This window comes from Streptomyces sp. 4F14 (assembly GCF_048159485.1).
Classification (GTDB): domain Bacteria; phylum Actinomycetota; class Actinomycetes; order Streptomycetales; family Streptomycetaceae; genus Streptomyces.
In genome coordinates, this window is record NZ_JBLRVY010000011.1 from 1 (window position 1) to 230,686 (window position 230,686).

Here is a 230,686-nt window from a genome sequence, read left to right on the forward strand (position 1 = left end):
TCAACGGCACCCTCACCGTCACCGCGATCGTCATCTGGCTCCGCGACACCGTCCAAGAGCCATCAGAAGCGACCTAGGGGTGGTGGTCGTAGTACCGGAGAGTGACGATGGCCTGATGGCGGCCGGTTGAAGGCCCCCGGTAAGAGATGTGCAAATAGGGCGTAAGTGGGCAGAGAATGGATCTCCAGGTGTCACTGCGGGTTCACCTGGAGGTTCCTGCGCCCCTCTGAACGGGCCGCTTATCGTGCGGAACGCCCCCTTCCGTATCGATTGCCCGGAGCCTCACCATGCCCCACCGGATATCCGCCCGCTCCACGCGTACGGCGGTCGCCGTGCTGTGTGCCGGAGGGCTCGCCCTCGTTGCCTCCGCGTGTTCGTCGGCCTCGGCGAGCGGTGGCTCGGACCACCACCTCACCGCGTACGTCGGCGGTGACACGAACATCCAGACGCTGTGGCAGAAGATCGTCGTCCCTGCTTTCGAGAAGGCCAACCCGGGTTACCAGGTGAAGGTCGTCTACTCCGCGCACGGTGTCGCCGACGCCGCGACGCTCGCGAAGCTCCAGGCCGCCGCGAAGACGAAGCGCGACGCCGGGTACGACGTCATCGAGTCCTCCATCACGCCGGACGCGGCGGCGGCGGGCCTGCTGACAACGGTATCGTCGGCTAACGTCCCCAACCTGAAGAAGGTGGATGCCTCACTCCTGGGTCCGGTGAACAACGCCGCCGTCCCCTACCGGGGCTCCTCCGTAGTCCTCGCGTATGACTCCACCAAGGTGAAGACCCCGCCGAAGACGTACGACGACCTGGTCGCCTGGATCAAGGCCAACCCCGGCAAGTTCGCCTACAACAGCCCCTCCACCGGCGGTTCCGGCGGCTCGTTCGTCGAGACGACCCTCGACCGGCACCTCGACCCGGCGACCCTGAAGACCTTCCAGACGGGGTACGACGCCTCGCTGGAGTCCCAGTGGGACGCGGGCTTCGCCGACCTCAAAGGTCTCAACGGGTACGTCTACGGTAAGGGGGTCTACCCCAACGGCAATCAGGCCGTCCTCGACCTCCTCGCCAAGGGGCAGATCTCCATCGCGCCGGTCTGGTCCGACATGTACCTCTCGGCGATCCAGAACCACACGCTCGACTCGACCGTGAAGTTCACCCAGATCTCCTCGCCGACCTTCACCGGCGGCGCCTCCTACATCGGCATCCCCAAGGGCGGCACCAAGCAGAAGGCCGCGCTGAAGCTCGCCGACTTCTTCCTCGAAGCCGCCCAGCAGGACGCGATCGTCAAGAACCTCGCCGCCTACCCGGTGATCCCCCTCACCGAACTCCCGAAGGCAACTGCCGACCGTTTCACGGGAGTCGACGTCACCAAGCTGCGCCCCGGCTACTCCGGCAAGACCGGCAACGACATGAACGACCTGTGGCAGCAGAAGGTCCCCGGCCAGTGAGCCACGCCGAACGCGTACGGGGCCGGGGCGCGGGACGTCAACTCCCGCGTCCTGGCGGCCTGTTGGTCCTTCCGCCGCTCCTCCTCGTCGCCGTCTTCGTCGGTATCCCCGTCGTCTCCGGCGTGCTGTACACGCTCGGCCACTTCGGCGGCCTCAACTCCGTCATCGCCGCGATCGGCCTGCACCAGCACACCGCCGACCACTGGTGGGGCACCCTCGGCGCCTACCGCGAGGTCCTGACCAGCGACGTCTTCCTGCGCAGCCTGACGGTGACGGTCGAGGTCACCCTCCTGAGCGTGGTGGCCGTGTTCGCGCTGGCGCTGACCGTCGCCCTGTACGCGCGCCTCACCGGCGGACGCGCCGCGAAGATCGTCAGCGCCCTCGCGATCACCCCGCTGTTCCTGCCGGCGGTGATCGGCTCGTACGCGATCCTCACCTTCTACGCGGGCGACGGCGCCTTCACCACCCTTGCCCACGCGCTGGGCTGGAGCCACGCGCCCCGCCTCAGCTACACGATCTGGGGTGTGGTGATCGGCCAGGTGTGGACCAACCTGCCCTTCGCGGTCCTCGTGCTGTCGTCGGGGCTGGCCGCCGTACCCGACGCCCTGATCGAGGCGGCCCGGGACGCGGGCGCGGGTCGTACCCAGGTCGTAGTACGGGTACTCCTGCCGATGGCGGGCGTACCGGCCGTGATCACCGCCGCGTTCACCACCATCTCCGTACTCGGGAGCTACACCGTCCCCTACCTCGTAGGCCCTACGGCGCCGACGATGCTCGGGGTACAGCTCGCGAACACCTTCCAGTCCTACAACCAGCCCCAGCAGGCCCTGGTGATGGCGGTCGTCGTGTTCGCGCTGGCCTCGCTGGTAGGGGTGGCGTACGTCCGGGCCAACGTCCGCGAGGCCAGGAAGGCGGCGGCGACGCGATGACCGTACGCATCCTCCGAACAGCCGTCACCGGCCTGGGAGTCGGGCTTCTCGCCCTCTTCATCCTCGGGCCGCTGCTGTGGCTCTTCCCGCACGCCTTCGCCGGCACCTGGCACTACCCGGGACTCCTCCCGCAGGAGTGGACCCTGCGCTGGTGGCGGGCCGTCGCCGACAACCCCGACCTGGTCGCCGCCGTGCGCTGGAGCTTCGTCTTCGCGCCGGTCGCCACGCTGCTGTCGGCGCTGGTCTGCCTGCCCGCCGCGTATGCGTTCTCCCGCTTCGACTTCCCCGGCCGCCGCTTCTTCCTCGTCGCGCTGTTCTCGGTGAACGCCTTCCCGAAGATCGGCCTGTACGTCGCGATGGCGTCGCTCTTCTACACGCTGAACCTGATGACGACGTTCTGGGGCGTCGTCATCGTCCAACTCCTGGGCACCGTCGTCTTCATGACCTGGCTGCCCGCCGCCGCGTTCTCCTCCGTGCCGCGCAGCCTGGAGGAGGCCGCACGCGACGTGGGCGCCGGTCCGCTCACCGTGTTCTGGCGCGTCACCCTGCCGATCGCCCGCCCCGGCATCCTCGTCGCGGTGATCCTCTCCTTCCTCGCCGCGTTCGACGAGGCCCAGGGCACGCTGCTGGTCGGCGCACCGGTCTACCTGACCATGCCGACCGCCATGTACAGCATGGTCACCAACTACCCCGAGGGCGTCGCGGCCGTCTTCTCGCTCCTGCTGTCCGTCCCGTCCGTGGTCCTGCTGTTCGGCGTACGCCGGCACATCATGGGCGGCCACCTCGCCGAAGGGTTCCAACTCCGATGAATTCAGGGCTGGTTCTGGCCGGTCTCACCAAGACGCTCGGCGGCCGGACGATCGTCGACGGCCTCGATCTGCGGGTGGAGCCCGGCGAGATGGTCTGCCTGCTCGGCCCCTCGGGCTGCGGGAAGACCACAACTCTCCGGATGGCGGCGGGATTTCTCACCCCCGACAGCGGCCGGGTCGAGATCGGCGGCACCGACTACGCCGCCGTCCCGCCCGAACGGCGGCCCACCGCCATGGTGTTCCAGAACTACGCCCTCTGGCCGCACATGACCGTCGCGGGCAACGTCGGCTTCGGCCTCAAGATGCACAAGGTCCCGAAGGACGAGGCGAGACGACGCGTCGCCGAGGCCCTCGACCTGGTCGGTCTCGCCCACCACGCCGACAGCCACCCGGCCCGCATCTCCGGCGGCGAACAGCAACGCACCGCGCTGGCACGGGCGTTGGCGTTGCGCCCCCAACTCCTGCTGCTGGACGAGCCGTTGTCCAACCTGGACGCCAAACTCCGCGAGCGCGTCCGCGAGGAGATCCGCGACATCCAGCAACGCCTGGGCATCACCACCCTGTTCGTCACCCACGACCAGGACGAGGCCCTCAGCGTCGCCGACCGCATCGCCGTCATGAACGCGGGCCGCATCGAGCAGTACGCCGCCCCCGACGACCTGTACCGCACCCCGGCGACCCTCTTCACGGCGGAGTTCGTCGGCAGCCTCAACCGGCTCGACGAGGTCACCGCCGACCAGGGCGTCCTGCGCCACGCCGACGGCACGGAGCTGCTGCGCTGTGGGGAACTCGTCGGACCTGCCGGTCCGGGCAAGACGGTCGGTATCCGCCCGGAGGAGATCCGGATGGGGACGCAGGACGGTACCCCGGCGGTAGTCAGCCGGGTCCTCCCCAGGGGCCACTTCACCGAGGTGGTCCTGAGGCTGGATACCGGAGGGGTAGCTCTCAGGTCGTACCTCACAGGAGGTACGCCCGGAGTAGGGGAGCGGGTACGGGTGACCGCCGGGCGGGCCCTCTCGTACGACCCTCAGGATGCCGCCGACCCGCAGGGCGCCGCCGCGTGAGCGCCCTCGCCGTCGCCCACCGGGGCGACCCCCGAGGCGCCGTCGAGAACACCCTCGCGGCGATCCGCCTCGCCGGAGCCGCCGGGGCCGGCGCGATCGAGGTCGACCTGAGACGGACCGCCGACGGCGTACTCGTCCTCCACCACGACGACGACCTGAGCCGCCTGTGGGGCCGCCCGGAGCGCGTCGCCGGCCTCACCCTGTCCGAGCTGCACGCCCTCGCCCCCGAGGTGCCCACCCTCGCCGAGGCACTGGAGACCGCACAGCGCCCTCTCCTCCTCGACACCGGCGACCCGGAGCTCGCGGTCGCCGCCCTCGCCGAGACCGGCGGGACCGGCGGGACCGGCGGGACCGGCGCCATGTTCTGCGGCTCGGCCGAGGCGATGGCCGCCGTCCGGGCCCGGGACGAGGACATCACCCTCTTCCTCAGCTGGTACGGCGCCCAGCCCCCGGCCGAGTCGGTCCTCAGCGCCGTACGCCCTCAGTACTACAACCCGGAGCACCGGTTCCTGAGCTCTCCGGAGGTACGGGTATGGCATACCCGAGGGATCAAGGTGAGCTGCTGGACGGTGGACGACGCCGCCCGGCGGGAAGAACTGATCTCCTGGGGCGTGGACGCGATCATCAGCAACGATGTGGAAGGCGTGGTGAAGAGCTGTGCGTGACGCGGTGTGGGACAGGGTGGACCTCGACGCGGCGATGGGCGTCGCGACGGAACTGGCGTACTGGGCGTCGGAGGTGATCCGCCGGCCTCGTCCACAGGAGGTACGCCAGAAGGAGGGCCCGGCGGACATCGTCACCGACCGGGACGAGGAGGTGGAGGCGCACGTCCGCGAGGCCCTCACCCGGGCGTTCCCGTCGTACGGGATCGTCGGCGAGGAGTACGGGACCACGGACGGCGTCCCCGACGCGCCACACTGGCTGATCGACCCCATCGACGGCACCACGAACTACGCGCACGGCATCGGCTGGTGCTCCTTCTCCCTGGGCCTCGCCGCGCCCGACGGCAGCCCGCTGCTCGGTGTCGTGGCCGACCCGTGGCGGGGCGAGGTCTTCACCGCCGTCAAGGGCGGGGGCGCTCACCTGAACGGCGTACCTCTGCGGGCCGACACCCATACGACCCTCACGGGGCACGTCTTCATGACCGAGTGGGCCGCGCACCGGCACTGGCGGGGCCTGGACGCGCTGCTCGCGGCGCTCGCCGAGCGGCACTGCACCGTGCGCGTGATGGGCTCTACCGCCCTCTCCCTGGTCCAGGTCGCGGCGGGCCGCGCGAGCGCCGCCGCGATCGGTGAGTTCCACCCGATCGACGGCCTCCCCGCCCTGCTGATCGCCACCGAGGCCGGCGCCGTGGCCCTGCCGGAGCTGCCCGCGTACGACACGCCGCTGCTGCTGGCCGCGCCGGGGGTGGCCGGGGAGGCGGCGGAGCTGCTGCGGGCCGCGCGGGGGTGACCCTGTGGAGTTAGTCCTGGGGAGGGACGCCGACTCGTCCCTCCCCAGGGCTAACTCGTCCCTCTCCAGGGTTACCCCGTAAGGGACCCGTCAAAGGGCTGTCCGGCGCCGTATGGGACCCGTCAAGAGGTGTCGGAAACAGCCGCCCCGAGAGGTTTGCTCGAAAGCGTCCGATCCGCTTGCGGATGCATTCGATCCTTCTCAGGAGCTCGCGATGGCCGACCTGGCCTTCGTCGTCACCACGATCGCGGTGTTCGCGCTGGTGGCTCTCGCCGCCAAGGGGGTGGCGAAGCTGTGACCGCCGAGAACGTCGTCGGCCTGATCGTGGCCGTCTCCCTGCTGGGCTATCTCGTCCTCGCCCTGATCTTCCCGGAGAGGTTCTGACAGCCCCATGGGTCCCGTACTCGCAGGGGTGCTCCAACTCCTCGCACTCATAGGCGCGTTGGCGCTCGCCTACATCCCGCTCGGCAACTACATGGCCAAGGTCTACTCCGCCGACCGGCACTGGCGGGTGGAGCGGTGGATCTACAAGGGCATCGGCGCGAACCCCGACACGCAGATGACCTGGCCCGCGTACCTGCGCGGCGTCCTCGCCTTCTCGGCGGTCGGGGTGCTGTTCCTGTACCTGTTGCAGCGCCTCCAGGGCGTCCTGCCGGGCTCGCTGGGCTTCGACTCGGTGAACCCGGCGCAGGCGTTCAACACGGCCGTGTCGTTCGTGACGAACACCAACTGGCAGTCGTACTACGGCGAACAGACCATGGGCCATGTCGTGCAGACCGCCGGGCTCGCCGTGCAGAACTTCGTCTCGGCGGCCGTCGGCATCGCGGTCGCGGTCGCCCTCGTACGCGGGTTCGCGCGCTCGCGGACCGGTGAACTCGGCAACTTCTGGGCCGACTTGGTGCGGGGTGTCGTCCGCATCCTGCTGCCCGGCGCGGTGGTCGCGGCCGTCGTCCTCGTCGCCTGCGGCGTGATCCAGAACTTCTCCGGCATTCATGAGGTCGGCCAGTTCATGGGTGGGTCGCAGCAGTGGAACGGCGGGGCGGTCGCCTCGCAGGAGGCCATCAAGGAGCTGGGGACGAACGGCGGCGGCTACTTCAACGCCAACTCGGCGCATCCCTTTGAGAATCCGACGCCGTTCACGAATCTCTTCGAGATCTTCCTGATCCTCGTCATCCCGTTCTCGCTGACCCGCACCTTCGGTGTGATGGTCGGGAGCGTGAAGCAGGGGTACGCGATCCTCGCGACGATGGCCGCCATCTGGGTCGGCTTCGTCGCGCTGATGATGTGGACCGAATTCGCCCACCACGGACCGGCGTTGGAGGCGGCGGGCGGCGCGCTGGAGGGCAAGGAGGTGCGCTTCGGCGTCGGTTCGTCGTCCATCTTCGCGGTGTCGACGACGCTCACCTCGACCGGCGCGGTGGACTCCTTCCACTCCTCCTTCACCGGCCTCGGCGGCGGCATCACGATGCTCGGCATGATGCTGGGCGAGATCGCGCCCGGCGGCACCGGCTCCGGCCTCTACGGCATGCTCATCATGGCGATCATCGCGGTGTTCATCGCGGGCCTCATGGTCGGCCGCACCCCCGAGTACCTCGGCAAGAAGATCGGCGCCCGCGAGATCAAGCTCGCCGCCTGCTACATCCTCATCACGCCGGCGCTGGTCCTGGTGTTCACGGCCGTGTCGATGGCGATGTCCACGCCGCCCACCTCGATGCTCAACTCCGGTGCGCACGGCTTCTCCGAGGTGCTGTACGCGTTCACGTCGGCCGCGAACAACAACGGCTCCGCGTTCGCCGGACTCAACGCCAACACCGACTGGTACAACACAACGACCGCGCTGGCCATGGCACTTGGGCGGTTCCTGCCGATGGTGTTCGTGCTGGCGCTGGCCGGCTCGCTCGCCGAGCAGCGCCCCGTGCCGGCCACGGCGGGCACGCTGCGCACCGAAAAGCCCTTGTTCACCGGCCTGTTGGTCGGCGCGATCCTCATCATCACGGGGCTGACCTACTTCCCGGCGCTCGCACTGGGACCGCTGGCGGAGGGGCTGGCGTCATGACGACTCGTACGAAGGACCAAGAGGACGCGATGTCCACTCCCACCCTCGCACCCCACCCGGACGCCCCGGCCGGCCGGGATGCTTCTCAAAGCCGGGTCGGCGCAGGGCTGTTCGACCCGAAGCAGCTGCTGAAGTCGCTGCCCGAGGCGGTCCGCAAGCTCGATCCGCGGGTGATGGTCAAGTCGCCCGTGATGTTCGTGGTGTGGATCGGGTCGGTGCTGACGACCGCCTTCTCCTTCAAGGACCCCACGGACTGGTTCGGCTGGACGATCAGCGCCTGGCTGTGGCTGACCGTCGTCTTCGCCAACCTCGCGGAGGCGGTCGCCGAAGGACGCGGCAAGGCGCAGGCCGACACGCTGCGCAAGGCCAAGACCGACACGGTCGCGCGCAAGGTCGACGGCACCCAAGTCCCGGGCACGGAGCTGAGGATCGGGGATCTCGTCGTCTGCGAGGCGGGCGACGTCATCCCCGGCGACGGTGACGTCGTCGAGGGTGTCGCCTCGGTCGACGAGTCGGCGATCACCGGTGAATCGGCCCCCGTCATACGGGAGTCGGGCGGCGACCGCTCGGCCGTCACGGGCGGGACGAAGGTCCTCTCCGACCGCATCGTCATCAAGATCACGACGAAGCCCGGCGAGACCTTCATCGACCGGATGATCAACCTCGTCGAAGGCGCGGCCCGGCAGAAGACGCCCAACGAGATCGCGCTGAACATCCTGCTCGCCTCGCTGACCATCGTCTTCCTGCTCGCCTGCGCCACGCTCCCGCCGTTCGCCACCTACGCGGGCACCCACCTGACGATGGTCGTCCTGGTCGCCCTCCTGGTCTGCCTCATCCCCACGACGATCGGCGCGCTGCTCTCCGCGATCGGCATCGCCGGCATGGACCGGCTCGTGCAGCGCAACGTACTCGCCATGTCCGGCAGGGCGGTTGAGGCCGCCGGGGACGTCTCCACGCTGCTGCTCGACAAGACCGGCACCATCACCTACGGCAACCGCAGGGCGGCCGAGTTCGTGCCTGTGCGCGGGACGACCGAGGCCGAGGTCGCCGACGCCGCGCAGTTGTCGTCGCTGGCCGACGAGACCCCCGAGGGCCGCTCCATCGTCGTCCTCGCGAAGGAGAAGTACGGGCTGCGGGAGCGCCACGAAGGGGAGTTGAGCCACGCCGAGTGGATCGCCTTCACGGCTCAGACCCGCATGTCGGGCGTCGATCTGGACGGCCGCAAGGTCCGCAAGGGCGCAACGGCCTCCGTCGTCGCCTGGGTTCGTGAACAAGGCGGCGAAGTCGCAGCCGACGCGCAGGAGTTGACCGACCGCATCTCCCAGGCCGGCGGCACCCCGCTGCTCGTCGCGGTCGAAGACGCCGACGGCGCACGGGTGTTGGGCGTCATCCACCTCAAGGACGTCGTCAAGGACGGCATGCGGGAGCGGTTCGAGGAACTGCGCCGGATGGGCATCCGCACGGTGATGATCACCGGTGACAACCCGCTGACCGCCAAGGCGATCGCCGAGGAGGCCGGTGTCGACGACTTCCTCGCCGAGGCGACCCCCGAGGACAAGATGGCCCTCATCAAGCGGGAGCAGGCGGGCGGCAAGCTGGTCGCGATGACCGGCGACGGCACCAACGACGCGCCCGCCCTCGCGCAGGCCGACGTCGGCGTCGCGATGAACACGGGTACGTCGGCCGCGAAGGAGGCCGGCAACATGGTCGACCTCGACTCCGACCCCACCAAGCTCATCGAGATCGTCGAGATCGGCAAGCAACTCCTCATAACCCGGGGAGCGTTGACGACGTTCTCGATCGCCAACGACGTCGCGAAGTACTTCGCGATCATCCCGGCGCTGTTCGCGGCCGTCTACCCGGGCCTGGACAAGCTCAACATCATGGACCTGTCCTCGCCGGACTCCGCGATCCTGTCGGCCGTCATCTTCAACGCGCTGATCATCATCGCCCTCGTGCCGCTCTCCCTCAAGGGCGTGCGCTACCGGCCCGTCAGCGCCGACAAGTTGCTGCGCCGCAACCTCACGGTCTACGGGCTCGGCGGGCTGATCGCGCCGTTCATCGGCATCAAACTCATCGACCTCCTCATCTCCCTCATCCCCGGGATCGGCTGAAAGCCATGAACAACTCCCTTCTGAACACAGCCCGGTTGCTGAGTGCGGGCCTGCGAGCGCTGCTCGTGCTGACCCTGGTGACCGGCGTGATCTACCCGCTGGTGGTGACGGGGATCGCCCAGGCCGCCTTCCACGGCAAGGCGAACGGCTCCGAGGTCAAGTCCCGAGGAAAAGTGGTCGGTTCGTCTCTGATCGGCCAACAGGGCTACAGCCTCGCCTACTTCCAGGGGCGGCCCGCGAACGGGCTCGGCGAGAACTCCGTCAACACCCGGTACAAGCTGCTGCTTTCGGGCGCGACGAACCTGTCCGCCGACAGCAAGGTGCTGCTCAAGCAGGTCGAGGACGCCAAGGCGAAGGTCGTCAAGGACAACTCGGTGCCGGGGTACACGGTGCGGCCGTCGGACGTCCCCGCCGACGCGGTCACCTCCTCCGGCTCCGGCCTCGACCCCGACATCTCACCCGCGTACGCCGAACTCCAGGTGCACAGGGTCGCGTTGAACAACCACCTGCCGGTCGCGGCGGTCGAGAAGCTGGTCGACGACCACACCGAGGGCCGCACCCTCGGCTTCATCGGCGACCCCAGGGTCAACGTCCTCGAACTCAACATCGCCCTCAAGGCGTTGGTGGCCAGGCAGTGAGGAAGGCACGCTGAGATGACGCGGGTGCTGGTGGTCGAGGACGACCCACAGCTCGTCCGGGCCCTGGTGATCAACCTCCAGGCACGGCAGTACGACGTCGACGCCGCTCCCGACGGCGCCACGGCCCTGCGGCTCGCCGCCGCCCGCCCGCCGGACGTCGTCCTGCTCGACCTGGGCCTGCCGGACATGGAAGGGGTCGAGGTCGTCAGGGCGCTGCGGCTGTGGACCCGGGTGCCGGTCATGGTGCTCTCGGCCCGGCAGGCGTCCGAGGACAAGGTGGCGGCCCTGGACGCGGGGGCGGACGACTACGTCATCAAGCCGTTCAGCATGGACGAACTGCTCGCCCGGCTGCGGGCCGCCGTCCGCCGCACGGAGGACACGCCGCTGGCTCCGGAGTCCACCCGGGTGGAGACGGACGTCTTCACCATCGACCTCCTCGCCAAGAAGGTCGTACGGGAGGGACGGGACGTGAGGCTTACGCCGACCGAGTGGCACCTGCTGGAGATCCTCGTCACCCACCCCGGGCGGCTCGTCACGCAGAAGTACCTCCTCCAGGAGGTGTGGGGGATCTCCCGGGGCAACAAGACCAACTACCTGCGGGTCTACATGGCCCAGCTCCGCCGGAAACTGGAGACCGACCCCTCGCATCCCCGCTTCCTGATCACGGAGCCGGGTATGGGGTACCGCTTCGAGGGGTGAACCCGTACGGCGGAGGTATGAGGGGTACGACTTGGTCAAGGTTCTCGGCGGATTCTCCCCGGCGCGTGGATGTTTCGTGGATACCGTTCGGTAAGGCAATCTTCGGCCCGTTCCGGTCATAGTGGATTGATAGCTTCCGTTTCAGCGGCCCCGGCCCGAGCGCTGTGCGGCCACCAGACCTTCGCCGATGCGTGACGCATCTGGACGGAACGGAATACCCTTGCGCGTCTTTCGTGAGAACACCGGAGGAAGGCACCGCTGGCGGGTGCCGAAGAGCAGGCGGGGACGGATAGCGGCGGCCGGAGTGATGTCCGTGCTCGCCACGGCGATCGTCGCACCGCTCGCCTCGGCGACGCTGACCGGACCGTCGACGCCCGACGGCGCCGCCCCGCCGGACCGGGTCACCGACACCTCCCAACTCCCGTCGAACTGGCGGAAGTCGGGCGACCGTATGGTCACCTACGACGGTGACGCGACCGGCTTCCACGTCCTCGTCGCCGACTCCGCACACGCCTACGCCTGGCGCACCGCCGCCACCCTCTCCGAGCCCGGCATCGACACCGACCAGTGGATCGGGCAGACCTGCGTGACGGGTTCGGGCGACAAGGCGGTCGTCGTCTACGCGCCCCGCCAGGCCGCCAACGACCAACAGGGCTTCCAGGAAGGCGCGTTCGCCGCCGTGGTCGACCTGACCGACGGCACGGTGACCAAACTCCCCCAACTGGTCTCCCTCGCCTACTTCAACCCCGGCTGCGGCGACGGCGAACAGGCCGTCCTGACCCGGCCGCAGGGCGCCGGCACCCAGCTGCTGACCGTCGACGCCGGACAGGGCAGAATCGTCCGACAGCAGTCCGTGGCAGGGCAGTTGACCTCCGCCGTGCCCTTCGGCGACGGCATCGCGGCCTCGTCCGGCGACTCCGTCGTCTCCGTGGACGGCAAGGGCGACATCCGTACGCTCGCCCGGGCCGGCGGCAGGCCGTTCCGGCTCGTCCCGGACGCGCAGACCGGCCTCGCCTACCAAGTGCCCTCCGGGGACAGGGCGGTTGAGGTACGTCGTGTGACCGCCGACGGGACCGACCGGGTGCTGGGTTCGGGCGCCCTCGGCGCCCTCGCGGTGCACGGCACCGGCGGACAGGTCTTCGTCACCGGCGCCGACGCCGACGAGAAGCTCAAGAAAGCTGATCTGCCGAAGAGTTGGCGGACCCTGGACGACGTACCCGCCTCCGCCGAGGTGTCCACGAAGGGCGCCCTCGCCCTGACCGGCGTCGGCAGCGGCACGGAGGCGGCAGGCGCGAAGCCGGGCACCGTCCCGGACGCCGGGACCGCCCAGCCCGTCGGCATCGACGCCCTCGCGACCGCGACCGGCGCCGACTTCGCGTTCCGCGTGAAGCCCGACGCGCTTCAGGTGGAACAGGGGCTGGCGCAGTCGCCCGCGCTCGGCGCCGGTAAGTCGCGCACCGGCAAGGCGAGTTCGGACGCCGGTGTGCACACCAACAGCGTCCGCACGGAACCCGTGGGCACCTCGACCGGCGTACAGACTGCGGACGTTGATCCCGCCCACACCACGACCGACCCCGACCGGGCCTGCGCGGTCACCCGCAACGACCCGAACCTCCAGTCCCTCCAGCCCTCCACGGCGATGGTCGAGTGGGTGACCGACCTCGCCGTCCAGGGCAAGCTGGACGTCCGGCGCCGCAAGGGCTGGAACGGCACCGACCTCGCGTCGTACACCCCGCAGGGCATGTTCCCGCCGCTCCAGCTCAAGGGCGGCGGACGGGTTCCCGCACAGATCATGCTCGGTGTCCTCGCCCAGGAGTCCAACCTCGTGCAGGCCACGACGAGGGCGTCCGCCGGGGAGAGCGGCAACTTCGTCCAGGGCGGCTACTACGGCAACGCCGGCAGCGTCCACAGCATCAACTGGGCCGGTGCGGACTGCGGTTACGGCATCGCCCAGGTCACCAGCGGCATGGCGAAGACGCAGACCGACTTCACCGCCGAGCAGCAGAAGGCGATCACGGTCGACTACGCGGCGAACATCGCGGCCGGGCTGCGCATCCTCCAGGACAAGTGGAACCAGCTCCACGACAACGGCGTACTCGCCAACGGCGGCGACCCGCGTTACCTGGAGAACTGGTGGTTCGCGCTCTGGGCGTACAACAGCGGCTTCAACTTGCCCAGTACGACGGACAGTTCGGCGCCCTGGGGCGTCGGCTGGTTCAACAACCCCGCCAACGGGCTCTACCCGGCGGACCGGAAGATGTTCCTCTCCTCCGGCTACGGCGACTCCCGTACCCCCAACCTGTGGACCTACCCCGAAAGGGTGATGGGCTGGGCGGCGTACTCCCTCCAGAAGAACGACCCGCAGACCGGCAAGCCCGTGCCCGCGTTCACCGTCGGCTCCTGGCCGACCGGCAACGCGCCCGACGCGCAGCCCGCGCACGACACGTTCTGCGCCCCGGACGTCAACGACTGCGACACCGGCAAGCCGCACCAGGTGCCCGGCTCCACCCAGCCGGTGGGACCCTGCCAGCGCGACGACTTCAAGTGCTGGTGGAACAAGCCGGTGACCTGGACGGACTGCGCGAAGACGTGTGGTACCGAGGTACTCAGGTATGAGGCGGCCGACCCGGAGCCGAAGGTCACTCCTCTTCACCCGGCGGCCTGCACCTCCACCCTGCCGCCGAACGCGTTGATCGTCGACGACGTCCCGAACACGGTGAAGTTCCGCGTCGGGTCCGCCAACCCCTGTGCGGGGAAGCGGAACTGGGTCAGCCGGGGCACGCTGACGTTCACCTTCGGCTCGGCCGAGCAGAACGGCGCGACGGTCTACCCCTCGAAGATCGACTTCCATCAGCTCGGGGCCGGGTTCGGCGGGCACTTCTGGCTCACCCACACCCGGGTGCCGACCTTCACCGACTCGGTCGTCACCGGCACCTGGACCCCCGACCGCACCCTGAAGGGCTGGGCCCGGGTCCTCGTCCACCTGCCCGACCATCAGGCCGACACCCCCTCGGCGACCTACCGCATCGACCTCGGTGACGGCACGGTCGTGGAGAAGACGGTCTCCCAGGACACCGGGGGCAAGAACACCTGGCTCCCTCTCGGGTCGTACGACTTCCGGGGTACCCCCAGCGTCTCCCTCAGCTCGGCCACGGCCGACGGCACGGGCGACGCGGCGATCGCGTGGGACGCGCTGGCCTTCGTACCGCAGGCCCACGAGCCGTCGGACGCGGTTACTCCGTAGCCCTCCAGTAGGGGTGAGCACCGAGGCCGGGGAAGGGAACGCCCTTCCCCGGCCTCGGCCGTAGTACCAGAGGGCCGTCGTGGCCGACGACCAGGGGTCAGGGTCGCCGAGGCGAACATGAGCGCGGCCGAGGTCATCCCCGGACGGGCGAGCCAGGGCCGTACGAGTCCGGCGTACAGGCCGGCGACGGACAGGCCGACCAGGGCGACGGCGAGGAACGTCCCGTTGAGCGTGAACAGCGTGTCGGCGCAGTAGCCACAACGCCGGAGCGGTGTCCGCGTCGGACGAGGCCAGGGCGAGCCGCAGCGCGGCGACGCCGGTGAAGGCCGCGTTCTGCAGAAGGATCCCCGCGAACCCGAACAGCCCTCAGGCAGACCCGAGTTCGTGTTCACCCCGGCGCAGCACGGAGCTGACCCGCGCCCTCGCCGACGCGGCCGACCTCTTTGCCGGCCTCGCGCGGCTTCTCGCGGACCTGGAGTCCCCGGCCGCCACCCCCGCCCGCCAGCTCGCGGCCCTCGCCGCCTACGACCGGCGGCTGTACGAGCGCGTCGGTGACGTCATCACGTTGATCCGCGAAGCGGCCCGCACGGAACCGGAGTTGGCGGATCCGTACCGCGCTGGACGCGAGCCGGACCTAGGTGCTCTTCCCCTGGCCGGACGGAACTCTCCTGCCGGAACTGGACGTTGGGGCCGCGACGGACGTCTACGCCGCGCTGTGCAACACCGACGTCTACACCGTCCTCACCGTCGAACGGGGCTGGTCCGCCGACCGCGTCGAGACGTGGTGGAGCCGAACTCTGGTGCGTGAGCTGCTGGTTCGGCAGGACCCCTGAACCCCGTCGCCCGCTCCCGCCCCTTAGGCTCCTGTTGATCGTTCGGACACAGGGGGGATGGACGGCGTTGGGGAACGAGGGCGGGGGATTCGAGGCGCTTCAGCGGGACGATCCCCAAGTGGCGGGCGGATACCGGCTGGTGGCGAGGCTCGGTGCCGGCGGCATGGGGCGCGTCTACCTGTCGTACACGCGGGGCGGCCGGGCTGTGGCGGTCAAGGTCGTCCGGCCGGAGCTGGCCGACGACCCGGTCTTCAGGAAGCGGTTCCACCGAGAGGTGAAGGCCGCCCGGCGGGTACGGGGCGCCTACACCGCCGAGTTGGTCGACGCCGACGCGGACGGCGTACCGCCCTGGCTCGCCACGCTCTACGTCCCCGGACCCTCCCTGTCCCAACTGGTCGCCCGGCGCGGGGCGTTGCCGGTATCGGCGGTGCTGTGGCTGATGGCGGGCGTCGCCGAGGCGCTCCACGCCATCCATGAAGTCGGCGTCGTCCACCGGGACTTGAAGCCGTCGAACGTGCTCCTCGCCGCCGACGGGCCCCGCGTCATCGACTTCGGCATCTCGACGGCCCTCGACAGCACCCTGCACACCACGCAGGGCGCCGCCATCGGCACCCCGCAGTTCATGGCACCGGAACAGGCGTCCGCCGGCGAGATCACCCCCGCGACCGACGTGTTCTCGCTCGGCCAGACCGTGGCGTTCGCCGCGCTGGGGGAGCCGCTGTACGGCAGCGGCACGGCACTGCACGTCATGTACCGGATCGTGAACTCCGACCCCGACCTGTCGGCGCTGCCCGCACAGCTCCGGCCGATCCTCGCGCGCTGCCTGGCCGCCGACCCCCAGGAGCGGGCCACCCCGGCGGAGATCGTCGAGTGGTGCCGGCGGGAGCTGGGGCCGGAGGCTGATACCTCCGGGGGACCCGAGGTGTGGCGGGAGGTCGTGGGGCCACCGGTACCGGCGCCCGAGCCCGCGCTCGTACCGACCCTGTCGGCCACCAACCCGTGGACGCCTCCCTCCGAGGGGGTACATCCCGCCGAGGTCGTGCATCCCTCTGCCGAGGTACTACGGGCAGGGCGGCGCCGCACGCGGATCATCGCGGGTGCCGGTGCTCTGCTGTCCGTTCCGCTCCTGGCGGCGCTGGTGTGGCTGGGGTCGGAGATCTCGGAGCTGAACCGCGACAGGGACGACGTCTCCTCCTCGGCCACGCCGTCGCCGTCGGCTTCGGGGAAGGCCGGCTCGGAGGGGTCCGCCGGTGGCGAGGCGGCGGGATCGGCCGGGTCGCCCGTCTCCGGGACGCCGCGAGCGGTCGCGCATCCCCTGGTGCGCCTGGACGAGAAGAACTCGATCAGCCTCGACGCGCAGGGACAGCGGGAGGACCGCAAGGGGGACATCCGGCTCGTCTGCGGCAACTCCCGGTGCACGTTGAGGAGCGGTACCAGCGCGATGAGCCAGCTCCCTGTCGAGCCGACCGATTCCTACGAGGAGTGCCGGAACTACCTCGCGGAGTCCCGTACCCGCAGCAGCGACCTCCCGCTCGTCGTCGTGGCGGAGGGGAGCCGGATCTGCGTCAAGCACCGTTCCGGAGCCGTCGGCATGCTGGTGATCCAGATCAAGTCGACCTATCTGCCCGACAGCGGGACCAACTTCCTGATGGGGGACCTCACGGTGTGGCCGGCTCCCTAGAGGTACCGCTTGAGAGCTACCTCCGTAGAGCTACCTCCGTAGAGCTACCTCCGTAGACCTACCTCCATGGAGCTACCTCCGCAGAGCTACCTCTTGAGAGCCACCCCCTCACTACCATCCGCACATGGAACGCCCCCGAAGCTCCCTCGCAGCCCCGCACACCCCCCTCGTCGTCTGGGACCTCGGCGGCGTCCTCGCCCCTTCCGGACAAGCCCTGTCCGCGCTCGCCGAGGCCCTGAACCTCCCCGAGGACGAGTGCGCCGCGCCCTACTGGGCCCACCGGGACCCGTACGACCTCGGAGGGACCCCCACCGAGTACTGGAGTCTGATCGGCGAGGCGCTGGGCCGGGCGTTCGACGCGGAGTGGATCGAGCGGCTGGACCGGATCGACACCGCAGGCTGGGCGGTGCTCGCCGCCGACTCGGCGGACCTCCTGGACCGGATCGCCCGGCGCGGAACCCCCCTCGGGGTGCTGTCCAACGCGCCCGCCTCCCTCGCGGCGGCCGTCCGCAAGGCCGAGTGGAGCACCCGGTTCGAGACGCTCGTCTTCTCCTCCGACCTCGGGCTCATGAAACCGGATCCCCAGGTCTACCGCGCCGCCGACCAGCACTTCGGGCGCGCGCCCTCCGACGTGATCTTCTTCGACGACCGCCCCGCGAACGCCGAGGCGGCCCGCGCGCACGGCTGGCGTGCCCACGTGTGGACCGGCGTCGAGGCAGCCGCCCAAGTCCTCGTCCGTGAGGGCGTGTTGGAGGGCTGACCCGCCCGACGTCCCGACGGTCACCGACGCGGCCCGGCCCGCCCGGATCCCGCCGCATGACGTGAAGCAGGCATTGACGCCCCGATCCGACGCGGTCACCTTGGGCAGCACCCGTGTGGGAGCGCTCCCGCATCCGACTCGTCACCGAGGACGATCACATGCCTTCTGGATCCCAACACCACGTGTCCCGCCGGACGTTGATGACTGCCGCCGTGGCGGGGACGGTGGCCGCCATCGCCACGCCCGCGCGGGCGACCGCCGCACCGACCCGGTTCCACACGGTGGGCAGGACGGCGCCGGCCGGCGACGGATTCGTCCAATTCACCTGGCCCGGCGTCTACTTCGAGGCCCGCTTCAAGGGGACCGGGGTGGGCGCGGTGCTCGACGACTCCGTCAACGACTACGACGTACAGATCGACGGCGTGACCGTGAGGACCCTGGTGACGCCCGGCCGGACCACGGCCTGGGTCGGCGGCCTCACCGACGCCGTGCACCTGGTGCGGCTCGTCAAACGGAGCGAAAGCCCGTGGGCCGTAGGGAAGTTCGGCGGTTTCGTGGCCGCGCCGGGCGGTGTCGTCCTGCCCGCTCCGCGTCCCCGGAGGCGGCAGATCGAGTACATCGGCGACTCCTTCACCGCCGGGTACGGCAATGTCTCCGGCGTCCGCGACTGCTCGGGGGTCGGGGGCGTGGACCGGAACACGAACGCCGACCTGTCCTTCGGCGCGCTGACGGCGAGAGCGCTCGACGCGGACTACCAGATCAACGCCTTCTCGGGGCGGGGCATGGTCCGCAACTACGCCGGTACGAGCCCCGGCACGGACTACCGGACGTACTACGACCGGGCGTTGCTGAACGTCGACGGCGACGTCTGGCACCGCCCGCCGAGCTGGCGGCCCCAGCTTGTCGTCGTGGGCCTCGGCATCAACGACTTCTCCACCCCCCTCCAACCGGGCGAGCCCTGGGCGACCCAGGCGGAACTGGTGACGGCGTACGAAACCGCCTACCACGGCTTCCTCGACAAGCTCCGCACCCGCTACGGCCCCCGCCCGCACCTCCTCCTCAGCTCCACCCAGGTCTCCACCGCCCCCTACCGCGAGACCATCGAACGCATCACCCGGACCCGTCATACCCAGGGCGACCCCCGCGTCCACCACTGGTACTACGGGGATGCCCCCTTGGACCTCCTCGCCTGCGACTGGCATCCCTCGGCCCAGGACCACCGCACCCTGTCCACCCTGCTCCTCGACCGGCTCTCCGGGCTCGGCCTGCACCGGTAGAACCCGACCGGTACCAGTACGACATACCGTCACCCCTGAGAGCTACTACCTGAGAGCCACTACCTGAGAGGTACGCCGGGGGGGGGGGGGGGGGGGGGGGGGGGGGGGGGGGGCGCCGCCGGGCGGCCCCCCCCCCCCCCCCCCCCCCCCCCCCCCCCCCCCCCCCCCCCCCCCCCCCCCCCACACCCCCCCCCCCCCCCCCCGGCGGGGGGGGGGGGGGGGGGGCCCCCCCCCCCCCCCCCCCCCCCCCCCCCCGCCCCGCTGGAAGCCCGGCTCAGAAGCCCAGCTTCCACCTCTGGAACCCGCCGCCGTTGCAGCCCTGCAGGTAGGCGTTGCCCGCTCGGTTGCTGTCGAGGCACTTGCCGCCGCCGGCGTCGGTGAGCTGGACGTTGTCCCAGCCGGAGCCCACGGCACGCCAGATGCTGAGGTTGTGGCCCCAGTCGCCGGAGGACGTGCAGGGGGCGGTGCGGGCGCTGGTGTCGGCCCAGTAGAGGCAGCGGCCGGTGGCGTTGTTGCGGATGGTGACTTCGTCGTAGTCGGTGTGGCGGTAGAAGTCGACCGTCCAGGTCTGGTAGGCGTTCCCCTGCTGGCAGGGCAGGGTGTAGACGTCCCCGTTGCCGTTGCTGTCGAGGCAGCGCCCGGTCTCCCAGTTCCGCAGGAAGTTGGTGCCGATGGCGGCGGACGCGGGGGAGGCGTTGACGAGGGCCATCGCGAGGGACAGGGCCACCGCGAAGAGCCCCGCGTACCAACGGAGGCTGAGGGCCGAGGACTTCGGCAGGGACTGCGTTCTCATCGGTCGGGTCCTTCTGTGATTGCTTTATAGGGGTGGACATGTGACGGGGCGTTACCTGGTGGTCCGCGTACGCCACCCGCTCTCTCACTCCGGGACAGGGCGGACACCCCCGTCGGTGAGACCCCAGAGCTGCCCCACGATCCCTTCCGCGGTCTCGGTCGGCGCAGGGGAGTTCGGCAACTGGGCGGGCACGGTCGTGTTCTTCTTCTTGCCGGGCCGGTCGGCGAACAGCACGGCGGTGAGCGAGAGTTGGTCGTCCAGCCGAGTCGACCAGACCGTCCGCCGGGTGATCCCGCCACCCGCTCCGCCGGTGAAGTACGCCTCCCCGGCAGCCTCTTTGGGCGCCGCCCAGGAGTACATCGTCGCGAGCGCCTCCTTCTCCGTGAACGCCCGCCGCGTCTCGGGCCGCGCGGTGTAGAGCGTCCGCCCGCCCCGGGTGATCGAGGCGACGGTGTACGGAGTCGCGTACACGCCGTCGGCGGCGACCGTCGCGTACGCGGAGGCCAGCTTCAGCGGAGTCGGTGCGGCGGTCTCGCCCAACTTTCCCAAGGGGCCGTCGAGTTCGAGGCGGGAGAACGGTTCGGCCGCCGTCCCCGCCTCCACGGCGCCGTCGACCGCGTCGTTGAACGGCTGCCGCGCGTAGTCCGCCCCGCCGTACAGCAGCCGCACCGCCCCGTCCCCGGGCCGGATGCCTACGACAGCGGTGTGCAGCCGGGTGCCCGCACGGCCCTTGAGGCTCTTCACCGCCTCGGTCGCGGCGTCCTGGAGCGCGAGGTCGAAGGTGGTCCGCACGGTGTAGCCGCCCCGCGCCAACTCATCGCCGGAAATACCGAGTTCGCGCGCGGCCTCCTTCGCGGCCACGTCGATCATGTACTGCCGCTGCCCCTCGGTCGTCCCCGGCGGATAGAACCGGAACGCGGGGAAGACGGCCTCGTCGCGCTGGGTCCGTGTGATCGACCCGCCCGCCTCCATCGCGTCGAGCACCCACTCCCAACGCCCCTGGAGTTTCGCGGTGATCCGGGGATCGGAGCCCGCTTTCTCGTAGTACGAGGGGATGTTGACGATCGCGGCCAGCGCGGCGCCCTGCGAGACGGTCAGGTCGCGGGTGCCGACGCCGAAGTAGTTACGCGCGGCGGCCTCGATCCCGGCCGAACCGCGCCCGAAATAGACGGTGTTGAGATAGCCGGCCAGGATCTCGTCCTTGGACCGGGTCCGGTCGAGCTTGATCGCGATGAGCGCCTCGCGCAGCTTGCGCGACATGGACTGCTCCGGGGTCAGCAGCGCGTTCTTGACGTACTGCTGCGTGATGGTGGACCCGCCCTGCCGGGCACCGCCGGTCACCGAGGCGAGGACCGCGCGGGCGACCGCCTTCGGTGAAACCCCCTTGTCCGTACGGAAGGAGCGGTTCTCGGCCGCGATCACCGCGTCCTGCACATAGCGCGGGACCTGCGACAACGGCACCTCCTGCCGGTCGACGGGCCCCCGCCGCCCCAGATACGCGCCCTTGCCGTCGGTGAAGACGGTGCTCTGCGTGACGGTCTCCGGATGCGGCTCCGGGATCTCCGTCAGCCGGTACGCGACGAGGGCCGCCCCGCACAACGCCATGAGCAGCACCACCCCGGCCAGGGCGAACCGGCGCAACCACCGGCCCCGGGTACGACGCAGACGCCGGCGCAGCGGGACCCGTCCCGCATGCCGGGGCCAACGCCGCTCCCTCCGTACGGAGTTGTCTTCACCGGCCTTCTCCGGTGCGGCGGCATCCTGAAAACCCGGTCCCGGTACGGCGTCCTCCTCAACACCCCCCTCCGGCGCGGCGGCGTCCTGAACACCCGCCCCTGGCAGGGGAGTTCCCGGCATGTCCGTCACCCTCCTCACCCCCCACCGGACCGGGCGACGGCCCGCCCGTCGGCGTCGTACACCGTCACGGTGAGCCCGTCCGAACCGAGGCTTTCCTTCAACTCCCGGGCGTCGAGAGGCTTCGGGAGGTACCAGACCCCCCACCCCGGCCCGCCCGCCAGCGTGAGGACCGTCCCCACGGAGACGCCCCCGCCGAGGGACACCTCGACCCGGCGCGGGTCGGCGGACAGGTCCTCGTAGCGGCCGGTGACCAAGTACCGTCCGTCGTCGAGCAGATGCATCTGCACCGAGACCCGGTCCCCCACACCGCGCGCGGGAGCCGCGGCCTGCGAGGCCGACCAGTGCTCGCCGTCGGAGGTCAGCCAGACCTTCAACCCCGGTACGGGTTCGACCCGTTCACCGGGCGCCAGCACACGGATGGGCCCCGGCACGACCCCGCCCGCCCGTGCACCGGCCGCCCGGTCCGCGTCCGCGATCCCGCCGAGCACCCCGGCCCGCTCGGCCACGAGCACGGCCGGCGGCGCGAGCAGCAGCGCGCACCCCACCGCCACCGCCCCGATCCGCCGACGGCGCAACTCCCGCCCCCGCAGCTCGACTTCCTCGACGGACACCTCACCACCGACGCCCCGCACGGCCTCGGCGAACAGCGCGCACAGCCGCTCACGCCCACCGCAGACGGCCAGCCCCCGCTGCGCCCGGCTCCTGACCGCCCCGACCGACCAGCCGAGCACCTGGGCGGTCTCGACCTCGCCGAGCCCTTCCCAGTGCAGCAGCACGAGCACGACCCGCTGCCGCGCCGACAACCGCGCCAACTCCCCCTGACGCACGGCCGATCGACGCCTGCGCCGGCTCAGATGCCGTTTCACGAGGGAGCGCCGTACATAGAAGTCCACGTCGTCCCGGGGGATGCGTCTCCAGCGCGCGTGCACCACCACCAGCGTGTCGCGGGCCAACTCCACGGCGTCGCGGGGCTCTTGGCAGAGCAGGAGCGCGGTGGTGGCCAGCCGGGTCCGGTGCGACCGGGCGTACGCGGCGAAGTCGTGTGGGGGGTGAGGCACTTGGACGGTCCTTAGGTGCGGGGCGGGGGATGGAGCCGGGAACTGGTGTTCGTCGTCTTCCTCTCGGGTTGTGTTTCGATGTACGCGACCTACGGGACCTGTACGCACGGCGAGGACGGTCAGGTTGCACGGCACTTCCAGACTTCCGGCGGAGGCATGACCGAGGACGAGTTCGACGCGTTCTACGCGACCGCGTTCCCCCGGCTGATCGGCCAGCTCACGGCGTTCACCGGGGACCACGGCGAGGCGCAGGACGTCGTCCAGGAGGCGTTCGTACGCGCCTGGAACCGCCGCCGGGACTTCCTCGCCGACGAGGCGCCGGAGGCGTGGATCCGCACGGTCGCGATGCGCCTCGCGATCAGCCGCTGGCGCCGGGCGCGACGGTGGCTGGAGCTGGTGCGCCGGACCCCGCCGCCCGAGGCCGCGCCGGGCCCCGACCCCGACCGCACCGCGCTGGTCGCCGCGCTGCGCCAACTCCCCCCGCCCCAGCGGATGGCGATCGTCCTGCACCACCTGTGCGACCTGAGCGTCGAGCAGGTAGCCTCCGAGACGGGCGCACCGGTCGGCACGGTCAAGGCCAGACTCTCCCGGGGCCGCGCGGCCCTGGCGAAACACCTCGTGGTGGACGAGGCGCACGACGAGGTGCGGGGCGGTACGGCCAGGAAGGAGAACGGCCGTGTCGGATGAACTCTCCCGCGCACTCCACGAGTTGGCGTCAGCGAACGAGACCCCGCCCGCCGTGTCCGGCCCACAGATCCGCGCCCGCGCGGTACGACGCACCAGGCGCCGTACGGCAGTTGCCCTGGGCGCCAGCGCAGCGGCCGTCGCCCTGCTGGCCGTTGGCCTGACACGCGGCGGCGACGAGCCCGGACCGCGCGACCGCCCCCCGGCCGCGGCACCGGCGAGCAGCGCCGCCCCCACCACCTCGGCCCCGCCCTCTCTCTCACCCTCGCCGTCTCCGTCGAACTCGATCGCCACCGCCGTCCCCGCAGGCGGCAGCATCGACCTCACCGCGCGCACCCTGACCGTGGGCGGCCGAGTCATGAAACTGGGCTCGGGATTCGACAACTCGCCCACGGTCAAAGGGCCCTTGACCGTCCGCGAGAAGCCCGGCAGCAGGACCCTGACCGTCACCAACGGCGCCGACGGCACCCGCTACAACGCGGTCATCTCCTCCGTGGTCCTGCTCCTGGACGCCGACCGCCGGCCCGTCTACATCGGCGCGTCCGACTCGTACAACGCCGACGCCATCGGCACGCACGAAACGGCCGACGGCTGGCTCGCGTTGGACCGGACCGACGCCAAGTGGTTCTACGGCGAGGCGCAGTTGGGGGCGGTCCTCTCCGTCGAACCCTGAGGCTTTGCCTTCACGGGTCGCTCATTGCAACGATCGTAGGTGAAGTCTGTTGCGTTGAGTGGTGTTCCATTGCAACGATTTCTCTAGTCTGAGCTGCTGCTATGTCGACTCGTAGCAATAAATGTGTTGCCCAATCCTCTAACGCAACGTAGCTTTTCCGAAACGAGAAACGCGAGCCTTCGGAAAAGGAGACCCCCATGTCGGCCCTCGCCTCCTTCCTGCGGTTCGTGGTCCTCGGTGGCGGGGTCGGCGTCCTCTCCTCCTTCGCGGTACCGCAGTTGACCGTGGTCGTTCCCTGGGCGGTCGCGAACGCGGTCGTCACCGTCGTCTCCACCCTGCTGTGCACCGAACTCCACGCGCGCCTCACGTTCCGCCAGGGGCGTGGAGCCGGGTGGCGGGAGCACTGGCAGTCGGCCGGCTCGGCAGGCGCCGCCTATCTGGCCACCAGCGCCGCCATGTTCGTGCTGCACCTGACGCACCCCGCCTCCGGCGCGCTGACCGAGCAGGCCGTCTACCTCGGCGCCTCCGGACTGGCCGGCCTCGGCCGCTTCGTCGTCCTGCGGATCTACGTCTTCGCGACGACCCGCCCCGACTCCGCAGTGCCGCAGGTGAGTTCGCGGCCCGAGCCTCAGCCGTCGCCGGCGATCCGCGCGCAGAGGTCGTCCACCGTCCCCCGCACCAGGTGCACGGCCTTGTGTCCCGCGGCGTCGACGTCCAGGGTGTACGCCCCGTCGACGACGTACAGGCCGCGCGGCAGGTTCCCCTCCCCGATGCCCACCAGCACCGGGCCGCGCACCTTCCACAACTGCCCGCCGTCGGCGCGGAGTTCGACGATCGCCGTACCGCTCACATCGGCGTCGTAGAAGGAACCGGTACCGGTGTTCGTGACCCGGACGACCAACCTGCCTCTGTAGGCGACGCGTTGGGCGGTGCCGTCGGGCCGGGTCGCCAGCACGCGGCGCACCACCTCGTCGACGACCGGCTCGCCGTGCACGGGGAAGCCGCACCGCACCCCGGCGGCGACGTCCCACGGCGCGGAGGGCGCCGGCTCCCATCCGGTGTCCGCGTGCGCGGCCGGCGCTCCCAGCAGTGCGGCGGCAAGTACCAACGGGGCAAGCGCGGTTCGGCGCATGACTCTCCTCGTGTCGGACGGTCTGTCGTGCCTCCCCACCCTCCCGGCCCCGCCTGACCACACCCTCACCACTAGGCTCCGGACACCATGGAGTTCCACCTGCTCGGCCCGTTCACCGCCCGCCACGAGGGGCGGCCCGTGAAGGTCGGCAACCGCCGCCAGGAACGCGCCCTGCTCGCGATCCTCCTGCTGCACGCGGACCACCCCGTGACGACCGACCGCCTCGTCGACCTCCTGTGGGACACCGACGCCCCCGCCTCCGCACGCGCCACCGTCCACACCTACGTAGGACGCCTGCGGGTAGCTCTCAAGCCGTACGGGGTGGAGATCGACACCCGGCACGACGGCTACGCCCTCGAACAGGGCCCGCACACCCTCGACACCCAGAGGTTCACCGCCCTCACCCGGCAGGCGTCCGACACCGGGGACCCCGCGGAGCGGCTCCGCCTCTACGACCAGGCCCTCGCCCTGTGGCGCGGCCCCCTCCTGGCCGACCTCGCCGACGACCGCCTCCGGGACCGCCTCGCCCCCGCCCTCACCGAACTGCGCCTCACCACCGTGGAGCTACGGGCGCAGGTACTACTGGAGAGGGGCCGGTACGACGAGGTGGTGGCCGACCTGTCCCCCCTCGCCGGGGACCATCCGGACCGGGAACGCCTGATCGCCATCCAGATGACCGCCCTCTACCGCGTAGGCCGCCAGAGCGACGCCCTCGACCTGTACCGCGTCACCCGCACCGCGCTCGCGACCAGGTACGGCGTGGAGCCAGGCCCGGAACTCCAGACCCTCCACGACCGCGTCCTGCACGGCGACCACCGCCTGGACCGGCCCCCGGGCCCGGTGCACGCCGTCCGCGTCGACGACCAGTGGCTCCCGTGGAACACCGGCGGCCACCCTGCCCTGGAGTTCTGCAACACGTACGCCGGCTGGACCGGCCCCCGCCTCCCGGGCTCCGAGTGGCTGCGCACCTACGCGTCCCTCGCCGTCTGGGCGGGCCATCTGGACCTGATCGGCGACCGGTCGGTGACCCGTCTGCGCGAACAGGCCCTGCGTGAACCGGAGGAGGCGGCGGCCGTGCTGGAGGAGGCCCGCCGGTTCCGCACCGACCTGTACGCATGCATGACGGATCGTCACAACACCTCCGCCTTCACGGCGGTGGCCCGTACGGTCGAGGCCGCCGCAGCCCGCTCCCGCCTCACCCGCGACGACCAGGGCCTGGCCCGCTGGCGGCCCGCCCCTTCGGCCGGCCTGCGCCTCCCCCTCCACGCGATTGCGCACAGCGCGGCCGAACTCCTCGCCGATCCACGCCACTTCACGATCCGGGCCTGCCCAGGAGAGGCGTGCGGCTGGCTCTTCCTCGACGCGAGCGGACGACGCAGGTGGTGCAGCCTGGCTACCTGCGGCGGCGAGCGGAAACCCGGCGGGTGCTGACCACCACCGGTTTCCTCCAGGTTCCGGAGACCGAACCGCAGACAGCCGCTTCAACTCCCCGGGAGCGACGCCGAGATGTTCTCCCAGGCCGTATGCGCCTCCCCACCCACGACCCCGAACTGCGTGACCATCGCGACGCACCGGCCGTGTACGTCGCCGAGTTCGAGCGCCGAGGTCGGCCCGTGCACGCCGGCCGACCGGACGACCCGGCAACTCCCCACCCCCGCAAGGTCGATCTCCACCGACCCCTGCCCGAGCGCGACGAACAGCCGCCCCCCGACGGTCACATCGGTCACATGGACCGGCCCGGCACACGCCTGCATCACCCCGGGCACGAACACGGCGACACCGACGGGGAGTCCGACGGAGCAGAGATGCTCGAAGACGGCGGGTACGACGGAGAGGTCGACGTCCCGGTACCGGTGCGATCCGGCATGCCGTTCGAGTCCGCCGTCGGCGAGGACCGCGTCGAACTGGGCGAGCTGGTCCCCGCTCTCCCAACCCGGCAGATCCCGCAGCCCACTTGGCGTCCCCTGCGCCGTGCCGACCCCCTCGACGAGCCCCGCCAGCAGCCGGTCCCCCTCGGAGAGCAGCCGTCCGCGATGCACGGTCCGCCCGGCCGCGTCGAGGAGACGCAGCTCGACGGCACCACCCTCCTCGTCCCGGACGAGGACCGCCGCGTCGACGCCCGCACCGTCGAGGCGCAGCGCAACAGCCCCTGGAGGCACGGAGAACGCCTCACCCCGCAGGCTCGGCACCGCATAGCTCCCCGCCTGGTCGATCCGCGCGACCGCCCCCTCGGTGACGGCCTGGACGTACCGGAACAGCGTGAGGCACCGCGCCAGCGCGGGCATGCGGGCATCGAGGAGCCGCGCCTTCCCGCCACCGCAGCACCCTGTGAACGAACACCCGTCCATGCTCAATACACGTCCCGTACATAGCGTTTGGCCCGGCGCAGCCCCGCCAGATAGTCGGCGGCGTCATCGTCCCCGCGCCCCCGCTGAGAGGCGACGACACCGAGCAACGCCGCCTCGACGTCCTTCGCCATCCGCGAGGCGTCCCCGCACACGTAGACGTACGCCCCGTCCTCCAGCCACGCGTACAACTCCCGTGCCCTGTCCCGCATCCGGGTCTGCACGTACACCTTCTCCGCCTGGTCCCGGGAGAACGCGAGGTCGAGTTCGGTGAGCACCCCGCGCTCCCGGAAAGCGGTCAACTCCTCCTCGTACACGAAGTCGTGGGCGCGGTGCTGGTCCCCGAAGAACAGCCAGTTGCGGCCGGAGGCACCGCGCGCGGCCCGCTCGTGGAGGAACCCGCGGAACGGCGCGATCCCCGTGCCGGGCCCGATCATGACCATCGGGACGTCGTCGGCGGGGACGCCGAAGGAGGCGTTGGGCTGGACGTACACGCCCGCGCTCCCGCCCTCCGCGACCCGGTCGGCGAGGTATGTCGAGGCGACACCGCCGTGCCGCCCGTACCGCACCGACGCGACCGTGAGATGCACACGGCCCGTATGGGCGAGGGGACTTGAGGAGATCGAGTACTGGCGGGCCTGCAACGGCCGCAGCAGCGGCAGGAGTTCGTCCAGGCCGGGTGCGGCGGGACCGGCGTCCCGGAGCAGGTCGAGGACGTCGCGCCCCCACAGCCAGGACTCCAGGTCGGCCCGGTCCCCGTGCGCGACGACCGAGGCCAGCTCGCTCGTCGGCGCCCGCTCGACGAGGTCGGCGATCAACTCCTTGGAAGGCGTGCGGATCTCCAGCTCTTCGCGCAGCAGCCGTACGTCCCCTTCGGCGCCCAAGTGGTCCGTCAGCGCCCGCACGAGCGCGTCGTCGTTCACCGGGACGACGGCCAGAGCGTCCCCCGCCTCGTACGTGATCCCGCTGTCGCCGAGGTCGAACTCGTAGTGCCGGATCTCCTTCGCGCTGCCCGGCCGGGACAGCAGACGGTTCACGGCGAGCCGGGACGGATACGGGGTACGCCGGTTCCAGGGCGAACGGGCCTTGCGAGGTGCGGGAGTTGATGGTCCGGAGGCCGAGGTGACGCCGGTCTCCGCGACGAGCCGTTCCAGGACCCCGGCCGTCCACCCGGCCGCGTCCGCCTCGAACTCCACATCGCAGTCGACCCGTTCGTGCAGGCGTACCGCCCCGAGCTGCTCGAACCGCGTGTCGATCAGCTTCGCCGCCTGGCAGAACTGGTCGTACCCCCGGTCCCCGAGCCCGAGCACGGCGTACCGCAGCCCCTCCAGCCGCGGCGCCGCCTCCGCCTGGAGCGCGTCCCAGAACAGGCCCGCGTTGTCGGGGAGTTCTCCCTCGCCGTAGGTGGAGGTGACGACGAGGACGTACGCCATGGCGGCGAGCCGCTCGGGCGTCACGTCGTCGAGCGCGACGGCGGCGGCACCGAACCCCAACGCCTGGGCCTGCGCAACCAGTTCGCTCGCCAGGAACTCGGCGTTGCCGGTCTGTGTCCCGTACAGGACGTCCACAGTCACGGCGTGTGCACGAGAGGCGTTGCCGTCAACTCGCCGCTGCGCGGCGGCGATTCCCGCGACGAAACCCGCCAGCCACGCCTCCTGGGCCGCCGAGAAGGGCGCGTCCGCCGGGATGAGCGTTCCGGTCGGGGGCATGACGGTCATGCGGTCACCGCCTCGGTCGGGGCCTGCGGGGCGAGCCGTCCGGCGATGTCGGCGAGCGCGGCGTTCGCCAGCAGCTCGTCGAACCGGGCGGCCCGTACACGGCCGGCGTTCTTGGTGTTCTGGTGCAGGATCCAGCCGTAGGTGCCCGGCGCGTCCACGCTGAGGTTGTTGCGCTGCCGCAGCGCCGCCTTGTAGTCGTCGAGCCGCTTGATCGCGATCAGCGTCGCCAACTCCCCGTCGTCGAACCGCTCCAGCGTGCCGCGCAGGTACTTCACGACCCGCTGCCTGACGAAGAAGTCCTCGGTGAGCACGAGGTTGCGGACGGCCTCGGCGACGCGCGGATCGTCCGGCCCGCTCGCCCCCGGCACCCGCTTCAGCGCGAGGTCCTGCGCGACGCCGAGCACGGTGTACGAGGACAGCAGCGAGAACATGTCGTCGCTGCCCTGGTCACCGAAGGCCGGGGCCCGCCCGTCGAGGACCGTGCGCCGGTCGCGGTAGTCGACCTTGAACGCGCGCAGCTTGTCGGAGGCGATCGACGTCGCGAGTTCGTCGAGGAGTTGGGGCCGGGTGGCCGCTGCCAGGATCTCCGTCGCGTCCTGGTAGAGCAGCAGCGCGCGGGGCATCCCGCAGTACACGTACCGCCGTTCGGCCTCCCAGTCCTCCAACAGCCGCCGGGCGAGCGGTGAGTTGGTGGCTTCGGCATGCCAACTCAGCAGCAGGCGGACGGCTTCCTCGTGGAACGCCCCGTGCGCGGTGTCCGTCACGGGGAACACGAGCAGCGAGTCGCCGCTCACCCGGCCCGCCAACTCCTCTCGCGGGTCGTACTGGTAGAGGAAACCGCCGCTCATCCCGTTGCCGAGGCCCTTGCCGAAGCCGCCCAGGTTGAGCACCGTCCCGCCGGTCATGTACTCGCAGCCGAAGTCCCCGACGCCCTCGACCACCGCCGTGGCACCGGAGTTGCGGACGGCGAACCGGTCACCGGCCTCGCCCTGCACGAACGTCCGCCCGCCGGTCGCCCCGAACAGCGCGAAGTTCCCGACCAGCACGTTCCCGCCCCGCTCAGTGCTGCCACCGCCCGGCGCCCGTACGACGATCCGCCCGCCGCTCTGGCTCTTGCCGACCCCGTCGTTCGCGGTCCCGGTGTGCTCCAGGCTGATCCCGTCGTTGCAGAACACGCCGTACGACTGCCCGGCGGACCCGCCGGTACGGATCCGTACGGCGCCGTCGGCGAACCGGCGCCGGCCCCGGTCGTCGGTGACGACGGCCGGCACGTCCCCGAAGTCCTCGTGGTTCAGGAGCCGTTCGACGTCTATGCCGAGCTGGCCGCCAACGGACTTGTCGCTGTTGGTGAGTTGGATGCCCTCGACGAGGACGGACGCCTCGCGCCGGTCGAGCAGCGCGGCCCGGACGCGTTCGATGAGGGCGTCGTCCGTGGTGAAGTCCTTCTCCAGGTAGTCCGGTTCGGACACCGTCTTCTCCGGCACCCGTGCGAGCAGCCGGCGCACGTCCAGGCGTCCCACGCTCGCCGGGTGGTCCAGGAGTTGCAGCAGATCGGCACGCCCCCGGGCCTCGCGCAGCGAACGCAGGCCGAGGCGGGCGAGGATCCGCCGTACGTCGTGCGCGATGTTCAGCAGGTACTGCGCCAGCGCGCGCGGGTCGCCCTCGAAGACCTCGGGGTTCGTGGTCAGCCCCGCCGGGCACTTCACGTTGCAGTTCTTCGCCATGACGCAGCCCAGCATCATCAGCGCGGTCGTCCCGAACTCGAAGCTGTCCGCGCCCAGGAGAGCGGAGGTGACGACGTCGCCGCCGGTCTGGTGCGCGCCCGAGCAGCGCAGGACGACCTTCTGCCGCAGCCCGTTCACGACGAGCGCCTGGTGCACCTCCGCGACACCGATCTCGGCCGAACGGCCCGCGTACTTGAGGCTGGTGACCGCCGCCGCACCCGTACCGCCCGTGTTTCCGGCGACGTTGATGACGTCCGCGCCCGCCTTCGCGACGCCGACCGCGATCGTGCCGATGCCCTCCGAGGACACCAGCTTCACGACGACCCGCACGCGCGCGGCCTTGCAGTCGTGGATCAGCTGCGCCAAGTCCTCGATGGAGTAGGTGTCGTGGTGCGGCGGCGGTGAGATCAGCTCGATGCCGGGGGTCCCGCCGCGCGCCGCCGCGATGTCCACGGTGACCTTCGGCGCGGGCAACTGGCCGCCCTCGCCCGGCTTCGCGCCCTGCCCGATCTTGATCTCCAGCTCCTGGAGCATCGGGTCCGCGAGATACCCCGCCCAGATCCCGAACCGGCCCGACGCGAACTGCTTGATCCGCGAACCCCGGATGGTGCCGTAGCGGGAGTGATGCTCGCCGCCCTCACCGGAGTTGGACATCCCGCCGACCATGTTCGTGCCGTGCGCCACCGCCTCGTGCGCCGTCGCCACCAGCGCGCCGTGGCTCATCGCGCCGGACGCCAGCGAGCGGGTGATCTCGTGCGCGGGCTGCACCTCGCCGAGGGGCACGCCGGCGGGAGCGGCGCGCAGGAGGCCGAGGAGACGGGCGGCCGTGCCGGTGACGACGACGGTGACACCGTCGGGGCCGGCCTCGCGCGTCTCCACCTCGCCGGGGTGGGCCAGGGCGAGGCCGGCGACGAGGGCCGTGTGGTGGGCGACGGGGTCGGAGGTGGGGGAGGTCAGGTGGAGTCGGGCGGTGAGGGGGCCGGGGGAGGGGGCGCCACGCGTAGTACCCCCCGTACCCGTAGGACCCGTAATACCCGTAGCGCCAGCACCCTCCGCGTCGCCCCGCGCGCCCGTCATACCCGTAGCCCCACAGAGGGACCCGGCCTCCTCCACCGCCACGACCATCCCCCGCACCATCACACTCGCGTTCCCACCCGCAGAGAACCGCCCCAACTCCCGCGCGAAGTCCTCCGCACTCCGCGCCCCCGTCACATCCGCAGGCAACGCCAGCACGTCCCGCAGCGCGGCCGGCCTCCGGGCCCGCTCCTCGTGTGTGGTCCGCAGGAACGCCCTGTACCCCGGCGTGATCCGGAACGCGTCGATCTCCGCGTCGCTCAGCGCGTCGTACCCGGTGTCGCGGTACGCCGCGTCGCTGGTGCCGAACGCGTCGTCGAGCTGCCCGAGCGTGAGCAGCCGCAGCGCCTCCGGGTCGTCGTCGCGCGCGAACTCGGGCCGCTCCTCGGTCATGCCGCCGAACCCGCGCACCGCCGTCACGCCGAACGAGTGCCCGGCGCCGTCGGAACGCTCCTTGAAGAGCCCCAGCAGCGGGATCTGCCGCTCGTCCGCCACGGACCGGGCCCGCTCGTGCCACTCGGTCGCCGCCTGCGCGATCCGCGCGAACCCGACCCCGCCGACCGGCGCCTGAAGGTGCGGGAAGATCCGCGCGAACACGTCGTCGCGCGTGTCCAGATAGTTCGGCTCGAAGAACTCCCCGCCGATGTAGCTCTCGGCGGTGCACAGCCCCACCCGCCCCATGGTCTTCGCGAGCGACTTCTCGGCGGCCTTGCGGAACTTGGCCAACGCCCGGTCCGTGTCGGTGACTTCACCCGCGGGGGCGGGCGCGCTCGGATACTTCTCCTCGGCCCGCAGCCGCGCGCTGAGGCTGTAGACGGCCGAAGCGCCGAAGCCGAGTGCCGTCGCCACGTGGTGGGATGACGCCAACTGCCCGCTCTCCACGACCAGTGACACCCGCAGCCGCAGCCCCGTCTCGATGAGCCGCTGGTTCACGGCGGCGACGGCGAGGATCACCGGCAGCGGAGCCCGTGCCGAGGAGATCGCCCGGTCGGTGAGCAGCGCGATCCCGCCCCGCTCGACGGCGAACAGCTCGACCTCGTCGCAGAGTCGGAGGAGCGCCGACCTCAACGCGTCCGCGTTGGCGGCCTCGTCGCCGACGACCGGGTCGTACAGCATGCCGAACCGCCGCAGCGGAACGACGTCCTGATCACGCAGCCGGACCATGTCGAGATGGCCCAACACGGGTGAGGAAACGACGAGTTGGCGCGCTGACCGCGTCCCGGAAGCGCCGTCCGGCTTCGCCCCCAGCGCCACCCGCATGCTCATCCCGTCCGCCTCGCGGATGCTGTCCAGCGGCGGGTTGGTGACCTGGGCGAAGCGCTGAGAGAAGTACTTCGCCATGCCGCCCTCGGTGTCGCTGAGCGCGTTGATGGCGTTGCCGTAGCCCATCGCCGAGATCCGCTCCGACCCGTCGGCGAGCATCGGGTCGAGCATGAACCGGAAGCTCTCCTGGTTCAGCGAGTACGCGACGTACCGCCCCGCGAGGCTGAGGTCACCGTCGTAGCCCAGAGTCGTAGTACCCCGGTAGTAGTCCGGAGCGGGGAGGTCGTCGAGGTTCACCCGCGCCTCGGCCAGCAGCCGGGAGTACGGCCGCCGGGCGGCGAGCGCGTCCAGTACCTCGCGGGTACGCATCCGGCGCCCCGTACGGTGGTCGACGACCAGCATCCCGCCGGCCTCGATCCGGCCCCGGTGCACGACCTCGTCGTCCGGGAACGCGATCTGGCCCGCCTCCGAGGCGACGACCAGGTACTCGGCCGTCTCGACGGTGCGCAGCGGACGCAGGCCCAGCCGGTCGAGGCGGGCGCCGACGACGTCCCCGTCGCTGAAGACGACCGCGGCCGGGCCGTCGTTCTTCTCCTCGTACAGTGAGTAGTACTCCAGCATGTCCCGCACGGGAGCCGGCAGCGTACGGTCGTTCTCCCAGGCCGGCGGCATCAGCGAAACGACCGCCTCGACGAGGTCGAGGCCGTCGTCGAACAGCCGGCTCTGGAGGGTCTGGTCGAGCCGGCTGGAGTCGGACTGGCCCGGCGGGCGCACGATGCTGCGTGTCCGGGCCCGCGCCAGCGCCTCGTCGCTCAGCCGGTTCTTGCGGTCGGTGTTCAGCTCCCCGTTGTGCGCCATCAGCCGGAACGGCTGCGCCATCGTCGGGTGCGGCTCGGTGTTCGTGGAGAACCGGGTGTGGAAGTAGAGCGTGCGGACGGAGTGCCGGGGGTCGCCGAGGTCGGTGAAGTAGCCGATGACCTCACCGGAGTTGAGCCGCCCCTTGAGCACCTGTGTGCGCGCGCTGAGCGAGAGCGGGTACAGCCCGGCGTACGCGGTGGCGTCGGTGTACGCGTCATGCTCCACGGCGAGCAGCGCGCGGTGCGCGGCCGCGTCGACGTCCGTCCGTCGCCATGCCTCCGGGGCGCGGAACACCCATTGGACTAGGGGGAGTTGATGGCGTTCGGCGGCCGGGCGGGGCACCGAGTGGTCCACCGGTACGTCACGGACGAGGAGGATCTCGAAGCCCTGGCCGGTGAGGGAGTCGGCGACCAACCGCTCGGCGTTCGCGCGCAGTTGGATCTCGCCGGGGACGAAGCAGTTCGCGACCCCGAAGTGGCCGGGCCGCAGCCGGACGCCGGTGAGGGCCTCGAAGAACTCCAGGGAGAGGTCGACGCTCACCCCCGCGCCGTCGCCCACGCCCTCGGCGGACCGGCCGCCCCGGTGCGGGATGGTGAGCAGAGCCTCGTGGCCCTTGAGTATGACGTCGTGGCTCGGGGTGCCGTCGAGGCGGGTGATGAAGCCGACGCCGCAGGCGCTGTGGTCGCGGGCAGGGTCGTACAGACCGTACGTGGCGTGATTCAAGTGCGGGTCCCATGGGCGGAGTTCCGGCAGCGAACGGCCAGGCTGCGACAGTGGAGCGCTCGCCGCGGGCGGACCGCGGTGACGGCCCGGACCCTGGGTGGTGCGATTAGCTAAGGTAAGCCTTGCCTAAGCTTCATCGCAAGCCCTGTCGCGTTCTGCCCTCTTCCGTCCTCACCGCACCGGGAACCCGAACACGTACCCCTCCTCCTTCAGCCGCGGCAGCACCCGCCGCAGCGCCTCCACCGTCTGCGACCGGTCCCCGCCCGCGTCGTGGAACAGCAGCGTCGGCCCGTTCGGCAGCTCCCGCTCCACCGTGGCCACGATCGCGTCCGTGCCCGGCCGCTCGAAGTCCTTCGTGTCGACGTTCCAGCCCAGCGGACGCATCCCCCGCGAGGCGGCCAGCTTGCGGCTGTACGGTGTGAACGCCCCGCCCGGCGCCCGGTAGTACATCGGCCGCACACCCCCGGACGCCTCGGTGATCATCCGCTCGGCGTCGAGGATCTCCTTCGACTGGTACGCCTCCGGCTTCTTGTCCATGCCGGTGTCGTGCGAGACGGAGTGGTCGCACAGGCGGTGCCCGGCGGCGACGACCTTCTTCACCATGTCCGGGTGCGCCTGCGCCTGCGTCCCCACCATGCAGAACGTCGCCTTCACGCCGAACTCCCGCAGGATGTCCAGCATTTGCGGCGTCCACTTGGGGTCGGGGCCGTCGTCTATGGTGATGTTCACGCCGCGCGGCCCGGCGTCCGAGGCGTGCACGATGCTGATGTCAACGCCCTTGACCTGAGCGCCCGTCGAGGCGGAAGCGCCCGCCCTCGGCGCCGAACTCGCCGGGCCCGACGCCCCGTTGACCGCGGGACCGGCCTGCGCCGTCCACGCCGCCGTCCCGGCCGCCAGCAGCGTCACGCCGAGCGCGGCCCCGATCATCTTGCCGTACCAGCCCCGACCGCCGTCGTGCCGCGCCATGTCCGCCCCACTTCCCTCGCCGGTGTCGCCTCGCAACCACCAGGCAGGACGGGCTCCGGCCCGCGCGGGATCCCTCCGTTACGGATCGCGGACATTTCCGGGGGAGTTCGTGGACATAAGGAACAGGGCTCGCGGAATCAGCCCGGCGCGCAGGCATCGACCCAGGCGCGCAGGGATCAACCCGGCCCGCCCGGCCCCCGCGAGAACACCGTGTCCCCCGCCATCGCCACGATCGCGTCGTCGACGAGTAGTACCTGAGGGGGATACCCCTGCACCTTGTCCCCGGGATCGGGCAGCGCCGAGGTACCCCATACCTCCGCCCCCGTACGGCTGTCGAGCGCCAGCAGCCGCCCGTACCGGTTCGCGAAGTACACCCTCCCGTACTTCGCCGACACCACCGGCGCGGACAGGCTCTCCACGTCCGTCACCCTCTGCCAGAGCTGCTTCCCGTCGGCCGCCGACACCGCGGTGACCGTCCCGTCGGACCGCGCGAAGTAGACGACGCCGCCGATCAAGGTCGCCGTACCGGTCAGCGCGCGGGCCAGCGGTACGCGGGTGACGTGCCCGGTCGCCGGGTCCACCCGCAACAGCGCGCTGTACGGCCGCTCGTACCCGGACTCGTACACGTCCTCGGCGGTCTGCGGGGCGAGGAACAGGGGCTGCCCGCCGACCGCGCCGAGCGCCACCGACTTCTTCGGCAGGGTCGCGGTCGTGGAGAGGCTGCCGGCCTCCGCCCGCATCAGCTCGACCGGCGCCTGGCCGGGCTCGGCGCCCTGCTCGCACAGGGCGTACGGCACACCGCCCGGCGCCGCCGGGACGCAGTACTCGTCCAGCGACGGCGCCCGCCACAACTCCGCGCCCGACGGGCCGTACGCCACGAACTCCGAGGCGTCCGGGGACAGGGCCAGCAGCCCGCCGCCGTACAGCACCGCCTTCGCACCGGTGTTGATGCCGTGCCGCCAACGCTCCTTCCCCGTACGGGAGTCGAGCGCCACCACACTCCTGGTTCCGTCCTCCGGCTGCTCGTACGTGTAGACGACACCGCCGCGTACGCCGATCGGCCCCGCCGCCTGCGGACGGGTCCCGGTCCGCCAGGCGACCTTGCCGGACGCCGCGTCGACCCGGGCGGTCGTGAACCCCGTACCGCCGCAGTAGAGGGCGCCGTCCTCCGTCACGCACGCCGGATCGTCGTACTCAAGAGGGATGCCTTTCGTCTCGTACCTGAGAGCTACCTGCCAGGGCTTCCAGCCGGCGGGTAGTTCTGCGGTAGGGGTGGTGGTACTCCTGCTCGCCGTGCCCTCGGGGTCCCGGCCGGCGAGGAGGACACCCGTCGTACCCGCGACGGCCAGTACCGTGCCGAGGGCGGCCAGCAGCAGCTTCGTACGGCGCCTGCCGCCCGTGCCGGTCGAGGTCTCCACCGGGACCGGGATCGTGGGCGAACTCCGGGGTGTCAGGCGGCCCTTGGGGACCGTACTCGCGGGGGACGTGGACTCCGGCAGCGCCTCCAGCATGCGCTGTACGTCCGCCAACTCCGGCCGTTCGGCGGGGTCCTTGTCCAGGCAGCGTTCGATCGTCCTCAGGAGTTCCCCGGGTACCCCCGTGAGGTCGGGCGCCCCGAACGCCACCTGATACCCCGTGATGTACGGGCTGTCCGAGTCGAACGGCCCCGCGCCCACCGCCGCGAACACCAGCAGCGACCCCAGCGAGAACACGTCCGAGGCCGGGGTGACCTCCCGGGGCGAGGCCATCTGCTCCGGCGACATGAACGGCGGCGTACCGATCATCCGCCCCGTCGTCGTGAGGCTCTGGTGGTCCGCCGCCCGCGAGATGCCGAAGTCGATGACGCGCGGACCGTCGTCCGTCATCAGGACGTTCCCCGGCTTGAGATCCCGGTGCACCAGCCCCACCCGGTGGATGTCCCGCAGCGCCTCGGCCAGGCCCAGCCCCAGCGCGCGCACCTCCCGCAGCCCCAACGGGCCGTCCCCCTGCACGACTTCGGCGAGACTGCGCCCCGGCACGTACTGCGTCGCCATCCACGGGCGCTCGGCGTCCGGGTCGGCGTCCACGACCGGCGCGGTGAACGCGCCGCTCACCCTGCGCGCCGCCGCGACCTCCTGCCGGAACCGGGTCCGGAACTCCTCCTCCTGCGCGTACGCCCCCCGCACCAGCTTCACCGCGACCTGCCGCCCCGACGCGGACACCCCCAGGTACACGACCCCCATCCCACCCGCCCCGAGCCGCCCGAGCAGGGTGTACCCGCCTATGACCTCAGGGTCCCCGGTGCTCAGGGGCGTCATCGCCGATCATCCTCTCCAGCGCCGGCCTGCGTCACGGGGATCACAGTAGGGCCTACCTGAGAGGGGCGACGGGCGGTCCCCCTGAGGTAGGGGGCCCACAGCGCGACGCCGTGGGGTGATGCCGCCAGGGCCAGGCCGATGAGCGCGGTCAGGCGCCGCGCACGAAGGCGCGACCGGTCACGGGCGTTCCCTTCCCCGCGACAGCCGCCGCTTGCGCCGTGAAACCGATCGGTTTACTCTTCTTGAAACCGATCGGTTTCCCCCTCCCGGAGGCAGTCATGACCACACTCAAGGGCGCCAACGTCCTCGTCACCGGCGGCAGCCGCGGCATCGGCAAGGCCCTGGTGGAAGAGCTGTACGCCCGCGGCGCCGCCAAGGTCTACGCCACCGCCCGCGACCCGCGCACCGTGACCCACCCCGACGCCGTCCCGGTCGCCCTGGAGGTCACCGACCCCGAGTCCGTGGCCGCGGCCGCCGCCCAGGCCGGCGACATCACCGTCCTGATCAACAACGCCGGCGCCTCGGTCGCCGCGTCCTACCTCGACTCACCGGTGGACGACGTACGCCGGGACTTCGAGACCAACTTCTACGGCCCCCTCCTCGTCACCCGGGCCTTCGTGCCGGTCATCGAGCGCAACGGCGGCGGGCACCTCCTCAACGTCCACTCCGTGCTCTCCTGGCTCGCGCTCGGCGGCTCCTACGCCGGCTCCAAGGCCGCCCTGTGGTCGCAGACCAACTCCCTGCGCCTGGAACTGCGGCCGCGCGGCATCGCCGTCACCGGACTGCACGTCGCGTACGTCGACACCGACCTGGCGGCGGGCGTCGACGCCCCCAAGTCCGCCCCCCGCGATGTCGCCGCCCTCGCCCTCGACGGCATCGAGTCCGGTGCGCACGAGGTCCTCGCGGACGACATCTCCCGGCAGGTCAAGGCGGGCCTGGCCGGTGACCTGGCCGCGCTGTACCCCCAGCTCGCCGAATAGTTCACGAAAGAGATATCGACGATGAGCGGGAATTCGCAGCAGAAGTTCTACGCCCTGAACATGTTCGACGTGGTCGACCTGGAGAAATACCTCGAATATTTCAGCCGGCTCCCCGAAGCGGCTCCGAAATACGGTGGCCGTATGGTCGCGTTCGGGCGCTTCCGGGACAACGTGGCCGGTGACCTCGCGCCACGCCAGGTCCTGTTCCTCGTGGAATGGGAGTCCGAAGAGGCGTTCAACAGCTTCCGTGACGACCCGGAACTGGCCGACCTGCACCCGCTGCGGGAGAACGGGACGGCGTCGTACATCTGGCAGACCTTCGACGGCTCCGACATGAGCGACCCCACCAGCGTCTCGCTCGACGACGTACTGGCAGTACTCAAGCCCTGACCCCGGCCTTTCCCAAGGGTCCACCGACTCGGTCGGTGGACCCTTTCGCTTTCCGCGGCCGATATCGGGCGGACCGGCGGCGACCTCTCCGGCCGAGGGCCCGCGATCCGGCGCCCGAGCTGTCACGGCCCGTTCCGACGACAGCGAAACCCACCGCCACCCGCGCGAGCGCGGCCCCCTCGCCGAGCCGAGACCCTGACCGGCGAAGCCGCCAGGGCCACCCGGACGAGCGTCCGGGAAACACCACGCCTGCCGCTGGGCGCCGGGGCCGAGAAACGGGCGAGCCTCTCGCCGGGGGCGTGCTGGGGCCGGGGAGGTGGTGGAGTCTCTCGGGCTGGGGCGTGCTGAGGCCGGGGAGGCGGCGAGTCTCTTGGCGCGGGAGGTGTTGGGGCCGGGAGGGCGGCGGAGTCTCTCCGCCCGGGAGGTGCTGGGGCCGGGAGGGCGGCGGAGTCTCCCGGCCCGGGACGTGCTGAGGCCGAGAAGCCAGCGAGCCTCTCACCAGGGACGTGCTGAGGTCGAGAAGCCGGCGAGCCTCTCGCCAGGGACGTGCTGAGGCCGAGAAGCCGGCGAGCCTCTCGCCAGGGACGTGCTGAGGCCGAGAAGCCGGCGAGCCTCCCGACCCGAAACGCGCTGCCGAGAAGCCAGCCGCCCTCCCCGCCCAGGCCACGCCCGGCAACACCCCCACAGCCACCGGACCCCCGTACCCACCACCAGGCGAGAAGCCCTTCAGCCCCACGCCCCCTCACCCCACGCCCCCTCACCCCACGCCCCCTCACCCCACGCCCCCTCACCCCACGCCCCCTCACCCCACGCCCCCTCACCCCAACGCCCCTTCGCCCAGCACCCCCCCGTACCCACCACCAGGCGAGAAGCCCCTCCGCCCAACGCCCCCGGCCCACACCCCTCAGCTCAACGCCCCTCAGCTCAACGCCCCTCAGCCCACCCCCGCCGCATCCAGCAACGTCCTCACCGTAGGCGCCACCAGCCCAGCCAGATTGTCGACCTGGATCCCCGCCCGAGCGTTCGCCCCGTCGAAGACCAGGCTGAGCTGCCGGGCCAGCAACTCCGGATCCCCCGCCCCGCCCCGCTCGGCCTCGGCGCGGAAGAACCCCGTCAGATGCGCCTTGATCTGCTGGGCCACGCGGCTCGCCGGATGGCTCTGGTCCTTGAGTTCGACCTGCACGGCGAGGTACCGGCAGCCCCGGAACTCGGCCGCCCCCGCCTGCGCCTCCACCTGCCCGAAGACGTACAGGATCCGCTCGCGGGGCGTCCGGTCGTCGTCGGCCGGGGGCAGGAGGGTCGAGGCGAAGCCGGAGGCGCGTTCCTTGAGGCTCGCCGCGAGGAGTTCGTCCTTGCTCTCGAAGAGCTGGTACATGGAGCGCTTGGACACCCCCGCGGCCTTGCACAGCGCCTCGACGCCGATATTGACGCCGTCGCGGTAGGTGAGCGTGGCCGCCGCCTCCAGCAGGCGTTCCCGGGGGCTCAGTTTCACTTCTGTGCTCATACCGTGAGGGTAACCCGAAGCGGACAAAATGAAAACCGATCGGTTTCCGCAGCTTTCCGCCCCTCCGGAAACCCCCGCCCTTCACGACGTACGTGCCCGACTCCCCGGCGGCTCGCAGCGGCCGCAACACCGTGTCCACGAACTCCCTGCGCGAGGCGGTACCCGGACGTGTACCCCGGCGGCGAACTCAGGCTCTGCGCCCGCTCGGTGAACCCGCTCATGAACTCGTCGAAGGAACCGTCCTGGGCAATGGCCCCGACCGGACAGGCGGCGACGCACAACTTGCAGTCGATGCACGGGTTGCAGCCCAGCGCCCGCCCGTACTCGCTCACCTCCGCGACCACCAGCACGAAACCGCCGAACTCCGGGTGGATGACGTTGCGGTGCAGCCCCATCCCCCTAGGCCGTGTCGGAAGGATTGAGTGCCCGGGTGACAGTACGGGCGGCGTGGTCGGCCCGCGCGTCGGTCTGGCGGAACTCCTTGTCGGCCACCGCGATCAGGGTCCGGGTACCGGGCAACGCGGCCCGCACGTACGGGCGTTCCCCGACCAGGTCGGGATGGCCGAGGCTGACCGCGTCGTCGTCGCCCCCGGCCACGAGACACGGCTCGCACAACCAGGCCGAGTCGACCACCGCGGCCGGCCAACCGCTCCCACGCCGGTCGAGGCGTCCGTCGGCATCGCGGGCGGCAGCCACCCGTGCTCCCGGAAAGGCGGGTACGACCCTCCCCGGCCCGGGCTCCTCGACGTAGGGCTCGCCGGCACGAAGCCCACCGGCACAGGCGAGAAACCGATCAGCCTCACCCACGCAAACCGATCGATTTCCGTACGCGACCCCAGGCGCCGAACCCCCACACGGCCACCGACCGACCGAGGCCCGCGCCAGACCACCTCACGCCCGCCGAGCGCCGAGCACCGAGCGCCGACCATCACCCGTACACCGACATCACCTCACCCCCGCCGCATCCAGCAACGCCCCGACAGTCGGCCCGACGAGCCCACCCCGCGTATCGGCCTTGATCCCCGCCCGCGCACTCGCCCCGTCGAAGACCAGGATCAACTGCCGGGCCAGCAACTCCGGATCCCCCGCCCCGCCCCGCTCGGCCTCGGCCCGGAAGAAGGCCGCCAGCTCCTCCTTGACCCGCCGCGCCACCCGGCTCGCGGGATGCCCCGGATCCTTCAGCTCGATCTGTACGACGAGGTACCGGCACCCCTGGAAGCCGAGCGCCCCCGCCTGCGCCTCCGCCTGCTCGAAGACGTGCAGGATCCGCGCCCGGGCCGGCCGGCTGTCGTCCGCCGGAGGCAGCAGCGCCGCCACATAGGCGGCGGCACGTTCCTCCAGGCTCGCCGCCAGCAGGTCGTCCTTGCTCTCGAACAGCTTGTACATGGACCGCTTGGACACCCCGGCGGCCTTGCACAGCGCGTCGACGCCGATGTGGACGCCGTCCCGGTAGGTCAGGGTCGCCGCTGCCTCCAGCAGTCGTTCGCGGGAGTGCGACATCGCTTCGGTGGTCATGTTGTGAGGTTAACCCGATTCCGTACGATGGGAAACCGACCGGTTTTCACAGGGGTGCGGCGAGGAGCCGAGCGGGGCCGGCGCGTGTACGCCGCCCCACCCCGGCGCGTCTCCTCAGTGGGCGATCACCGGCTCCCCCTCCGACGGCGCCAGCGCCTTGTTCGGCATCAGGAACGCCGTCAGCACCGCGCCGACCACGAAGATCCCGGCCCCCCACGCCAGGGTCGCCGTATAGCTCTCGACCCCGGCCCGGGCCACGGTCAGCGCGCTCGGCCTGTGCGAGGACAGGTAGTCGGTCGCGGCCGAGGAGGCGACGGTCGTCAGCAGCGCCGTACTGATCGAACCCCCCACCTGCTGGCTGGTGTTGATCAGCGCGGAGGCGACCCCCGCGTCCTCGTGGTGCACGCCCGCGGTCGCGCCCTGGAACGCCGTGGTCATCACCGCGCCGATGCCGAGGCCCAGCAGGATCATGCCCGGCATGATGTGGGCGGCGTACGTGCTGTCCAGCGTGAGCCGCGTCAGCAGGGCCATACCGGACGCGGAGACCAGGAACCCGGCGGTGACCACGATCTTCGGGCCGACCTTCGGCAGCACCAGCGACGGCACGGTGGTCGAGGAGGCGACGATGCCCGCGACCATCGGCAGGAACGACAGCCCGGCCTCGATCGGCGAGTACCCGATGCTCGCCTCCAGGTAGTACGTCAGGAACAGGAAGATCGAGAACATCCCCATCCCCAGCACGAACACGGCCAGGAACGCCCCGCCCCGGGTCCGGTCGAGTACGACCCGCAGCGGCAGCAGCGGATGCGCGACCCGGCCCTCCAGCCAGACGAACACCGCGAGCAGCACCGCACCGCCGATCATGAAGCCGAGGGCGACCGGGTCGGTCCAGCTGGTCGACTCGACGTGCGCGAAGCCGTAGACGATCCCGAACAGCGCGGCGCTCACCACGAGGGTCCCGGGTACGTCGATCCTGGGCCGCTCGGTGACCGTGGGCTTCGCCAGCAACAGCAGCGCCCCGACCAGCGCGGCACCCGCGAAGACGACGTTCACGTACATCACCCAGCGCCACGACGCCCACTCGGTCAGCATGCCGCCGAGCAGCAGCCCGACCGCCGCGCCCGCACCGGACAGCGCGCTGAAGATGCCGAACGCCTTCGGCCGCTCCGCCGGGTCCGTGAACGTCACGCTGAGCAGGGAGAGGGCCGCGGGCGCGAGCAGCGCGGCGAACAGGCCCTGCCCCACACGCGCCGCGACGAGCACCTCGAAGCTGCCCGCCGCCCCGCCGACGACCGACGCCGCCGCGAAACCGACCAGGCCGGTCACGAACGTCGTACGCCGCCCGAAGAGGTCACCGAGCCGCCCCCCGAGCAGCAGCAGGCTGCCGAACGCGAGGGCGTACCCCGTGATGACCCACTGCCGGCTGCCGTCGCTGAACCCGAGCGCGTGCTGCGCCTCGGGCAGCGCGATGTTCACGACGGTCGCGTCGAGCGTCACCATGAGCTGCGCCACGCCCAGCACGACGAGCACCCACCAGCGCACGGCGTGCGAGCCGCGGCGGCCCGAGTCTGTTGTCCCGGAGGCGGGCGCTCCGTGGTTGATCGTGGTACTCACTTTTCCCCTTGGTCGCTGGTCATGGCTCGGCCACCGATCGGAAACCGATCTGTTTCCACCTAGGGAAACAGATCGGTTTCCTGGATGCAAGCGAGGGGGTGGGGCTGAGGTCCGCATGGGGCGTTGCCGGGTGCGCGCTGAGCGCGTGTCGGGCTTGCGCCCGGAAACTGATCGGTTTACCTTGGTGGAAACCGATCGGTTTCCCCCTCTCGGGATCCGTTCCGGTGCCCCGTCACGCACAAGGAGCCAGCGACATGCCCACCCAAGAGCCCCGCCCCACGATCCACGTCCCCGGCACCACCACCCACACCCTCGCCCCCCGCACCGCCCGCGAGGGAACCCTCCGCTACCTCAAGGCGGGCACCGGCGCCCCCCTGGTCCTGCTGCACACCGTGCGCACCCAGGCCGAACACTTCCGCCACCTCATCCCCCTGGTCGCGGACCACTACACCGTGTACGCCCTCGACCTCCCCGGCATGGGCTACTCCGAGATCGTCCCCGGAGCGTCGTACGACGAGCCCGCGATGCGCACGGGCGTCGAACGCCTCCTCACCGAACTCGACCTGCGCGACGTGACGCTGGCCGGCGAATCGATGGGCGCGGTCCTCGCCCTCACCACCGCGGCGGACCTCCCGGAACGCGTACGGCGCGTAGTCGCGGTCAACGCGTACGACTTCCCCGGCGGCATCGCCCGCTCCAGCCTCCTCGCCCGCGTGGTGGTCGCCGGCGTCCTCGCCCCCGTGGTGGGCCCGACGATCGCCGGCGTGGAACCCAAGCCCGCCCTCACGAAGATCCTCCAGGGCGGCCTGGGCGACAAGAACGCACTCCGCGGCGACTACGTGGACGAACTCCTCCAGGTGGGCCGCCGCCCCGGCTACCCGACGGTCGCCCGAGCCGTCTACCAGGCCCTCCCCACCCTGATCGCCGCCCGCTCCCGCTACCCCGAGATCAAGGCCCCCGTCCACCTCGTCTACGGCGAGAAGGACTGGTCCCGCCCCTCGGACCGCGAGGCCAACAGACACCTCCTCCCCGCCGCCGACTTCACCCAGCTCCCCGGCGCGGGCCACTTCATCGCCCTGGAACGCCCGGAGGTACTGGCGGACCTGCTCAACGCGGCGGCGTGAGGGCTGGGGCCTCCGGCGTGGGCGCGGGATGTCGGCGTGGGGACGGGACGTCGTCGTGGGGGACGGCCCCGCGCCCCACGCACCGGGGGTGACATACCCTCGTCACCGACCACCCCCGGCCGTCGCGACACCGGCCGGGCACTGTCTGAACGGGGGGCACCACCATGCGAGTTCGTCATGCCACTTCTCGAACCGCCGTCACAGCCGCGACGGCGCTCGCCATCCTCTCCGGCTCCGTCTGCCTCACCGGGGCCGGCGCCCAGACCGCCGCCGCGGACAGCCGGGCGACGCTGCCCATCTCGGCGGACTGGCCGCGGGGCGAGATGGTGGTGGACGGCGTACACCGCCACGTCTTCATCAGCGACCCGAAGACCGGCTCCGTCGTCGTCGCCGACTACACGGGCAAGGCCGTGGCCCGGATCACCGGCGAGACCGGCGGCACCGGACTGGCGCTGAGCAAGGACTCCGCCACGCTCTACGTCGCCCTCCCCGACGCCGACGCGATATCCGCCGTCGACACGGTCACGTTCAAGGAGACCGCCCGCTACGCCACCGGCGCGAACACCGCCCCCCTGGACCTGGCCCTCGCCGGCGACAGACTCTGGTTCGGCTACGGCGCGTACGCGCGAGGCGGCGGCAACCTCGGCTCCCTCGACCTCTCCGGCCCCGAACCGACCGTCACCCTGGACCAGTCGGGCGGGGTCCCCTGGGAGTCGGCACCGCAGCTGACCACCGGCGGGGGAGTCCTGCTGGCGGGCAGCAAGGACCGCTCCCCGGAGGAACTCACCGTCTACGACATCTCCTCCGGCACGGCCCAACAGCGCGCCCACCGCACGGAGATCATGCCCGAGAGCCTCGGCGGCCAGGAGGACCTGGCCGTCTCACCCGACGGCGACGAGATCATCACCGCGAACGGCACCGAGGACTCCGTCACCACCCTCCGCCCCGACCTCTTCCGCGGCAAGGACACCAGAACCCTGCAGATCCAGGGCGAGCCCAACGCCGTCGAGTACGCCCCGAACGGCGCCCTGGCCGTAGGAGTCCGGTACGGCAGGGGCACGGACACCTACGTCTACCGCCCGGGAGACACCCGAGCGACCCGTTTCATCAGCACCGGCCTCTACAACTCCGTACAACCGCACGGCCTCGCCTGGGCACCCGACAGCAGCCGGCTCTTCATCCTCACCACCGACGGCGCAGGCGGAAAGAACCTCGTCCTCCGCTCGATCGACGACGCCACCAAGGCGGCAACCAGCCTGAAGGCCAGCGCGCCCGCGAAGGCCCCGCTGGACAAGAAACTCACCCTGACCGGCACCTTCGCCTTCGTCCTGCCCGAGCTTCCCGGCTCCCTGCCGATCGAGGTGACGCGTACCGACCTCGCCTCCCCCAAGGGCAAGCCGCTCGGCACCCGCACGGTATGGCTGTCACGCGACCGCGAATTCAAGATCGAGGACACCCCGGCAGCGGGCGGCAAGGTCACCTACACCCTCCGCTACCCCGGCGACGCCACCCACGCCCCCACGACCGCCACCACCACGGTCACGGTCCCGCGCAACAAGACGACCCTGACCCTGGCCGCGAACGCCAAGACCGTCGTACGGGGGAAGACCGCCACCCTGACCGCCAAGCTCGGCAGGACGTGGAAGGAGCGCAAGGTCTCGGTCTACGCCCAGCCGGCGGGCGGCGCGAAGAAGCTGCTCCGAACCGCCACGGTGGACCGCACCGGCAAGCTCGTCATCACCTACAAGGTCACCAAGAACACGACCTTCACGGCGGTCTACGGCGGCGACGCCCGCACCGAACCCACGCAGGCCGCCACCACGATCAAGGCCAGAACCCGCTGACCCCTCCCGCGGCACAACGGCAGGCTCCCCCAGGGAAGTTCCTCACGGGAGCCTGCCGTTGTGCTGCCTGAACGACCGTGAACGAGACGGCCTGCGGCCGGCTGTCCCGGTCACCGTCATTCCTGCGCATCGTCGAGCGGGAAGACCTCGTCCCCCCTGAAATCCGGGGCCTGGAAGGGATTTGTCGTCGGAGGCGGAGACGCTGCAGTGGAGCAGCGGGGTTGCTTTTCCGGAGCGGAGAACAGCGACGTCGGATCGATGGGGGGTCTCTCTCTCGTTACAGGTCCCTGCCGGGGCCTGGACCACCGTGACCTGGCACGGTGGGTGATCTACAGCTTGGTCATCTTGGCGTACGGGCTCAAGATCCGCATTTGCGCCGAGCCGAAATCCACCAGCACCGCGATCCGGTCCTCGATGCTGATCACCCGGCCGAGACCGTACACATCGTGGGTGACCTGATCACCCATCGCGAAGTGCTTGGGAGCCGGCGTGACCGGGGCCTTGAAGGGGCTGGTAGGCAAGTGACGCTTCGGTGCAGCAGGCTTCGTCATGACTCAGTATGAGCCCACGCGCATCCCGCTCGCTGTGGCCATCGGCACAGATCCAGCCGACAGCAACCCCGCCACACCCTTGACCTGCGGTTTCAAAACCCCCCGAGCCAAAAATCAGCCCCAGACCCCTCCACTGGCAACGCGCTCCCCCTGAGCGGCAACACGAGGCGGCCCCAGGGCTCGACACCCTGCTCCCCACCGAGCGCACGAAGCACCCCGCACACGGGTCTGGGCAACAAAGAACCCCCGAGTCCCTGACTCGGGGGTTATACATGGAGCGGGTGACGAGAATCGAACTCGCACTCTCAGCTTGGGAAGCTCGGTGCTCTTGGCAGCGGTTGCAGCGCTGACCTGCGGCGCAGTGACATTGGAGTCCTTATCGCCCTCAGGGCCAGTTCCCGCTGTTCCCCGTGGTTCCCCGCAGGATCTGGCACGCGAATGGCACAGCCCTTCGCCTCGTACGTCCCTTCGCGGAGCTGCGCCGGGAGTGTCTGCTCCTCAGCCGACGACAGTCAGCCACGACGGCGGGTAGGCCGACCGATCACGCACGCGTGTGCCTCGCGGCACCTACACAGGCCTCAGCCACGCTGCCATGTCGTCGACCAGAGCAAGCCGCGCCGGCGGAAGCGCGGCGGTGGGACCTTGGGTGATGTCCTCTTCGTCTTGCAGCAACTTTGGCTAGTTGATCAACGACCTCAGGACTACCATTACTTAATGGACGCAGACATCTATCCTCCCCAGACGGTGGCGCGAGTTAAGCATGTAAGCGAAGATCAAACTACAGCGTTCCTTGAGTTGCGCAACGGGAATATCGCCACTTGTACGACCTCTGAGGAATTCCGCTTCGAGCGAGGAGATATTGTCTTCATCGACGTTGAGAATAACGACATCTCTCCTGCCCCTGAGGAGCTCTGGGACGAGGAACCTTGGGTTGGCGTTGTGCGCTTGCTGCAGCCAGGGCAAGTGGTCATCGACATCGGTGGGCGCCTTAGGGTGCTAGACAACCCGCATGACGTGGACTTGCGAGAAGGAAATACAGTAAAGGGGTTTGAATCACGAGGGATCACAGAGGTGCTTTCCGAGGACCCTGTCCGATATATCGACCTACCGGCCGTTGATAGTGTAACTGTAGAGCAGTTTAAAGCATCACCCGATGGGGCCCTCACTTTTGATGATTTTGGCGGTTATCCCGAAATCGTAGAACGAGCAAAAGAGCTGATTGAGACTCCACTCGAATGCCATGATGCATTGGCTAAGATTGGTGCTCGGCCCATCAAAGGTGTTCTTCTCACTGGCCCTCCCGGGACGGGCAAGACAATGCTAGCTAAAATCATCGCACATCGGGCTAATGCGGAGTTCTATGAAATCAGTGGACCAGAGGTTCTGAGTAAGTGGTACGGCCAGAGTGAAGAGCTCATTCGCAAAATCTTCGAGGATGCCGCAATGCAAGAGCGAGCTATCGTCTTCTTTGACGAAATGGATAGTCTCGCATCAAAACGCAGTGATGATTCTCATGAAGCCTCCCGTCGGATCGTGGGCCAACTTCTCTCTGCCATGGACGGCTTCAGTGCTGACACCAACGTTGTCGTTATCGCCACCACCAACCGCCCTCAGGACTTGGATCCTGCTCTGAGGCGGCCCGGTAGGTTTGACTGGGAAATCGACTTTCCTCTACCTGGGGTAGAGGATCGGAGAGCAATTCTCGAAGTATCCGCAAAAAGGCTCAACAAGGGAGAGGAGCTACCACACCTGTACGTCGCCGAAAAGACCGCCAACTGGTCCCCTGCGGAACTCGCTGCCATTTGGAGCGAGGCCGCACTTCTGGCCGTAATAGAGTCAAGGGATGCCATTTTTTCCGACGATTACATCGGCGGCTACGAGAGGGTTGCACTGCATAGAAATAGGCTGTCGGTAAGGACCTTGGACGCGGGTGAGAGGTAGAAGATGATCAGTCGATTGAAACGATGGCTGCGAAATCGAAAGCGGCGTAAGCAGCATGCTGCGTCGGGTCCGATTCTTCGGGAATTCGTATACCTGGATGAGGTTAGCGTCACGAGCCTTCTGTCGTCCCGCCTCGGGGCACTCCCCAGCGAATATACCGAAACACTTTCAAGCTCAATCAAATCCGAAGTCAACAGCAGCATCAATGCTGATGCCAAAATCATCAAGTCAGGAATTGGCTCACGCTTTGAGGCCACTCAAAGCAAGGACTCGCAGGTGCTGCGAAAGTCTACGGTTCAAGCAACATTCAAGGATCTGCACGATTACGAGAAGCGCAAAAACGCGAGGATGGTCACTCCTGAGGCTTGCGTAGGGGAGCCTCCCAGTTTGGCGGATGTCCTTGCAGACATGCGAGTTCCGCCACCCAGATACGCTGCCCAGCCATGGGTACTCGACAGGGAGCGGTTGGCGCGTGGGGAGCTTTTTGAGGTGAAGGTTAAGCTTCGCGCAGATCCTACTTATCGCGTGAGTTCGATCATCTCGGTCATGGCCGACCTGGTAAGTAATCCGTATCTGGCTGCGTCGATTAATTCGGAGGATCTGGAACAGGCGCAGGCTTTTAATGGGATTCTTGAGGGCCTTATGGCGGGCCTTGTGCCGCTTAAGTGTGAGGTGGTCGACTACTCGGTCTTTACGATTGATGGAGTCGAGTATGTTGTTCACAAAAGAATGGAGCCTAGCCTTGATGGCTCGGTAGTGGCTACCCGGAAACCTCTCTATTTGGTCGGAGTGACCGAGCAGTCGCTGTACTGGAAAGATATTCGGCGGGTTCTATTCGCTGATTCGCCGGTTTGGGCCCTCAGTAGAATTGCTGTGACTGGACTTCAATCAAAGTGGACTCCCGTCAAGTTGGTGGAGGTCTTGAAAGAGGTCGTGCCCGGATTGGGAGAAGAGCTTCATAGGTTCAGTTCCGGCGCACTGAACGCTTTGACTGAAGATAGATCATCGGAAGAGATTACCGAGCAAAGGGTGCGCGTACTTATCTTGTACGGAGAGCTTATCGCTGCCCGATGTGGAGTATCTCTAGATTCAGAGACGCGTGGACGAATTGAGGTCCTGGCTCGCGAAAACAGTGGATTGTTGGTTTCTGTCACTGACAGTCGTAGAGCATTCCGGCTAATCGTTCAAGAAATCGAGGATAGTTTTTCTGCCTCCGTTGACTCTGATGATGCTGTGAGGGAAAGGAGTCGGGCGTGGCAGCTTATCGGAGCTTCCCCTGGCGGCACCATCGCACTGCCTAATTCGCCAGGGCCAGTTCCGGAGTCGAATACGGAAAACGAGAGATATCTGGACTCCGAGTTTGTAGCGCTTTACTGGTAACGTAAAGCAAGGCTTTCCACTGCGCGTTTGGGTCGGTGGAACGGCTTTGGCCGGTGTCCTGCCCGGTCTGGGGTTGAGCATGACCAGGGGGCCGTACGCTGGCTGGCAACTCGGGCAGCCTGTGGACCTGCCCGCAATGTGCACGAGTGGCCCCTGGTCTTGCTCGACGCGGGACCTGGACCGGGGAGGTGGCTAGGCCGTGGAGTCGACCGCCCCAGCCACGATGTACCCCTTCTCTGGAATCAGGCGGCTGCATGCTTTGAGCGCGGCCCGGGCGCCGGCCGGGCTGGAGCGGGGCGGAGACAGGAGCGCAGGCCCGGCCGGGGGCCGGGCCGCGCGCGGGGAGCGGAGCGAGCCGCCTTGAACCAGTAGAGAAAGTTGTAACTCACCCTGCGGGGTGTGGGTGGAACTCGTGGGCGCAAGGTGGGAGTTCGACTGTCTGACGGTGGGCCAAGGGGAGGAAGACGACGGGACGGATCGTCCACGTGATGCGTGTGTTCGCGTGGGTGATGGACACGGTGCAGGGCTCGCGGTTCAGCAAGGCTCGCCTGGTGTCGATGCGGCGGTCACGGAGTAAGGCGCTGGCCTGCTGGGAGGCGTCGGCGTCAAGGGCGGGGGAGATGGTGCGAAGGATCGTCGACACCCACCGGTCCGCCTCGGCCTCCGTGTACGCGTCGTAGGACCCCACGAGCCTCACGAGCGTTTCCCCTGCCAGAGTCCGCGTGGTGCACTCACACCAGAACCCCGGCCTGCCCCAACCGCTCAGCACGGATGCTCCCGCAGTGCCCCGCCGGCATACAGCTCCGCCGTGATCGTGTGCCCGTGATCGCTCTTGCGGACAACGACTCGATGGGCAATCGCGCTGACCATCCCCAGCCCTCGCCCGTGCTCGGCGTCCTGCTCCTGGCGCTCGATCTTCGGGGCCGTCTCCGTCCCGCCGTGGTCGGTCACGGACAAGGCGACGACCTGAGGCGACACCGCGAGCGCCAGATGGAAACTTCCGGCGTCCAGCCCACTGGCCGTATGCAGCACCGCGTTCGCGCTCAGCTCGCTCACGATCAGCTCGGCGTCGTCGACGAACGGTGACCCGCGCAAAATGTCCCGCGTCCACCGCCGAGCCCGACTGACTTCCTCCGGAAAACCTGGGCAACTGAGCCCCCAGACCTTCACCGGACTCATATACTCGTGCATACAAGTTCCTTCGTGCTGGTAGGCCGCCATGTGCAGCGGGTTAGAGCTAGATGAGTTTCACGCCGTCATGGGCGCGAACGGCAGGCGGAGACGCCGAGTCCAACGCGTCCAGAACACGGATCGCGTACGCCTCATCGGCGAGCCCGGAGACTTCCTCACGGGTGACCCAACGCAACGCACGGGTCTCGGCGCCAGTAGTAGGAGTGCCATCGGTCGCCTCGCACCGGAACACCAGCGAGACGATCAGCCCGGTCATGTTCTTGTAGACGCCAGTCAGCGTCGCAGGGAGAGCGATCTTGATGCCGGTCTCTTCGAGAACCTCACGCTGAAGAGCCTCGGGAATCGTCTCCTCGCGTTCGAGGACACCCCCCGGCGGCTCCCACTTCCCGTTGTCCCGCCGCTGGATCAGGAGAGCCCGGCCCTGGTCGTCGACGACGACCCCGGCCACGCTCACGGAGTGCGGACGTTCGGTGCTCACGTACCTCGACCCTCTCGGCTGACTAGGCTCTCCACGGTAGCAACACAGCCAGCCCGCTCGTCTAGATATCTAAAGGAGTACATATGAGCCCTTCCCTCCCTTTGGGCCTCCTCGGCACCCTCGATCCGACGAGTGATCGCGCGGTCTTCCGGCAGATCGCGGACCAACTTCGCGAAGCCATCGACCGTGGCCGCTTCAACGAGGGGGAGAAGCTGCCTTCGGAAGCCGAGTTGGTCGACCACTACGGCGTCTCCCGGATGACGGTCCGCAACTCGTTCTCGATCCTTCAGGGTGAGGGCCTGGTCCATGCCGAACACGGCAAGGGAGTCTTCGTCCGCCCCCGCCCGCCGGTGCGGCGCCTCGCCTCCGACCGCTTCGCCCGCCGTCACCGCGAGCAAGGAAAGTCGGCGTTCATCGTCGAAGCGGACACGGTCGGCAGTCACCCCCAGGTCGACAGCCTCGAAGTGAAGGAAGTCAAGGCCACCCCAGACATCTCGGCCCGCCTGGGCTCCGTACGCCGCGTGCTCTCCCGCTACCGCCGCTACCTCCTCGACGGTCGCCCGGTCGAATTCGCCACCTCGTACCTCCCCCTGGACATCGCACGCGGTACTCAGATCGCCGAACCGAACCCCGGCCCCGGCGGCATCTATGCCCGCCTCGAAGACCTCGGCCACCGCCTGGACCACTTCGACGAAGAGATCCGCTCCCGCATGCCCTCGCCCGCCGAGGTCAAGACCCTCAACCTCGCCGCCGGCGTCCCGGTGTTCCACCTGATCCGCACTGCCTACGACACCGAGGGCCGCGCGGTCGAGGTCTGCGACACGGTCATGGCGGCTGACGCGTACGTCCTGTCGTACCAGCTCCCGGCCACGTAACGGCATGACCGGCGGCGGTGCGTGGAGTCGTTCCTCCGAACTCGTACACCGCAACACGCTTACTCGTATAGACGAGTGGGCAAGTTGTATGGCAGGGTGATCTTCGTGAGCACGAGAGATCGGGTTCGCAAGTCCCATCACGTATAGACGAGTAGATAGGAACGTGCTGTGCGCACCATCCGCGTAGAGACCTCCGCCGCGACGATCCTCCTGACCGAGGCCCCCGAACCGAAGGTCCGCGACCGCCAGACGGGCGAGATCGCCAAGGACGCCGTAAGCGGTGAGGCGCTGATGACGATCGGCGTCGTCTACATCGAGGACGGGGAGTCGTCGCTGATCAAGGTCACCATCCCCGAGGGTGGCGTCTCCGAGGGCCTTGCGCTCGGCTCGCCGGTCTCGCTGCCGGGTCTGATGGCCCGCCCCTGGGAATCGGTGTTCAACGGCCAGCAGCGCCACGGCATCGCCTACCGCGCCGCCGCCGTCACCCCGGCTGCCTTCCCGGCGTCCATGGGGGCCGCTGCCTGATGACCGACCTGACGACGCTCCTGGAGGTAGGTGGCCCGGTCGCCGCACTCGGTGGTGGGGCCGCCTACACCAGGGCCAAGCATCCGGCGGCGTACTGGGCGACGATCGGCGGGCCGATATCCACCGCCCGCCTCCTCACCTCGTACGCGCCGGTCATGGAAGCCTGCGGCTTGACCGTCGCTCCCTCCCGACTCCGCGTCCTCGCGGTCAAGGCCACAACCCGCCGCGAGATACGGCCGGTCCCACCCCGCAAGGGCATCGTCCGTCCCACGGCGACCGGTCTTCGACTCCGCATCCGCCTCGCCCCCGGCCAGGAACCCGCCGACGTCACCGCCTCGGCGGAACGCCTCCGCCACGCCTGGGGAGTCCACGCGGTCTACATCACCCCGGTCAAACCCGGCGTCGTAGAACTCCGCTTGGTCGGCTACGACGTACTACGCCGCGCACGGATGCCCCGCAAAGTGGACGCCGGATTCCTCAAGGTCCCCGTCGCCCTCCGCGAAGACGCCACCCCCTTCGTACGCGACTACCGAACCGTCCCCCACCAACTCACCCTCGGCGCAACCCTCTCCGGCAAGTCCATGTACCTCCGCCACCTGATCGCCGGACTCGCAACCCAACCCGTCGCCCTGGTCGGCATCGACTGCAAACGCGGCGTCGAACTCTCCCCGTTCGCCGCACGCCTGTCCGCACTCGCCACAGACCCCGAAGAAGCCGCCGAACTACTCCCCGCCCTGGTCAAAGAGATGGAGGACCGATACGACCTCCTCAAAACCCGGCAAGGCATCGACCCCACCACCCCCGACGACGAACTCACCTCTGACATCTGGGGCCTCCCCGAAACCGAACGCCCCACGCCGATCATCGTGTTCGTCGACGAGGTGGCCGAACTCTTCCTCACCGCCACCCGCAAGGAAGAGGACCGCCGCGACGAGATGGTCACCCACCTCATCCGCCTCGCCCAACTCGGCCGCGCGGTTGGCATCCACCTCGAAGTCTGTGGCCAACGCTTCGGCGCCGAACTCGGCAAGGGTGCGACCATGCTCCGCGCGCAACTCACCGGCCGTGTCTGCCACCGCGTGAACGATGAAGCGTCCGCCAAGATGGCTCTCGGCGATATCGCACCAGAGGCTGTGTTCGCCGCCTGCTCCATCGCCCCCGAACTCCCTGGCCTCGCCGTCGCGGGCGACACGTCCGGCGGCTGGTCCCGCATCCGCACGCCGTACCTCTCCCTCGGGGACGCCGCCGGGATCTGCCGTACGACGGCTCACCTGGTGCCGGACTTGCCCGCGCTGAAGCCCTTCCTCCCGACTGTCTGACGACCCCTTCCACGGGCCAACTCCCTACCCCGCCATACCCAAAACCCCATGGAGACCTCCGTGTTCTGCGAACACTGCGGCGACACCGACGGCGCCGAGACCGGCGTGGACCACGATGAACGTGACTGCCCTTGGTACGCGTACGCGGTCGACGAAGACGAGTGAGGGCCGTGTCCCGCCCCTTCCGCTTCGACGCCGTCCTCATCCAAGCCGTCATCGCCGGTGCTCTGTCCTTCGCCCACCTCCATGACCTCGCCGAAGCCGCCGGCCAATCCGGCTGGAAGGCGTGGGCCTACCCGATCAGCGTTGACCTGCTCCTGGTCGCCGCCTGGCGCCGACTCCGTTCCGGTACGACGAAGACGTCGGCCTGGTGCTGGTTCGTCACCGCCCTCATTGCGTCGCTCGGTGCGAACGTCGCCACTGCTGGCCTCCTCGACCTCGACGACGTACCGGTCTGGCTCCGCATCCTCGTCGCCGGTTGGCCCGCCGTGGCGTTCCTCGGCGGAACCCTCCTGGTCCACTCACCGCCACCGCCCGAAGCCACCGAGGACCAGGAGGACGCCCCCGAAACCGAAACCCCTGCCACCGAGCCCTCTCCGATCCCACCCGTCCCCGTCCCGGCCGCTCTCGTGGCCCACGCCCGCAAGGTCGCCGCCGAACACCGCACCCGAACCGGCACGCCGATCGACACCCCCACCCTCCGCGCCCGCCTCGGCGTCCCGGCCCCCATGGCCGAAGCCATCACCGCCCACCTCACCCCAACAGAGAGCTGACCATGCCCCACTTCAACTTCACCACCCCCGCCGACTACCTCGACGCCGCCCGAGACATGACGTACAGCGGCCGCCCGACCCTCGCCCGCCTCCTCGCGGAAGCCGCCGCCGAACTCACCTCGAACCCCGCCGAAGCCGCCCGCATCCTCGCCGAATTCCCCACCCCGCAGGAGGCACAGCCCCGATGAACCGCCGCTTCCGCAACGTCACCCGCATAGGCCCGCTCCAGGTCGCCACGTCGTACGACAACCGTGGCCGCGAGAAACACACCGCCGCCTGCACAGCTCCCCGCTGCGGCTTCTCCGCCGACTACGACAGCCGCGCCGCCGCCGAACTCGCCGCCCGAACCCACCAATGCCCCGTCCGCTGAAAGGCCCCCGGTGACCGTCAGTCTCCCGCTCGTCGTCGTCCTCGGCTTCTTCGCCTGGGGTGCGGTCAAGTTCCTCGGCGTCCGCGTCTGGATCGTCGTACTGATCGCCCTGTTCGGCTTCTGGCTCTCCCGCACCTTCCTCGCTCCCGCGATCGAATCCGGCACACGAACCGGCGTGACGGTCATAAACGGCTCACATATCTAGACGAGTAGGTAAGAGGCGCCTGATGTTCCTCCCCAAGTACCCCGACACCCCTACCCCGCCACCCGCACACACCCCGACTACCTCGCCCCCGACCCGACGCACCGCGCTCCCGGCCGTCTCGATCAGCACCGGCGCCGTGGTCGCCGTCCTCACCGGCGGAGTGGTCCTCACCGCGCTCCTGGCGGCCGTCGCCGTCTCGGCGATCTCCGTAGCGATAGCCGCAGTCGTCCTGCGCTCCCTGCTCCGCGACCACCACCGCCGCTGAGCGAAAACCCCTGTTCAAACCCCTGAGGCGACCACGACACCGCCAAGCATCCGGCCGCCCCAGGGCCTCCCACTCCTGACCAAGCAAGCCAGAAGGAGAAGGACCATTTTCACCCGCACCACCCCGCCCCCGCTGGCGGAACTCACCAACCTGGCCGCAGCTGGCACCCTCCCCGCTATCGCTCAACAACTCACCACCCTCGGCGGCTGCACCCACCCCATCCGCCTCGACGGCCACCGCACCGAGTACGACCTCAACCCCACAACCGGCGAGATCGGCGCCGTCCTCCGCCACCTCGACTCCACCACCCTCCCCGCCGGCCAACTCCTCGTCCGCTGCAACAACCGCCGAGTTACCCGCTGCCCGGCCTGCGCGGAGACCTACCGCCGCGACACCTTCCACCTGATCACCGCTGGCCTGCGAGGCGGCAAGGGCACCCCGGCGAACGTCGCCACCCACCCCCGAGTCTTCGCCACCTTCACCGCCCCCGGCTTCGGCCCGGTCCACAACCGCCGCACCGACAACCGCCCTTGCCGCTGCGGCACCCACCACAACCAGGACGACGACACCCTCGGCACCCCCCTCAACCCGGACACGTACGACTACGAGTCGGCCGTCCTCTGGAACGCCCACGCCGGTCTCCTCTGGCGCCGCTTCTCCATCCACCTCCGCCGAGAGATCGCCAAGCGCGCGGGCCTCTCGCAACGCCAGTTCCGCGACCACGCCCGCGTGTCCTTCGCGAAGGTCGCTGAGTACCAGAAGCGAGGCGCCGTCCACTTCCACGCGGTCATCCGCCTCGACGGCCCGAACAACACCCCGCCCCCGCCCTGGGCCACCGCCGACCTCCTTACCGACGCCATCCGAGCCGCCGCCACGAAGACCCGCATCGACGGCCCCGCCCTCGACAACCGCACCCACACCATCGCCTTCGGCCGCCAACTCGACGTCCGCACCATCCGTTCCGCCGACTTCGACGACGGCCAGGAGCTGACCGAACGCGCGGTCGCCGCGTACATCGCCAAGTACGCGACGAAGGGAGCCGAAACCGCGACCGGCGCCCTCGACCGCCCGTTGAAGTTCGCGGCCGAACTCACCCAGCTCGACCTGACCGACCACGCCCGCCGCCTCATCCGAACCGCTTGGACTCTCGGCGCCCGCAAGGACCTCGAACACCTCCGCCTACGTGCCTGGGCTCACATGCTCGGCTTCCGCGGCCACTTCTCCACCAAGTCCCGCACCTACTCCACCACCCTCGGAGCCCTCCGCACGGCCCGCGCGGAATGGCGTCGCGCACAGGCCCCGGCAACCGGCCCCGCCACCGGAACCACGTACGTACTCGCCCACTGGGTCTTCGCCGGAACCGGCCTCACCTCCGCCGAAGCCTGGCTCTCCGAATCCCTCGCCCCCGGAGCACAGGGGGAGGCAGAGCGATGAACGACCGCTACCTCTCCGTGGACCAGGTCGCCGAACTCCTCGGCACGACCACCCGCTTCCCCCGCCGCCTGATCGAGGAACGCCGCATCCGGTACGTGAAGGTCGGCCGGCATGTCCGCATCCCCGCGAGCGCGGTGGAGGAGTACGTCAAGGCGCGCACGGTCGAACCGATCCGCGCCCGCCGTGCCGCTCTGAGGCGGGCCGCCTGATGGCCAACGACAAAGGGAGGCGCCGCCGCTTCGGCGCGATCAGAAAGCTCCCGTCCGGCCGCTTCCAGGCGCGCTACCCCGGCCCGGACGGCGTGATGCGACCCGCGCCAGAGACGTTCGAGACGAGCGGCGACGCTGACGACTGGCTCGCAGAGAAGCAAACGGAGATCCGGCGCGGAGACTGGCGCGACCCGGATGCGGGCACGGTCAACTTCCGTGTCTACGCCGAGAAGTGGGTGGAGGAACGAGAACTCTCGGTCCTCACCCGAGACCTGTACCTCTACCTCCTCAACGACCACATCCTTCCCACCCTCGGCGAATCGGACCTCGACGAGATCACCGCACCCCTGGTCCGCGCATGGCGCACCGAACGCCTCCGCACCACCAAGGCGAAAACGACGATCGCCAAGGCGTACCGCCTCCTGAAAGCCATCATGGAGACGGCCACCGACGACGAACTGATCAAGCGCAACCCGTGCCGCATCAAGGGCGCCGGAAAGGAGAAAGCGGCCGAACGCCGCATCGCCACCGTCCCCCAGGTCGACGAGATCGCCGACCACATCGGCCCGCGCTGGCGCCTCATGGTCTACCTCGGCGCGTACGGCCCTCTCCGCCCAGAGGAACTGGCGGGCCTGCGCCGCCGGGACGTTGACGTACAGGCGCTGACGATCAAGGTCCGGGTGGCCGAACCCGAGCGCACCAACGGACGCAGAGCCCCCGGCGACACCAAGTCGGACGCGGGCGTCCGCGTCGTCCACCTTCCCGGGTTTCTCCGCTCGGAACTCCGCATCCACATGGAGCTGTACGCGGGCAAGGGACCCATGGGCCTGGTCTTCCTCGGCGAACGCGGCGGGGCCTTCCGCCGCAGCACCTTCGGCCGGAAGTGGCGCAAGGCGCGCACCCTCGTGGACCTCCCGGACGGCTTCCGCTTCTACGACCTTCGTCACACCGGGCACACCCTGTCCACCCGGTCCGGCGCGACCCTCAAGGACACGATGGTCCGTGCGGGCCAGTCCTCCGAGAAAGCGGCGATGATCTACCAGCACTCCGACGACGACCGACAGCAGGAAGTTGCGGCCGGTCTTGACGCGACGGTCCGCAAGGCACGCCAGGAAGCTGCTGCCGTGCCAGAACCGGAAACGGCTGCCACTGCCCCCGAGCCTTCTGGCACGGATCTGGCACGCGACAACTGAACCACCACGCACAGCAAAAAGGCCCGGGTCTCTGACCTGGGCCTCAGTGTTGGAGCGGGTGACGAGAATCGAACTCGCACTCTCAGCTTGGGAAGCTGATGTTCTACCACTAAACTACACCCGCACAAAATCGGCCTGGAGAGATCCGGTGACCGACTGCTCCGTCACTCTACCCCATCGAGGGAGCCCGGTGCCGGAGGCAGGGTGGTGGAGGGGTGTCCCGAGGGATGGATCCGTGTGCGTGGTACGGGAGTTGGGGCGTACCGTGGAGACCCGGAAGAGGGTCGAGGAAGTGCGGAGCGCCGCCTAGAGCCTCGTCCCTTTCATCCCGTAATGTGACGCCCGTCGTCACGGCACCCCGCCAGAGGTGACGCGGTTCTTGGGGAAGGGATTCCAGGACTTGATGGAGCGCACCGTCGTCCGATGTGCCGATGGGCACGTGTTCAGCACCGCTTCGTTCCCGATGCAGCAGGCCGACCGGCTCGGCCCCGGCCGGCTCGTCCGATGTCCCCGCTGCGCGCGGCTGCGCAGCGCGGTACCGGTCACGGGACAGAAGCCGGTAGCGCAGAAGCGGGTAGCCCAGAGGTAGTACCCGGGTAGTACCCCGACGCGTGGAGCCGTCCGATTGGGGCGACTCCGCGCGTCTTGCGTATCCTCGGGGGGTGCTTCTCTCAGACAAGGACATCCGGGCCGAGATCGACGCCGGACGGGTACGGATCGATCCCTACGACGAATCCATGGTGCAGCCGTCCAGCATCGACGTACGACTCGACCGGTTCTTCCGGGTGTTCGAGAATCACCGCTACCCCCACATCGACCCCTCGGTCGAGCAGGGGGACCTGACGCGACTCGTGGAACCTGAGGGTGACGAGCCGTTCATCCTCCACCCCGGGGAGTTCGTCCTCGCCTCCACCTACGAGGTGATCAGCCTTCCGGACGACCTGGCCTCCCGCCTGGAGGGCAAGTCCTCCCTCGGCCGCCTCGGTCTCGTCACCCACTCCACCGCGGGTTTCATCGACCCCGGCTTCAGCGGCCACGTCACCCTCGAACTCTCCAACCTCGCCACGCTCCCCATCAAGCTGTGGCCGGGCATGAAGATCGGCCAGCTGTGCATGTTCCGCCTCAGCTCACCGGCCGAGTTCCCGTACGGCAGCGAGCGGTACGGCTCCCGCTACCAGGGACAGCGCGGCCCGACCGCCTCCCGCTCCTTCCGTAACTTCCATCGCACCCAGGTATGAGGCGGGCGGCATGACCGAAGTACGAGAGAACCTCACCTACGACCGTTTCGGCGCCGCCGTCCGCGAACTCGCGCAGACCATCGCCGACGACGGGTACGAGCCGGACATCGTCCTGTCCATCGCCCGCGGCGGAGTCTTCGTCGCCGGCGGTCTCGCGTACGCCCTGGACTGCAAGAACATCCACCTCGTGAACGTCGAGTTCTACACCGGCGTGGGCACGACCCTCGAAATGCCGGTCATGCTGGCCCCCGTCCCGAACGTCATCGACTTCTCCGACAAGAAAGTCCTGATCACGGACGACGTCGCCGACACCGGCAAGACCCTCAAACTGGTCCACGACTTCTGCCTCGACACGGTCGCCGAGGTCCGCAGCGCCGTCATCTACGAGAAGTCCCACTCCCTCGTGAAGTGCGACTACGTCTGGAAGCGCACGGACGACTGGATCAACTTCCCGTGGTCGGTGGAGCCGCCGGTGGTGAAGCGGTCGGGGCAGGTGCTGGACGCCTGAGGTATTACGGGGTTTCCCGTACGGGAACGAGAGGGCTTGGTCTTGTGACCACCACATAGGTTCCCCGGGCTGGTCAGGCAGCGGCTTTTTTGGAGTGTCCCCCAACGGAGACCTTTCTCGCCGCGGATGTGGGCGTTTTCTTTGCGTTCGGCAGCCAGTACGTAGTGGTGGGCAACCCTTGGTAATTGTGAACTGCTTGAAAGGCCCGAGGTGTGCCTCGATCAGGTTGCCCCACGAGGTATAGGTCTAGGTGAAGCACAACTCGGTCGTTTTCGCAGCGACGATGAGTTGGGCTACAAGTGCCCTCTCTGGTCGGAACGCACGGGGAAACCCCCGTCTCCACCATCACTTTGGTAAACTTTGCAATCAGCTGAGCAGGAGTTGAAGCAGATCACTCAGGTTCGACGTAACCACGGCTCGAGTGTGTTCCGAGTGGCGGCGAAGGATGCTGCCCCAGTGTTTCTCTGCGACCACTACGTCGCAGTAGGCTGCTGCCGTGCCTAGAGATGAAATATCATTCAGGTCTCCGATGTGCCAACGGAAACTTTGGTCTTCGTGACCGGACATGCGTAGGCGGCACACCATGCCCTTCGCCGGAAGTGAGAGCATGAAGGAGGTCATAGACTCCTTGGATGCCAATGCCTCACGGGCATCAAAGGAGATCGCAGCAGATACCTTGTTGACCGGATCGATGATGTCGTGTGCCTCTTGGACGAGAACTGCCCGATGGGCCCGGTCGCTGTTGTGTCCCCATTGGCGGAGCTTGGCGGCGGTTTCAAGTTCGAAGTCGAGCTGGCGCTGACTGAATTCCCGAGTTGGCAGAGCGATCCCGTCAGCAGGCAGCTGTTGATCGGGGCCGACGAGCGCTGCGGTTTCGAAGTACTCGAATACTCGGGCGGTACCGAACCGTGCAACAGCCTGTCTTTCTACTTCGGCATTGGTGAAATATGATGCCCCGGACTGGCCAAGAGCGTGCCGGACTCCCCGCCCGAAGGGTTCCGGCGTACGGCTCGGCGCCACACCGGCGAGCGCGCACACGGCCACGTGCACTTCATCCTCCAGGAGGTCCGGAGCCGAGGCGATCGTATGGAAGCGAGAGACCTCGGCCATGAACGCACCGAGCCGCTGGCGTCGACCCGGGTCACGCTGGTGGTATGTCTCCATGTAGTGGGTTGCCGATAGCGGGAAAGAGGCGCGTCCGGTCGCCGAAGCTTCGAGAACAAGGGCAAGCACATCGGCGATCACGTCATCGTGCGTCAGCCCATAGTGCTGGCGAGCGAGCGCAATCCAGTCCCGCTGATCGAGGTAAATCCGTTTGAGTACCATGTTGCCACGCTACGGGTGGGGTCTGACAGCGGCCCTGAGTTGTGGTCGGCTCCGGACAAGTCAAGGCTAAAAGGTGTTGCAGAAGGATCAGTTTGGGCACGCCTGAGTGGTTTTTGACCTGCTGTTTCAGGCTGTCAGGGCGAGGTTGTGCATCGTGGCGACTGCCTGGACAGCGTGGTGGAGGCCGTCTCCTTTCTGGCGGCAGTCGCGAAGGATCTTCCAGTTCTTTATGCGGACGAAGGCGTGCTCGACGCGGGCGCGGACCCGGCGGTGTTCGGCGTTGTCCTCTTCCTGACCGCGCAGGAGGGGGGGGCGGCCGACTCGTCTGCGGTGCGGGACGATCAGGCCGATACCCAGATAGGTGCCGTCCGCGATCACCGCCGTCCCGGCTGCTGTGGCCGGCAGGTCGGACTCCCGCCAGACGTGGGCATCGGCCTTGTTGCCTGGCGCAGGGCGGGCGCTCGCGACGACCAGGCGACTGTCCTCCGCGCCGATGATGACCTGCACGTTCGCCGAGAATCGATAGTTCCTCGAAGATGCCCCCACCTTCCGGTCGCGGACCGGGATCAGGGTTCCGTCGACGATCCACAGTCGCTCCACGCCGGCAACGGGCCGCGGTGCCAGCTCCAGCGCCAGCAAGGGCCGCAGGCGTTGGACGACCCGGCAGACGGTGGCCGGGGAGATGCCGTGGAGCGGAGCGAGCTGCCGCATCGTGAGGTTCGTGCGGTAGTGCACCGCCACCAGCAGCACCCGGTCGGGCAGTGGCAGACACCAGGGGCGGCTGCCGCCCCGCTCCCGCACCACTTTCACCAGCCTCGCGAACCGGTCGATCCGTAAGCCCGTGGACGTCTCCACCCACACTCGCTCAGCCCGTAACGCCGCACCCATACAGGCAAAATGCCCAAACTGGGTCTTCTGTGACACCCTTTAGTCGTCAACTGCCATGCTCGTATACCCCTCCCCGGGGACGACACTTGTGGCGCTGCCATCCGTTGTGCCGATCATGAATGACGCTTCTGCAGCCTCCTCGCCATCGGCAGCCTTCCACAGTGCCCATCTGGCCTGGGCGCCACCGGCGGGAACCGTTCACCTGACGGCGAATGCGGACGACCTCTCCCAACACCATGAGAACTGGCATGGTTGGTTTTCCACCTCGGCCTTGTCCCCGCTTGCTGCGCAACCAGACGCCGCCATCACCCTCAACAGTCGCCGTGGCTACATGCCGGACAGCCCGGAGAACCACCGGCTCGCACGGCTTCTGCGCGACAGCCCCGAGGACTTCGGAGCGGCAGGCACACCAATCGTGCTCGGGGCAGACCACGTCGCTGCCCACCGACACATGTCCGGCGACCGCATCACCCTTCAACTTCACGGCTTGGAATGTATTGACGGCTTCCAGCAACTTGTGACCATCAGCCACAGCAAGCGGGAACTGTCACCAGGCCACCTCGACCGGGCATTCGCGCGAGTCGACGTTCTTACCGGTGATGCGCGCGAACGCGCACGCCGCCTGCACTACGAAACCCACCTCTACGCCAACGCCGCGCGTCCCCAGGACAATCTGTCCCGCTGTCCTCATCTGAGCCGTTGCCGTGAGCAGTTCGGACTTGAGGGCACCCTCTTCGACTGCCGCCGTGGGATCGTGGCGGGCCCTCATTCCTACGGCTACAACATCACAACGGTGTTCCGAGCCCTTGCTTGCCTTTCTTCGTCTCAATACCCAGATCTCGCGCATCTCGTTGGTACCGACGAGGGTCTGGATTTGGTGTGGTCGCACATGGAAGAGTCTCCCTACCGCGACCTCATGCACGACCACGTCCAAGCCTGGAGCATCCAGCGGGCCGTAGAAACCTATGACGTGGCACAAAATGTGGCACAGAGCTTTGACAAGTCAACCATCACGGGACACAAACATCTCATTCGATATGCGCGGCCACTGGTGATCTGGGCTGCAGCCCGCAGCTTGCCACTCCATGAGCTACACAACGGTGGCCGAGACGCACCCAACTGGCATGCCCTGATTCGCAGTGCAGATTTCAAGACCGAGGTCGCCGCCACAGCACATGCACTCGTCATCGCGTATGAGACAGTCCGTCCGAAGAAACCTCGTGAATACAAGCAGTACAAGGGCGAAGTGGAAAACCTCGATGTGTGGTACGAGATCGTGGACCTCATGAGGTCGAAGCGCGAGCTGTGAGCCAGTTGCAGGAACGTCTCTACCTGGATGAAGACTGACACGGCGTCGATGTGCTTTCGCCATGGCGCCGTGTAGCTGGCCTGGCTGGCAAGGAAATCCCGGTCTGTGAGAATGCAATTCCCTTGAGCCAGGACGTGGCTGGACACCACGCCGGCGGTACACCCTGAGTAAGCCCCCGACGCGGCTGCGCTTCGCTGAAGCCTATGCAGTCCCGGAGCATCAGCGGTTCAGTCGTCGAAACCTCTGATGAGCCACAGTGGTGCGTTGTACTGCTCGGGAAAGCTGATGACCAGTAATTGGTGCAGGGCTGAAAGTTGGCCGCCGTCGAGGTTCAGGACCTCTGCGACGCGACGGAAAGTTATATGTGTGACCCCGCGATTCCGGGCTTCGGCCTCGAACGCGGCAAGTTGAGGTGACACCTTCTCTGGATTCAACTCCGACCGTGGTTTCTCGGCGAGCCGAGCAGCCTTGTTCCGTTCGTAATCGATCTCCGAGAAACCGCAGATCTCGCGGCTCAGGAATTCCGCTTCGACGAGGCTCTCTGTCGCCGTGACCGCACGGGCCAACTGGTTACGGCCCAACGTCTCATCCATGTCCACCCTGTGGACTACAGGCCCGTCGTCGGTGAGGGGTACGGGAAGCCCCGCGTCCCGTACCTCGCAGGTACCCCGTACGCCGCGCGTCGTAGCCGCGAGCATCCCCGTCGCCTCGGACGGGTGCCACTCCAGCACCGGGGCGACCACCTCCACGTCCCGGGCCGTGAAGGTGTGGACGAGAGGGCCGAGCACGCCTCGGAGGTCGTCGAGCGGGAGTTCGCCGTCCAGGCCGGGGCCGGCGACCAACAGGCGTACGGGTGCGTCCACTTGGGAGCACGCCGCCAGTACGAGGGCATCGGCGAGCGGACTCTTGAGCGTGGGCTCGTCGCCCTTGGCCAGGATGTCCCCGCCGACGTCCAGGAGGTCGACCGACTCCGGGCTCAGGTGGTCCATCAGCTCTTCGAGCTGGCGCCTGATGCCTGCGGCGCCGTGGTGCGGGTCAATCAACGCGAAGGTGTGCGGCAGCTCCGCCGCGAGTCTCGGGAGCGTGGAGCCTGCGGGGGCGATCGGGCGGGCTGTGGCCGGCGTCGCTCAGACGGACGGCGTGAGTTGTTCGAGGCCGGTGAAATCGTCCGCTCCTCGCGGGCCCGGAACCGGGTCGATCAGGAGGCGGTCCCACGAAAACGTGAGGATCACCGCGTGGTCCCCGCCGCCGTGGAGGGCGGTGTCGAGCATGGCGGCGGCGACCGCGTCGCCCCCACCTCCTGCCGCGACGATCAACCTCGTCATGCGTCCAGCCTACGGGTCGGGTTCGAAACTCGGTCACCCTATAGTGGCTAGAGGCCATAGCCACTTGAACGTACGTGTGACCAAGGGGAGTCCATGCCGCAGATCGAAGAGGCTCAGCCGAAGTATCTGCAGATCGCGCACTACATCCGCGACCAGATCCTCCGGGGTGACCTGCGGCCGGGGGACGAGGTCCCTTCGGAACGGCAACTCGCGGCGAACTGGAAGGTGTCGCGCCCCACGGCCGCGCGGTCGTTGCAGGCGCTGAGTCATCAAGGGCTCGTCGAGAAGCGTCAGGGGTCCGGCACGTACGTACGGAGTCTCGAAGTCAACCGACGGGCGCGTGAGTTGTACGGACGGGCCCGGCAGACCGGGAAGATCTACACGCCCGGAGAGTACGCGGTGATCACGTCGGCGGGCTGGTCGGAAGCGCCGGCCTACGTCGCTGAGGCGCTGGGCCTGTCGAAGGATCGTCGGGCTGTGTGCCGACGCTGGGTGACCAACAACCAGGACGGCCCGATGACCCTGTCCACGTCCTGGTTCGCTCCGGATGTCGGGCAGAGGGCTCCCCGCCTCACTGACCTGGAGCGGATCCAGGAGGGGACTCTGATGTACGTCGAGAGCGTGACCGGTCGGCGGGGAAGTTACGCGGAAGACCGGATGTGCGCTCGACAAGCGACCGGCAACGAAGCAGCGGACCTTCAACTGGAGCCAGGTGCAGCGGTCTTGATCGTCCACCACGTCGTCTATGACCTCCAGGACCGGCCGCTGGAGTTCGCCGAAGCGACCTACCCGCCCAACCGCTGGGCTTTCGAACAGGGCTATCCACTCACCTGATGACTTGGCAGTTGCGCCGAACCGCTTGCAGGGCTGAAGTGGCTAATGCCGCTATCCAGTAGGTGGCTAAGGCCACTTGAACGGAAGGGGCATGGCTCCAAGGCCGACGGCTGGGCCCGCGCTCCGCGAAGCGACGTTGCTTCGACTGCGGTGGCACCGAATGACCTACGTGATCGACGTTGTCCCTCTGCGGATTCACCGCGACTGGGGGCGATGACACTGCCTGCCCACGCCGAGTCCGTGCCCCGGGCTCGGCGCTGGTTCCGGAAGTTCATCGCGCTGTACAACCCGGCCTGCTCGGTCGACGACTGCGTGCTGATGCTCTCGGAACTGGTGACCAACGCGATTCTCTACGGACAGGCGGACGGCGATCGGCACGTACGGGTCGAGTGGTTCCGCGACGGCACCTCCCTGCGGGTCGAGGTGCACGACCCGGGGCTCTCGGCAGACGTACAGGTGCAGCGACCGGCCGCGGACGACGCGCACGGACGCGGCTTGCTGCTGGTCGAGTCCATCGCGGACTCATGGCAGTCCGGGCCCAGTCACTTCGGCGGGACCGTCGTCTCCTTCGTGATCGCCGACGCCTGGCCGTCCGACGCCTGAGGTATTAGACGGGTACGACCACGAAGGGCCCGGCGTCGCGATGACGCCGGGCCCCTGTCATACCCCTACTACCTAGAACGTCCCCAGCTTCACGATCGACAACAACGCCACCAACTGGATCGCCGACGCGCCCAGCGCCTTCGGCCACGGCAGGTCATGGGACTTGCTCACCATCAGGGTGAGGAGAGCGCCCGCGGCGATCCAGGTCGCCCAGCCGAGGAGTTGGACGAAGGACGCGTCCCCGCCGAAGAACATGGCGACGATCAGGCGGGGGGCGTCCGTGAGGGACATGATCAGCATGGAGAGGCCGACGGTGGGCTGCCAGGCGCCGTCGCCGCCGAGTTGGCGGGCGAGGGTGTGGGTGACGACGCCGAGGACGAAGGAGGAGATGACCATCGCGACGGCCGTCGTGAGGACGATCGGGATCGCGTTGGAGAGCTTCGCGTCGATCGCGTCCTCGCGGGCCCCGTCGAAGCCGAAGACGGCGAGCAGGCCGTAGAGGAAGGTGACGATGAGGGCGGGGACCCACATCGTGTAGTCCCGCATGACGAGGAAGGTCTGGTTCGGGGCGGTGACGATGCCCTTCAGCAGCTCCTTCCAGGGGAGGCGGGGCCCGGCCGGACCGGCCGGCGCGGAGCCCGCGTGGTACGTCTCGCCCTGGTTGTACTGCTGGTGGTCGTCGACCGAGAACGCCTGCGTGTGCCCGGGGTTGTTGGCGGCGTACGGGTCGTACGGGGCGCCCTGCGGCTGACCGTAGCCCTGGCCCGGCCCTTGCGGACGGCCCCCGCCCGCGCCGAAGTACTCCGGCTCCTCCGAGCCGCCTCTCCCGCCCTGCTGACCGCCGCCGGGTCCGCCGTACGGCCGCTGCTGCTGCGGGTACGACGGCTGCGGCGGGTACCCGTACGACGGGCCGCCCTGGCCGTAGGAGGGTGCACCCTGCCCGTACGTGGGGCCCTGGGTGCCGTACGACGGCGCCTGCTGCCCGTGCGGGGGGTGTTGCGGTCGCGCTTGCGGGGCGCGGTCGTCCCGGCCGCCGCGTCCGATCCTGAATCCAGCCACGCCTTCGAACGTACCTGGTCCCGGAGAGTGAGGAGGCTGAGCGGACGGATACCGGACCCCATTGCGGCCGACCTGTGACATCCCGTAGGGGGCATACCCCTAGTACCCGTACGCCTCAAGTACGAGGCAACGGCGACGCCCCCCGCCTCTTCGGAAAGAAGCGAGGGGCGACCCCGTACCCGTACTACTGCTTCAGAGCTACTTCACCGGCTCCGGCTCCGGCGCGTTCTCCGTCTCCGCGTCCCCCGCCGGATCGACCGGCGTCCGCACGGACTCCAGCAGCAGCTGGGCGACGTCCACGACGGTGATGGACTCCTTCGCCTTGCCCTCGTTCTTCTTGCCGTTGACCGAGTCGGTCAGCATGACGAGGCAGAAGGGGCAGGCCGTCGAGACGATGTCGGGGTTCAGCGAAAGGGCCTCGTCGACGCGCTCGTTGTTGATGCGCTTGCCGATCCGCTCCTCCATCCACATCCGCGCGCCACCGGCACCGCAGCAGAAGCCGCGCTCCTTGTGCCGGTGCATCTCCTCGTTGCGCAGGCCGGGGACGTTCGCGATGATCTCGCGCGGCGGCGTGTAGATCTTGTTGTGCCGCCCGAGGTAGCAGGGGTCGTGGTACGTGATGATCCCCTCGACCGGCGTCACCGGCACCAACTTGCCCTCGTCGACGAGGAGTTGCAGCAGCTGAGTGTGGTGGACGACCTCGTAGTCGCCGCCGAGCTGCGGGTACTCGTTGCCGATGGTGTTGAGGCAGTGCGGGCAGGTCGCGACGATCTTCTTCGCGGACTTCGGCTTGCGGGACTCCGGCGTGACCTTGCCGTCGTCGTCCATCTCCTCGCCGAACGCCATGTTCAGCGCCATGACGTTCTCCATGCCGAGCTCCTGGAACAGCGGCTCGTTGCCGAGGCGCCGCGCCGAGTCACCCGTGCACTTCTCGTCGCCGCCCATGATCGCGAACTTGACGCCCGCGATGTGCAGCAGCTCGGCGAACGCCTTGGTCGTCTTCTTCGCCCGGTCCTCCAGCGAGCCCGCGCAGCCGACCCAGTACAGGTACTCGACCTCGGAGAGGTCCTCGATGTCCTTGCCGACGACCGGGACCTCGAAGTCCAGCTCCTTGAGCCACTCCAGGCGCTGCTTCTTGGCGAGCCCCCAGGGGTTGCCCTTCTTCTCCAGGTTCTTGAGCATCGTGCCCGCCTCGGAGGGGAAGGCCGACTCGATCATCACCTGGTAGCGGCGCATGTCGACGATGTGGTCGACGTGCTCGATGTCCACCGGGCACTGCTCGACGCATGCCCCGCAGGTAGTACAGGACCACAGGACGTCGGGGTCGATGACGCCGTTCTCTTCAGCCGTCCCGATCAGCGGGCGCTCGGCCTCCGCGAGGGCCGCGGCGGGCACCCCGGCGAGCTGCTCCTCGGACGCCTTCTCCTCGCCCTCCGCCGTCTTGCCGCCACCCGCGAGCAGGTACGGCGCCTTGGCGTGCGCGTTGTCGCGCAGCGACATGATCAGCAGCTTCGGGGAGAGCGGCTTGCCGGTGTTCCACGCGGGGCACTGCGACTGGCAGCGGCCGCACTCCGTGCAGGTGGAGAAGTCCAGCAGGCCCTTCCACGAGAACTGCTCGACCTGCGAGACGCCGAAGACGTCGTCGTCGCCCGGGTCGGTGAAGTCGATCGGCTTCCCGCCGGACGTCATCGGCAGCAGCGCGCCGAGCGACGTACCGCCCTTCGCGTCGCGCTTGAACCAGATGTTCGGGAACGCGAGGAAACGGTGCCAGGCGACACCCATGTCGGTCTTGAGAGCTACCGTGATCATCCAGATGAAGGACGTCGCGATCTTCAGGCCGGCGAAGAAGTAGGTGAGGTTCTGGAGGGTGGAGATGTCCATCCCCTCGAACCAGGACACCACGGGGTACGAGATGAAGAACGACGCCTCGTAGCCGTCGACGTGGTGCTGGGCACCCTCCAGCGCGTGCAGCGTGAAGATGCAGAGGCCGACGATCAGGATGACCGTCTCGACGAAGTACGCCTGCCCGAAGTTGGACCCGGCGAAGCGGGACTTGCGGCCCGGCCGGTCCGGCTTGCTGAGCTGGCGTACGACGATCAGGACGAGGATGCCGAGCACGGTCATCGTGCCGATGAACTCGACGAAGACGTTGTACGGCGTCCAGTCGCCGATGACCGGCAGCATCCAGTCGGCCTGGAAGAGCTGGCCGACGGCGTTGACGATCGTCAGCAGCAGCGAGAAGAAGCCGACGGCGACGAACCAGTGCGCGACGCCGACGATGCCCCAGCGGTTCATCCGGGTGTGGCCGAGGAACTCCCTGGCCACGGTCAGGGTGCGCTGCGCGGGCTCGTCGGTGCGGGTGCCGGCCGGCACGTCCTGGCCGAGGCGCATGAAGTTGTAGATCTGTAGCAGGGCGCGCGCGAACAGGGCCACGCCGACCACGATCAGGACCAGCGACACGATGATCGCGGCGAGTTGCATGGGGGCTCCTCGTGCCTGCGAGGGGGAGATCGGAGTTACTAAGCGGTAACTTATTCAGTCCGTCTGAGGGTACCCCGTATTCTCCGTCGCACTGTAGCCGGGCGCGGAGTGATCTGGATCGCTGAGGGTTGCCTCAGAACGGGTGGTAGTGGGCTCCCGGGTGACCCCCCGGGGGTGACCGGATCGTTCCGTTCATGTCATTCGTACTGAATTACTACATTTGTGACTAATTTATAACCGTGCTCTACGGAATCGCCGCCGCCACCGCCGCGCTCGCGCTGGCCGCCGTCCTGGTCGCCCTGCTCCGTGTCCCCGCGCTGCGCGTGGGGCTGGTCGAGCGGCGGCAGCGGCTGCGAAGGGTGCCGCTGTCCGGCGGGGCGGCGGTGGCCGGGTCGACGTGCGCGGTCGCGCTGGCCGGCGACGGCCTCGGCCTCGCCCCGCTGGGCCCCGGCGCGGGCGCGCTCCTCGCCGCCGCCGGCGCGGTCGCCCTGCTCGGCCTCGCCGCCGACCTGTGGCGGCTGAAGAACCGTTTCCTGGTCCTCGGTACGGTCATCTCCGCAACCTTCGTGATCCCTTATGACGTGATCGGCGTCCTGGGGGGCACCGTCGCGGTCACCTGGATCGCTTTCGTCGCCCTCTCCTTCCGCGGCCTCGACCACGCGGACGGCGTCGCCGGGACGGTCGGCGTCGTCACCGCCTTCGGCGTCGGCGCCTGCGCCGCGGCCGAGATGATGGACGGCCCCGTGGCCCTGCTGAGCATTCTGGCCGCGGCCCTGACCGGCTTCCTGGTGCAGGGCTGGCCCCACGCGCGCGTGGGGCTCGGTACGTCCGGCGCGCTGTTCACCGGGTTCCTGCTCGCCGCCGTCGCCGTACGCGTGTGCGCGGAACGCGAACCGCTCACCGGCGCGGGCACGCTGTTCGCGCTGACGGCGGTGGCGGCCTTGGACGTCGCCCTCGTCGCCCTCTCGCGCAGGCGCGCGGGACGCCCGCTGCGCAGACCGGCGCCGGACCACCTCGCGCACCGCCTGCGCCGCCTCGGTGTCACCGACCGCGGGGCCGTGGTCGTGATCGGCGCCGCGGCCTTCGGCGGCGTCCTGACGGGCGCGCTCGTCCACACGGGCTGGACCGGCGCCCGCGCGGCTCTGTGGGTGGCGGCGGTCGCGACGGCGGCCCTGGCCGGCCTGCTGCGCGTGCGCGTGTACGGGGTGCGGCCGAGGCGTACGGGGGAGACGCCGGCCAGGCGGCTCCCGGCCCCCGGCGTACGGCGGGCCCGGCGCGCGCCCGGCGATCCGGACCGGCGGCGCCTCGGTCCCGTACGCCGTCTCCGCGGCCTCCTGAGTTCGCGCCGTCAGGTCCCACAGGCCCCGGGAGTCACCCCCGGGGTGCAGGTCCAGGGGCCTCGGAAGCCGGAGTCGTCGCAGGTCAGGGCTGGCATGCGTGTAAGGAACGGATAAGAGTTGAGCCTCCATGACTCAGCTCTGTTGACTCCGCTGTGCGGGTGATGCACACTTGAGCCTGTTCCACTCAAGTCAGCTGGAGGAAGATCACCATGGCACGTGCGGTCGGCATCGACCTGGGCACGACTAACTCCGTCGTCAGCGTTCTTGAAGGCGGCGAGCCCACCGTCATCACCAACGCAGAGGGCGCCAGGACCACGCCGTCCGTCGTCGCCTTCGCGAAGAACGGCGAGGTCCTCGTCGGTGAGGTGGCCAAGCGCCAGGCCGTCACCAACGTCGACCGGACCATCCGCTCCGTGAAGCGCCACATGGGCACGGACTGGAAGATCCAGCTCGACGGCAAGGACTTCAACCCGCAGCAGATCTCCGCGTTCATCCTGCAGAAGCTGAAGCGCGACGCGGAGGCGTACCTGGGCGAGAAGGTGACCGACGCGGTCATCACCGTCCCGGCGTACTTCAACGACTCGGAGCGCCAGGCCACGAAGGAGGCCGGCGAGATCGCGGGCCTGAACGTCCTGCGCATCGTCAACGAGCCGACGGCCGCCGCCCTCGCGTACGGCCTCGACAAGGACGAGCAGGTCATCCTGGTCTTCGACCTCGGTGGCGGCACGTTCGACGTCTCGCTCCTGGAGATCGGCGACGGCGTCGTCGAGGTGAAGGCCACCAACGGCGACAACCACCTCGGTGGTGACGACTGGGACCAGCGCGTCGTCGACTACCTGGTCCAGCAGTTCAAGTCGGGCCACGGCGTGGACCTCGGCAAGGACAAGATGGCCCTCCAGCGCCTGCGCGAGGCCGCCGAGAAGGCGAAGATCGAGCTGTCCTCGTCCTCCGAGACGTCGATCAACCTGCCGTACATCACCGCCTCCGCCGAGGGCCCCCTGCACCTCGACGAGAAGCTGACCCGCGCGCAGTTCCAGCAGCTCACCGCGGACCTCCTGGAGCGCTGCAAGACGCCGTTCCACAACGTCATCAAGGACGCCGGTATCGCGCTCAGCGAGATCGACCACGTCGTCCTGGTCGGTGGCTCCACCCGGATGCCGGCCGTCGCCGAGCTGGTCAAGGAGCTGACCGGCGGCCGCGAGGCCAACAAGGGCGTCAACCCGGACGAGGTCGTCGCGATCGGCGCCTCCCTCCAGGCCGGTGTCCTCAAGGGCGAGGTCAAGGACGTCCTGCTGCTCGACGTCACCCCGCTGTCCCTCGGTATCGAGACCAAGGGCGGCATCATGACGAAGCTCATCGAGCGCAACACCACGATCCCGACCAAGCGCTCCGAGATCTTCACCACCGCCGAGGACAACCAGCCCTCCGTGCAGATCCAGGTCTACCAGGGCGAGCGCGAGATCGCGGCGTACAACAAGAAGCTCGGGATGTTCGAGCTGACCGGCCTGCCGCCCGCCCCGCGCGGTGTCCCGCAGATCGAGGTCTCCTTCGACATCGACGCCAACGGCATCATGCACGTGACCGCGAAGGACCTCGGCACGGGCAAGGAGCAGAAGATGACCGTCACCGGCGGCTCCTCGCTGCCGAAGGACGAGGTCGACCGCATGCGCCAGGAGGCCGAGCAGTACGCGGACGAGGACCACAAGCGCCGCGAGGCCGCCGAGGCCCGCAACCAGGGCGAGCAGCTCGTCTACCAGACCGAGAAGTTCCTCAAGGACAACGAGGACAAGGTCCCCGGCGAGATCAAGACCGAGGTCGAGGCGTCGATCGCCGAGCTGAAGGAGAAGCTCAAGGGCGACGACACGGCCGAGATCCGCACCGCCACCGAGAAGGTCGCGGCGGTCTCCCAGAAGCTCGGCCAGGCCATGTACGCGGACGCGCAGGCGGCCCAGGGCGAAGCCGGCCCGGCCGGTGACGCCAAGGCCGACGACGACGTCGTGGACGCCGAGATCGTCGACGACGAGAAGCCCAAGGGTGGTGCCGCGTGACGGAGGAGACCCCGGGCTTCGAGGAGAAGCCCGACGTCCCCTCCGGCGCCCCTGAAGACGCCGAGCCGACGGCCGCCGCCCCCGAGGAGGAGGCGGCCCCGGCCGGGGACGCGAACCAGACAGCCGGTCTGGTGGCCCAGCTGGACCAGGTGCGGACCGCCCTCGGCGAGCGCACCGCCGACCTCCAGCGCCTCCAGGCCGAGTACCAGAACTACCGTCGCCGCGTGGAGCGGGACCGCATCGCGGTCAAGGAGATCGCCGTGGCGAACCTCCTGACCGAACTGCTGCCGGTCCTGGACGACATCGGCCGCGCGCGGGAGCACGGCGAACTGCTCGGCGGATTCAAGTCCGTCGCGGAGTCGCTGGAGACGACCGCCGCCAAGATGGGTCTGACGCAGTTCGGCAAGGAGGGCGAGCCCTTCGACCCGACGATCCACGAAGCGCTGATGCACTCGTACGCGCCGGACGTCACGGAGACCACGTGCGTGGCGATTCTCCAGCCCGGGTATCGGATCGGCGAGCGCACCATCCGCCCCGCGCGGGTGGCCGTCGCCGAACCGCAGCCCGGCGCGCAGACCGTCAAGGCCGAAGGGGCTGAGGACGGCACGGCGGGCGACGAGAAGGACAACGGCCCTGAGGAGGGCTGACCGGGACGACGAGCGGAAGGGGGCACGTCGAGGATGAGCACCAAGGACTTCATCGAGAAGGACTTCTACAAGGTCCTCGGCGTCCCCAAGGACGCCACCGAGGCCGAGATCAAGAAGGCGTACCGCAAGCTCGCGCGCGAGTTCCACCCGGACGCCAACAAGGGCAACGCCAAGGCGGAGGAGCGCTTCAAGGAGATCTCCGAGGCGAACGACGTCCTCGGCGACCCCAAGAAGCGCAAGGAGTACGACGAGGCGCGCGCCCTGTTCGGCAGCGGCGGCTTCCGCCCGGGCCCGGGCGCGGGCGGCGGCTCGTTCAACTTCGACCTCGGTGACCTCTTCGGAGGCGGCGCGGGCGGCGGCGCCCAGGGCGGCTTCGGCGGCGGCATCGGGGACGTCTTCGGCGGCCTCTTCAACCGGGGCGGCACGACCGCGGGCCGTACCCAGCCCCGGCGCGGGCAGGACATCGACACCGAGGTGACCCTCAGCTTCACCGAGGCCATCGAGGGGGCGACGGTCCCGCTGCGCATGACCTCCCAGGCCGCCTGCAAGACGTGCTCGGGCACCGGCGACAAGAACGGCACGCCGCGCGTGTGCCCGACCTGCGTCGGCACCGGGCAGGTCGCGCGCGGCTCGGGCGGCGGCTTCTCGCTCACCGATCCGTGCCCCGACTGCAAGGGGCGCGGCCTGATCGCCGAGCAGCCCTGCGAGGACTGCCACGGCAGCGGCCGGGCCAAGTCCTCGCGCACGATGCAGGTCCGTATCCCCGCGGGGGTGACGGACGGGCAGCGGATCCGGCTGCGCGGCAAGGGCGGCCCGGGCGAGCGGGGCGGCACGGCGGGCGACCTCTACGTCGTCGTCCACGTCGGGAGTCACCCCGTCTTCGGGCGCAAGGACGACAACCTGACGGTCACCGTGCCGGTCACGTTCACGGAGGCGGCGCTCGGCGGGGAGATCAAGGTGCCCACCCTGGGCGGGCCCGCGCTCACGCTGAAGCTGCCGCCGGGCACCCCGAACGGCCGCACCATGCGGGCGCGCGGGAAGGGCGCGGTCCGCAAGGACGGCACCCGCGGGGACCTGCTGGTCACCGTCGAGGTGAGTGTGCCGAAGGACGTGACGGGGAAGGCTCGTGACGCCCTGGAGGCGTATCGCGAGGCGACCGCGGGCGAGGACCCGCGGGCGGAGCTGTTCGAGGCCGCGAAGGGAGCATGAGAGTGATGGACGGCCGCCGGCGCAATCCGTACGAACTGACCGAGGAGACCCCGGTCTACGTCATCTCGGTGGCGGCCCAGCTCTCCGGTCTGCACCCGCAGACCCTGCGGCAGTACGACCGTCTCGGCCTGGTCTCCCCGGACCGCACGGCCGGGCGGGGCCGCCGCTACTCGGCCCGCGACATCGAACTCCTGCGCACCGTGCAGGCGTTGTCGCAGGACGAGGGCATCAACCTGGCCGGCATCAAGCGGATCATCGAGCTGGAGAACCAGGTCGCCGCGCTCCAGTCCCGGGTCGTGGAGCTGGAGTCGGCGCTCGACGGCGCCGCCGCGGCGATGCAGCAGCGCGAGGCCGCGGTGCACGCGTCGTACCGGCGGGACCTGGTGCCGTACCAGGAGGTGCAGCAGACCAGCGCGTTGGTGGTCTGGCGGCCGAAGAAGCCCAAGGACTGAGATCGGTCACCGGCGGACGAAACGCACTGAAAGGGCCCGGAGTTCATGACTCCGGGCCCTTTCGGGCTGGTCAAGTGGTGGGCGTGTGAAGGGAGTCGGGGAAGACTGAGGAGTCGTCTCCATGTGTGGTCGTTGCTTGAGCGCAGTGTGATGTTGCTATCTCGTTAAGTGATTCTTCTTGACTGTGCGGGAGCGGGCCGCGTTGTCTTTCAGAACACCTGGGTCCAGGCAGTCGTCGTACCCATGTCCGGAACGCACCTGAAGTGAGCCCCCGCATGCGTCGTATCGCCATATCCGTCGTCGCCTCCACGATGGCCGTCTCGCTCGCCGGATGCGGGATGCTGAACGCGACGGGGGACACGGCCGATGCGACCCCGACGAAGGGCAACGACCTCACGGTCGGCGTGCTCATGCCGGAGAAGACCAACACCCGCTACGAGCAGTTCGACTACCCGATCATCCAGAAGAAGATCGCCGAGCTGACGAACAAGCAGGGCAAGACGGTCTACCAGAACGCGGCGGCCAAGCCGGCGACGCAGGTCCAGCAGATGGAGAAGATGATCAGCGACCGGGTGGACCTGATCCTCCTGGACGCGGTCGACTCCAAGGGCATCGCCAAGACGGTCGAGAAGGCGAAGGAGGCCGGGATCCCGGTCATCGCCTACGACCGGCTCGCCGAGGGGCCCATCGACGCGTACGTCTCCTTCGACAACGAGCTCGTCGGGCAGGTGCAGGGGCGCACGCTGGTCGAGACGATCAACAACGCCAGCACCGCCGACAAGATCGTCATGATCAACGGCTCGCCGACCGACCCCAACGCCGGGCAGTTCAAGGCGGGCGCGCTCTCCGAGATCGACGGGCGGGTGACCGTCGCGGCCACCTACGACACCGACGCGTGGAGCCCGACCCTCGCGCAGACCGAGATGGCGCAGGCGATCGAGAAGATCGGCAAGAACAACATCGCCGGGGTGTACTCCGCGAACGACGCGATGGCCGGGGGCGCGCTCAAGGCGCTCGAAGCGGCGGGGGTCACCGATCTGCCGCCGATCACCGGACAGGACGCCGAACTGCCCGCCGTGCAGCGGATCATCACCGGCAAGCAGTTCATGAGCGTCTACAAGCCCTACCCCCAGATGGCCGCCGCCGCCGCGGAGATGGCCGTCGCCAAGATCCAGGGCAAGGACATCAAGTTCGACTCCCTCACGCGCGACCGGGTGGACAGCCCGACGAACAAGAAGATCCCGGCGCAGCTGGTGACCGTGGTCGCGCTGACCAAGAGCAACGTGAAGCAGACCGTGGTCGCGGACGGGATCTACACCGTGGCGCAGATCTGCACGGCGAAGTTCGAGGCGGCGTGCGAGGCGGTCAACCTCAAGTAGGGGCTACCTCGAAGCTACCCCCCGGGGTACTCCGGAGCTACCAGCCCATCAGCGGCTTCATGGGGATCAGCAGCCCGTCCGGGGCGTGCGCCGCCGGGGTCGTCGCCATCCAGCCCGCCGGGTCCCGGTCGCCCGTCACGCGCAGTCCGGTGACCTTCGCGTCGCGGGGTACGTCGTACCAGAGCTCCACCTCGACGAGGGAGTGGCCGCCGATCGAGATCGACTCGTGCTGGCGGCGTACGGCCATGGCGAAGCTGTCGGGGCGGGCGGCGCGGCCCGTCACGCCCTCCAGGCGCTGGTCCTTGACGGCGTAGGTGTGGAAGTCGGCGCTCGGGTTGTCGACGCGGAGCCTGGCCGAGCAGAACTGGCCGCTGGGCTCCCCCTCGCTGTGCGTGCCGGTGACTCCGGGGATGCCGCAGCGCAGGGACAGGACGGTGAAGACGAGGTGGCCGTCCTGGTGGGGGCGGGAGGGGGACTGGGTGGCGGCGCTGGGGGTGGCGTCGGGCGCGGTGCCGCCGTGGGAGCCCGTGTCGCAGCTCGTGGCGAGGAGGGCCAGGAAGGTCAGGGGGAGGGCGAGCGGGAGGGCCCGCAGGGCGCGGAGGCGGTGCGGGGGAGTGGTCGGGCGGGAGGACGGGGCCGGTGCGACGCGGTTCGCCATACCCGGGATTGTGCGGGGTCCGGGCGCCGGTGGGGAGGGGGTTGCCGGAGGCGTCTCGTACCACGGTCCTACCCGGGTAGTACGCGAGGCGTAGACGCCGCTGCGGGATCCGGTGGACCCGCTCCCGCCCGGGCAGGGTGAACCCGGCCGGACGGGGAGCGTCCGGCCGGGTCTCCCGGGCGGGCGGCGGCCCGGGTGGAGCGGTTCCACCCTGCCGTGAGTGGGTACGGTGCACCACCGTCAGCTTGTTGCGGTGCGAGGTGCGGAGGCGGGTCGAAACGGCCGTATACCGGGGGATTTCAGGTCGCGGGACCGGGAGCGCCGTGTTGCGGAGCCGGGTGGACGCCCCGCATAGTTGCGCTGCGGAAGAGCAAACTGCGGGGGTGGGATGGACGATGACCGGGCACGGGACGGAGGACCACCCTCACGGTGCCGACCGACTGTGCGAGGCCGGTGACCGCGTCTACGCCCGCGCCGTGCGCCGCGGCAGCATCCCGCGCGCCGAGGCCGAACAGGCGCTCTGCCTCCTCGAACTCGCCCTCCTGCACCCCGATCCCGACGACATGGACCGCCTCGTCCCGACCGCCCCGCAGGAGGTCATGACCCGGCTGCTGCGCGGCCTGTACGACGAGGTCAGCGCGAGCCGCCGGCGGATGGGCTCGGCGGTCGCCGCCTTCGAGTGGTACGCCGGGCTCGGCGGCCCCGTCAGCGTCTCCGGCGAGGGCATGGCGCTGCGCGTCCTGGACGGGGCGTCCCGGATCCAGGCGGCGTTGGACGAGGCGACCGACGCGTGCACGACCGAGGTGCTGACCGTGCAGCCCGGCGGGATCCGGCGCGAGCACGAGCTCTCCGAGGGGCTGCACCGGGCGATGTCCCTGCGGGCGCGGGGAGTTCGGATGCGCGACCTCTACAACCACGTCGCCCGGCACGGCCAGGGGCTGCTGACCTACCTCGACCTGATGGGCGACGCGGTCGAGGCGCGCACCCTCGACGAGGTCACCGACCGGCTCATGGTCTTCGACCGGGCCGTCGCCTTCATCCCCGCCAACCCCGACCGCACCATGGCCCTCGAACTGCGCCACCCCGCCCTCATCACGTACCTCGTCACCGTCTTCGAACGCCTCTGGCGGCTCGCGATCCCCCTCGCCGCCGAGATCCCCGCCCCCGCCGTCGAGGGCGTCTCCCACCGCGAGCAGTCCATCGCCGCGTTGCTCGCCGAGGGGCATCAGGACGCGGTCATCGCCGAGCGGCTGGGGATCAGCGTCCGGACCTGCCGGGCCCATATCGCCCGGCTCTCCGAGACACTGGGGGCGGCCAGCCGTACGCAGCTCGGGGTGCGGATCGCCCAGGTCGGGCTGGTGGGGGGCGGGGGGACGTACGGGGCCGGCACGGGGGTCACTCTTCCCGGTCAAGGATTCCCGACCGGCCGATGAGGTAGCCGAGTTGGGCCCGGCTGTCGCTGCCCAGCGCCGCGGCGAGCTTCGAGATGTGTTCGCGGGCGGTCCGGATGTTCATGCCGAGACGGTCCGCGACGACGGCGTCCGTGTGGCCTTCCACCAGGAGTGCGGCGATGGCTCGCTGGCGGGGCGTGACACCGTCGTACGAGGGCTGCTGCGTGGCCTCGGGGTACATGGGGACGGCCAGCCGCCACAGGCGGTCGAATGTCGTCGCCAGGTGGGCGACCGTGGGGCGGTGCCGTATCTCCACGGCCATCGTGCGTTCGGGGTTCGCCGGGATGAAGGCGATCGTGCGGTCCAGGACGATGAGGCGGTCGGGGACCTCGTCGAGGGTGCGGACCTCGACGTCGCCGGCGAGTTGCTCGTAGTGCGCGAGGACCGCCGGGTCGTGGCGCGTCGTGTGCTGGTACAGGGTGCGCATCCGGCCGCCCCGGGACAGCATCTCCTGCTCCTTCGGCAGGGCGAGCGCCAGGGAGGAGACGGGGCGCTTGCCGCCGGGCTGGACGGTGAGGATCTCGTCGCAGGAGCCGAGCATGGCCTGCGTGATCGCGTCGTCGATGCGGTCCAGGCCGTCCAGGAGGGCGAAGCCCGCAGGGTCGGCGGTGGGCTGCGGGTGCTCGGCGAGGGCCAGGAGCGGGGCGAACGACTCCGTCAGGCGGGTCTCGCGCTGCCTGCGCTCGGCGATCTCCCGCGCGATCGTGCGCAGCAGGCGGGGCAGGGCCAGGGCGGGAGGCAGGGGGCGGAGCCGGCCGGGGGTGTCCAGGCTGGGCAGGAGCAGGCCGGTGGTGACGAGGCAGGGGACGGCTTCGGCCTCCGCCTCGGGGACGAGGTGGCCGCTCAGTGCCCGTGCGTAGAGCGCGAGGCCCTCCTCGCACACTTCCTCGGCGCTGTGACGGTGTGCGTCCACGGCACCTCAGTGCTCCCTGTCCAGGATTCCGGACTGGGCGATGAGGTAGCCGAGCTGGGCGCGGCTGCCGCTGCCGAGGGCGGTGGCGAGCTTGGCGATGTGGGCGCGGCAGGTGCGGACGTTCATGCCGAGGCGGCGGGCGATGGCCTCGTCGACGTGGCCTTCCACGAGGAGTTTGGCGATGGAGTACTGGATCTCGGTGATGCCGTCGGAGGCGATCTCGTACGGTGTGCCGACGGTCAGCGGCACCGCACGGTTCCACATGAACTCGAAGACCTTGACCAGGTACCGGATCAGGCCCGGGTGCCGTAGCTCCAGTGCTACTTGCTGGTCGTCGCGGGTGGGGATGAAGGCGACGGTCTCGTCGCAGATGATCAATCGCTCCACGAGTTCGTCGATGGTGCGGTACTCGGCCTTGCCGTCGGCCAGCCGGGCGGCGTAGGCGAGCTGGTCGGGGGCATAGCGTGCGGTGTGCTGGTACACCGTGCGGATCCGCACCCCGCGTTCGATCAGCGGCCGGTCGCGTTCCATGGCCTGGACCAGGCTGTGCTCCGTGAGCAGCCGGTCGCTGGGCTGGACGGTGAGCATCTCCGTCCGGCACTGGGCGGTGGCCATGTTCAGCGCCGCGTTGATCCGGTCACCGCCCTCCAGCACGGCGATGGAGTCGCCGGTGGGAATGGTCTGGGTGTTCAGGGACATGAAAGGTTCGAACAGGTCTGTCAGCTGGAGCACGGAGCGGCGTCGCTCGGCGATCTCGTGCTCCAGCGGAGCGAGCTGGCGCGCGAGGGCCACCCCGGGCGTGATGGGACGCAGCCAGTCCGGATCGTTCGGATCCGGGTGGAGCAGCGGGAACTCCAGCAGGCAGGGAACCGCCTCCACGGCCGAGCGTGCGACGCGTCCTGTACGCAGAGCGGTGGCGTAAAGCTGGCTTCCCTCCTCGCACAGATCGGTCACAGCGTGGGGATGTGTCCCTTTTGCGTCTTTCATCTCCGAATCTCCACCCCCCAGGGTCCTGAACATGCAGGAACATGATGCATCGATTGTGTGGCCATGACGTGCCTGAATGAGCCATCGTCGTACTCGACGGGGGAATATGGGGATCTCAAGTAAGGATGAAGCCGACAATGCGTAACAGAGCGCTTCGCGCGGCACTTGTCGCCACATTCTCCGTCGTCGCAGCTTTTGGAGCACTGGGAGGCTTCGGCGCGCAGTCGGTCGACACTCGGGCGAACAGCGCCTGGCCTTCCGCGGCGGTGAGTACCGCCGATGTGGTGGTGGACGGCGTGGCATCGGATTCACTCGCGGACGGTACTGGAGCCTGACGTGACCACCCCACCCGACGACCGCTCCTTCCGCCGCGAGATGGCCACCGCCTACCGCTCCGGCTGGCACTTCATCGACCTGGTCACCGCCATCCCCCACAACGGTGACTCGCTGATGGTGACGGTCTTCGGTGAACCGGTGATCGTGACGCGGGACGAGGACGGTGACGTGCGGGCGTACCGGTGTCTGCGGCGGCCCCGTGGCGCTCCGCAGCCGGTGCAGTGTGCCATCCGGTACGGAATGATCTTTGTGAACCTCGATCGACGAGACCACCGGCTGACGGACGCGGAGCCCCCCACCTCGCGGACCGTTTCGGCCACCCCCCGCAGTGCCTGACGCGATTCCCCCGTCGTAAAAGATCGCTCAGGTGCTTCCCCCCGCAGCGGCGTCACCGTGACCTGAACACGGTGACGCCGCTGTGTTTGTGGCGACATTTCGCGCTTTACGGCCATCTCCCGGATGGCCGGAAACCGCCCCTCAGGCCCCAGGGGTCACCCCCGCCCCATCGCCCGCGTCAGTGTGATCTCGATCACCACGCGCTCGGGGTTCGGCGACGGCGTCCTCCCGTACCGCTCGGCGTACCGCCGCTCGGCGTCGGCCACCCGCTCCGGCTCGGTACGGACGACAGCGCGCCCTTCCAGCGTCGCCCACCGCGCCCGGTCGACCTGGCACACGGCGACCCGGGCCCCTTCTGCCCCGGCGGCCAGCACGTTCCTCACCTTGCGGCTGGTCCGGCTGGCGATCACGCGCGCGAGCCGCTGGGCGGGGTCGTACGTGACTCCTACGGGTACGACGTGCGGGGTGCCGTCGGGGCGTGGTGTCGTGAGGGTGCACAGGTGGTATTCGCGCCAGAAGTCGACGTACGTCTCGTCCGGCGCGTCCAGGTTCTGGGGGTAAGCGGCCATGGCGTGAATCTAGCCGGTCGTGCCGTTCGCCCTCCCGGGGCAACCTTGAGTGGAATAGACTCAACTTTGTGGACGTTGCTCAAGTCAGCAACAGTCGGTACCCGTAGTACCCGTAGTACTTCAGGACGCCCGTACGTCAGGACGCTAGGAGGAGACCCCGACCGTGGACGCAGAGCTGACCAACCGGAGCCGGGACGCGATCAACGCGGCGAGCAGCCGCGCCGTGTCCGAGGGGCACCCCGACCTCACCCCCGCCCACCTGCTCCTGGCTCTGCTCGCCGGGCAGGACAACGAGAACGTCACCGACCTGCTGGTCGCCGTCGAGGCCGACCAGGCCGCCGTACGCCAGGGCGCGGAGCAGGTGCTCGCCTCCCTCCCCAGGGTGACGGGGTCCACGGTGGCCCCGCCGCAGCCCAACCGTGAGCTGCTCGCCGTGATCGCGGACGCGCAGAGCCGCGCCGCCGACCTCGGGGACGACTACCTCTCCACCGAGCACCTCCTGATCGGCATCGCCGAGAAGGGCGGCCAGTCGGGTGAGGTGCTCGCCCGGCAGGGGGCGACGGCGAAGAAGCTGCTGGAGGCGTTCCGCAGGGCGCGCGGCGGCCGGCGCGTCACCAACGCCGATCCGGAGGGCTCGTACAAGGCGCTGGAGAAGTTCGGCACGGACTTCACCGCCGCCGCCCGCGAGGGCAAGCTCGACCCGGTCATCGGCCGCGACCAGGAGATCCGCCGCGTCGTGCAGGTGCTGTCGCGGCGCACCAAGAACAACCCGGTCCTCATCGGCGAGCCCGGCGTCGGCAAGACGGCCGTCGTGGAGGGGCTCGCGCAGCGCATCGTGAAGGGTGACGTCCCGGAGTCCCTGAAGGACAAGCGGCTCGTCTCCCTCGACCTCGGCGCGATGGTCGCGGGCGCCAAGTACCGCGGCGAGTTCGAGGAGCGGCTCAAGACGGTGCTGGCCGAGATCAAGGACTCGGACGGCCAGGTCATCACGTTCATCGACGAGTTGCACACCGTCGTCGGCGCCGGCGCGGGCGGCGACTCCGCGATGGACGCCGGCAACATGCTCAAGCCGATGCTCGCGCGCGGCGAACTGCGCATGGTCGGCGCCACCACGCTCGACGAGTACCGCGAACGCATCGAGAAGGACCCGGCGTTGGAGCGCCGCTTCCAGCAAGTCCTCGTCGCCGAGCCCTCGGTGGAGGACACGATCGCCATCCTCCGCGGTCTGAAGGGCCGTTACGAGGCGCACCACAAGGTGCAGATCGCCGACAGCGCGCTGGTCGCCGCCGCGACCCTCTCCGACCGGTACATCACCTCCCGCTTCCTGCCCGACAAGGCCATCGACCTCGTCGACGAGGCGGCCTCCCGGCTGCGCATGGAGATCGACTCGTCCCCCGTCGAGATCGACGAACTCCAGCGCGCCGTCGACCGGCTGAAGATGGAGGAACTGGCCCTCAGCAAGGAGACCGACGCCGCCTCCCGCGACCGCCTGGACCGGCTGCGCCGCGACCTCGCCGACAAGGAGGAGGAGCTGCGCGGCCTCAACGCCCGCTGGGAGAAGGAGAAGCAGTCCCTCAACCGGGTCGGTGAACTCAAGGAGAAACTCGACGAGTTGAGGGGCCAGGCCGAACGCGCCCAGCGCGACGGCGACTTCGACACCGCCTCCAAGCTGTTGTACGGCGAGATCCCCACGCTGGAAAGGGACTTGGAAGAAGCCTCGGCCGCCGAGGAGGAGGTCTCCCGCGACACGATGGTCAAGGACGAGGTCGGTCCCGACGACATCGCGGACGTCGTCGGCTCCTGGACCGGCATCCCCGCGGGGCGCCTCCTGGAGGGCGAGTCCCAGAAACTCCTGCGCATGGAAGAGGAGTTGGGCCGCCGCCTGATCGGCCAGACCGAGGCCGTCCAGGCCGTCTCCGACGCCGTACGCCGCTCGCGCGCGGGCATCGCCGACCCCGACCGGCCCACCGGGTCCTTCCTCTTCCTCGGCCCGACCGGCGTCGGCAAGACCGAACTCGCCAAGGCCCTCGCGGACTTCCTCTTCGACGACGAGCGGGCGATGGTCCGTATCGACATGTCGGAGTATGGCGAGAAGCACAGCGTGGCCCGGCTGGTGGGGGCGCCTCCCGGCTACGTCGGGTACGAGGAGGGCGGCCAGCTCACCGAGGCGGTGCGCCGGCGGCCGTACACCGTCGTGCTGCTCGACGAGGTCGAGAAGGCGCACCCCGAGGTCTTCGACGTGCTCCTCCAGGTGCTGGACGACGGGCGGCTGACGGACGGTCAGGGCCGGACCGTCGACTTCCGCAACACCATCCTGGTGCTGACGTCCAACCTGGGCAGCCAGTTCCTCGTCGACCCGCTCACCGGCGAGCACGAGAAGCGGGAACAGGTGCTGGAGGTCGTGCGGACGTCCTTCAAGCCGGAGTTCCTCAACCGGCTCGACGACCTCGTCGTCTTCTCGGCCCTCTCGTCGGACGAGCTCGCGCACATCGCGCGCCTCCAGATCGACCGGCTCGCCCGGCGCCTCGCCGACCGGCGGCTCACGCTGGAGGTCTCCGAGGAGGCGCTGGCCTGGCTCGCGACGGAGGGGAACGACCCGGCGTACGGGGCACGGCCGCTGCGGCGGCTCGTCCAGACCGCGATCGGGGACCGGCTTGCCAAGGAGATCCTCTCCGGGGAGGTCAAGGACGGGGACACGGTCCGGGTGGACACGTTCGGGGACGGGCTGATCGTGGGGCCGGCGACGGGGAAGACGCTGTAGGGCGCCGCGTCGGGCCGTAGCTCCTGAGGGGGACCCGGGAGACGCGGCCGGGCGGGGGTTCGGTGCGGGTACTACGGGTACTACGGGAAGCCCCGTAGTACCCGTGCGGGCGGCGGAAGGGGCGTAGGACCCGTCATACCTCCGCAGCCCGGGCGGACCGGCTCCGACCGCTGTCCCGGGCCCCCGCCGCCCCCGATGTTCAAGCCCCGGTCAGTTCCTGTCAGCCGACGGCTGACAGGGTCCTGCGGGGGTTGCCAGTCCCCGCCCCGCATGGGAGAGGATGGCGGCATCCGTACGAAGGGAAAAACACGGTGAGCATCGACCCGTCCTCGATTCCGAATTTCGGGGGCCAGCCCGAGCCGCAGCCCCAAGGACCGGCGGGCCCCGTCGTCCCTGACCAGGATCTTGTGAAGCAGCTCCTCGACCAGATGGAGCTGAAGTACGTCGTCGACGACGAGGGTGACCTCGCGGCGCCGTGGGAGCAGTTCCGTACGTACTTCATGTTCCGCGGCGAGGGCGAGCAGCAGGTCTACTCGGTGCGGACCTTCTTCGACCGGCCCCACCAGATCGACGACAAGGCCCAGCTCCTGGAGTCGATCGACGACTGGAACCGCCGCACCCTGTGGCCCAAGGTCTACACGCACACCCACGACGACGGCTCGGTCCGCCTCATCGGCGAGACGCAGATGCTGATCGGCGCGGGCGTGAACATCGAGTTCTTCGTCTCCTCCACGGTCAGCTGGGTCCGCGCCGCCATCGAGTTCGACAAGTGGCTCGTGGAGCAGCTCGGCCTTGAGGACGAGGGCGAGGGCGTCGAGCTGGAGAAGCCGTCGGAGGACGAGCAGTAGTCCTCCAGAGCTACAGCGGCGTATCCGCAAGCACCACCAGGTACGCCCCGTACGCGAACGAGAGCCCGGCCAGGGCCGCGACCATCACGGCCGCGTGCCACGGCCGGGCTCTCGCAGCTCGGGCCAGCGCCGCCGCGAGCGGCAGGAGCAGCGGGAACGCCGGCAGCAGGAACCGCGGCTTCGACTCGAAGAACCCCGACCCGCCGAGGGCGATCAGCAGCAGGACGCCGGTGTACACCAGCAGGGGCAGCGGGACGCGGTCGGCGAGCAGCAGGGCGTACAGCACGGCCGCCGCGCCGACGGTCACCAGGGCGAACGCGAAGACGAACCGGTCCCCCTCCAGCAGCAGATGCCGGGCGAACCGCGAGGACCCCGCACCGAAGTCGAACCGCGACCCCCACAGGCGCTGAACGGTGAAGTAGCCCCCGAGGGGATCACCCTTCCGTACCCCCACCCACAGGACGTACGCGATCCAGCCGAGAGGGGCGAGCGTGATGCCCGTCCACAGCCTGTGGGAAACCCGCGCGCGGGGACGCGTACCCGGGCTCCGCACTTCGCGCCCCCGCGCGAGGAGGGTGTGATCTGACCCCGCCCTCTGTAGCGGCGTCGGCGCGGCGGGCACCCGCGCGCGTGTCATGCCGCTGGAGTATGACTTCCCGCCGCCCCACCCCCGCGCGCGTACCGCCTCGCACACCCCCGCCACCACCACGGCCGCCGCCACCGCGAACCCGTTGGGCCGCGACAGCCCCGCCGCGGCGGCCAGGGCGCCCGCCCACACCCACCGGCCGGTCAGCACGGCGTACAGCGCCCACGCGGCGAAGGCGGTGAGGACGGGCTCGGTGTAGGCCATCGACAGGACGACGGAGTGCGGCAGGAGCCCCCACAGGACGACGGTTGCGGCGGCGACGGCGTGGCCGCGCAGGTGGCGTGTCACGGCGTAGATCCCGCACGCGGCCGTACCGGCGGCCGTCCAGGACACCAGGAGGCCCGCCGAGCCCCCGCCCAGGGGCGTCACGGCCGTCACCGCGCGCACGAGGGCCGGGTACAGCGGGAAGAACGCCAGATCGCTGTGGACGACGTCCGGGCCGAAGCTCAGGGTGCGGCCGTAGCCGTGCTCGGCGATGCCCAGGTACCACCGGGAGTCCCAGGAGTGCCCCAGGAGCCGCAGCGGCCGTCTGCCGGTCGCCCGGGCCACCCCCGCGAGCACCCCGGCCCCGGCGAGCCGCGCCAGGAGGAACAGGCCCAGCGCGCCGAGCACGCCCCGGTGGCGCCGTACGGCGGGAGGGCGTACGGCGGCGGGCGGCGGGGCGAGCGTGGCGGTGGCGTGGGTCACACTCGGCACCATGCAGGGCGAGGCCCGCGCGCGCGAGCAGGACGCGGCCGGGCGGGGGACTTTGACGGGGCGTCGGATCGTACGGAGTGCCGGCGAGGGGAGGCGCCGGCCGGTGGTCCCTCGTTCACGCGCTCATCCGCGTCTCCGGCGCCGCGCGCCGTCCGTGCCGAGTTCTCGCCACCCCTCTGATTGATCGGATCATGACACTATCCTGGCCCGGCTGTGGGCCAGGCCCAGGGGAGGACGGTCAAGGATGAGTCGGCGTTCGACGCCCGGCACGCTGGGGGAACTGCTGCGCGGGTACCGGTTCGCGGCCGGGCTCGGCCAGCGGGCGCTGGCCGAGCGGGCGGGGATCAGCGTCCGGACCCTGCGCTACCTGGAGCAGGGCCAGATCCGCCGGCCGCACGCCGACTCGATCCGGCAGCTGGTGGTGGCGCTGGACCTGTCGGACGCCGCGCGCACCCGGCTGCTGGAGGCCGGTGAGGCCGCGGTGCCCTCGCCACGGACGGCGGGAGTCCGCGTGCTGGTCCTCGGCCCGCTGGCGCTGCACCGGGACGGCAGCCCCGTAGAGCTCCCGTCGGTGCTGCGGCGCGACCTGCTCGGACTGCTCGCCATGCAGCCGGGCGTGGTGGTCGGTACCGACGAGATCGTCGACGTGCTGTGGGGGGAGCAGCCGCCCCGTACCTGCCGGCAGCTGGTGCAGACCTACGTCAGACACCTGCGTGATCTGCTCGACCCCGGCCGCCAGGGGCCCGGCGAGGGACGCGTTCTGCGGGCCACCAAAGGCGGGTACCGGGCCGATCTGTCGGCCGAGGAGTCCGATGTGGCCGCCTTCGACGAGCTGCTCGGCCTGGCCCGGCGTGCCGAGGCGGACGGCGACGGCGCCGCCGCGCTGGAGGCGTACGGCCGGGCGCTGCGCTGCCGGCGGGGACCGGTGCTGGCCGATGGCGGCGAGCGGATCCGGACGCATCCCGTGGCGGTCGCGATCGGTTCCCGTCAGGTCGCGGCGGCGGTGGCCCGGGCGGACCTGGCGCTCGCGCTCGGCGGCGTGGAGGACGTCGTCGCCGACCTCCGTGAGCTCGGTGCGCGCGAGCCGCTGCACGAGGAACTCGCCGGCCGGCTGATGCTGGCCCTGGCCGCGTGCGGGCAGCAGGCGGCGGCGCTCGACGTCTTCACCCGGATCAGCGGGCGGCTCGACGCCGACCTGGGGCTTCAGCCCTCCGCGGCACTGCGCGCCGCGCAGCTGCGGGTGCTGCGCGGAGAGGTCCCCGAGACCTCCAGGAGCCCCGAGACCTCCAGGACCCCCGAGATCCCCGGGATCTCCCTGAAGCCACCCGCCTTACCCGGCTTACCCGCCTCTCCCGCGCGGGCGTTACCCCACGCCGCCGACAGACCGGTCCCGGCGCAGCTCCCGGCGCCGACGCCGGGCTTCACCGGCCGGGCCGATCAGTTGCGGCAGCTGGACGCCCTGCTTCCCGACCCGGCGACGCAGGGGATGGTGCTCGCGGCGATCACCGGTACCGGCGGAGTGGGCAAGACCGCCCTGGCGGTGCACTGGGCGCACCGGGTGCGCGACCGCTTCCCGGACGGCGAACTCTTCGTGGACCTGCGAGGCCACTCGGCGCAGGCTCCGGTACGTCCGGTCGAGGCGCTGGCCCGGTTCCTGCTGGCCCTGGGCGTGGCGGCGGAGCGGATTCCGGGCACGTCCGAGGCCGCCGCCGACCTGTACCGCACCCTGTCGGCCGGACGGCGGATGCTCGTCGTGCTGGACAACGCCGTGGACCCGGAGCAGGTCCGGCCGCTGCTGCCCGGCGGGCCCGGCTGCGTGGCGCTGGTCACCAGCCGGGACCGGCTGGCCGGGCTGGCGGCCCGGGACGGCGCCCGCCGGATCGGGGTGGACATGCTCACGCCGGAGGAATCCAGGCTGCTGCTGTGCCGTACGGTCGGCGAGAGCCGCGTCGACGCGGACCCGCAGGCCGCGGCCGACCTCGCCCACGCCTGCGGCCACCTTCCGCTGGCCCTGCGGATCTCCGCCGCCAACGTCGACCACACCCCCTGGCGGACCCTGCGCGCCCAGGCCGACGAGCTGCGCGAGGGCGACCGCCTGACCGCCCTGTCCGCCATCGGCGACCAGGCCACCGCCGTACGGACCGCCTTCAGCCTCTCCTACCACGCCCTCGACGCACCGGTCCGGCGGATGTTCCGGCTGCTGGCGCTGCTGCCCGGACCGGAGACCGGCCTCCAGGCCGCCGCCGTCGTCATGGGCACCAGCACCGAGGACGCGGCCCGGCTGGTGGACATGCTCACCGCCGCCCATCTGCTGCGCGAGCACCGGCCCGGACGCTATCGCTGCCACGACCTCGTCGCGCTGTACGCCGCCGAACGGCTCCGCCTGGAGGAGACCGACGCCTCCCGCCGCGCCGCCTCCGACGCCCTCTACGACTGGCTGCTGGCCGCGGTGGACCGCTGTGCGCTGCTGCTCTACCCCGGGATGAAGCAGCGGCTGCCCGGCGCCGAGGACGCTTCGCGCAGTGCCGCGGCGCCGCCGGAGATCACCGACGCGGCGGCGGCGATGCGCTGGCTGGACGCCGAACTGCCCAACCTGGCGGCGGCCGTCCACCAGGCCGCGGCCGAGAGCCACCGGGCGGCCTGGCTGCTCGCCGACGCCCTGCGCGGCTACGCGTGGATCCGCAAGCACACCGTGGACTGGACGGCCCTCGGCGAGGCCGCCCTGGCCGCCGCCCGCACCGCCGGAGAGCCGCTCGCCGAGGCCGCCATGCACCACGTACTCGGCCACGCGCACGTGCGCCAGGGCCGCGTCGCCACCGCGATCACCGACTACGAGCGGCTGCTCACCCTCGCCGAGGCCGTCGGCTGGCCGGAGGGGGCCGCCATCGCGCACACCAACCTGAGCATGGTCACCCGGCTCAGCGGCCGGCTGCGGCGCAGCGCGGAGCACCTGGAGCGGGCCATGGAGATCGACCGGCGGGGCGGCCTGTCGGACGGGCACCCCGTCGTCCTCGGCAACCTCGCGCACGTACTGCGCGACCTGGGCCGCCTGGCCGAGTCGTACGACTGCCTCGTGCGGGCGGAGGGCCTTCCGGGGGCCCTGGACAACCAGCACAACCGGATCCGCAGGCAGGCCGACCTCGGCCGTACCCGCTACCTGATCGGCGATACGGCGGAGGCGGCACGCCACCTGCGGACGGCCCTGGGGATGGCCCGGGAGTGCGGTGACCTGGGCGGCGAGGCGTACGTGCTGCGGCTGACGGCGTCCGCCGACCGGGACGCGGGTGACCTCGGCCGCGCCCTGGAACTGGCACGGACCGCCACCGACCTCAGCGACCAGGACGTCGACGACTACTTCCGGGCCGCCGCCCGTCTCACCCTCGGCAGTGTGCTGCTCGCCCTCGGCCGCCGCGGTGAAGCCTCCGACGCCTGGCGGGAGGCGCTGAAACTGGCCCGCGAGCGCGGCGCGCACGATCTGGAGGCACGGTCCCTGATCGCGCTGGCGGCCGTCCGGCGCCCCCTGGACCGGGAACAGGCGGCGGCAGCGCTGGAGATCGCCCGCCGTACGGAGTACGTCCTGGTGGAGGCCGAGGCGCTGACCGCCTTGGCCCGGGGCGGCCTGGAACACGGCGAACCCGACATCGCGGCCGGTCACGCCCGTCAGGCACTGGACCTGCATCGCCGCTCCGGCCACCGCAGGGGCCAGGCGCAGGCCCTGGACCTGCTCGGCCGGGCCGTGGACGCGACGGGGGACGAGGACCCGGCGCCGTACTGGCGGGAGGCACTGGAGATCTTCGACGCGACCGGAGACCGGCGTGCCGCGGTGCTCCGGCGGCGGCTCGTCACGGCGGACACATGACCGTGTGCCGTCCGGACCACGCGAGGGCGGGCGTGGTCCGGACGGCGTGCACGACGGCCTACCGGACGACGTGCGGTGGCCGAGGCGTCGTGGAGGTCAGCCCGTGACCTTCTTCCAGGTCAGTTCCCGCTGGTCGCCGTGGCGCCAGCCGCGGGTGTGGACCGCGTCGGTGCGGGGCTTGTCGCGCTCGTTGATGTAGGGGGATCTGGCGTCGACGTTCTGGCCGCTGTCCAGGTAGGACTGGAGCGCCGAGGCCCCCCAGCCCTCCTGTCCGCCCCAGGACCAGAGTTCGTCGTTGCCGTTGCCGCTGCTGCCCTCGGGCTCCATCCACACGTTGTTCTCGTTGCCGCCGTGGTAGGCCATCACCTGGTCCTTGCCCAGGTTGTACAGCGTGAACTGCCCGTCGGTGCCGAACTGCTTCCACCGGCAGTAGGAGTTGCCCGCGGCGGCGCTCTTGGCCACCATCCAGACCGCCTGGTTGTCGGGCGAGGCGCACAGCACGGAGTCCTCGAACCTGCCGTTCTGCAGCATCACCCCCGAGGCGGTGGGGGCGGCCGAGGCCGACATGGCCGGTGCGGCGGTGACGCAGAGCACGGCGAGGCCGGCCGCTGCGGTGAGGCGGGCACCGAGGCGGCCTCGGCGCTGAGGAACCCGAGTCGACGAAGACATGTGAAGAACTCCCTACCTGTGCCAGGTGTGTGTCCGTCCCCCCGGGTAGCTCCGGAGTGGACATGCCAAAGGTAGGGAGGGGGTGCGTGTACCGCGGCGCACCCGCGACGCAGGGGAAAACCCCTGGTGGTGGCGGTGATGCGGCAAGAACCGGCAAGACGTTGGGGCAACAGTGCGGCGGTGTGTGGGGTCAGCGCGTGAACGCCTTGCGGAGTCGTTGCGCCGCCTCCTCCAGGACGCTCGTCTGCTTGCAGAACGCGAACCGGACGAACGGCGCCCCCTGGTCGCGGTGGTCGTAGAAGACGGCGTTCGGGATCGCGACGACCCCCGCGCGCTCCGGCAGCGCACGGCAGAACGCGAAGCCGTCACTCTCGCCGAGCGGCCGGATATCGGTGGTGACGAAGTACGTGCCGGCCGGGCTGAACACCCCGAAACCGGCCTCCTTGAGGCCCGCCGACAACAGGTCCCGCTTCGCGCGCATGTCCGCGCGGAAGGCCGTGAAGTACGACTCCGGCAGCGCGAGCGCCTCGGCGACGGCGTACTGGAACGGCCCGGAGGAGGCTGCTGCGCCGTGCTCTGCCTCGGCTCCTGTCAGCTTTCGTAGTGGTAGCGGCACTGTGCGATGAGGACACCGTCGTCGGTGGCTTTGTAGATGAGTCGGTGTTCATCGTTGATGCGGCGCGACCAGTAGCCCTGGAATCCGTGTTTGAGCGGTTCCGGTTTGCCGATCCCCTCGTTGCCGTTCCGGGCGATGTCCGCGATGAGCGTGTTGATTCGCTTGAGGATCTTCCGGTCCTGAAGCTGCCACCACAGGTAGTCCTCCCAGGCGCGGGAAGAGAAGGTGATCTTCACTCGTGGCCCTTATCCGTCCGTTGCCAACTCGCGTACGGTGCCGCCGCCGCTTTCCAACTCGTCGATGGACGCGAGCAGGCGCCGGGCGTTCGCCGGACTCCGCAGCAGGTACGCCGTCTCCTTCAGGGACTCGTAGTCCTCAAGGGACACGATGACGACCGGCTCATGTCCGGCCCGCGTGATGACGACCTCTTCACGGTCGTCCGTAACGGAGTTGAGCACCTCGGCGTACCGCGCGCGTGACTCGGAATACGTCATGGTCTTCACGATCGAGCCTCCTTCGACGTACAGGAAATTGTACGTCTGGTTCTGTGCTGTGGGCAAGCGTCGCCGCCTTCGCCCATGACGCCGCCCCGCTCGAACGCCCGGTGTGCCGAAGCGATGTCCGTGAGCGGATACACGCCTTCCACGACGGGGCGCAGCGCGCCGGACGCCGCGATCCCGGCGATGCGGCCGGATGCGGGTCGACCACCCGCTGGTCGGGGAGGTGAACCTGGACTGGGACGCCTGCCTGATGCCCGGTGCCCCCGGCCCGGTGCTCATCGTCTGCACCGCCGAGGAGGGCGGCTCCGACGCCGAACGGCTCCAGCTGCTCGCGGGCCTGCTCATCGCGCCCCGCCCGTCATCGGAGTCCGCCCGACAGCGCTGACGCCTGCGGGGCCGGGCAGCAGGTCGTTCAGGCTGGGGCAACCGGCCCGCAGGGCCGCGTCAGTGCGCGAACGCCTTGCGGAGTCGTTGCGCCGCGTCCTCCAGGACTCCCGTCTGCTTGCAGAACGCGAACCGGACGAACGGCGCCCCCTTGTCGCGGTGGTCGTAGAAGACGGCGTTCGGGATCGCGACGACCCCCGCGCGCTCCGGCAGCGCACGGCAGAACGCGAAGCCGTCACTCTCGCCGAGCGGCCGGATGTCGGTGGTGACGAAGTACGTGCCGGCCGGGCTGAACACCCCGAAACCGGCCTCCTTGAGGCCCGCCGACAACAGGTCCCGCTTCGCGCGCATGTCCGCGCGGAAGGCCGTGAAGTACGACTCCGGCAGCGCGAGCGCCTCGGCGACGGCGTACTGGAACGGCCCGGAGGCGACGTACGTGAGGAACTGCTTCGCCGAGCGGACGGCGGTCGTCAGTGCCGGGGACGCCGTCACCCAGCCGACCTTCCAGCCGGTGAACGAGAACGTCTTGCCGGCCGAGCCGATGGTCACCGTGCGCTCGCGCATGCCCGGGAGGGTCGCCAGGGGGATGTGCTCCGCGTCGTCGAACACGAGGTGCTCGTAGACCTCGTCCGTGACGACGAGCAGGTCCCGTTCCACCGCGAGGTCGGCGATCGCGGTGAGCTCCGCGCGCGTGAGGACCGTTCCGGTCGGATTGTGCGGCGTGTTGATCAGAAGCAGTCGCGTGGAGTCGGTGACCGCGTCGCGCAGCTCGTCCAGGTCGAGGCGGAAGCGGGCCGCCTCGGGGTCGGGGCGCAGGGTCACGGGGACCCGGCGCGCACCCGCCATGGCGATACAGGCGGCGTACGAGTCGTAGTACGGCTCCAGGGCCACCACCTCGTCGCCGGGCTCCAGGAGGGCCAGCAGGGTGGCCGCGATGGCCTCCGTGGCGCCGGCCGTCACCAGGACCTCGGTGTCGGGGTCGTACGACAGGCCGTACCGCGCGCGCTGGTGCGCGACGATCGCGGTACGCAGCTCCGGGACGCCGGGGCCCGGGGGGTACTGGTTGCCGTGCCCGTCGCGCAGGGCGCGCACCGCCGCCTCGCGGACCTCTTCGGGGCCGTCCGTGTCGGGGAAGCCCTGGCCGAGGTTGATGGCGCCCGTGCGCACGGCGAGGGCCGACATCTCGGCGAAGATCGTCGTGCCGAACTCGGCGAGACGGCGGTTGAGGAAGGGGCGTGCGCTGCTGGTCATGCCCGTCATCCTGCGCCCAAGCTCTGGAGTTCCTCAAGTGTGCTTTGGCTGCTGAGACGGCGGGGCATCCCCAGGTCACGCACCGCTCGTACGGTGCGCGAGGCGCCCGTGGGGGGCCGCTTCGGGGGACTTGCGAGAAGCGGAAGGAGGGTGATCGTCATGCCCATGGCAATCGGGATCATCCTGCTCGTCCTGTTCATGGCTCTGATCACGATGGCGCTGATCGGCAGCCGGCGCCGGGAGCGGGCCGAGCGTGCGGCGCGTGCGGCGCGGCGGCGGACGTACAGCGGGAGCGGCGGCAACAACGGCAGCGGGAGCAGCGACAGCATGAACAGCTCCTACACGGGGGGCGGCTGGTGGATCTTCGGGGGCGACTCGGGGGGTGGCTCCGGGGGTGACTCGGGAGGTAGCTCCGGAGGGGGACACGGGGGGCACGGGGGTCATGGGGGTCACTCCTGCGGGGGAGGTCACTCCTGCGGCGGGGGTAGCTCCTGCGGGGGAGGCGGAGGGGGCGGCGGCTGCGGCGGAGGCAGCTGACGCCGGGCGGCTGAGCCCCGCCCGAGGGGCTACCGCAGAGGGACGCCCGCCGTGTGGCGACACGCGGCGGGCGTTCTCGTATGTGACATACGCCCCGCGTACGCCAGGCCCGCCCGGCGTACGCCGTAGTTGAACAGTTGAGCTGTGGAGCCCTCTGAGGGATGGAAACCCCACGAAGTTGGGTAAAAACGCTGTGGCGGGACCGCAGTTCATGATTCCCTCTAAATCACCAACGCAGCCCCTCGGACCCCTCGGACGTCCCGCGCGGACGTCCTCTCACACCGGGCCGACCGGGGCCGGACCCCGGAGTCGACCGGGGGGCGCCGGACCTACCCGCTTCTTCCTCGCGTGCTTGCGGAGCCGATCCATGCTCACGACCCTGACCACCTCCTACACCGACACGCGCGCGGCCGACCTCGCCTGGGCCCTGGGGCGCGAGCCGCTGCCGGCCCTGGCCACGCTCGACCTCGAACTGTCCGGTGCCAAACTCCAGTTGAGGCTGCTCGGCGCCTCCCACCAGGTGCTGCTTGAGGAGGCGGAGAGCTCCTGTTCGGAGACGGTCGCCTGCATCCCCGGCAGCAGCACCCCGCTCCCGCTCGGCGTGGCCAAACGCGTCGGCGACTGGGAGTACGAGTTCGCGGCCCACGTCGAGGTCCTCTCCCCGGGCCAGTTCGCGGGCCGGGCGCAGGAACTCCTCGCGCTGGTCTCCGGCCACCCGCACGGCCTCGCGGGCGTCTTCCCCGGCAGCCCGCACGCCTTCACCGCGCTGCTGGCCCAGCGGGTCGACGGGCATGTGCACTGGCGGACCTGGCACGCGTACCCGCAGGACGGGCAGTTGGTGGCGACCCGGACCCGGGTCGGGGTGCGGGTACCGGTGGGGTAGTCCCCCCCCGTACCCCCGTACCCCTCGTGAGCCCTCATGAGCCCTCGTGAGGGGGAGACCTCCGCGTCCCTCGAAAGAGGTAGTACCTCCGCGCTCCTGGCACCTCCCGGCCTCCCCCCTCACACGGGTGGAGCAGCCCGTCAGGACCCCCTCCCGGGCTCCCCGCGTAAACCCAAGGGACCACTTCGGCCTCCGGTTTCACGCGTGTGGGTGACAAGGCGTACTGAGGCCGTGACGTAACGTCGCAGTCGTGATCGAACCGCACGCGCCCGCTCCCCCCGGTGCCCCGCCTCCGTGGGGAGGCCGGGCCCCGCTGCCCGTCCGGCCGGCGACAGGGCGGTTCCTGGTCCTGGCCTGCGTGTTCGTGTGCGCCGCGTGCGGGCTGGTCTACGAACTCGAACTCGTCGCGCTCGCCTCGTACTTGATGGGCGACTCGGTGACCCAGGCGTCCGTCGTGCTGTCCGTCATGGTGTTCGCCATGGGTATCGGCTCGCTCGCCGCCAAACGCCTGCGCACCCTGGCCGCCGCCGGCTTCTGCGCGGTCGAGGCGGCGCTCGCGCTGATCGGCGGGTGCAGCGCGATGGCCCTGTACGCGGTGTTCGCCTGGACCGGCGACTGGGGCGGCCTGTGGGCGAACGGCCCCCGCGTGCTGCTCGTCGCGTTCTCCCTCGCCATCGGCCTGCTGATCGGCGCCGAAGTACCCCTCCTGATGGAGCTGATCCAGCGCATCCGCCGGCAGGACGCGGGCGGCGCGGTCGCCGACCTGTTCGCCGCGGACTACGTCGGCGCGCTCGTCGGCGGCCTCGCCTTCCCCTTCCTCCTCCTGCCGTGCCTGGGCCAGTTGACGAGTTCGCTGCTCACCGGCGCCGTCAACGTCGTCGCGGGCAGCGCGCTCGTCCTCGGCCTGTTCCGGCGCGACCTCACCCGCCGGGCCCGCTGGCTCCTGCTGGTGACCAACGTGACCGTCCTCGGCGTCCTCGCCGCCGCGGCCGTCCTCGTGGACGACTTCGAGCGCGCGGCCCGCGAGGCGGTGTACGGGGACGACGTCCGTGTAGCTCTCCAGACCGATGTGCAGGAGGTAGTCCTCACGGGGGGTACGCCGGGTCATCCGCTGGGGCTGTACCTCGACGGCCGGCTCCGGGTCGGGGGGCGGGACGAACGGAGGTATCACGAGGCGCTCGTCCACCCCGCGATGTACGGGTCCCATGCGCGCGTCCTGGTCCTCGGGGGCGGCGACGGGCTCGCCGCGCGTGAGGTCCTCACCCATGCCGGCGTACGGCGGGTCGACGTCGTCGACCTCGACGCGGGGCTCGTCCGCCTGGCCCGTACCGACCCGGCGCTCTCCCGCCTCGGCGGGCACGCCCTCGGTGACCCCCGTGTCCACGTCACCATCGGGGACGCGTTCCACGTCCTGCGCACCACGGCGCCGGGCACCTATGACGTCGTCGTCGCCGACCTGCCCGATCCGGGCATCACCGCCAGCACCAAGCTGTACTCCGAGGAGTTCTACAGCCTCGCGCGCCGCTCCCTCGCGCCCGGTGGACGCCTCGTCGTCCACGCCGGGCCCCTGGCCACGCGGTCCCGGGTGTTCTGGACGGTCGACGCGACCATGCGGGCGGCGGGGCTGCGGGCCACCCCCTACCGGGTGACCGGCCGCGACTCCGGGTTCGCGGCGGGGCCCGACCGGACGACCGCGCGGTCGCGGGCACCGAAGGACTGGGGGTTCCTGCTGGCCTCGGCGGGGCCCCGGGCACCTGTCCTCGCGCTCGATCCCGGGGCGGGGCGGCCGCAGACGCTCACACCGGAGGGGCTGGCGGAGGGGGGTCGGGCGGCGGAGGCCACGCGGGTGGTGGGGGTGGGGGTATCTACGCTGGTCCATCCCAGGTATTAGCTGGTCCGACCCAGGTACTGGGGGTAGGGGGGAGGGGCACGGGGTCCTGGCGGGCTCTTTCCGCACCCACGGGCGGCTCCTTTCTCCACGTCCAGGCGGCGTCTCCCGCCACCCCCGGGTGCAGCAGAGCGAATCCCCCTCTCCGGGGGTGCTTTTCCCCGACCGGTGGGTAGGCTCCACCGACATGGAGCAAGAGGTGTTCGTTCCGGTTCCGGCGGAGCGGCTGCGAGCGGCCCTCGCCGACCCCGCGCAGGTGGCCCGCGCGGTCCCCGGCCTCCAGCAGGACGCGGGGACACCCCCGATCGCCGGGCGCCTGAAGATCCGTGTCGGCAGCCACACGATCACCTATCGGGGTAACGCCCAGGTAGCGGCCGGTGCCGACGGCACGTACACCGTCCGGGCGGACGCGGCGGAGGCCAGAGGCGCCGGCAAGGTCCACCTCGCCCTCACCGTCGCCCTCACCGAGACCCCCACGGGGACGACCCTGAGGTTCACGGGCACCGCACGGGCTGACGGCAGGATCGTGGAACTTCCCCAGGAGACGGTCGCGGCGGCGGTGGCCCGTCTGGTGAACCGCTTCGGGGGGAACCTGGGGGTGACGGGTACGGGTGCCGGGGCGGGTACGGACGCGGCGCCGGAGGAACGCCCCTCGGCAACGGAGCCGGGCTCCGGGGCGGCGCCGGGCCGGGACGCCGAACCGGGGTCGGAACAGGGCCGGGGCCTCGCCCCCGGGCAGGGCCGGGACCCCGAACCGGAACAGGGCCCGGCGGCCGAGCAGCCCGCGGAGCCGAAGCGGCCGGACTCCCCGAAGCCGTCTCCGGATCGGGCACCCGAACTCCCCCTCCCGCCCACGGTGTTCGAGACCGAGATCCCGCCGTCCGCCCTGGATCCGCTGGCCCCGCTGGAGCCGGCCGCCTCGGCGGACCCCCCGGCGGAAGCCGCCCACGCCCGCCGCACGATGATCGGCAGAAGCGCGGAGGAGGTCGACCACGCCCCACCGCGAGGCCGCTACGCCCCGGTGCCGGCGCCCCAGGCGTTCACCCCGGCGAACACCCTCCGCTGGGCGGCCCCGGCGGCGGCCCTCGCGGTGGTGTCGGCGGTGGTGGTGGGCAGGGCGCTGCGCAGACGCCGCTGATCTCGGGCGCGGACGTCGCTGACGACGCCGTTCACCCGGACGGGACGCCGTTGATCTCGGACACTGTCGACCGCAGACGCCGTTCACCTGGACCCCGCCGGCCTCGGACGTCGCGCGTCGAGGCCGGCGCCTACGGAAGCCCCCCCCGCCGCCCCCGAGCGGAAAGCGGACGGAGCGGGACGCGGGCGACGAGACCAGAGACGTACCCCTACCGGTGTACCCCTGCAGAGCCGGCCGCCCCCGGGCCCGGCTCTCTCGCAGGCCGCTCGCCGCCTCCCGCCGCGAACCCCTCGGCCCCGCCCCCACGGCCCTGCCGAACCCGTAACCCCCCAGTACTGTCATCCCTTGTGAGCAACGAAGAGATCACACTGACCGCCGGCTCCGCACAGGCGACCGTGCACCCCGCCAACGGCGCCCGCGTGGCCTCCCTCCAGGTCGACGGGGTCGAACTGCTGCGCCAGGGCGAGAAGTTCGGCTGCTTCCCGATGGTCCCGTGGTGCGGCCGGATCAGGGACGGGCGGTTCCGCAACGGCGGTACGACGCATCAGATGCCGCTCAACGCCCCGCCGAACGCCATCCACGGCACCGCCCGGGGCGACGCCTGGAACGTCGCCCGCGTCACGGCCGACGAAGCGGTCCTCACGTACGACCTCGTGGCTCCCTGGCCCTACCCCGGACGTATCACCCAGGTCTTCGCCCTCACCGAGGACGCCTTGACCCTCACCATGGCGGTGGAGACGTACGACGACTCCTTCCCGGCGCAGATCGGCTGGCACCCCTGGTTCAACCGGAACCTGGGAGGCGGCGACGTACAGCTCGCGTTCGACCCCGCCTGGCAGGAGGAGCGCGGCGCCGACCACCTCCCCACCGGCAACCGGATCGACCGGGGGCCCGGCCCCTGGGACGACTGCTTCGGCATGCCGGACGGCGTCGACGTCACGCTGACCTGGCCGCAGCAGCTGGAGCTGAAGGTCACCAGCCGCGAGCAGTGGGTCGTGGTGTACGACGAGCAGGAGCCGGCCGTGTGCGTGGAGCCGCAGACCGGCCCGCCGAACGGCCTGAACACGCACCCGCGTCTGGTCACCCCGGTGGACCCGCTGGAGGCGTCGACGACGTGGACCTGGCGGCGCCTGTAGGACCCGTACACCCCGTACGACCTGAGAGCCACGGCCAGGCGTAGCCCGTACGCCCCGCATCTAAGCTGTTCGCCATGACGGACGTACGCGCTGAGCTGCTGCAACAGATCAAGGACAAGGCCGTGGTGCACGGCAGGGTGACGCTCTCCTCGGGGCTGGAGGCGGACTACTACATCGACCTGCGCCGCGTCACCCTGGACGGTGAGGCCGCCCCGCTGGTCGGGCAGGTGCTGCTGGACCTGACGGCGGAGCTGGAGTTCGACGCGGTCGGCGGGCTGACGATGGGCGCCGACCCGGTCGCGACGTCGATGCTGCACGCCGCCGCCGCGCGCGGCCGGAAGCTGGACGCCTTCGTCGTCCGCAAGGCCGCGAAGGCGCACGGCATGCAGCGCCAGGTCGAGGGCCCGGAGATCCGCGGGCGGCGCGTGCTGGTGGTCGAGGACACCTCGACGACCGGCGGCTCCCCGCTGACGGCGGTGGAGGCGGTGCGCGCGGCGGGCGCCGAGGTCGTGGCCGTCGCGACGATCGTCGACCGGGCGACCGGCGCCGACCGGAAGATCCAGGAGGGCGCGGGTGTGCCGTACCTCTTCGCGTTCTCCAAGGACGAACTGGGCCTGGACTGATACCTGAGGTGTAACCGGCTACACCTTCCGGAGCAGCGGGCCATGTCTGGAAAGATGGGGATGACGACGACGTCAGATACCCAGGTCTAGGTCAGGGCCGTAGTACGCAGATCGCAACCCGCACACCCAAGGAGCGGACAGATGCCCATCGCAACCCCCGAGGTCTACAACGAGATGCTCGACCGGGCGAAGGCTGGCAAGTTCGCCTACCCGGCCATCAACGTCACCTCGACCCAGACCCTGCACGCGGCGTTGCGCGGCTTCGCGGAGGCGGAGAGCGACGGGATCATCCAGATCTCCACGGGCGGCGCGGAGTTCCTGGGCGGCCAGTACAGCAAGGACATGGTGACCGGCGCGGTCGCGCTCGCCGAGTTCGCGCACATCGTCGCCGAGAAGTACCCGGTCACGGTCGCGCTGCACACGGACCACTGCCCCAAGGACAAGCTCGACGGGTACGTACGGCCGCTGCTCGCGGTCTCCGAGGAGCGCGTGAAGGCCGGCCGCAACCCGCTCTTCCAGTCGCACATGTGGGACGGCTCGGCCGAGACGCTCGCCGACAACCTCGCCATCGGCCAGGAGCTGCTGGCCCGCGCGGTCGCCGCGAAGATCATCCTTGAGGTCGAGATCACCCCGACCGGCGGCGAGGAGGACGGCGTCTCGCACGAGATCAACGACTCCCTCTACACGACGGTCGACGACGCGCTCCGCACGGTCGAGGCGCTCGGCCTCGGCGAGAAGGGCCGCTACCTGCTCGCCGCGTCGTTCGGCAACGTGCACGGCGTGTACAAGCCGGGCAACGTCGTGCTCCGTCCCGACCTGCTGAAGGAGCTGAACGAGGGCGTCGCCGCCAAGTACGGCAAGCCGGCCGGTTCGCAGCCGTTCGACTTCGTCTTCCACGGCGGCTCCGGCTCCTCCGAGGAGGAGATCGCGACGGCGCTGGAGAACGGCGTCATCAAGATGAACCTCGACACGGACACGCAGTACGCCTTCACGCGTCCGGTCGCGGCGCACATGTTCCAGAACTACGACGGCGTCCTGAAGGTCGACGGCGAGGTCGGCGCCAAGAAGACGTACGACCCCCGTACCTGGGGCAAGCTCGCCGAGGAGGGCATGGCGGCGCGGGTCGTCGAGGCCACGCAGAACCTGCGCTCCGCGGGTACGCGGATCAAGTAGTAGTACTTGCGAGTGAGAGACCCGGCGCTCCCCTCAGGGGGACGGCGCCGGGTCTTTCGTCCACCCGGAGTACCCCCTACCTGAGAGCCAGTGACCTACACCACGCCATATGTGCGAATCCTGTGGACACGTTGTCATAGGCATGCAATAGGCTGCGAACACCGCACCCCGGTTCTCGGGGCACGCCCCAACTCACGGGGCAGCGAAGACCATTGGGGGGTCTTTTCATCGTGTTCGTGCGTAAGCGCACTCTTTCGACCGCGACCGCGCTCGCGGTTCTCGTCAGCTCCGCCGCACTGGTCGTGGGGACGGCCGGTTCCGCCGCGGCGGACAGCAGCAAGGTGCTCCCGCTGAAGTCCGCGGGCGACATCGTGGTGGACGGCGTCCACCGCAAGGTCTTCGTCAGCGACCCCGTCACCGGACGGGTCGTCGCGACGGACTACTCCGGCAACGTGCTCGCCACCGAGCACGAGCTGTACGGCGTCACCGGCCTGGCTCTCTCGGCCGACTCCGGCCGCCTGTACGCGGCCGTCCCGAGCGTCGACGCGATCGTCGCCTTCGACACCACGACGATGGCCGAGCAGGCCCGGTACGCCACCGGCGAGGGCACCGACCCGCAGTTCCTGGCCCTCGCGGGCGGCAAGATCTGGTTCGGCTACGGCACCGAGTCCGACGGCTCGATCGGCTCGCTGGACGTCTCCGGCACCGACCCCGTCGTCGCCCTCGACCAGGACGCCGAGACGGACTACTCCGGCGCCCCGCGCCTGGCCGTCTCGCCGACCGAGCCGAACACCGTCGCGGCGGCCGGTTCGTCGTCCCAGCGGTTCGCCCTCGCGACGTACGACGTGACGACGGGCACCGCGGCCCGTACCTCGCGTAATACCTCGGGACTCACCGGGCAGACCAACGACCTCGCGTACACGCCGGACGGCAAGCGCATCGTCACCGCCAACCCCGGCAAGGTGCACCACGTGTGGCAGGCGTCCGACCTCGCCGAGGTGGGCACCTACACCAGCACCGAGCACGGCACGTCGGTCGCGATCGCCCCCGACGGCACCGTCGCGGCCGGCTCCGACGCCCCGTACGGCAAGGACGTCTTCGTCTACCGCCCGGGTCAGACCACGGCGGTACGGCAGTACGACTTCCCGGTGACGGGGACGACGTCCGCCGGCGACGGCCTCGTCAACGGCGGACTCGCCTGGGAGCCGGGCGGCAGCCGTCTGTTCGCGGTCACCGACAACTGGGACAGCAACGTCCGGCTGCACATCCTGGACGAGCCGACCAAGTCCGCGCCGACGGTCGCCGTCAAGGCCCCGGCCACGGCCGCCCTCCGCAAGGCGCTCACCGTCTCCGGCACGGTCACGGGCACGGTCGCGCTGCCCGTGGGTACCCCGCTGGTAGTCACGCGGTACGACTCCGAGTCCCCCAAGGGCAAGTCCCTGGGGACGAAGAAGCTGGCCGCGAAGGGGGCGTTCTCCTTCACGGACACCCCGGCCGTCGCCGGGAACGTCACCTACAAGGTGGCGTACGCCGGAAGTGCTACGCACTCGGCCGCGTCCGGGTCGTCCCTCGTCAAGGTCGCCTACGACAGGACGGCCCTGAAGATCGACCGCAACAACCTGACCGTCAACTACGGCACCAACGTGACGTACACGGCGACGCTCGGCCCGACGTACAAGAACCGCGTCGTCGAGATCTGGGCCGACCCGTGGGGTCCCGAGCCGAAGCGGCTGCTCAAGCGCGGCAAGGTCAACGCCAAGGGGCAGCTCGCGGTGGCGCTGCGGATGACCCGCGACACCACGGTCAGCGCGGTCTTCACCGGCGACGCCCGCAACGTCAAGGCCGAGGCCAAGTCCGGCGTGCGCACCCGCGCGGGCGTGACGACCTCGCTGTCGGGCCACTACAAGTGGACGAAGTTCGGGTCGACCAACTACCAGACCTTCCGCCAGACGAAGGACCCGTTGATCACCACGTGGATCAACGCCTACCCCGGCCGGTACACGCGTCTCGACCTGCAGATCTACTCCCAGGGCCGCTGGGTCTCGGGCGAGTCCGAGTACTTCCCGCTGGACAGCGCCGGCAAGTCGTACGTGTCGCTCGACGGCGACGGTGCGGCCGGATACCGCTTCCGCGTGCGGTCGGCGTACATCGACGGCTACAACGGCGACATCGCGAACACGACGTCGTACGGGCCGTGGAAGTACTTCAACTTCACGAAGTGATACCTGCGAGGTAGCTCCGCGGAGTGAGCCCGGCACCCCCTCCCGGGGTGCCGGGCTCGGTGCTGTCCGCAGGGCGGCGGGCGGGTGCGAAAGGCCCGGGAGGGGCGGTGCCGGGGCCTGGCCGGGGTGACAGACTGGAGGCCATGACGATTCACGAGAACCTCCTCGGGGGCCCGCCCCCGACCCACCTCCCCGACGACCCCGAGCCGCGCGAGCTGCTCGCGGGCGGCACCGCCGCCGCCGACGTCGCCGCGCAGTACCCGAAGTCCTCGCTGGCCTGGGCGCTCCTCGCCGACGAGGCGTTCGAGCGGGGGAGCGTGGTGGAGTCGTACGCGTACGCCCGTACCGGATACCACCGGGGTCTCGACTCCCTGCGCCGCAGCGGCTGGAAGGGTCACGGCCCGGTGCCGTGGGAGCACGAGCCGAACCGCGGCTTCCTGCGCGCCCTGCACGCCCTCGCGCGCGCCGCCGGGGCGATCGGGGAGCAGGACGAATACGAGCGGTGCACGCAGTTCCTGAAGGACTCCTCGGCGACGGCGGCGCAGACGCTGGGCTGAGCGGATACCTGAGCCGTACCCGTGTAGTACCCGGGTATCAGGGTTGGCCCGTCTGGCCGTGTGATCAGGCGGGCCTTGCCTTTTCGGCGCACGATCGAAGAGGATGCCCGGCGGGGACCGGGGCCCCCGTGTCGGTAACGGCAGGGGCGGACCGCTACCCGGAGCAACAACAGGAGACAGCGATGTCCCAGGAGGCTCACGGGGCTCATGAGCCCGAGACCCCTCATCTCGACTTCGCGGGTACGACGCCGTACGAGGACTACGTCCGGGCGGATGTGCTCACCCACCTCCAGCACCCCCTTTCCGAGGACCCCGGAGAGATGGTCTTCCTGGTCACCACCCAGGTCATGGAGCTGTGGTTCACGGTGATCGTCCATGAGTGGGAGACGGCCACGAAGGCCCTGCGCTCGGACGACATCCCGGTCGCGGTCGACGCGCTGAAGCGCTCCGTACGGGAGCTGGAGGCGCTCACCGCGTCCTGGCGGCCGCTCGCCCAGCTCACGCCCGCCCAGTTCAACTCCTACCGCTCGGCCCTCGGCGAGGGCTCCGGCTTCCAGTCCGCGATGTACCGGCGGATGGAGTTCCTGCTCGGCGACAAGTCCGCCTCCATGCTCGTCCCGCACCGCGGAGCGCCGCGCGTGCACGCCGAGTTGGAGAAGGCACTGCACGAACCAAGCCTGTACGACGAGGTGTTGAGGCTGCTGGCCCGCCGGGGACACGCGATACCGGACGAGGTGCTGCGCCGCGACGTCGCCCTGCGGTACGAGCCCTCGCCCGAGGTGGAGGCGGTCTGGACGGCCCTCTACCAGGGCGACCAGAACGCCGAACTCGCCCGGCTCGGCGAGGCGTTGACCGACGTCGCCGAACTCGTCTGGCGCTGGCGCAACGACCACCTGGTCGCCACCCGGCGCGCGATGGGCGCCAAGGCCGGCACCGGCGGCTCCGCGGGCGTGGCCTGGCTGGAGAAACGAGCCCGCAAGAATGTCTTCCCCGAGCTGTGGACGGCGAGGTCCCATGTCTGAACTGACCGTCACGGCACAGGAGTTGGACGCCAAGGACGAACTCGCCGCCAAACGCGCCGAGTTCGTCCTCGACGACGGGGGTGTCTACCTGGACGGCAACTCGCTGGGCGCCCTGCCCGCCGTCGTCCCCGAAGCCGTCGCGGACGTCGTCCGCCGCCAGTGGGGCGAACTGCGCATCCGCTCCTGGGAGGAGAGCGGCTGGTGGACGGCGCCGGAGCGGATCGGCGACCGGATCGCCCCGCTGATCGGCGCGGGACCCGGCCAGGTCGTCGTCGGCGACTCGACAAGTGTCAACGTCTTCAAGGCACTTGTCGCCGCGCGCCGGATGGCCGGAGCGGGCCGCGACGAGATCGTCGTCGACGCCACGACCTTCCCCACGGACGGCTACATCGCCGAGTCCGCCGCGAGGATGACGGGGTGCACGGTCGTCCCCGTACGGCCCTCGGAGATCGCCGGCGCGCTCTCCGCCCGTACCGCCGCGGTCCTGCTCAACCACGTCGACTACCGCTCCGGACGGCTCCACGACCTCCCCGCGCTGACGTCCGCGATCCACGCGGCGGGCGCCCTCGCGGTCTGGGACCTGTGCCACAGCGCGGGCGCGCTGCCGGTCGGGCTGGACGAGCACGGGGTGGACCTCGCGGTCGGCTGCACCTACAAGTACCTGAACGGCGGCCCCGGTTCGCCCGCGTACCTGTACGTGCGCCGCAACCTCCAGGGCGAGTTCGACTCCCCGCTGCCCGGCTGGAACTCGCACGCCGAGCCGTTCGGGATGAGCCCGTCGTACGAGCCGGCGCGCGACGTCGTCCGGGGCCGGGTCGGGACGCCGGACATCCTCTCCATGCTCGCCCTGGAGGCGGCCCTCGGGGTGTGGGAGGGCGTGTCCGTCGAGGCGGTGCGCGCCAAGTCCCTCGCCCTGACGGACTTCTTCCTCGCGTGCGTCGAGGAGTACGTCCCCGAAGGCCGGGTCGAGTGCGTCACCCCGCGGGACCACGCGGAGCGGGGCAGCCAGATCGCGCTGCGCTGCGACGACGCCGGGGACGTCATGAAACGGCTCGTCGAGCGGGGCGTCGTGGGGGACTTCCGGTACCCGGACGTGCTGCGGTTCGGATTCACGCCGCTGTACCTCGGGTTCGCGGACGTGGAGCGCGCGGCGCGGGAACTGCGGCTGGCTCTCAAGTAGTCCCGCACTACACCTCGTCCAGGCTCGGCCACGCGAAGGGCGCACCGCACGACCACGCGCGGTGTGCCCTTCGGCACGTACGGTGCGAGGCGCGAGGGTGTCATATCCGGGCAGAACCGTTTACCCCTCACCCAGCGTTACATCCGCGTGTCCGCGCACGTCACGGGCCTGATACCGTCCCCGCCAGCGGACGCAATCGCAGCCGTCCCACACCTACCTGGTCGTCAATTCCATTTCGTTGCTGAGAGGTTGGAGCATGCCGGACGACGTGGCCGCAGCCAAGGCCGCCGCCGAGGAGCAGTCTGCCTTCTCACACCCGCCCGTCGACCCCGACGCGACCGCCGCCTACGGCGACCACCCCGACCAGGTGATCGACTTCTACCTCCCCAGAGGTACGGGGGGTCCGGGGGGCCTCGCGCCGCTGGTGGTCCTGCTGCACGGGGGTGCCTGGCGTGCGCGCTACGACCGCCGGCACGTGACGCCGTTCGCCGGCTTCCTCGCCCGGCGGGGGTTCGCCGTCGCCAACGTCGAGTACCGGCGCGGGGAGTTGGGGACGGAAGGCGCCGGCGGAAACGCTCCTGTGGACGACGACGAGGGTGCGGCGCCGGCCGCCGGGCGCTGGCCGGACACCTTCGACGACGTCGCCGCCGCGCTCGACGCGCTGCCCGCCCTCGTCCCCGGCATCCTGCCCACGGCCGACCCGCGCCGTACGGTCCTCACCGGCCACTCGGCCGGCGGCCACCTCGCGCTGTGGGCGGCGGCCCGGCACGTCCTCCCGGCGGACGCGCCCTGGCGCACCCCCGGCCCGGCGGACCTGCGGGGTGTGGTCGCGCTCGCGCCGATCGCCGACTTCGAGGTCGCGCGCAAGCTCGACGTGTGCGGTGGCGCTTCCACCCAACTCCTCGGCGGAGAAGGGAAGTTCGCCGAGCGGCGGCCGTACGCCGACCCCGCGCTGCTGCTGCCGACGGGGATCGCGACGACGCTGGTGCAGGGGCGGGCGGACGAGGTCGTGCCGATGGCGGTCGCGGAGGCGTACGCGGACGCGGCGGCGAAGGCGGGGGAGATGGTGGGGGTGACGCTGCTGGAGGACGTCGGGCACTTCCCGCTGATCGATCCGGCGGCGGACGCGTGCGCGGTGGTGGGGGAGGAGATCGCGCAGTTGGCTTGGTGAGGCGGGGAGTTGAGGGAGGGGAGTGGGAGGGGGCGGGGCCCGAGGGGGGGGCGGGGTCCGAGGGGGGGCGGGGTCCGAGGTCCTCGTCCTCCATGTCATACCTGAGAGCTACGTCGAAGATGAGCTCTCTGGAGGGACGCGAACGACGAGTCCTGATCCGTAACTTCGCAACCAGGTCGCCCGACGGTCGGGCGGCCTGGACGGGGAGGGTGCGGCGATGCGGCTCGGCGACGCGAAGAAGACGGACGGAAGGGCGGGGCGCCTGCTCCGTGCCCTGCTCGCCGTCCTGGTCGTCGCGGCGGTGGTCGTCCCCCTCGTGGCGGCGGCCCGCCCCGACATCCCGGCCCCCGCTCCGGCGCCGGCCCTCCCGCTGACGGCCGCGACGCTGGAGAAGACGTACGAGGCCAACCGGGCCAACGCCGAACTGGCGTCGAAGATGGCCCGGGCCCACGGCGACCGGCACAGGGCCGAGGCCGACCGGAGACTGGCCGCCCCCGACAGGCACCTCCTCTCCTACGACGGCCGAGGCGAGGGCCGGGCCACAGAGGTGTTCGGCGACCTGGCCCACGCACACCGCGTCGCGATCCTGGTCCCGGGCTCAGACACCACGCTGGACACGTACGAACGCTTCCGCGCGGGCGCCGACGCCCTCCACCGCCGGCTGACCCGCGAGGCCCCGGCCGGGACGGCGGTGGTGGCCTGGCTCGGGTACACGACGCCGGGCACGATCAGTACGACGGTCCTGACGCCGGACCGGGCGGACGAGGCGGCACCGGCCCTGCGCGACCTCGTCGCCGGACTGCGCGCCCTCACCGGCCCGGACACCGGCCTCAGCGTCCTGTGCCACTCCTACGGCACGGTGGTGTGCGCCCGAGCGGCCGACGGGCTGGACGCCGACGACCTGGTCCTCCTCGCCAGCCCCGGCACCGGCGCGGACACGGCGGCCGGCCTGGACACCCGCGCCCGCGTATGGGCGGCGCGCGGAGCGGACGACTGGATCGCGGACGTCCCGCACACCAGCGCCCACCTCTTCGGCACCACCATCGGCTTCGGCACGGACCCGGTCTCCCCGGCCTTCGGCGCCCGCGTCTTCGCCGCCGGAGACGCTGGCCACAGCGACTACTTCACCCCGGGCTCGGTCTCGCTGGCCAACCTCGCCCGGATCGTCCTCGGCGAGTCGACGGAGGTCACCCGTGTCCGACACCCGTGATCCGCGTGGCACCTGCCTGACCCGTACGGCGGCCCGCATCGACGCCGCCACACCCCCGCACCGCGACCGCGCCGTGGACGCCCTGCGCGCGCTGGCCATCCTCGGCGTCGTCCTCGGCCACTGGCTGGTGACCGCCCTGGTCGCCGACGGCGACACCCTGCGCGCGACAAGCCCCCTGGCGTCGATGCCGTGGCTGGCGCCCGTGTCCTGGACGTTCCAGACGCTCGCGGTGTTCTTCATGGTGGGCGGGCATGTGGCGACGCGGAGCTACGCGGCGGCGCGGGGCGGGGGCCGTGAGCGTGGGGAAGGGCGGACCGACGGATCCGGACGGGAGCCGTCGCGCGAGGCACAGGGACACCCGCGCGGCGTCTACGCCCGCTGGCTGTGGGCCCGCCTCACGAGGCTGTTCCGGCCGGTGGCCGCACTCGTGGGCGTGTGGCTGACGGTGGCGGTCTGCCTCCTGCTGGGCGGCGCCTCGTTCGTGACGGTGCACACGGTCGTGAAGCTGGCGCTGTCCCCGCTCTGGTTCCTCCTGGTCTTCGCGCTGCTGACGGCGGCGACCCCGCTGCTCGCGCGGCTCAGCCCGCTGTGGCCGCTGGTGGTGGTGCTCCACGTGGACCTGGTCCGCTTCGGGCTCGGCGGCCCGGCCTGGCTGGGCTGGGTGAACCTGGTGGCGGGCTGGGCGGTGCCGTACACGCTGGGCGCGGCGTGGACGCGGGGCGAACTGGAGGGCCGGCGTGCGGGGTGGGTCCTGCTGACCGGCGGGGCGGTGGTGACGGCGGTGCTGGTGCGGTGGGGCGGATACCCGGCGTCGATGGTGGGGGTGCCCGGGGAGGGCGTCTCCAACCTCAACCCGCCGACCCTGGCGGCGGTCGCCTTCGGGCTCGCCCAGTGCGGGCCGGCGCTGCTGCTGCGGGGCCGGCTGCGGCGGGCGATGCGCCGCCCGCGCGCGTGGGCGGCGGTGGCCCTGCTCAACCTCTCGGCGATGACCGTCTTCCTGTGGCACCAGACGGCCCTGATGACGACGACGGCCCTGGCGCTGCCCGCAGGCAGGCTCCCCGGCCTGCACACCCGCCCCGACACCTGGGCCTGGGTCCCGTACCGGCTCCTGTGGCTCCCGGCGTTCGCTCTGGCGCTCGGGGTGTGCTGGGCGGCGTTCCACGGCTGGGAGACCCGGGCGGGCCGTCCTGAGGGCGGGCGGGACGGCGAGGCCGTCAACCCGGTGACGCGCTCCGTACCCGAACAGGCAGAAGGGGCACGGACGTCGGCGCACCGGCCCACAGGCCGGGAGCATCCGCTCCCGCGCCCGGAAACGACCGCTCTGAAGGGGGTCGGCCATGCATAAGGTGACGAAGGTGACGGAGCTGGAGAAGCACCTGGAACGAGCGCTGGGCCGGTCGTCGGACGAGGGCGGTCGGCGCGCGCTGCGGGAGACGTGGCCGGGGCGGGCGTTCACAGCGGTCCGGCGGGACCTGTGGCCGACCGGCGCGATGCCGCTGCCGCCGTCGGTGTGGCTGCGGTGGCTGCCGCACGGGCTGGTGTGCCTGGCGGCAGTCGTGGCGGCGCTGGCGAACATGGACCAGTTCGGTACGCGTTACCAACTGGGCGTCGAGTTCGGCCTGTTGTGCGCGGTGACGCAGGGCGTGGCGCTGGTCGTGGCCCTGTGGTGGCCGCTGCACGGCTGGTGGCTGTCCCTGATGGTGACGGCGGTGACCGCGCTGGGAGCGCGCAGCCGCATGATGATCCCCCGCGAACTCCCCGGCTGGCCCGAGTTCACCGGCCCGAGCGCCGGCGCCTTCTGGCCCTGGGGCGAACCCGGCCTGGCCGTGCACGCGTTGATCCTCCTCCTGGTCGCCCTGCGGGTCCGCGCGCGGGTCTCCGCCGAGGTGCTGGTCCTGACCGCGCTGGCGACCTGGCTCGTGGAGGGCGTGATCGGCGGCTGGGGCTACACGCCGAGCGGTGTGCTGGCCTGCGCGATCTTCCTGGGCGTCGTCCTCGTGGGCGCCGCGCTGCGAGGCCGCCGGGAGGCCCGCAGCGAACTCGTCGAACAGGCCGGCATCACGGCGGAGGAGCGCGCGCGGCGCACGCTGCTGGAGGAGCGCAGCCGGATCGCGCGGGAGCTGCACGACGTGGTCGCGCACCACATGTCGGTGATCTCGATCCAGGCGCAGGTCGCCCCGCACCTGGTGGCCGATCCACCCGAGGAACTGACGGAGAACCTCGCGGGCATCCGGCACAACGCCCTGGAGGCGCTGGCCGAACTGCGCCGCGTGCTCGGGGTGTTGCGTTCGGAGAGCCCCGACGACGCCGACGGCCCGTACGGGTTGGGCGCGGCGACCGGTGAGGCGCCGGACGCCCCGCAGCCCACCCTGGACCGGCTGGACGCGCTGCTGGACAACACCCGCGCGGCGGGGCTGGACGTCGTCAAGGTGATGACCGGCGAGCCGCCGACGCCGCCGTACCCGCCGGGCGTCCAGCTCTCGGCGTACCGCATCGTGCAGGAGGCGCTCAGCAACGTGCTGCGGCACGCGCCGGGAGCCGGCGTGACCGTCGAGATCGGGCAGCAGCGGGACGGCGTGTTCCTGAGCGTCACGAACTCCGCCCCGAGCCGCCCGGCCGACCCGTCCCCCGGGGCGGGGCACGGACTGCTGGGGATGCGCGAGCGCGCGGCGATGCTGGGCGGCCACGTGCAGGCCCACCCGAACCTGCACGGCGGCTACGTCGTCACGGCGTTCCTGCCGCGTGACGGCGTCCGTGCGGCCGGCCCTCCGGGCGACGAAGAGCTCCGGAACCTCCCGGGGGCCATCTGGCAGCTGTCCGATGTTCCCCACGTCCGATTGATCCTCCCGGAGGCGTCCCGCCAGAAGGGACACGGCGACGGCTCGATGTCGCCGCAGCCTCCTCCACACAGCACATGACACGACAGGAGACGAGAAGAGATGACGAACGGCACGAAGAACGGAACGAACACCGACACGAACATCCGCGTGATCGTCGCGGACGACCAGAAGACGGTCCGGCAGGGTTTCGCCCTCCTGCTGGACAAACACCCAGGGATCGAGGTGGTCGGCGAGGCGTCCGGCGGCCTGGAAGCGGTGGAGATGGTCACCGAACTCGCCCCGGACATCGTCCTGATGGACATCCGGATGCCCGACCTGAGCGGCATCGAGGCGACGCGCCGCATCACCGCCCTGCTGCCGGACGTGAGGGTGCTGGTGCTGACGACCTTCGACCTCGACGAGTACGTGTACGACGCGCTGCGCGCCGGCGCCTCCGGGTTCCTGCTGAAGGACGTCTCCTCGGACCAGCTCGCCGAGGCCGTGCGGACCGTCGCGGTGGGTGACGCCATGCTCGCGCCCGGCGTCACCCGCAAGCTGATCACCGAGTTCACCCGCATCGACAGCGGCCCGCGCGCACCCGAGAAGGTACGCCTGGAGGAACTCACCGAGCGGGAGACGGAGGTCCTGTCACTGATCGCGCAGGGCCTGTCGAACGGGGAGATCGCCCGGCACCTGTGCGTCGCCGAGCAGACGGTGAAGACCCATGTGGGCCGGATCCTGGTCAAGCTGGGGCTGCGGGACCGGACGCAGGCGGCGGTGTTCGCGTACGAGGTGGGGCTCGTGCGCCCGGCCCTGCGCTGAGCCGCGCACCGGCGGCGCTCCGCCGGGTCCGGCCGAGTACGGGATGACCCGTAGTACTTGAGACGGACCCGGCGGAACCCCTCTCAGTAGTGACGACGACGATCCAGGCCCCGGCCTACGGTGGTGAATGTGACCGAGACGACGCAGACCACCCGGACGCGGATCATGGATCCGCTCAGCCCGCACGGCGATTCGGACGACGGCGGATACACCCCGCGCAGTCCGGAGGCCAAGGCGGCCCTGGACGCCCTGCGCGGGCTGCGCAACGACCTCATCGACGACGCCTTCGCCTACCGCCCGCTGCCCCGCCTGGGCGACGACAGCCGCCTGGTCCGCCGCATGAAGGGCCGCCGCCGGGAGTACGCCTCCTGGTCGCGGCACGGCCTGGTCGCGGCGGGCGGCGTCCTGGCGATGATGAACGCGTGGACGGACGCCCGGAGCGGCGCCCTCAACATGGTGTGCGGCCTCCTGGTCCTGGCGCCGGTGCTGCTGACGCTGGTCCGCCCGGTGGGCGCGTTGTGGCTCTCGTTCGCCTCGACGACGGTGGTCGCGGCGGTCGGCACGTCGTACACGCTGTGGCCGTGGGAGCCGAGTTCCTTCATCTCCCACCTGATGGTCCTGACGGTGGTCGCGGTCCGCACCCGCCCGCGTACGGCGGCCTGGATGTGGCTGCTGACCGCCGCCTACGGCTTCATCGCCGAGTCGTTCTTCGGCTGGAGCCACGACGGCTACGGCACGGACACCGGCCCGATGCTGGTGCTCTCCGCGTTCGTCCTGCTCGCCGTCACCGTCTGGCACACCCGCCGGCAGGCGGAGCGGGAGGTCACGGCGCAGCAGACGGTGACCGAGCACGAGCGCTCGCGCCGGACGCTCCTGGAGGAGCGCACGACGATCGCCCGGGAACTGCACGACGTGGTGGCGCACCACATGTCGGTGGTGGCCATCCAGGCGGAGGCGGCCCCCTACCGGGTGGAGAACACCCCGCCGGAGCTGGCGAAGGCGTTCGCGACGATCAGGGAGAACGCGGTGGCGGCCCTCACCGAGCTGCGCCGGGTGCTGGGCGTGGTCCGCGCCGAGGACTACGAGGTGCCTCAGGCCCCGCAGCCGACGCTGGCGGACCTGGACGGCCTGCTGGCGAACGTGCGGGAGGCCGGCCTGACGGTCGAGAAGGTGACGACGGGAGCGGTGCGGGAGCTGCCCCAGGGCGTGGAGCTGTCGGCGTACCGCATAGTGCAGGAGGCCCTCAGCAACACGCTGCGGCACGCGCCGGGGGCGACGGCGACGGTGGAGTTCGGGTACGTGCTCGGGGGCCTCGGCATCCGGGTGGTGAACGGACCGGCGCGGCAGCCGTCCCTGGCGAAGGCGCAGTCGGGCGAGGGGCACGGCCTGACGGGGATGCAGGAGCGGGTGGCGATGCTGAACGGCGAGATGACGACGGGCGACACGGACGACGGTGGCTACGAGGTGGCGGTGTTCCTGCCGGTCGCCGCCCACGGCACGGAGTGAGAGGGGAGGCGGGAGATGACGATCAGGGTGCTGGTGGCGGACGACCAGATGATGGTGCGCGAGGGCTTCTCGGTCCTGCTCAACGCGATGCCGGACATCGAGGTGGTCGGGGAGGCGGTGGACGGGCGGGAGGCCGTGGCGAAGGTGCGGGAGCTCGCGCCGGACGTGGTGCTGATGGACATCCGGATGCCGGGGGTGAACGGCATCGAGGCGACGCGGGAGATCGTGGCGGCGGACGGCGAGACGAAGGTGCTGGTGCTGACGACGTTCGACCTGGACGAGTACGTGTACCAGGCGCTGCGGGCGGGCGCCTCCGGGTTCCTGTTGAAGGACGCCTCGGCCAGGCAACTGGCGGACGGGGTGCGGGTGGTGGCGTCCGGGGAGTCCCTTCTCGCGCCCTCGGTGACGAAGCGGCTGATCACCGAGTTCTCCCGGCTCGCCGAGAACGAGAGACCCCGGATCCCGGCGAGCGCCCAGGCGGCCTACGGGGACCTGACCGATCGGGAGACGGAGGTGCTGGTGCTCATCGCGCAGGGCCTGTCGAACGCGGAGATGGCGGAGCACCTGGTGGTGGCGGAGTCGACGGTGAAGACCCACGTCAGCCGGATCCTGGTGAAGCTGGGGCTGCGGGACCGGACGCAGGCGGCGGTGTTCGCGTACGAGACGAGGTTGGTGGTGCCGGGATAGGAGCAGAAATCGTCAATGTGTTCCCATGAACCCGTAAACCCCCTCCTCGCCGGCCACTTGGAGACCTAGGCTCGCAGGGACGCTGTGCCGCGACTGTGAGTCGGCCGAATGACCTGGGCTGACCCGGTGGTACGCGACCCATCGCTTTCTTCTCAACTGCTCCGCGTCGGCCGGGGGACGGCAGGGTGGGGCGTCTGATCCATGGGGGGTCGACACCTTGAGTTCGTTGTTCACGCGTCGCGCTGCGGCGACGCTCGCCTCGGCGGTGACGCTGGCCGCCGTCGGAAGCCTGGCGCTGGCGCCCGGCGCGCTGGCCGACGGCGCCGGGCCCTGGCCGGGCACGGAGGGCAGGCTGCTCACCGACGGCCCGGTGCTGGTGGACCCGGCGACCGGGGCGCAGACGAAGGTCGGCGCCGGGGCGGGGACGTACGCGACCTGGGCGCCGGACGGCAGCCGGATCGTCAGCGTCGTCGGCGGCAGGATCGCCAGTGTGCGGCCGGACGGGAGCGGACAGTTCCTGCTGCCGAAGCCGCAGGGGGTGCGCAGGAGTGCGCCGTACCAGGACCTGACGTTCTGGTGGGGCGGACAGGATGTCGTGTTCGCGACGGGCGGTCAGCTCGTCGCCGGCCCCTCGGACGGCACCCGGGTGCCGCAGCCGCTGCTGACGGCGGCGCTCGAACCGGCGTCGGTGTGCGACAGCGGCCCGACGGTGAACCAGAAGGGACAGGTCGCCTTCGCCCGCCGCCCCACGGGCAACTGCACGGGCGTCGACGCGGTCTACGCGTACGACGACGCCAGGCGGACCGTGAAGAAGGTGCTGGACGACGCGGCGCAGCCCGCGTTCTCGCCGGACGGCGGGCAGTTGGCGTTCGTACGCAAGGACGCGAGCGGCCTCAGGCAGGTCTTCACGGCGAACGCGGACGGCACGGGCGTACGGCAGCGCACCAGCGGGACGGGCTGGGCCGAGCACCCGTCGTGGTCGCCGACCGGCAAGCGGATCGTGTTCGACGCGCACACCGCGAGCGACACGACGGACGCGCACAGCACGGCGTACGTCGACCTGGCGTCGGACGCGGTGACGCAGGTGCCCGGTACGCCCAAGGGGGACCGGCCGAGCTGGCAGCCGCTGCGGAAGAACAACACCGGGCGGGTGTGGGGCGCGACGCCGGACGCGACGAACATCGCGGCCTCGCGCTGGACGTGGAACACGCTGGGCAAGCCGAGCGTGCCCGGGCTGATGAACGCGCGCTCGGCGGTGCTGGTCAACCGTGACGACTGGGCGTACGCGCTCACCGCGCCCGCGCTGGCCGGCAAGAAGGCGGGCCCGGTGCTGGCCACGCCGAAGACCGGCCTCACGACCGCCGTCCGGAACGAGCTGAAGCGCACGCTGAAGAAGGGCGCCCCCGTCTACCTCATGGGCGGCGCCTCGATCCTCACGAACACGGTCGCCACCCAGGTCAAGGCCCTCGGCTACACACCCCAGCGGATCGCGGGCGCCGACCGGTACGCGACCTCCGTGCTGTCGGCCAAGGCGATCACCACCGCCCCGAAGTACGTCTTCGTCGCGACCGGCGCCGACTACCACGCGGCGCTCGCCGCAGCGGCGGCGGCCGGTTCGCAGGGCACGGGCGGCGCGGCCGGCGTCGTCCTCAGCAACGGCAACAAGCTGACGGCGCCGGTCCAGGCGTACCTGAACGGCCTCAACCCGAACAAGACGATGATCATCCCGGTGGGATCGCCCGCCGCGTACGCGGTGGCGCACGGCCGCTTCCCGAAGTGGCCGTCGAACTCCGTCTACTACCCGGTCTCCGGCGGCACCGACGAGGCGACCTCCGTCGCGCTGGCGAAGTTCTGGTGGGCGGCGCCGAGGCAGATCACGCTGGTCGGCCCCGTCTGGCGGGACGGCATCTCGGCCGCCGCCGCGATGAACGTCTTCAGCCCGCTGATCTGGACCCCCAAGGCGACCGTCCTGCCGGGCGCCGTCCAGAGCTACCTCACACAGGCGTCGGCGAGCATCCAGTTCACGGCGACGTTCGGGGGAACGGGTACGGTCGCGGCGGCGACGCTGGACGCGGCGGGGAAGTCGATCAGCGCGGGCACCGGGCAGTGGACGTACCACCCGTACTACAACGGGGTGGCTCCTGCGGCGGCGCACAACAGCTTGGTCCGGTAAGGGAGTTCGCGAGCAGGGGCTTCTACGCGGTCCCCAGCTCGCACCACACGTACTTGCCCCTCAGCCCCTGCCTCGTCGACGGCTTCCACCCCCATACGTCGGAGCAGCACCGGACCAGTGCGAGCCCCCGCCCGCCCTCGTTCTCCTCCTCGAACTCCCTGGTGAAATCGGGGGGTTCGGGGTCCGTGTCCCAGGTGCCGATCCGCAGGGTGCCCGCGTCCCGGCAGATCCTGAGAGTGGCGGGGCCGCCGGTGTGGCACAGGGCGTTGGCGAGGAGTTCGGTGGTGAGGAGTTCGGCGGTGTCGACGAGGTGGATGAGGCCGTAGAGGGTGAGGGTCGTGCGGAGGGTGCGGCGACAGATGGATACGGCGCGGAGGTCGTTGGGGATGTCGAGGGCGTACTCCCAGGTCTTGTCGTCCGGGGGGAGGATGGGGGTGCGGGGGGTTTCGGGCATGGGTGAACTCCGGGTGGTGTAGGGGGAGTTGGGGGCGTTGCGCTTCTGGCCCCCGGGGTTCGGGGGACTTGTTCCGCGTCGTCGACGGTAGAGCAAAAATTTTTGTCGCCGCAAGCGGATGTCGTAATCTGGCACCCGAAAGTGGGCAATGGGGTAAGGGCTGTTGAGGTCAGGGAGGGTGTGTGGCACCGAGGAGTCAGCCCACGGCGCGACAGGTGCGGCTGGGCGCCGAGCTGCGCCGGCTGCGGGAGGCCGCCGGACTGAAGGCTCGTGACGTGGCCCAGCTGCTGAACTCGACCTCGGCGCAGATGAGTCAGGTGGAGGCGGGCAACGTCGGAGTGAGCGAGGAGCGGGTACGCCGCCTTGCCGCCAACTACGCCTGCGTGGACGCGGAGTTGATCGACGCCCTTGTCGCCATGGCGACGGACCGGACGCGCGGTTGGTGGGAGGCGTACCGGGGAGTCCTGCCCCAGGTGAACCTGGACGTGGCGGAGGCTGAGCACCACGCGACGTACCTGCGGGACATCGTCATCACGCGTATCCCCGGCCTGCTCCAGACGCCGGACTACGCGCGGGCGGTGTTCTCCTACATGAATCCGGGGCTGCCCGAGCGGGAGGTGGACACCAAGGTCGAGTACCGGATGAGGCGGCGTGCCGTCATCGAGGGGGACACCCCGACCCCGTACGAAGCGATCATCCACGAGATCGCGCTGCGGCTGCGGGTCTCCGACCGGCGGGCCGCGCGATCCCAACTCCAGGAGATTCTCGACCGAGTTGACGAAGGCAACGTCACGGTGCGCGTCATTCCCACCGACCAGGACGGCTTCGCGGGCTCTGGGGCGTCCGTGATGTACGTGGGAGGCCCGCTGCCGCGCCTGGACACGGGGCTTCGTGACTCGCCGACGGGCGTCGCCTTCGTCGATGCCGAGGCTCAACTGGACCGGCTGCGGGCGCTGGTCCGTAGGGTGGAGACGGCGGCGTTGGACCCGGCGGCGTCGCGTGACTTCATCCATCGCCTCTCCAAGGAGCACTGAGGACGTCATGAACGAAGCCCTGCACTGGCGTAAGTCCACGTACTCCGACGGCGGGGAAGGCGACACCTGCGTCGAGATAGCCGAACTCCCTCTCCGCGTCGCCGTACGCGACTCCAAACTCCCGGCCCGCGCCGCCCTCTCCTTCCCCGTGGCCTCCTTCTCCGCCTTCGTCTCGGCCCTCAACTTGGGTGAGCCGAAACGGGGTTGACAGACTGTTTATGCCAGCTCGGGAATATTCCGGAGTCGGCGTGGACCAGGGGTTCTGAACCTGCGTAGCGTGACTCGGCAGCGGCTCCCCGGAGGAGCCGACGAGACTGGGGGTGCGATGGTGCGCAGTGAACTGACGCGACTCACCGGGGAGCCCGGCGGGCCCGACTGTGACGGCGGCGACTGTCCGAACGTGTACCGCACGGCCAGTGGCTCCATCGTTGTCCAAGGGAACGTGTCCGCTGCCTTTCAGCCGCCTGCTGGCGAGGTTCTCGTGGAGATTCCGGAATCGGTACTCAGGGAGGCTGTACGTGTTCTTGGATGGTGAAGACTGGCGGAGGTTTTTCGACTCCTACGAGCGTACGGCGTGGCGGTTCGAGGCGCAGCCCACCTACACCATGCCGAACGAGGCGGAAAGCTTCGCTCGTTTCCTTCGGGGGGAGCCGGAGCCTGCGGGGCACAATGAGCGGTGGCACGGGCGAGTCCGGGGATTCATCGACTCCTCGCGTACCATCGGACGCGTCCGGATTGTCCGCCAACCGCTCACGGACTACCAGCGCTACCAGTTCGCCTGGGGAATCCCCGGAAACATCCAGGCGGGCGAGGACATGCGTGTCCTGGACGTGACACAGAACGACTACGGACTTCCCCTCTCCGGCACGGACTGGTGGATGTTCGACGAAACCCGGATCGTCCACCTGAACTACCGCCCGGACGGTACGCAGATCAACCGGGAGTTGTTCGAGGGCGATATCGTGCCCTATCTGGAATGGCAGCGGATCGCCCTGGAGCACGCGGTTCCGTTCGCCGAGTACGTGAAAGATCTTGAGTGACCCTTGAACCCGAGGAGCTGGGCCCGTCGAGAAACAACCTCGCGGGAAAGCTCCGAGAGTTGCGCAAGCGAGCCGGCCTCACAGGGGACCGGCTCGCTCGGCGTTGCCGCATGTCCCAGAGTCAGATCAGCAAGTTCGAAACCGGGAAGAAGACGCCGACCGTTGTCGACGTCGAGCGCATCCTGCGGGCCCTCGACGCTTCACCGGAGGACGTCGCGGAGGTCATGGCCCTCGCGCGCATCGCGAACACCGAGTGGCAGAACAAACGATCCTCTTGGCGCCGGGGCGTTGAAAAGCTGCAGATTGAATTGGCCTCCCTGGAGGCCGAGTCCAGGGAGCTCAGGTATTTTTTGCCCGCGATGATTACGGGCATGCTGGCCACGCCTGATTTTATTCAGGCGAGCCTGAGTCATGAGATTGGAGATCTGGCGAAGGTCGTGTCCAGCAAGCTGGAGCGCCAGGCAGTCCTCTACGACACGTCCAAGCGCTTCACCTTTCTCCTCACCGAACAAGCCGCTCGCTGGTCCATCATTCCCGCACCGGCCATGACAGTCCAGATCGACCACCTGGCTTCCCTGTCCCGCCTGCCCAACATTCGCATCGGAGTCATCCCGATCGGCACGTTCACGCCCCGGGGCCCCATGAACACCTTCACGGTATATGACGAGCGGCTCGTCACCGTCGAGAACTTCACGGGTCGAATGGTTTTCCGAGATGCGCGAGACATTTCCGAACACTTGGCTGTATTCGCTGAATTCGAACGCCATGCGAGGTTCGGTGACGAGGCGAGGAATCTCCTACGGGAATGGTCGGACGCCTACCGGTGATCTTTATTCCGGAACGGAAATAAGGTCCGTTTCGCTCTCGATATTGCCTAACCTTGGAGCACCGCAGATTCCAAGGGGAGAAAATGTCGTACGAACCGCAGAAATACCCGCTGCCCGAGCCGTCCCCGGTTCCCGGCTGTGCAGAATGCCTGTCCCTCGGGACGGCGAGACGCAACGCCCGTTCGACGCATGACTACAGCGCTGTGACGGACGCGAACGTCCTGCTGCGCAGGCACCTCGCCGAGGCGCACTGACGCCCACGAGACCGACGTCCCCGCGTCCACCCCGGTTCCCCTCAACTCCCGCCCGATGCACAGGCATTCGGACGGCGGCGGCCCACCTCGCGGCCGTGTCCCAGTCGAGCTGGAAGGTGTACGACGATGCTGGACGGAACCGATCTCTACGCACTCGACATCACCGCAGCCGCGTTCGTGAAGGCATGCGGCGGCCCCTGCACCGAGGGCTGCGTCACCCTCGCCCGTATCGGCGAGGACGCCTGGGCCCTGGCCGACAGCAAGCGCCCCGCCGCACAGCCGCTGCGCTTCACCACCGCCGAACTCGACGCCGCCGGCATCGACCCGGCCCGCTTCGGAATCAGCGTCTGACCTGTACGGGGCCCGGACCTCCCCCAAGGACGTCCGGACCCCGTCGACGGGACCAACTCATGCACCACCACGCCTACTTGTGGACCGGCCCGAAAGCCCGCTTCGACAACGAGGCCCTCCGCCGACCCCCACACCCCGAGCCACCCCCCACCCCCACCGACCCCGCCGGAGAGCGCCTCCTCCAGCGCTACCGCGAAGTCGCCACCGAGTTCCCCACCTCCGACCTCCCACCCATCGAACCCGCCCACTGGCTCCTCAAACCCCCCTCCCTGATCCAAGGCACCTGGAGCGAACCCGACCACGCCACCGCCTGGCTCACGTGGCAACTGGCCGAGTATGCACCCCGGTTCGCCACAGAACGAGACCGCGCGCCGGCCCGCCTCACCGCTCTCGCCGCCTCAACCCTCGTACGGCTCAAGGCCGGTAACGACGTCGCCCTCGGCCGCTACCTCGAACACCCCGCCTACCTCCACCTCGCCCTCATCACCTGCTCACCGAACCGTTCGCGTCCCGAACTCCCTTGCCCCGCACCTCAGATGCGATGAACCGTGTGCAAGGTCCTCGCATACGTCCCCGCCCCGTCCAGCAGCGACGCCCCGCCCAGGTCGGACATCGTCGGCCCGTTGACCGTCTTGCGGCTGGAGACGAACCGCCGCTTTCCTGCCGAGTCCAGCCCCAGGTAGATGCCGACGTGGTCGACGGTCGCGCTGGCCGCGTCATCGTCGCCGGAGTCCGCGTTGAAGAGGACCAGGTCGCCCGGTTGGAGCAGCTCCGCGGAGGGAGGGGTCGTGCCGTCGGTGCGGGCGATGAGGGCGCCGGGGGAGTGCGTAGCCATGTCCCGGGACTTGCGCGGGAGGCGTAGTCCTGAGGTATCAGTACCGGCGGCCAGCGGGACGCCCAGGTGATACCCGTAGACCATGCGCGTGTAGCCGGAGCAGTCCAGGTTGCCCGCCTGCTTCGAAGACCTGTCCGTGAAGGACCCGTCGTCGAAGGTCCAGCCCGTGTCCATGTACTCGTGGAAGTCGGCCCCCTCGTACCGGTACCCCCGAGGGTCCAGAAACCCGTACCCCGCCTCCCCCAGTACCCGCCGCCCCGCCGCCTGACCCGAACCGGCCGTCACCGCCGGGGCCCCGCCCAGGAACATCGCCGCGTACGCGAGGGTGTCCGGCGCCAGGGAGCCGCTCAACTCCCGCACGGCACGCTCCAGGTCCGGCGTCCAGACACCGTCGTACGCCGAAGGGAGAAGGCGCACCCACTCGTCGTGCGTGACGCTCGGCGGCGTCGCCCAGTTCGCCGCGTCCACCTGGAAGCGGCTGACCCGGGCGGTGACCGGAAGGTTCGTGCAGCCGGTGCTCGCCAGCGCCCGCAGCCCCACTCTGCCCTTCGTGAACGTCGCGTCCGTGACGTCCACCGCCCAGCCGGACGGCTCCGCCGACGCCGTACGCCACGCCTTCACCCGGATGCGGTCACTCTCACGTCGTACGCGGATCGTCCAGTCCGTGTTCGCGGGCACACCCGTCGCGAGGTCCAGAGCGGGAGCCAGGGAGGTGACCGCGTCCGCGACCTCCTTCTCGACCCGTAGCTGCACGACTCCCGTGGTGAGGAAGGAGAGCCGGGCCCGGTAGTGGTTGTGCGTGTCCTGGTAGCCGAAGGACAGCGCGTACGAACACGCCTGCCCGGTGGGTACCTTGTCGAGGCGGACGGTGGACCGCACGTCCACGTCGGCGATCTCCCCGTCCCGAAGGCTCGCGTGCCGGCTGACGTTCTCCGTCGTGAGAGCTACCAGTCCTCCCCCGGGCGTCACCGAGAAGTCAGCGTCCACGGGTCCGATCGTCGACCAGCTCCCCCCTCCGGGGGACGTACCCCAGTACGACCTGCTCCCCTCCGGCAGCGAGAGATCGGGCAGCGTCCGCTGGAAGTCGTCGACGAACGGTCTCTTGTCCTCCAGGAACGTTCTCCGCGGCCCTTTCAGTACGACGGTCCGCGCACCCCGCGTCAGCACCGCCACCCGTCTCCCGCCGGCCGACACCTCGGTCCGCTCCGGCGCCCCGGGTAGCACCGTCGCGGTGAGCGCGGCTCCGAAGGTCACCGGCGTGAAGTAGGAGGCGTCGAGCGGGGCGAAGGTCACGGCGGAACGCGGCGAGTCCAGTCCGAGGGGCGCGGCATCGACCGTACCAACCGCCCTGGCAGGTACGGCAGTTGATCCGACGAGCGGGACGGCGGCGGCGGTCGCGGCGAACGCGGTGAGCAGGCCGCGTCGGGTGGGTTCGGTCATGCGGGACATGATCCCGTCCCGGAGGCGTTGCGGAAAGTGATGGCCGCGTACGAAAGAGGCCCTGGTCAGAGGGCGTTTTCCGGGCTAGCGTCCCGGCATGGCAGCCTTCGACCCCTGGGACCCGGCGTTTCTCGCCGACCCGTACCCCGCGTACGCCGGCCTGCGTGAGCGGGGGCGGGTGATCCACTACGAGCGCACGGACCAGTGGCTCGTACCCCACCACGCGGACGTCTCGGCGCTGCTGCGGGACCGGCGGCTCGGGCGCACCTACCTGCACCGGTACGAGCACGAGGACTTCGGCCGGACCCCGCCGCCCACCGAGCACGAGCCGTTCCACACGCTCAACGACCACGGCATGCTGGACCTCGAACCGCCGGACCACACCCGGATCCGCCGCCTCGTCTCAAAAGCCTTCACCCCGCGTACGGTTGAGCAGCTCAAGCCGTATGTCACCAAGCTCGCCGGGGAGTTGGCCGACCAGCTCGTCGAGCGAGGCGGCGGTGACCTCCTCGCCGACGTCGCCGAGCCCCTCCCCGTCGCCGTCATCGCCGAGATGCTGGGCATCCCCGAAGGTGACCGCGCGCCGCTGCGCCCCTGGTCGGCGGCGATCTGCGGGATGTACGAGCTGAACCCGTCCGAGGAGACGGCCGCGAACGCCGTCCGCGCCTCCGTCGAATTCTCCGACTACCTGCGGGAGTTGATCGCCGAGCGGCGCAAGTCCCCCGGCGACGACCTCATGTCGGGCCTCATCGCCGCCCACGACGAGGGCGACCGGCTCACCGAGCAGGAGATGATCTCCACCGCCGTCCTGCTCCTCAACGCAGGCCACGAGGCGACCGTCAACGCCACGGTGAACGGCTGGAACGCCCTCTTCGACAACCCCGACCAGCTCGCCCTGTTGCGCGCCGACCACTCCCTGATCCCGGGCGCGGTCGAGGAGTTGATGCGGTACGACACCCCGCTCCAGCTCTTCGAGCGCTGGGTGCTGGACGACATCGAGGTCGACGGCGTCGTCATCCCCCGGGGCGCCGAAGTCGCCCTGCTCTTCGGCGCCGCGAACCACGACCCGGCCGTCTTCAGCGCCCCCGAGCGCCTCGACCTGCGCCGCACCGACAACCCGCACATCTCCTTCAGCGCCGGCATCCACTACTGCATCGGCGCACCCCTCGCCCGTATGGAGTTGGTGGCCTCCCTCACGGCCCTGCTGGAGAAGGCGCCGACGCTGCGCCTCGCACGGGAGCCGCGCCGCAAACCCAACTTCGTCATCAGGGGGCTGGAGGGGCTGGACGTCGAGGTCTAGAACGTCAACGCTTCCTTCGCCTCAACACCGTTGCCCACAGCAGGAGTCCGCCGGCCGTCCCGCCCAGGACGGCCAGCGGGAGTTCGGCGTACAGGACGCTCCAGTCGGACAGCGCCTCGAACCGGTAGAACCGTTCACGGACGCCGACCGACCACAGTGCCAGTCCAACTCCCGCTCCACCGACGGCACATAGGCATCCCGCCGCGTCCCGACCGTTCTCGCTCATGGGTACCAGGACGCTCCCGCCAGGCCGGGGGTTCCCGTCAGCGTTCCTTCGTCTCCTCCAGCACCGTCCGCCCCAGCAGCGCGTACCGCTCGGGCGAGCGCCGCTTCAGGTACTGCGCGTAGCCGATGCCCCCGAGCGCGACGCACGCCACCAGCCACGGTGTCGCCTTCAGCAGCAGCGCGCCCGACTCCGGGCCCGCCGCCACTCCCATGTTGGACACCAGAAGTACTACGACCGCGAGCATCGCGATGCCTCCGACGACCGGTGCGGTGACCGTCCGGAACCAGTGCCGGCTCTCGGGGTGGTGGGAGCGGAAGTACACCAGGACGGCGAACGAGCAGACCGCCTGGACGACGAGGATCGCCATGGTGCCGAGGATGGCGAGCAGGACGTACGTACCGGTGTACGGGTCCTTCCCGGCCAGCCAGAAGGCGCCGATCAGGACGGCCGACACGGCGGTCTGGGCGAGGCCCGCGATGTGCGGGGAGCCGTGCCGGGGGTGGGTGCGGCCCGTAGTCCTCTGGAGGTAGGGGACCACACCTTCGCGGCTGAGGGCGTACACGTAGCGGGCGGCGCAGTTGTGGAAGGCCATACCGCAGGCGAGGGAGCCGGTGATCATCAGCCACTGCATGACGACGACGGCCCAGTGGCCGACGTACCGCTCGGTGGGGTCGAAGAACAGGGCGAGCGGGTCGGCGGTCGCGATCCTGACCGCGTTGCCCTCGCCGACGCCGCTGATCGCCATCCAGGAGACGAAGACGTAGAAGACGCCAACTCCGAGGACACTGACCATCGTTGCCTTCGGGATGATCCGCTTGGGGTCGCGGGACTCCTCCCCGTACATCGCCGTCGACTCGAAGCCGACCCACGACCAGAACGCGAAGAACAGGCCGAGCCCGGCGGAGGTGCCGTGGAAGGCGTTCACCGGGTTCACGGGGTCGAGGGAGAGCCCGTCGGGGCCGCCGCCGTGCAGCAGGACGGAGACGGCCATCGCGGCGAGGACGGTCACCTCGGTCGCGAGCAGCACGACGAGCAGCTTCTCGGCGACGGACACCCCGAACCAGGTCCCCATCGCGTTGACCGCCAGCATCAGCACCGCGAACGCCCACCACGGGATGTGAAGTCCCGTCTGGTCCTTCAGAGTTGACGTCGCGAACGAGGAGAAGATGCCGATCAGCGCGGGCTCGAACACGACGTACGCGAACGTCGCGAGGAGCCCCGAGGCGAGGCCGACGGTGCGGCCGAGGCCGTACGAGATGAAGCCGTAGAACGCGCCCGTCGACGTGATGTGCCGGGCCATCGCCGTGAAACCGACCGAAAAGATTCCCAGGACGACCATTGCGACGAGGTAGCTCGCGGGGGCGCCGACGCCGTTGCCGGACGACACGACGAACGGCACGTTCCCCGTCATCGCGGTGATCGGCGCGGCCGTCGCGACCGCCATGAACACCACGCCCAACAGCCCGACGGCGTTGGGTTTCAGCCGGTGGACCGGCCCTGATCCGCCGGTCCCCGTCGCCGGTGCGACGCCCTCGTCCACTGCCATCGGGTGCCCCTCTCGCTGTCGACAGCTGCCGGCAGCTGCTGGCAGCTGTCCTCGCTGTATCGGCTCTCGGAGGAGAATGCTGTAGTCCGAATGAGTCGGGCAAGAGGCGTGCGACGTTAAATATGCGTCAACCAGACCTTTAGATGGGTGTCCGGTGCCGCGAGCCTACGCACACGACGAGGCCGGCCCCCCCGCGGAAGAGCCGGCCTCGTCACGAACAGCCGTGTCAGATGAACGAGTTGATCTCGATCGTCTCGTCCCGGCCCGGGCCCACGCCGATCGCGGAGATCGGCGCCCCGGACATGTCCTCCAGGGCCTTCACGTACGCCTGCGCGTTCTTCGGGAGGTCCGCGAAGGTCTTGGCCTTCGTGATGTCCTCCGACCAGCCGGGCAGGGTCTCGTAGATGGGCTTCGCGTGGTGGAAGTCGCTCTGCGAGTACGGGAGTTCCTCGACGCGCTTGCCGTCGATCTCGTACGCGACGCAGACCGGGATCTCCTCCCAGCCGGTGAGGACGTCCAGCTTGGTGAGGAAGAAGTCGGTGAGGCCGTTGACGCGCGTCGCGTACCGGGCGATCACCGCGTCGAACCAGCCGCAGCGCCGGTCGCGGCCGGTCGTCACGCCTCGCTCGCCGCCGATGCGGCGCAGCGCCTCGCCGTCCGCGTCGAACAGCTCCGTCGGGAAGGGGCCCGCACCCACCCGGGTGGTGTAAGCCTTGAGGATGCCGATGACCCGGCTGATCTTCGTCGGGCCCACGCCCGCCCCGGTGCAGGCGCCGCCCGCGGTCGGGTTGGACGAGGTGACGAAGGGGTACGTGCCGTGGTCGATGTCCAGCAGCGTGCCCTGGCCGCCCTCGAAGAGGACCACCTTGTCGTCCTCCAGGGCCTGGTTCAGCACCAGGACCGTGTCGGCGACGTACGGCGCGAGCTTGTCGGCGTACTCCAGGAGTTCCTCGACCACCTGAGCCACCGAGATAGCTCTCCGGTTGTACAACTTGGTGAGGATCTGGTTCTTGACGTCGAGCGCCGCCTCGACCTTCTGGGTGAGGATCGACTCGTCGTACAGGTCCTGCACCCGGATGCCCACGCGGTTGATCTTGTCCGCGTAGGTCGGGCCGATGCCGCGACCGGTCGTACCGATCTTCCGCTTGCCGAGGAAGCGTTCCGTCACCTTGTCGACGGTGACGTTGTACGGCGTGATGATGTGAGCGTTTCCGCTGATCAGGAGCTTGGACGTGTCGACGCCGCGCTCGTTCAGACCGCTCAGCTCGGAGAGCAGGACCGACGGGTCGACGACGACGCCGTTGCCGATGACCGGCGTACAGCCGGGGGAGAGGATTCCGGAAGGGAGGAGGTGCAGGGCGTACTTCTGGTCGCCCACGACCACCGTGTGGCCGGCGTTGTTACCACCCTGGTAACGGACCACGTAGTCGACGGATCCGCCGAGCAGGTCCGTCGCCTTTCCCTTGCCTTCGTCACCCCACTGAGCACCGAGCAGCACAAGTGCGGGCACGCGCGTACACCCCTTCCGGGCGGGGCAGACCCAAGGTCAGGGGCGTACGCGGCACGGCCTTGTGCCTCGTACCCCGGCGACCGCTGTGCGGACGCCGGCAGCCGTCGTACGGCCGCTACCCGTCGGACCCGGATGCCCCGGAATAGACGAAGCCCCTGGCGCAATAGCGCAAGGGGCTCTTGCACAAAGATGCTACCCGAGGAAGCGAGGCAGGACCGAGGTGGCGACTTTCGCGACTTCCGATTTCGCGGCGTCCGATCAACTGCTGGTGGTCATCGACCCGGTAGCCCGGAAGACCGACGGTGAATCCGTGCGCATCGTGAAAGATGTCCTGAGTGCCGGGGCGGCGACGAAGGTCTGCCTCCCCGACGATCATGAGGAATTCGCCCGTGCGCTGGTCCGCAGGGGGTCCCGTAGACCTGTGGTCGTAGGGGACGACCTGGCTCTCGCGCGCGCCGTGTCCCTGCTGCACCGGCGCCGGGAGCTGGACGCGTGCGTGCTGTCCGTCGTACCTGTGGGGGACGCGGTGGCCGTCGCGCGGGCCCTCGGCGTGCCCACCGACGCCGTCGCGGCGGCGCGGGCGGTGCTGGACGGGGTGGAGCGGCGGGTGGACGTGCTGGTGGACGAGAGCGACGGGGTGGTGGTGGGGGTGCTGCGGATCCCGCCGGGCGGGCGGGGGGAGGGGGGTAGTACGCCTGGGGTACGACGGGGGCCGGGGGACCGGAGTATTACGCCGTCCACGGGTCCTACGGCGTCCCAGGACGGCCTCTCCGGCGCCCGGCGCTGGCGTCGTACCTGTAGCTCCCTGGTACGGGCTCTGGTGCCCTCCCGCGAGGGTCCCGCCCCCTCGCCGCCCGGCCCCTTCCGGCTGCGCGTCGAGGTCGACGGCAAGGTCCTCGTCGATCTGGACCAGCCACTGGAGGGCGTCTGCGTGACCCCCGGCGCCTCGGGCGCGGCGCTGGTCGAGGTACGCCCCGTGTCCGTGGGGGCGGAGGCGTCGCCGCTGGTCGCGCACGGGGGTGTGGTGACCGTGTCGGGGGGTGACTTCCTGTACGGCGCCGACGCGGGGGTGGCGGGGCCGGTACGGACGCGGACGTGGCGGGTGCGGGAAGGGGCGCTGGGGGTGGTGGTGCCGGGGGTGTAGCGGGGAAGGATCAGGGACGGACGCTGTCGGGCCGGTGGAACTCGCTCGTGTCGAGGACGCAGTCGAAGGGGGCCGGGACCGAGATCTCCTCGCCGAACGGCTTGTTGATCCGGATCTGGTACCCCTTGGCCGACGGCGACCCGTAGACGATGGCTTCCCGCGCCTGCATGTCGAGGATCAGGTAGACGGAGACCCCGGCCCTGGCGTAGACCTCGACCTTGTCGGTCAGGTCGTTGTTCCTGGTGGAGGGCGAGGTCAGCTCGGCGACGAAGGACAGGGCCTCGCCGTCCAGGTGGACTGCCTCCGTCTCGAAGACGCCCTCGTGCGCCGCGAAGACGTCGGGTCCGTACGCCGACGAGTCTCCGGGGAAGACGAACAAGTAGGGCGCGCGTTCGAGCACGTGGCCTTCGGGAAGGTACGGCTCCAACTGGGTGCAGACCAGCTTCATCACTCGCCGGTAGTAACCCCTCGACCACGGTGACAAGACGATGCTCCCCCGGATGACCTCGGCCTGAAAACCAGGCACGTCCAACCCTTCGAGGGTTTCGAGAAGCGCCCCGAAGTCGTAAGGCTCGGTGTCTGTCATCATCGGTCGCTCGGTCATCAACGTCATGATGCGCCCTCCCGCCCATGCAGACCAGTTGCCACTCAGAGTATCGGATCAACTACCGCCTCGTATCCCATCCTTGACCCGCCCATGGCCAACTCCTGGTTCCGCCCCGAACTCAAGGGCCGCAAGCATCTACGCGGGTAGTCATACCCGTCCCCCTCGCGCGCTCCAGGAGCCCCCTCATGCCCAGATCCCCCTTGAACCGGCGCCAGTTCATGCAGAAGTCGGCCGTCACCGGTGCCGCGGTCGCCGCCGCGGGCGCGGTGGGCGCACCGGCCGCGCAGGCGGCGCAGCCGGAGAAGTGCCGGACGAAGACGTGGTCGTTCTCCATCCTGGGTACGACGGACCTGCACAGTCATGTATTCGACTGGGACTACTACAAGGACGCGGCGTACAGCGACGCCAAAGGCAATTCCGTAGGGGTAGCCCGAGTGGCCACGCTCATCAAGGAGCAGCGGAAGGCGAAAGGCGAGGAGAAGGTTCTCCTCGTCGACGCGGGTGACATCATCCAGGGGACGTCGCTCGCCTATTACTTCGCCCGGGTCGCACCGATCACGGAGAAGGGCGGCCCGAAACACCCGATGGCCGTCGCGATGAACCACATGCGCTACGACGCCGCCGCGCTCGGGAACCACGAGTTCAACTACGGCATCGACACCCTGCGCAAATTCGAGAAGCAGTGCCGTTTCCCGCTCCTCGGCGCGAACGCGCTCGACGCGAAAACCCTCAAGCCCGCTTTCCAGCCGTACGCGGTGAAGCGCATCCGCGTCCCCGGCGCCCCGGACATCAAGGTCGGCATTCTCGGCCTCACGAACCCCGGAATCGCCCTGTGGGACAAGGACAACGTCAGCGGGAAAATGGTGTTCCCCGGCCTCGTGGAGCAGGCGAAGAAGTTCGTCCCCCGCCTGCGCGCCCTCGGCTGTGACGTCGTCTTCCTGACCGACCACTCCGGCCTGGACGGCTCCTCCTCGTACGGCGACGAGCTGCCGTACGTCGAGAACGCCTCGAACCTCGTCGCCCAGCAGGTCCCCGGCATCGACGCGATCCTCGTCGGGCACACGCACGTCGAGGTGCCGTCGTACACCGTCAAGAACGAGGAGACCGGCGAGGACGTCCTCCTCTCGGAACCCTATTGCTGGGGATACCGGCTCAGCGTCTTCGACTTCGAGGTCGAATTGGTGCGCGGACAGTGGAAGGTCACGAAGAAGACCGCCACCACGCTCGACCCGAAGAACGTCGACGAGGACCCGGAGATCAGGAAACTCCTCGAAGCGGACCACGAATTGGTCGTCAAGTACGTCAACACCGCGGTGGGCACCTGCACCGCCGATCTCTCGGCCGCCGATTCCTGCTGGAAGGACGTCCCGATCATGGACTTCATCCACCAGGTCCAGATCGACAGCGTGAAAGCGGGCCTTTCCACCGCCGACGCCGCGCTCCCGCTGATCTCCGTCGCCGCGCCGTTCAGCCGCACCGCCGACATTCCGCAGGGTTCGGTCACCATCAAGGACATCGCCGGGCTCTACATCTACGACAACACCCTGTACGGGAAGAAGCTCACCGGCGTACAGCTCAAGGACTACCTGGAGTACGCCGCGAAGTACTACCACCAGGTGCCGGGCGGGACGAAGGTGGACACGGCCACCCTCACCAACGCCAACAGCTTCTGGGACTACATGTACGACACGGCCGCCGGCGTCGACTACGAGATCGACATCGCGCAGCCGGAGGGGTCGCGGATCAAGAACCTCTCGTACGCCGGGAAGCCGGTCGCCGACGACCAGGTGTTCGTCGTCGCGGTCAACAACTACCGGGCGAACGGCGGTTCCGGGTACCCGCACATCGCGGCCGCCGAGATCGCGTACAGCTCCACGAACGAGATCCGGCAGCTGATGATCGACTACGTGACCGCGAAGAAGACGCTGGACCCGGCGGACTTCGCGGACGTCAACTGGAAGCTCACGCAGGGCGGTACGCCGGTCTTCTGATCGGCAGGTGAGGGCTCGCCCGGCGTCCCGGGGGAGCCCTCACCCTCCCGTCAGCCCACGCTCACCGAGTACGACGACGTACTCAACTTGCCCTTGCCGGTGAAGACTTCAGTACCCGCCTCGACGCTCGTCAGGTACGAGGTGTTCGCCAACAGGCGTTTGCTCACCAGGGTGTTGGCGAGGGCCGTGAGGTCCGTGGTCGCGCCGTTGGTGTTGGCGGTGCGGACGAACGAGTAGACGTTCCAACTGCTGCTCGGGTTCACGATCTTCCCGACGTACAGGTCCCACGACGTGCCGCCGACCTTCACCGTCTCCCGCTTGGTGCCGAGCGGGCCCGCGCCGTTCTGGCGGTTGAGCCAGACCATCATCTCGTCGTGCGGCTGGTCCTGCCAGTCCGGGTTGGACTTGGTGTGGAACCACACGTCGTAGGCGACGTTCATGACGGTCGGCCGTTCCTGGGTGATGTTGAAGTTCCAGGAAGAGGTCACCTTACGGCCGCTGTTGAGGCGTACCGGCAGCTTGGTGTTCTTCTCCTTCCAGCCCCAGTGCCAGCCCAGCACGATGCTGCCGTACGCCTTCACGCTGGTCCGGTCGCCGGTCCAGTCGAAGGACGTCTCCCAGTTGGCCTTGCCGCCGCGGTAGGAGTTGAGCCAGGTGCACTCCTTGCCGGAGGCGTTCTTGGCGCCCCAGACGTTGTTGTTGAGGTAGTACGGCGGAATGCTCACCGTGTTGAAGTTCGCGCAGACGTCGGCCGCGCGGGCGGCGGCCTGCGGGGCGAGCAGCAGCGGGGTGGTGACGGCCGCCGCGGCGGCAAGTGCCAGCAGGCGGCGGGGAGTTGCGACGCGTTTCACGGGGGATCTCCTCTGGGGCACCGAGGGTGCGCCGGTGTTCACCGGTAGGTGATGTCGGACGTGCGGTAGATGCAGTTGCGTCCGTCGGGGCCCGAACCGATCTTCGTCGGTTCGCCCGAGGTGACGCCCCGGTACTTCGAGCAGACAGCCATCTTGCGCTGCGGGTCGCCCACGATCGTGATCCGGGTGAGGCGCGCGGTGTCGCCGTACGGCTGCGGGTTGATGCCGACGACCTCCTTGCCAGGGGTCGTCAGAGTGACGTTGTCGAGCTGGACGTGGCGCTGGTACTGCGTCTTGCACACCCCGCAGGAGCGGTACAGCTTGCCGAAGTCGCTCACCTCGAAGTTGCGGATGACGAACGTGCCGGGGCCGTTCTGCTGGAACACCTTGTCGGCGGCCTTGCGCGCGCCGCCGCCGTCGACGGTCATCGTCTGCGAGCCCTTGGTGCCCTTGAAGGTGGCGGCGTCCTCGCCGACGTCCTCCCACCAGACGTTCTTCAGGGTGCAGGTGCCCCGGCAGTGGATGCCGTCGGCGGCCGGGGCGCCGATGATCACGTTCGAGACGGTGGCGCCGTCCGCGAGTTCCAGGATCGGCTTCTGGTTCTCGGCCTGGCCGCCGCCGCCGAGCGAGCCCGAGGCGACGAAGCGGGTGAAGTCGTAGTTGCGGGTGCCGGTCACCGCGATGGTGCGGTCGGTCTTCTGGGTGCGCTTGGCGGCGGGCCAGGAGGCCGCGGGGGCTACCACGGACGTGGTAACCGGGGCCGCGCCGTCCACGGCCGCCGCGGGGGCGGTCAGCAGCGCCGCGGCGCAGGCGAGGCCGGCGCCGAGCAGGGCCGCCGTACGCAGGCGGGGGTACGTCGTCCCGTGGGGCCGGTCGAGAGGGTGCCTGGTCATCGGGCCGCCACCTCCTGGCGGGTGCGGTGGTGCTGGACCTCGGGCGACGAGCCCGCCGGGACGCAGCCCAGGCCGACCAGGCCCCAGCGGCCCGCCTCGGCGTCGGCGACGCACTCCAGCGGGACGCTGTCGCACTCCTCGACGTGCTGTTCCTCGGTGAAGTTCTGGTGGTGGCAGCCGATCCCGACGGCCACGTCCGCCGGGACGCTCAGGCCCGCGTGGTCGAGGACGGGCTTGACGGCGGGGTCGCCGGCGGTCCTCAGGTCGTGGCAGCAGTAGCCGGCCGGGAGCCGGACGAGGGTGGAGGACGGGGCGGCCGCGGGGGCCGCGAGGGGGGTCGAGGCGGCGGCCGGGACGGGTGACAGGGTCACCAGCGCCGACGCCGCGAGGGCACCCAGAGGCAGCAGGGCGCGCAGGGGTGTGCGGATCTTCATGCGAGAAGATCTACGGTATGACCGGATTGCCCGCATTTTCGATGAGCTGACCGGGGGGTGGGCGGGTCAGGCCGGGAGCGGAGCGAAGAGGGTGTATTCGGTACGTAACGGGCATATCCTGGGCGGGACCGAGAAGGTGAGTCCCATGCGCGTACTTCTCAAGGCGTCCCTCGACACCGAACGGGCCAACGAGGCGATCCGCACCGGCAAGATGCCCCAGCTGATGGAGGAGGCACTCGGCCAACTGAACCCGGAGGCCGCCTACTTCACCCTGGACCACGGCCGGCGTACGGCCTTCCTGGTCCTCGACGTCCAGGACAGCTCCGAGCTGCCGAAGATCGGCGAGCCCTTCTTCCTCGACTTCGGCGCCGAGATCGACGTGACCCCGGTGATGAACCGGGAGGACCTCGCGAGGGGTCTCTCCCGGCTCACCTGAACCGCCTCAGCTGAACACGATCATCGAACCCTGCGCCAGACTCCGCGTCGCCGCCGCGTGCAGCCCGAGCCACACGTGCCGTTCCCGGGCGAAGGGGCTGGGATCGTACGGCGCGGGGCCCGCGGGCTCCTCCAACTCGGTGGGCGCCGACGGGGGTTGCGGCGGCGCCGGCGGGTTGGCCGGGTCGATGCCGATCGAGGGGGCGACGTACTCCAGCTCCCGCAGCAGCGCCTGCGAGGAGCCCAACGGGCCGCCCCCGGCGAGGAGTTCGTCGTTGGACAGCGGCGCCGGGAAGTCCACCGGCACGTACGCGCCCGCGTGGTCGTAGTGCCACACCAGGTGCGACTGCTGCGCGGTCCCCTCGAACATCTCCAGCAACTGTTCGTAGTCCCCGCCGAGTTCACCGACCGGCGTCACCGGCAGTCCGCACACCTGCAACAGGTAGACGCGCCGCAGGAAATGCAGCGCGTCGTAGTCGAACCCCGCCACCGGCGCGACCTCACCGGACAGGCCCGGCATGTACTGGTACACCGGCACCGGCGGGAGCCCGCTCTCGGCGAGCACGTTGTTGTACTGCGCGAGTTCGTCCGCGAACGGGTTGTCGGGGGTGTGGCACAACACGTCCACGAGCGGTACCAGCCACAGGTCACAGGCCAAAGAAGTACTCCTCATCCGAAATTCGAAGTCACTCAGCGCGCTCGTCCAGTCTGGGAAGGGTAGTCGCTGCCGCTTCCGTCAGCTCCCCTCGTGCAGGTCCCATACCCATACGCCGCCCACCCGCTCACCGGGCCGCCCCACCAGCTTCTCCACGGTCTCACGCACCTGCTCGGCGTACCGCCCTGGGGGTACGACCAGCGCCCCCGCCCGCCAGCCGGCGAGATCGGTCCGCGCCTGCCGTCGTGCCGCCGCGTCCACCACAGGTACTACACCGGTCGCGTGGACGTCGGCGAACAACCCCGAGGTGAAGTTCAGGGGAACCCCGTACACCCCGGTCCGGTCCCCGTCCCCGTACGGCCCGTTGAAGTACCCGCCCGGCATCCGGAAGCCCAGCCCCGCGACCACCTGCCAGTGCAGCGCCCCGGCGTCCAGCGGATCCGCCAGGGGGACGGGGACGAGGGTCTCCCCGCCCCGTACGTACGCCTTCCAGGCGCCGTCCGCGAAGAACGCGGGTACGGCGGCCCGGGGTTCGGACCTCAGCGGCGCCGGCACCAGCGGCAGCAGCGCCACGCAGACCGCCGCGAGCCCGGCGTACCGCTCCCGGCGGGGCCGCCGCACCAGCCGCTCCACGGCGAGCGCGGCCAGCATCCCGAGGACGGGCGCGCAGACCATCGCCACCCGCCCCTCGATCACCGAGTCGAGCAGCGGGAGCCGCCCGAGCAGCGCCCAGGGCCCCGGAAGGACCACATCCGTGAGAGGTACGCCGATCCGGGGACCGAGGGACAGCAGCGCGGCGACCAGAGCCGTGGCCGCCAGGGCCCGTACCACCGGAGTACTACGCCACAGCAGGACGGTGACCGCGAGCGCCAGCAGGACCAGCGGGAAGCCGTAGAAGGCGTTCTGCTCGGTCGGATTCAGGGAGAGCGCGTCCGCCCGCACGGCGTCCCCGGCGAGCAGCGAGCGCTCGGCGAACGACAGCAGCGCGAGCGGGCTGTTGCCCGCGTTCTCGCCGTGGTCGATGCCGGAGTAGCTCTGCGGTCCGTGGAACTGCCACAGCAGCGGGTAGCAGACGACCGGCAGGCACACCGACGCCGCGACCGCCAGCCCCCGCAGCAGCCCGGGCGCCGCCCGCCGCGCGACGCCCGGCCGTACGGCGGCGTACGCGACGGCGAAGACGGTCATCCCCAACGCGGCCAGCAGCAGAGCCTCTTCGCCCAGGAAGCACTGGTACGCCGCCAGCAGGCCGAGCACGATCGCGTCCCGCGTCGGGCGGGTGCCCTCGCACAGGCGCAGGGCGCGTTCGACGATCGGCGGGATCAGGAACAGGACGACGAAGTTGGGGTGCGCGTTGGCATGACTGACCATCGGCGGCGCGAACGCGGCGAGGGCCGCGCCGAGGAACGCGGCGGGGCGATGGCGGTGAGGCACAACTCGCTTGAGCAGCAGGCGGTACCAGGCGACCGCCGTGACCGCGAGACCCAGCGTCATACAGAGGCTGAGCGCAACTGCCGGGCCCAGCAGGAGCGTTACGGGGGTGAGGGGCACAGACAGGCCCAACATCACCGTGTTCGCCATGAGGTTGACGCCGTCGGGGTAGCCCTGGAGGTCGGTGAACAGCGGGTTGCGCAGATGCGCGACGTTGTCCGCGGTCACCGCGAAGAACCACTCCCACTGGTTCTGGTCCTGGAGGGAGTCGGTGAGATAGCGGCCGTCCGGGTCGAAGAAGCGGCCCGAGTACAGGAACACCGAGAACGCGAGGAACAGCAGCGCGGCGAGGACACCGGAGCGGTTCAGGCGTATCAGGTCGGCGAGGAAGCGGAGGTAGTCCAACGGGCGGACTTTCGAACCCGGTTGATGCGCCCAGCGCACCGGGACCTCGGTGACCGTACGGCCGCCCCGGCGCAGCCGGCGCAGCACCTCGACGTCGGTCGCCCAGCCGTCGAGACGCGAGGCGACGTAGGCGTCGCGGGCGGCCTCGCCGTCGTACAGCTTGAAGCCGCACTGGGTGTCGCGGATGCCGGGGAGCGTGGTGCGGCGGATGAGGAAGTTGCCCGCGCTGCCGAGGAGTCGGCGCGGGCGGCTGGGGCGGGCCTCGATCGTGGCACCGGGCGCGGAGCGGGAGGCTATCGCCGCGCCGCCGTCCGTCAGCTCCTTCTCCAGGTGCTCCAACTCCTCGACGGGGGTGGCGAGATCGGCGTCCGTGACGAGGACGCGGCGGCCCCGGGAGGCGGCCACCCCGAGCCGCAGGGCATGCCCCTTGCCCCTGTTCTCGGGGGAGTTGACGATCCTGACCCGGGAGTCGTGGGCCGCCCGGCCGGTGACGAGGGCGGCGGTGGCGTCCGTCGAGCCGTCGTCGACGACGATCAACTCCCAGGTGCGGGAGGGTGTTTGGCCGAGGTGGGCGATGACGGCGTCGAGGGTGGGGGAGAGGCGGTGTTCCTCGTTGTACGCGGGGACGACGACGGAGAGGTCGGGCTGTGCCGTGGCCCGGTCCGGTTTCGTCCGGCTCATCCGGCGGTGGCCAGTCGCTCGATCAGCGCCACCGAATCCCTGTTGTACTCGTCGAGGAGCGCCCGCGCCGTGACCGTGTCGTGGCAGGCGAGGGCGTCGATGAGGTCGGTGTGGCGGGACCAGAGGTGGCCGCGCAGATCGGTCAGCCGGCGCAGGTGCTGGACGGCGCAGACCCAGGACTGCACGCGCAGCCGGTTGAGGAAGTCGGCGAGGTAGGGGTTGCCGAAGAGGCTGCTCAGCTCCCGCCAGAACCTCAGGTCGTACCCGATGAGTACGGTGAGGTCACCCGCGGCGGCGGCCCGCTGCGCCTCCTCACCCCTGCGGCGTACCCCGGCGATCGCGGCGGCCACCTCCGGCTCCCCGGGGTCGCGCAGTTTGGCGCTGTCCCGCTCGGCGGCCAGGAACATGCCCTCCATGACGAGCGAGCGGGCCTCGACCATCCCCCGGTAGTCCGCGACGGAGTACTCGTGGACCCGGAACCCCCGGTGCTGGTCGGCCTCCAGGAGCCCCTGCGCGGAGAGGTCCACGAGCGCCTCGCGGACCGGGGTCGCGGAGACCCCGTACTGTTCGGCGATCTCCTTGACCGTGAACTCCTGGCCCGGCTGGAGCCGGCCCCCCAGCACCTCGTCGCGAAGGGCCTCGGCGATCTGCTGCCGCAGGGTGCTGCGGGTCACGGCGCCGTTGCCGCTGCCGGCGGACATGGTCGGGGGCCTCCTTCGTCCTTCGTCACGTTCGACGCGTGGCCGGCCGGCGGGGTGTCGCCGGAGCCCGTGGGGTGACGTACTCGCCTATACCTACGAGCACGCCACCTTACGCGTTCGAATCGAGAGAAGCCCTCATCGCGGGATACCCCCGCAGGGGTACCCCGCTACGACCCCAGGGTTAAGCCGAGTGCTCGACCGTGTGCTCGTCGGCGACGGAGAGTGCCGCGTCCAGAGCGGCGAAGCCCTCCTTCAGCTCCTCCTCGGTGACGTTGCACGGCGGGACGACGTGGGTGCGGTTCATGTTGACGAAGGGCCACAGGCCGTTCTTCTTCGCGGCGCCGGCGAAGGCGGCCATCGGCGCGTTCGCCTCACCGGCCGCGTTGTACGGCACCAGCGGCTCGCGCGTCTCGCGGTCGCGCACCAGCTCCAGCGCCCAGAACATGCCGGTCCCGCGGACCTCGCCGACGCTCGGGTGCCGCGCGGCCAGCTCGCGCAGCGCGGGCCCCACGACGTCCGCGCCGAGCCGCTTCGCGTTCTCGACGACGCCCTCCTCGGCCATGACATTGATCGTCGCGACCGCCGCCGCACAGGCCAGGGGATGACCCGAGTACGTCAGACCTCCGGGGTAGGGCCGCTTCGCGAACGTCTCCGCGATGGCTCCCGAGATGGCCACCCCGCCCAGCGGGACGTACCCCGAGTTGACACCCTTCGCGAAGGTCATCAGATCCGGTACGACGCCGAAGAGGTCGGCCGCGAACCACTCGCCGGTCCGCCCGAACCCGGCCATGACCTCGTCCAGGACGAAGACGATGCCGTACTTGTCGCACAGCTCCCTCACTCCCGCGAGGTAGCCTGGAGGGGGGACCATGATGCCGGCGGTGCCGGGGATCGTCTCCAGGATCACGGCGGCGATCGTCGCCGGGCCCTCGAAGGCGATCGTCGTCTCCAGGTGCTCCAGGGCGCGCGCGGTCTCCTCCTCCTCGGTCTGCGCGTAGAACCGCGTGCGGTAGAGGTAGGGGGCCCAGAAGTGGACCACCCCGGCGGAGCTGGTGTCCGAGGCCCAGCGGCGGGGGTCACCCGTGAGGTTGACGGCCTGCTGCGTACCCCCGTGGTACGAGCGGTACGCCGAGAGGATCTTGGGGCGGCCGGTGTGCAGCCGGGCCATCCGGACCGCGTGCTCGACGGCGTCCGCGCCCGCGTTGGTGAAGAAGATCTTGTCCAGGTCGCCGGGGGTCCGCTCGGCGATCAGCCGGGCCGCCTCCGAGCGGGCCTCGACCGCGAACGCCGGGGCGAACGTGGTGAGTTTCGCCGCCTGCTCCTGGATCGCGGCGACGACCTTCGGATGCTGGTAGCCGATGTTCGTGAAGACGAGGCCGCTGGTGAAGTCGAGGTAGCGGTTGCCGTCGTAGTCCCAGAAGTACGACCCCTGTGCGCCGGCCACGGCGAGCGGGTCGATGAGGTCCTGGGCGGACCAGGAGTGGAAGACGTGCGCACGGTCCGCCGCCTTCACTGCGGCGCCGGCCTGGGGGTCGGTCTCAAGGGTCATGGGAGTGAGCGTAAATGTCCGCGATGCGGAAAGGTATCGGCGTCCTGTGCTGTGGGGGTGAGGAATCCGCGACAGATTGTCGGGGGTGAGGGGCTCAGGTACTACCCGGGTACCCCTCACGGGGTAGCCCGGCACCGCCGGCGACCTCAGCGTTCGTACACCACCCGCCCGTCGAAGACCGTGAGGTCGACCCTCACCCCGGGGATGTCGTGCGGGTCCAGATCCGCGAGCGGCCGGTCCAGGACACACAGGTCGGCGGCCTTCCCCGGCTCGACCGTCCCCTTCCAGCCGTCGGCGAAGTCCTGCCAGGCGGGTACGGAGGTGTAGGCGCGTACGGCGGTGGCGAGCGGGACGCGCTGCCCGGGGCCGCTGACCCGGCCGCTGCCCTTGGACTCGCGCAGCATCATCGCGGCGACCCCCTGCCGCCAGTCCGGCTCGGTGATCGGGGCGTCCGAGCTCGCGCACACCCGGACCCCGGCCTCGACGGCGGACCGCACCGGCCACTGGTACGCGGAGCGCTCGGCGCCCACGACCTCGTCCATCAGGTCCGAGACGGTCCACTTGATGGCCGGGTTCATGTTCACGCCGTACCCGTGCGCGGCCAGTTTCGCGAGGGCGGCCGGGCCGATGAAGTCGCCGTGGATGACGTAGTGGCGGGCGTCGGACCGCGGGTGGGCGGCCTGCGCGGTGGCGAAGGCGTCCACGACCGTGTCGATCGCCCGGTCGCCGGTGACGTGCACGCCGAGCTGGAAACCCGCCCGGTGCGCGACGCCGATCATCTCGCGCAGCTCCGCGACCTGGAGGGCGGGCGTGTCGCCGTGCACGCACAGCGCGCCGTGACCGCCTTGCGGATAGGGGTCGTTCATCCACGCCGTGCGGTTCGGCGGCACCCCGTCGGCGAAGATCTTGACGCCGATCGCGTTCAGCAGCCGGGGGTCGGGCGAGGCGGGACGGGCCAGGGTGCGCAGGCCCTCGCGGACGTCGTCGGCGCTGCCCCCCATCGGCGCGGGCAGCAGCAACACGCTGACGCGGGCCGCCAGTTCACCGTCCCGGGCGAGGGCGTCGTACGCGGTCCAGTTGTCGGTGCCGAGGCCCCCGAAGAGGCTGCCGTCGCCGCCGGGGCCGAGGCCGGGCTCGGTGTAGCTCGTGATGCCGCGGGCGTGGAGTTCGCCGATCATGCCCGCGATCGCCTTGCGGCGCTGGGCAGTTGTGGGGGCGGGGAGGTGTGCCTGGACGAGTCCGCCCGCCGCCTCGCGCAGGATGCCGGCCGGGGTGCCGTCCGGGTCGCGGTCGATCACCCCGCCAGGAGGGGGAGTTGATGCCGCGTCCACCCGACAGCGGCGCAGGGCCTCGCTGTTGGCCCACACCATGTGCTGCGAGAAGTCCGTCAGGCAGACCGGGTGGCCGGGGGCGACGGCGTCCAGGTCGCGGCGGTGCGGGAAGCGGCGCGGGTCGGCGAGGCACTCCGCGAGGTAACCGGCGTCCCAGCCCAGGCCGATGATCCACTCGCCCGGTGGGACGGTCCGGGCGGCTTCGCGTACCGCTCGGGCGATGTCCGCGATCGAGGTCACCGCCGGGTGTCCGACGTCGAGGGCGAACGGCGGGCGCATCAGTGCGTACGCGGCGCCGTGCAGGTGCGAGTCGTTGATGCCGGGCAGGACGGTCCGGCCGCCGAGGCCGATCACGCGGGTGCCCGGGCCGGCCAGGGCGCGCATCTCGGCGTCCGTGCCGGTCGCGAGGATCTCGCGGCCGCGTACGGCGACACCCTCGGCGCGGGTGAAGTCCCGGTCGGCTGTGAGGACTTGGCCGCCGGTGAGGACGAGGGTGGGGGTGGGGGTGGTGCCGGGCATACGGGCCTCTTTTCGGGGGGCGGTGCCGTGGGGGTGCGGGATGGGAGCGCGGGGTGCCGTCAAGGAAAGGCGCATCGACGGGAGTTGGCCATCCGTACAAATACCGACCGGCGGGGACGGGGCACTTGCCGTCCGCGACGGACTGCTGCGGCCGGGGCGCGAACACCTCGCGTTCTTCGTGGAGCACCGAGGGCGAGGTCGGTAGGGGTACTACAGGTATCCCCTACCTGCCTCCGGAGGTAGTACGACCCCACCCTCGCCCCCTGTTACCGGGTTCCTTGCAGAAAGCCCCGGCGTTCACACCGGGGATGAATGCATCTCAAGACTGCTCTGACGTGCACGTTCCGCCGCACGTTGCGGAGAAGTACGAGGGTGACCACAGGTGTCCGTGTGTGATGGCGCCGTTGGCGGCGACCTTGGGATGGAAGCCTGATCCCAGATCAGCCAGATACAGAAAATAGAACAAATTATCGATCAATTTCGATCTTTGGTGCGCTGGCGAGGGCGTTCGGGTGTGCGCGTGTGGTGTGGAACGACTGCCTGCGTGACCGAAGGGAGGCGCACGCGGCGGGGCTGCCGTACGTGACGTCGGCCGAGTTGTCCCGGCTGCGGATCACCCAGACCAAACGCACCGCCGAACGAGCCTGGCTCGCCGACGTGTCGGCGGTCGTCCTCCAGCAGTCCCTGCGGGACCTGGACACGGCTTACAAGAATTTCTTCGACTCGATCACGGGCAAGCGGAAAGGCCGCAAGGTCGGTCCGCCCCGTTTCAAGTCGAAGAAGGGCACCCGGCAGTCGGTCCGCCTCAACACCAACGCCTTCTCCCTCCAGGCGAACGGCACGGTGTACGTGGCCAAGGTCGGCAACCTCAAGGTCACGTGGTCCCGTCGGCTCCCGGCCGCGCCCACCTCCCTGACGGTCACCAGGGACAGCTGCGGCCGGTACTTCCTCAGCTTCGTCGTCGACACCGGGCCGGACATCCTCCCCGGCGTGGACGCCGACACCGGTATCGACCTCGGCCTGTCCGCCTTCGCCGTCCTGTCCGACGGGACGAAGATCGCCAGTCCGCGTTTCCTGCGCCGGGCGGAGAAGAAACTCCGGCGTCTTCAGCGGGAATTGTCCCGGAAGGCCAAGGGGTCGAAGAACCGGGCCAAGGCCCGCATCAAGGTCGCGCGCCAGCATGCCAGGGTGGCGGACCGGCGCCGGGACTTCCACCACAAGGTGTCCACGCAGATCATTCGCGACAACCAAGCGGTGTGCGTGGAGGACCTCGCGGTGTCCGGCCTGGCCCGTACCCGGCTCGCGAAGTCCGTGCACGACGCGGGACGGTCCGCGTTCGTGGGGATGCTGGAGTACAAGGCGGCCAGGCACGGCCGTACGTTCGTCAAGGTGGGCCGGGCTTTTCCGTCCTCGCAGGTCTGCTCGGCCTGCGGGTTCCGGGACGGCCCCAAACCGTTGCACGTCCGGGAGTGGACGTGCGGCGCGTGCGGCACCGTGCACGACCGTGACCACAATGCGGGCCGCAATGTCCTCTTCGAGGGACGCCGGATCGTCGCCGCCGGGCGGGCGGAGACACGAAACGCCTGTGGAGCGCCGGTAGGACGGGCACACGTGCCCGCACAGCGCGGTGAAGCAGGAAGCCGACAGACGGCCCGGGCCGGAATCCCTGGACTTTAGAGACCAGGGAGCACGTCAAGGAACCGTCGACACCGCGCCGTACGCCTCCTCGTGCCGCCCGATTATTCTCGGCCCGTTCACGTGTGCGGGGGGAAGGCGGGCAGCGGCGATGGAGAAGCTGGGCGCGGGGGATCCGATGGGGATCTCACCGGGGTTTCGGCTGCGGGGGCGGACCGGGGAGTACCGGCTGGTCGCGCGCCTCGGGGGCGGAGGCATGGGCCACGTCTACCTAGCCCGGTCGGACCGCGGCCGTACGGTCGCCGTGAAGCTGGTCCGCGCCGAACTCGCCGCCCGCGAGGAGTTCCGGGAGCGGTTCCGGCAGGAGGTCGCCGCCGCGCGCCGGGTCGGCGGCCACTGGACCGCGCCCGTCCTGGACGCCGACACCGAGGCCGGCATGCCGTGGGTGGCCACCGGGTACGTCGCGGGGCCGAGCCTCCAGCAGGTGGTCGGCCACGACCACGGACCGCTGCCCGAGCGGTCCGTGCGCATCCTCGCCGCCGGGCTCGCGCACGCGCTCCAGGACATCCACGCGGCGGGCATCGTCCACCGCGACCTCAAACCGTCCAACGTCATGGTCACCATCGACGGCCCCCGCGTCATCGACTTCGGGATCGCCCGCGCCCTGGAGGGGGATACTCCGGAGCTAACTCTTACGGGGGTGATGATCGGGTCACCCGGGTTCATGGCGCCCGAGCAGGTACGGGGTGAGCGGATCACCCCCGCGTCCGACGTGTTCTGTCTCGGGTCCGTGCTCGCGTTCGCGGCGACCGGCTCACTGCCCTTCGGCAACGCCGACAGCGGGCTCCCGGCGCTGATGTTCCGCATCGCCGAGGACGAACCCGACCTCACGGGCGTCCCCGAGGGCATCGCCGACCTGGTCCTCGCCTGCCTGCGCAAGGACCCCGCCGCCCGGCCCTCCCTGGACGCGATCCTGGAGGGCATCGGCGCCGAGGACACCGTCTCCGGCGGCCGCTCCCGCGACCCCTGGCTGCCGGGCGGCCTGGTGGCCCAACTCGGGCGTCACGCCGTGCAGTTGCTCGACATCGAGGGGCCCGGCGAGGAGGACGGCCCGGCCGAGGCGGTCCCCGAGCACTCCGGCCCCCGGGGCACCGAGGGCGGCACACCCAGCAGGGGCGAGGGCCCGCCGGCCGGTCCGCCGTACCCGTCCGCCGCCCCGGGCGCCGCGCCGGACCACCCCGCGTACGGCCGTCCCCAGCAGCACCCGCAGCCCGCGCCGGGGTACGGCCACGCGCCGCAGGCCCCGTACGGGAGCGGACCGTCGTACCCCGGAAGTACTACGGGTACGACAGCCCCCGCCACCCCCTACGGCCAGCCCGCACACCTGACCCCCAACCCGTACGCCCCCTACGGCCCGGGCCCGTACTCCCCGTACCCCCCGGAGGAGCCCGCCCCCCGCCGCAACAACCGTGCCACCGCCCTCCTCATAGCCGTGGCCCTGGTCGTCGCCGTCGCGGCGGGCGCCTCCGTCTACGCGCTGCTGAACGGCGACGGCACCCCCGAGGCGAGGACCCCCGACCCCTCCCCGACGGCCTCCGGCACCGCCTCGCCCGCCCCGGATCCCGCCGGCTCCCCGAGCCCCTCGGGAGCCGGTGGCGAGGGCCAAGGCGCCGTCCCCGCCGCCTACTTGGGCACCTGGAAGGCGACCATCGACACCACGAGCACCCGCGAACTCACCATCGTCCAGGGCGAACCGGGCTCCGCGGCGCTCACCCTGGTCGCCGAAGGCCCCGGCTACCACTGCGAGTTCACGGCGACACTGACCCGCCGCCCGGCCACCGGCGACGGCCCGCTGGCCTACGGCCCCTCCCGGGTCACCACCGGCCGGCCCCTCTCCTCCTGCACGCCGGGCGCGGCCACCGAGGTGACGCTCCTCCCGGGCGGCGCCCTGGAACGGGTCAGTACCGCCACCGGGGAGAAGCTGACTTACACCAAGGGGTGAACGTCCGGCGAACACAAGGGAGTTGGCCCGGTTTGTCCGGGCGTACGCCCTCCGCGCGCACGTACCGTGACGGCACGGTCCGGCGGTCGGCGGTGGCGGGGGAGCCCAGTGGAGTGGCTGAACGCGGAGAACACGGTGGCCGTCGGCACGGCTCTGGTCGGCATCGTCGCCTCCGGGGTGATGGTCTGGTACGAGCGCCGGGTGCCGCGTCGTCGGCGTATCGGCTACCGCGTCCAGATGGACAACCCCATTGGCGACGACGCCCGTTCGGGCCGCGCCAACAGACGGCTGGGCCTCTTCGAGGAGACCCCGGACATGGCCGACGCGACGCTGGTCCTGCTGCGGATCGAGAACGACGGCTCGCAGGGCATCGACCGCGAGGACTACACCTCGCCCGAGCTCCACGGTCTGACCGCGGTGTTCACCGACCGCACCGTCAAGGGCGTAACGGTCACCCAGCCGACCGACACCGACCATCTGATGGACCACTTCACCGAGGCCCGGGGCTTCGGCTACGACGGCCACACGCTGCGCATCCCGCGCGTCCCCCTGAACCGGGGCGACCACTACAAGCTGCTCGTCCTGCTCTCGGGCGGCGACGTCGGCAGCCCCATCCGCCTGTACGGCGGCATACGTGAGGGGGAGGTCCACCCCAACCGCAGTGCTACCCCGGACGACGTACCCCCGCTGTTCAGCCGGGCGGCGCGGACGATCTCGGTGCTGCTGACGGTCTGCGTGGTCACGCTCGCGGCGATCGTCGTGGCCCGCGACGACACCCCGCCGCCCGTCGAGTGCGCGCGGGGGAAGCTGACCGTCACCGGCTCGACCGCCTTCGCCCCGGTCGTACGGGACGTCGCCGAACGGTTCGAGCACGCCTGCGAGGGCGCGACGATCGAGGTCGACGCGCACGGCTCGACCGCCGGTCTGCGCGACCTCGTGTCGGCGGGCGGCGGACGGGGCGCCGGCTTCCCGCCCCTGATCGCGCTCTCCGACGGCCCCAGGCTCGCGGCCATGGACGCGCTCACGGAGGACCGGGCGGCGCTCTCGGTCTTCGCGCTCGTCGTGAGCGACGACGTGCGGATCAAGAACCTCTCCACCGACTCCGTACGGCGCGTCTACCGGGGCGAGATCACCAACTGGCGCCAGGTGGGCGGCCCCGACCTGCCGGTGCGGATGGTCAGCCGGGACGCCAACTCCGGTACCCGGCAGGTCTTCCAGCGCCGGGTGCTGGGCCGCAGCGAGATGGAGAACACCTCCTCCGACTGCGTGAAGCGGGACTACGCGCCGCAGAAGGGGCCCGTCCGCTGCGAACTCGACTCCACGGCCCAGGTGTTGGCGCAGATCCGGAAGACCTCCGGCGCGATCGGCTACAGCGAGCTGAACGTCGCCCGGCGAACGAAGGGCCTGCACCCCCTCTCCCTCGACGCCGACGCCCCGGACCTCAAGGCCATCGAACAGGGCACCAGCGCCTACCCGTACCGCGAGATCGAGTACGCCTACACGTACGGCAACCCGCCCGCCGGCTCCCTCGCCGCGAACTTCCTGACCTACCTCATCCGGGGCTCGGGCCAGACCACCATCCGCTCCCACGGCCACCTGCCCTGCTGGAGCCCACAGGGCCTGCAACTGTGCGCGGAGACCGTCCAGCCCGCCAACTCGCCCTGAACAAGGCCCTCTTGCCGCCCCCGCGCGGTGTCCAGGAGCATCGGCAGGACACCGCCCCAGGAGGAGCCATGCCCCCCACCCCCACCAGGCGCACCGTCCTCACCGCGACAGCGGCCACCGCCGCGGCCCTCGGTGCGACGGCCGGCGAGGCCGGCGCCGCAGGCCGGCCCGACACCCGCCACCCCGCGACCGCCCAGCGCCCCGGCCGCGAACTCAGAGCTCTGCTCAAGGAGTTGGACCCGGCCCGGATCGAGGCGACGGTCCGCGCCCTGGTCTCCTTCGGCACCCGGCACACCCTCTCCGCCCAGGACGACCCGGCCCGGGGCATCGGCGCCGCCCGCGACTGGATCCACGACCGACTCCGGTCCTGCGCGGCCGAGTCGGGCGGCCGGATGACGGTCGAGCTCCAGTCGTACGTCCAGGAACCGGGACCCCGGATCCCCGCCCCCACCCGGATCACCAACGTCCTTGCCACGCTGCGGGGTTCGGTCACCCCCGAGCGGGTGCACGTCGTCTCCGGGCACTACGACTCGCGCGTCAGCGACGTCATGGACGCCGTGTCCGACGCGCCGGGCGCGGACGACGACGCCTCCGGGGTGGCCGTAGTGCTGGAGCTGGCGCGGGTGTTCGCGCGGCGCCGGCCGGCGTCGACGATCGTGTTCGCGGCGGTCGCGGGGGAGGAGCAGGGACTGTACGGATCCGGCTATCTGGCACGGCAGTTGAAGAGCGCGGGGGCGGACGTACGGGCGATGTTCACCAACGACATCGTCGGCAGCTCGACCGCCGACGACGGGAGCCGCGACCCCTACACCGTCCGCCTCTTCGCGGAGGGCGTGCCCACCTCCGAGACGCCCGAACAGGCCGCCGTACGGCGCTCGGTGGGCGGGGAGAACGACTCCGCGACCCGTCAACTGGCCCGGTTCGTCAGGGATGTCGCCGACAACGACGCCACCGGCATGAACGTCCGGGTGATCTACCGCCGGGACCGCTATCTGCGCGGCGGCGACCACATCCCGTTCCTGGAGAACGGCTACCCGGCGCTGCGGTTCACCGAGCCCGCCGAGGACTTCGCCCACCAGCACCAGGACGTACGCGTCGAGGACGGCCGGCAGTTCGGGGACCTCCCCGAGTTCTGCGACTTCGCCTACACGGCCCGCGTCGCCCGGGTGAACGCCGCCGCGCTGTGGACCCTGGCCCAGGCGCCGGGAGCGCCGCTCGGCACCCGGATCGTCACCTCGGCGCTCACCAACTCGACGCGCCTGGTGTGGAGTCGGGGCACCGAGGCCGACCTCGCCGGCTACGAGGTCGTCTGGCGCGAGACGACGGCGCCCGAGTGGACGCACGTCGTCGACGCCGGGGACGTGACGTCGTACGAGGTGGACCTGTCGAAGGACAACGTGTTCTTCGGCGTACGGGCCGTGAACCGGGCGGGGTTGCGCGGACCGGTGGCGTTCCCCTCACCGCAGTCCTAGCGGAGAGCCGGTCAACTGCCCTGTGCCATACGGGTGTTGAGGGACGCGAGGCGGTCCGGGGTGTCGTCCAGGAAGAGGAGGAGGCGCGGGGTGGCGCTGTCGTCGCCCGCGGCCTCCGCCAACACGTCGACGAGCACGGCGAGTTCGAGCTGCGGCGCGTCGGCGAGGAGAGCGCCCGCGTCCCGGACGACGACCGCCGTCGGCACGATGTCGCGCAGACAGTCCGTGAACGCGTCCCAGTTGCGGCCGAAATGGCCGGGGAAGCCGAGTGAGGCGCTCCACTCGGTGAACAGGTCCTGGCGGGTGCGGCTGTGCGCCCCGCTCACCTCGCGCGCGGTGGCCGGAGCCTCGGCGAGCGGGCGGATCCAAGGGGTCGTACGGGTCAACTGACGGCCCTGCCTTTCGAGTTGCCGGGGGTGCGGCCGGTGCCGCACCCCCGGAGCAACGGTCAGTACTTACCGAGCCAGGCGAACGTCTGGTAGTGGTCCCAGGTCGCGAAGACGTTCCCGGTCAGCGGGTTGCGGATGATGCGGCGCAGCCCGCGGTCCTGCCCGCGCGTCGAGGTGTGCTCGTCGATGTCGTACTCGATGTAGGGCGCGGTACGCCCGTTGCCCGTCGAGAAGGCACGGGACGACGACTCGCCGCGCGCCTGCTGCTCGAACGAGGCGAGGTCGCCGCCGCGGTCGTTGAAGCGGCCGCCGTAGTAGATGTACCGGGTGGCGTGCGCGACGCTGTCCCAGAAGTCGAACCAGCGCCCGCCGTCCGCCTGCCCCGGCCAGCCATGGCCGTTGGCCGCGTCCAACTGCCCCACGCCCCACGAGAAATGGGGGTCGACGCGGTGGTTCGCCCAGAAGTCGGCGGCCTGTTCGGCGGCGTCCCACTCCTGGTTCGTGATCGTCGGGGTGCCGCCGGGCGGGTTGTTGCACCACTGGCGGCAGGCGCCGGGCGGCGGCTGCGCGATCGCCGTGCCGGCCGCGCCGCCGACGAGGGCGAGCAGTACGCCCGCGACGGTCAGGGCCCGGCGGCCACGCAGCCGGGGCTTCTTGCGGCGTTCCGCGTCGGGCGCGGACACCGGGGCGGGGGAGGTCGACACCTCGTGCTCCTTGGCTCGTTGTGAGTTCTGCCGTTTCCCGAGGCCGACGGCCCCGGTGCGGCACAAGGAACCAGCCGTGTGTGGCAGCGGTCCGGAGGCCGGATCACAGCTCGTGGTCGGAAAATGACGGCCGACTGTTACCGAAATGTGGGAGCGTTTCCACCTTTTGCCTGATCCTTAATGTCAGTACATGGCTTGTTCGCTCGAATCGGGTCACAGTGGTGCTCTTCCTGTAAAGGCGGTCCAGACCACCGAAGGCGCGGAGAGGAGCACGGCATGCGGTATGTCATACCCGTGCTGGCGGTCCTGCTCGTCCTCGGGCCCACGGGATGCGGCACGGTCTCCGGCGGCGCCCGGGCCGAGGGGCCGGCCCCGACCGCGATCCCCTGGACCGGCCCGGCCTACCTCGACGACGCCCGTTCGATCCCCCGGCAGCACCCCGACGTCGTGGACCTCACCGACACCACCACCCTGTACGGCCTGACGTGGCGCGGCTGGGGCACGCCCCGCGCCGTCGCGACCGGCCTCGTCGTCGACTTCGCCTGCGTCTCCGGCTGCCCCCACGGCGATTCCCCCTCCTTCCCGGCGGGCCTCGTCCTCACCGGCCTGGTCCGCCGCGAGTACGCCGCGTACTACAGCCACGCGGTCCTCACCCCGGACCACCCGCCCGCCCCCGGCTGGGCCCTGGACGTAGGACCCGTACGACTCGGGGTGCCCAAGGCGTGAGAAGCGCCGGCCCGTAGTACCCGCGTAGTACCCCTAGACCCCCTACCCCGGGAGTACAGCCATGCACGAGGTCCTGCTCGTAGAGGACGACGAGCTGATCCGGGAGGCCACCCGCCTCGCCCTGGAGAGCAGCGGGTACGCCGTACGGACCGCCGCCGACGGCACGGCCGGCCTCGCCCTCTTCCGTGCGCACCGGCCCGACGTGGCGGTCCTGGACATCATGCTCCCCGGCCTGAACGGGGTCAGCCTGGCCGGCCGCATCCGCGACGAGTCCCGCGTACCCGTCCTGCTGATATCCGCCCGCAACGACCCCGTCGACGTGGTGATGGGCCTGGAGGCCGGCGCCGACGACTACGTCACCAAGCCCTTCGACGGCCTGGTCCTCGCCGCCCGCGTCCGCTGCCTCCTGCGCAGCGCCGCCCCCGCGGCCCCCCGCACGGCCCGCCTCACCTTCGGCGACCTCGACTTCTGCCCCGTCTCCCTCACCGCGTACCGCTGCGGCGCACCCCTCTCCCTCACCACCACCGAACTCCGCCTCCTCCAGGAGTTCACCGCCTCCCCCGGCACGGTCCTCACCCGCGACCTCCTCCTGGAGAGGGTCTGGGACTACGCCTGGACCGGCGACACCCGCGTCGTCGACGTCCACATCCGGCGGCTGCGCGCCAAGATCGGCCACGACCGCATCGAGACGGTCCGCGGCTTCGGCTACAAGCTGCGCCCCTGACGTACTAGAGCTCTACGACCCGAGAACCAGGGGACCCAGAGGAACGCCATGAACATCGGTACGAAGGTGGCGCTCGCCGTCGCTGCCGCGGCCGTCTGCGTCGCGGGCGCCGTCGGCCTGCTGGTCCACCGCATCACCGCCGCCGACCAGCTCGCCACCGCCCGCGCCGACCTGGACCGCCAGCTCGTCGCCGCCGCCTACGACCACGCCGCCGGCCGCGAGACCGCCGCCCGCCTCGACCCGCCCGACCTGCCCGCACCCCTCACCCGGCTGATCCGCCAGGGGGTACGGGGGACCTACCTCCACAGCGGTACGCACCCCGTGCTGTGGGCGGCGACCCGGGTCTCCGACCGCACCGTCCTCGCACTGCGGCGCCCCTACGGCCGTGAGACGGCCGCGCTCGCCGACCTGGACCGGACGCTGGTCACCGCCGGAGCCGCCGCGACCGGCGCCGTCGCCCTGCTCGGCCTCGCCCTCGGCGTACGGATGGGCCGCCGGGCCACGGCCGCCGCCCGGACGGCGGAACGCATCGCCCACGGTGACCTCGACGCCCGCGTCCGCCCGCACGGCCACGACGAGATCGCCCGGTTCGCCGAGTCCATGAACGCCATGGCCGACGCGCTCGGCGCCCGCCTGGAGGCCGAGCGGCGCGTCACCGCCGACATCGCGCACGAGCTGCGCACACCCGTCTCCGTCATGGTCACCGCCGCCGGTCTGCTGCCGCCCGGGCCGGCCGCCGACCTCGTCACGGGCGGGGTCCGCAAACTGCAAGGGCTCGTCGAGGACGTCCTGGAGATCGCCCGCCTCGACGCCCGGGTCGCGGTCGTGGAGACCGAACACCGGCAGGTCAGCGCGATGGCGCGGCGCGCGGTCGCCGGGCTCGAAGGGGTCGGGGTGCGCATCGCCGCGGACACCCTCGTGGAGACCGACCCGCGCCGGGTCGAACGCGTCCTCACCAACCTGGTCACCAACGCGCTGCGCCACGGCGCGGCCCCCGTCACCGTCGACGTCGACCGCGGCCCCGACGGCCCCGTCCTGCGCGTCCGCGACCACGGCCCCGGCTTCCCGCCCGACGCCCTCGCCGTCCTCACCACCTCAGGCCCCCAGCGCTTCCGCACCGCCCGCACCTCCCCCGGCACGGGCCTCGGCCTCAGCATCGCCGCCGGTCAGACTCGCCTCCTCGGCGCCCGCCTGGTCTTCCGCAACCACCCGGAGGGCGGCGCGGAGGCGGCCCTGTACCTGCCGGCGGGGGATACAGGGGGTACGGGGAGTACGGGGGATACGGCGACGGAGTGCGGGTACGAGGATGCGGGCGCCGTAGTCCCCGTGTAGTACCGGCGAGCTACGGCGCCTCGGACTGCCGGGGACCTGGTCGTACCCGGGTAGTACCGGAGAGCCACAGCCCCGCCCCCTCACCTCACCGCGGCTCCGGCGGCCGCTGCCTCGGCATGTTCGGCCGCGTCCCGTTCACCGGCGGCGGCGAGAACCGTCCCGGATGCGGACCGGGCGCGTCCTGCCGGGGGACGGAGGGCGCGGTCGTCTGGAGCGCCAGCGACGTGGACGCCGTACGGAACTCGATCATCCAGTCCGCCGTCTCCGTCCGGACCAGGTCCGTGACGTCCTCGGAGAACCGGCGCAGCACCCCGAGGCACCGCTCGGCCGCCTCCCCGGCGGTCCCCTCGGCCGGCCCCAGCACCTCGCGGACGCTCTCGGAGGCCCAGTCGAACTGGAGCACCTGGAGCCGCCGCTGGACGGCCTGCGCGGTGGCGACGTCCCGCATCCACCCCGAGGTCAGCCCGAAGGAGCGGTCCACGGCGACGCAGGACACGGCGATCAGCAGGGCGAGGTAGCCCCAGGGCGAGGCGCCGGACAGCAGGCCGGCCAGGTCGAGCAGCGGCAGGGCGGCACCGACGACCGCGCCCCCCGCCGCCGTACCCCGCAGGGTGCGCGCGCCCCGCCGCTTCCAGCCCCGGTCGGCGAGGTACCAGGCGGCCGTCTCCAGCGCCCCCTGCTCCACCCACCGGTACAGCTCGTCGAGCCGTACCGCGGGCTCGCCCCAGTCGCCGTGCGGGAACGTCCGCCCGGTCAGATCGCCCGGCCGCAGCCCGGCCGCCCCCTCGTCCCGTCCGTCCTGAGGCGGACCCTCGGGCTGCATCTCCGGCTGCTGACCCACCCGGCACTCCCTCCTGAACCCCGTTCCCACTGCCTGACCCGACCCACCCCGGGAGCTACCTCCCGAGGGCTACAAGGCGACCCCGCGGCGCGACCGTGTCGCCGTATACCGCCGGACGGCACCCCGTGGTGCCATGACGCCCCGTGTCGGTGCGTCTGCCCCTTCCTACCTCCCAATGGGTGGCGAAGAGGAAGGTTTCGCCGGTTTTACGCCCGGAAGTGGGCCTTGATCAGGTATAGGCCGTGGAACAGACTCACTCGAAAGAGTGCCGGGGCAGCGCCCGCACAGACCACGTAGGCTCGTGCCGAGCGGGATACCCCCGCCCCCGACGTCGTACGACACAGGAGCCGATGGTGTTTCCCGGTGGTGGCCAGCCCAACATGCAGCAGTTGCTCCAGCAGGCGCAGAAGATGCAGCAGGACCTCCAGCTCGCCCAGGAGGAGCTGGCGAACACGGAGGTCGACGGGCAGGCGGGCGGCGGCCTGGTGAAGGCCACGGTCACCGGCTCCGGCGAGCTGCGCGCCCTGCACATCGACCCGAAGGCGGTGGACCCGGAGGACACCGAGACCCTCGCCGACCTGATCGTCGCGGCCGTCCAGGCGGCCAACCAGAACGCCCAGAACCTCCAGCAGCAGAAGCTCGGCCCGCTGGCCCAGGGCCTCGGCGGCGGCGGAATCCCGGGCCTGCCCTTCTGACCCACCCCCTACCCCCCCCACCCCTACCTGAGAGCTACCGGCTCCATTCACGCCGGTCGCCTTTCTGGGAGGGGCACCCGGCAACTACCGTACGCACTGAAGGAACCCCAGGAAGGACGGCAGTCCGTTGTACGAAGGCGTGGTCCAGGACCTCATCGACGAGCTGGGGCGGCTGCCCGGCGTCGGTCCCAAGAGCGCGCAGCGGATCGCCTTCCACATCCTCCAGGCGGAACCGACGGACGTACGCCGCCTCGCGCACGCCCTGCTGGAGGTCAAGGCGAAGGTCCGCTTCTGCGCGACCTGCGGGAACGTCGCGCAGGAAGAGCTGTGCGGCATCTGCCGCGACCCCCGCCGCGACTCCACGGTGATCTGCGTCGTCGAGGAGCCGAAGGACGTCGTCGCGATCGAACGCACGAGGGAGTTCCGCGGCAAGTACCACGTCCTGGGCGGCGCGATCAGCCCCATCGACGGGGTGGGCCCCGACGACCTGCGGATAAGGGAACTCCTCGCGCGCCTCGCGGACGGCACGGTCACCGAGCTCATCCTCGCGACCGACCCCAACCTTGAGGGTGAGGCGACAGCGACGTACCTCGCCCGGATGATCAAGCCCATGGGCCTGAAGGTCACCCGCCTGGCCAGCGGCCTCCCGGTGGGCGGCGACCTGGAATACGCGGACGAGGTGACCCTCGGCCGCGCCTTCGAGGGGAGACGACTCCTAGATGTCTGACGTCACGATGCCCGACGCCACGCTGCACGCGACCGGCCGCAGCCCGGACGACTTCGCGGTCCAGATCGCCGACCAGGTGGAGAGCTTCCTGGTCGCGGTCACCGAGGTCGCCAAGGGCGACGAACCCGGTTCCGCGGTCCCGTTCCTCCTCCTGGAGGTCAGCCAACTCCTGCTGGCCGGCGGCCGGTTGGGCGCCCACGAGGACATCGTCCCGGACGAGCGGTACGAGCCCGACGCGGGCCCCGACGCCGACGTGGACGAACTCCGCGAGAACCTCGCCCGCCTCCTTGAGCCGGTCGACGTCTACTCCGAGGTCTTCGACCCCTACGAGCCCCGCAAGGCCCCGGTCCCGGCCCGTATCTCCGACGACCTCGCGGACGTCATCACCGACCTGCGCCACGGCATGGCCCACTACCGCGCGGGTCGTACGACCGAGGCGCTGTGGTGGTGGCAGTTCTCGTACTTCTCCAACTGGGGTACGACGGCCTCGGCGACCCTGCGCGCCCTGCACTCCGTCCTCGCCCACATCCGCCTCGACCAGCCCCTCGCCGAACTCGACGGCCTCGACACCGACCAGGCCGTGGGCGACGAGACCCTGGAGATCGAGGCGGGCCGCGTGATGACGGAGGAGATCGCCCAGCCGCTGGGGCTCAAGGCACAGGAGTAGGGGATACCGGGGATACCGGGCGGGTCTCAGATACGCGCCGCCGTCCCCGTCACCCCGATCCCGCTGCCGTGGTCCCGGGGAACCGTCACCGTGAGCCGACTGGGTCGCCCCATGTCCACACCCTGATGGATCGTCAGAGTCGTCGGTGTGCCGACCAGTTCGAGCTCACGGAGATACCCGCCGAAGGCGGCCGCCGCCGCGCCCGTGGCCGGGTCCTCGACAACTCCCCCCGGCGGAAAGGGATTCCGTGCGTGGAACACCGTCTCCGACTCCCGCCACACCAGCGCGACGGTGGTCCACGAGCGGCGGGCCATGAGGTCGCCGAGCGCCTCCATGTCGTAGTCCAGATCGGCGAGCCGGCCCCGTTCGGCGACGGCGACGACGGGATGCCAGGCACCGCCGTACGCCACCCGCGGCGGTAGCGCGGGGTCGAGGTCGTCGGCCTTCCAGCGCAGCGCCGCGAGGAGTCCGGAGAGGTCGTCCGGCGCCAGTGCGGCGGTGCGCGGCGGCACGCTCTCCAGCGTCGCCACGGTCGAACCGCCGTCGTCCACCGTGGTGTTGACGGTGACATCGCCCGCCCGGGTCCGCAGCCGCAGCGGCCCGGTGCCGTGCCGGTCCGCGTGCGCGACGGCCAGCGCGATCGTCGCGTGCCCGCAGAACGGCACCTCGGCGAGCGGGCTGAAGTACCGCACGTCCAGCGCCCCGTCGTCGCCCGGCACCACGAACGCCGTCTCGGAGTAACCGACTTCGGCGGCGACGGCCAGCATCGCCGCGTCGTCCATCCCGGTCGCGTCGAGGACGACCCCCGCGGGGTTGCCGCCCGAGGGGCCGGTGCCGAAAGCCACGTACCGCAGAGTCTCCATGCGGCGACCGTAACCCAGGGCCGTACCCGCTACGGGCCGGACCCCTACCTGAGGTGTAGCCCGCTACACCTCAGGTCCGGGTGTGGGCTCTCTCGTCCCGCACCCCGGAAGACGGGATCGTTGATCACACAAGGTCAACCCCACCCGAGATTCCGAAACGAGGGATTCCCCGTGAAGTCGCTGCTCTCCTCCCGCCCCGTCCTGTGGTTCCTCTTCCTCTTCAACCTGGTCGTCGCCGCTGCCGCCCCCTTCGTGGTCGACGGCACCCAGGGTGTGATGACGGCCGTCGGCATGGGCGTCGTCTCGCTCGGCGCCGGCGTCAGCCTGCTCCGCGACCGGGGCGGAAAGCACGCGGCGTGAGGGAAATCGAGTTTTGGAGAGGTCCTGGATCTCTCCTGTACGACGGCTGCACGGGCGCTAACCGGTGAAACGGGAGTCTGGAGTCACTTCCTCCACAGGAGAACCGGAGGGAAGCGAACCACCCCCAGAACCACTGGAGTCGTGATGAACCGTCGCCCTCGTTCCATAAGCAAGAGAGCCCTGGTCATCGGCACGGCGTCGCTCGTCGTCGCCGGTACGGTCGGCGCCGGCGTCAGCTTCGCCGGCCCGGAGCACAAGCCGCAGCCGAAGCGGGCGACGAAGGCGCAGATCGCCGGTCTGTTCGACACCTGGAACGCCACGCTGAAGACCGGCGACCCGGAGAAGGTCGCCGACCTCTACGCGAAGAACGCGGTCCTGCTGCCGACGGTGTCGAACAAGATCCGCACCGACCACGCCGGCATCGTCGACTACTTCGAGCACTTCCTCGCCAACAAGCCGGTCGGCAAGAAGATCACGACGATCGTGAACGTGCTCGACAACAACTCCGCGATCGACACCGGGGTTTACCAGTTCACGCTCACCGACCCGAAGACGGGTGCGAAGAGCGTCGTCAAGGCCCGCTACACCTACGAGTACGAGAAGCAGCGGGACGGCGACTGGAAGATCGTCAACCACCACTCCTCGAAGATGCCCGAAGGCTGATCGAGACGCACAGGCCACCGCCGGGAGCGTCGTCCAGGGCCACCGTGCCGCCGTCGTCCGTCACCAACTGCTTGACGACGGCGAGGCCGAGCCCCGAACCGCCCCGGCCGGTGAGTCCCTGGCCCCGCCAGAAGCGGTCGAACGCCCTCGACTTCTCCTGGTCCGACATGCCCGGTCCCTCGTCCAGGACCGACAGGACCACCGTCCGCTGGCCCGAATCCCAGCGGGCGGTGCCCCACTTGACGGTGATGGTGCCACCGTCCGGCGAGACCTCCAGGGCGTTGGAGAGCACGTTGTCCAGCACCTGGTCCAGGTGACCGGGAGCGGCCAACACGAGCGGCCGGTCGTCGATACTCCCCCCCATGAGCGCGATGGTGACTCCGCGCTCGTCGGCGGCCGGCCTCCACACCGCGAGCCGTTCGTTCACGGTCTCGGCAAGTGGCAGCGGTTCAGCGGCGGTTACCTTCGCCTCGGCCCGCGCGAGCACCAGCAGACCGTTGACCAGGCGGCTCATGCGGACGACTTCCGCGGTCGCCTGCTCGACGTCCTCGCGGACGAATTCGTCGTCGACACCGTCGGCGATGTTGTCGAGGGAAAGCCTCAACGCCGTGAGCGGCGTACGGAGTTGATGCGAGGCGTCGGCGACGAAGATGCGCTGCGAGGCGATCAGCGTGTCCAGCCGCTCGCCCGCCTGGTTCAGGGTGCGGGCGAGCGTACGGGTCTCCTGGGGGCCCGTCTCAGGGGTACGGGCCGTCAGGTCGCCGTCGCTGAACTTGGTTGCCATGTCGTTGAGTTGGCGCAGCGGCCGGGTGAGCCGGCGGGCCACCACGGCGCCGATCACGGCGGCCACCCCGAGGACGGCGGCGGCGAGGCCGGCCCGGAAACCCCAGATGTTCCACAGGCGGTGGGTCATGCCGTGCGTCGAGTAGACGATCCGTACGGCGCCGACGACCTCGTCGCCCGACTTCGCGGGGACGGTGATCGTCAGCTCGTCGCCCCAGATGAAGTTCGAGCCCCAGTCGGTGGTGTCCTTGCCCTGGCCCAGCGCCCGTTCCAGGGCCTTCCCGGCGGCCGGGCGGGGCAGCGGGGCCGCGCAGTCGGCGGTCGCCGTGACCTGGACGTCGTCCTCGGTCTCCTTGGCGTACGCGCGCGCGAGCTGGGCCAGCGCCTGGCAGGACGCGGTGTCCCCGTTGCTGAGCAGCACCGCCATCGTCGTCGCCTCCCGCTTCACGGACAGCTCGGTGTCGTCGCGGAGCTGGTTGGTGAGGGTGAAGGCGACGGGGAAGGTGAACAGGCCGATCGCGCCGGCGACGAGCAGGACGTAGCTGAGGATGAGCTGCCGGATCATACGGAGGTATCCCCCGGGGGAGGCGTAGTACCCGTAGTACCCGCGGCGCCGGCACCGGACCCCGTACTACCCGTAGTTCCGACGATCTCCAGCCGGAACCCCACCCCGCGCACCGCCTCGATCGTGATCGCCCCCGCCAGCTTGCGCCGCAGCGCCGCCACATGGACGTCCAGCGTCTTCGTCGGCCCGAACCAGTTCGCGTCCCAGACGGCCTCCATGATCTGCTCCCGGGTCATCAGCGCCCCCGGCTCCTCGGTGAGGAAGGCGAGCAGGTCGTACTCCTTGGGAGCCAGGGACACCTCCTCCCCGTTGAGCCGGACCCGCGCGGCCTTGCGGTCGACGGTGAGGCCGGGACCGTACCGGTCGGGACCCGCCTCGGCGGGCGTACGCGGCTGGACGCGCCGCATGACGGCCCTTATCCGCGCGATGACCTCCCGCACCCCGAACGGCTTGGAGACGTAGTCGTCGGCGCCGAGTTCGAGCCCGACCACCCGGTCCGTCTCGTCGCTGCGGGCGCTGATCACGATGATGGGTACGTCGCTGCGGGCGCGCAGCGCCTTGCAGACGTCGAGCCCGTCGGTGTCGGGCAGCCCGAGGTCGAGGAGGACGACGTCGTGGGGGTCGGTATGGGCGAGCGCGGCGGCCCCGGTCATCACCCAGTCCACCTCGAAGCCGTACCGCTTCAGGCCGCGCCGCAGCGATTCCGCGACGGGCTCGTCGTCTTCCACCAGGAGTACGCGCACAGCGGCACCCTAGTGCTTGAAACTTAATTCACAACATTCACGCGCGTAACGCGTACGACCTGGGTACTAGCTCTCACGGACCAGAACGGACCAGACCGGAAACGAGCGTCGGATATCTCACCATGCGATACCCCGGAGGGGGAATTCGGACGCTCGTTAGACTGACCGGTGCAATCGACTAACTGAGCGAGGAGCGCACGTGGGCCTTGTCGTGCAGAAGTACGGAGGCTCATCCGTAGCCGATGCCGAGGGCATCAAGCGCGTCGCCAAGCGGGTCGTGGAAGCGAAGAAGAACGGCCACCAGGTCGTCGTCGTCGTTTCCGCGATGGGCGACACGACGGACGAGCTGATCGATCTCGCCGAGCAGGTGTCTCCGATGCCCGCCGGGCGTGAGTTCGACATGCTGCTGACCGCAGGTGAGCGGATCTCCATGGCCCTGCTGGCGATGGCGATCAAGAACCTGGGCCACGAGGCCCAGTCCTTCACCGGCAGCCAGGCGGGCGTCATCACCGACTCCGTCCACAACAAAGCCCGGATCATCGACGTCACACCCGGCCGCATCCGCGAGTCCCTCGACCGGGGCAACATCGCGATCGTCGCCGGATTCCAGGGCGTCAGCCAGGACAAGAAGGACATCACCACGCTCGGCCGCGGTGGCTCCGACACCACGGCCGTCGCCCTCGCCGCCGCGCTCCAGGCCGAGGTCTGCGAGATCTACACCGACGTCGACGGCGTGTTCACCGCCGACCCGCGCGTGGTGAAGAAGGCCCGCAAGATCGACTGGATCCACTTCCAGGACATGCTGGAACTGGCATCCTCCGGCTCCAAGGTATTGCTCCACCGGTGTGTGGAGTACGCCCGCAGGTATGACATCCCGATCCACGTCCGCTCCAGCTTCAGCGGGTTGCAGGGCACATGGGTCAGCAGCGAGCCGCTCGCTGCGAAGACACAGCAAGGGGACCAGAAGGTGGAGCAGGCCATCATCTCCGGTGTCGCGCACGACACCTCCGAGGCCAAGATCACGGTCGTCGGCGTGCCGGACAAGCCGGGCGAGGCCGCCGCGATCTTCCGGACGATCTCGAACGCCGAGATCAACATCGACATGATCGTGCAGAACGTCTCCGCCGCCGCGACCGGCCTGACGGACATCTCCTTCACGCTCCCCAAGTCCGAGGGCCGCAAGGCGATCGACGCGCTGGAGCGCAACCGCTCCGGAATCGGCTTCGAGTCCCTGCGCTACGACGACCAGATCGGCAAGATCTCCCTGGTCGGCGCCGGGATGAAGACGAACCCGGGGGTCACCGCGGACTTCTTCACCGCGCTGTCCGACGCGGGCGTGAACATCGAGCTGATCTCGACATCCGAGATCCGCATCTCGGTCGTCACCCGCGCGGACGACGTCAACGAGGCCGTCCGCGCCGTCCACTCGGCGTTCGGCCTCGACTCCGACAGCGACGAGGCCGTCGTCTACGGTGGCACCGGGCGATGACCGCACGACCGACGCTCGCGGTCGTGGGAGCGACCGGAGCCGTCGGCTCGGTCATGCTCACGATCCTCTCCCAGCGTGCCGACGTCTGGGGTGAGATCCGCCTCGTCGCCTCCCCGCGCTCGGCCGGCCGCAAGCTGGCCGTGCGCGGCGAGGAGGTCGAGGTCGTGGCCCTGTCGGAGGAGGCGTTCGACGGGGTCGACGTCGCGATGTTCGACGTCCCCGACGAGGTCGCCGCGCGCTGGGCGCCGGTCGCCGTCGCCAAGGGCGCGGTCGTCGTCGACAACTCCGGCGCCTTCCGGATGGAGCCCGACGTCCCCCTCGTCGTACCCGAGGTGAACCCGCACGCCGTCCGCAACCGCCCGCGCGGCATCGTCTCCAACCCCAACTGCACGACCCTGTCGATGATCGTCGCGCTGGGCGCGCTGCACGCCGAGTTCGGGCTGCGGGAGCTGGTGGTCTCCTCGTACCAGGCGGTCAGCGGGGCGGGCCGGGAGGGCGTCGAGACGCTGCGCCGGCAGCTGGCGCAGGTCGTGGGTAGCTCTGGGGCAGGGGGAGACCTGGGTACTAGCCCTGGAGATGTACGCCGGGTGGTGGGGGACGACACCGGGCCGTTCGCGGCGCCGATCGCGCTGAACGTCGTCCCGTGGGCCGGGTCGCTCACCGAGGACGGCTGGTCCTCCGAGGAGCGCAAGGTGCGGGACGAGTCCCGCAAGATCCTCGGGCTGCCGAAGCTGCCGGTCGCCGTCACCTGCGTACGCGTCCCCGTCGTCACCACCCACTCCCTGACCGTGCACGCCCGCTTCCAGGACGAGGTCACCGTCGCCGGGGCCCGCGAGATCCTCGCGACCGCGCCCGGTGTCGTGCTGTTCGACGACCCCGCGGCGGGCGAGTTCCCCACCCCGGCGGACGTGGTGGGCACGGATCCCACCTGGGTGGGACGGGTACGACGCGCCCTCGACGACCCGACCGCGCTCGAACTCTTCGTCTGCGGCGACAACCTCCGCAAGGGCGCGGCCCTCAACACCGCGCAGATCGCGGAGCTGGTCGCCACCGAGTGGAAAACCGCTGGCCAGGGGCGGGCGGCTTTGTAGGATCCACGTCAGGACTGTGAGCCGGAAGACGGTCGCGCCGCCTTGTCCCCGGGCGGGTCGGCGTTCGAAGATTTTTCTCCCCGCACACCGCAACCGAGCGGCGTACGGGGAGCGTCTTTGCGGTCACCCTTCCCGGGTGCGCAGGCGTATGACCACGGGCAGTAGCTGTCGGAAGCCTGTGGACGGGCGTGGGGACGCCCGTTTCGTATGGGGACACTTCCTATGGGACATAGGGAACATAGGGGAAGAGCGGGACGTATGAGGGTAGACCAGGGGGCGCGGGCCGGCAGACGGCCGGCCGCGCGACCCGGCGGGACCGGCGCGAGCGCCGGTGGAGAAACGATTCAGGCGATGCCGTACGGAAAAGTGGCGGCCGACACGTACAACCCCTCCCGGGGTACACGTGTCCAACTGGCGTGGCAGAGGTACTCGACTTCACAGCGGCGACCCGCGGCGCGGCACTGCGCCCGCCCCGCCGGACCGCCCGCCCCCGCGTCGCCGGGGCGCCCGGCGGCCTGCCGGTGATCGCGCCCATGCCCGCAGCGCGGCCCACCCGCATCCCCGGCCCGCGTGCCGGCGCCGACAGCGCCGACGACGTCACGGCCGCCGGCACGACAGTCGACCACCTCACCGAGACCTACCGGGCGCACTACCGCTCCCTCCTGGGTCTCGCCGCCCTCCTGCTCGACGACACCGCCTCCTGCGAGGACGTCGTCCAGGAGGCGTTCATCCGCGTCCACTCGGCGCGCAAACGCGTCCGCGACCCCGAGAAGACCCTCGCCTACCTGCGCCAGACCGTCGTCAACCTCTCCCGCTCCGCCCTGCGCCGCCGCATCCTCGGCCTGAAGCTCCTCTCCAAGCCGATGCCGGACATGGCCAGCGCGGAGGAGGGCGCCTACGACCAGCTGGAGCGCGACTCCCTGATCAAGGCGATGAAGGGCCTCCAGCGCCGCCAGCGCGAGGTCCTGGTCCTGCGCTACTTCGCCGACATGACCGAGGCCCAGGTCGCCGAGACCCTCGGCATCTCCCTCGGCTCCGTCAAGGCGTACGGCTCGCGCGGGATCGCCGCGCTGCGTACGGCGATGGAGGCGTCGGCGTGAGCGGGGAACCGGACCGGGGCGGTAGCCCTCTGGAGGGACAGGGGGACTACCCGGGGGGTAGCGAACCGCCGTACGACACGGGCGGACCACAGCCGTCGTACGGGACCGAGCCGAAGCAACCACACGCTGGGAACAGGACTGTGAACCACCACCTCGACGACCAGGGCCCGGACGGGTTCGACTCGGACGAGCTGGAGCTGCGCCGCATGCTGCACCGGGCGGTGGACGAGATGGCGCCGCGCGACGGCGCCCTCGACCACCTCCGCCGGGCGGTGCCCGCGCGCAAGGCCCGCAAGCGGCAGGCGATCGTGGGGGTGGCCGCCGCGGCCCTGTTCGCAGGTGTCGCCGTCCCCGCCCTGATGACCGTCTCCGGCGTCGGCGGCCCCGAGGCGAACCCCGCCGTCGCGGGCCAGGCGTCTGATACCGGTGGCTCCACGGGTCAGGGCAAGAACCCCGACGGCGGCTCCGCCGGCAAGGTCGGCGAGTCCACCGGAGGTACTACGGGTACGGGGTCCGGCGGGACCAAGGAGACCGGCGGCGGCAAGGCGACCCCGGGGACGGGCGCCTCCAGCGGCACCGGCCCCTCCGCCTCCCCGGGAGCGGCGGTGCCCGCCTGCACCGCCGACCAGCTGGGCTCGGCGTCCTCGACGGTGGACGGCCCGGACTCCACGGGCGTGGTCTACGGCACCTTCCGCGTCGTCAACGTCTCCACCGCGAGCTGTACCGTCGCCGGTTCCGTCGCCCTCTCCCCGGCGGTGCAGGGCGCCGCCGACGCCACGAAGGTCGGCGTCACCGAACACGCCGCGGGCGACGCGGCCGCCGCCCTGCCCGACCCCTCCCTGTACGTCACCCAGCTCGCGCTCGCGCCCGGCTCCGCGTACGACGTGAAGTTCGCGTGGGTGCCCTCGTCCTCGTGCCCCTCCGACGGGGGGACCACCGGCGGGAGCACCACGGGCGGCGACACCGGCTCCTCCCCGTCGCCCTCGCCCTCCCCCTCCGAGCAGACGACGAACGCCGGCAGCGGGACCACGGGGACGAGCCCGCAGCTGATGTGGGCGGACGGGACCACGACCGCCGAGGGCAGTGTGTCGGTGACGTACACGGCGGACGCGGGGTCGCCGTCGGTCACGGCCACCGTGCCGGACGCGTGCGCGGGGACGATCTACCGGACGGGTGTGCTGGCCTCGTCCTGAGGGGGAGCCGGCTCTGAGGTATTAGCGCGCTAGTACCGAAGGGCTGGCTTCAGCGTCCTCGGCGCTCTCGGGGTCCTCGGCGAGCAGCCCCAGTTCCGCGTCCCGCGCGGCCTCCACCTCGCGCCGCAGCAGCCGGAACCACATGAACACCACGAACCCGGCGAAGACGAACCACTCGCCGGTGTAGCCCAGGTTCTGGAACGCCTTGAGGTCGAGCCCGGTGTTGGCGGGCGCCTCGGCGGGCACGGTCGTCATACCCGGGTCGGCGGTATCCAGCGTCACCCACGCGTCGTACAGGTCGTACGGGACGAGGTTGACCAGCGAGGCGGTGCTGATCGCGCCGATCTGACCGGCCGGCAGCCCGCCGCGCGCACTGACCCCGTTGTCGCCGGGCGTCTCGGACGCCTGGAGCGCGCCGGTCACGGTGACCTCGCCGCGCGGGGCCGCCGGAGCCTTCGCGGTGTCCGCCTTGCCGGGGAGCCATCCCCGCACGACGGGCAGGGCCTTCCCGGAGCCGGTCCGCAGCAGGGTGAGCACGTAGTACCCGCTCTTCTGCTCGATCTCCCGCCCGGGCACGAGGAGTTGCTCCCCGTAGTGCCCGCTGACGGTGACCCGCTTGCCCACGGTCGCCTTGTCCACCGGCAGCATCCCGTCGAGCGGCCGCGCGGGCTGCGACCTGCCCGTCTCCGCGGCCCGGTCGAGCGCCCGGTGGTCGTCCATCCGGGACTCGAACCGGCTCAGCTGCCAGGACCCCATGAACACGCAGAAGGGGATGGCCAGCAGCACGAAGACGTTGATTCCCCACCAGCGAGGCGTCAGCAGAAACCGGTACACGCCTTCAACCGTACGCGCCGGGCCGACAGCGGGAGGCGGCGGGGTGGGTGAGGTACTACCGCCCTGGTACCTCCGACGCCCTGGTACCTCCGGCGTACCGCCGGGTATCACCTCCGCTTCTTCACCGGCCCCGCACTTTCTGACGGATGCCGCGCTTCTCGTCGTGCAGTGATGTCCACGCGACCCCCCTCATCAGGTTTGATGGACGTATGAGTGACGCTGAGGCCATGCCCGAGTGGGAGAAGCGGTTCCGGGCGCCGCGGGTCTCCCTGCCGGATTGGGCGGAGGACGCCCCCGACCGCTCGCTGTTCACGTCGAACGCGACCGGGACGTACGAGCTGTACGCCTGGGACCGCGTGAGCGGCGAGCAGCGGCAGGTGACCGACCGGGCGAACGGGACGACGGACGGCAGGCTGTCCCCGGACGGGGCCTGGATCTGGTGGTTCGACGACAAGGACGGCGACGAGTTCGGCGTCTGGCGGCGACAGCCGTTCGACGGCGGCCCCGACGAGCCCGCCACCCCCGGCCTCGACCCCTCCTACCCGGCCGGACTGGCTCTCGGGAGGGACGGTCGTACGTCTGTGGTGGGACGCTCCACCGACGAGGACGGCACGACGATCCACGTAGTACTCCAGGGGGAGGCCCCCCACGAGATCTACCGCCACCGCGAGTCCGCGGGCGTCGGCGACCTGTCGTACGACGGGACCCTGATCGCCGTCGAGCACACCGAGCACGGCGACGCCATGCACTCGGCGCTGCGCGTGCTCGCCCTGGACGGCACGACGGTCGCCGAACTCGACGACACCCGGGGCGGCGCGGAGGAACTCGGCCTCGAAGTCCTCGGCTTCGCGCCCGTCGCGGGGGACACCCGGCTGCTCATCGGCCACCAGCGGCGCGGTCGCTGGGAGCCGCTGGTGTGGGACGTGGCCTCCGGCGAGCAGACCGAGCTGTCCGTCGGCCTGCCGGGCGACGTCAACGCGGAGTGGTTCCCCGACGGGGGCTCCCTGCTGATCGCGCACAGCCACGAGGCCCGCAGCGAACTCTTCCGCTACGACCTCGCCTCCGCCGCACTGGAGCGGATCCCCACCCCCGCCGGCACCGTCTCCGGCGCCTCCGCGCGGCCCGACGGCAGCGCCGAGTACCTGTGGTCCTCCGCCGCCCAGCCGCCGGCCGTGCGCTCCACCTCCGGAGGGGTAGTACTGGACCCCCCGGGTATGAGGTCGCCGGGCTCGGTGCCCGTCGAGGACGTGTGGGTGGAGGGCCCCGGGGGCCGCATCCACGCGCTCGTCCAGAAGCCGGCCGGCGCCGAGGGCCCGCTGCCGACTGTCTTCGACATCCACGGCGGTCCCACCTGGCACGACAGCGACGCCTTCGCCGCCGCCCCCGCCGCCTGGGTCGACCACGGGTACGCGGTCGTCCGGGTCAACTACCGGGGCTCCACCGGGTACGGCCGTGCCTGGACCGACGCGCTCAAGCACCGCGTCGGCCTGATCGAGCTGGAGGACATCGCGGCGGTCCGCGACTGGGCCGTCTCCTGCGGCCTCGCGGACCCCGAGCGCCTCGTCCTGACGGGCGGCTCCTGGGGCGGCTACCTCACGCTCCTCGGCCTCGGCACCCAGCCCGACGCGTGGGCGCTGGGCATCGCCGCCGTACCCGTCGCGGACTACGTCACCGCCTACCACGACGAGATGGAGGCGCTGAAGGCGATGGACCGCACCCTCCTCGGGGGTACTCCGGAGGAGGTACCCGAGAGGTACGAGGCGTCCTCGCCGCTCACCTACGTCGACCAGGTGAAGGCGCCGGTCTACATCTCCGCCGGCGTCAACGACCCGCGCTGCCCCATCCGGCAGGTCGACAACTACGTCCGGCGGCTGGAGGCGAGGGCGGCCGTCCACGAGGTGTACCGGTACGACGCCGGGCACGGGTCGCTGGTCGTGGACGAGCGGATCAAGCAGGTGCGGCTGGAGCTGGAGTTCGCGGAGCGGCACCTCGGGAAGCAGGAGGTGTAGTCCGTAGGGGGTAGTACTCGGGCGTTGCCCCTTGGGTACTACCCCTCCGGTCGTACCCCTCGGCGGCGCGGGAGTTACCTCTTGAGTGCTACCCCCTGGGTACTACCCCTCAGGTCGCCCGTGCCGCCGCAGCAGGTCCGCCATGCCCTGCCGGGTCGCCGCCAGGACGACCCGGTCCGTCGGCCGCAGCACCCGGTCCGCCGGCAGGTCCCAGGTGAGACCCGTACCGGTGTCGAGGGCCAGCACCCGCCAGTGCCCGGAGCGGAACGCCTCGCCCATCGTGCGGCCCTCCAACTGCGGGTGCCCGCCCGCCTCCAGCGCCGCGAACAGCAGCACCCGGCGCTCCACGGAGATCGTGCCCAGGATCTGGCGGCCCATCATCGCCCCGGCGAAGGAGGGGGCCGCCAGATGGGAGACGCTGCGGCTGCGGGTGCGCGCGTAGGGGTGCGCGGCGCGCAGGGTGCGGTAGACGGCGGTCGCGAAGTCGTCGTCGTACAGCCGTAGTACCGCGTTGAGGTCCTGGCGCAGGGAGCGGGCGTAGAGGACGGCCTCCAGGTTGGTGGTGTCGGAGCTGGTGACCGCCAGCAGGGCGCCCGCCCGCTGGATCTTCGCCGCCTCCAGGACCCCTTCCTGGGTGACGTCCCCGAGTACTACGGGTACCCGCAGTCGCCGGGCCACCGCGAGCCCCCGCGCCTCGGGCCCCGACTCCACGCACACCACCGGGATGTCCAGCTCGCGCAGCCGGATCAGCACCCGGGTGCCGATCTTGCCGAGGCCCAGCAGGACGACGTGCCCGCTCATCCCGCGCGGCGGCTTGCGCAGGGCGCCCGCGCTGCGGAACGTGCCCAGCGCTTCGAGCGCGGCGGCCAGCAGCACCGGCAGCAGCAGCAACCCCATGAGCCCGGACAGGAGTTGGAGGATCTGCCGGGCCAACGGGTCGCCCACGGCAGGGTCGTTGATGGCGAACAGGTCCAGCAGGGTCAGGTACAGCGCGCCCAGCGGATGGATGCCCGTCGCCAGCCACAGCGCCACCGCCAGCGCGAGGACGCAGGTGACGACCCCCGCCAGCGACCAGCGCAGCCGCCGCGAGAAGAGCGACGCCATCGGTGCGATGAACCCCGCCCCGCGCCCTGTCGAGAGGCTGCCCTCGGAGGCGTACGACACCTGCTCCAGGACCACGGTCCCGCGCCCCGGCGAGGCGGCCACCGCTGTCCTCACCGCCTCGGCGTCCGGCAGGAGTTGGGGGCCCTGCTCGATGTGCCCCTCGGTCTCCGAGGAGAGCAGCGCGAGCGTGGCGAGGCCGGGCGCGGCCCCCTCGCCGTGGTGCTCGACCGCCCGCAGGAGCAGGCCGTCGGTCTGGACGACCTTGGCGGTGCCCGCGATCGCGGTCGCGGCGAGCGCCGGGGCCGCGGTGTCCGCGGCGGACAGGACCGTCGTCGTGCCGACCGCGGCGTCCTCGTCGCCGGACGCCAACAGGGCGGCCTGGTCGAGGAGTTCCTCGATGTGCTGGCCCAGCCTCCGGTTGTACAGGCGCAGCACGAGCCGCAGGCGCGGGTTGAGGCGGCGGGCGGTGAGGGCGGCGCGGATGTTGGTCTCGTCATCGTCGTAGACCAGGGCGAGGGCCGCCGCCCTCTCCACGCCCGCCTCGGCGAGGACCGCCTCGACGGGCTCGGCGGCCTCCAGGGTGCGCGCGTCCCCGGCGGGAGTCAGCGGCGGGCCCGAACCGGCGTTGCCCGCCGCCCTGTTGACGGCGGCGCTGACCACGCGGTCGAGCAGCGCCGCCGAGACCGCGCGGGCCCGGCCCACCACGGGAGGGCGTACCGTGCGCTGGGCGGGCGGGACGACGAGGACGACCTCCTCGCCGTAGACGCCCCGGAGTTCGGCGGCCAGACGGTGTGCGAGACCGTCGTCGCCGCACACCACCATGTGTGCCTCGGCATCGAACGGTCTGGCCTGATTCGGAACGGTCCCCACGACGGAGAAGACTGCCTCATCGAGACACGTGGTTCCAGCAACGATCTGAACGGAGCGGACGATTCGGTCGTACTTGAGTCGTAGGGGGCGTACGGGTCGTCGAGAGCGGAGGCTTGCAGGTGCGATCCACCAGTGCTGAGGTGCCCCGGCCATGACCACTGTCGTCACCGGCCAGGGGGCCAAGGACGGTAGCCCTGAAGAGGTAGGCCGGAAGAGGGAGGAGCGGCCTCCTCGGCTGAACTCCCAGCTCGTCCTGGTCCTCGGCATGCTGCTGATGGTGCTGTTCCAGTCGCCGGTCCGGCGCGCGCTCGGCTTCCCGGTCATGCAGAGCTGGACGACCGTGTTCGTCGCCGTCGTCGTCCAGGCCCTGCCCTTCCTGGTCCTGGGGGTACTGCTCTCGGCGGCCATCGCCGTGTACGTCCCGCCGTCGTTCTTCGCGCGTGCCCTGCCCAAGCGGCCCGCGCTCGCGGTGCCGGTCGCCGGGATGGCCGGGGTGGCGCTGCCGGGGTGCGAATGCGCGTCCGTCCCGGTGGCCGGGGCTCTGGTGCGCAGGGGGGTGACTCCGGCCGCCGCGCTCGCTTTTCTGCTGTCCGCGCCGGCGATCAATCCCATTGTCCTGACGGCCACCGCGGTCGCCTTTCCGCGGAATCCCGAAATGGTCGTGGCGCGTTTCGTCGCCAGCCTCGCCGTGGCCTGTCTGATGGGGTGGCTGTGGTTGCGGCTGGGGCGGACGGATCTGCTGAAACCGCCCACGCACGCCGCCTATGAGGGGCGGACGAAAGGCGCCGCTTTCTGGGGTGCCGTCCGGCACGACGTCATGCACGCCGGGGGATTTCTCGTGGTCGGCGCGATGGCCGCCGCGACCCTGAAAGCGGTGGCGCCGGAGAGCTGGCTGCAGACCGCCGCCGACCATCCGGTGATCTCCGTTCTCGCGCTGTCCGTTCTCGCCGTCGTGCTTTCCATCTGCTCGGAGGCGGACGCCTTTGTCGCCGCCTCTCTGACGCAGTTCTCCTTGACCGCCCGGCTGGCCTTCCTGGTCGTCGGGCCGATGATCGACCTCAAATTGTTCGCCATGCAGACGGGAACGTTCGGCCGGAGTTTCGCGCTGCGATTCGCCCCCGCGACCTTCGTCCTCGCCATCGTGGTGTCGGTGCTCACCGGGGCGGTGCTGCTGTGAATCGTCAGGCCCAGTCGGCCGTACTCTTCCTGCTCGGCGCGGCCCTGCTGCACGCCGGGAGCACGGATCTCTATCTGCGGTACGTCAAGGCCGGATTGCGGCCGCTGCTGCTGGCGGCGGGCGTGGTGCTGATCGTCGCGGCGGCGGCGACGTGGTGGTACGAGCGGAAACAGGCACCCGGCGGGGAAAGCCACGCGCACCGCGAACCCCGTATTTCCTGGCTTCTCCTCCTCCCTCTCCTCGCCCTGATTCTCGTCGCCCCGCCCGCCCTCGGTTCCTACAGCGCCACCCGTACCGGAACAGCGCTCCAGGAACCCGTCGTCTACGGGAAGATCCCCGCCACCGGCCCGCTGAAGCTGGCACTCGTCGACTACGCGGGCCGGGCGATCTATGACAACAAGAACATCAAGGGCCGCGAGATCCAGATCGCCGGATTCCTGGCACTGGACAAGGACGGCACCCCGTATCTCGTGCGCATGGCGCTGAGTTGCTGCGCCGCCGACGCCCAGCCGGTGAAAGTCGCCCTGACCGGCGATATTCCCCCGGTCCTCCAGCCGGACACCTGGCTCCTGATCACCGGCACGTATTCACCGAAACGCATGGCCGACCCGGTGAACGGCGGCCCCATTCCCTTCATCCAGGTGACCCGCGCGGCTCCGGTCGCCCAGCCGACGGATCCTTACGACGAGACGTGGAACGGCTGAACCGGCAGGAAAGGCGCCGGAATTCAGAACGCGATGTCGTCCGGTCCGCTCCGGCGCCGCCGCAGGAAAAGCGCCGCCCCCGTCACCGCGGAGGCCCCCAGCAGGACCGCGCCGAGGAGGAAGGTGTTACGGGGAATGCCGAACCAGCCCAGGCTGGAGGCGCCCTTGGGGGCGTCGCTGTCCGGGTCGAGGGAGGCGGTGGCTCCGTGGTCGTAGGGGTCCGGTACCCGAGTACTACGGGCCGGGTCGTGCGAGGCCGGCGGGTGCGAGCCGGCCGGGTGGGCGCCGCTGCCGGGGGCGGTGGAGGTCCCGGAGGGGGTGTGGTGGCTCCCGGGGTCGTTCGGGTGCTGGTGTCCGGGCGGGATCAGCGAGAAGGCGGGCAGGTCACCCGGGACCTGGACTCCGGAGGGATGGGTCGAGGGGATACCCGGGAGGTAGCCCCCGGGTACCTCGCCGGGAAGGAACCCGGGGACCACGACCGGTACGCCGTCGTACCCCGTGGGGGGTACCTCTCCGGGGGCGGTCCCCGGCTCGATCCCGGCGGCGAGAGCGGCCGAGTCGCCCGACATCTCCTGCGCGCCCGGCGCGGGCACGTCGTCCTCGGCGGTCTCCGGCCCGACCTCGGCGCCGAGCGGCATCGGCACCGGCGTCACGACCTCGCCCGCGCTCTGCTCGAACGGCACCCCGAACCGCAGCGAACTGCGCGCCCGCAGCATCGGCGCACCGATCAACCGCCCTTTGCGGTCCAGGGTGCTGGTGCGGTCGCTGCCCTCGGCGAGCCCGTCGCTGACCTGGGAGCCGGGGTCGAGGCGCAGCCGGACGGTGCAGTGCGCGGTCCCCCCGGGCGCCACCCGGCGTAGTACCGACGTACCCTCCGCGCACGTCACTCCCCGGGGGGCCAGACTGCGGTCGGTGATGCGGACGCCGTGCACGGGCAGGTTGCCGGTGTTGACGAGGGCGTACTTCAGCGTGACGCGCGCGGGCTCACCGGGACCGGCGGGCGTGGCGACCGTGGCGCGCTGGCTGAGCACGAGCGTGCCGCCGACCCCCGCGTACCCGGACCGGGCGGTGGCTCTGACCGGCGCGTTCAGGGAGGGGATCCGGCCGGCGGCGGTGGCCTGCGCGATCCGCCTGCCCTTCTGTGCGCCGCCCTGGGCCCGGCAGGTCGTGGAGGTCAGCCCGGGCAGCAGCCGGACCTTGTCGCCACCGCCCGCACAGGTGATGCGGGCGCCCTTCATACCTGGGTCGTAGATCCGTACGTCGTGCAGATCGGCGCCGCCCTTGTTGGTGAGGCGGTACTCCTTGAGTACGGGGTGGCCGGTGCGGATGCCCGGGTCGACGGCTCCGGTGCCGGGCCGCTGGTTGACGATCACCCGGAGGACCAGCCCTCTGGTGCCGGTCCCGTCCGCGGGGGCCGCGGCCGGTGCCGCGTGGGTGGGCCAGCAGGTGGAGAGGGCCGTGCACGCCAGGACCAGCGGCAGGACCGTCCGCCGGACCAGGGCGGTGGCGGTGGCTCGGGGAGCCGGGGCGACGGTGTGCCCGTCGTACCGGGGAAATCGGATGATCATGAACGTATTGATCATTATGGTTGTGGGCGCCGCGGGGGCGGCACGCGCAGCGGACGTCATATGGGCGCACGGATTCACCCCGTTCTTTTGGCGGGCGCCCGGTAGAGGGGGCCAGGGCCAATGGGGGGTCCCGCAAGGGGAGATGGGGACGGTCCCGGGGCGGTGCCCGGCAGGCCCACGGCTGGCTCCCGGGGTGTAGTACCTGCGCGGGACGCCTCGACCGGGGGCCGCCGTTTCGTCTGATCGGATGCTGATCATCCGTCGTTCTCGGGACACGCCGCAGACGTACGGGTGGCTCCGAGGCCGCAGCCGGTTACATGCGAGCCGACCCACCCGCCCCCACCCCCGCTGGAGCACAGGTTGGCGCCGAGCAGCCCGAGCACCCCGAGCAGCCCCGGCGGCAGGGCCCTGAAGACGTACGGCACGGCCGCAACCGCCGCCGCCGTACTGGCCGTTGCCCTGACCGTCGTCCTCCACCCGCACCCCGACGCCCCGGACACCGACGGCCGGCCCGCCCCGCCGCAGCCGGAGGTACGGGTCGGCGCGCGCTCCCAGGAACCGCACGCCCCGGGACGGACGGGGCCCGTCGACCCGGACGCCCCCGTCACCGTCACCCTGAACGGACAGGGTCACCTCACGGACGTAACTCTCCAGGACGACGCGGGACACCGGGTGGCCGGCCGCCTCGACCCCGCGGCCCGCGTGTGGCGCAGTACCCACGTCCTGCGGGCCGCCACCCACTACATTGCCGAGGTCCGCACCGACCCCCAGCCCCGATCCACCCCCCACCGCACGGAGTTCACCACCTCCCGCGCCCGCAGCGGCCTCCTCACGGTCACCCTCGGCCCGTCCGACGGGGATACCCGTAGTACCCCGGAGGGAGCCACCGCGACCCGCCGTACCCACGGCGTGGGCCAGATCGTCACCGCCCACCTCAGCCACCCCGTACCCCCGGAGAGCCGGGCCCTCCTGGAGAGCCACCTCAAGGTCACCGCCACCCCGGCCGCCGCCCCCGGCACCTGGCACTGGCTGGACTCCACCACCCTCCACTACCGCCCCCGCACCTACTGGCCCGCACGGGCCGACATCCGCGTCACCGCCGACGACCTCGCCGGACTACGCCTCACGGAGCAGTTGCGGGTAGCCCCCGTAGTACCCCTCAGGTTCTCCACCGGCCCCCGGGTGGAGGCCGTCATCGACGTCTCCGCCCACCGGATGAGCGTCCTGCGCGACGGTACGACGCTCAGGGTCATCCCCGTGACGACGGGCAAGGAGGGCTACCGCACCCGTGCCGGCGTCAAGGTCGTCCTCGACAAGCAGGCCGTCCTCAGGATGCGCAGCACGACCATCGGCATCCCCTCCGACACCGACGAGGCCTATGACCTGCCGGTGCGCCACGCGATCCGCCTCACCCGCAGCGGCGAGTACCTCCACGCGGCCCCCTGGGCGGCCTCGTCGTTCGGACGCCGGGACGTCAGCCACGGCTGCGTCGGGATGAGCGACGAGGACGCGGCGTGGCTGTTCCTGATCCTCGGCGAGGGCGACATCACCCGCACCGTCCACACGCGCGGCCAGGAGATGACGCCGTTCTCCAACGGCGTGGGCGACTGGAACATGCCGTGGGCCGAGTGGGCCAAGGGCAGTGCCCTGAACGGGAGAAGCGCCGTACGGCCCGCCGAACAGCACCTGCGTCCCTCGGCCTCGTGACACGGGAGAGGCGGACGACGAACCTCCAACTGCACGATCCTCACGCCTTCTTGACGAGTTCTTGACGGCAGTCGGCACCAACACCCCGGAAAACACTGCCGAGAACCGGCAATGCGGGCGGCTCCGGGCCGCGGGCACGATGACGGCACCACCCCAACGGCCCGAGGACGTACTCCATGGATGTCGTAGTCGTGCTGGCAGCCGTCGGCCTGCTCCTGCTGCTGCTCGCGCTCCTGCTGGTCTCCCGGCTCTTCCGCAAGGTCGAGCAGGGCAAGGCGCTGATCGTGTCCAGGATGCGCAAGGTGGACGTGACGTTCACCGGGCAGATCGTGCTGCCGGTCCTGCACAAGGCCGAGACGATGGACATCTCGGTGAAGGCGATCGAGATCACCCGCGCCGGCAAGGAGGGGCTGATCTGCAGGGACAACATCCGCGCCGACATCCGCATCTCGTTCTTCGTCAAGGTCAACAAGACCGCCGAGGACGTCGTGAAGGTCGCGCAGGCGGTCGGCACGGCCCGCGCCAGCGACCAGAAGACCCTCCAGGAACTGTTCCACGCGAAGTTCTCCGAGGCCCTCAAGACCGTCGGCAAACAGCTCGACTTCACCGATCTCTACACCAAGCGCGAGGAGTTGAGATACCGGATCATCGAGGTCATCGGCGTCGACCTCAACGGCTACCACCTGGAGGACGCGGCGATCGACTACCTGGAGCAGACGCCGCTCACCCAGCTCGACCCCGCCAACGTCCTTGACGCACAAGGCATTCGGAAGATCACCGAACTCACCGCAACCGAGCACGTCCGCACCAACGAGGCCCAGCGCACCGAGGAGAAGGAGATCACGCGCCAGAACGTCGACGCGCGCGAGGCCATCCTCGAACTCGAACGCCGCCAGGCCGACGCGGAGATCAAGCAGCGCCGCGAGATCGAGACCTCACGGGCCCGCGAGGAGGCCGAGACCGCGCGGGTGATCGAGGAGGAACGCCTGCGCTCCCAGGGCGCGTTCCTGCGCACGGAGGAACAACTCGGCGTCCAGCGCGAGAACCAGGCCCGCGAGGTCGCCGTCGCCGCGAAGAACCGTGAGCGCGTCATCGCCGTCGAGAACGAACGCATCGAGAAGGACCGGCAGTTGGAGGTCATCGCCCGCGAGCGCGAGACCCAGCTGACCCGGATCGCCGCCGACAAGGAGGTCGAGGCGGAGCGCCGGGAGATCGCCGAGGTCGTACGCGAACGCGTCGCCGTGGACCGGACGGTCGCCGAACAGGAAGAAGCCATCAAGAAGTTGAGGGCCGTCGAGGAGGCCGAGCGGGAGCGCCAGGCCGTCGTCATCGCCGCCGAGGCGGAGGCCCAGGAGAAGCTGGTCAAGGACATCAAGGCCGCGGAAGCCGCCGAGGTGGCGGCAGTTCACCGCGCCGCCGAGGAACTCACCCTCGCCGAGGCCCGGTTGAAGAGCGCGGACCTCGACGCACAGGCCAGACTCCGGCTCGCGGAGGGCATCCAGGCCGAGGCCGCCGCCGCGGGACTCGCCGCCGTGCAGGTGCGCGACAAGGAGGCCGAGGTCGTCGAGAAGACCGGCCGCGCCGAGGCCGAAGCGGCGGCGGCGAGGATGCGCGCCGAGGCCGAGGGCACCCGCGCCACCGCCCTCGCCCGCGCCGAGGGCGCCGAGGCCCAGGCCCTCGCCGACGCCAGGGCGATCGGCGAGAAGCTCAAGGCGGAGGCCGCCGGGCTCACCGACAAGGCCGCCGCGCTGGCCGCCCTCGACGAGGCGTCCCGCACCCACGAGGAGTACCGCCTGCGGCTGGAGGCGGAGAAGGAGATCCGCCTCGCCGGACTCGACGTGCAACGGCAGGTCGCCCAGGCGCAGGCCACCGTCCTCGCGACCGGCCTGGAGAACGCGGACATCGACATCGTCGGCGGCGACTCGGTCTTCCTCGACCGCCTCGTCGGCTCCATCGCACTCGGCAAGGGCGTCGACGGATTCGTCCAGCACTCCGACACCGCCCAGGCGTTGACGAAGCCCTGGCTCGACGGCGGCGCCTCCTTCACCGACGACCTCACCCGGGTGCTGGGCCCGGTCACCACCTCCGACGTCCAGAACCTCACCGTCTCCGCCCTCCTGGCGAAGCTGATGAAGTCCGGCGTCGACCTCTCCGGGCTCCGCCAACTCCTCGACACCACACCCGAGTCGGGCCACGCCGAACTCAACGGCACCACCAGGCCCTGACCTGGCGCGGGACGCCGTAGCCGCCGCGCGGGGGGCAGCGGCTCCGGCGTCCCGCCCACCAACACCCTTGGGGAAGACGTTGAGTTCACAGGCGTACGACGGTGTCGACCCCGGCACCTACGAACTCCTCCGCGACCGGCTCGCCGCCCAGGCCGCCGAACTCGCCCGGCACTCCGATGAGTTGAACGCCCGCCGGGTCGAGGAGTTCGGCGCCACCGGCCTCGCCCTCACCGGCACGGGCGCCTTGCGCACCGAACACCCCGCCGCACCCCGGGACATCGTGGCCGTCGGCGACCTCCTCCTCTTCGGGTACGACACCGGCCCCGACGGCCAGGGCCGGCCCGAGCGCCAGGTAGGCGACGTACTCGCCCTGTACGACCGCGAGTTGACCCGAGTCCCGGACGACACCCTCCCCGGACTCCTCGACTCCCCGGACTTCCTGCGGGAGTTCACCGCCCTCCACCGCTACTACCGCCAGGCCCGCCTGCTGCGGCTCCACCTCACCGACGACCGCCTGCTGGCCGTCTTCCGGACCGGCGAGAAGGCCGGCGACCTGCGCGTCCTACGCTGGTCCCGCACGCCGGGCGGCCGGCCGGAGTTCCTCGACGCGCGGGGCGACCGGGACCTCGTACGACCGGAGAGGTACGACTTCGGCTGGACGGAGGTAGTACGGGAGGACCACGTCCAGGGCCGGTACGCCCGTCTCCCGGAAGGGCTGCGCGTCTCGACCTCGGACGGCGTCCTCACCCTTACGGCCGACGGGGGCGACAGGGGCGACGCGGGCGACGTGCTCCACGCCGAGCCCGTCACCGAAGCCCTCCAGTCCCTCGCCGACGCAGACATCGCGCACGCCCGCGTCGGCCCCCTCGTCCTCGTCCGGGTCCGCCCCTACCGGGAGCCTGCCCACCGCTACCTCGTCGTCAGCACCCTGACCCGGACCGTCGTCCGCCTCGACGGCATCGGGCAGGCGTGCCGACGCCTCCCCGACGACCAGGGCATCGTCTTCCCCGGCGGCCACTGCCTGGCCTCCGGCGCGCACAAGACCTACGAACTCGACGCCGGGGGGCTGGAGTTCGAGCGGGAGGTGCGGTCGCCGTACGGGGAGGACGTCCTGTACGCCTTCGGCGGCGAGGGGCGGGCGCTGCTGCTGTCGTACAACACCATCCGCGAGGAGTTCGCCGCGCCGCTGACCTGCCGGGCGTGGGCGCGGTGGGACGACGGCGAACTGGCCGAGCTGCGGGCGGGCGAGGAGCCGGGACGCGTGCACGCCGTGCGGCGCTGGGCGACGCCGTACGTCTCCGACACGTACGCGCGGGCCGGGGGAGGGGGCGGGGCGCTGGGCCGGGTGGGGAACGCCGACCTGGTGCGGGGGATCGCCGACTGCCTCTCGATCGCGCGGTCGGCGGGGGAGACCACCGCGACGGTCGAGGGGCACGAGGCCCTGGTCGCCGCCTGCACCAAGACGGTTGACGCCCACCACTGGCTCGCCGACAGTGAACTCGGCGGACTCGCGGCTCAGTTGCTGGACGTGCAGGCCACCGCCGAGCAGGTCCTCGCCGAGTTCCGCACCGTCCGCACCCTCACCCGCCAGGCCGCCGACGCACTCGACGAGGCCGCCGCCCAACTAGCCGCCGTCGTCCGGAGGCTGCGCGGCGAGACCCCGCGCACTGCCGCCGCCTGGGTGACCGGATTGGCCGAACTCCGGCACGCCCAGGGGCACTTGCTGACGCTCAGAGAACTGCGGTACGCGGACCTGCCCCGCATCGACGCGCTGTCCGAGGAGGCCGGGGCCGACCTGGACCGGTTCGGTCGGCGGGCCGTCGAGTCCCTGGCCCGGCCTGACGCCTTCGACACCCAACAGGCCGACGTGGAAAGGCTGTCGGCCGACGCGGGCGCCATCGCGACCGTCGCGGAGGCCGACCCCGTCGCCGGCCGCATCGAGGCCCTGGGGGAGGGCCTGCGGACCGTCACCGAGGTGGTGGCGGGCCTCGACATCGGGGACACGACCGTACGGACGGCCGTACTGGAGCGCATCGCCGGTGTCCTCGGCGGCGTCAACCGAGCCCGCGCCGTCCTCGACGCCCGCCGCCGTACCCTGCGCGACAGCGAGGGCCGCGCCGAATTCGCCGCCGAATTCGCCCTGTTGGGCCAGACTGTCACCGCCGCGCTCGCGGCGGCGGACACGCCGGACGCCTGCGACACCCAACTCGCGGGTGTCCTCGTCCGGTTGGAGAACCTGGAGTCACGGTTCGCCGGGTTCGACGACTTCCTCGCCCGACTCGACGACCAGCGCGCCGAGGTGGCCGACGCCTTCGCCGCCCGCAGACAGAGCCTCCTCGACACTCGCGCCCGCCGCGCCGACCACCTCGCCGCCTCCGCCGTACGCGTCCTGGAGACCATCGCCCGCCGCGCCGCGACCCTGCCCGACGCGGACGCCGTCAGCACCCACTTCGCCTCCGACCCGATGGTCGCGAAGATCCGCCGCACGGCCGGCGAACTCCGCCAACTCGGCGACACCGTAAGGGCGGAGGAACTCGACGGCCGCCTGCGCGCCGCCCGCCAGGAGGCGACCCGCGCCCTGCGCGACCGCACCGACCTGTACGCCGACGACGGCCGCACCCTGCTCCTGGGCACCCACCGCTTCGCCGTCACCACCCAGCCCCTCGACCTCACCCTCATACCCCAGGGTGACCACCTCGCCTTCGCCCTCACCGGCACCGACTACCGCGCCCCCGTCACCGACCCCGCCCTCACCGCCGCCCGCCCCTACTGGGACCGCACCCTCCCCTCCGAATCCCCGCAGGTCAGCCGAGCCGAACACCTCGCCGCCCGCCTCCTGCGCGACCCCGGCCCCACCACCCTCACCACGACCGACGACCTTCCCGCCCTCGTACGCCGGGTAGCTCAGGAGTCGTACGACGAGGGGTACGAGCGCGGCGTCCACGACCACGACGCGACCGCGATCCTGCGCGCGGTACTACCCGTGTACGACCACGTGGGTACCCTGCGCCACGAGCCCGCCGTCCGTGCCGCCGCCCAGCTGACCTGGGCGCACGGCGTCGACGCCGACGCACGCGCGACCTGGACCCGGCGGGCCCGCTCACTCGCCCGCGCCCGTGAGCTGTTCGGCACCGCACCCGGAACCACCGACCTGGTGAGGGAGTTGGCCGCCGCCCTCGGGGGATCACAGCCCGCCGCCGAGTACCTCTTCGAGGAACTGACCTCCGGCCCCGAGGGGTTCGTGCTGAGCGAGCCCGCACGGACATTCGTCGACAAGTTCCGTTCCGGCGCGGGGAGCGGCGTGGGGAGCGGCGTGGGGAGTTCCGCCTACGACGACGACCTCGCGGCCCTGGACGGGCTGGCGGAGCGGCAGCAGCTCGTGCGGGCGTGGCTGTCGGCGTACGCGTCCTCAAGTGGGCTGGAACTGGAGGAAGGTGAGCTGGCCGAGGCCGTCGCGGCCGAACTCTGCCCGGAGTTGACGCGGTACTCGGCGGAAGGCTCGACCGCTGTCACGGTCAAGGGGCTGCTGGGGTCCCATCCCCGGGTAGTGGACGGCGAGTTGGTGATCCGCCTCGACGAATTCCTTGCCAGGACCGGCGAGTTCGAGGAGCACGACGTACCCGCCTTCCGCGCCTACCAGCGGCGTCGCGCAGAGGTGGTGGCCGCCGAGCGGACGCGGCTGCGGCTCGCGGAGCACCGGGCGCGGCCCATGACGTCCTTCGTCCGCAACCGGCTGATCGACGACGTGTATCTGCCGCTGATCGGCGACAGCCTCGCGCGGCAGATCGGCACCGCCGGGGAAACCGGACGCACCGACACCGGCGGTCTGCTGCTCCTGATCTCCCCGCCGGGATACGGGAAAACGACCCTCATGGAATATGTCGCCGACCGGCTCGGGCTGATGCTGGTGAAAATCAGCGGACCGGCACTGGGACATGACGTCACCTCCCTCGATCCCGCAGAGGCACCCGACGCGACCGCCCGACAAGAGGTCGAGAAGGTCAATTTCGCGTTGGCGGCAGGAAACAACACCCTGCTCTACCTCGACGACATCCAGCACGTGTCCGCTGAATTCCTCCAGAAATTCATCCCCTTGTGCGATGCGACCCGGCGCATCGACGGCGTCTGGGACGAGAAACCCCGCACCTTCGACCTGCGCGGAAAGCGATTCGCCGTCTGCATGGCCGGCAACCCCTTCACCGAGTCCGGCGCGCGATTCCGCGTACCCGACATGCTGGCGAACCGCGCCGACGTCTGGAACCTCGGAGACGTCCTCACCGGAAAAGAATCCGCATTCGCCGAAAGCTTCCTGGAGAACGCCCTCACCTCGAACCCCGTCCTCTCCCCCCTCGCCGCCCGCGACCGCACCGACCTGCACACCTTCACCCGCCTCGCGCAGAACGCCCCCAATACCCGCCCGGACCACCTCCACCACCCCTACACCCCCACCGAGATCGAGGAGATCGTCTCCGTGGTACGCCACGTCCTCCGGGCCCGCGAAACCGTCCTGGCCGTCAACGCCGCCTACATCAATTCCGCCACCCAAACCCACGAAACCCGAACCGAACCACCATTCCGCCTCCAAGGCTCGTACCGCACCATGAACCGCATCACCCAACGCATCCGCCCCGCGATGAACACCCACGAGCTCGACGCCATCATCAACGACCACTTCCTCGCCGAATCCCAGACCCTGGCCGACCACGCCGAGGCGAACCTCCTGAAACTGGCCGAACTGAGAGGAACCCTTTCGGCCGACCTGTCGGAAAGGTGGGCCGCACTGAAAGCGGCCTATGCCCCGGCAGCGGGAAACGACCCGATGAACCGGGCTGCCACAGCCTTGGAAGCGCTCGCGGAACGAATGACGGCGGTCGAGGAGGCTATCGGGCGGGTTGCCGATCGGTAGGCAGCGAATATGGAGAAACCTCCATCTTCCTCAAGCGGGCGATCTCGACGGCCCGGAAGACACCGAGCGACGGGACGACCGGCGGCCCGCACGACCGTCGGGGCAGCGGCGACAACTCCTCAGGGAAGCCGACCAAGATCCTGCCCCAGCTCTCTCCCCAGCGACCTCCAGAAACCACTCAGGGGCCCGACCCGCTCTCGCGGATCAGGCCCCTGACCTGGTCAAACACTGTCGGGGTGGCGGGATTTGAACCCACGACCTCTTCGTCCCGAATGAGGGTCGGTCGTGATCTTCAGCGGTTGGTTTGCTGTTTTGCCTGGTCAGGGTGTTGGTGTGGGGCGGTGTTGGTTGGTGTCGAAGGGGCTTGGAGAGCGGGTTGGCTCCCAGATCGCTCCCAGGGTCCTGCACGAACGTGGTTCAGCCGTGTAGCGCAGCCACAGGAGTAGTGAGTCCCTGCAGGATGGTGACGACGGATGCCACCGAGTCGACGGCCGAGTTGAGGTCTTCTGGGTTCTCGGTGATACAACGCCTGTCGAGCGGAGATCGCTGCCCCGCCGAAGTGACCTGTCGCCTGCCAGCACGGTGGCGGGTCTGTCCGCGTCACTGCTCGTCGAATGCCTCCGTCAGGCGCAGTCGCACTTTCAGGCGCCCACTCGCATTCACCTTCTCAAGGGTGATTTTTCCTTCCTCCTGCATCCTGCGGACGAAGCCCTGCCAAGCGTCGAGACCGTATTCTCGAACCCAGTTGAGCCGGTTGTCGTCGGGCGCGAAATCACGCGAGTTCACAATGATTGGCCCCCTCGCGAGGGCGATGTTCGACTTGAAGTAGCTGTCGATCTCGGTGATGTCTTCGGTAACTTCGTCAGCCAGCCCGAGCGCGTGTTTGATCCTCGACTGCCCAACCGCCAACTCGTCTTGCGTCAGCAACTCGAGCACCTGCTTGTAGGAGTCTCCCACCAGGGCGACGCCTGTCGACTTCGACAGATCCAGTCGATCGACGCGGCTGGAGGCCAGCCGAAGCTCAATATCTGGCCCCACGGTCAGGTTTTGGACATGCGCCTCCTCGAGTGAAACCCGGCCGGAGCCACCGAGCTCTAGAGACTCGACCGTGATCCGCCGCACGGAGCGAGGGCCGTCACCGGTTCCGTGAACCTTCGCCCACAGCTCGCCGAGACTGATCGCCCCAGGTAGACGCTGGTCGTAGGGCTCGGCGGCGGTCACCTTTTCCTGGAGTGCGGCGATCAGTTCGGTCGGCACGTTGCCACGCTCCGTTCGCCAAATAGAGACGATCAGCTGCGCGCAGAGCCCCGAGATGGCAACGCTGAACAACAGGGAGGCTGCCTGGTCGAGCGGCAGCCGGGCAACCTGCCGGGCGAGGAACTGCTCGGCGATGGCGAGGTGGGTGAACTTGAACGAGAGTTCATTCTCCGCCCATTCGGCGCTCATTCCGCACAACGCGATCAGCCGACGCTTCTCCTCTTTCGTGAGGTCACGGTCCAGAGCTTGTGACGCTGCCAACTCAAGATCGTCTTCCGAGACTTCCGCAACCGCGTTCCGGGCGATCATTTCCGCAACCTCGGAGAAGATGTCGGCAAGCACTCCCGAGCTGAAGAGTTCGACGCCGGCCTGGCCAGGCTGCTTGCGCCGTTCGCGCTGTAGGTAGGTCTCGACGACAAACTGCAAGAACTCCAGCGACTTATCGGTCCGTGCCCAGACCGCGAAGGCCAGACAGAAGAACGGTGTAGTCAACATCTGCCGAATCTCCGGGGACATCTTGGCCCGGGCCTCCTCGACAGGGAGTCTGTGGGTGAGTTCCCGTAGTTGTTCCGGCCGCCATGGCAGGAGCTCAAGCGTCGTCACATATGGCGGCCAGTCCATCGAAGCGTGAAGTTCCAGGTCCTGACGGAGGCGGGCTTCAGAGTAGCTTGACCGCGCAGACAGGATCACTGTTCCCCGGCCGCGCAGTGCGTCCAGGATCGGCCTCAGACCGCTCAGTGGGTTGTCGTAGGTACGGAAGCCGAGCAACTCGTCGAAGCCGTCGATCACCAGAATCGCCAGACCCGCGCGGCACAGCGCCAGCACGGAACGCGAGTTGAGAATCAACGTATGCCCCATACTGGCGTCGAGAAGCGTGTCGAGGCTGTTTGCACTCTTCCCGCTCGACGAGATGTAGATCGAAATGGGGGCGAGCTCCCCGCCACGAGCGAGTGACTCCCGAGCAAACTGCAGCAGGCTATGCGTTTTGCCTGATCCGGCCTCGCCGGTGAGCGTGATGAGGTTCGTGTACGAGCTGTAGATGCCGGTCCGGGCGGCGATCCGCTTACACGCTTGAGTGATGGTGACGTCGCTGCCATCTCCGAACGGACCATCTGCGACACAGACCCGCGCAGACACATCGGGGACATGCTGCTTGAGATCCGGGAATAGCTCCTCCCTGATCAGACTCTCTTCCGTTACCTGCTCCTCGAGCTCCTCCAGGAGCCGTTCCTTGAGGAGCTCCCAATTGCAGATGTCTGCTAGGAACGCCTTGTACGGCTTTGTGCCCGACTCGGAATGCCAGACCCGGGCGTGATCAGCATTCAGCTCGAACCGGTCGACGCGCCGGATCGTGCCACCGGACGTGCGTAGATCCCAGCGCACCACGATTGGCTCGGGCGGGGCGACGAGAGTCTGGATTGACTCCCGTGCGGCGAAACCGTCCAGATCCTTCTGGATGTCCAGCGCGAAGCTCTCCAGAAGCCGGTCGCCGCGCTGCGGCCCCAGCTTCTGGAGCGCCTCAAGGATCTCCGACCGCGTGACATCGGTCGCGTGCCCGTGGCGGGGCCAATAGGTTGCGGATCCCTCGGAGTAATCGTGCAGGGCGGCGAGCTCACCGTTGATGGGAATGAAGAACGGCTCCAGCTCGGTGACGTGCCCGTGTGCATAGATCGCCACGATGTGGTCCGCGTTGGCTGAGACAACCTGATGGAGTGCAGCGAGGTCTACGTTTTCCGGATCCGGGCCGCCATGGAACACCTGGTTGCGCATTCGGCGGATCGAGGTGTCTTTAGCCACCTCGGTGTTGATGCTGTCGGCGACGTCAAGCGCGGCGGATTCACAGATGTCACATCTCAGAGAACTACGCCGTAGCAGGATGTAGCGGGACCAGACATCGAGGGATCCCGGTGTAGTCAAAGAGGAAGGTTTTCCGGTCGCAGCGGCACAGAGCAGCCCCAGCACTCGCAGTTGGAACTCGACGTGAGCCAGAGTCTTGAGCGGCGCCTGCTGCCGGTCTGGCGCTGCCACAAGGTACGCGATAGTCACGTCATCTCCAGTGGGCACGGGCACGGGTCGGACCAGCATTTTCACACGTCAACCCCAGTAATCCAGCGGAGTTGGTCGAGGTTACGGCCCCGGCAGTTGGCTGGGTCCGGACTTGCTTCCGACTCCGGAGCGGTGCCCGAGTCGGGAACCGACCCAGGCCGGGGACTTCAGAGCAGCTTGGCTCCCGGAGTCCGGCATGGTGTCGATGTCTCTACGCCAGGCGTGAAAGGTCGGCCACCAAGAGGTCGAGCGTGGCCTCCTCATGGAGCGCGACGCCGAGGGCGGTCATGGCAGGGGCGAGATCCGAGTCCCAGTCCGCGTCGACCGGCGGGCCGTCGAGCGCCAGTTGAGGGATGCCCTCGGCCTGACTGCGAGCGGCCAGGTGCTCGTAATCCGCGGTGCCCATGCGCCACGGCCGGGCTTCGTAGCGGCGGATGACCCGGTTTGCCAGAGCGATCCCCGGCCAGTCGAAGTCGCCGTGGTACGCGAAGCGGCAACCCGTGGCGGCGAGGGCGTCGAGAAGAGTGAAGACCACGGTGGCCGCGCTGCCGGAGGTGCACACCAGGGGCTGGACGCAGGCCGCGTCCGCCGCGGCTTCCACCACGCGCGGATTCTCACAGATGTGGATGAGCGTTCCGGCGGGGAGCTGCAGTCGGAGGTCATGCAGGTCGCGTGGGGTGACGTGAGCTTCGGCGTGATGGTCGGCTCGCTCCCGCAGGGCACGCTCCCGCCAGCCCTCGCCGTCGGGCCGCAGCCCGTAGGTCAGCACCGTGCTGGAGACCTCGTCCGGCGTGACGGACACCAGCCGCCACAGAGCGCGTCGGCCGGCCGCGTCGTCGGGGAACTCGGTGCCATGGGCGAGGGCGACCCCTCGTTGGACAAGGCGTGCGAGCCAGGTGCCGTCGTCCAGGCCGTGCGCGGAGCCGGTCGTCCTGGCGGCGAGTTCTCCCCGGCCGCGTGTGCCGTTGCGTTCAGGTCCTTCGGGTCCGAGGAGAGCGGCGAGGACTTGGACCGCCTGCTGGAGTGTCCAGATCGCCGTTTCGGGCGTCACTCCTCTCGGAACACCGGCACGGCGCAACAGGTCGTACCACTGCCGGGGCCATTCCTGGTCGGCGAGTGGGGAGGCGTCCAGTGACGAAGCAAGGGACGACCACACCTGTTCCCGCTGTGCCGCCACGTCCGCGCGGGCGGCACGGCGGTCGGTGAGTGGTGGGCCGAGTTCCTCCAGGGTCTGTCTGAGGCCGAGTCCGGCGGCCGAAGCGCGTAGACGTGCGTCGAGCACGTCGAGCCGTACGGTCACGGCGGCACCTGTGAGGGGTTTGCCCAGCAGGAGAGACAGGTCGTTGCGTTCCTGAGTATTCATCGCGGTCAGCCGGAGCGAACCCGTGGCCTGTACGCCGTTGCTCTCCAGGCGTTTACGTACCCCATCCCAGAGCCGGGTGAGTCCAGGTCCCGTCAGCCAGTCGCGCGTTGCGGCGGGCAGCCCGCTCATACGGACACCAGACGCCGGTGCCGACCGTTCCAGGTGTAGTGCAGGGTGGCCACCCCGCGTACGTGGGGATCACGGAGGCACTCGTAGATGTGCAGGGACGGAACCTCGGGCCAGTTGCCCATGAGTCGCTCGCTGGTGAGGACGAAGTCGAGATCGAGGTCGACGAGGATACGGCCCAGCCGGCCGTGGGTGGGTTCGTCGACCTTGGCGAAGGCGTCGTCCAGGAGGATCAGGCGTGGCGCGTGCGGTGCCGAGTCGGCGAGGCTGGTGAAGTGGGCGGCTGCCGCGGCGAAGAGCACGAGGTACGAGAGGACCCGTTGTTCGCCCTGGCTGAGACCGGTCCGGCCGGTCAGTTTCCTACGGCGGCCCGGAGCCGCGTCCTCGACCACGAAGGTGTGGAAACGGAACCAGTCGCGGTAGTCCAGCGCGGTCCGCAGATGGGCGGCGTAACCGGCTGACGGGTCGGCACGGCGGGCGTCCTCAATCCGGCGTTGCAGCACTTCGCGGAGCTGCTCGGTCTGGTCGCGCGTCCTGAGGCTCGACGGACTGCGCAGCAACTCGACGGCCGCGCGCACATCTGCGTCCACGTCCTCGTCCAGCTCCCACAGAAGCTCGACACCGAGGCCATGGGAGGTGCGCACGGTCCGCAGGGTGTCGTTGAGAGCCGCGACCAGGTTCGCTGCGGTGATGACCTGCGCCGAGAGGTGGTCGCCGAGCTCGCCGGTCAGGAACCGCTGGAACACCTCGCGTTCGCGCTCGGTGAGCCGTCCCCGGGCCTCCGCGGCCTGAACCGCGATCCGCTCGCCCACGGCCGCGACGTCATGGGATCCGTGGTCGTCGACTAGGCGGCACACCTTGATCCCGTCGCGCTCCTCCAGCTGCGCGTCGAATCCGCCGGCCAGTTGGTCGCGCAGATCGGTGTGGCGGTTGAGCAGGGTGCTGTCCGACACTTCGCTCTTCGGACGGCCGAGGGCCTGCTCCACGGCTTCGGCGAGGGCCCTCAGCGCGCGCAGACGGCTGCGGACGTCCGCGCCGGGATCGTCCGACACGTATTCAGGCAACGCGGACCGGTCGAGGCCGGCGCCGAGCACCACCTCCGGTCGGCCGAGAGCACCGCGAAGAGCGCTGCCGGTGTCTATGACCGTCGCTTCCTGGTCCGCCAGGGTCCCGCGCAGGCGTTTCTCGTCCTCTTCCGCGCGCACGCGCAGGTCGTGGAAATCGTCGCGAGCTCGTTGCGCCGCGGGGAGCGCTTGGACGGCGTTCGTGATGCGCTGCTTGGCGTCCTGCTCGCGGGAGAGGATCTCCTCCTCGGACGACCCGATGGCCTCCTCGCGGGTGCGCAGGTCCTGCTCAGCGGTGCGCAGTCCGGCGAGGTGGAGCCGGTAGCTCTCGTCCGCGGCTAGGCGATCCTCTTGAGCGCGTCCGTACCTGTCGGCATCGGCCTGGTTCGTACCGAGCCGCTCGCCCGTGCCGCTGACGGCCCTTCTTAGATGCCCGATACTGCTGAGCAGACCAGCCAGTGCGGTGCGCACACGGTCCAGAGAGGCGGGGTCGCCGGGCAGGTCGTGCGCAGTCGCAGTGGAATCCGCCTCGGTCCGCGCCGATACCGCGAGAGCGCGTGTCTCCTCGGCCAGCCGCGCTGCCCGGGTCGCCTTGGCGGTCAGGTCACGCAGGGTCCGCTCTGCTGATTCAGTCCTGCTCCATGCGTCCGCGAGATTGCGTGCCCCGGGGAAATCCCGTTCTGCGAGCGTGAGAGCACGACGCATGGCATCGGCTACGGCGAGCTCCTCGCGGACATTGGCCAGCCGCTGCTGAGTTTGCGCGATCCGCTCTTCCAACTCGGCGAGGATGCGTCGCCGAGTCTCGGCGCGTACGGCGGCCCCCACGTACTCGGTGTCGCTCTTGTCATGACGACCACTGAGTACGCCCAGACGCCAACTACCGTCGTAGAACACCGCGTTGTGCGCGGAGGTTTCCTGTGCTGATGCGAGTGCGATGGTGGCCAGGAGACCCCCCACCTGCTCGGAGGTGACGCCGCAACCCGGTTCAGGGGCCGGACGCAAGGCCGAGGCGAGAGTGCGCCCGTTGGACAGCACGCGCCCCGGCTGGAGAAGGGTGTCCCGGGTGCGTGGATCGAGCAGGACGCCGTCCGCACTCACCCACGCGTCCAAGATCCCGCTCGCCTCCAATGCCCCTTCCAGGCCAGCCCGTTCGGCAGGAGCCAGGTCGTCCGCGAAGTCCACGAGCCGGTAGAAGGGGGCTCCACTGCCCGGCGTCCTCGCGGCGGCACGATGGTCCGGGGCCGGCGGCTCGGGGTCGGTACGTTGCTCCCAGTCCCGCTTCTGCCTCGCCAGGCGGTCGAGTTCCTCGCCGAGCCGGCTGACGCCGAGTGCCAGGGCGTCCCGGCGTCCGGTGAGTTCCTCGCCGTACGGCTCCAATGCGGCCTGAGCTGCCCGCCGCGCCTGGCTGTCGATTTCGGGCGGCAGCGTGCGGTCCGCGAACGGCGCGTCGGTAGAGGTCTCGTGGCCGACGGTGGCGTGGACGGCGTTCAGCGACGGGCAGTCGGGGCCCAGCGCATTCTGCGTGCGCGCCGCCCACTCGGCGACTTGGCGGGTGTAGGCGCCGCTCTCGTCGGCGACCTTTTGACGGCTGCCGTCGAGATGGCCGGCGGCGTCTTCCGCCTCGCCCTCCAGCCGTTCCCGCTCGGCATCGGCCTGAGCCGCCGTGGCCCGGGCCTCGTCCGCCTGTGAGATGAGGCGGGTCACCTCCTGAACCATCCGGGCCCGGTTTCTCGCGACCGACTCGGCGTCTTCCAACTGGTTCTGCCAGGACCGCAGCCCTTCCTGCGCCGTGACCGTGTCCACACGGGCCAACGACCGGTGCCGTACGGTACGCGTCTCCCCGTCCGGAGTCGTCAGCTCGGTCTCGGTGGCCTGGGCGAGAACCGTGCGCGGCAGCGCCACCGCCTCGCCGAGATGGCCGGTGGGAAGCCCGGACTTCTCCGCCTGCGTCAGCAACTCCCGGTGTTCGGTTCCCAGTTCGGCCAGCCGGCTGCCGAGGTGTTCGACACCTTCGGCCAGCCGCTCCGCCGAGCCCTCCTCCGCTTCGTGGGCGTTGCGCAGGGTGGTGAACGCGGCCGCGGCGGCGGTGTGCAGCGCCTCCACCGTGCCGCGGCGCTCCGACAGTTCGCGCAGGCTGCGGTAGGCGTGACTGGCGTGCAGGGCGGCCAGATCGGTCCGGGCGGCCTGTTCCTCTTCGCGCAGGGTCTCCAGTCGGCCCTCCGACTCCTCCTCCTGCGTCCTCAGGTCGCTCGTCCGCTGTGCGGCGTCTCCGGCCGCCCGGCGCCGCTGTGCGAGGACGCCCAGCTCGTGGCCCACTCTCTGGGCGGAGGTGCGCAGGACGCCGGCCAGATAGCCGCGGTAACTGGTGAGGAACGTGCGCAAGGCCGCGTCGGTGCGTTCCAGGCGGCCGAGTTCGTCCCGTACGGCGTCAAGGTCGTGGAGGTTGCGCGCCACCTTCTCGACCACGTCCTCGTCGAGCCCCGGCAGGGTCTCGCTCAGCAGAGAGACCAGGCCCCCGTGTTCGATCCGGTCGCCGACCGTTGGGCGCCGCAGCCGGTGGAGGAGCTGGGTGAGGTTGCGGTAGCGGGTCGCGTCGGTGATGCCGAACAGCTCCCGGGCTACGCGTGAGCGGTGCTGGACCGCACGGTCGGTCGTGTTGTCGGAGCCGACGATCTCCTTGAGCCGGTCGACCGGCAGCGGCTTACCGGCCTCGACCAGATGCAGGTCCTCACCGATCCGCAGCGGGGTGACGAAGAACGTCGGCAGCGCCTTCTGCGTCGACTTCGACGCGCGGATGGCGGCACCGAGCGTCAGGTGACGGTGACCGCCGTCGTCGGCCGTGCCCCGGAACTCCACCCACAGATACCCGAGACGGTTGGTCTGCTCGAACCCGTCCAGCATCAGCCAGGCAAGCGTGGTGCGGCCGGTGCCGGTCGCGTCCAGCGCCCGGGAGTCGCCGTCCAGAAGATACGGGAGCAGCATCTCCAGGGCCTTGGACTTGCCCGCGCCGTTCTTGCCGCGCAGCAGCAGGCGTCCGTCGCCGAAGGAGAACTCCTGCTCGTCGTACTGCCAGACGTTCTGGATGCCCGCCCGGTGCAGCCGGAAGCGGGCGCCGCTGGTCGTTGCGGGGCCGGCGGTTGTCGCAGCGCCGGAACGCGGCAGCGGAACGAGGCCACGCGCGTCGGTGGTCATAGCGGCAACTCCTCTTGAACGTCCGTGCCTTTCCCGGCTGCGGTGGCCGGGCGCACCGTGACTTGGGTGGCGTAGCGGGCCGCTGCGGCCAGCAGCACCCACCTGTCGCCGCCGGGCCGTGCGCCATGGACATCGGTCACCGTGCGTCCTTCCGACGCCTCTTCGACGTACCCCTCCGGCAGTCCTCCGCCCTCGGCGCGCAGCCGGCCCGCGCGGGTCATTAGCCGCATGCGGACCAGCAGGTCCAGTACGGCCTCTCGCAGGGAGGGAAGGTCCTCCAGGTAGCCGCGCTGCCAGTTGCTGCGCTGCCCGTACTCGGCGATCAGCCCGGCCAGCACCTCATCCACCAGGCCGTCCGGGACGGCCACCCCGATGACGAGCGTCCCGCCGGTCGCCGGATGCCCCGGCTCCTGCGGCCGAAGCCGCTCCACGAGCCGTTCCGCCAGCAGCAGCGCGGCCTGTGCGACGGTCCCGGTGCCCGGCAGGTGCAGATCCGTGAGCTCTTCCTCGGGGTCCACCAGCGCCACGCCCTCGGCGCGGATCTCCATCTCCAGACCCAGGAGTTCGGAAAAAGCCTGGGCCTCGCGGCGCTGCCGGGTGCGCAGCCAGTCACGCTCGGCGTCTGTCAGCTCGTCGAGGTGGACGACGGGTGTCTCCACGAGCATCCGGCGCACGTAAGTGCGTGGTCCGCCGAAGCCCGGGTCCGCTGCCCGCCGCACCAGGTCGGCGCCGTCCCGTGCCTGGGAGAGCGGACCGGCGACGACCACACGTGCCAGCTCCCGATCTATCGTGATCAGGGCTTCTCCGCCTGCCTCCTGCGCAAGCGCGGCCACCTGGCCCTCGGTCTCGACGAGCACGCCCCAGTCGACGAGCTGACGCAGAGCCGCGACCAGGGTTCGCTTCCCGGCCGCCCGGCCCGTTTCCTCCAGCTCGATCCCGGCGTCGGCTGCGGCAGCCCTGATATCGGCGACCAGGTGTGACAGCAGCATCTGCTCGGGCGCGGTCACCAGCACGGACAGGGCCAGAGCGAGGCAGGCGTACGTGTGCGGTGTGAACGGGGTACCGGTGGAGCGCTCCAGCCGATGACCCGAACCCGTCCCCAGCCCCGCCTTGAACAGCCGGGCGTAGGAGCTGTCGACCAGCAGGCGGTAGCCGAGCACCTGCTGGAACCGTTTGCCCAGCCAGTCGGCGTGTCTGCGGATCAGCGGGAAGAGGTCAGCGTGGGGGCCGTCCGACGCGATCAGCGGGTGGGTGAGGAGCAACCGGGCGGCGGTGCGGCGCTCGGCTGCCAGGGCTACGTCGTGAGTCGAGGGGAGGGTCATGACACGCTCGCCTCCGCTTCGCCGTCGACCGCGGCGGAGGTGCGACCGATGTCCAGCTCCAGGTCGTCCAGCAGCAGGTCGCCGTCGGCCGAGTACAGCACCGTTCGCGTGCTCGCCGTCCGGCGCACGGTGAGGCGGATACGCAGTTCGGCGTCTTCACTGCTGGCCGAGTCGAGGTCGAACCCCGCCGTCCTCTCCCCGTCCGTGCTGACGGGCCTGCTGAGCTGTGCGTTTCCGAGCGCTGTGGCCAACAGCTCCAGGAGCAGGCTGAGTGCCGCTGACGTGAGGCGTACCTCGGCGAACCGGCCGGATGCGCTGCGCAGTTCGTCCGCCGCCGCTGCTCTGGCCGCTGCCCGCTGCCGTGCGGCCTCCCTCAGCAGCTGTTTCTGCGCGGAGTGGTCCTCCACCGCTGAGGCCCGGCCCCGCTGGGCCCGGCTGCCTCTTTCGCGCAGGGCAACCGGCACCTCGACCACTGGACCGGTCCACCAGCTCGTGTAGGCGGGCACCACCTCGTCGGTGGCCGGAGGTATGCCCAGATGTCGGGCTCCATACAGCCCGAAGGCGGCGACGGCGATGTCGTGTGCGTCCCGCGGCGCCGCTTCGGCGAACCAGCGGGCCAGCCGCAGCAGATCCTTGCGCCGGGACATCTCCCCGGTTGCCGACCGCAGCATCCGCTTGGCATTGGCGAGCAACGACTGCAACGCGCGCAGGGTGGCGTCGCGTAGCTGGTCGACCTGGCTGCCCTGGCCGTCGATGTTGCTGAACCAACCGCGCAGGCCCTCCCAGCCCGCGAATTCGCGGCCCCGACTGCGTTGGATCCGGACCTCCGGGCGGCTTTCGCCCTGCGCCGAGAGCCCGGTGAGTCCCTGGGCGTGGGAGTCCAGCCGGTCCAGCAGAGCCGGGATGTGTGGCCACAGGGTGTCCAACGCCGCCGAGATCCGGGGCGCGCGGAACGCCACGTCCTCCGTGATCGCCTCGACGTAGTCCAGGAGCAGCTCCTTGAAGCCCTGGTACTCGGCGCTGTCCAGGTCGTAGCGGGACAGCACCTGGCCGAGGTAGGCGTAGAAGTCGCGTATGGAGTCCGCGAACTCGGTGAACTGCACGAACAGCGTGCTGATCCGCTCCAGTCCGTCCTGCGGCTCGACACCGCCCGGCGCGGTCACGAGGTCGGCCAGCTCCCGTAGTCCGCGCTCGACCAGTGCCAGCAGTTCGTTGCTCACCTCGCGGGCGGCGTCGGCTTCGGCCAGGACTCCGTCGGCGTCCCGCTGGATACGTTCGCCCAGTTTCGACAGCTGGTAGCGCGAGCGGGAACGCTGGTACTCGCTGATGCTGGACGCGTTCACCGTGTGGCTGCTGCGGAGCAGGTTTCCCCACTGGACCAGCTGTTCCAGTCGGACCGTGAGGGTGTCGGCGTCGAGTCCTGCGGCGGAAGCACTGGTCTGGCGCAGTTTCGCCATGATGTCCGGGACGGCGAGATCCGCTAGCAGCGTTCCGCAGAACACCCGCATGATCGCGACGTGCTCCAGCCGCTCGGGCGCGCTGAGATACGTGTACGCGTTCAGCCGCCGCCGCGCCTCCTCGTCGGCGTCCTGACCTGCACCGGTTGCTGATGCCCCCATGCCCGTGAGGTTACGCGGCGCATACGGGCGTCGCCGGTGAGTGGCCGAAAATGCCACGGACGTGTGCCGGCCTGTGGCCATACCCGTGGCAGCGGCGGGCGCGACATGGGGGCGTCCGGCGTCCCCGGCTCACCCTGAATGGGTCCTTCGGTTTCTGCGCTGAGTGGCCTCCAGGAGAATGGGGTACGTTCAGGCCGATAACGATGGGGGCGGAAGACGGAAGGAGGCACGCGGTGTCGTACGAACCCAAACTTGCTGCGGCTCTTTCCGGCGCGACGCTGCGCCAGCTGTCCCACTGGCGCCGAGCCTCCGGACCCAAGGGCGCCGTGCTCGTGCCCGAGATCTCCAGCGAGAGGCCGATCCTCTACTCGTTCCGCGACGTTGTCGCACTCCGCATCTGTGTGCAGCTGCGCGAAGAGGCTTCGTTGCAGAAGATCCGCCGTGCGCTGAACACGCTCCGGGAAGATCTCGGCGAGTCGAAGCACCTCTCCTCGTACAAACTTGTCGCGGGTCCGGACACGATCTATCTGGCTGAACCCGACCACGCCGTAGACCTGATCAAGGGGGGCAACGTGGTCATCCACCAGATGGTGGATGTTCTCGCGCCCTTCTATAAGGACGGCCGTAGCATTCCCGCTCTGCTCACCCCCCGTGAGCACGTCGCGGTCGACGCGTCGGTCCGCGGCGGAGAACCGGTCATCCAAGGCACCAGGATCCCGGCGTCAGATGTCGCTGCCCTCGTAAGAGACGGCATCCCGCCGGACCAGATCGGTGAGTTCTACCCAGGCGTGACGGCCGAGGCCGCCCGGGACGCCGCCGACTTCAGCGAGTACGTCGACAGCTATGGCAGCAGCGAGCCCCGGCAGGTTGTCGCTTGAAACTGCTGCTCGACGAGAACGTGCCGCGCCCCATGGCCGAGATCGTGCGCATCCTGCTGAAGGTCCATGAAGTCGTTCACGTCCACGACCTCAAGGGCTGGACGGGCACGAAGGACATCGAGCTGTACGCCAAGGCCAAGGCCGACGGCTTCGAGGTCGTCATCACCAACGACACCAAGCAGCTCAGCCGGCCACTCGAAGTGGCGGCCATCGCACAGTCGGGCCTGCATCGCATCGAGTACCGCCAGAACAACAAGCACGGTGGCCTGGTGGGCCTGGGCACGGCGATCGCCACCGTCTGCGCGGCCCTTCCTCACGCCTTGTCCGAGCTCGCAGTGGCTAGCGGCCAGCGTCTCGTCTCTCTGACGTCGATCGACCCGACCCGGCAGAGGCGCCTCCAGATCACGGACCCGGCCGTCGCTCCGCCAAAGCACTGGCCTGGCCGCGATTCGACCGCCAAGTCCTGACGCCTCGATACACGAGGGTTCCCGGCCGGTACCCATGGAAGGCGTTGCCGGGAAATGATCTGGCATCGCCGCCTGCGCTTCGTCTCATCAAGACTCACTGCCGAGCTCTTCCTGGAGTTCGGCGATGCGGCGTTGGGATGCCGCCGCGTTCTTCTGCTGACGGGCCAACTTCGCCTCGGCGGCTGCCAATTCCCGGGCGAGCCTCTCTCGATCAGCTGCCGCCCGCTCACGGATGGTCCCGTCATCGCGGTACGCGGGCCCTACTCGCTCACTGCTCACTACGCCGCGGCGTTCTCCGCACTCTGGGCAGTCGACGACGCTGGTAGAAACGTAGCTGTGCTCGCGATGCTGAATGTGTGGCACCACATGGTCGCAACGGAGAGTGAGGTCCCAAGTATCGAGATCCTTCTTGCGTTCCTCCCTTGAGGGCCACGAAGCGATCAGCCTTGCGAGCTTCTCCACCTGCTTCGGCCCCATCGGTGGTGGCGGGCAGCAGAAACAGCAGTGCGTTACCCGAGAACCGCTGACGGTCCACCGGGCGTCCCGGCAGTCGACATGCCGCTCCCGGAACTTCTGGTTGGCTTCCTCGTATTCGAGCTTCTCCGCCTCGGACAACTTCAAGAGGGGTGGCCAGCTCCCCAGCTCATCCGTCATGGGCAGTCCGCAACCGCGGCAGGGCTCACCGGCCACGTACTCCGCCCAGCTGAGGCGTGTACCTTCTCGCTCCCACTGCTCATCTCGCTCGCGGCGCCGCCGGTCATCCGCTTCGGCGTCGAGGGCTGAGCGCAGAGCCCGCTTGGCGGCTCGTTGCCGCTTCTGCTCCTCCGTGAGCTTGGCCATGGCTTCACCCTCCGCTCGCCGGGTTCCTGTACACGACCGCGGAATCCATGCTCGCGTGGCCGCCCCGTATGCCGGCTGCCCGTGTGGTGGATGACAACTTGCGACCGGAATCGGATTGCATGCGACCCTCAGGTGCCTGATGTCGTCCGGTTCGGGCAGTCGGAGGTTGCCGACTTGATACCTGGCCAGGGGCCGTACTGCAGAGAGGACGGACAACAGGGCACACGACGCAAGGGCCAATCTTGCCGGCCTGCGACCTGCCCGAACCCGTACTTGCGGAGCGTCTGTGAAAGTCCCCAGTACTCCGTCCCGTCCCCTTGAATACGGCGTAGCACTGTGAGTCGTACACCGATCCTGAAGGCACGCAACTCTTGTAGAGCGGGCGTCGGCGAAGGATTCGGTAGCTTCGAGACTTTCGGTTTACTCGTCCGCTCCCCGGCCCTCTCGTGCTGACCTAGGATCGTCAGCGACCATGCACGCACCGTGATGGTCCGGGACAGACCGGTTGCGTACACACCTTGAGGAGGCCCCCGTATGGTTCGGGGACAGCGCATCGCAGATCGTTGCGAGATGCGCGCGCCGATAGGTCACGAAGCGATGCGCGAGGTGTGCGCCGACCTGTATCTGAGACGTCCGGTCGCCCTCAATTTCATTCGTCCGGAACTCCTCGATCCCGACGACGAACGGCAGCGCATCGCCGGGCACTTCCCCGTGAGACCGGCCCTCTTGCCGGAGTCGATCATCCCCATCGCGACCGTGCACAACGCTGGTGCATGGAAGGCGATGCAGCATCTCGTGATGCAGCTCGTCCCCGAGGTAGCAACTGTCGTGTATTCCCTCCTGGCCCCTCATATTCCTGCGTCCGCACCTGACGCATCGTGGGGTTCCTTCCCGGACTCGGGTACGGACATCACGCACCCATCCCGATTCCCGGCCTCTCCACGACCACTGGCAACCCGGGTCGGCAACATGGCGTGGGGAAGATGATGAGGGACCATCAGCTGATGAGGGGCGAACTGATCGACGGCCGCTACGAGCTGGCGGAGCTGCTCGGCAGAGGTGGCATGGGCGAGGTGTGGGCGGCGTACGATCAGCGGCTGGACCGGTCTGTGGCGGTGAAACTGCTGACGCCACGGACGGTTGTCTCCAAGATGCCGCGTAGGCTCGATCCGCAGGACCCCGCCGTCGTCCGCTTTACCAGAGAAGCACGACTGATGGCCAAGCTGGAGCATCCGTACGTACCGGTCATCCATGATGCAGGCACCCATCGAGCGAGTCGGCTCTATCTGGTCATGCAGCGCGTGTACGGACACACGCTGGACCGGTTGGTGGCCCAGCGTGGATCCTTTCCCGTGGAGTGGGCGGCCGCGGTGGGTGCCCAGGTGTGCTCCGTGCTTGTCCAGGCTCACGGACGCGGCTTCGTCCATCGGGATCTGACGCCCCGCAACGTGATGCTCACGACAGACGGCACGGTACGCGTCCTCGACTTCGGTATCGCCACCGCCTTGCAACCACCGGACGGGCCACGGTTGACCGACGCGGGCATGGTGGCCGGAACTCCGGGCTTCATCTCTCCAGAACAAGGCAAGGGGCAGGCGGCCACTCCCCTCAGTGATCTGTACGCACTGGGGTGCGTGCTGTACGAGATACTGGGCGGACGACCGCCGTTCACGGCTGACGAGCCGCTGGCCCTGGTGGTCCAGCACATCGCCGATACTCCAGTACCACTGGAACGGCTGCGAGACGACGCACCAGCCGAACTGTGCGACCTGGTCTCCCGCTTACTTGCGAAGCGCCCGGAGGACCGGCCGGCGGACGCAGCCGAAGTCCGGGAGACCCTCGCGCCCTGGGCCGAGCAGGCCGTGCCGAAGGCCGCCCGCGCCGGAACGCCGAGGCCCGGCAAGGCCACCGCGCGCCTGCCGCACGATGGCAGCGACCTTCCGAACGATCCTCCTTCGGGCAAAGCACACGCATCCGTTCCGGAGCACTCCTCGGCCCCTCTCGCAACTGCACAACCTTCCGTTCGGCCAGCGCAACCGCCGTCCACCTCCGGGGCCGGGTCGCCTGCGGAGTCGACGGACCTGCGCGAGCACGCGCAACGCCTCGCGGCAGAGGGACGGTTGTCACAGGCACTGGAGCTGCTGGGCAAGGATCTCAACGAGGTGCTGCCCCGTTTCGACTCCTCCCATCCGGAGGTCGTCTCCCGCCGACTGGCCATTCTCCGCTTGCAGTTCGAAGGGCAGGAACTGCAAGCGGCACGCGAGGGCTGCCTGGAGCTCGCGGAAACCCTCGTGTCGACCCGTTCCGCGCCGGACGCGGACCTCGCGGCTTGCCGGGTGATGGCGGCCCGCTGCCTTGGCCGGCTCGGGCACAACTCTGCCGCCCTCCTGGAGCTTCGCGAGGCGCTCGATCTCCAGGAGGAGGTACTTCCCCCGCTGGATCCGGAGGTGTTGGAGACCCGCCGGGACATCGCCACCCTCCTGGCGGGCTCAGGCTCGGCTGGTGAAGCCCTGGAGGCTCTGCGCCGCCTCGCCGACGACCAACGGACCGCGCTGCCTCCCGACCATCCCGCCCATGCCGAGGTGGAGCGTCTGGTCAGCCGCCTGGGCAGACTGACCCGCGCGCTCCGCCTCCCGCAGTGACCAGCCGTCGTCCCGTCCACAATCAGGAGAGAAAGTATGTGATCTAGGTCAACGAACGAATCGCTCGTCAATATGAGGCACTCCGGTAGGCACCGCCGTCTCGCCGGTAGTGATAGTGGAGGATGTCCGCATGCCCGGAACCACCCGTACTTCCGAAGCCTCCGCAATCGTCGCGCCGCCGAAGGAGAATGCTCTCGTCCAGGTACGCGGCCAGAACTGGGTGGTGTCCGGAGTCGAAGCCGCCCCGGCCGGCGATGTCACTGTGGTGCATCTACAGTCCGTCGCCGATGGCCGCTACGGCGACACCCTCTCCGTGATATGGGAGGTCGAGCCGGGGCGTCGTGTTCTACCAGCTGGCTCTCTCCCAGACGCCTCCACCGGAGCGTTCGACCCGCCGGAGCAGCTAGCGGCCTTCCTCGACGCTGTCCGCTGGTCCGCCGTCGCTTCCGCTGACGTGAAGACGCTCCAAGCCCCCTTCCGGTCAGGGGTGGCCATCGAGCCGTACCAGCTGGAACCAGTCGCCCGCGCCGTCGGAGCCCCCCGCGTGAATCTGCTGCTCGCCGACGATGTCGGTCTCGGCAAGACCGTGGAGGCCGGACTGGTCGCAGAGGAGCTGCGGCTGCGCGGCCGGGCCCACCGCGTCATGGTCGTCTGCCCGGCGGGGCTCACCCTCAAGTGGCGCGACGAGATGGCCGACAAGTTCGGTCTCGACTTCACCGTGGTTGACTCTGCCTGCTGCGCCGAGCTGCGTCGCACGCACAGCAGCGCCGCCAACCCGTTCCGGGTGTTCCCGTTGACCATCGTCAGCCTTCCCTGGCTGCGCACGCCCAAAGCGCAGCGGCTTATCGACGAGGTGCTGCCCCCGGGAGGGGCGACGGAGCTGCCGGGTCGCCCCGGGCGCCGTACTTTCGATCTGCTGATCCTGGACGAGGCGCACCACGTCGCCCCGAGCGCGCCCAAGCAGATCTACGCCGTCGACTCCCAGCAGACCAAGCTGATCCGGCGCCTCGCGCCCCACTTCGAGCACCGGCTCTTCCTCTCCGCTACCCCGCACAACGGCTACCAGGAGTCGTACACGGCTCTGCTGGAACTGATCGACAACCAGCGTTTCTTCCGCGGCGGCGAGCCGGACAAGGACGCCCTCGACGACACCGTCGTACGACGTCTGAAGACCTCCGTGACCGACGAGGAGGGCAACCCTCGCTTCCACGTTCGCGAGTCAAAGGCGCTGCCCGTCGAGTACCCCGACTCCGAGCGCGAGATCCACGCCCTCCTCACTCGCTACGCCGAGCTGCGCAAGAAGCGGGTCACGCCCGACCGGCGCGGCGGTCGGAAGGCCGTCGACCTGGTCACCCTGCTGCTGAAGAAGCGGCTGTTCTCTTCCCCCGCCGCCTTCGCGCACACCGTTGGCGTCCACCTCGAATCGGTACGAGCCAGGGCGAAGTCAGGCGGGAACAAGGAGGTTCCGGCCCCGGTTGAGACCCCGCTGTGGATCACGCAGTACGAGGACTACGCGGCCGAGCTCGACGACGAGGAGCTGGCCGAGGCCGAGCACGACGTGATCACCCGCGCCGCCACGGTCACCCCGGGATCGTCCGAGGAAGAGGCCGAGCTGCTGGAACGGATGGCCCGCTGGGGCCAGGCCCACCAGGCGTCCCCTGACGCCAAGGCCAAGGAGCTCGTCAAGACCCTCAAGGCCATCTGTCTCACCGGCGGGAGGTGGGGGAACGAGCGGGTCGTCGTGTTCACCGAGTACCGCGACACCCAGGACTGGTTGCTGAACCTGCTCCAGCAGGAGGGCCTGGCCCAGGAGGGCCGCGTCCTCACTCTCCATGGCGGGAAGAACGCCGATGAGCGCGAGCAGATCCGGCTCGCCTTCCAGGAACAGCCCACCAGCCCCGAAGGCACGGTCCGCATCCTCATCGCGACTGACGCCGCCAGCGAGGGGATCGACCTCCAAGATCATTGTCGACATTTGATCAACTACGACATCCCGTTCAACCCCAACAAGCTCGAACAGCGCATCGGCCGCATCGACCGGTACGGCCAGCGATACAACCCGCAGATCATGCACTTCGTCGGCGCGGCCTGGGACAAGGCCAGGACGGACGTGTACGAGGCCGACCTGGAGTTCCTCGCCCGTATTGCGCGGAAGGTCGCGCAGATGGAGGAGGACCTCGGCGAGGTCAACGCCGTGCTCGCCGAGAAGGTCCAGCTGCGGATGACGGGCCAGCTCAGCGACTTCGACATCGAGCACGCCCGCGCGAAGAAGATCAAGGGTCGTCCCACGGGCGGCAAGGTGGACGCCGAACAGAACGTCACCGAGCAGGTGCGACGGCTCAGCGCCCAGCTGAAGCAGACGACCGTAGAACTCGGCATCACCCCGGACCGAGTCGCCCGCGTGGTGAACACCGCGCTGAACCTGGCCCGCCAGCAGCCCCTCGTACTGTGCCTCGACGAGAACGCGCCGTCCGAAGACGACTTCCGGCAGGGCCTGTACACCGTGCCCCCGCTGACCGGCTCGTGGGAGCGCGCCACCCACGGCCTGCCCGACAAGCTCCGCCCCGACGTCCTGCGCCCGGTCACCTTCGACGCGCTGGCGGCCTCGGGACGCCCCGACATCGTGCTGGCCCATCTGAACCATCCGCTGGTAGCCATGTCGACGCGGCTGCTGCGCGCGGCCGTGTGGAACGCGGACAACGTCGACTTGCGCCGGATCACGGCCGTCGTCAGCGATGACCCGGCTCTGGAGACCACGTTCGTCGGCGCGTACGCCCGCTTCGTGCTGGTCGGCACGGACGGTCAGCGCCTCCACGAGGAGATCTTGCACGCGGGCGGTTGGCTCGGCGACAACGGCTGGCAGCGTCGACTGCGCGGCGTGGAGGCGGTCGCATCGATCCTGGACCGTGCGCTCACGGAGGGCCGCCCCGCGAAGGAGCGCCTGCTCCACCGCCTCCAGCAGAGCTGGCCGAAGACATACGAGGGCCTCACCCAGTCCGTCGACGCGCGCGGCAAGGAGCGCAAGGCGTCCCTGATGGACCGGCTGGCCGAGCGCCAGGCCGATGAGGAGCTGCGCATCAACGCCACCCTCGACCGGCTCCAGCGCACTCTGCGGAACCGGCTCGGCGAGACCTCCTCCGCCACGGCGGCCTCCGCGACAGGCGGGATGGACACGCTCTTCGGCCTGGACGAGCTGAAGGATCCCGACGAACGCCGCCAGCTCGCCGACGACCGCAAACGCTGGCGGGCCCGGCTCGACGGCGTGGAGGGCGAACGCGAGCGCGAACTCGCCGCGATTGCCGCCCGCTACCGCGAGCCGCAGGATCATCTCTTCCCAGTCGCCGTCGTCTTCGTCATCCCCGCCAAGGAGGCTTACTGATGACCCCCGCGCCCCGTTCCGGAGGTCGCCGCCCCTCCGCCGCCGCAATCCGTGCCGCGAAGGCGTCCGATGGCAAGCAGCAGCACCTGGACTGGCTGAACCTCGTCGAGGTGTCCGGCCCGTTCCTCACCCTGCCGGTCCTGCTGCGCAGCTGGCCACAGCTGGAAGGCGTGCCCAGCGGGCGCCGCGCCGACATCCGCCTCCACCACGGCATCTGGCAGGACGACCGCAAGGGCGCCGGCCGCCTCGACTGGATCGGCTTCCAGCTGCGCACCCTGCTGGAATGGGACGACGCCCTGCATCTGCGGGAGGGCGCCGGACAGTTCGGCGACAGCGGTGAGAGCCTGGCCGAGGACGACACGCTGCTGGACCGGTTCGCCGTCAGCCCGCCCGGGTCCGACACCACCGTCCGCCCCGACTTCGCCCTCGTCCGCCCCGGAACCGACCCCACCGCCGAACCGGATACTGCTGGCACCGCCCAACACATGCCGATTCTCGGCCTGGTCCTCCCGCCCGACACCGTGCCGACCCGCCGTATCAGGGACGATTCCTGGGCGGCGAGCGGAGTCGACCGGCTCGCCCACGTCCTGCGCCACCATGGCGTCGAGCTGGGCCTGGTCACCGACGGCCGTTGGTGGTCCCTGGTCTGGGCACCGCCCGGCGGCGTCACGACGAGCGCCACCTTCGACACCATCGCCTGGAACGAGGCAGCCGACCTGGTGGCGGTCCGCGCCTGGGTGTCCCTCCTCCGCCGCGGCCGGTACTTCGGACGGCCGGCGGACGAACTGCTTCCTGCGCTGCTGCGCGAGAGCCTGGACGGTCAGGAAGACGTCACCGAGGCGCTTGGCATTCAGGTCCGTCAGGCCGTCGAACTCCTGGTGGACTCCATCGGCCGCGCCGAGGCCCGGATGGTCAAACGCGGCGGCAAAGGACTGTCTGGCGTACCGGCGAGCGAGGTTTACCGGGGCGCCGTCGCGGTCATGATGCGCGTCGTCTTTCTCCTCTTCGCCGAGGAACGGGGCCTGCTGCCCGCTGACAACGAGCTTTACGCGGAGGCGTACTCGGCCGGGCGGCTGTACGAGACGCTGGACAAACGCCGCCGCGCGGACGGCGAGGACTCCCTGGACCACACCACCGCCGCCTGGCATCGGCTGATCGCCCTCTTCCACGCCGTCCACGGGGGAGTGGACCATCCGCTGCTCACATTGCCCGCGTACGACGGCTCGATCTTCGACCCGAAGCGCTTCCCCTGGCTGGAGGCGGTGCCGGAGGGCGCAGACGCCACGGACGACGACGCCACACAGGCCGCCGACGGCTACACCTCCCTTCTCCCGATCGATGACCGCACCGTCCTACACGTCCTCGACTCGGTGCAGTTCGTTGTCGTCAACAGGGAGCGGCGCCGACTGACCTTCCGCGCCCTCGACGTCGAGCAGATCGGCTACGTGTACGAGGGTCTCCTCTCGTACGACGGCAAGCGCGCCCAAGACACCGTGCTCGGGCTCATCGGCAAGCCCGGCCTGGAACACGAGGTGAGCCTGACCGAACTGGAGGAACTGGCCGCCCCGTTCGGAGTGGGCGCACGCGCCGTCTCCGGCCAGAAGCCCAACCTCCCTGGCCTGTCGAAGAAGCTGTACGAGCACTTGAAGGACCCCAGGCCGCCGGCCGCGGCGTCAAAGATGGAGAAGCTGCTCGCGCCTGGCGACGATCAGGCGCGAGGCAAGGCCGCCCACCGCCTGCTCGCGGTCACCGAGAACGACCGCGACCTGGCCGAGCGCATCCTCCCCTTCCACGGCCTCCTCCGCGACGACCTTCGCGGTCTACCGGTGGTGATCCCGGAGGACGGCTTGTACGTCACGGAGTCCCGCCTCCGCAAGAACACCGGCACCCACTACACGCCGCGTGTCCTGGCCCAGCAGGTCGCCGTGGGAGCACTGGAGCCACTCGTCTACCGTCCGGGCCCGCTCCAGACGGCGGACGACAAGCAATGGAAGCTCGTCAGCGCGGACGACATCCTGAAGCTCAAGGTCGCCGACATCGCGATGGGGTCGGCCGCCTTCCTGGTCGCCGCCTGCCGCTACCTGGCGGACCGTCTGGTCGACGCCTGGGTCGAGGCGGAGGACGAGGAGGCCCTGGCCTTCCGCGGCAGCCACCGTGACCAGACGGGCGCCATGACGGCGGCGGACGCGGAAAGCGACCCGGTGATGGTCCGCGCCCGGCGCCTGATCATCGAGCACTGCCTGTACGGGGTGGACATCAACCCCATGGCGGTGGAGATGGCCAAGCTGTCGCTGTGGCTGATCTCCATGGACCCGGAACGCCCGTTCACGTTTCTGGACGACCGGTTGGTGGCGGGGGACTCGCTGCTGGGGATCGCCAACCTGGAGCAGATCGAGAGTGTGCATCTCGATCCGGTAGCGGGCCGCAAGCTCCATCGGGGAGCCTTCGAAGAGGGGTGGACCGAGTGGGCGCGTGCTCGTGTCCACGGCGCGGCAGACAACCGGCAGGCCATCGCCGGCATCCACAGCGACACCATCGCCGACCTGGATGAGAAACGGCGCCTGCTCGCGGCCACGAACGAACACCTGCAACGCCTGCGGTTGATCGGCGACCTGACGACGGGGGCGGGCCTCGCCTCTGCGGGTGGCGGTGACTCGTTGCAGAGCGCTACCTACATCCAGGCTGCGGAGCTGGCCGGCATGGTCGCCTCTGAGTCAGTCCGCGACTCCGACCCCGTGATCCACGATGCTCGGACGCGGGCTCTCGACTGGCTGAGCAAGGACCTCCCTGCGGACGGCTTCGTCCGTCTGCCCGTGCACTGGCCTCTCGTGTTCCCCGAGGTCTTCGAGGCCGAGCAGGGCGGCTTCGACGCAATCGTCGGCAACCCCCCTTTCCTCGGTGGCCAGAAACTGACGGGGACCTTGGGGCAGGCATACCGCGAGTACCTCGTGCTAGGGCTGGGGCGTGGGCAGCGGGGTAGCGCGGACCTCGTCGCGTACTTCGAGCTCCGAGCCCACCAACTGCTCAGCGAGCGCGGCCAGACGGGCCTGATCGCTACCAACACGCTTGCCCAGGGCGATACTCGGGAGGTTGGACTCGACCAGCTACTGGATGACGGCATCGAGGTACGCCGAGCGGTGAAGAGCGCGCGTTGGCCTTCGCGGTCTGCGGCACTGGAGTACTGCGCTGTCTGGACTACCAGGCCGGGGTTGGGCGCTGAGGCCACTCGGGTACTGGACGATGTCGTGGTCCGGGGTATCACTTCGTCGCTTGATCCGCGGTCTCGGGTTTCGGGGCGGCCGTACCGTCTGCTAGTCAACAAGGGCAAGTCGTTCCAGGGAGCCAACGTCCTGGGGAAGGGGTTCGTCCTCACCCCCGAACAGGCCCACGACCTCATCCAACGCGACCCACGCAACAAGGACGTCCTCTTCCCTTACCTCAACGGCGAGGACCTCAACTCCCGCCCAGACTGCTCAGCCAGCCGCTGGGTGATCAACTTCCATGACTGGAGCGAGGAGCGGGCCCGGAGTTACTCGGAAGTTTTTGCCATCGTCGAGAGAGACGTCAAGCCCGAACGACTCAAGAACAACCGCAAGGTGCGACGTGAGAGATGGTGGCAATATGCCGAGCGAGCTCCCAGGCTGTACCAGGCCATCGCAGACATGGACCGTGTTCTGGTGGTAGCGCGGGTGAGCAAGACTGGGTTGCCGCTCTTCGTGCCCACTGGTCAAGTCGTCAGCGAACAAACCGTGGTCTTTACAACTGATCGGACTGCGCACCTAGCGCTACTCAGCAGCGGTATCCACTACGCCTGGGCGATTGCACGAGCGTCAAGCCTCAAGGGAGATCTTCGGTACACCCCATCTGATGTGTATGAAACGTTGCCACAACCGCAGGCGACGGAGCGCATGGAGGGTGCGGGCGAGACATTGGACAATTTGCGTGGTGTGACCATGATGGAGCGACAGACGGGTCTGACAAAACTCTACGGTCTAGTCCATGACGCATCTGTCCATGACAGCGACATTGTCGCGTTGAGGCATGTGCATCGCGAGATCGACGAGGCGGTACTGGAAGCGTACGGCTGGCAAGATCTCAATCCTTCACACGGCTTCTACTCGACACGGCAAGGTGAACGGTTCACGGTCGCTTCTCCCGTTCGGTCGGAAATTTTGGATAGAGCACTGGAACTCAATCACGCATTCCATCGCTCTGAATCTCCCGCGCTCCCCACAACGGTCACAGCGTCAAAAAATGCAGGCCAGGGTAGCGCGAGTGACACTTTGTTCTAATGAAGACTTAGAACAATACATCCGAAATCGATGCCGGTGCTACCCTTTTTTGTGCAGATTTCTTCTGCTGATCGCTCCCCGCTTTTGTTCCTCCCTGCATCATTTCATGATTCAGGGAGAGCAGGAAATCGAGCGCTTCAACGGACCATGCCGGCGCAATAGTGTAGCGGACACCCTGTCGGGTTTCGTAAAATCCATGACTAAGATTCACGTCAGGGATTCCGTAGGTTTCAGCGACCGCTTCATCAATAGTTCGATGGATTTGACGAATGCTTTCGATGTCACCATCCTTCACGGTTGGGTCATGAATCAGATTGTAAAGCTTGGTTAGCCCTAGATGGCGCGTCTCCATAGCTAGCGAGCGACCCTTGTTGAGCTCCTCTCCGAGATTCCCCAGGCTGGAAAATTCTTCCGGGATCGGAAATGTCTCAAAGCAATCGGAAGGAGTGTATTGCAAATCAGATTTCAGTGTCGCTGAATACTTCCATGCCCATTGGATGTGAATGTTCGAGTTCAGCAAGGTCAGCCATTTGAAATCGTCGGTCGCGAACACTACGATCTTCTCGTTCAGTACCTGACCTGCGGGAACCATTGTCGCAACAGCGGTTCGGCTCACTCGCGCTACCACCAGAACACGGTCGAGCCCCTTGATTGCGCCGACCATGGCCGGTCGCTTTTCTGCATATTGCCACCAATAGTCACGATAGGTCTTGCGGTTGTTCTTGAGTCGTTCGGGCTTGACGTCTCTCTCGACGATGGCAAAAACTTCCGAGTAGCCGATTTTCTCGACATTTCGACCCAATAAGGACGAAAGTTGCGCCATATCAGGCGGGCGGCAAATTCGGAAAGAAGGCGATTCTGGACGGCTCTCGAATAAAATCAGCCAAGCTCTACTCGCCACGTTAGCTGTAGCGCCTCCCGCAGAACAAATCTCTGTATGACACTCGACAGGTTCATCGAGGCGCAGCGTGCAGACGGATATTCGGTCAGCACCATCGGGGCTCGTGTGCGATGCATCAAGGCCATCGCTCGCTTCGCCGACGTAGCCGTCGAGCTGCTGAAGGTCGATCACGTCATCGCCTACTTCGCCACACGCCCATTGCGTCCGTGGTCGCGTAGAACCTACCTAAACCACCTCCAGGCATTCGGGAAATGGCTCGGGGTCGATCTGATAGCAGGAATACGCAAACCTGCTATTCCGCGATCTACGCCGCATCCGCTACCGGAGGAAGACCTCACTCGGATCATGAGCTGCACACAAGGTGTGCCCAAGGCGTGGGTGCTGCTGGGGGCCTTCTGCGGGCTTCGTGCGCACGAAACAGCCAAGCTCGCCCGCGGCGACATTTCTGTCCTCGATGATGGCACAGCAATTCTCCGCGTTACAGGCAAGGGCGGACGCACGGACACCATCCCTGTACCGCCGGTCGTTATGAAGGCACTCGATATGACAGGAAACGGCAAATTCTGGGAAGGCACACGTCCCGAATCAGTCTCCCGCACTGTCGCCGGAGTCGCGGCCAAGATCGGCATCCGCATGCGGTACCACCAGCTGAGACACCGATACGGAACGATGGTTTACCGCTCGTCCGGCAGAGATCTGCTCATGACTCAGCGCTTGATGCGCCACGCCTCTCCAGCGACCACAGCCGGGTACGCGGCCATCGGGGACGATCGTGTTCACGTGGTCGTACATGGCCTTCCAGGAGCTGACCCAGGCGCATCACGGCCCAAGGGGCGGAAGGCAACGAAGCAGTGCCTGTCGTGCCGACAGGAAGCACGAGCCTGAGCATCCCACCTGGCCGCAATACGAGAAGCCTTTCCAGCCGTCACTGGGGAACGAGAACGCTATCCCGTACCTTTGGGGCAAGCCACTCGATCGTCTGCTCCCGCTCACGCCGTACCGCTCGATGCGCTCACGAACCCAACCACTGATCACTTGTCCCCTAGTCTGAGTTCCTCAACTCTCAGCGGAGTGTGCTGGGGTGTAGGTGAAAGAGCGCGGTCGTCTCTGAGTGGCTCGGGCACTGCGTGCGTAGCGCGTCGTACTGGGCTGCCTTCTCTGCCGTGACCCCTCTCTGTCAGTGGGCCGCTCTATCGTTGTTCGCGGTTGCCGATCCGCACCCAGGGAGGGATACGCGCATGCCGTCGTCACCACAGAACGCCTCCGTTCCGGAGCCGGGCGTTCCCCACCCCGTGGACGAAGTCCCGCAGACCTTCCAGTCTGGGACTTCGTACGACGTCCGGGAGGAGCTCGGCAAGCTGATTTCACGGGATCTGCTGGGGCCGTGGGGCGACGAGACCGAGGCGCTGGCGCCGCACAGCGCGGGGCCCCGTGACCGGTACCTCGTCGGGCTTCTCGGGCCCCGGCCCGCGCCGACCGACGCTCCCGTGAAGGTCGCGGCGGGGCAGGCGGAGACCGAGGTCAGCGCTGAGGGGGACGGGCGGGACCCGGAGCTCGCAGAGCGGCTCACCCCGCAGGCCGCCGGACGGCTGTGGGCGTCGTCCATGGGGCTGAGCTTCCTGGTGCCAGCTGATGTGGGCATGCTCAGTGTCGTCGCCTCTTGGGGCCGGTACCAGCAGAGCGACAGCAAGACCGACGACGGCAAACCGGTGCGAGCGTGGTCGCGGGAGCCCGTCCGGTACGAGGTGGACATTCCCGTCGACTCGCCGGGCACCGTCCACAAGGTTCTGGAAGGCGTCGACGACAGCGACCCCGACCTTCCCTGCATCCGACTGAGCGTCCACGTACGGGAGCGCCCCGGCACCGTCGACGGCGCGGACAACCTGCGCTTCGTCGACGTATCGCTGATCAACGCGCTGGAGGAGTCCCGTGAACTACGGGACGGACAGTGGCTGTTCCAGACGAAGTTGGAAGTCACCTCCTTCGACGGGCAGTCCAGCGTCTTCCTGCCGATCGACGACCCGTTGTCCGACGAGCCCGGCCACATCCTGGAGAACCCCGAGGAACAGCATCTGCGGCTGCTGTACCGGCAGGAGTTGAAGCACGCGCACGGACGGAACGTCGCCGTGCACGCGCGTGTCATGCCGAAGGGGCGGCGTGCGGTCAAGTTGGAGACGACCTGGCTGCCGGCGAAGGACGTACCGGCCACGGTCGCGCCGAACACGGCGCGTCAGCCGTTGCTCGCCGGTCTTGAGGTGAGTATGGACAAGCTCGCCGAACTGGCCGTATGGGAGCGGCGCGACGAGCTGTTGAAGGCCCTGCAGCCGCTGGCCGACGGCTACGACGGCTGGTTGCAACAGCAGGCCGCCAAGGCGGAGTCGCTGTCAGGCGAACTGCGGACCACCGCGCTACGGGCGGTCGACGAGGCCCGCGACGCGTGCGGCCGGATCGCCCTCGGTATCGAGCTGCTGCACACCGACCGCGACGCGCTACGCGCGTTCCGTTTCGCCAACCGGGCCATGGCCATGCAGCGTCGGGCCACGGCGACGGCCGCACTGCGAGCCGAGGGCGGTGAGAAGCCGCCCACGTACGCGGCGGCCTACGCCGAGGTCGACGGACGCGGTGCGGTGGCCGCAAGCTGGTACCCCTTCCAGCTGGCGTTCGTGCTCCTCAACCTGTGCTCCCTGACCGACCCCGCGCACAAGGAGCGCAGGGCGGACAGCACCGCCACGGTTGACCTCCTGTTCTTCCCGACCGGTGGCGGCAAGACGGAGGCGTATCTCGGTCTCACGGCCTACACGTTCGCCATCCGGCGGCTGCAGAAGGTCGTCGCGGAGGGCGAGGACGCCCGCGAGGGACGGGACGGCGTCGCCGTACTGATGCGTTACACGCTGAGGTTGCTGACGGCCCAGCAGTTTCAGCGAGCATCCGCCCTGGTGTGCGCCACGGAGGTGCTCCGCAGGGAAGACGAGGAGGTTTGGGGCAGCAGGCCGTTCCGCATCGGGCTGTGGGTCGGTGCCGGTGTCTCGCCGAACTGGTACGGGGACGCGGCGCAGCAGATCGCCGAGGCCAACGAGTCCGCTTCGGGACGGCACGCGAACGTCCTCCAGGTGCTGTCCTGCCCGTGGTGCGGCGAGGAACTGCGCGCGTGGCGGGACGTGGCGCCTGATGACGTACGGCGGCGCGTCATCGTGTACTGCCCGCGCGGCGAGGACGCGGAGCCGTGTCCGTTCTCCCGGATACGAGCGCGGGGTGAGGGGCTGCCGATCCTCACGGTCGATGAGGAGATCTACCGGCTGGTGCCGAGCCTGCTGATCGCGACCGTGGACAAGCTTGCTCAGTTGCCGTGGCGTGGCTATGCGGGAATGTTGTTCGGGCGCGTGAGTGCCTACTGTGATCGGCATGGCTACCGCCACGACGACCTCGACGAGGAGATCGGATGCGGGTCCCGGCATAACGCCAAGGACCGGCACAAGGCCGTGACCAGCTGGCCTATGCCGCAGCGGCTGCGGCCCCCGGATCTCATCATCCAGGACGAGCTGCACCTGATCTCCGGGGCGTTGGGCACCACAGTGGGGCTGTTCGAGTCGGCCGTAGACCAGCTGTGCACCTGGCGGGCGAAGGATGCACACGGGCAGCTCCGGGACACCGGGCCGAAGATCGTCGCGTCGACAGCCACCACTCGCAACGCCCGTGCGCAGGTGCTGGGCGTATTCGCCCGGGACCTGGCGATCTTCCCGCCGCAGGTGGTCGACGTCGGCGACACCTTCTTTTCCCAACAGGTCGACGTCACCCGTGACAACCCCGGGCGGCGTTACTACGGCGTCTGCGCGCACGGGGTGCGTATGAAGGCTGCCGAGATCCGTGTCGCAGAGATCCTCCTGCTCGCCGGGCAGCACATGTTCGACCTCTACGGCGCTCCCGCCGATCCGTACATGACGGTGGTCGGGTACTTCAACGCGACCAAGGAACTCGCCGGTATGCGGCGGGTCCTGGACGACGACGTGCCGAGCCGGCTGCGGGCCAACGGACGCCGCCGGGGCATCGCCAACCGGCTGCTGCGCGACACCGACATGCTCAACCTCCAGGAGCTGACCTCCCGTATCTCGTCGGCGGAGATCAGCGCTACCCTCAAGCGGCTGGAGATCGGGTTCAACCCGGAGCACGACACGTCGGTGCGCAAAAAGGCGATTGTCGACGAGCTCCGGGATGCCGGGAGGGCCCGTGAGCCGCGGGTCCTGCCCGCCCCGCTGCACCGCAGGCCGGTCGACCACGTGCTGGCCACGTCGATGCTGCAGGTGGGTGTCGACGTCTCCCGCTTCGGCCTGATGGTCGTTACCGGGCAGCCGAAGAACACCGCCGAGTACATTCAGGCGTCCTCCCGTGTCGGACGTCAGGCCAAGCGGCCTGGCATCGTGATCACGCTCTACAACTGGGCGCGGCCCCGCGACCTAGCTCACTTCGAGGACTTCGAGCACTACCACGCGACGTTCTACCGGCAGGTCGAGGCGTTGTCGGTGACTCCGTTCACGCGCCGGGCGCTCGACCGGGGCACCACCGCCACGTATGTCTCCGCCGTGCGTCAGGCGTGCGACGAGTTCTCCGACAACGTGGATGCGGAGGGCGTGGACCTCGACGATCCGCGTGTGCGGGACGTCGAGCGACGACTGCTGGCGCGCGCGGAGGCCGTGGACGGGGACCGGGCGCGCGGCTACCTCGCCGAGCGCATCGACGCCCTGCGTGATGCCTGGACGGCCAAGAAGGGTGAGCAGGGCCGGCTCGGCTACCGGGGCCAGACCCGGCAGAAGCAGACGGTGCTGGGCCTGCTGTGCAACGCGGACGGCAGCGGATGGGACGTGCTCACAGTCCCTCAGTCGATGCGCGAAACGGAGAATGAGATCAACATGCTGTTGTCCGCCGACACCGTGCTGTCGGCCCCGGCCGGCACTGCTTGGGAGTTCGGACCACCCGCGGAGAACGGAGACGGCCCGGATACGGCGAGCGGCGACGGACTCGGCGAGGTGCCGGACTCGGACGGGAACGGCGACGACAACGGCACGGCCAGGGGGCGGCGGTAATGAGCGGCGGCGGATACTTCAGGCGGGTGGGGGCGGTACGGCCGAGCCACCTCATGTTCACCGGCGGCGTCGGCGCCCTCGTCGACCTGCCCAACTTCTCCGTCATGGTCAAGGGCCTCGACCACTGGAGCTACGCTGGCGTGCCCGATCCGGTGATCGAGGAACCCCGGCTCCGCGGGGCCGTCAACCGGGCCCTGCGGCGCTACGGCCCTAACCAGGTGGGCGAACTGCGTGCGGCGCCGTGGATCCCCGGCACTGACACCGACCCGAAGGGGAACGCGGCACGGATCGGCGTGCCCGTAACCCCCTTCCCGCAGTGGCTGCGCTGCACGGCTTGTAATGAGCTTGCCTCCCTGGGCTCGGGCAAGTGGGGATTCGAGAACAACAACGCCCGCCGCCCCGACGAGGCGCGCTTCTACCACGAGAACTGCTACCGGAAGAAGAAGGGCCGTAAGCCCCTGGCCGTGGCCGCCCGCTTTGCGCTCGCCTGTACCAAGGGCCACCTCGACGAGTTCCCCTACACGGAGTTCGTGCACGAGGGTCGCGCCTGCCCCGACACGACGTACCCGACGCTGCGGATGCGCGACAACGGCGGCAACCTCGCGGCCAACGTCTCCCTCGAATGCCTCGTGTGCAAGAAGGCCAAACGCAACATCCGGGACGCGATGGGCGACAAGGGCCGCGAGAACCTGCCCCGCTGCCGTGGCCGGCACCCTCAGTTCGACGGCGTCTACGACACCTGTGACGAGACGCCGTATCTGCTGGTCGTGGGCGCGTCTAACCAGTGGTTCCCCGTGACGCTCAGCGCACTGGCACTGCCCGATACCGGCGCCGACTCGCTGCGCAAGCTCGTCGAGGAACGTTGGCCGGACCTGGAGGACTTCGAGGACGAGGCGGAGATCGCCATGTTCGCCAAGAAGTCGAAGCACCACCGCTACCTTCGAGATTACGAGCCCGCACAGGTCTGGCAGGCCATCTCCGCCTACCGCTCGGCCCTGTCGGGTGATGCGGGCGAGACCGAGCAGCCGCCGGGCCCTCCGGACCTGCTGACCCCCGAGTGGCAGGTGTTGTCCGCGGCGAAGACCGCCGACCCGACCGAGGACTTCGCGCTCGTGGACGCCTCGCTCAGTGGGCCGCTGTCCACCGTCTTCTCCCAGGTGCGGCAGGTGGAGCGGCTACGCGAGGTGCGGGCCCTCATCGGCTTCACTCGGCTGGACGCCCCCGATCCCGAGGACCCCGGCCTGGTCACCCGCGTCGACCTGGGGCGGCGCGAACGCGACTGGGTGCCAGCCAGTGAGGTGCGTGGCGAGGGGCTGTTTCTGAGGGTGGACGATCACCTGATCGAGCAGTGGGAGCAGCGGGTCGCGTCGAGCGACGCTCTCGCCGCACACGCCGCGGCTTTCGGCCGGTTCCGTGAGCACCGCAGGTCGGAACGGATCCAGGACGGCTCCGACCTGATGCAAGGCTGGCCAGGCAGTCGCTACATCGCCCTTCACACGCTCTCCCATCTGCTCATCCGCACCATCGCGATGGAGTGCGGCTACAACTCGGCGAGTCTGGCCGAGCGGATCTATAGCGGCGACGCCGAGGAACGGCGGACCGGCATCCTCATCTACACGGCCGTCCCGGACTCGGAGGGCACGCTCGGCGGGCTGGTCTCCCTCGCCGATCAGGACCCGAGCACCGGGGAGAACCGGCTGGCAAGGATCGTACGGACGGCGCTGTACAAAGCGGGGCGGTGCTCCTCGGACCCGCTGTGCGGCGAGCGTCTTCCCAAGGCGCCGGAGGACTTCCTGCACGGTGCCGCCTGCCACTCCTGTCTGTTCGTGTCCGAGACGACGTGCGAGCGCGGCAACCGGTTCCTGGACCGGCGGTTCATCACTCACCTGGCAGGCGACCCGAAAACGCTGGCCCTTATCCCGGACTTCGGGTGAGCGGATCGACCCGGTGAGCCGCAGACGCTTCGAGGCGGCGGCAGCGATGGCCGCCGCCTCGCTCGGGCCCACACGGACTAAGGCGCTGGCCACGCTCCTCTCTCAGGGCCGCTCGCCCGCGTACATCCTCGGCAGGCTCCAGACGCCGGCCGCGCTGGAAGCCGTATCGGCGCTGCTGGCGTCGATGACGGAGGACGGCGTTCCTTCGGCGGAGACTGCGGCGTATCTGCGGGGTTACGCGGCGGCCTGGACCCGGCGGCGCGAGGACACCGAGGCCCGAGCGGTGTGGAGCGGCCCTTCCACGCCTGGGACACCCGGCCGCGCCACCGCCCAGGTGCTGACGGAGGTGGTCGGCGCCGCTGAGCACCGGCTCGTCGCCGTGACTTACTCGGCTCGTGCGTACGCACCGCTGACCGCAGCGCTGTCCGAGGCCGTGGCCCGAGGCGTCACGGTGGACATCGTTGTGGAGACGCTGGAAGGCGCGGGCGGGCTGCTCTCTGGGAACGAACCGGCCGATGCTTTCTCCCGTATACCGGGTTTGCGGCTCTGGCACTGGCCGAAGAGCCAACGCCCCACTCCTGGCAGCCGATTGCACGCGAAACTGGCGGTGGCAGACGACCGGATCCTCTTCCTCTCCAGCGCCAACCTCACGGCGGCCGGCGCCGAGCGCAACATCGAGGCGGGCGTCCTGCTGAATGGCGGTCCCATGCCGGGGCGAATGGCGGACCACATACGGGAGTTGCAGCGTCGAGGGGTTCTCGCTCGGTGGCCAGGAGCTTCATGAGGTCCCTCCACCGTCGAATCATCGCCATTCACATGACCGGTTCACAGCCACTGTGCCCTGACAGCCGGAACCTGACCAACAATTGAACCTCCAGTTTCACGAAATGCAGGAGGTCACGGATGGTCGCCATCGCTCTGGTGCACAGCACCGCGCTGATGACGGAGCGGCTCCCTGAGAAACCTCCGGCATGGCTGACCCGCGGTGAGCGAACCTTCGCGTACCCGTACAAGGACTGGAGGAAGCCGCGTGTGTGGTGTCTCGCCTTCTTCACTGACCGTCACGCCCGCTATGAGCAGCGCAGGATCATCGGGGTGGGCGGCGTCTTCCCGGGCAGGCGGTCGGGTACCTACGAACGCGCTCTGCTCGCCCGCGACTTCACCGCACTCCAGGTTCCGCTGCCGCTCGTCGACCTTGAGGGCGCCATGGGGGCCAGCCGCCGATTCCTCAAGGACGACGGTCGTTTGTCTCCCGCGGCAGGAGACAACCTGCTCGCCGCCATCCGGCATCTGCGGCCGGAACTGAACGAGACGCTGGATGGCCTGGAGAACAGCCTGGGGGCCAATCCTCCGACAGGTCGGGAGGGAGAACAGCGGAGCTTTGAGAAGGACGCGGTGGGCACCGTCATGGAGACATTCGGCGCGGACCGCGATCAGCTCGAAGCGTGGCAGCAGCCGCTCGGCGGCGACGATCCCCGCTCCCGGTCCGTCCCCTTCATCGAAGGGATGCCCGCCCTCCGGCAGATCGAGGACCAGCAGATCGTCCACGACTACCTGCGCTTCCCTGGCATGGAGGGCGAGGACGCCGTGCAGGTCGGCTGGCGGATCTACCGTCGTAACTCTGAATCCCGCCATCGGTTGTTCGTGTACAACGCCAACCGCACGAACGCCGAGACCGTCATGGGCGTCGACATGATCTACGTGAACGAGCACGCCCGCAGCGTGGCCATGGTCCAGTACAAGCGGATGCGTCAGAGCGGGCCCAGCTGGGTGTATTGGCACGACGCTACCGGCGAGCGGGAGTTGAAGCGGATGGAGATCGTCGACGAGGAGTGCAAGGCCGAGGACCGGTGGGCTCGGAGCAGCCAGGAGGGGCCGACGGCGCTCGGGGATCCACGCCTGGTACCCACGCCCAGCATGGTCAAACTGTGCCGAACTACTCCCTTCATGATGAACTCCGCCGCCCTCATCCCCGGCATGTATCTGACGCGGGAGCACTTTCAGGACCTGCTCCAACGCCCGGAGGCCGACGGGCCGTCCGGCGGGACACGCATCGTCGAGGAGTCGGTTCCCCGGTACCTCAACAACACCACCTTCACCACGCTGCTCAGGGACGGATGGATCGGCACGCGCGGCACAGGCTGGGACTACGTCATCGACCTGATACGCGAGAGCCTGTCCGCCAGCGGGCCGGGCTCCGTCGTTGTGGGGATGCACCGGAGCGAGGTTCCGCCCGGCAACCGCCGAGTTAACTGACCCATGCCGCAGGCGGACGGAGATCGAGGCGATCCGGCTGCCCTGGCACGTACGGACCGGTCTCGCGAATCGGAGCCGGTCAGTAAGGTGATCGTAGTCTTCTGGAGGGGCACGGATGGCGACGCTGGGGATGCACCGGGACTTCCTGCTGGAGTTCGCGGCGTTGGAGAAACCCGTCCAGAAGCGGGTCTTCGAGGTGTTCGAGAAGTTCGCTGCAGCCACGCACACCGGGCTGCACCTGGAGAAGCTGACTCACCAGAAGGATCCACGGCTGCGGACCATCCGCATCACCGGCTTCTGGCGTGGCGTCGTCCTCAAGGGCGAGTCGGGCGACAGCTACCTGCTGCTCAAGGTGCTTCCCCATGACAAGGCCAACGACTGGGCCGCCAAGCACCGCGCGTCGGTGAACGAGGCGACGCAAGGCATCGAGATACGCAACGACGTGGCCCTGGAACGGGCCACGGCCGGGCTGCGTGCGCTGGCCGCCGAGGAACCGACCCGTCTGTTCCCCGCCTCCGACTACCCGGACAAGGTGCTGCGCAGTCTCGGTGTGGACGAGGAGATTCTGCCGATCATCCGGCTGATCCCGGACGAGGATCATCTGGAGGCACTGCACAAGGTGCTGCCGGAGCATCAGTACGACGTACTGCTGGGGCTCGCGACCGGCATGAAGCCCGAGGCGATCGACCGGGAACTGGTGCAGGCGTACGCCCGGACCGCCGCGCGGACCCCTGCGGCCGACGACGGTGACGAGCTGGGCACCGCGATGGCCCGTTCCCGTGGCCGGGTCGCGCTCGTGTCGGGCCCCGTCGAGCTGCAGGGAATCCTGGAGCGGCCGTTCGACGCCTGGCGGGTCTTCCTGCACCCCAGCCAGTACCGAGTGGCGTACCACGAGGGCTACGCCGGGCCGGCCCGCGTCACCGGCGGGCCGGGCACGGGGAAGACGGTGGTCGCCCTGCACCGGGCGTACCACCTGGCCCGGCAACTACCCGAGGGCGCCCCCGACGGGTGCGTTCTGCTCACCACTTTCACCAGGGATCTCGCGGCCGAACTGGAGCGCTGTCTGACGCTGCTGGTCGAGGAAGAGGAAGTCCGGGCGAGGATCCGGGTGGTCAACGTCGACGCCCTGGCCAACGAGATCGTGCGGGCGGAGCGCGGAGGGGCCCCGCTGAAACTGGTCTTCGACCAGAAGGAGATCACCGCCCGCTGGACGAGCATCGCGCAGCGGCTGGGGATCGACTTCACGGACGTCTTCCTCGACCAGGAGTGGCGTCAGATCGTCCTCGCCCAGGCCCTGACCGAACCGGAGGAGTACCTGAAGGCGCCGCGCACCGGCCGCGGCACCGCGCTCCCACCGCTGAAACGCCTTCAGGTGTGGCGGGCCGTCTCCGCTTTCGAGGAGCAGTTGCGCCAGGCGGGCGAGTGGACGTTCCTTCAGGTGTGTGCGGAGGCGGCACGTGTCCTGGACGGCCGGGAACAGCGGCCGTACCACCATGTTGTGATCGACGAGGCGCAAGACCTGCACCCCGCGCAGTGGCGGTTCCTGCGGGCCCTAGTTGCTCCCGGTCAGGACGATCTGTTTCTCGCCGGGGACACCTACCAGCGGATCTACGGGAACCGGGTGTCGCTGCGCTCGCTCGGCATCCAGGTCGTCGGCCGCTCGCACCGACTCCGAATCAACTACCGCACCACACAGGAGATCCTGGCCTGGTCGGCCTCGCTGCTGACCGGTGAGGAGCCGGACGACATGGACGGCGGGAGCGAGACGCTGGCGGGATACCGCTCCACCATGCACGGTGAGCGGCCGGAGACGGCCGGGTTTGCCACCAAAGCCGAGGAGATCGAGGCACTGGTGGCCCGAGTGCGGGACTGGACCGGCGCAGGGGTGCGGGCGGAGGACATCGGGGTGGCCGTGCGCTTCGTCCAACTGGGGCGGGACATCGCCCAGGCCCTGGAGCAGGCTGGCCTCGCCGCGTGCGTGCTCGGCGCCGGGCATGGTGGCCCCGGTGTCCGGATCGGCACCATGCACCGGATGAAGGGGCTGGAGTTCCGCTGCGTCGCCGTGGCCGGAGCGAACGACGGCACCGTGCCGATGAGGTCGGCCGTCACCGCGGTCGAGGTCGACGCCCAGCAGCACCAGGAGGACCTGAACGGCGAGCTGAACCTGCTGTTCGTGGCCTGCACGCGGGCGCGCGAGGCGCTGCGGGTGTCCTGGCACGGGGCGCCGAGTCCATTCCTGGCGCCGGTCGTCAACCCGCGCCCGTGATGTCCATGGGCTCTGCACGCCGTTGCTACAGGCCCCATGCGTGACGTGGCGTGGAGCAGCAGGACGCCGTCGCCCCACGCTTCACCGGAGGGTGTCAGGGAGTGCCGGGGTCCTTGTCCACCATACGGCGGGCCTCCGCGAGAGCCGCCGTATGCGCGAACCACTCCAGCACCGCGCAGATCTCCTCGCTGTGCGCGGCGAAGACTTCCACCGCGAAGGACGGGCGCAGGTCCAGTTTTGCCTCGGCCAGGTCGATGCCCTCGACCTTGTTCAGGCGGTTCATCAGCTCGCGCCGCAGAGGCTCGTCGTCGAACGGTGGGCGCCGTTTCAGATACTGGAAGACGACCTCGACGGTGCCGGAGACCGGGTAGAGGGCCAGGGGCCACAGCTCTCGGGATGCGGGAGCGTTGCCGAAACGCACTGTGGGGAAGCAACTGGTCTCGCTTGCTCGGCCGTAGGCGAGATGACCGCCCTGCTGCTCCCAGAAGCGCAGGGCGTCCAGGACGCCGTCGATGGTCTGCTCGGTCTGGTTGTCGCGCAGCTGCGTTTCGAACCGGCTGGCCGCTGACTGCTGCTCGTCGCCGTCGGCCTGCGGTGACGGCTCGGCCTCATCGATGACGTCCTTGCCCAGAAGGGCCGCCAGGTCGGAGGTGGTCAGCCGGTGGGATCGGCGGGCCCGGCCCGCGTCGTCGAAGGAAACTCCCTCGGCCTCCAGACGGGTTCGCACATCACCGAGGTCCTGGCCGTCCGGCCATCTGAAGCCCGCCGAGACGCGACCGTCCGCCGTAAGCACCCGGTAGGCGCCGTGCAGACCCACCTTGGACGCCAGATGCTGGCCGACGGGGACGGCGTGGGTGCCGATGAGCGCGGCGACATCGCCGTACGTCGTCCACGTCCCGGCCGGCATGGCGAGAAGCGCGGCCCGCAGCTCCTTCCATCCGGACCACTCGTCGTCCACCGGGACCGTGCCCGCGACGGGTCCGGGCCACAGCCGTACCACCCGGTCGGCGAGGGCGGCGGCGCGATCGAGGATCTCCGCCTTCCCCCAACGTTCCCGCCCTGCGATCTCCTGGTTCATCCGCAGAGAGCTGAAGTCCAGGATCTCCTGTTTGCGGCGGAACGGATGGTTCGAGAGCTTTGCGTTGTCAGCCGAAAGAGTCAGGTTGCCAAGCGTGTGGACGAGCAGGGAGTGGAGTTCCTCGGCGCCCTGTCCGTCCTCGGTCTCCTCGGCCAGCAGGTCCAGCCACTGGTGCGCGGGGCTCTGTGGCAGCACGTGCTCGACAGTCAGGCGCGCCTTGGCGTAGTCGACCGGTTCGCTCGCTCCGTAGCTCTCCTCCAGCCTCCGCAGCACCTGGAACCGCTGGTTGCTGCGACCCGCCTTGTAGAACGGCCGGGTGCGGATCGCCTCGCGGACGGCGTCGTCGTTAGGCCAGACACGGGCACCCGTCTTGCTCTTCGACAGGAAGCGGCTGACGGCCTCGGCCGGGTCGTCGTCCTTCTCCATCTCCTTGGCCATCTCCATGAACACCCGGTTGCTGCCCGTGGTGGAGTGTCCGGTGAACAGGCGCCGCACCATGTAACTCTCGGCGTACGCCAGTGCCCGGGCGGCCTGATGGGGTGTGGCCTGCCCGTCGTCCACGCGGCCGAGCAGATGAAGTGCCAGCGGGTAGTGGGTCTGACCGCCCCACCGGGAGAGCCTCTCCAGCACTTCGCGCAGCTCCGGGTCGGCCTCCCTCTCGGGTTCCAGGATCCGCATCAGACGCTCCGCCCGGCGGGCCAGGGAAGCGATCTCGGCCTCCAGGGCCACTTCGTCGGAGCTCAGAGGTTCCAGGCGTTTCTTCTGGTCCCGGTAGATCTCGCTCTGCTTCGCCCGGCTGTTGCCGGCCACCACCAGGTCGAGCCAGACGAGGAGTTCGAGGTTGGCGGGGCCCAGCCGTTCCTGCATGGGCAGCCAGAGACTCTGGTAGACGGCCTCACCTCGGGTCGGCAGGCACATGAAGAGGTAGTTGCGCAGCAGGTCGCTCTGGCTGAGTCCGACCCCAGTGTTGTTGATCGACTCGAAGATCCGGTAGACGTTGTCACCCTCCGACGCGGTGATCTCCACGATCGACAGCAGACCGCTCAGCACGGTCTCCACCGCGTCCGTCCACGTCTCACCAGCATTTTCCTCGCCCTCTGCGAGGGCGCCCAGGAAGAACCGGTAGGCGGCGCCCACGTTGCCGGGGCCGCCGGCCCTTGGCGAACTCTCGACACAGGCGGTGAAGGCGTCGCGGTCCGCCTGCGTGGGAAGGAGCCGGTAGTGGTCGTCGCCGCTTCGGTACTTGTTGACGAGCACAAGGTCGTGGATGCGCTCGGCCTTCTGCGCCGCGCCGCGTTCCCGGTGGCGGTCGCGCAACGCCGTGAAGGCGAGCATGAGAGTGGTGAGCCGCTGCTGGCCGTCGACAACGAGCCAGCGTTGCATGCCGCCGGCGGTGATCCGGCCCGGGGCCAGCACCACGGAGCCGAGGAAGTGCGCCGCGGGGGGCCGTCTTTCCAGTTGCTCCTCGACCAGCTCCTGCACGTCGTCCCAGAGTTGCCGCAGTTCGTCCCGCTGCCAGCTATAGGTGCGCTGATAGAGCGGCACTTGGTACTGCTTCTCGCCCTGGACGAGCTCGTTGAATGTGGTCTCCTGAGCGTGCACGCGCGTCTTTCCCCCCGCAGAGTCCTGGACGATCCATATTCCCCCATCAGGGTGGGCGTGTCCTCGCCCTCGACTGGATCAGTAGCGGGGATGTGTATTTCGGCAGCTTGGCCTCCAGCTTCGCGGGGTGCACAAGGGCACGCTGGTGCACATTTCAAGCTTGAAGCAGAACTCCACAGGAACCGCATGAACGGCCGAGTATGGACTGAGATGTGCTGCGCCCTCTGGGTTCGCTTCAACCTTGACAACACGCTCGTAGACCGGCGATGAGTGCGCGCTGGCTGGGGCAGCGAGTTCACAGTCCAGCGCGGTCCGGAGGATGAGGGGCAGGCGCACGCCCGACGTCTCACGTGGTCGACTTCAGCCAGCGCCGAGTCATGTTCGAAGGCGTCTTGCTGGTCCTGAACCACCGTGCTCATGCTGACTTGGAGGCGGCCTGTGAGGTCGGCCAGATCGTCGCCGGCCGTCTCGACGCGGTGCGCTCGCCTCGCAGCGCGGCCCTGCTCCACCAACTCGCCGCAGACCTGCGCCGCCGACAGCGCAACGCTCACGTGCGCAGTTTCCTGCCGCCCCTGGAGCACGCCCTCGCTGAGCACGCCCCGTCGGCATCGCCCGGCCGTTAGGGTCAAGAGCATGGCCGTAGGGGAGCGCGTTGTCGTCGTCGGGGCTGGGGTGGCAGGTCTCACCACCGCCGTCGTTCTCGCAGAGGCCGGAGCCTCGGTGCACGTGATCGCCGAGCAGGTGCCGGGCGTCACGTCCTTGGCTGCTGGGGCGATGTGGGGGCCGTACCTGGTCGAACCGAAGGACAAGGTCGACCAGTGGGGAAAACGGTCTCTGGCAGTCTTCCGCGAGCTGGCCGAGAGCCCGTCCACGGGTGTCCGGCTCACCAGCGGCATCGAGGCATCCCGCACTGCGGAGGCGCCACCGGACTGGGCCATCACCCTCCCCGGCTTCCGGCCGTGCGACCCGGCTGAACTGCCGGCCGGGTTCTCAGCCGGCTACCGCTTCACAGTGCCGTTGATCGACATGCCCACCTACCTCGGCTACCTCCTGCATCGGCTCGGTGCCGCTGGGGGAACAGTGGAGCGGCTACGCCTGGCCTCGCTCGCAGACGTCGGCCCGGCCACCGTGACCGTCAACTGCACGGGCCTCGGCGCCAAGGATCTGCTGCCGGACCCGGGCCTTCGGCCCATTCGCGGCCAGCACGTCGTCGTCACCAACCCGGGGCTGAGCGAGTTCTTCTCCGAGGACACCGGCCTCTCGCCGGACCTGTTGTGCATCTACCCCCACGGCGACACCGTCGTCCTGGGGGGCACCGCCACCGACGGAGAAGGCGACCTCGCCCCCGACGGCAAGGCGACGGCCGACATCCTGGCCCGTTGCACCCAGGTCGAACCTCGCCTCGCCGAGGCCCATTTCCTGGAGCACCGGATCGGCGCCCGGCCGACCCGTGCCACGGTCCGTGTAGAGGCGGAGCGGGCGGAGGACGGCACCGTGCTCGCGCACAACTACGGGCACGGAGGTGCCGGCGTCACGCTCTCCTGGGGCTGCGCCGAAGAGATCGGGGCGTTGCTGTCGGCCGCGTGATCATGGCTCTGCGCGCCCACGCTCGCCGTCAGCCCGCCTGGAGCTCCCCGATGACCCGCTCGGCCATCCGCCGGGCGGGTTCCAGCCGAGGGTCCTTCGGGTGCGCGTACGGCCCGAGGATCTTCGAGCAGACGAACAGTGTCATCACCTTGCCGTCCCGGCTCTCGAAGTCCGACCGGCGTTCGCTCCGCACCCGCTCGGCCAGAGCCGGGACGGCGAGGGAACTCGCCCACAACGAGGCCGAGTCCAGCCCCAGCGGCGCAGTGCCCCAGTCCTCCCAGTCGAAGAGGCTGAACGCCGGAGTGGTCATGTTCGCCCAGTTCAGATCCGCGTGCGCCGGAACCCACCGCTCCACGGTCGTGTCGAAGTCGCCCGAGAAGACACCGCGAATGGACTGGGTGACTAGGGTCTGGGTGATCGTGACGGTGTCCGGCGTGGCGACACGTCTCGTGCCCTGGGAGGCCAGCGCGTCCAGCGAAGTGTTCAACGCCTCCCACCAGGCATCCGGCAGTTCCGGGTCCTCACTCACCATGGCGCTCCCGACAGGAGCCCCGGGCAGGAGGTCGGTTTCGTCGGCCCGCCACATCGCCGACTCGTCCGCGTCCCGCCAGACCACACATCCGTGCCACTCGGGCTGGGCGATGCCCTCCAGACGCGCAGCGCTTTCGGTGCCGTTCCAGCCCTGATCGGGGATCTTGTCGAGCAAACGCCGCTCGATGCGCACCCAGGTGTCACGGGCCGTCCTGACCCCCACGGACCGGCGTTTGCGCACCACCGTGTCCGGGAGCAAGATCACCTGGAGAGCCCGCCCGACACGATCGAGCACCTCGCCGACCGGCCGTACCCGTAGATCAACGGCCTGACCCGTGGAGACGGAGAGCGTCATGCCCGCGACCGTAGCAGCGGACGCTCGGGAATCGCCGTCCCCCGAGGTGTGAGCAGCAGGCGTCAGCCGCTTCCGGAGCCTGAGGGCCAGAGGTGCTATCCGCTCTCCGTCCCTTCTCCCGGGACTCCGGCGTGTTGATGGCGCCAGGGTTCACGCCGCCTCCGCTTGTCACCACGGCCGATGCGGACGCGATACCGGCGGTGCGACGGCTGGAGCGATCTGCTCCGCAGTCCTTGAGACGGGCCGGGCAGAGGCAGTGGTGCTGCGGGCTTGTGCCGTACGTGCGCGAGCACTGGGCACATGGCGTGCCCCGAGCCGCTGGACGCGCCAGGTGAGCACTTCTGTCGGCGAGCGGGCATCGTCCAGCGGACGTTGCCCCGCTGCCTGCCGGAGTAGTGAAGCGGGGTTATGGCCTGCGCGTTCGGCATCCACGAGGACCGTCGTCAGCGCGTCCCAGCTGGCCTCCGCGAGGATCTGCTCGGCATGGGAGGGCACGGCCTTGCGCAGGTGCTCGGCGTATCGGCGCCTGACGTCGACCGGCGGCCTTCGTTCGGCGAGCCGCGACAGCGGGGTCGACGCGGCCCGCCCGTACGCGGCTTGGAGATGGTGCAGGGTCTGCTGGGCTGCGGCCACCCGCTGGTCGTGATGTTCCAAAGCGTTCCTGAGGCGCACGGCGACGACCGCGAGGATAGCGGCGTCTACGAGCATGGCCACGAGGCTGTCGTCGGCGGGGTGGTGGCGCAGGGTCTTCAGGGCGCCGCGCAGCGTGCCCGCGTGGTGATGGTCCACGTGGGCACGGGTGTTGACCGCGCACTCGAACGCGATGGCCGCCTTGCGCAGCTCGGCACGCAGGTGGGCGGGAGCGAAGGCGGGCAGAGCATAGAGGAACTCTCCGAACGCCACCAGGTGCGCCGAGGCTGTCGCCGGATCGTTCTGGGCGAGGTGGTGGGGGATGCGCTCGATGCCGGCGGTGGCCTGGTGCCACGGGTTGGGGCGGTGCTCGATCCGCGAGGGTTCGACGGTGGCGAGTCGCTGTTGGATCTGGGGCAGGGACAGGTCGGTGGCGAGGCTGGAGCCGGAGTACCAGACAGGCTCGGAGTCGGAGTTGGTGTCGTCGGGGAGGGCGACCTTGTAGCCCTGGAGGTCGCCGGAGGGCAGGGTGCGGGTTTCGACCTGTAGACCGGCGTCGGCGAGCAGGTTGAGGAACTCTTCCACGGTGTGGGCGTGGGAGAGCGCGGTGCGCACGGTGAGGCGCAGCTGTTCGCGCACGGCCCGGTCGCGTCCGTTGCGGGCGGCTTTCTCGGTCTCCGCCCGCGTGGGCCGTTTGGCGGCCGGCCAGGCGTCGCGGTCGCGGTTGACCTGGTGGAGGCCGAAGTCGGTCTCGATCCGAGTGAGTTCGGTCATGGCGCGGTGGTAGTCGTTCCAGTTGCGCGGTGGGCGCAGGTCTCCGCGCATCTTGGTGGCGACGATGTGGATGTGGTCGTCCGCGTGGCGTACGGCGATCCAGCGGCAGCCGTCCGGATCACCGTCCGGGGCGATGCCGGTGGCGTGCAGGACGCGGCGGGCGATGGTGGCCCACTCGGCGTCGGTCAGGGTGCGGTCCTCGGGCGCTGTGCGGAGGGAGCAGTGCCACACGTGTCCCTCCGGGGCCCGGTCGCCGGCCTGTTCGACCCGCAGGTCGAGGGCCTTGACGAGCTGGTTCATCCGCTCCCTGTGACCGAGACTGTCTTCGGGGCCGGGGTCCGGGGCGAAGCCGTCCCAGGAGGCGACGATGTGCTGGTCGGTGTGCACGGTCGCCCTGCCCGGCCCGAACAGGTAGATCAGCACGCCACGGGTGTTGCTGCCCGGCTTGACGATGTTCGCGATCACGTCCGGCGCGTTTTCCGCTCGGCAGCGTGGAAAGCGGCCTCGTCCACGGCCTTCACCGCGTTCCGGGCGGTGGCCAGGACGCGGTCGGCCCGCTCCAGAACGGCGGTGTCCACAGGGTGTGGATGGCCGCCGGAGTTGAGGCGGTGGGCAATCTGGTTGACGTTGGTGCCGATCCGGGCGATCTGCGTGCGCAGGGCGGCGAACTCGTCGATCACGTCGTCGTAGACCGTGCGCTGGTCGGGTAGGTGCGTCTCGCCGCTGACGAACGCCATGACGACCGCGCCGACCAGGTGCGCGCCGGTGATCCCCAGTGCCTTGGCCTTGGCGAGGATCTCGGCCTTCTCGTCGACGCTGTATCGCACGTCGACACGCTTCTCTCGGCGTTCGGCATCGCGTTCTCGACGACGGGCGACGCGGTGGAGCGCGGCTTCGTCGGCAGCGCGTACGACGGCTGGCCGCTGCTCGGCGGCAGTGGCATCGCCCATCCCCTCCCGCTCCGGTGCGCCCTCGCGCCGGAGTGTCCCCTCCGTCACCCCTGGGGCGGAGGGGACTGCGATGGAACGGCCGGTGGACGGTCCATCGCCATTGCTTGCTCCGCTGGTGGTCGGGGTGGTCGGCATCTCCTGCTGACGGGTGCAGAGGTGGTCAGGGTGTCGTTCGCGCACGTGTGGTTCTCCGAGGTGTGAGGGCGGAAAGCTGGGCCGCCGAGAAGCTGCCCGGCGAGGGATGGGGCATAGCCGAGGGCTCTCCGCTGCTGCGGGATGCGGTTCGGGAAGGGGTGTCGGGGCGTAGCTGTCGGGCTGAGAGCTGCGTTCGAAGCAGGAACGTGGGGACCGGTCCCCACAGCCCGGCGGCTGTGCACGGTCCCGGACGGTCCGGGACCGGGACACGACGTTTGTCCGGGACCGGTCCCCAGGACATGTCGTCAGCGGAACGGTCCCCGTGACATGTCGTCAGCGGGACCGTCCCGCTGTTGTCCGGGACCGGTCCCGGACCGCGTGCGCCGACGAGGCGTCGGTCCCCGCCGTCGGGGACGCTTCGGGGACCGACCTGACAGCCCGCCTGAGCTGCGGTTTCCAGAGGAATGGTCCCGTGCGGTCCCCGGTTCCGTGCCGTCTCGGTCCCCGGTTCCGCCGCGTGACGTTTCCGTACGTGTCGGTCCCCGGAAGTGGGCTACCGGGACCCGGGGTCCGGTCCCCTGACATCGCGCTCTCGGTCCCCGGAACGCGGTCCCCGAGACGCCCATCGGAACGCCTTTGTCCGCCGGACAAGACCGGTCCGGGACCGGCGTAGGAAGCTGCGGTGAGGACTGAGCCCAGGCCGCGTCACACGGCCGGCAGCGCGGCGGCGCGGTCGACGCGCGACGGGTGGGGGACCGCTCGTACGGCACTGCCCCGGACCGCGCCGTCCGGCCCCGTCTTTCTCCGGCGGCACGGGACGCCCACAGGCGCGTGGCACCACTCGCATCGGACGCCGAGTGCGTCAGGGGCGCCGCTGGGGTCGGCGACCTCGCGTGCGGCGAGGGCTGGACGGTAGCGGGTCAGCTCGGCTCGTACGGCCGGCGGAATGCACGACCCGACTTCGCGCAGCCGCTCCTCGACGTCGCGAGGCGGTCCACCGCCGGTGATCTGCCGGTGCGTGGACGGCGGGGCCGTGCCGACCGCGACGGCCTTGCGGGTGCGGAGCAGCTCGGCTCGCCAGGCGGCCGGATCGTCGGGGTCGACGGCGGGGGTGGGGTCGGTGTGCCGGTCGAGGCGGTCGCGTCGGTGGGTGTGCCATCGGCGGGCGATGTCCACGGGCAGGATCGGGTACGGCGAGTCGAGGATGTGGGACCGTATCGCCTCGCGGACGTCCCAGCCGTGGCCGGTGGCGAAGGGCACGTCGTCGAGCAGCTCCTGCCACTGGTCGACCTGGGCACTGGCCTCGCCGGTGATGGTGCGGATGGTGCGGGGGTCAAGACGGCCGATGTAGGCCAGGGCGGCGGCGATTTCGCGTCGGTCCAAAGGGCGGGTCACTCCGTTCGGGTCGGCTTGTCGATGGCGGCGAGCAGAGCGGCCATGTGCGCCTCGGCGCGCGTCATGTGGGCGGGCGGGGCGGGGGTGCCACCAGGCAGGTTCGGGCGGTCGGGGGCAGGGGTGCGCTCTCGGGCGATCCACGCGCGCCAGTCGGCCGTCCACGCGGCGGCTGTGCGCGGCCCCCAGGCGGCCCGATAGGAGCGCCACTTCCTGTCGGTGGAGTGCAGGGCGTCCTCACCGAGTCGGTCGAGGTGGCCGTGGCTCTGGAGCCAGGCTCGGGTGCCGTCGTCGATCCGCCATCGATCGGCGGGGATGAGCGGTGCAGAGCTGCTGCTCTTACCGTTCACTTTCAGTTCTCTACCGTTCTGGGGGTCGGATTCCGCACCTGTGCCGGGTCGGAATCTGTCCTCTCCGGGGCTCGGATTCCGTTGCCCGGGGTCGGCTTCCGGTCCCTCCTCGAAGGGGGCGACGGGGTTGGATTCCGATACCCCGGAGGCCGGTTTCCGGTCCCCTCCGGCGCTGCGTTCCGCGAGGAACCGGGCGGCTTCCGGTAGGTGGTAGTACGTCTGTCCCCGCGGCCCTTTGCGATCGCCGAGTGCCACCAGCTCGCCGTCGGCGATCAGCTTGGCCAGGGCGTCGCGTACGGCGGTACGGGAGGCGTTAGCTCGTTTCATCAGGGTGGGCACGGAGGCGTACGCGACGCAGCTCCCGTCCCGGCACCGGTCGGCGATCAACGCGAGCACCATGCGGGCGGTGCCCTTGCTTCGGCTGTGGTCCCACACCCACTCGCGGGCGTCGAGGCTCATGGTTCGGCGGCTCCTGGGTTCGGAGGGCAGGTGGAGATGCGGCGCCCTTGCCGGGCGGTGCGCGGGGGAGAGGGGGCGGTACAGCCCAAGCCTGAGGGGGCTGATGGCTTCGCCCAGCCAAGAAAGCCACATCAATACCGCAGAAGTCCAGAGTTTCTTCGGAGAACCCAGGAAGCTGACGGCGAACGCGTACCCCTGGGCATTCTGTAAATCGTAATCCCGGACTGCCGGTCGCCGAAATCGGTTGCCCGCAAGGCCGAGCCAGAAGGATCACATCGAGAAGGCTTTGACCTTCCTCGGAAGGCAAGCTACAACACAACATGCCACGTCAGAGTGTCTGTCCGACGGATCGACGCCTCTCATTCCTCATGCTTGGAAGGTGGCCCGGTAGCAACTCCCATCGGCGGAGCGAGCGCAACATAGCCGACGATCGCCGGTTCACCAAACGGGCGAGTCAGGGCTATCAATATGGGTATGGAAAACCGATTCCTGGAAATCGCTTCGGCCGGAATGCGGACCGTCGAGAACTTCCGTGCCGAACCCGCTTGACGCCGCGCACGGCATCCACGAACTCGTCGCCCTGACGCAGGCCCTCCGCGCCTCACCCCGCACGCCACCACGCGACGAAGCCCGCCCGGCACCGCTGCCCGCACAGGCACCCCACCGAAAGAGGACCCGCTCTTCTTGCACGACCCCGAGATACCCCCTGCCCTTGTACGCCGCTTCCCTCCCCTTGAGCGCGGAGCCCCCCTGCCCCGCCTCTACCGACCCGAGGAGATCGCAGAAGCCCTCGGCTGCTCCGCCTGGTGGGTCAAGGACCGCGCCCGGCGCAGCCTCATCCCGCACACCCGCGTCGGCCGCGCCTACCGCTTCACCGCCGCGCACCTCGCCGAGATCGTCCGCCTCCACGAAGAGCACCCGAAGCGCCCCCGCAGCAATGCGCCGGTGACAAGTCCCCCGGCCGTACGCACTCGTGCCACCCCGGAGCTTCGGCCGGTGACCGCCGGGACGACGGGACGTCTGAAGGCCAGGCCGCCGCGCCGAACCCAGTACGAGACCGCCTTGTAGCGAGCACCCCACCCAGCCACCGCCCAAGAGCCAAGAAGGAAGAGGGAAGTTGGGCTTCGCGGAGAAGCGGGGAAACTACTGGCGCGGCCGGTACAAGACGGCTCCCGGCAAGCACCTCACGGTTGTCGACGAGAACGGCAAGGCGATCCGGTTCGCGACC

191 protein-coding genes, 1 tRNA gene and 3 pseudogenes (1 of these 195 cut by a window edge) are annotated in these 230,686 nt (G+C 69.9%); 126 read left to right on the forward strand and 69 right to left on the reverse strand.

Going from position 1 to position 230,686, the window contains the following annotated elements; genetic code table 11:
* Nucleotides 1-287 precede the first annotated feature (287 nt).
* The 17 genes from ACLZOT_RS20415 (at nucleotide 288) to ACLZOT_RS20495 (ending at nucleotide 19,001) form a co-directional block, all read left to right on the forward strand.
* A complete protein-coding gene (locus ACLZOT_RS20415) occupies nucleotides 288-1,445 on the forward strand; it encodes an extracellular solute-binding protein (RefSeq protein ID WP_416970411.1) in 1,158 nt (385 codons plus the stop codon).
* Nucleotides 1,442-2,374, forward strand: a complete 933-nt coding sequence (locus tag ACLZOT_RS20420) for an ABC transporter permease (protein ID WP_416970412.1) — start codon at nucleotides 1,442-1,444, stop codon at nucleotides 2,372-2,374. The genes ACLZOT_RS20415 and ACLZOT_RS20420 overlap by 4 nt, the downstream gene beginning before the upstream one ends.
* The gene (locus ACLZOT_RS20425) at nucleotides 2,371-3,183 is read left to right on the forward strand and encodes an ABC transporter permease (RefSeq protein ID WP_416970413.1); all 813 of its coding nucleotides are present in this window, start codon (nucleotides 2,371-2,373) and stop codon (nucleotides 3,181-3,183) included. Before ACLZOT_RS20420 ends, ACLZOT_RS20425 begins: the two co-directional genes overlap by 4 nt.
* On the forward strand, nucleotides 3,180-4,247 hold the full coding sequence (locus ACLZOT_RS20430; RefSeq protein WP_416970414.1) for an ABC transporter ATP-binding protein: 1,068 nt from the start codon (nucleotides 3,180-3,182) through the stop codon (nucleotides 4,245-4,247). The genes ACLZOT_RS20425 and ACLZOT_RS20430 overlap by 4 nt, the downstream gene beginning before the upstream one ends.
* Nucleotides 4,244-4,912, forward strand: coding sequence for a glycerophosphodiester phosphodiesterase (locus tag ACLZOT_RS20435; RefSeq protein ID WP_416970415.1), 669 nt, complete (start codon nucleotides 4,244-4,246; stop codon nucleotides 4,910-4,912). Before ACLZOT_RS20430 ends, ACLZOT_RS20435 begins: the two co-directional genes overlap by 4 nt.
* Nucleotides 4,913-4,946: 34 nt before the next feature.
* Nucleotides 4,947-5,699, forward strand: coding sequence for an inositol monophosphatase family protein (locus ACLZOT_RS20440; RefSeq protein WP_416970654.1), 753 nt, complete (start codon nucleotides 4,947-4,949; stop codon nucleotides 5,697-5,699).
* Nucleotides 5,700-5,811: 112 nt separating this feature from the next.
* Nucleotides 5,812-5,997, forward strand: a complete 186-nt coding sequence (locus ACLZOT_RS20445) for a hypothetical protein (protein ID WP_416970416.1) — start codon at nucleotides 5,812-5,814, stop codon at nucleotides 5,995-5,997.
* A complete protein-coding gene (gene kdpF, locus ACLZOT_RS20450; protein ID WP_069767153.1) occupies nucleotides 5,994-6,083 on the forward strand; it encodes a K(+)-transporting ATPase subunit F in 90 nt (29 codons plus the stop codon). The genes ACLZOT_RS20445 and kdpF overlap by 4 nt, the downstream gene beginning before the upstream one ends.
* A gap of 7 nt (nucleotides 6,084-6,090) precedes the next feature.
* The gene (gene kdpA / locus ACLZOT_RS20455) at nucleotides 6,091-7,755 is read left to right on the forward strand and encodes a potassium-transporting ATPase subunit KdpA (RefSeq protein WP_416970417.1); all 1,665 of its coding nucleotides are present in this window, start codon (nucleotides 6,091-6,093) and stop codon (nucleotides 7,753-7,755) included.
* Nucleotides 7,752-9,869 (forward strand): potassium-transporting ATPase subunit KdpB, encoded by a 2,118-nt coding sequence (gene kdpB, locus ACLZOT_RS20460; RefSeq protein WP_416970418.1) that lies wholly within the window; start codon nucleotides 7,752-7,754, stop codon nucleotides 9,867-9,869. The genes kdpA and kdpB overlap by 4 nt, the downstream gene beginning before the upstream one ends.
* Nucleotides 9,870-9,874: 5 nt before the next feature.
* Entirely contained in the window at nucleotides 9,875-10,507 is a 633-nt protein-coding gene (locus ACLZOT_RS20465) for a potassium-transporting ATPase subunit C (RefSeq protein ID WP_416970419.1), read from the forward strand.
* Between the two features lie 15 nt (nucleotides 10,508-10,522).
* Complete coding sequence (locus ACLZOT_RS20470; RefSeq protein WP_416970420.1) at nucleotides 10,523-11,206, forward strand: response regulator; 684 nt, start codon at nucleotides 10,523-10,525, stop codon at nucleotides 11,204-11,206.
* A gap of 265 nt (nucleotides 11,207-11,471) precedes the next feature.
* Nucleotides 11,472-14,450 (forward strand): transglycosylase SLT domain-containing protein, encoded by a 2,979-nt coding sequence (locus ACLZOT_RS20475; protein WP_416970421.1) that lies wholly within the window; start codon nucleotides 11,472-11,474, stop codon nucleotides 14,448-14,450.
* Nucleotides 14,451-15,088: 638 nt separating this feature from the next.
* Nucleotides 15,089-15,283 carry a hypothetical protein gene (locus tag ACLZOT_RS20480; RefSeq protein WP_416970422.1) on the forward strand — a complete coding sequence of 65 codons (195 nt, stop codon included), beginning with the start codon at nucleotides 15,089-15,091 and terminating at the stop codon, nucleotides 15,281-15,283.
* A 67-nt stretch (nucleotides 15,284-15,350) separates the two neighbouring features.
* A complete protein-coding gene (locus tag ACLZOT_RS20485; RefSeq protein WP_416970423.1) occupies nucleotides 15,351-16,964 on the forward strand; it encodes a serine/threonine-protein kinase in 1,614 nt (537 codons plus the stop codon).
* A gap of 124 nt (nucleotides 16,965-17,088) precedes the next feature.
* Nucleotides 17,089-17,724 carry an HAD family hydrolase gene (locus ACLZOT_RS20490; RefSeq protein ID WP_416970424.1) on the forward strand — a complete coding sequence of 212 codons (636 nt, stop codon included), beginning with the start codon at nucleotides 17,089-17,091 and terminating at the stop codon, nucleotides 17,722-17,724.
* 158 nt (nucleotides 17,725-17,882) lie between these two features.
* Nucleotides 17,883-19,001, forward strand: coding sequence for an SGNH/GDSL hydrolase family protein (locus ACLZOT_RS20495; protein ID WP_416970425.1), 1,119 nt, complete (start codon nucleotides 17,883-17,885; stop codon nucleotides 18,999-19,001).
* 274 nt (nucleotides 19,002-19,275) lie between these two features.
* Here ACLZOT_RS20495 and ACLZOT_RS20500 read toward each other — a convergent pair whose 3' ends face one another.
* The 3 genes from ACLZOT_RS20500 to ACLZOT_RS20510 form a co-directional block, all read right to left on the reverse strand.
* Nucleotides 19,276-19,794, reverse strand: a complete 519-nt coding sequence (locus tag ACLZOT_RS20500; protein ID WP_416970426.1) for an RICIN domain-containing protein — start codon at nucleotides 19,792-19,794, stop codon at nucleotides 19,276-19,278.
* Between the two features lie 84 nt (nucleotides 19,795-19,878).
* Nucleotides 19,879-21,651: a transglycosylase domain-containing protein gene (locus ACLZOT_RS20505; protein ID WP_416970427.1), complete on the reverse strand. Its 1,773-nt coding sequence runs from the start codon at nucleotides 21,649-21,651 to the stop codon at nucleotides 19,879-19,881.
* Between the two features lie 14 nt (nucleotides 21,652-21,665).
* Nucleotides 21,666-22,709: a sigma factor-like helix-turn-helix DNA-binding protein gene (locus tag ACLZOT_RS20510; RefSeq protein ID WP_416970428.1), complete on the reverse strand. Its 1,044-nt coding sequence runs from the start codon at nucleotides 22,707-22,709 to the stop codon at nucleotides 21,666-21,668.
* Between the two features lie 156 nt (nucleotides 22,710-22,865).
* Here ACLZOT_RS20510 and ACLZOT_RS20515 point away from each other — a divergent pair, with 156 nt between their 5' ends.
* The 4 genes from ACLZOT_RS20515 to ACLZOT_RS20530 all read left to right on the forward strand — a co-directional run bounded on the left by ACLZOT_RS20515 (nucleotide 22,866) and on the right by ACLZOT_RS20530 (nucleotide 26,629).
* Complete coding sequence (locus ACLZOT_RS20515) at nucleotides 22,866-23,396, forward strand: SigE family RNA polymerase sigma factor (RefSeq protein ID WP_416970429.1); 531 nt, start codon at nucleotides 22,866-22,868, stop codon at nucleotides 23,394-23,396.
* Nucleotides 23,386-24,066 carry a hypothetical protein gene (locus ACLZOT_RS20520; RefSeq protein ID WP_416970430.1) on the forward strand — a complete coding sequence of 227 codons (681 nt, stop codon included), beginning with the start codon at nucleotides 23,386-23,388 and terminating at the stop codon, nucleotides 24,064-24,066. The genes ACLZOT_RS20515 and ACLZOT_RS20520 overlap by 11 nt, the downstream gene beginning before the upstream one ends.
* A 197-nt stretch (nucleotides 24,067-24,263) precedes the next feature.
* Nucleotides 24,264-24,929, forward strand: a complete 666-nt coding sequence (locus ACLZOT_RS20525; protein ID WP_416970431.1) for a GtrA family protein — start codon at nucleotides 24,264-24,266, stop codon at nucleotides 24,927-24,929.
* A 356-nt stretch (nucleotides 24,930-25,285) separates the two neighbouring features.
* A complete protein-coding gene (locus tag ACLZOT_RS20530) occupies nucleotides 25,286-26,629 on the forward strand; it encodes a BTAD domain-containing putative transcriptional regulator (RefSeq protein ID WP_416970432.1) in 1,344 nt (447 codons plus the stop codon).
* Between the two features lie 50 nt (nucleotides 26,630-26,679).
* Here the strand turns inward: ACLZOT_RS20530 and ACLZOT_RS20535 are convergent, their stop codons facing one another.
* The 5 genes from ACLZOT_RS20535 to ACLZOT_RS20555 all read right to left on the reverse strand — a co-directional run bounded on the left by ACLZOT_RS20535 (nucleotide 26,680) and on the right by ACLZOT_RS20555 (nucleotide 38,166).
* Complete coding sequence (locus tag ACLZOT_RS20535; RefSeq protein ID WP_416970433.1) at nucleotides 26,680-27,483, reverse strand: hypothetical protein; 804 nt, start codon at nucleotides 27,481-27,483, stop codon at nucleotides 26,680-26,682.
* Nucleotides 27,484-27,548: 65 nt separating this feature from the next.
* Entirely contained in the window at nucleotides 27,549-29,261 is a 1,713-nt protein-coding gene (locus tag ACLZOT_RS20540; protein WP_416970434.1) for a diflavin oxidoreductase, read from the reverse strand.
* Nucleotides 29,258-34,903 carry a glutamate synthase-related protein gene (locus ACLZOT_RS20545; protein ID WP_416970435.1) on the reverse strand — a complete coding sequence of 1,882 codons (5,646 nt, stop codon included), beginning with the start codon at nucleotides 34,901-34,903 and terminating at the stop codon, nucleotides 29,258-29,260. The genes ACLZOT_RS20540 and ACLZOT_RS20545 overlap by 4 nt, the downstream gene beginning before the upstream one ends.
* Nucleotides 34,904-35,074: 171 nt before the next feature.
* Complete coding sequence (locus ACLZOT_RS20550; protein ID WP_416970436.1) at nucleotides 35,075-35,869, reverse strand: polysaccharide deacetylase family protein; 795 nt, start codon at nucleotides 35,867-35,869, stop codon at nucleotides 35,075-35,077.
* Nucleotides 35,870-36,045: 176 nt separating this feature from the next.
* Entirely contained in the window at nucleotides 36,046-38,166 is a 2,121-nt protein-coding gene (locus ACLZOT_RS20555) for a protein kinase domain-containing protein (RefSeq protein WP_416970437.1), read from the reverse strand.
* 278 nt (nucleotides 38,167-38,444) lie between these two features.
* Between ACLZOT_RS20555 and ACLZOT_RS20560 the strand changes: the two genes are divergently transcribed.
* Complete coding sequence (locus tag ACLZOT_RS20560) at nucleotides 38,445-39,146, forward strand: SDR family oxidoreductase (protein ID WP_416970438.1); 702 nt, start codon at nucleotides 38,445-38,447, stop codon at nucleotides 39,144-39,146.
* Between the two features lie 21 nt (nucleotides 39,147-39,167).
* Nucleotides 39,168-39,536 carry a DUF1330 domain-containing protein gene (locus ACLZOT_RS20565; RefSeq protein ID WP_416970439.1) on the forward strand — a complete coding sequence of 123 codons (369 nt, stop codon included), beginning with the start codon at nucleotides 39,168-39,170 and terminating at the stop codon, nucleotides 39,534-39,536.
* 934 nt (nucleotides 39,537-40,470) lie between these two features.
* Here ACLZOT_RS20565 and ACLZOT_RS20570 read toward each other — a convergent pair.
* The 5 genes from ACLZOT_RS20570 to ACLZOT_RS20590 all read right to left on the reverse strand — a co-directional run bounded on the left by ACLZOT_RS20570 (nucleotide 40,471) and on the right by ACLZOT_RS20590 (nucleotide 44,169).
* The gene (locus tag ACLZOT_RS20570) at nucleotides 40,471-41,040 is read right to left on the reverse strand and encodes a TetR/AcrR family transcriptional regulator (protein WP_416970440.1); all 570 of its coding nucleotides are present in this window, start codon (nucleotides 41,038-41,040) and stop codon (nucleotides 40,471-40,473) included.
* Nucleotides 41,037-41,435, reverse strand: coding sequence for a 4Fe-4S binding protein (locus ACLZOT_RS20575; RefSeq protein WP_416970441.1), 399 nt, complete (start codon nucleotides 41,433-41,435; stop codon nucleotides 41,037-41,039). Before ACLZOT_RS20575 ends, ACLZOT_RS20570 begins: the two co-directional genes overlap by 4 nt.
* Nucleotides 41,436-41,439: 4 nt before the next feature.
* Nucleotides 41,440-41,736: a hypothetical protein gene (locus ACLZOT_RS20580; protein WP_416970442.1), complete on the reverse strand. Its 297-nt coding sequence runs from the start codon at nucleotides 41,734-41,736 to the stop codon at nucleotides 41,440-41,442.
* 249 nt (nucleotides 41,737-41,985) lie between these two features.
* Entirely contained in the window at nucleotides 41,986-42,555 is a 570-nt protein-coding gene (locus tag ACLZOT_RS20585) for a TetR/AcrR family transcriptional regulator (RefSeq protein WP_416970443.1), read from the reverse strand.
* A gap of 114 nt (nucleotides 42,556-42,669) precedes the next feature.
* Complete coding sequence (locus ACLZOT_RS20590; protein ID WP_416970444.1) at nucleotides 42,670-44,169, reverse strand: MFS transporter; 1,500 nt, start codon at nucleotides 44,167-44,169, stop codon at nucleotides 42,670-42,672.
* A 254-nt stretch (nucleotides 44,170-44,423) separates the two neighbouring features.
* Here ACLZOT_RS20590 and ACLZOT_RS20595 point away from each other — a divergent pair, with 254 nt between their 5' ends.
* Together ACLZOT_RS20595 and ACLZOT_RS20600 are read left to right on the forward strand one after the other, a co-directional pair.
* Nucleotides 44,424-45,293, forward strand: a complete 870-nt coding sequence (locus ACLZOT_RS20595) for an alpha/beta fold hydrolase (RefSeq protein WP_416970445.1) — start codon at nucleotides 44,424-44,426, stop codon at nucleotides 45,291-45,293.
* 164 nt (nucleotides 45,294-45,457) lie between these two features.
* On the forward strand, nucleotides 45,458-47,137 hold the full coding sequence (locus ACLZOT_RS20600) for a YncE family protein (protein ID WP_416970446.1): 1,680 nt from the start codon (nucleotides 45,458-45,460) through the stop codon (nucleotides 47,135-47,137).
* Between the two features lie 329 nt (nucleotides 47,138-47,466).
* Here the strand turns inward: ACLZOT_RS20600 and ACLZOT_RS20605 are convergent, their stop codons facing one another.
* A complete protein-coding gene (locus ACLZOT_RS20605) occupies nucleotides 47,467-47,688 on the reverse strand; it encodes a hypothetical protein (RefSeq protein WP_416970447.1) in 222 nt (73 codons plus the stop codon).
* A 714-nt stretch (nucleotides 47,689-48,402) separates the two neighbouring features.
* Here ACLZOT_RS20605 and ACLZOT_RS20610 point away from each other — a divergent pair.
* From ACLZOT_RS20610 to ACLZOT_RS20620, 3 genes are all read left to right on the forward strand, one after another.
* Nucleotides 48,403-49,629, forward strand: a complete 1,227-nt coding sequence (locus ACLZOT_RS20610; RefSeq protein ID WP_416970448.1) for an ATP-binding protein — start codon at nucleotides 48,403-48,405, stop codon at nucleotides 49,627-49,629.
* 276 nt (nucleotides 49,630-49,905) lie between these two features.
* A complete protein-coding gene (locus tag ACLZOT_RS20615) occupies nucleotides 49,906-51,009 on the forward strand; it encodes a hypothetical protein (protein ID WP_416970449.1) in 1,104 nt (367 codons plus the stop codon).
* A 488-nt stretch (nucleotides 51,010-51,497) separates the two neighbouring features.
* Nucleotides 51,498-51,689, forward strand: coding sequence for a hypothetical protein (locus ACLZOT_RS20620; RefSeq protein WP_416970450.1), 192 nt, complete (start codon nucleotides 51,498-51,500; stop codon nucleotides 51,687-51,689).
* 82 nt (nucleotides 51,690-51,771) lie between these two features.
* Here ACLZOT_RS20620 and ACLZOT_RS20625 read toward each other — a convergent pair whose 3' ends face one another.
* Both ACLZOT_RS20625 and ACLZOT_RS20630 read right to left on the reverse strand, forming a co-directional pair.
* The gene (locus ACLZOT_RS20625) at nucleotides 51,772-52,200 is read right to left on the reverse strand and encodes an ATP-binding protein (RefSeq protein ID WP_416970451.1); all 429 of its coding nucleotides are present in this window, start codon (nucleotides 52,198-52,200) and stop codon (nucleotides 51,772-51,774) included.
* Between the two features lie 46 nt (nucleotides 52,201-52,246).
* Nucleotides 52,247-52,654 carry an NUDIX hydrolase gene (locus ACLZOT_RS20630; protein WP_416970655.1) on the reverse strand — a complete coding sequence of 136 codons (408 nt, stop codon included), beginning with the start codon at nucleotides 52,652-52,654 and terminating at the stop codon, nucleotides 52,247-52,249.
* A 107-nt stretch (nucleotides 52,655-52,761) separates the two neighbouring features.
* Between ACLZOT_RS20630 and ACLZOT_RS20635 the strand changes: the two genes are divergently transcribed.
* From ACLZOT_RS20635 to ACLZOT_RS20685, 11 genes are all read left to right on the forward strand, one after another.
* Entirely contained in the window at nucleotides 52,762-53,553 is a 792-nt protein-coding gene (locus ACLZOT_RS20635; RefSeq protein WP_416970452.1) for a GntR family transcriptional regulator, read from the forward strand.
* Between the two features lie 168 nt (nucleotides 53,554-53,721).
* Entirely contained in the window at nucleotides 53,722-54,078 is a 357-nt protein-coding gene (locus ACLZOT_RS20640) for a hypothetical protein (RefSeq protein WP_416970453.1), read from the forward strand.
* Nucleotides 54,078-55,397: an FtsK/SpoIIIE domain-containing protein gene (locus ACLZOT_RS20645; protein WP_416970454.1), complete on the forward strand. Its 1,320-nt coding sequence runs from the start codon at nucleotides 54,078-54,080 to the stop codon at nucleotides 55,395-55,397. Before ACLZOT_RS20640 ends, ACLZOT_RS20645 begins: the two co-directional genes overlap by 1 nt.
* A gap of 170 nt (nucleotides 55,398-55,567) precedes the next feature.
* Complete coding sequence (locus ACLZOT_RS20650) at nucleotides 55,568-56,170, forward strand: DUF2637 domain-containing protein (protein ID WP_416970455.1); 603 nt, start codon at nucleotides 55,568-55,570, stop codon at nucleotides 56,168-56,170.
* A gap of 2 nt (nucleotides 56,171-56,172) precedes the next feature.
* Nucleotides 56,173-56,358 (forward strand): hypothetical protein, encoded by a 186-nt coding sequence (locus tag ACLZOT_RS20655; protein WP_416970456.1) that lies wholly within the window; start codon nucleotides 56,173-56,175, stop codon nucleotides 56,356-56,358.
* Entirely contained in the window at nucleotides 56,355-56,540 is a 186-nt protein-coding gene (locus ACLZOT_RS20660) for a mobile element transfer protein (RefSeq protein WP_416970457.1), read from the forward strand. The genes ACLZOT_RS20655 and ACLZOT_RS20660 overlap by 4 nt, the downstream gene beginning before the upstream one ends.
* 10 nt (nucleotides 56,541-56,550) lie before the next feature.
* Nucleotides 56,551-56,745 carry a hypothetical protein gene (locus tag ACLZOT_RS20665; RefSeq protein ID WP_416970458.1) on the forward strand — a complete coding sequence of 65 codons (195 nt, stop codon included), beginning with the start codon at nucleotides 56,551-56,553 and terminating at the stop codon, nucleotides 56,743-56,745.
* 22 nt (nucleotides 56,746-56,767) lie between these two features.
* Nucleotides 56,768-57,010 carry a SpdD protein gene (locus ACLZOT_RS20670; RefSeq protein ID WP_416970459.1) on the forward strand — a complete coding sequence of 81 codons (243 nt, stop codon included), beginning with the start codon at nucleotides 56,768-56,770 and terminating at the stop codon, nucleotides 57,008-57,010.
* A 132-nt stretch (nucleotides 57,011-57,142) separates the two neighbouring features.
* Nucleotides 57,143-58,444 (forward strand): replication initiator, encoded by a 1,302-nt coding sequence (locus ACLZOT_RS20675; RefSeq protein WP_416970656.1) that lies wholly within the window; start codon nucleotides 57,143-57,145, stop codon nucleotides 58,442-58,444.
* Complete coding sequence (locus tag ACLZOT_RS20680) at nucleotides 58,441-58,653, forward strand: excisionase family DNA-binding protein (RefSeq protein WP_416970460.1); 213 nt, start codon at nucleotides 58,441-58,443, stop codon at nucleotides 58,651-58,653. Before ACLZOT_RS20675 ends, ACLZOT_RS20680 begins: the two co-directional genes overlap by 4 nt.
* Entirely contained in the window at nucleotides 58,653-59,846 is a 1,194-nt protein-coding gene (locus tag ACLZOT_RS20685) for a tyrosine-type recombinase/integrase (RefSeq protein WP_416970461.1), read from the forward strand. Before ACLZOT_RS20680 ends, ACLZOT_RS20685 begins: the two co-directional genes overlap by 1 nt.
* A gap of 50 nt (nucleotides 59,847-59,896) precedes the next feature.
* Here the strand turns inward: ACLZOT_RS20685 and ACLZOT_RS20690 are convergent.
* A tRNA-Gly gene (locus ACLZOT_RS20690) sits at nucleotides 59,897-59,970 on the reverse strand.
* A 279-nt stretch (nucleotides 59,971-60,249) separates the two neighbouring features.
* Between ACLZOT_RS20690 and ACLZOT_RS20695 the strand changes: the two genes are divergently transcribed.
* The 3 genes from ACLZOT_RS20695 (at nucleotide 60,250) to ACLZOT_RS20705 (ending at nucleotide 61,592) form a co-directional block, all read left to right on the forward strand.
* Entirely contained in the window at nucleotides 60,250-60,435 is a 186-nt protein-coding gene (locus ACLZOT_RS20695; RefSeq protein WP_079057021.1) for a hypothetical protein, read from the forward strand.
* Between the two features lie 73 nt (nucleotides 60,436-60,508).
* Nucleotides 60,509-61,084 carry a dCTP deaminase gene (dcd, locus tag ACLZOT_RS20700; protein WP_355877563.1) on the forward strand — a complete coding sequence of 192 codons (576 nt, stop codon included), beginning with the start codon at nucleotides 60,509-60,511 and terminating at the stop codon, nucleotides 61,082-61,084.
* A 10-nt stretch (nucleotides 61,085-61,094) separates the two neighbouring features.
* Nucleotides 61,095-61,592 carry a phosphoribosyltransferase gene (locus ACLZOT_RS20705; RefSeq protein ID WP_416970462.1) on the forward strand — a complete coding sequence of 166 codons (498 nt, stop codon included), beginning with the start codon at nucleotides 61,095-61,097 and terminating at the stop codon, nucleotides 61,590-61,592.
* Nucleotides 61,593-61,958: 366 nt separating this feature from the next.
* On the opposite strand, the gene ACLZOT_RS20710 is transcribed toward ACLZOT_RS20705, so the two are convergent.
* Together ACLZOT_RS20710 and ACLZOT_RS20715 are read right to left on the reverse strand one after the other, a co-directional pair.
* Nucleotides 61,959-62,918, reverse strand: a complete 960-nt coding sequence (locus ACLZOT_RS20710) for a hypothetical protein (protein WP_416970463.1) — start codon at nucleotides 62,916-62,918, stop codon at nucleotides 61,959-61,961.
* Nucleotides 62,919-63,044: 126 nt separating this feature from the next.
* Nucleotides 63,045-63,806, reverse strand: a complete 762-nt coding sequence (locus ACLZOT_RS20715; protein WP_416970464.1) for a transposase family protein — start codon at nucleotides 63,804-63,806, stop codon at nucleotides 63,045-63,047.
* An 88-nt stretch (nucleotides 63,807-63,894) separates the two neighbouring features.
* Between ACLZOT_RS20715 and ACLZOT_RS20720 the strand changes: the two genes are divergently transcribed.
* Nucleotides 63,895-65,115 (forward strand): hypothetical protein, encoded by a 1,221-nt coding sequence (locus tag ACLZOT_RS20720; protein WP_416970465.1) that lies wholly within the window; start codon nucleotides 63,895-63,897, stop codon nucleotides 65,113-65,115.
* A 227-nt stretch (nucleotides 65,116-65,342) separates the two neighbouring features.
* Here ACLZOT_RS20720 and ACLZOT_RS20725 read toward each other — a convergent pair.
* Nucleotides 65,343-66,440 (reverse strand): annotated as a pseudogene (locus ACLZOT_RS20725) (DUF1152 domain-containing protein).
* Between the two features lie 93 nt (nucleotides 66,441-66,533).
* On the opposite strand from ACLZOT_RS20725, the gene ACLZOT_RS20730 reads away from it, so the two are divergent.
* Both ACLZOT_RS20730 and ACLZOT_RS20735 read left to right on the forward strand, forming a co-directional pair.
* Nucleotides 66,534-67,274 (forward strand): GntR family transcriptional regulator, encoded by a 741-nt coding sequence (locus ACLZOT_RS20730; protein WP_416970466.1) that lies wholly within the window; start codon nucleotides 66,534-66,536, stop codon nucleotides 67,272-67,274.
* Between the two features lie 213 nt (nucleotides 67,275-67,487).
* On the forward strand, nucleotides 67,488-67,877 hold the full coding sequence (locus ACLZOT_RS20735) for an ATP-binding protein (protein ID WP_416970467.1): 390 nt from the start codon (nucleotides 67,488-67,490) through the stop codon (nucleotides 67,875-67,877).
* Nucleotides 67,878-67,949: 72 nt separating this feature from the next.
* Here ACLZOT_RS20735 and ACLZOT_RS20740 read toward each other — a convergent pair whose 3' ends face one another.
* Together ACLZOT_RS20740 and ACLZOT_RS20745 are read right to left on the reverse strand one after the other, a co-directional pair.
* Nucleotides 67,950-69,017: a Yip1 family protein gene (locus ACLZOT_RS20740; protein WP_416970468.1), complete on the reverse strand. Its 1,068-nt coding sequence runs from the start codon at nucleotides 69,015-69,017 to the stop codon at nucleotides 67,950-67,952.
* A gap of 117 nt (nucleotides 69,018-69,134) precedes the next feature.
* Nucleotides 69,135-71,417 (reverse strand): (Fe-S)-binding protein, encoded by a 2,283-nt coding sequence (locus ACLZOT_RS20745; RefSeq protein WP_416970469.1) that lies wholly within the window; start codon nucleotides 71,415-71,417, stop codon nucleotides 69,135-69,137.
* A 239-nt stretch (nucleotides 71,418-71,656) separates the two neighbouring features.
* Between ACLZOT_RS20745 and ACLZOT_RS20750 the strand changes: the two genes are divergently transcribed.
* The 6 genes from ACLZOT_RS20750 (at nucleotide 71,657) to ACLZOT_RS20775 (ending at nucleotide 78,492) form a co-directional block, all read left to right on the forward strand.
* Nucleotides 71,657-72,871 (forward strand): undecaprenyl/decaprenyl-phosphate alpha-N-acetylglucosaminyl 1-phosphate transferase, encoded by a 1,215-nt coding sequence (locus ACLZOT_RS20750; protein ID WP_416970470.1) that lies wholly within the window; start codon nucleotides 71,657-71,659, stop codon nucleotides 72,869-72,871.
* Nucleotides 72,872-72,966: 95 nt separating this feature from the next.
* Entirely contained in the window at nucleotides 72,967-74,805 is a 1,839-nt protein-coding gene (gene dnaK, locus ACLZOT_RS20755) for a molecular chaperone DnaK (protein WP_416970471.1), read from the forward strand.
* Nucleotides 74,802-75,452, forward strand: coding sequence for a nucleotide exchange factor GrpE (gene grpE, locus ACLZOT_RS20760; RefSeq protein WP_416970472.1), 651 nt, complete (start codon nucleotides 74,802-74,804; stop codon nucleotides 75,450-75,452). Before dnaK ends, grpE begins: the two co-directional genes overlap by 4 nt.
* A 33-nt stretch (nucleotides 75,453-75,485) precedes the next feature.
* Complete coding sequence (gene dnaJ / locus ACLZOT_RS20765; protein WP_416970473.1) at nucleotides 75,486-76,661, forward strand: molecular chaperone DnaJ; 1,176 nt, start codon at nucleotides 75,486-75,488, stop codon at nucleotides 76,659-76,661.
* A 5-nt stretch (nucleotides 76,662-76,666) separates the two neighbouring features.
* Nucleotides 76,667-77,113 (forward strand): heat shock protein transcriptional repressor HspR, encoded by a 447-nt coding sequence (locus ACLZOT_RS20770; protein ID WP_416970657.1) that lies wholly within the window; start codon nucleotides 76,667-76,669, stop codon nucleotides 77,111-77,113.
* A 275-nt stretch (nucleotides 77,114-77,388) separates the two neighbouring features.
* Nucleotides 77,389-78,492 (forward strand): sugar ABC transporter substrate-binding protein, encoded by a 1,104-nt coding sequence (locus ACLZOT_RS20775; protein WP_416970474.1) that lies wholly within the window; start codon nucleotides 77,389-77,391, stop codon nucleotides 78,490-78,492.
* A gap of 37 nt (nucleotides 78,493-78,529) precedes the next feature.
* Here the strand turns inward: ACLZOT_RS20775 and ACLZOT_RS20780 are convergent, their stop codons facing one another.
* A complete protein-coding gene (locus ACLZOT_RS20780; RefSeq protein WP_416970475.1) occupies nucleotides 78,530-79,150 on the reverse strand; it encodes a hypothetical protein in 621 nt (206 codons plus the stop codon).
* A gap of 395 nt (nucleotides 79,151-79,545) precedes the next feature.
* Here ACLZOT_RS20780 and ACLZOT_RS20785 point away from each other — a divergent pair, with 395 nt between their 5' ends.
* Nucleotides 79,546-80,583, forward strand: coding sequence for a LuxR C-terminal-related transcriptional regulator (locus ACLZOT_RS20785; RefSeq protein ID WP_416970476.1), 1,038 nt, complete (start codon nucleotides 79,546-79,548; stop codon nucleotides 80,581-80,583).
* Here the strand turns inward: ACLZOT_RS20785 and ACLZOT_RS20790 are convergent.
* Nucleotides 80,546-81,514: a helix-turn-helix transcriptional regulator gene (locus tag ACLZOT_RS20790; protein ID WP_416970477.1), complete on the reverse strand. Its 969-nt coding sequence runs from the start codon at nucleotides 81,512-81,514 to the stop codon at nucleotides 80,546-80,548. The genes ACLZOT_RS20785 and ACLZOT_RS20790 overlap by 38 nt on opposite strands.
* 6 nt (nucleotides 81,515-81,520) lie before the next feature.
* Nucleotides 81,521-82,534, reverse strand: coding sequence for a helix-turn-helix transcriptional regulator (locus ACLZOT_RS20795; RefSeq protein WP_416970478.1), 1,014 nt, complete (start codon nucleotides 82,532-82,534; stop codon nucleotides 81,521-81,523).
* 303 nt (nucleotides 82,535-82,837) lie between these two features.
* On the opposite strand from ACLZOT_RS20795, the gene ACLZOT_RS20800 reads away from it, so the two are divergent.
* Nucleotides 82,838-83,173 carry a hypothetical protein gene (locus tag ACLZOT_RS20800; protein WP_416970479.1) on the forward strand — a complete coding sequence of 112 codons (336 nt, stop codon included), beginning with the start codon at nucleotides 82,838-82,840 and terminating at the stop codon, nucleotides 83,171-83,173.
* Nucleotides 83,174-83,328: 155 nt separating this feature from the next.
* Here ACLZOT_RS20800 and ACLZOT_RS20805 read toward each other — a convergent pair whose 3' ends face one another.
* Nucleotides 83,329-83,742 carry a pyridoxamine 5'-phosphate oxidase family protein gene (locus ACLZOT_RS20805; RefSeq protein ID WP_416970480.1) on the reverse strand — a complete coding sequence of 138 codons (414 nt, stop codon included), beginning with the start codon at nucleotides 83,740-83,742 and terminating at the stop codon, nucleotides 83,329-83,331.
* Between the two features lie 163 nt (nucleotides 83,743-83,905).
* Here ACLZOT_RS20805 and clpB point away from each other — a divergent pair, with 163 nt between their 5' ends.
* Both clpB and ACLZOT_RS20815 read left to right on the forward strand, forming a co-directional pair.
* Nucleotides 83,906-86,503: an ATP-dependent chaperone ClpB gene (gene clpB, locus ACLZOT_RS20810; RefSeq protein WP_416970481.1), complete on the forward strand. Its 2,598-nt coding sequence runs from the start codon at nucleotides 83,906-83,908 to the stop codon at nucleotides 86,501-86,503.
* A 311-nt stretch (nucleotides 86,504-86,814) separates the two neighbouring features.
* Nucleotides 86,815-87,351 (forward strand): YbjN domain-containing protein, encoded by a 537-nt coding sequence (locus ACLZOT_RS20815; protein WP_416970482.1) that lies wholly within the window; start codon nucleotides 86,815-86,817, stop codon nucleotides 87,349-87,351.
* A 10-nt stretch (nucleotides 87,352-87,361) separates the two neighbouring features.
* Here the strand turns inward: ACLZOT_RS20815 and ACLZOT_RS20820 are convergent, their stop codons facing one another.
* The gene (locus ACLZOT_RS20820; RefSeq protein WP_416970483.1) at nucleotides 87,362-88,684 is read right to left on the reverse strand and encodes a hypothetical protein; all 1,323 of its coding nucleotides are present in this window, start codon (nucleotides 88,682-88,684) and stop codon (nucleotides 87,362-87,364) included.
* A 253-nt stretch (nucleotides 88,685-88,937) separates the two neighbouring features.
* Here ACLZOT_RS20820 and ACLZOT_RS20825 point away from each other — a divergent pair, with 253 nt between their 5' ends.
* Nucleotides 88,938-92,552: a BTAD domain-containing putative transcriptional regulator gene (locus ACLZOT_RS20825; protein WP_416970484.1), complete on the forward strand. Its 3,615-nt coding sequence runs from the start codon at nucleotides 88,938-88,940 to the stop codon at nucleotides 92,550-92,552.
* Between the two features lie 96 nt (nucleotides 92,553-92,648).
* Here ACLZOT_RS20825 and ACLZOT_RS20830 read toward each other — a convergent pair whose 3' ends face one another.
* From ACLZOT_RS20830 to ACLZOT_RS20850, 5 genes and pseudogenes are all read right to left on the reverse strand, one after another.
* A complete protein-coding gene (locus ACLZOT_RS20830; protein ID WP_416970485.1) occupies nucleotides 92,649-93,221 on the reverse strand; it encodes a hypothetical protein in 573 nt (190 codons plus the stop codon).
* Between the two features lie 190 nt (nucleotides 93,222-93,411).
* A pseudogene (locus ACLZOT_RS20835) lies at nucleotides 93,412-93,780 on the reverse strand (aminotransferase class I/II-fold pyridoxal phosphate-dependent enzyme); the annotation flags it as partial.
* Between the two features lie 32 nt (nucleotides 93,781-93,812).
* Nucleotides 93,813-94,073, reverse strand: a complete 261-nt coding sequence (locus ACLZOT_RS20840) for a Txe/YoeB family addiction module toxin (RefSeq protein WP_359120194.1) — start codon at nucleotides 94,071-94,073, stop codon at nucleotides 93,813-93,815.
* Nucleotides 94,074-94,082: 9 nt separating this feature from the next.
* Nucleotides 94,083-94,340: a type II toxin-antitoxin system Phd/YefM family antitoxin gene (locus ACLZOT_RS20845; protein WP_121891561.1), complete on the reverse strand. Its 258-nt coding sequence runs from the start codon at nucleotides 94,338-94,340 to the stop codon at nucleotides 94,083-94,085.
* Nucleotides 94,337-94,513, reverse strand: a pseudogene (locus ACLZOT_RS20850) (zinc-binding dehydrogenase); the annotation flags it as partial. The pseudogene ACLZOT_RS20850 and the gene ACLZOT_RS20845, both read right to left, overlap by 4 nt.
* Before the next feature lie 17 nt (nucleotides 94,514-94,530).
* Here ACLZOT_RS20850 and ACLZOT_RS20855 point away from each other — a divergent pair.
* Nucleotides 94,531-94,722 (forward strand): hypothetical protein, encoded by a 192-nt coding sequence (locus ACLZOT_RS20855; RefSeq protein WP_416970486.1) that lies wholly within the window; start codon nucleotides 94,531-94,533, stop codon nucleotides 94,720-94,722.
* Between the two features lie 59 nt (nucleotides 94,723-94,781).
* Here the strand turns inward: ACLZOT_RS20855 and ACLZOT_RS20860 are convergent, their stop codons facing one another.
* Nucleotides 94,782-95,981 (reverse strand): pyridoxal phosphate-dependent aminotransferase, encoded by a 1,200-nt coding sequence (locus tag ACLZOT_RS20860; RefSeq protein ID WP_416970487.1) that lies wholly within the window; start codon nucleotides 95,979-95,981, stop codon nucleotides 94,782-94,784.
* A 150-nt stretch (nucleotides 95,982-96,131) separates the two neighbouring features.
* Here ACLZOT_RS20860 and ACLZOT_RS20865 point away from each other — a divergent pair, with 150 nt between their 5' ends.
* The 19 genes from ACLZOT_RS20865 to ACLZOT_RS20955 all read left to right on the forward strand — a co-directional run bounded on the left by ACLZOT_RS20865 (nucleotide 96,132) and on the right by ACLZOT_RS20955 (nucleotide 118,719).
* On the forward strand, nucleotides 96,132-96,509 hold the full coding sequence (locus ACLZOT_RS20865; RefSeq protein WP_416970488.1) for a hypothetical protein: 378 nt from the start codon (nucleotides 96,132-96,134) through the stop codon (nucleotides 96,507-96,509).
* A gap of 367 nt (nucleotides 96,510-96,876) precedes the next feature.
* On the forward strand, nucleotides 96,877-97,392 hold the full coding sequence (locus ACLZOT_RS20870) for a DUF2617 family protein (RefSeq protein ID WP_416970489.1): 516 nt from the start codon (nucleotides 96,877-96,879) through the stop codon (nucleotides 97,390-97,392).
* 250 nt (nucleotides 97,393-97,642) lie between these two features.
* The gene (locus tag ACLZOT_RS20875; RefSeq protein ID WP_416970490.1) at nucleotides 97,643-99,283 is read left to right on the forward strand and encodes a polyamine aminopropyltransferase; all 1,641 of its coding nucleotides are present in this window, start codon (nucleotides 97,643-97,645) and stop codon (nucleotides 99,281-99,283) included.
* A 184-nt stretch (nucleotides 99,284-99,467) separates the two neighbouring features.
* The gene (locus ACLZOT_RS20880; RefSeq protein WP_416970491.1) at nucleotides 99,468-100,418 is read left to right on the forward strand and encodes an SRPBCC family protein; all 951 of its coding nucleotides are present in this window, start codon (nucleotides 99,468-99,470) and stop codon (nucleotides 100,416-100,418) included.
* A gap of 347 nt (nucleotides 100,419-100,765) precedes the next feature.
* Nucleotides 100,766-101,554, forward strand: coding sequence for an aldose 1-epimerase (locus ACLZOT_RS20885; RefSeq protein ID WP_416970492.1), 789 nt, complete (start codon nucleotides 100,766-100,768; stop codon nucleotides 101,552-101,554).
* Nucleotides 101,555-101,628: 74 nt separating this feature from the next.
* On the forward strand, nucleotides 101,629-102,177 hold the full coding sequence (gene pyrE / locus ACLZOT_RS20890; RefSeq protein ID WP_416970493.1) for an orotate phosphoribosyltransferase: 549 nt from the start codon (nucleotides 101,629-101,631) through the stop codon (nucleotides 102,175-102,177).
* A 141-nt stretch (nucleotides 102,178-102,318) separates the two neighbouring features.
* On the forward strand, nucleotides 102,319-103,350 hold the full coding sequence (gene fbaA, locus ACLZOT_RS20895) for a class II fructose-bisphosphate aldolase (protein WP_416970494.1): 1,032 nt from the start codon (nucleotides 102,319-102,321) through the stop codon (nucleotides 103,348-103,350).
* A 236-nt stretch (nucleotides 103,351-103,586) separates the two neighbouring features.
* On the forward strand, nucleotides 103,587-105,572 hold the full coding sequence (locus ACLZOT_RS20900; RefSeq protein ID WP_416970495.1) for a WD40 repeat domain-containing protein: 1,986 nt from the start codon (nucleotides 103,587-103,589) through the stop codon (nucleotides 105,570-105,572).
* Between the two features lie 143 nt (nucleotides 105,573-105,715).
* On the forward strand, nucleotides 105,716-106,129 hold the full coding sequence (locus ACLZOT_RS20905; RefSeq protein WP_416970496.1) for a DUF3151 domain-containing protein: 414 nt from the start codon (nucleotides 105,716-105,718) through the stop codon (nucleotides 106,127-106,129).
* A gap of 182 nt (nucleotides 106,130-106,311) precedes the next feature.
* On the forward strand, nucleotides 106,312-107,151 hold the full coding sequence (locus tag ACLZOT_RS20910) for a tryptophan 2,3-dioxygenase family protein (protein WP_416970497.1): 840 nt from the start codon (nucleotides 106,312-106,314) through the stop codon (nucleotides 107,149-107,151).
* Complete coding sequence (gene kynU, locus ACLZOT_RS20915) at nucleotides 107,144-108,331, forward strand: kynureninase (RefSeq protein WP_416970498.1); 1,188 nt, start codon at nucleotides 107,144-107,146, stop codon at nucleotides 108,329-108,331. The genes ACLZOT_RS20910 and kynU overlap by 8 nt, the downstream gene beginning before the upstream one ends.
* 256 nt (nucleotides 108,332-108,587) lie before the next feature.
* On the forward strand, nucleotides 108,588-109,502 hold the full coding sequence (locus ACLZOT_RS20920) for an alpha/beta hydrolase (protein WP_416970499.1): 915 nt from the start codon (nucleotides 108,588-108,590) through the stop codon (nucleotides 109,500-109,502).
* A gap of 217 nt (nucleotides 109,503-109,719) precedes the next feature.
* Entirely contained in the window at nucleotides 109,720-110,712 is a 993-nt protein-coding gene (locus ACLZOT_RS20925; RefSeq protein WP_416970500.1) for an alpha/beta hydrolase, read from the forward strand.
* A complete protein-coding gene (locus ACLZOT_RS20930) occupies nucleotides 110,696-112,057 on the forward strand; it encodes an acyltransferase family protein (protein WP_416970501.1) in 1,362 nt (453 codons plus the stop codon). The genes ACLZOT_RS20925 and ACLZOT_RS20930 overlap by 17 nt, the downstream gene beginning before the upstream one ends.
* Nucleotides 112,050-113,630: a sensor histidine kinase gene (locus ACLZOT_RS20935; RefSeq protein ID WP_416970502.1), complete on the forward strand. Its 1,581-nt coding sequence runs from the start codon at nucleotides 112,050-112,052 to the stop codon at nucleotides 113,628-113,630. The genes ACLZOT_RS20930 and ACLZOT_RS20935 overlap by 8 nt, the downstream gene beginning before the upstream one ends.
* Before the next feature lie 21 nt (nucleotides 113,631-113,651).
* Complete coding sequence (locus tag ACLZOT_RS20940; RefSeq protein WP_416970503.1) at nucleotides 113,652-114,353, forward strand: response regulator; 702 nt, start codon at nucleotides 113,652-113,654, stop codon at nucleotides 114,351-114,353.
* 129 nt (nucleotides 114,354-114,482) lie between these two features.
* Nucleotides 114,483-115,859: a sensor histidine kinase gene (locus tag ACLZOT_RS20945; protein WP_416970504.1), complete on the forward strand. Its 1,377-nt coding sequence runs from the start codon at nucleotides 114,483-114,485 to the stop codon at nucleotides 115,857-115,859.
* A 15-nt stretch (nucleotides 115,860-115,874) separates the two neighbouring features.
* Nucleotides 115,875-116,546: a response regulator gene (locus ACLZOT_RS20950; protein ID WP_416970505.1), complete on the forward strand. Its 672-nt coding sequence runs from the start codon at nucleotides 115,875-115,877 to the stop codon at nucleotides 116,544-116,546.
* A gap of 226 nt (nucleotides 116,547-116,772) precedes the next feature.
* Complete coding sequence (locus ACLZOT_RS20955; RefSeq protein ID WP_416970506.1) at nucleotides 116,773-118,719, forward strand: cell wall-binding repeat-containing protein; 1,947 nt, start codon at nucleotides 116,773-116,775, stop codon at nucleotides 118,717-118,719.
* Nucleotides 118,720-118,741: 22 nt separating this feature from the next.
* On the opposite strand, the gene ACLZOT_RS20960 is transcribed toward ACLZOT_RS20955, so the two are convergent.
* Nucleotides 118,742-119,173 (reverse strand): ATP-binding protein, encoded by a 432-nt coding sequence (locus ACLZOT_RS20960; RefSeq protein WP_416970507.1) that lies wholly within the window; start codon nucleotides 119,171-119,173, stop codon nucleotides 118,742-118,744.
* A gap of 182 nt (nucleotides 119,174-119,355) precedes the next feature.
* Here ACLZOT_RS20960 and ACLZOT_RS20965 point away from each other — a divergent pair, with 182 nt between their 5' ends.
* From ACLZOT_RS20965 to ACLZOT_RS21000, 8 genes are all read left to right on the forward strand, one after another.
* Nucleotides 119,356-120,207, forward strand: a complete 852-nt coding sequence (locus ACLZOT_RS20965) for a helix-turn-helix domain-containing protein (RefSeq protein ID WP_416970508.1) — start codon at nucleotides 119,356-119,358, stop codon at nucleotides 120,205-120,207.
* Between the two features lie 7 nt (nucleotides 120,208-120,214).
* Complete coding sequence (locus tag ACLZOT_RS20970; RefSeq protein WP_416970509.1) at nucleotides 120,215-120,415, forward strand: DUF397 domain-containing protein; 201 nt, start codon at nucleotides 120,215-120,217, stop codon at nucleotides 120,413-120,415.
* A gap of 117 nt (nucleotides 120,416-120,532) precedes the next feature.
* Nucleotides 120,533-120,742 carry a hypothetical protein gene (locus ACLZOT_RS20975; protein ID WP_416970658.1) on the forward strand — a complete coding sequence of 70 codons (210 nt, stop codon included), beginning with the start codon at nucleotides 120,533-120,535 and terminating at the stop codon, nucleotides 120,740-120,742.
* Nucleotides 120,726-121,247 (forward strand): DUF6879 family protein, encoded by a 522-nt coding sequence (locus ACLZOT_RS20980; RefSeq protein ID WP_416970510.1) that lies wholly within the window; start codon nucleotides 120,726-120,728, stop codon nucleotides 121,245-121,247. Before ACLZOT_RS20975 ends, ACLZOT_RS20980 begins: the two co-directional genes overlap by 17 nt.
* Entirely contained in the window at nucleotides 121,244-122,074 is an 831-nt protein-coding gene (locus ACLZOT_RS20985; RefSeq protein WP_416970511.1) for a helix-turn-helix domain-containing protein, read from the forward strand. The genes ACLZOT_RS20980 and ACLZOT_RS20985 overlap by 4 nt, the downstream gene beginning before the upstream one ends.
* A gap of 83 nt (nucleotides 122,075-122,157) precedes the next feature.
* The gene (locus tag ACLZOT_RS20990; protein WP_416970512.1) at nucleotides 122,158-122,328 is read left to right on the forward strand and encodes a hypothetical protein; all 171 of its coding nucleotides are present in this window, start codon (nucleotides 122,158-122,160) and stop codon (nucleotides 122,326-122,328) included.
* A gap of 126 nt (nucleotides 122,329-122,454) precedes the next feature.
* On the forward strand, nucleotides 122,455-122,679 hold the full coding sequence (locus ACLZOT_RS20995) for a DUF397 domain-containing protein (protein ID WP_416970513.1): 225 nt from the start codon (nucleotides 122,455-122,457) through the stop codon (nucleotides 122,677-122,679).
* 59 nt (nucleotides 122,680-122,738) lie between these two features.
* On the forward strand, nucleotides 122,739-123,224 hold the full coding sequence (locus ACLZOT_RS21000) for a hypothetical protein (protein WP_416970514.1): 486 nt from the start codon (nucleotides 122,739-122,741) through the stop codon (nucleotides 123,222-123,224).
* On the opposite strand, the gene ACLZOT_RS21005 is transcribed toward ACLZOT_RS21000, so the two are convergent.
* Nucleotides 123,212-124,954, reverse strand: a complete 1,743-nt coding sequence (locus ACLZOT_RS21005) for an NlpC/P60 family protein (protein WP_416970515.1) — start codon at nucleotides 124,952-124,954, stop codon at nucleotides 123,212-123,214. The genes ACLZOT_RS21000 and ACLZOT_RS21005 overlap by 13 nt on opposite strands.
* A gap of 97 nt (nucleotides 124,955-125,051) precedes the next feature.
* Between ACLZOT_RS21005 and ACLZOT_RS21010 the strand changes: the two genes are divergently transcribed.
* A complete protein-coding gene (locus tag ACLZOT_RS21010; protein ID WP_416970516.1) occupies nucleotides 125,052-126,254 on the forward strand; it encodes a cytochrome P450 in 1,203 nt (400 codons plus the stop codon).
* Nucleotides 126,255-126,258: 4 nt separating this feature from the next.
* On the opposite strand, the gene ACLZOT_RS21015 is transcribed toward ACLZOT_RS21010, so the two are convergent.
* The 3 genes from ACLZOT_RS21015 to ACLZOT_RS21025 form a co-directional block, all read right to left on the reverse strand.
* A complete protein-coding gene (locus ACLZOT_RS21015; protein ID WP_416970517.1) occupies nucleotides 126,259-126,480 on the reverse strand; it encodes a hypothetical protein in 222 nt (73 codons plus the stop codon).
* Nucleotides 126,481-126,517: 37 nt separating this feature from the next.
* A complete protein-coding gene (locus ACLZOT_RS21020) occupies nucleotides 126,518-128,026 on the reverse strand; it encodes an APC family permease (protein ID WP_416970518.1) in 1,509 nt (502 codons plus the stop codon).
* Nucleotides 128,027-128,252: 226 nt separating this feature from the next.
* Nucleotides 128,253-129,536, reverse strand: a complete 1,284-nt coding sequence (locus tag ACLZOT_RS21025; RefSeq protein WP_416970519.1) for an adenylosuccinate synthase — start codon at nucleotides 129,534-129,536, stop codon at nucleotides 128,253-128,255.
* A 220-nt stretch (nucleotides 129,537-129,756) separates the two neighbouring features.
* Here ACLZOT_RS21025 and ACLZOT_RS21030 point away from each other — a divergent pair, with 220 nt between their 5' ends.
* On the forward strand, nucleotides 129,757-130,680 hold the full coding sequence (locus ACLZOT_RS21030) for a diacylglycerol kinase family protein (RefSeq protein ID WP_416970520.1): 924 nt from the start codon (nucleotides 129,757-129,759) through the stop codon (nucleotides 130,678-130,680).
* A 10-nt stretch (nucleotides 130,681-130,690) separates the two neighbouring features.
* Here ACLZOT_RS21030 and ACLZOT_RS21035 read toward each other — a convergent pair whose 3' ends face one another.
* Entirely contained in the window at nucleotides 130,691-131,284 is a 594-nt protein-coding gene (locus ACLZOT_RS21035; protein ID WP_416970521.1) for a Uma2 family endonuclease, read from the reverse strand.
* 188 nt (nucleotides 131,285-131,472) lie between these two features.
* On the opposite strand from ACLZOT_RS21035, the gene ACLZOT_RS21040 reads away from it, so the two are divergent.
* The gene (locus tag ACLZOT_RS21040; protein ID WP_416970522.1) at nucleotides 131,473-133,278 is read left to right on the forward strand and encodes a bifunctional metallophosphatase/5'-nucleotidase; all 1,806 of its coding nucleotides are present in this window, start codon (nucleotides 131,473-131,475) and stop codon (nucleotides 133,276-133,278) included.
* A gap of 50 nt (nucleotides 133,279-133,328) precedes the next feature.
* Here ACLZOT_RS21040 and ACLZOT_RS21045 read toward each other — a convergent pair whose 3' ends face one another.
* Genes ACLZOT_RS21045 through ACLZOT_RS21055 form a run of 3 tightly spaced genes read right to left on the reverse strand, consistent with a single transcriptional unit; the run spans nucleotide 133,329 to nucleotide 135,456 of the window.
* Nucleotides 133,329-134,129, reverse strand: a complete 801-nt coding sequence (locus ACLZOT_RS21045) for a GH12 family glycosyl hydrolase domain-containing protein (RefSeq protein WP_416970523.1) — start codon at nucleotides 134,127-134,129, stop codon at nucleotides 133,329-133,331.
* A gap of 38 nt (nucleotides 134,130-134,167) precedes the next feature.
* Complete coding sequence (locus ACLZOT_RS21050; RefSeq protein ID WP_416970524.1) at nucleotides 134,168-135,022, reverse strand: pectate lyase; 855 nt, start codon at nucleotides 135,020-135,022, stop codon at nucleotides 134,168-134,170.
* Nucleotides 135,019-135,456 (reverse strand): hypothetical protein, encoded by a 438-nt coding sequence (locus ACLZOT_RS21055; protein WP_416970525.1) that lies wholly within the window; start codon nucleotides 135,454-135,456, stop codon nucleotides 135,019-135,021. The genes ACLZOT_RS21050 and ACLZOT_RS21055 overlap by 4 nt, the downstream gene beginning before the upstream one ends.
* A gap of 145 nt (nucleotides 135,457-135,601) precedes the next feature.
* Between ACLZOT_RS21055 and ACLZOT_RS21060 the strand changes: the two genes are divergently transcribed.
* Nucleotides 135,602-135,892 (forward strand): hypothetical protein, encoded by a 291-nt coding sequence (locus ACLZOT_RS21060; protein ID WP_416970526.1) that lies wholly within the window; start codon nucleotides 135,602-135,604, stop codon nucleotides 135,890-135,892.
* Between the two features lie 6 nt (nucleotides 135,893-135,898).
* Here ACLZOT_RS21060 and ACLZOT_RS21065 read toward each other — a convergent pair whose 3' ends face one another.
* The 5 genes from ACLZOT_RS21065 to ACLZOT_RS21085 form a co-directional block, all read right to left on the reverse strand.
* Nucleotides 135,899-136,549 (reverse strand): hypothetical protein, encoded by a 651-nt coding sequence (locus ACLZOT_RS21065; RefSeq protein ID WP_416970527.1) that lies wholly within the window; start codon nucleotides 136,547-136,549, stop codon nucleotides 135,899-135,901.
* 78 nt (nucleotides 136,550-136,627) lie between these two features.
* A complete protein-coding gene (locus ACLZOT_RS21070; protein ID WP_416970528.1) occupies nucleotides 136,628-139,060 on the reverse strand; it encodes a glycosyltransferase in 2,433 nt (810 codons plus the stop codon).
* The gene (locus ACLZOT_RS21075) at nucleotides 139,057-139,761 is read right to left on the reverse strand and encodes a GntR family transcriptional regulator (RefSeq protein WP_416970529.1); all 705 of its coding nucleotides are present in this window, start codon (nucleotides 139,759-139,761) and stop codon (nucleotides 139,057-139,059) included. The genes ACLZOT_RS21070 and ACLZOT_RS21075 overlap by 4 nt, the downstream gene beginning before the upstream one ends.
* Nucleotides 139,762-139,942: 181 nt before the next feature.
* Nucleotides 139,943-141,310 carry an aspartate aminotransferase family protein gene (locus tag ACLZOT_RS21080; protein ID WP_416970530.1) on the reverse strand — a complete coding sequence of 456 codons (1,368 nt, stop codon included), beginning with the start codon at nucleotides 141,308-141,310 and terminating at the stop codon, nucleotides 139,943-139,945.
* 146 nt (nucleotides 141,311-141,456) lie between these two features.
* Entirely contained in the window at nucleotides 141,457-143,160 is a 1,704-nt protein-coding gene (locus ACLZOT_RS21085; protein WP_416970531.1) for an amidohydrolase, read from the reverse strand.
* Nucleotides 143,161-143,682: 522 nt separating this feature from the next.
* Here ACLZOT_RS21085 and ACLZOT_RS21090 point away from each other — a divergent pair.
* The 4 genes from ACLZOT_RS21090 (at nucleotide 143,683) to ACLZOT_RS21105 (ending at nucleotide 149,934) form a co-directional block, all read left to right on the forward strand.
* The gene (locus ACLZOT_RS21090; RefSeq protein ID WP_416970532.1) at nucleotides 143,683-144,837 is read left to right on the forward strand and encodes an RNA-guided endonuclease InsQ/TnpB family protein; all 1,155 of its coding nucleotides are present in this window, start codon (nucleotides 143,683-143,685) and stop codon (nucleotides 144,835-144,837) included.
* A gap of 109 nt (nucleotides 144,838-144,946) precedes the next feature.
* Nucleotides 144,947-146,797 (forward strand): protein kinase domain-containing protein, encoded by a 1,851-nt coding sequence (locus tag ACLZOT_RS21095; RefSeq protein ID WP_416970533.1) that lies wholly within the window; start codon nucleotides 144,947-144,949, stop codon nucleotides 146,795-146,797.
* 108 nt (nucleotides 146,798-146,905) lie between these two features.
* On the forward strand, nucleotides 146,906-148,462 hold the full coding sequence (locus ACLZOT_RS21100) for a substrate-binding domain-containing protein (RefSeq protein WP_416970534.1): 1,557 nt from the start codon (nucleotides 146,906-146,908) through the stop codon (nucleotides 148,460-148,462).
* A 68-nt stretch (nucleotides 148,463-148,530) separates the two neighbouring features.
* Nucleotides 148,531-149,934 carry a M20/M25/M40 family metallo-hydrolase gene (locus ACLZOT_RS21105; RefSeq protein ID WP_416970535.1) on the forward strand — a complete coding sequence of 468 codons (1,404 nt, stop codon included), beginning with the start codon at nucleotides 148,531-148,533 and terminating at the stop codon, nucleotides 149,932-149,934.
* Nucleotides 149,935-149,945: 11 nt separating this feature from the next.
* On the opposite strand, the gene ACLZOT_RS21110 is transcribed toward ACLZOT_RS21105, so the two are convergent.
* Nucleotides 149,946-150,320: a barstar family protein gene (locus tag ACLZOT_RS21110; RefSeq protein ID WP_416970536.1), complete on the reverse strand. Its 375-nt coding sequence runs from the start codon at nucleotides 150,318-150,320 to the stop codon at nucleotides 149,946-149,948.
* 62 nt (nucleotides 150,321-150,382) lie between these two features.
* Nucleotides 150,383-151,027, reverse strand: a complete 645-nt coding sequence (locus ACLZOT_RS21115; protein WP_416970537.1) for a hypothetical protein — start codon at nucleotides 151,025-151,027, stop codon at nucleotides 150,383-150,385.
* A gap of 276 nt (nucleotides 151,028-151,303) precedes the next feature.
* On the opposite strand from ACLZOT_RS21115, the gene ACLZOT_RS21120 reads away from it, so the two are divergent.
* The 3 genes from ACLZOT_RS21120 (at nucleotide 151,304) to ACLZOT_RS21130 (ending at nucleotide 153,809) form a co-directional block, all read left to right on the forward strand.
* A complete protein-coding gene (locus tag ACLZOT_RS21120; RefSeq protein ID WP_416970538.1) occupies nucleotides 151,304-151,753 on the forward strand; it encodes a hypothetical protein in 450 nt (149 codons plus the stop codon).
* Nucleotides 151,754-151,814: 61 nt separating this feature from the next.
* Nucleotides 151,815-152,477, forward strand: coding sequence for a response regulator transcription factor (locus tag ACLZOT_RS21125; RefSeq protein ID WP_416970539.1), 663 nt, complete (start codon nucleotides 151,815-151,817; stop codon nucleotides 152,475-152,477).
* Between the two features lie 48 nt (nucleotides 152,478-152,525).
* Nucleotides 152,526-153,809 carry an ATP-binding protein gene (locus tag ACLZOT_RS21130; RefSeq protein ID WP_416970540.1) on the forward strand — a complete coding sequence of 428 codons (1,284 nt, stop codon included), beginning with the start codon at nucleotides 152,526-152,528 and terminating at the stop codon, nucleotides 153,807-153,809.
* An 85-nt stretch (nucleotides 153,810-153,894) separates the two neighbouring features.
* Here ACLZOT_RS21130 and ACLZOT_RS21135 read toward each other — a convergent pair whose 3' ends face one another.
* Complete coding sequence (locus ACLZOT_RS21135; protein ID WP_416970659.1) at nucleotides 153,895-154,632, reverse strand: SLATT domain-containing protein; 738 nt, start codon at nucleotides 154,630-154,632, stop codon at nucleotides 153,895-153,897.
* Nucleotides 154,633-155,003: 371 nt separating this feature from the next.
* Here ACLZOT_RS21135 and ACLZOT_RS21140 point away from each other — a divergent pair, with 371 nt between their 5' ends.
* The 3 genes from ACLZOT_RS21140 (at nucleotide 155,004) to ACLZOT_RS21150 (ending at nucleotide 156,739) form a co-directional block, all read left to right on the forward strand.
* A complete protein-coding gene (locus tag ACLZOT_RS21140; protein WP_416970660.1) occupies nucleotides 155,004-155,345 on the forward strand; it encodes a YbaB/EbfC family nucleoid-associated protein in 342 nt (113 codons plus the stop codon).
* A 127-nt stretch (nucleotides 155,346-155,472) separates the two neighbouring features.
* Nucleotides 155,473-156,072 carry a recombination mediator RecR gene (gene recR, locus ACLZOT_RS21145; RefSeq protein ID WP_416970541.1) on the forward strand — a complete coding sequence of 200 codons (600 nt, stop codon included), beginning with the start codon at nucleotides 155,473-155,475 and terminating at the stop codon, nucleotides 156,070-156,072.
* 7 nt (nucleotides 156,073-156,079) lie between these two features.
* Entirely contained in the window at nucleotides 156,080-156,739 is a 660-nt protein-coding gene (locus tag ACLZOT_RS21150) for a DUF5063 domain-containing protein (RefSeq protein ID WP_416970661.1), read from the forward strand.
* Nucleotides 156,740-156,765: 26 nt separating this feature from the next.
* Here the strand turns inward: ACLZOT_RS21150 and ACLZOT_RS21155 are convergent, their stop codons facing one another.
* Entirely contained in the window at nucleotides 156,766-157,602 is an 837-nt protein-coding gene (locus ACLZOT_RS21155; RefSeq protein WP_416970542.1) for a PhzF family phenazine biosynthesis protein, read from the reverse strand.
* Nucleotides 157,603-157,773: 171 nt separating this feature from the next.
* On the opposite strand from ACLZOT_RS21155, the gene ACLZOT_RS21160 reads away from it, so the two are divergent.
* A complete protein-coding gene (locus ACLZOT_RS21160; protein ID WP_416970543.1) occupies nucleotides 157,774-157,962 on the forward strand; it encodes a hypothetical protein in 189 nt (62 codons plus the stop codon).
* Nucleotides 157,963-158,106: 144 nt separating this feature from the next.
* Complete coding sequence (locus ACLZOT_RS21165) at nucleotides 158,107-158,625, forward strand: SgcJ/EcaC family oxidoreductase (RefSeq protein WP_416970544.1); 519 nt, start codon at nucleotides 158,107-158,109, stop codon at nucleotides 158,623-158,625.
* On the opposite strand, the gene ACLZOT_RS21170 is transcribed toward ACLZOT_RS21165, so the two are convergent.
* A complete protein-coding gene (locus ACLZOT_RS21170; RefSeq protein WP_416970545.1) occupies nucleotides 158,591-159,973 on the reverse strand; it encodes an ATP-binding protein in 1,383 nt (460 codons plus the stop codon). The genes ACLZOT_RS21165 and ACLZOT_RS21170 overlap by 35 nt on opposite strands.
* Nucleotides 159,970-160,716 carry a response regulator transcription factor gene (locus ACLZOT_RS21175; RefSeq protein WP_416970546.1) on the reverse strand — a complete coding sequence of 249 codons (747 nt, stop codon included), beginning with the start codon at nucleotides 160,714-160,716 and terminating at the stop codon, nucleotides 159,970-159,972. The genes ACLZOT_RS21170 and ACLZOT_RS21175 overlap by 4 nt, the downstream gene beginning before the upstream one ends.
* Before the next feature lie 199 nt (nucleotides 160,717-160,915).
* Here ACLZOT_RS21175 and ACLZOT_RS21180 point away from each other — a divergent pair, with 199 nt between their 5' ends.
* From ACLZOT_RS21180 to ACLZOT_RS21195, 4 genes are all read left to right on the forward strand, one after another.
* Nucleotides 160,916-162,205, forward strand: coding sequence for an aspartate kinase (locus ACLZOT_RS21180; protein WP_416970547.1), 1,290 nt, complete (start codon nucleotides 160,916-160,918; stop codon nucleotides 162,203-162,205).
* The gene (locus ACLZOT_RS21185) at nucleotides 162,202-163,296 is read left to right on the forward strand and encodes an aspartate-semialdehyde dehydrogenase (RefSeq protein ID WP_416970548.1); all 1,095 of its coding nucleotides are present in this window, start codon (nucleotides 162,202-162,204) and stop codon (nucleotides 163,294-163,296) included. The genes ACLZOT_RS21180 and ACLZOT_RS21185 overlap by 4 nt, the downstream gene beginning before the upstream one ends.
* Before the next feature lie 416 nt (nucleotides 163,297-163,712).
* A complete protein-coding gene (locus tag ACLZOT_RS21190; RefSeq protein WP_416970549.1) occupies nucleotides 163,713-164,396 on the forward strand; it encodes a SigE family RNA polymerase sigma factor in 684 nt (227 codons plus the stop codon).
* Between the two features lie 140 nt (nucleotides 164,397-164,536).
* Nucleotides 164,537-165,589 carry a hypothetical protein gene (locus ACLZOT_RS21195; RefSeq protein WP_416970550.1) on the forward strand — a complete coding sequence of 351 codons (1,053 nt, stop codon included), beginning with the start codon at nucleotides 164,537-164,539 and terminating at the stop codon, nucleotides 165,587-165,589.
* A gap of 21 nt (nucleotides 165,590-165,610) precedes the next feature.
* Here ACLZOT_RS21195 and ACLZOT_RS21200 read toward each other — a convergent pair whose 3' ends face one another.
* A complete protein-coding gene (locus ACLZOT_RS21200) occupies nucleotides 165,611-166,423 on the reverse strand; it encodes an SURF1 family protein (RefSeq protein WP_416970551.1) in 813 nt (270 codons plus the stop codon).
* Nucleotides 166,424-166,632: 209 nt separating this feature from the next.
* Here ACLZOT_RS21200 and ACLZOT_RS21205 point away from each other — a divergent pair, with 209 nt between their 5' ends.
* On the forward strand, nucleotides 166,633-168,432 hold the full coding sequence (locus ACLZOT_RS21205) for a prolyl oligopeptidase family serine peptidase (protein WP_416970552.1): 1,800 nt from the start codon (nucleotides 166,633-166,635) through the stop codon (nucleotides 168,430-168,432).
* 102 nt (nucleotides 168,433-168,534) lie between these two features.
* On the opposite strand, the gene ACLZOT_RS21210 is transcribed toward ACLZOT_RS21205, so the two are convergent.
* Nucleotides 168,535-170,358: an NAD-binding protein gene (locus ACLZOT_RS21210; RefSeq protein WP_416970662.1), complete on the reverse strand. Its 1,824-nt coding sequence runs from the start codon at nucleotides 170,356-170,358 to the stop codon at nucleotides 168,535-168,537.
* 199 nt (nucleotides 170,359-170,557) lie between these two features.
* Here ACLZOT_RS21210 and ACLZOT_RS21215 point away from each other — a divergent pair, with 199 nt between their 5' ends.
* Nucleotides 170,558-171,583, forward strand: a complete 1,026-nt coding sequence (locus ACLZOT_RS21215) for a permease (RefSeq protein ID WP_416970553.1) — start codon at nucleotides 170,558-170,560, stop codon at nucleotides 171,581-171,583.
* The gene (locus ACLZOT_RS21220) at nucleotides 171,580-172,287 is read left to right on the forward strand and encodes a TIGR03943 family putative permease subunit (protein WP_416970554.1); all 708 of its coding nucleotides are present in this window, start codon (nucleotides 171,580-171,582) and stop codon (nucleotides 172,285-172,287) included. The genes ACLZOT_RS21215 and ACLZOT_RS21220 overlap by 4 nt, the downstream gene beginning before the upstream one ends.
* 23 nt (nucleotides 172,288-172,310) lie before the next feature.
* Here ACLZOT_RS21220 and ACLZOT_RS21225 read toward each other — a convergent pair whose 3' ends face one another.
* Nucleotides 172,311-173,855, reverse strand: coding sequence for a hypothetical protein (locus tag ACLZOT_RS21225; RefSeq protein WP_416970555.1), 1,545 nt, complete (start codon nucleotides 173,853-173,855; stop codon nucleotides 172,311-172,313).
* A 360-nt stretch (nucleotides 173,856-174,215) separates the two neighbouring features.
* Between ACLZOT_RS21225 and ACLZOT_RS21230 the strand changes: the two genes are divergently transcribed.
* From ACLZOT_RS21230 to ACLZOT_RS21240, 3 genes are all read left to right on the forward strand, one after another.
* Nucleotides 174,216-175,562, forward strand: a complete 1,347-nt coding sequence (locus ACLZOT_RS21230; RefSeq protein WP_416970556.1) for an Ig-like domain-containing protein — start codon at nucleotides 174,216-174,218, stop codon at nucleotides 175,560-175,562.
* 176 nt (nucleotides 175,563-175,738) lie between these two features.
* Complete coding sequence (locus tag ACLZOT_RS21235) at nucleotides 175,739-177,787, forward strand: flotillin family protein (RefSeq protein ID WP_416970557.1); 2,049 nt, start codon at nucleotides 175,739-175,741, stop codon at nucleotides 177,785-177,787.
* A gap of 79 nt (nucleotides 177,788-177,866) precedes the next feature.
* Nucleotides 177,867-182,693, forward strand: coding sequence for a DNA repair ATPase (locus ACLZOT_RS21240; protein ID WP_416970558.1), 4,827 nt, complete (start codon nucleotides 177,867-177,869; stop codon nucleotides 182,691-182,693).
* 600 nt (nucleotides 182,694-183,293) lie between these two features.
* Here ACLZOT_RS21240 and ACLZOT_RS21245 read toward each other — a convergent pair.
* The 5 genes from ACLZOT_RS21245 to ACLZOT_RS21265 all read right to left on the reverse strand — a co-directional run bounded on the left by ACLZOT_RS21245 (nucleotide 183,294) and on the right by ACLZOT_RS21265 (nucleotide 194,682).
* Entirely contained in the window at nucleotides 183,294-185,996 is a 2,703-nt protein-coding gene (locus ACLZOT_RS21245; protein ID WP_416970559.1) for an NACHT domain-containing protein, read from the reverse strand.
* 211 nt (nucleotides 185,997-186,207) lie between these two features.
* Nucleotides 186,208-187,488 carry a TIGR02679 family protein gene (locus ACLZOT_RS21250; protein WP_416970560.1) on the reverse strand — a complete coding sequence of 427 codons (1,281 nt, stop codon included), beginning with the start codon at nucleotides 187,486-187,488 and terminating at the stop codon, nucleotides 186,208-186,210.
* A complete protein-coding gene (locus ACLZOT_RS21255) occupies nucleotides 187,485-191,741 on the reverse strand; it encodes a TIGR02680 family protein (RefSeq protein WP_416970561.1) in 4,257 nt (1,418 codons plus the stop codon). The genes ACLZOT_RS21250 and ACLZOT_RS21255 overlap by 4 nt, the downstream gene beginning before the upstream one ends.
* Complete coding sequence (locus ACLZOT_RS21260) at nucleotides 191,738-193,063, reverse strand: TIGR02678 family protein (RefSeq protein WP_416970562.1); 1,326 nt, start codon at nucleotides 193,061-193,063, stop codon at nucleotides 191,738-191,740. Before ACLZOT_RS21260 ends, ACLZOT_RS21255 begins: the two co-directional genes overlap by 4 nt.
* Nucleotides 193,060-194,682, reverse strand: a complete 1,623-nt coding sequence (locus ACLZOT_RS21265) for a TIGR02677 family protein (protein WP_416970563.1) — start codon at nucleotides 194,680-194,682, stop codon at nucleotides 193,060-193,062. Before ACLZOT_RS21265 ends, ACLZOT_RS21260 begins: the two co-directional genes overlap by 4 nt.
* A gap of 233 nt (nucleotides 194,683-194,915) precedes the next feature.
* Here ACLZOT_RS21265 and ACLZOT_RS21270 point away from each other — a divergent pair, with 233 nt between their 5' ends.
* Nucleotides 194,916-195,560, forward strand: coding sequence for a DUF433 domain-containing protein (locus ACLZOT_RS21270; RefSeq protein ID WP_145487086.1), 645 nt, complete (start codon nucleotides 194,916-194,918; stop codon nucleotides 195,558-195,560).
* On the forward strand, nucleotides 195,557-196,027 hold the full coding sequence (locus tag ACLZOT_RS21275; RefSeq protein ID WP_416970564.1) for a DUF5615 family PIN-like protein: 471 nt from the start codon (nucleotides 195,557-195,559) through the stop codon (nucleotides 196,025-196,027). Before ACLZOT_RS21270 ends, ACLZOT_RS21275 begins: the two co-directional genes overlap by 4 nt.
* Before the next feature lie 87 nt (nucleotides 196,028-196,114).
* Here the strand turns inward: ACLZOT_RS21275 and ACLZOT_RS21280 are convergent, their stop codons facing one another.
* Nucleotides 196,115-196,867 (reverse strand): hypothetical protein, encoded by a 753-nt coding sequence (locus tag ACLZOT_RS21280; RefSeq protein WP_416970565.1) that lies wholly within the window; start codon nucleotides 196,865-196,867, stop codon nucleotides 196,115-196,117.
* Between the two features lie 534 nt (nucleotides 196,868-197,401).
* On the opposite strand from ACLZOT_RS21280, the gene ACLZOT_RS21285 reads away from it, so the two are divergent.
* The 4 genes from ACLZOT_RS21285 to ACLZOT_RS21300 all read left to right on the forward strand — a co-directional run bounded on the left by ACLZOT_RS21285 (nucleotide 197,402) and on the right by ACLZOT_RS21300 (nucleotide 207,180).
* On the forward strand, nucleotides 197,402-197,854 hold the full coding sequence (locus tag ACLZOT_RS21285) for a hypothetical protein (protein WP_416970566.1): 453 nt from the start codon (nucleotides 197,402-197,404) through the stop codon (nucleotides 197,852-197,854).
* 17 nt (nucleotides 197,855-197,871) lie between these two features.
* Complete coding sequence (locus tag ACLZOT_RS21290) at nucleotides 197,872-199,509, forward strand: protein kinase domain-containing protein (RefSeq protein WP_416970567.1); 1,638 nt, start codon at nucleotides 197,872-197,874, stop codon at nucleotides 199,507-199,509.
* Nucleotides 199,510-199,639: 130 nt separating this feature from the next.
* Nucleotides 199,640-202,888 carry a DISARM system SNF2-like helicase DrmD gene (gene drmD / locus ACLZOT_RS21295; protein ID WP_416970568.1) on the forward strand — a complete coding sequence of 1,083 codons (3,249 nt, stop codon included), beginning with the start codon at nucleotides 199,640-199,642 and terminating at the stop codon, nucleotides 202,886-202,888.
* Nucleotides 202,888-207,180 (forward strand): Eco57I restriction-modification methylase domain-containing protein, encoded by a 4,293-nt coding sequence (locus tag ACLZOT_RS21300; RefSeq protein WP_416970569.1) that lies wholly within the window; start codon nucleotides 202,888-202,890, stop codon nucleotides 207,178-207,180. Before drmD ends, ACLZOT_RS21300 begins: the two co-directional genes overlap by 1 nt.
* 7 nt (nucleotides 207,181-207,187) lie before the next feature.
* On the opposite strand, the gene ACLZOT_RS21305 is transcribed toward ACLZOT_RS21300, so the two are convergent.
* A complete protein-coding gene (locus ACLZOT_RS21305) occupies nucleotides 207,188-208,252 on the reverse strand; it encodes a type IIL restriction-modification enzyme MmeI (protein ID WP_416970570.1) in 1,065 nt (354 codons plus the stop codon).
* Between ACLZOT_RS21305 and ACLZOT_RS21310 the strand changes: the two genes are divergently transcribed.
* The 6 genes from ACLZOT_RS21310 (at nucleotide 208,187) to ACLZOT_RS21335 (ending at nucleotide 219,615) form a co-directional block, all read left to right on the forward strand.
* Nucleotides 208,187-208,966, forward strand: a complete 780-nt coding sequence (locus ACLZOT_RS21310; RefSeq protein WP_416970571.1) for a tyrosine-type recombinase/integrase — start codon at nucleotides 208,187-208,189, stop codon at nucleotides 208,964-208,966. The genes ACLZOT_RS21305 and ACLZOT_RS21310 overlap by 66 nt on opposite strands.
* A 353-nt stretch (nucleotides 208,967-209,319) precedes the next feature.
* On the forward strand, nucleotides 209,320-213,159 hold the full coding sequence (gene drmA / locus ACLZOT_RS21315; protein ID WP_416970572.1) for a DISARM system helicase DrmA: 3,840 nt from the start codon (nucleotides 209,320-209,322) through the stop codon (nucleotides 213,157-213,159).
* Nucleotides 213,159-215,093, forward strand: a complete 1,935-nt coding sequence (gene drmB, locus ACLZOT_RS21320; RefSeq protein WP_416970573.1) for a DrmB family protein — start codon at nucleotides 213,159-213,161, stop codon at nucleotides 215,091-215,093. The genes drmA and drmB overlap by 1 nt, the downstream gene beginning before the upstream one ends.
* 13 nt (nucleotides 215,094-215,106) lie before the next feature.
* On the forward strand, nucleotides 215,107-215,877 hold the full coding sequence (gene drmC / locus ACLZOT_RS21325) for a DISARM system phospholipase D-like protein DrmC (RefSeq protein WP_416970574.1): 771 nt from the start codon (nucleotides 215,107-215,109) through the stop codon (nucleotides 215,875-215,877).
* 119 nt (nucleotides 215,878-215,996) lie between these two features.
* On the forward strand, nucleotides 215,997-217,349 hold the full coding sequence (locus tag ACLZOT_RS21330; RefSeq protein WP_416970575.1) for a hypothetical protein: 1,353 nt from the start codon (nucleotides 215,997-215,999) through the stop codon (nucleotides 217,347-217,349).
* 115 nt (nucleotides 217,350-217,464) lie between these two features.
* Nucleotides 217,465-219,615, forward strand: a complete 2,151-nt coding sequence (locus tag ACLZOT_RS21335) for a UvrD-helicase domain-containing protein (protein WP_416970576.1) — start codon at nucleotides 217,465-217,467, stop codon at nucleotides 219,613-219,615.
* Nucleotides 219,616-219,709: 94 nt separating this feature from the next.
* Here the strand turns inward: ACLZOT_RS21335 and ACLZOT_RS21340 are convergent, their stop codons facing one another.
* Complete coding sequence (locus tag ACLZOT_RS21340; RefSeq protein WP_416970577.1) at nucleotides 219,710-222,295, reverse strand: GmrSD restriction endonuclease domain-containing protein; 2,586 nt, start codon at nucleotides 222,293-222,295, stop codon at nucleotides 219,710-219,712.
* Nucleotides 222,296-222,672: 377 nt separating this feature from the next.
* Between ACLZOT_RS21340 and ACLZOT_RS21345 the strand changes: the two genes are divergently transcribed.
* Together ACLZOT_RS21345 and ACLZOT_RS21350 are read left to right on the forward strand one after the other, a co-directional pair.
* Nucleotides 222,673-222,918: a hypothetical protein gene (locus tag ACLZOT_RS21345; protein WP_416970578.1), complete on the forward strand. Its 246-nt coding sequence runs from the start codon at nucleotides 222,673-222,675 to the stop codon at nucleotides 222,916-222,918.
* Nucleotides 222,919-222,928: 10 nt separating this feature from the next.
* On the forward strand, nucleotides 222,929-223,882 hold the full coding sequence (locus tag ACLZOT_RS21350; protein ID WP_416970579.1) for an FAD-dependent oxidoreductase: 954 nt from the start codon (nucleotides 222,929-222,931) through the stop codon (nucleotides 223,880-223,882).
* 28 nt (nucleotides 223,883-223,910) lie between these two features.
* Here the strand turns inward: ACLZOT_RS21350 and ACLZOT_RS21355 are convergent, their stop codons facing one another.
* The 5 genes from ACLZOT_RS21355 to ACLZOT_RS21375 form a co-directional block, all read right to left on the reverse strand.
* Nucleotides 223,911-224,768, reverse strand: coding sequence for a hypothetical protein (locus tag ACLZOT_RS21355; protein WP_416970580.1), 858 nt, complete (start codon nucleotides 224,766-224,768; stop codon nucleotides 223,911-223,913).
* Between the two features lie 168 nt (nucleotides 224,769-224,936).
* The gene (locus tag ACLZOT_RS21360; protein ID WP_416970581.1) at nucleotides 224,937-226,637 is read right to left on the reverse strand and encodes a relaxase/mobilization nuclease domain-containing protein; all 1,701 of its coding nucleotides are present in this window, start codon (nucleotides 226,635-226,637) and stop codon (nucleotides 224,937-224,939) included.
* Nucleotides 226,634-227,122 (reverse strand): plasmid mobilization relaxosome protein MobC, encoded by a 489-nt coding sequence (gene mobC / locus ACLZOT_RS21365; RefSeq protein ID WP_416970582.1) that lies wholly within the window; start codon nucleotides 227,120-227,122, stop codon nucleotides 226,634-226,636. Before mobC ends, ACLZOT_RS21360 begins: the two co-directional genes overlap by 4 nt.
* Nucleotides 227,123-227,962: 840 nt before the next feature.
* Nucleotides 227,963-228,640 carry a hypothetical protein gene (locus ACLZOT_RS21370; protein ID WP_416970583.1) on the reverse strand — a complete coding sequence of 226 codons (678 nt, stop codon included), beginning with the start codon at nucleotides 228,638-228,640 and terminating at the stop codon, nucleotides 227,963-227,965.
* An 8-nt stretch (nucleotides 228,641-228,648) separates the two neighbouring features.
* Entirely contained in the window at nucleotides 228,649-229,458 is an 810-nt protein-coding gene (locus ACLZOT_RS21375; protein WP_416970584.1) for a helix-turn-helix domain-containing protein, read from the reverse strand.
* 684 nt (nucleotides 229,459-230,142) lie between these two features.
* On the opposite strand from ACLZOT_RS21375, the gene ACLZOT_RS21380 reads away from it, so the two are divergent.
* Both ACLZOT_RS21380 and ACLZOT_RS21385 read left to right on the forward strand, forming a co-directional pair.
* A complete protein-coding gene (locus ACLZOT_RS21380; RefSeq protein ID WP_416970585.1) occupies nucleotides 230,143-230,526 on the forward strand; it encodes a helix-turn-helix domain-containing protein in 384 nt (127 codons plus the stop codon).
* A gap of 49 nt (nucleotides 230,527-230,575) precedes the next feature.
* Nucleotides 230,576-230,686 carry the start of a LacI family DNA-binding transcriptional regulator gene (locus tag ACLZOT_RS21385; RefSeq protein WP_416970586.1) on the forward strand. 1,416 nt of this gene lie beyond the right edge of the window, so the window shows 111 of its 1,527 coding nt (coding positions 1-111); it begins with the start codon at nucleotides 230,576-230,578; the stop codon falls past the right edge of the window.

Coding starts and splice junctions, on each gene's coding strand:
- ACLZOT_RS21150 (WP_416970661.1), top strand. CDS start 156,080: ATGCCCGACGCCACGCTGCACGCGACCGGCCGCAGCCCGGACGACTTC.
- ACLZOT_RS20525 (WP_416970431.1), top strand. CDS start 24,264: ATGTCGGCCCTCGCCTCCTTCCTGCGGTTCGTGGTCCTCGGTGGCGGG.
- ACLZOT_RS21215 (WP_416970553.1), top strand. CDS start 170,558: ATGACCACTGTCGTCACCGGCCAGGGGGCCAAGGACGGTAGCCCTGAA.
- ACLZOT_RS20960 (WP_416970507.1), bottom strand. CDS start 119,173: ATGCCCGAAACCCCCCGCACCCCCATCCTCCCCCCGGACGACAAGACC.
- ACLZOT_RS20585 (WP_416970443.1), bottom strand. CDS start 42,555: ATGACCACCGAAGCGATGTCGCACTCCCGCGAACGACTGCTGGAGGCA.
- ACLZOT_RS20735 (WP_416970467.1), top strand. CDS start 67,488: ATGACACTGCCTGCCCACGCCGAGTCCGTGCCCCGGGCTCGGCGCTGG.
- ACLZOT_RS20785 (WP_416970476.1), top strand. CDS start 79,546: ATGACCGGGCACGGGACGGAGGACCACCCTCACGGTGCCGACCGACTG.
- ACLZOT_RS21035 (WP_416970521.1), bottom strand. CDS start 131,284: ATGACCGAGCGACCGATGATGACAGACACCGAGCCTTACGACTTCGGG.
- ACLZOT_RS20860 (WP_416970487.1), bottom strand. CDS start 95,981: ATGACGGGCATGACCAGCAGCGCACGCCCCTTCCTCAACCGCCGTCTC.
- ACLZOT_RS20940 (WP_416970503.1), top strand. CDS start 113,652: ATGACGAACGGCACGAAGAACGGAACGAACACCGACACGAACATCCGC.
- ACLZOT_RS20685 (WP_416970461.1), top strand. CDS start 58,653: ATGGCCAACGACAAAGGGAGGCGCCGCCGCTTCGGCGCGATCAGAAAG.
- ACLZOT_RS21125 (WP_416970539.1), top strand. CDS start 151,815: ATGCACGAGGTCCTGCTCGTAGAGGACGACGAGCTGATCCGGGAGGCC.
- ACLZOT_RS20830 (WP_416970485.1), bottom strand. CDS start 93,221: ATGTCTTCGTCGACTCGGGTTCCTCAGCGCCGAGGCCGCCTCGGTGCC.
- ACLZOT_RS21210 (WP_416970662.1), bottom strand. CDS start 170,358: ATGGTGGTGTGCGGCGACGACGGTCTCGCACACCGTCTGGCCGCCGAA.
- fbaA (WP_416970494.1), top strand. CDS start 102,319: ATGCCCATCGCAACCCCCGAGGTCTACAACGAGATGCTCGACCGGGCG.
- ACLZOT_RS20655 (WP_416970456.1), top strand. CDS start 56,173: ATGCCCCACTTCAACTTCACCACCCCCGCCGACTACCTCGACGCCGCC.
- ACLZOT_RS20670 (WP_416970459.1), top strand. CDS start 56,768: ATGTTCCTCCCCAAGTACCCCGACACCCCTACCCCGCCACCCGCACAC.
- ACLZOT_RS20540 (WP_416970434.1), bottom strand. CDS start 29,261: ATGACCGTCATGCCCCCGACCGGAACGCTCATCCCGGCGGACGCGCCC.
- drmB (WP_416970573.1), top strand. CDS start 213,159: ATGAGCGGCGGCGGATACTTCAGGCGGGTGGGGGCGGTACGGCCGAGC.
- ACLZOT_RS20805 (WP_416970480.1), bottom strand. CDS start 83,742: ATGGCCGCTTACCCCCAGAACCTGGACGCGCCGGACGAGACGTACGTC.
- ACLZOT_RS20500 (WP_416970426.1), bottom strand. CDS start 19,794: ATGAGAACGCAGTCCCTGCCGAAGTCCTCGGCCCTCAGCCTCCGTTGG.
- ACLZOT_RS21185 (WP_416970548.1), top strand. CDS start 162,202: ATGACCGCACGACCGACGCTCGCGGTCGTGGGAGCGACCGGAGCCGTC.
- ACLZOT_RS20680 (WP_416970460.1), top strand. CDS start 58,441: ATGAACGACCGCTACCTCTCCGTGGACCAGGTCGCCGAACTCCTCGGC.
- ACLZOT_RS20775 (WP_416970474.1), top strand. CDS start 77,389: ATGCGTCGTATCGCCATATCCGTCGTCGCCTCCACGATGGCCGTCTCG.
- ACLZOT_RS20855 (WP_416970486.1), top strand. CDS start 94,531: ATGCGGGTCGACCACCCGCTGGTCGGGGAGGTGAACCTGGACTGGGAC.
- ACLZOT_RS21265 (WP_416970563.1), bottom strand. CDS start 194,682: ATGGGGGCATCAGCAACCGGTGCAGGTCAGGACGCCGACGAGGAGGCG.
- ACLZOT_RS20770 (WP_416970657.1), top strand. CDS start 76,667: ATGGACGGCCGCCGGCGCAATCCGTACGAACTGACCGAGGAGACCCCG.
- ACLZOT_RS21280 (WP_416970565.1), bottom strand. CDS start 196,867: ATGGCCAAGCTCACGGAGGAGCAGAAGCGGCAACGAGCCGCCAAGCGG.
- ACLZOT_RS21290 (WP_416970567.1), top strand. CDS start 197,872: ATGAGGGGCGAACTGATCGACGGCCGCTACGAGCTGGCGGAGCTGCTC.
- ACLZOT_RS21075 (WP_416970529.1), bottom strand. CDS start 139,761: ATGTCCGCCGGCAGCGGCAACGGCGCCGTGACCCGCAGCACCCTGCGG.
- ACLZOT_RS21105 (WP_416970535.1), top strand. CDS start 148,531: ATGCCCCCCACCCCCACCAGGCGCACCGTCCTCACCGCGACAGCGGCC.
- ACLZOT_RS20950 (WP_416970505.1), top strand. CDS start 115,875: ATGACGATCAGGGTGCTGGTGGCGGACGACCAGATGATGGTGCGCGAG.
- dnaJ (WP_416970473.1), top strand. CDS start 75,486: ATGAGCACCAAGGACTTCATCGAGAAGGACTTCTACAAGGTCCTCGGC.
- ACLZOT_RS21055 (WP_416970525.1), bottom strand. CDS start 135,456: ATGAAGATCCGCACACCCCTGCGCGCCCTGCTGCCTCTGGGTGCCCTC.
- ACLZOT_RS20695 (WP_079057021.1), top strand. CDS start 60,250: ATGGAGCGCACCGTCGTCCGATGTGCCGATGGGCACGTGTTCAGCACC.
- dnaK (WP_416970471.1), top strand. CDS start 72,967: ATGGCACGTGCGGTCGGCATCGACCTGGGCACGACTAACTCCGTCGTC.
- ACLZOT_RS21205 (WP_416970552.1), top strand. CDS start 166,633: ATGAGTGACGCTGAGGCCATGCCCGAGTGGGAGAAGCGGTTCCGGGCG.
- ACLZOT_RS20995 (WP_416970513.1), top strand. CDS start 122,455: ATGCTGGACGGAACCGATCTCTACGCACTCGACATCACCGCAGCCGCG.
- ACLZOT_RS21020 (WP_416970518.1), bottom strand. CDS start 128,026: ATGGCAGTGGACGAGGGCGTCGCACCGGCGACGGGGACCGGCGGATCA.
- kynU (WP_416970498.1), top strand. CDS start 107,144: ATGTCTGAACTGACCGTCACGGCACAGGAGTTGGACGCCAAGGACGAA.
- ACLZOT_RS20645 (WP_416970454.1), top strand. CDS start 54,078: ATGACCGACCTGACGACGCTCCTGGAGGTAGGTGGCCCGGTCGCCGCA.
- ACLZOT_RS21285 (WP_416970566.1), top strand. CDS start 197,402: ATGGTTCGGGGACAGCGCATCGCAGATCGTTGCGAGATGCGCGCGCCG.
- ACLZOT_RS20865 (WP_416970488.1), top strand. CDS start 96,132: ATGCCCATGGCAATCGGGATCATCCTGCTCGTCCTGTTCATGGCTCTG.
- ACLZOT_RS21260 (WP_416970562.1), bottom strand. CDS start 193,063: ATGACCCTCCCCTCGACTCACGACGTAGCCCTGGCAGCCGAGCGCCGC.
- ACLZOT_RS21330 (WP_416970575.1), top strand. CDS start 215,997: ATGGTCGCCATCGCTCTGGTGCACAGCACCGCGCTGATGACGGAGCGG.
- ACLZOT_RS20535 (WP_416970433.1), bottom strand. CDS start 27,483: ATGCCCGCGCTGGCGCGGTGCCTCACGCTGTTCCGGTACGTCCAGGCC.
- ACLZOT_RS21250 (WP_416970560.1), bottom strand. CDS start 187,488: ATGAGCGGGCTGCCCGCCGCAACGCGCGACTGGCTGACGGGACCTGGA.
- mobC (WP_416970582.1), bottom strand. CDS start 227,122: ATGGGCGATGCCACTGCCGCCGAGCAGCGGCCAGCCGTCGTACGCGCT.
- ACLZOT_RS21130 (WP_416970540.1), top strand. CDS start 152,526: ATGAACATCGGTACGAAGGTGGCGCTCGCCGTCGCTGCCGCGGCCGTC.
- ACLZOT_RS21225 (WP_416970555.1), bottom strand. CDS start 173,855: ATGATCATCCGATTTCCCCGGTACGACGGGCACACCGTCGCCCCGGCT.
- ACLZOT_RS21005 (WP_416970515.1), bottom strand. CDS start 124,954: ATGACCGAACCCACCCGACGCGGCCTGCTCACCGCGTTCGCCGCGACC.
- ACLZOT_RS20625 (WP_416970451.1), bottom strand. CDS start 52,200: ATGCACGAGTATATGAGTCCGGTGAAGGTCTGGGGGCTCAGTTGCCCA.
- ACLZOT_RS20560 (WP_416970438.1), top strand. CDS start 38,445: ATGACCACACTCAAGGGCGCCAACGTCCTCGTCACCGGCGGCAGCCGC.
- ACLZOT_RS20715 (WP_416970464.1), bottom strand. CDS start 63,806: ATGGGTGCGGCGTTACGGGCTGAGCGAGTGTGGGTGGAGACGTCCACG.
- ACLZOT_RS20795 (WP_416970478.1), bottom strand. CDS start 82,534: ATGTTCAGGACCCTGGGGGGTGGAGATTCGGAGATGAAAGACGCAAAA.
- ACLZOT_RS20530 (WP_416970432.1), top strand. CDS start 25,286: ATGGAGTTCCACCTGCTCGGCCCGTTCACCGCCCGCCACGAGGGGCGG.
- ACLZOT_RS20910 (WP_416970497.1), top strand. CDS start 106,312: ATGTCCCAGGAGGCTCACGGGGCTCATGAGCCCGAGACCCCTCATCTC.
- ACLZOT_RS20920 (WP_416970499.1), top strand. CDS start 108,588: ATGCCGGACGACGTGGCCGCAGCCAAGGCCGCCGCCGAGGAGCAGTCT.
- ACLZOT_RS20515 (WP_416970429.1), top strand. CDS start 22,866: ATGACCGAGGACGAGTTCGACGCGTTCTACGCGACCGCGTTCCCCCGG.
- kdpB (WP_416970418.1), top strand. CDS start 7,752: ATGACGACTCGTACGAAGGACCAAGAGGACGCGATGTCCACTCCCACC.
- ACLZOT_RS21080 (WP_416970530.1), bottom strand. CDS start 141,310: ATGACCCTTGAGACCGACCCCCAGGCCGGCGCCGCAGTGAAGGCGGCG.
- pyrE (WP_416970493.1), top strand. CDS start 101,629: ATGACGGACGTACGCGCTGAGCTGCTGCAACAGATCAAGGACAAGGCC.
- ACLZOT_RS21165 (WP_416970544.1), top strand. CDS start 158,107: ATGAACCGTCGCCCTCGTTCCATAAGCAAGAGAGCCCTGGTCATCGGC.
- ACLZOT_RS21050 (WP_416970524.1), bottom strand. CDS start 135,022: ATGACCAGGCACCCTCTCGACCGGCCCCACGGGACGACGTACCCCCGC.
- ACLZOT_RS21345 (WP_416970578.1), top strand. CDS start 222,673: ATGTTCGAAGGCGTCTTGCTGGTCCTGAACCACCGTGCTCATGCTGAC.
- ACLZOT_RS20595 (WP_416970445.1), top strand. CDS start 44,424: ATGCCCACCCAAGAGCCCCGCCCCACGATCCACGTCCCCGGCACCACC.
- ACLZOT_RS21085 (WP_416970531.1), bottom strand. CDS start 143,160: ATGCCCGGCACCACCCCCACCCCCACCCTCGTCCTCACCGGCGGCCAA.
- ACLZOT_RS20905 (WP_416970496.1), top strand. CDS start 105,716: ATGACGATTCACGAGAACCTCCTCGGGGGCCCGCCCCCGACCCACCTC.
- ACLZOT_RS20825 (WP_416970484.1), top strand. CDS start 88,938: ATGAGTCGGCGTTCGACGCCCGGCACGCTGGGGGAACTGCTGCGCGGG.
- ACLZOT_RS21235 (WP_416970557.1), top strand. CDS start 175,739: ATGGATGTCGTAGTCGTGCTGGCAGCCGTCGGCCTGCTCCTGCTGCTG.
- ACLZOT_RS20505 (WP_416970427.1), bottom strand. CDS start 21,651: ATGCCGGGAACTCCCCTGCCAGGGGCGGGTGTTCAGGACGCCGCCGCG.
- ACLZOT_RS20425 (WP_416970413.1), top strand. CDS start 2,371: ATGACCGTACGCATCCTCCGAACAGCCGTCACCGGCCTGGGAGTCGGG.
- ACLZOT_RS20600 (WP_416970446.1), top strand. CDS start 45,458: ATGCGAGTTCGTCATGCCACTTCTCGAACCGCCGTCACAGCCGCGACG.
- ACLZOT_RS20575 (WP_416970441.1), bottom strand. CDS start 41,435: ATGGGGCTGCACCGCAACGTCATCCACCCGGAGTTCGGCGGTTTCGTG.
- ACLZOT_RS20610 (WP_416970448.1), top strand. CDS start 48,403: ATGGACGCAGACATCTATCCTCCCCAGACGGTGGCGCGAGTTAAGCAT.
- ACLZOT_RS20710 (WP_416970463.1), bottom strand. CDS start 62,918: ATGGTACTCAAACGGATTTACCTCGATCAGCGGGACTGGATTGCGCTC.
- ACLZOT_RS20780 (WP_416970475.1), bottom strand. CDS start 79,150: ATGGCGAACCGCGTCGCACCGGCCCCGTCCTCCCGCCCGACCACTCCC.
- ACLZOT_RS20565 (WP_416970439.1), top strand. CDS start 39,168: ATGAGCGGGAATTCGCAGCAGAAGTTCTACGCCCTGAACATGTTCGAC.
- ACLZOT_RS21015 (WP_416970517.1), bottom strand. CDS start 126,480: ATGAGCGAGAACGGTCGGGACGCGGCGGGATGCCTATGTGCCGTCGGT.
- ACLZOT_RS20620 (WP_416970450.1), top strand. CDS start 51,498: ATGCGTGTGTTCGCGTGGGTGATGGACACGGTGCAGGGCTCGCGGTTC.
- ACLZOT_RS20445 (WP_416970416.1), top strand. CDS start 5,812: ATGGGACCCGTCAAGAGGTGTCGGAAACAGCCGCCCCGAGAGGTTTGC.
- ACLZOT_RS20870 (WP_416970489.1), top strand. CDS start 96,877: ATGCTCACGACCCTGACCACCTCCTACACCGACACGCGCGCGGCCGAC.
- ACLZOT_RS20975 (WP_416970658.1), top strand. CDS start 120,533: ATGGTGCGCAGTGAACTGACGCGACTCACCGGGGAGCCCGGCGGGCCC.
- ACLZOT_RS20550 (WP_416970436.1), bottom strand. CDS start 35,869: ATGGCGCGGCACGACGGCGGTCGGGGCTGGTACGGCAAGATGATCGGG.
- ACLZOT_RS20415 (WP_416970411.1), top strand. CDS start 288: ATGCCCCACCGGATATCCGCCCGCTCCACGCGTACGGCGGTCGCCGTG.
- ACLZOT_RS20730 (WP_416970466.1), top strand. CDS start 66,534: ATGCCGCAGATCGAAGAGGCTCAGCCGAAGTATCTGCAGATCGCGCAC.
- drmA (WP_416970572.1), top strand. CDS start 209,320: ATGCCGTCGTCACCACAGAACGCCTCCGTTCCGGAGCCGGGCGTTCCC.
- ACLZOT_RS20605 (WP_416970447.1), bottom strand. CDS start 47,688: ATGACGAAGCCTGCTGCACCGAAGCGTCACTTGCCTACCAGCCCCTTC.
- ACLZOT_RS21040 (WP_416970522.1), top strand. CDS start 131,473: ATGCCCAGATCCCCCTTGAACCGGCGCCAGTTCATGCAGAAGTCGGCC.
- ACLZOT_RS21120 (WP_416970538.1), top strand. CDS start 151,304: ATGCGGTATGTCATACCCGTGCTGGCGGTCCTGCTCGTCCTCGGGCCC.
- ACLZOT_RS20570 (WP_416970440.1), bottom strand. CDS start 41,040: ATGAGCACAGAAGTGAAACTGAGCCCCCGGGAACGCCTGCTGGAGGCG.
- ACLZOT_RS21000 (WP_416970514.1), top strand. CDS start 122,739: ATGCACCACCACGCCTACTTGTGGACCGGCCCGAAAGCCCGCTTCGAC.
- ACLZOT_RS20465 (WP_416970419.1), top strand. CDS start 9,875: ATGAACAACTCCCTTCTGAACACAGCCCGGTTGCTGAGTGCGGGCCTG.
- kdpA (WP_416970417.1), top strand. CDS start 6,091: ATGGGTCCCGTACTCGCAGGGGTGCTCCAACTCCTCGCACTCATAGGC.
- ACLZOT_RS20660 (WP_416970457.1), top strand. CDS start 56,355: ATGAACCGCCGCTTCCGCAACGTCACCCGCATAGGCCCGCTCCAGGTC.
- ACLZOT_RS20745 (WP_416970469.1), bottom strand. CDS start 71,417: ATGCAACTCGCCGCGATCATCGTGTCGCTGGTCCTGATCGTGGTCGGC.
- ACLZOT_RS20925 (WP_416970500.1), top strand. CDS start 109,720: ATGCGGCTCGGCGACGCGAAGAAGACGGACGGAAGGGCGGGGCGCCTG.
- ACLZOT_RS20430 (WP_416970414.1), top strand. CDS start 3,180: ATGAATTCAGGGCTGGTTCTGGCCGGTCTCACCAAGACGCTCGGCGGC.
- drmD (WP_416970568.1), top strand. CDS start 199,640: ATGCCCGGAACCACCCGTACTTCCGAAGCCTCCGCAATCGTCGCGCCG.
- ACLZOT_RS21255 (WP_416970561.1), bottom strand. CDS start 191,741: ATGACCACCGACGCGCGTGGCCTCGTTCCGCTGCCGCGTTCCGGCGCT.
- ACLZOT_RS21300 (WP_416970569.1), top strand. CDS start 202,888: ATGACCCCCGCGCCCCGTTCCGGAGGTCGCCGCCCCTCCGCCGCCGCA.
- ACLZOT_RS21375 (WP_416970584.1), bottom strand. CDS start 229,458: ATGAGCCTCGACGCCCGCGAGTGGGTGTGGGACCACAGCCGAAGCAAG.
- ACLZOT_RS20740 (WP_416970468.1), bottom strand. CDS start 69,017: ATGTCACAGGTCGGCCGCAATGGGGTCCGGTATCCGTCCGCTCAGCCT.
- ACLZOT_RS20440 (WP_416970654.1), top strand. CDS start 4,947: ATGGGCGTCGCGACGGAACTGGCGTACTGGGCGTCGGAGGTGATCCGC.
- ACLZOT_RS21335 (WP_416970576.1), top strand. CDS start 217,465: ATGGCGACGCTGGGGATGCACCGGGACTTCCTGCTGGAGTTCGCGGCG.
- ACLZOT_RS21155 (WP_416970542.1), bottom strand. CDS start 157,602: ATGGAGACTCTGCGGTACGTGGCTTTCGGCACCGGCCCCTCGGGCGGC.
- ACLZOT_RS20970 (WP_416970509.1), top strand. CDS start 120,215: ATGAACGAAGCCCTGCACTGGCGTAAGTCCACGTACTCCGACGGCGGG.
- ACLZOT_RS21135 (WP_416970659.1), bottom strand. CDS start 154,632: ATGCAGCCCGAGGGTCCGCCTCAGGACGGACGGGACGAGGGGGCGGCC.
- ACLZOT_RS20705 (WP_416970462.1), top strand. CDS start 61,095: ATGACCGAAGTACGAGAGAACCTCACCTACGACCGTTTCGGCGCCGCC.
- ACLZOT_RS20880 (WP_416970491.1), top strand. CDS start 99,468: ATGGAGCAAGAGGTGTTCGTTCCGGTTCCGGCGGAGCGGCTGCGAGCG.
- ACLZOT_RS21060 (WP_416970526.1), top strand. CDS start 135,602: ATGCGCGTACTTCTCAAGGCGTCCCTCGACACCGAACGGGCCAACGAG.
- ACLZOT_RS21350 (WP_416970579.1), top strand. CDS start 222,929: ATGGCCGTAGGGGAGCGCGTTGTCGTCGTCGGGGCTGGGGTGGCAGGT.
- ACLZOT_RS20470 (WP_416970420.1), top strand. CDS start 10,523: ATGACGCGGGTGCTGGTGGTCGAGGACGACCCACAGCTCGTCCGGGCC.
- ACLZOT_RS21010 (WP_416970516.1), top strand. CDS start 125,052: ATGGCAGCCTTCGACCCCTGGGACCCGGCGTTTCTCGCCGACCCGTAC.
- ACLZOT_RS20490 (WP_416970424.1), top strand. CDS start 17,089: ATGGAACGCCCCCGAAGCTCCCTCGCAGCCCCGCACACCCCCCTCGTC.
- ACLZOT_RS20555 (WP_416970437.1), bottom strand. CDS start 38,166: ATGACGCCCCTGAGCACCGGGGACCCTGAGGTCATAGGCGGGTACACC.
- ACLZOT_RS20935 (WP_416970502.1), top strand. CDS start 112,050: ATGCATAAGGTGACGAAGGTGACGGAGCTGGAGAAGCACCTGGAACGA.
- ACLZOT_RS20990 (WP_416970512.1), top strand. CDS start 122,158: ATGTCGTACGAACCGCAGAAATACCCGCTGCCCGAGCCGTCCCCGGTT.
- ACLZOT_RS20635 (WP_416970452.1), top strand. CDS start 52,762: ATGAGCCCTTCCCTCCCTTTGGGCCTCCTCGGCACCCTCGATCCGACG.
- ACLZOT_RS21070 (WP_416970528.1), bottom strand. CDS start 139,060: ATGAGCCGGACGAAACCGGACCGGGCCACGGCACAGCCCGACCTCTCC.
- ACLZOT_RS20495 (WP_416970425.1), top strand. CDS start 17,883: ATGCCTTCTGGATCCCAACACCACGTGTCCCGCCGGACGTTGATGACT.
- ACLZOT_RS21355 (WP_416970580.1), bottom strand. CDS start 224,768: ATGACGCTCTCCGTCTCCACGGGTCAGGCCGTTGATCTACGGGTACGG.
- ACLZOT_RS21095 (WP_416970533.1), top strand. CDS start 144,947: ATGGAGAAGCTGGGCGCGGGGGATCCGATGGGGATCTCACCGGGGTTT.
- ACLZOT_RS21170 (WP_416970545.1), bottom strand. CDS start 159,973: ATGATCCGGCAGCTCATCCTCAGCTACGTCCTGCTCGTCGCCGGCGCG.